At 40.3% G+C, this 230,686-nt stretch carries 186 protein-coding genes and 3 tRNA genes (2 of these 189 only partly in view); 86 read left to right on the top strand and 103 right to left on the bottom strand.

Translation table 11 applies throughout. From position 1 onward, the window contains the following. The 17 genes from IPM71_03350 to IPM71_03270 all read right to left on the bottom strand — a co-directional run. Positions 1 to 776 carry the 5' portion of an aquaporin gene (locus tag IPM71_03350; GenBank protein ID QQS51773.1) on the bottom strand. The gene continues 22 nt to the left of window position 1, outside the view, so the window shows 776 of its 798 coding nt (coding positions 1-776); it begins with the start codon at positions 774 to 776; its stop codon lies beyond the left edge, outside the window. A 28-nt stretch (positions 777 to 804) separates the two neighbouring features. Further along, positions 805 to 1,857 carry a glucose 1-dehydrogenase gene (locus IPM71_03345; GenBank protein ID QQS51772.1) on the bottom strand — a complete coding sequence of 351 codons (1,053 nt, stop codon included), beginning with the start codon at positions 1,855 to 1,857 and terminating at the stop codon, positions 805 to 807. A gap of 356 nt (positions 1,858 to 2,213) precedes the next feature. After that, positions 2,214 to 3,959 carry a sulfate permease gene (gene sulP / locus IPM71_03340; GenBank protein QQS52775.1) on the bottom strand — a complete coding sequence of 582 codons (1,746 nt, stop codon included), beginning with the start codon at positions 3,957 to 3,959 and terminating at the stop codon, positions 2,214 to 2,216. 71 nt (positions 3,960 to 4,030) lie between these two features. Continuing rightward, entirely contained in the window at positions 4,031 to 4,903 is an 873-nt protein-coding gene (locus tag IPM71_03335; GenBank protein ID QQS51771.1) for a hypothetical protein, read from the bottom strand. A gap of 13 nt (positions 4,904 to 4,916) precedes the next feature. Then, positions 4,917 to 6,599 (bottom strand): FAD-dependent oxidoreductase, encoded by a 1,683-nt coding sequence (locus IPM71_03330; GenBank protein ID QQS51770.1) that lies wholly within the window; start codon positions 6,597 to 6,599, stop codon positions 4,917 to 4,919. Between the two features lie 51 nt (positions 6,600 to 6,650). After that, positions 6,651 to 7,676 (bottom strand): AI-2E family transporter, encoded by a 1,026-nt coding sequence (locus IPM71_03325; GenBank protein ID QQS52774.1) that lies wholly within the window; start codon positions 7,674 to 7,676, stop codon positions 6,651 to 6,653. A gap of 245 nt (positions 7,677 to 7,921) precedes the next feature. Continuing rightward, on the bottom strand, positions 7,922 to 8,644 hold the full coding sequence (locus IPM71_03320; protein ID QQS51769.1) for a hypothetical protein: 723 nt from the start codon (positions 8,642 to 8,644) through the stop codon (positions 7,922 to 7,924). A gap of 61 nt (positions 8,645 to 8,705) precedes the next feature. Continuing rightward, positions 8,706 to 9,479 carry a hypothetical protein gene (locus tag IPM71_03315; GenBank protein QQS51768.1) on the bottom strand — a complete coding sequence of 258 codons (774 nt, stop codon included), beginning with the start codon at positions 9,477 to 9,479 and terminating at the stop codon, positions 8,706 to 8,708. Between the two features lie 363 nt (positions 9,480 to 9,842). Further along, positions 9,843 to 10,616 (bottom strand): nucleoside phosphorylase, encoded by a 774-nt coding sequence (locus IPM71_03310; GenBank protein QQS51767.1) that lies wholly within the window; start codon positions 10,614 to 10,616, stop codon positions 9,843 to 9,845. A gap of 23 nt (positions 10,617 to 10,639) precedes the next feature. After that, positions 10,640 to 11,485 (bottom strand): bile acid:sodium symporter, encoded by an 846-nt coding sequence (locus tag IPM71_03305; GenBank protein ID QQS51766.1) that lies wholly within the window; start codon positions 11,483 to 11,485, stop codon positions 10,640 to 10,642. A gap of 116 nt (positions 11,486 to 11,601) precedes the next feature. Continuing rightward, positions 11,602 to 12,423, bottom strand: a complete 822-nt coding sequence (locus IPM71_03300) for a hypothetical protein (GenBank protein QQS51765.1) — start codon at positions 12,421 to 12,423, stop codon at positions 11,602 to 11,604. 16 nt (positions 12,424 to 12,439) lie between these two features. Next, positions 12,440 to 13,297: a hypothetical protein gene (locus IPM71_03295; GenBank protein ID QQS51764.1), complete on the bottom strand. Its 858-nt coding sequence runs from the start codon at positions 13,295 to 13,297 to the stop codon at positions 12,440 to 12,442. Positions 13,298 to 13,326: 29 nt separating this feature from the next. Next, entirely contained in the window at positions 13,327 to 13,563 is a 237-nt protein-coding gene (locus IPM71_03290) for a 4Fe-4S binding protein (GenBank protein QQS51763.1), read from the bottom strand. Between the two features lie 39 nt (positions 13,564 to 13,602). Then, positions 13,603 to 14,562: a glycyl-radical enzyme activating protein gene (locus IPM71_03285; protein ID QQS51762.1), complete on the bottom strand. Its 960-nt coding sequence runs from the start codon at positions 14,560 to 14,562 to the stop codon at positions 13,603 to 13,605. 2 nt (positions 14,563 to 14,564) lie between these two features. Further along, positions 14,565 to 15,731, bottom strand: a complete 1,167-nt coding sequence (locus IPM71_03280) for a 6-phosphofructokinase (GenBank protein ID QQS51761.1) — start codon at positions 15,729 to 15,731, stop codon at positions 14,565 to 14,567. A 219-nt stretch (positions 15,732 to 15,950) separates the two neighbouring features. Then, positions 15,951 to 18,371, bottom strand: a complete 2,421-nt coding sequence (locus tag IPM71_03275; protein ID QQS51760.1) for a glycyl radical protein — start codon at positions 18,369 to 18,371, stop codon at positions 15,951 to 15,953. A gap of 33 nt (positions 18,372 to 18,404) precedes the next feature. Beyond that, positions 18,405 to 18,632 carry a hypothetical protein gene (locus IPM71_03270; GenBank protein ID QQS51759.1) on the bottom strand — a complete coding sequence of 76 codons (228 nt, stop codon included), beginning with the start codon at positions 18,630 to 18,632 and terminating at the stop codon, positions 18,405 to 18,407. Positions 18,633 to 18,755: 123 nt separating this feature from the next. Between IPM71_03270 and IPM71_03265 the strand changes: the two genes are divergently transcribed. Next, a complete protein-coding gene (locus IPM71_03265; protein QQS51758.1) occupies positions 18,756 to 19,514 on the top strand; it encodes a hypothetical protein in 759 nt (252 codons plus the stop codon). Between the two features lie 243 nt (positions 19,515 to 19,757). Here IPM71_03265 and IPM71_03260 read toward each other — a convergent pair whose 3' ends face one another. The 3 genes from IPM71_03260 to IPM71_03250 all read right to left on the bottom strand — a co-directional run bounded on the left by IPM71_03260 (position 19,758) and on the right by IPM71_03250 (position 22,493). Beyond that, a complete protein-coding gene (locus tag IPM71_03260; GenBank protein QQS51757.1) occupies positions 19,758 to 20,594 on the bottom strand; it encodes a nitroreductase family protein in 837 nt (278 codons plus the stop codon). A 111-nt stretch (positions 20,595 to 20,705) separates the two neighbouring features. Next, a complete protein-coding gene (locus IPM71_03255) occupies positions 20,706 to 21,899 on the bottom strand; it encodes an ABC transporter substrate-binding protein (protein ID QQS51756.1) in 1,194 nt (397 codons plus the stop codon). A 48-nt stretch (positions 21,900 to 21,947) separates the two neighbouring features. Continuing rightward, the gene (locus IPM71_03250; GenBank protein QQS51755.1) at positions 21,948 to 22,493 is read right to left on the bottom strand and encodes a hypothetical protein; all 546 of its coding nucleotides are present in this window, start codon (positions 22,491 to 22,493) and stop codon (positions 21,948 to 21,950) included. A 128-nt stretch (positions 22,494 to 22,621) separates the two neighbouring features. Between IPM71_03250 and IPM71_03245 the strand changes: the two genes are divergently transcribed. From IPM71_03245 to IPM71_03235, 3 genes are all read left to right on the top strand, one after another. Then, positions 22,622 to 23,419, top strand: a complete 798-nt coding sequence (locus IPM71_03245; protein QQS51754.1) for a hypothetical protein — start codon at positions 22,622 to 22,624, stop codon at positions 23,417 to 23,419. A 200-nt stretch (positions 23,420 to 23,619) separates the two neighbouring features. Continuing rightward, a complete protein-coding gene (locus IPM71_03240; GenBank protein QQS51753.1) occupies positions 23,620 to 24,852 on the top strand; it encodes an anaerobic sulfatase-maturation protein in 1,233 nt (410 codons plus the stop codon). A gap of 409 nt (positions 24,853 to 25,261) precedes the next feature. Beyond that, complete coding sequence (locus IPM71_03235; GenBank protein QQS51752.1) at positions 25,262 to 25,672, top strand: DUF559 domain-containing protein; 411 nt, start codon at positions 25,262 to 25,264, stop codon at positions 25,670 to 25,672. A gap of 385 nt (positions 25,673 to 26,057) precedes the next feature. On the opposite strand, the gene IPM71_03230 is transcribed toward IPM71_03235, so the two are convergent. Together IPM71_03230 and IPM71_03225 are read right to left on the bottom strand one after the other, a co-directional pair. Further along, positions 26,058 to 28,421 carry an arylsulfatase gene (locus IPM71_03230; protein QQS51751.1) on the bottom strand — a complete coding sequence of 788 codons (2,364 nt, stop codon included), beginning with the start codon at positions 28,419 to 28,421 and terminating at the stop codon, positions 26,058 to 26,060. A gap of 390 nt (positions 28,422 to 28,811) precedes the next feature. Further along, positions 28,812 to 31,331, bottom strand: a complete 2,520-nt coding sequence (locus IPM71_03225; protein QQS51750.1) for a TonB-dependent receptor plug domain-containing protein — start codon at positions 31,329 to 31,331, stop codon at positions 28,812 to 28,814. 421 nt (positions 31,332 to 31,752) lie between these two features. Here IPM71_03225 and IPM71_03220 point away from each other — a divergent pair, with 421 nt between their 5' ends. Continuing rightward, positions 31,753 to 32,529: a DUF4239 domain-containing protein gene (locus tag IPM71_03220; GenBank protein ID QQS51749.1), complete on the top strand. Its 777-nt coding sequence runs from the start codon at positions 31,753 to 31,755 to the stop codon at positions 32,527 to 32,529. Between the two features lie 288 nt (positions 32,530 to 32,817). Here the strand turns inward: IPM71_03220 and IPM71_03215 are convergent. After that, positions 32,818 to 32,891 (bottom strand) — tRNA-Pro (locus IPM71_03215). Positions 32,892 to 33,231: 340 nt separating this feature from the next. Here IPM71_03215 and IPM71_03210 point away from each other — a divergent pair. Continuing rightward, positions 33,232 to 33,834: a hypothetical protein gene (locus IPM71_03210; GenBank protein ID QQS51748.1), complete on the top strand. Its 603-nt coding sequence runs from the start codon at positions 33,232 to 33,234 to the stop codon at positions 33,832 to 33,834. A 155-nt stretch (positions 33,835 to 33,989) separates the two neighbouring features. On the opposite strand, the gene IPM71_03205 is transcribed toward IPM71_03210, so the two are convergent. Further along, positions 33,990 to 34,382, bottom strand: a complete 393-nt coding sequence (locus IPM71_03205; GenBank protein ID QQS51747.1) for a hypothetical protein — start codon at positions 34,380 to 34,382, stop codon at positions 33,990 to 33,992. Positions 34,383 to 34,568: 186 nt separating this feature from the next. On the opposite strand from IPM71_03205, the gene IPM71_03200 reads away from it, so the two are divergent. Continuing rightward, positions 34,569 to 35,885, top strand: a complete 1,317-nt coding sequence (locus IPM71_03200; GenBank protein QQS51746.1) for a hypothetical protein — start codon at positions 34,569 to 34,571, stop codon at positions 35,883 to 35,885. 25 nt (positions 35,886 to 35,910) lie between these two features. Here IPM71_03200 and IPM71_03195 read toward each other — a convergent pair whose 3' ends face one another. From IPM71_03195 to IPM71_03180, 4 genes are read right to left on the bottom strand one after another with little or no spacing between them, the layout of a single operon-like run. Further along, positions 35,911 to 36,255: a translation initiation factor gene (locus tag IPM71_03195; GenBank protein ID QQS52773.1), complete on the bottom strand. Its 345-nt coding sequence runs from the start codon at positions 36,253 to 36,255 to the stop codon at positions 35,911 to 35,913. A gap of 43 nt (positions 36,256 to 36,298) precedes the next feature. Beyond that, positions 36,299 to 38,773, bottom strand: a complete 2,475-nt coding sequence (locus tag IPM71_03190; GenBank protein ID QQS51745.1) for a chemotaxis protein CheA — start codon at positions 38,771 to 38,773, stop codon at positions 36,299 to 36,301. A 23-nt stretch (positions 38,774 to 38,796) separates the two neighbouring features. Next, entirely contained in the window at positions 38,797 to 39,165 is a 369-nt protein-coding gene (locus IPM71_03185; protein QQS51744.1) for a response regulator, read from the bottom strand. 4 nt (positions 39,166 to 39,169) lie between these two features. After that, entirely contained in the window at positions 39,170 to 39,463 is a 294-nt protein-coding gene (locus IPM71_03180; GenBank protein QQS51743.1) for a hypothetical protein, read from the bottom strand. 131 nt (positions 39,464 to 39,594) lie between these two features. Between IPM71_03180 and mog the strand changes: the two genes are divergently transcribed. Then, complete coding sequence (gene mog / locus IPM71_03175; GenBank protein ID QQS51742.1) at positions 39,595 to 40,125, top strand: molybdopterin adenylyltransferase; 531 nt, start codon at positions 39,595 to 39,597, stop codon at positions 40,123 to 40,125. Positions 40,126 to 40,209: 84 nt separating this feature from the next. Here mog and IPM71_03170 read toward each other — a convergent pair whose 3' ends face one another. Further along, on the bottom strand, positions 40,210 to 40,419 hold the full coding sequence (locus IPM71_03170; GenBank protein ID QQS51741.1) for a hypothetical protein: 210 nt from the start codon (positions 40,417 to 40,419) through the stop codon (positions 40,210 to 40,212). A gap of 151 nt (positions 40,420 to 40,570) precedes the next feature. Here IPM71_03170 and IPM71_03165 point away from each other — a divergent pair, with 151 nt between their 5' ends. After that, positions 40,571 to 41,551 (top strand): hypothetical protein, encoded by a 981-nt coding sequence (locus tag IPM71_03165; protein ID QQS51740.1) that lies wholly within the window; start codon positions 40,571 to 40,573, stop codon positions 41,549 to 41,551. Positions 41,552 to 41,719: 168 nt separating this feature from the next. On the opposite strand, the gene IPM71_03160 is transcribed toward IPM71_03165, so the two are convergent. After that, positions 41,720 to 43,000, bottom strand: a complete 1,281-nt coding sequence (locus tag IPM71_03160; GenBank protein QQS51739.1) for a carboxypeptidase-like regulatory domain-containing protein — start codon at positions 42,998 to 43,000, stop codon at positions 41,720 to 41,722. Positions 43,001 to 43,946: 946 nt separating this feature from the next. Between IPM71_03160 and IPM71_03155 the strand changes: the two genes are divergently transcribed. The 19 genes from IPM71_03155 to IPM71_03065 all read left to right on the top strand — a co-directional run bounded on the left by IPM71_03155 (position 43,947) and on the right by IPM71_03065 (position 61,340). Beyond that, a complete protein-coding gene (locus IPM71_03155) occupies positions 43,947 to 44,648 on the top strand; it encodes a cytochrome b/b6 domain-containing protein (GenBank protein QQS51738.1) in 702 nt (233 codons plus the stop codon). Next, entirely contained in the window at positions 44,623 to 45,126 is a 504-nt protein-coding gene (locus tag IPM71_03150) for an isoprenylcysteine carboxylmethyltransferase family protein (GenBank protein ID QQS51737.1), read from the top strand. The genes IPM71_03155 and IPM71_03150 overlap by 26 nt, the downstream gene beginning before the upstream one ends. Positions 45,127 to 45,150: 24 nt before the next feature. Beyond that, complete coding sequence (locus IPM71_03145; protein QQS51736.1) at positions 45,151 to 46,143, top strand: cation transporter; 993 nt, start codon at positions 45,151 to 45,153, stop codon at positions 46,141 to 46,143. A gap of 208 nt (positions 46,144 to 46,351) precedes the next feature. Continuing rightward, positions 46,352 to 46,585 (top strand): DUF433 domain-containing protein, encoded by a 234-nt coding sequence (locus tag IPM71_03140; GenBank protein ID QQS51735.1) that lies wholly within the window; start codon positions 46,352 to 46,354, stop codon positions 46,583 to 46,585. 80 nt (positions 46,586 to 46,665) lie between these two features. Then, positions 46,666 to 46,767 carry a DUF5615 family PIN-like protein gene (locus tag IPM71_03135; GenBank protein QQS52772.1) on the top strand — a complete coding sequence of 34 codons (102 nt, stop codon included), beginning with the start codon at positions 46,666 to 46,668 and terminating at the stop codon, positions 46,765 to 46,767. Between the two features lie 363 nt (positions 46,768 to 47,130). After that, entirely contained in the window at positions 47,131 to 47,430 is a 300-nt protein-coding gene (locus tag IPM71_03130; protein QQS51734.1) for a nucleotidyltransferase domain-containing protein, read from the top strand. 4 nt (positions 47,431 to 47,434) lie between these two features. Further along, complete coding sequence (locus tag IPM71_03125) at positions 47,435 to 47,767, top strand: DUF86 domain-containing protein (GenBank protein QQS52771.1); 333 nt, start codon at positions 47,435 to 47,437, stop codon at positions 47,765 to 47,767. A 209-nt stretch (positions 47,768 to 47,976) separates the two neighbouring features. After that, the gene (locus tag IPM71_03120) at positions 47,977 to 48,288 is read left to right on the top strand and encodes a hypothetical protein (protein QQS51733.1); all 312 of its coding nucleotides are present in this window, start codon (positions 47,977 to 47,979) and stop codon (positions 48,286 to 48,288) included. Positions 48,289 to 48,339: 51 nt separating this feature from the next. Beyond that, positions 48,340 to 48,876 (top strand): DUF2284 domain-containing protein, encoded by a 537-nt coding sequence (locus IPM71_03115; protein ID QQS51732.1) that lies wholly within the window; start codon positions 48,340 to 48,342, stop codon positions 48,874 to 48,876. Between the two features lie 305 nt (positions 48,877 to 49,181). Next, complete coding sequence (locus IPM71_03110; protein ID QQS52770.1) at positions 49,182 to 51,713, top strand: DEAD/DEAH box helicase family protein; 2,532 nt, start codon at positions 49,182 to 49,184, stop codon at positions 51,711 to 51,713. 79 nt (positions 51,714 to 51,792) lie between these two features. After that, complete coding sequence (locus tag IPM71_03105) at positions 51,793 to 52,146, top strand: GIY-YIG nuclease family protein (GenBank protein QQS51731.1); 354 nt, start codon at positions 51,793 to 51,795, stop codon at positions 52,144 to 52,146. Next, a complete protein-coding gene (locus IPM71_03100; protein QQS51730.1) occupies positions 52,147 to 54,852 on the top strand; it encodes an N-6 DNA methylase in 2,706 nt (901 codons plus the stop codon). A 61-nt stretch (positions 54,853 to 54,913) separates the two neighbouring features. Beyond that, on the top strand, positions 54,914 to 56,062 hold the full coding sequence (locus IPM71_03095) for an ImmA/IrrE family metallo-endopeptidase (GenBank protein QQS51729.1): 1,149 nt from the start codon (positions 54,914 to 54,916) through the stop codon (positions 56,060 to 56,062). A gap of 3 nt (positions 56,063 to 56,065) precedes the next feature. Then, the gene (locus IPM71_03090) at positions 56,066 to 56,590 is read left to right on the top strand and encodes a DUF4411 family protein (protein ID QQS51728.1); all 525 of its coding nucleotides are present in this window, start codon (positions 56,066 to 56,068) and stop codon (positions 56,588 to 56,590) included. A 100-nt stretch (positions 56,591 to 56,690) separates the two neighbouring features. Beyond that, positions 56,691 to 56,840 (top strand): hypothetical protein, encoded by a 150-nt coding sequence (locus IPM71_03085; protein ID QQS51727.1) that lies wholly within the window; start codon positions 56,691 to 56,693, stop codon positions 56,838 to 56,840. Positions 56,841 to 56,897: 57 nt separating this feature from the next. Then, the gene (locus IPM71_03080; GenBank protein QQS51726.1) at positions 56,898 to 57,773 is read left to right on the top strand and encodes an NmrA family NAD(P)-binding protein; all 876 of its coding nucleotides are present in this window, start codon (positions 56,898 to 56,900) and stop codon (positions 57,771 to 57,773) included. 173 nt (positions 57,774 to 57,946) lie between these two features. Beyond that, positions 57,947 to 58,516, top strand: coding sequence for a class I SAM-dependent methyltransferase (locus IPM71_03075; GenBank protein ID QQS51725.1), 570 nt, complete (start codon positions 57,947 to 57,949; stop codon positions 58,514 to 58,516). 14 nt (positions 58,517 to 58,530) lie between these two features. Next, complete coding sequence (locus IPM71_03070) at positions 58,531 to 58,851, top strand: DsrE family protein (protein QQS51724.1); 321 nt, start codon at positions 58,531 to 58,533, stop codon at positions 58,849 to 58,851. Positions 58,852 to 59,219: 368 nt separating this feature from the next. Then, positions 59,220 to 61,340 carry a glycoside hydrolase family 97 protein gene (locus IPM71_03065; GenBank protein ID QQS51723.1) on the top strand — a complete coding sequence of 707 codons (2,121 nt, stop codon included), beginning with the start codon at positions 59,220 to 59,222 and terminating at the stop codon, positions 61,338 to 61,340. Positions 61,341 to 61,540: 200 nt separating this feature from the next. Here IPM71_03065 and IPM71_03060 read toward each other — a convergent pair whose 3' ends face one another. From IPM71_03060 to IPM71_03030, 7 genes are all read right to left on the bottom strand, one after another. Further along, positions 61,541 to 62,236 carry a protein-L-isoaspartate(D-aspartate) O-methyltransferase gene (locus tag IPM71_03060; protein ID QQS51722.1) on the bottom strand — a complete coding sequence of 232 codons (696 nt, stop codon included), beginning with the start codon at positions 62,234 to 62,236 and terminating at the stop codon, positions 61,541 to 61,543. A gap of 54 nt (positions 62,237 to 62,290) precedes the next feature. Continuing rightward, the gene (locus IPM71_03055) at positions 62,291 to 63,442 is read right to left on the bottom strand and encodes a hypothetical protein (GenBank protein ID QQS51721.1); all 1,152 of its coding nucleotides are present in this window, start codon (positions 63,440 to 63,442) and stop codon (positions 62,291 to 62,293) included. A 229-nt stretch (positions 63,443 to 63,671) separates the two neighbouring features. Further along, positions 63,672 to 64,916 carry a DEAD/DEAH box helicase gene (locus tag IPM71_03050; GenBank protein ID QQS51720.1) on the bottom strand — a complete coding sequence of 415 codons (1,245 nt, stop codon included), beginning with the start codon at positions 64,914 to 64,916 and terminating at the stop codon, positions 63,672 to 63,674. 193 nt (positions 64,917 to 65,109) lie between these two features. Then, positions 65,110 to 67,776, bottom strand: coding sequence for a carbohydrate binding family 9 domain-containing protein (locus IPM71_03045; GenBank protein QQS51719.1), 2,667 nt, complete (start codon positions 67,774 to 67,776; stop codon positions 65,110 to 65,112). 150 nt (positions 67,777 to 67,926) lie between these two features. Next, a complete protein-coding gene (mnmA, locus tag IPM71_03040) occupies positions 67,927 to 68,979 on the bottom strand; it encodes a tRNA 2-thiouridine(34) synthase MnmA (GenBank protein ID QQS51718.1) in 1,053 nt (350 codons plus the stop codon). Positions 68,980 to 69,022: 43 nt separating this feature from the next. Next, positions 69,023 to 69,667 (bottom strand): NAAT family transporter, encoded by a 645-nt coding sequence (locus IPM71_03035; protein QQS51717.1) that lies wholly within the window; start codon positions 69,665 to 69,667, stop codon positions 69,023 to 69,025. 33 nt (positions 69,668 to 69,700) lie between these two features. Then, entirely contained in the window at positions 69,701 to 71,089 is a 1,389-nt protein-coding gene (locus tag IPM71_03030) for an MFS transporter (GenBank protein ID QQS51716.1), read from the bottom strand. Between the two features lie 144 nt (positions 71,090 to 71,233). On the opposite strand from IPM71_03030, the gene IPM71_03025 reads away from it, so the two are divergent. Next, complete coding sequence (locus tag IPM71_03025) at positions 71,234 to 72,460, top strand: DUF418 domain-containing protein (protein QQS51715.1); 1,227 nt, start codon at positions 71,234 to 71,236, stop codon at positions 72,458 to 72,460. On the opposite strand, the gene IPM71_03020 is transcribed toward IPM71_03025, so the two are convergent. The 4 genes from IPM71_03020 to IPM71_03005 all read right to left on the bottom strand — a co-directional run bounded on the left by IPM71_03020 (position 72,426) and on the right by IPM71_03005 (position 76,379). After that, the gene (locus IPM71_03020) at positions 72,426 to 73,703 is read right to left on the bottom strand and encodes a glycosyltransferase family 1 protein (protein QQS51714.1); all 1,278 of its coding nucleotides are present in this window, start codon (positions 73,701 to 73,703) and stop codon (positions 72,426 to 72,428) included. The two genes, IPM71_03025 and IPM71_03020, sit on opposite strands and share 35 nt — an antisense overlap. 6 nt (positions 73,704 to 73,709) lie before the next feature. Then, the gene (locus tag IPM71_03015) at positions 73,710 to 74,450 is read right to left on the bottom strand and encodes an iron-containing redox enzyme family protein (protein QQS51713.1); all 741 of its coding nucleotides are present in this window, start codon (positions 74,448 to 74,450) and stop codon (positions 73,710 to 73,712) included. A gap of 10 nt (positions 74,451 to 74,460) precedes the next feature. Beyond that, positions 74,461 to 75,537 (bottom strand): fatty acid desaturase, encoded by a 1,077-nt coding sequence (locus IPM71_03010; protein QQS51712.1) that lies wholly within the window; start codon positions 75,535 to 75,537, stop codon positions 74,461 to 74,463. A 77-nt stretch (positions 75,538 to 75,614) separates the two neighbouring features. After that, positions 75,615 to 76,379 carry a DUF3108 domain-containing protein gene (locus tag IPM71_03005; protein ID QQS51711.1) on the bottom strand — a complete coding sequence of 255 codons (765 nt, stop codon included), beginning with the start codon at positions 76,377 to 76,379 and terminating at the stop codon, positions 75,615 to 75,617. A 198-nt stretch (positions 76,380 to 76,577) separates the two neighbouring features. On the opposite strand from IPM71_03005, the gene IPM71_03000 reads away from it, so the two are divergent. Next, complete coding sequence (locus tag IPM71_03000; GenBank protein QQS51710.1) at positions 76,578 to 77,285, top strand: Crp/Fnr family transcriptional regulator; 708 nt, start codon at positions 76,578 to 76,580, stop codon at positions 77,283 to 77,285. Between the two features lie 14 nt (positions 77,286 to 77,299). On the opposite strand, the gene IPM71_02995 is transcribed toward IPM71_03000, so the two are convergent. Further along, a complete protein-coding gene (locus IPM71_02995) occupies positions 77,300 to 77,782 on the bottom strand; it encodes an Lrp/AsnC ligand binding domain-containing protein (protein QQS51709.1) in 483 nt (160 codons plus the stop codon). A 219-nt stretch (positions 77,783 to 78,001) separates the two neighbouring features. On the opposite strand from IPM71_02995, the gene asnB reads away from it, so the two are divergent. The 4 genes from asnB (at position 78,002) to IPM71_02975 (ending at position 83,013) form a co-directional block, all read left to right on the top strand. Beyond that, positions 78,002 to 79,669 carry an asparagine synthase B gene (gene asnB / locus IPM71_02990; GenBank protein ID QQS51708.1) on the top strand — a complete coding sequence of 556 codons (1,668 nt, stop codon included), beginning with the start codon at positions 78,002 to 78,004 and terminating at the stop codon, positions 79,667 to 79,669. 202 nt (positions 79,670 to 79,871) lie between these two features. Continuing rightward, positions 79,872 to 80,909, top strand: a complete 1,038-nt coding sequence (locus tag IPM71_02985; GenBank protein ID QQS51707.1) for an aspartate--ammonia ligase — start codon at positions 79,872 to 79,874, stop codon at positions 80,907 to 80,909. 282 nt (positions 80,910 to 81,191) lie between these two features. Beyond that, positions 81,192 to 82,487 carry an ammonium transporter gene (locus IPM71_02980; protein ID QQS51706.1) on the top strand — a complete coding sequence of 432 codons (1,296 nt, stop codon included), beginning with the start codon at positions 81,192 to 81,194 and terminating at the stop codon, positions 82,485 to 82,487. A gap of 181 nt (positions 82,488 to 82,668) precedes the next feature. Further along, positions 82,669 to 83,013 (top strand): P-II family nitrogen regulator, encoded by a 345-nt coding sequence (locus IPM71_02975; GenBank protein QQS51705.1) that lies wholly within the window; start codon positions 82,669 to 82,671, stop codon positions 83,011 to 83,013. A gap of 132 nt (positions 83,014 to 83,145) precedes the next feature. On the opposite strand, the gene IPM71_02970 is transcribed toward IPM71_02975, so the two are convergent. Beyond that, on the bottom strand, positions 83,146 to 84,408 hold the full coding sequence (locus IPM71_02970; GenBank protein ID QQS51704.1) for a mechanosensitive ion channel: 1,263 nt from the start codon (positions 84,406 to 84,408) through the stop codon (positions 83,146 to 83,148). A 56-nt stretch (positions 84,409 to 84,464) separates the two neighbouring features. On the opposite strand from IPM71_02970, the gene IPM71_02965 reads away from it, so the two are divergent. Next, the gene (locus IPM71_02965) at positions 84,465 to 85,745 is read left to right on the top strand and encodes a peptidase M64 (GenBank protein ID QQS51703.1); all 1,281 of its coding nucleotides are present in this window, start codon (positions 84,465 to 84,467) and stop codon (positions 85,743 to 85,745) included. A gap of 54 nt (positions 85,746 to 85,799) precedes the next feature. On the opposite strand, the gene IPM71_02960 is transcribed toward IPM71_02965, so the two are convergent. Next, positions 85,800 to 86,258, bottom strand: a complete 459-nt coding sequence (locus IPM71_02960; protein QQS51702.1) for a peptidylprolyl isomerase — start codon at positions 86,256 to 86,258, stop codon at positions 85,800 to 85,802. Next, complete coding sequence (locus IPM71_02955) at positions 86,258 to 86,953, bottom strand: FKBP-type peptidyl-prolyl cis-trans isomerase (protein ID QQS51701.1); 696 nt, start codon at positions 86,951 to 86,953, stop codon at positions 86,258 to 86,260. Before IPM71_02955 ends, IPM71_02960 begins: the two co-directional genes overlap by 1 nt. A 192-nt stretch (positions 86,954 to 87,145) precedes the next feature. Between IPM71_02955 and IPM71_02950 the strand changes: the two genes are divergently transcribed. The 5 genes from IPM71_02950 (at position 87,146) to IPM71_02930 (ending at position 90,031) form a co-directional block, all read left to right on the top strand. Then, positions 87,146 to 88,036, top strand: coding sequence for a hypothetical protein (locus IPM71_02950; protein ID QQS51700.1), 891 nt, complete (start codon positions 87,146 to 87,148; stop codon positions 88,034 to 88,036). Between the two features lie 63 nt (positions 88,037 to 88,099). After that, on the top strand, positions 88,100 to 88,387 hold the full coding sequence (locus IPM71_02945) for an ATP-dependent Clp protease adaptor ClpS (protein ID QQS51699.1): 288 nt from the start codon (positions 88,100 to 88,102) through the stop codon (positions 88,385 to 88,387). Between the two features lie 2 nt (positions 88,388 to 88,389). Then, positions 88,390 to 88,854, top strand: a complete 465-nt coding sequence (locus IPM71_02940; GenBank protein QQS51698.1) for an NfeD family protein — start codon at positions 88,390 to 88,392, stop codon at positions 88,852 to 88,854. Between the two features lie 8 nt (positions 88,855 to 88,862). After that, positions 88,863 to 89,858, top strand: coding sequence for a flotillin-like protein FloA (gene floA / locus IPM71_02935; protein QQS51697.1), 996 nt, complete (start codon positions 88,863 to 88,865; stop codon positions 89,856 to 89,858). Between the two features lie 86 nt (positions 89,859 to 89,944). Further along, a tRNA-Ser gene (locus IPM71_02930) sits at positions 89,945 to 90,031 on the top strand. Between the two features lie 109 nt (positions 90,032 to 90,140). Here the strand turns inward: IPM71_02930 and IPM71_02925 are convergent. Then, positions 90,141 to 90,953 carry a LytTR family transcriptional regulator gene (locus IPM71_02925; GenBank protein QQS51696.1) on the bottom strand — a complete coding sequence of 271 codons (813 nt, stop codon included), beginning with the start codon at positions 90,951 to 90,953 and terminating at the stop codon, positions 90,141 to 90,143. 321 nt (positions 90,954 to 91,274) lie between these two features. Here IPM71_02925 and IPM71_02920 point away from each other — a divergent pair, with 321 nt between their 5' ends. The 13 genes from IPM71_02920 to IPM71_02860 all read left to right on the top strand — a co-directional run bounded on the left by IPM71_02920 (position 91,275) and on the right by IPM71_02860 (position 110,072). Beyond that, the gene (locus IPM71_02920; protein QQS51695.1) at positions 91,275 to 91,799 is read left to right on the top strand and encodes a hypothetical protein; all 525 of its coding nucleotides are present in this window, start codon (positions 91,275 to 91,277) and stop codon (positions 91,797 to 91,799) included. A gap of 131 nt (positions 91,800 to 91,930) precedes the next feature. Further along, positions 91,931 to 92,554 carry a cysteine hydrolase gene (locus IPM71_02915; GenBank protein QQS51694.1) on the top strand — a complete coding sequence of 208 codons (624 nt, stop codon included), beginning with the start codon at positions 91,931 to 91,933 and terminating at the stop codon, positions 92,552 to 92,554. Between the two features lie 358 nt (positions 92,555 to 92,912). After that, on the top strand, positions 92,913 to 93,938 hold the full coding sequence (locus tag IPM71_02910; protein ID QQS51693.1) for a methyltransferase domain-containing protein: 1,026 nt from the start codon (positions 92,913 to 92,915) through the stop codon (positions 93,936 to 93,938). 667 nt (positions 93,939 to 94,605) lie between these two features. Further along, positions 94,606 to 98,352: a T9SS type A sorting domain-containing protein gene (locus tag IPM71_02905; protein QQS51692.1), complete on the top strand. Its 3,747-nt coding sequence runs from the start codon at positions 94,606 to 94,608 to the stop codon at positions 98,350 to 98,352. A 135-nt stretch (positions 98,353 to 98,487) separates the two neighbouring features. Then, positions 98,488 to 99,429, top strand: coding sequence for a sensor histidine kinase (locus tag IPM71_02900; protein ID QQS51691.1), 942 nt, complete (start codon positions 98,488 to 98,490; stop codon positions 99,427 to 99,429). Next, positions 99,426 to 100,070, top strand: a complete 645-nt coding sequence (locus IPM71_02895; protein QQS51690.1) for a response regulator transcription factor — start codon at positions 99,426 to 99,428, stop codon at positions 100,068 to 100,070. The genes IPM71_02900 and IPM71_02895 overlap by 4 nt, the downstream gene beginning before the upstream one ends. 135 nt (positions 100,071 to 100,205) lie before the next feature. Beyond that, the gene (locus IPM71_02890; GenBank protein QQS51689.1) at positions 100,206 to 100,910 is read left to right on the top strand and encodes a 4Fe-4S dicluster domain-containing protein; all 705 of its coding nucleotides are present in this window, start codon (positions 100,206 to 100,208) and stop codon (positions 100,908 to 100,910) included. Further along, entirely contained in the window at positions 100,907 to 101,977 is a 1,071-nt protein-coding gene (locus tag IPM71_02885; protein QQS51688.1) for a heterodisulfide reductase subunit B, read from the top strand. The genes IPM71_02890 and IPM71_02885 overlap by 4 nt, the downstream gene beginning before the upstream one ends. A 2-nt stretch (positions 101,978 to 101,979) precedes the next feature. Beyond that, positions 101,980 to 103,005 carry a CoB--CoM heterodisulfide reductase iron-sulfur subunit A family protein gene (locus tag IPM71_02880; GenBank protein QQS51687.1) on the top strand — a complete coding sequence of 342 codons (1,026 nt, stop codon included), beginning with the start codon at positions 101,980 to 101,982 and terminating at the stop codon, positions 103,003 to 103,005. Positions 103,006 to 103,016: 11 nt separating this feature from the next. Beyond that, positions 103,017 to 103,367, top strand: a complete 351-nt coding sequence (locus IPM71_02875) for a 4Fe-4S dicluster domain-containing protein (GenBank protein QQS51686.1) — start codon at positions 103,017 to 103,019, stop codon at positions 103,365 to 103,367. Beyond that, the gene (locus IPM71_02870) at positions 103,364 to 105,145 is read left to right on the top strand and encodes a (Fe-S)-binding protein (protein QQS51685.1); all 1,782 of its coding nucleotides are present in this window, start codon (positions 103,364 to 103,366) and stop codon (positions 105,143 to 105,145) included. The genes IPM71_02875 and IPM71_02870 overlap by 4 nt, the downstream gene beginning before the upstream one ends. Before the next feature lie 561 nt (positions 105,146 to 105,706). Beyond that, the gene (locus IPM71_02865) at positions 105,707 to 109,486 is read left to right on the top strand and encodes a response regulator (GenBank protein QQS51684.1); all 3,780 of its coding nucleotides are present in this window, start codon (positions 105,707 to 105,709) and stop codon (positions 109,484 to 109,486) included. A 208-nt stretch (positions 109,487 to 109,694) separates the two neighbouring features. Then, a complete protein-coding gene (locus tag IPM71_02860; protein ID QQS51683.1) occupies positions 109,695 to 110,072 on the top strand; it encodes a hypothetical protein in 378 nt (125 codons plus the stop codon). A gap of 194 nt (positions 110,073 to 110,266) precedes the next feature. On the opposite strand, the gene IPM71_02855 is transcribed toward IPM71_02860, so the two are convergent. The 4 genes from IPM71_02855 to IPM71_02840 form a co-directional block, all read right to left on the bottom strand. Beyond that, the gene (locus IPM71_02855) at positions 110,267 to 112,930 is read right to left on the bottom strand and encodes a carbohydrate binding family 9 domain-containing protein (protein ID QQS51682.1); all 2,664 of its coding nucleotides are present in this window, start codon (positions 112,928 to 112,930) and stop codon (positions 110,267 to 110,269) included. A 94-nt stretch (positions 112,931 to 113,024) separates the two neighbouring features. Then, on the bottom strand, positions 113,025 to 113,825 hold the full coding sequence (locus tag IPM71_02850; protein ID QQS51681.1) for a DUF4249 family protein: 801 nt from the start codon (positions 113,823 to 113,825) through the stop codon (positions 113,025 to 113,027). Between the two features lie 10 nt (positions 113,826 to 113,835). Then, a complete protein-coding gene (locus IPM71_02845) occupies positions 113,836 to 116,238 on the bottom strand; it encodes a carboxypeptidase-like regulatory domain-containing protein (protein ID QQS51680.1) in 2,403 nt (800 codons plus the stop codon). 11 nt (positions 116,239 to 116,249) lie between these two features. Continuing rightward, positions 116,250 to 117,281 (bottom strand): hypothetical protein, encoded by a 1,032-nt coding sequence (locus tag IPM71_02840; protein QQS51679.1) that lies wholly within the window; start codon positions 117,279 to 117,281, stop codon positions 116,250 to 116,252. 167 nt (positions 117,282 to 117,448) lie between these two features. Here IPM71_02840 and IPM71_02835 point away from each other — a divergent pair, with 167 nt between their 5' ends. Then, positions 117,449 to 117,949, top strand: coding sequence for a hypothetical protein (locus IPM71_02835; protein ID QQS51678.1), 501 nt, complete (start codon positions 117,449 to 117,451; stop codon positions 117,947 to 117,949). Between the two features lie 9 nt (positions 117,950 to 117,958). On the opposite strand, the gene IPM71_02830 is transcribed toward IPM71_02835, so the two are convergent. The 3 genes from IPM71_02830 to IPM71_02820 form a co-directional block, all read right to left on the bottom strand. Continuing rightward, the gene (locus IPM71_02830; protein ID QQS51677.1) at positions 117,959 to 118,309 is read right to left on the bottom strand and encodes a hypothetical protein; all 351 of its coding nucleotides are present in this window, start codon (positions 118,307 to 118,309) and stop codon (positions 117,959 to 117,961) included. A 192-nt stretch (positions 118,310 to 118,501) separates the two neighbouring features. After that, complete coding sequence (locus tag IPM71_02825; protein ID QQS51676.1) at positions 118,502 to 119,047, bottom strand: transposase; 546 nt, start codon at positions 119,045 to 119,047, stop codon at positions 118,502 to 118,504. Between the two features lie 200 nt (positions 119,048 to 119,247). Further along, complete coding sequence (locus IPM71_02820) at positions 119,248 to 120,633, bottom strand: hypothetical protein (protein ID QQS51675.1); 1,386 nt, start codon at positions 120,631 to 120,633, stop codon at positions 119,248 to 119,250. 231 nt (positions 120,634 to 120,864) lie between these two features. Here IPM71_02820 and IPM71_02815 point away from each other — a divergent pair, with 231 nt between their 5' ends. Both IPM71_02815 and IPM71_02810 read left to right on the top strand, forming a co-directional pair. Next, positions 120,865 to 121,170, top strand: a complete 306-nt coding sequence (locus IPM71_02815) for a DUF4160 domain-containing protein (GenBank protein ID QQS51674.1) — start codon at positions 120,865 to 120,867, stop codon at positions 121,168 to 121,170. A gap of 95 nt (positions 121,171 to 121,265) precedes the next feature. Further along, positions 121,266 to 121,550: a DUF2442 domain-containing protein gene (locus IPM71_02810; protein ID QQS51673.1), complete on the top strand. Its 285-nt coding sequence runs from the start codon at positions 121,266 to 121,268 to the stop codon at positions 121,548 to 121,550. 181 nt (positions 121,551 to 121,731) lie between these two features. Here the strand turns inward: IPM71_02810 and IPM71_02805 are convergent, their stop codons facing one another. The 4 genes from IPM71_02805 to IPM71_02790 all read right to left on the bottom strand — a co-directional run bounded on the left by IPM71_02805 (position 121,732) and on the right by IPM71_02790 (position 124,717). Then, the gene (locus IPM71_02805) at positions 121,732 to 123,333 is read right to left on the bottom strand and encodes a glycosyltransferase family 39 protein (GenBank protein QQS51672.1); all 1,602 of its coding nucleotides are present in this window, start codon (positions 123,331 to 123,333) and stop codon (positions 121,732 to 121,734) included. Between the two features lie 155 nt (positions 123,334 to 123,488). Next, positions 123,489 to 123,845, bottom strand: a complete 357-nt coding sequence (locus tag IPM71_02800; protein QQS51671.1) for a transcriptional regulator — start codon at positions 123,843 to 123,845, stop codon at positions 123,489 to 123,491. 5 nt (positions 123,846 to 123,850) lie between these two features. After that, a complete protein-coding gene (locus IPM71_02795) occupies positions 123,851 to 124,144 on the bottom strand; it encodes a type II toxin-antitoxin system HigB family toxin (protein ID QQS51670.1) in 294 nt (97 codons plus the stop codon). A 165-nt stretch (positions 124,145 to 124,309) separates the two neighbouring features. After that, positions 124,310 to 124,717: a cytidine deaminase gene (locus IPM71_02790; GenBank protein ID QQS52769.1), complete on the bottom strand. Its 408-nt coding sequence runs from the start codon at positions 124,715 to 124,717 to the stop codon at positions 124,310 to 124,312. A gap of 125 nt (positions 124,718 to 124,842) precedes the next feature. Here IPM71_02790 and IPM71_02785 point away from each other — a divergent pair, with 125 nt between their 5' ends. Further along, positions 124,843 to 126,987 (top strand): SpoIIE family protein phosphatase, encoded by a 2,145-nt coding sequence (locus tag IPM71_02785; protein ID QQS51669.1) that lies wholly within the window; start codon positions 124,843 to 124,845, stop codon positions 126,985 to 126,987. 26 nt (positions 126,988 to 127,013) lie between these two features. On the opposite strand, the gene IPM71_02780 is transcribed toward IPM71_02785, so the two are convergent. Both IPM71_02780 and IPM71_02775 read right to left on the bottom strand, forming a co-directional pair. Next, on the bottom strand, positions 127,014 to 127,481 hold the full coding sequence (locus IPM71_02780; protein ID QQS51668.1) for a superoxide dismutase: 468 nt from the start codon (positions 127,479 to 127,481) through the stop codon (positions 127,014 to 127,016). Between the two features lie 82 nt (positions 127,482 to 127,563). Then, positions 127,564 to 127,905: a n-acetylglutamate synthase gene (locus tag IPM71_02775; protein QQS51667.1), complete on the bottom strand. Its 342-nt coding sequence runs from the start codon at positions 127,903 to 127,905 to the stop codon at positions 127,564 to 127,566. A 359-nt stretch (positions 127,906 to 128,264) separates the two neighbouring features. On the opposite strand from IPM71_02775, the gene IPM71_02770 reads away from it, so the two are divergent. Next, complete coding sequence (locus tag IPM71_02770; GenBank protein ID QQS51666.1) at positions 128,265 to 128,726, top strand: YbaK/EbsC family protein; 462 nt, start codon at positions 128,265 to 128,267, stop codon at positions 128,724 to 128,726. Positions 128,727 to 128,866: 140 nt separating this feature from the next. Here the strand turns inward: IPM71_02770 and IPM71_02765 are convergent, their stop codons facing one another. The 4 genes from IPM71_02765 to IPM71_02750 all read right to left on the bottom strand — a co-directional run bounded on the left by IPM71_02765 (position 128,867) and on the right by IPM71_02750 (position 133,177). Continuing rightward, on the bottom strand, positions 128,867 to 129,643 hold the full coding sequence (locus IPM71_02765; GenBank protein ID QQS51665.1) for a family 16 glycosylhydrolase: 777 nt from the start codon (positions 129,641 to 129,643) through the stop codon (positions 128,867 to 128,869). An 88-nt stretch (positions 129,644 to 129,731) separates the two neighbouring features. Next, on the bottom strand, positions 129,732 to 130,898 hold the full coding sequence (locus tag IPM71_02760) for an esterase (GenBank protein QQS51664.1): 1,167 nt from the start codon (positions 130,896 to 130,898) through the stop codon (positions 129,732 to 129,734). Between the two features lie 173 nt (positions 130,899 to 131,071). Continuing rightward, a complete protein-coding gene (locus IPM71_02755) occupies positions 131,072 to 131,389 on the bottom strand; it encodes a hypothetical protein (GenBank protein ID QQS51663.1) in 318 nt (105 codons plus the stop codon). A 183-nt stretch (positions 131,390 to 131,572) separates the two neighbouring features. Continuing rightward, positions 131,573 to 133,177, bottom strand: coding sequence for a GIY-YIG nuclease family protein (locus tag IPM71_02750; GenBank protein QQS51662.1), 1,605 nt, complete (start codon positions 133,175 to 133,177; stop codon positions 131,573 to 131,575). Between the two features lie 502 nt (positions 133,178 to 133,679). On the opposite strand from IPM71_02750, the gene IPM71_02745 reads away from it, so the two are divergent. Both IPM71_02745 and IPM71_02740 read left to right on the top strand, forming a co-directional pair. After that, entirely contained in the window at positions 133,680 to 135,506 is a 1,827-nt protein-coding gene (locus IPM71_02745; GenBank protein ID QQS51661.1) for a Na+:solute symporter, read from the top strand. A 123-nt stretch (positions 135,507 to 135,629) separates the two neighbouring features. Next, the gene (locus IPM71_02740) at positions 135,630 to 135,836 is read left to right on the top strand and encodes a DUF2892 domain-containing protein (protein QQS51660.1); all 207 of its coding nucleotides are present in this window, start codon (positions 135,630 to 135,632) and stop codon (positions 135,834 to 135,836) included. Positions 135,837 to 135,912: 76 nt separating this feature from the next. On the opposite strand, the gene IPM71_02735 is transcribed toward IPM71_02740, so the two are convergent. Together IPM71_02735 and IPM71_02730 are read right to left on the bottom strand one after the other, a co-directional pair. Beyond that, on the bottom strand, positions 135,913 to 137,982 hold the full coding sequence (locus IPM71_02735) for an OmpA family protein (protein QQS51659.1): 2,070 nt from the start codon (positions 137,980 to 137,982) through the stop codon (positions 135,913 to 135,915). Positions 137,983 to 137,993: 11 nt separating this feature from the next. Next, positions 137,994 to 139,049 carry a tetratricopeptide repeat protein gene (locus tag IPM71_02730; GenBank protein QQS51658.1) on the bottom strand — a complete coding sequence of 352 codons (1,056 nt, stop codon included), beginning with the start codon at positions 139,047 to 139,049 and terminating at the stop codon, positions 137,994 to 137,996. Between the two features lie 148 nt (positions 139,050 to 139,197). Between IPM71_02730 and IPM71_02725 the strand changes: the two genes are divergently transcribed. Both IPM71_02725 and IPM71_02720 read left to right on the top strand, forming a co-directional pair. Then, positions 139,198 to 139,551 carry an Hpt domain-containing protein gene (locus IPM71_02725; GenBank protein QQS51657.1) on the top strand — a complete coding sequence of 118 codons (354 nt, stop codon included), beginning with the start codon at positions 139,198 to 139,200 and terminating at the stop codon, positions 139,549 to 139,551. 11 nt (positions 139,552 to 139,562) lie between these two features. Continuing rightward, positions 139,563 to 139,901, top strand: coding sequence for an STAS domain-containing protein (locus IPM71_02720; GenBank protein ID QQS51656.1), 339 nt, complete (start codon positions 139,563 to 139,565; stop codon positions 139,899 to 139,901). Here the strand turns inward: IPM71_02720 and clpB are convergent, their stop codons facing one another. Beyond that, positions 139,902 to 142,490: an ATP-dependent chaperone ClpB gene (gene clpB / locus IPM71_02715; GenBank protein ID QQS51655.1), complete on the bottom strand. Its 2,589-nt coding sequence runs from the start codon at positions 142,488 to 142,490 to the stop codon at positions 139,902 to 139,904. It abuts the gene before it with no gap. A gap of 280 nt (positions 142,491 to 142,770) precedes the next feature. Here clpB and IPM71_02710 point away from each other — a divergent pair, with 280 nt between their 5' ends. Both IPM71_02710 and IPM71_02705 read left to right on the top strand, forming a co-directional pair. Next, the gene (locus IPM71_02710) at positions 142,771 to 145,860 is read left to right on the top strand and encodes an ATP-binding cassette domain-containing protein (protein ID QQS51654.1); all 3,090 of its coding nucleotides are present in this window, start codon (positions 142,771 to 142,773) and stop codon (positions 145,858 to 145,860) included. Between the two features lie 293 nt (positions 145,861 to 146,153). Next, the gene (locus IPM71_02705; protein ID QQS51653.1) at positions 146,154 to 146,999 is read left to right on the top strand and encodes an alpha/beta hydrolase; all 846 of its coding nucleotides are present in this window, start codon (positions 146,154 to 146,156) and stop codon (positions 146,997 to 146,999) included. A 338-nt stretch (positions 147,000 to 147,337) separates the two neighbouring features. Here IPM71_02705 and IPM71_02700 read toward each other — a convergent pair whose 3' ends face one another. From IPM71_02700 to rpsA, 32 genes are all read right to left on the bottom strand, one after another. Next, positions 147,338 to 148,978 carry a sodium/sugar symporter gene (locus IPM71_02700; GenBank protein ID QQS51652.1) on the bottom strand — a complete coding sequence of 547 codons (1,641 nt, stop codon included), beginning with the start codon at positions 148,976 to 148,978 and terminating at the stop codon, positions 147,338 to 147,340. Positions 148,979 to 149,083: 105 nt separating this feature from the next. Further along, the gene (locus tag IPM71_02695) at positions 149,084 to 151,822 is read right to left on the bottom strand and encodes a hypothetical protein (GenBank protein ID QQS51651.1); all 2,739 of its coding nucleotides are present in this window, start codon (positions 151,820 to 151,822) and stop codon (positions 149,084 to 149,086) included. 154 nt (positions 151,823 to 151,976) lie between these two features. Continuing rightward, on the bottom strand, positions 151,977 to 154,226 hold the full coding sequence (gene bglX / locus IPM71_02690; protein QQS51650.1) for a beta-glucosidase BglX: 2,250 nt from the start codon (positions 154,224 to 154,226) through the stop codon (positions 151,977 to 151,979). A 48-nt stretch (positions 154,227 to 154,274) separates the two neighbouring features. Further along, positions 154,275 to 157,619 carry a hypothetical protein gene (locus IPM71_02685; GenBank protein ID QQS51649.1) on the bottom strand — a complete coding sequence of 1,115 codons (3,345 nt, stop codon included), beginning with the start codon at positions 157,617 to 157,619 and terminating at the stop codon, positions 154,275 to 154,277. Between the two features lie 39 nt (positions 157,620 to 157,658). Next, entirely contained in the window at positions 157,659 to 160,094 is a 2,436-nt protein-coding gene (locus IPM71_02680) for a beta-galactosidase (GenBank protein ID QQS51648.1), read from the bottom strand. Positions 160,095 to 160,179: 85 nt separating this feature from the next. Continuing rightward, positions 160,180 to 162,231, bottom strand: a complete 2,052-nt coding sequence (locus IPM71_02675) for an MFS transporter (protein QQS51647.1) — start codon at positions 162,229 to 162,231, stop codon at positions 160,180 to 160,182. Positions 162,232 to 162,249: 18 nt separating this feature from the next. Beyond that, positions 162,250 to 165,420, bottom strand: a complete 3,171-nt coding sequence (locus tag IPM71_02670) for a discoidin domain-containing protein (protein QQS51646.1) — start codon at positions 165,418 to 165,420, stop codon at positions 162,250 to 162,252. A gap of 24 nt (positions 165,421 to 165,444) precedes the next feature. Further along, positions 165,445 to 166,842 carry a Tat pathway signal protein gene (locus tag IPM71_02665; protein QQS51645.1) on the bottom strand — a complete coding sequence of 466 codons (1,398 nt, stop codon included), beginning with the start codon at positions 166,840 to 166,842 and terminating at the stop codon, positions 165,445 to 165,447. 85 nt (positions 166,843 to 166,927) lie between these two features. After that, positions 166,928 to 168,904, bottom strand: a complete 1,977-nt coding sequence (locus IPM71_02660; GenBank protein QQS51644.1) for an Ig-like domain-containing protein — start codon at positions 168,902 to 168,904, stop codon at positions 166,928 to 166,930. 141 nt (positions 168,905 to 169,045) lie between these two features. Next, entirely contained in the window at positions 169,046 to 170,311 is a 1,266-nt protein-coding gene (locus IPM71_02655) for an Ig-like domain-containing protein (GenBank protein QQS51643.1), read from the bottom strand. 51 nt (positions 170,312 to 170,362) lie between these two features. Then, a complete protein-coding gene (locus tag IPM71_02650) occupies positions 170,363 to 171,850 on the bottom strand; it encodes a RagB/SusD family nutrient uptake outer membrane protein (GenBank protein ID QQS51642.1) in 1,488 nt (495 codons plus the stop codon). Positions 171,851 to 171,852: 2 nt separating this feature from the next. Further along, a complete protein-coding gene (locus IPM71_02645; GenBank protein QQS51641.1) occupies positions 171,853 to 174,849 on the bottom strand; it encodes a TonB-dependent receptor in 2,997 nt (998 codons plus the stop codon). Between the two features lie 1,201 nt (positions 174,850 to 176,050). Further along, positions 176,051 to 179,470: a C10 family peptidase gene (locus IPM71_02640; protein QQS51640.1), complete on the bottom strand. Its 3,420-nt coding sequence runs from the start codon at positions 179,468 to 179,470 to the stop codon at positions 176,051 to 176,053. A gap of 357 nt (positions 179,471 to 179,827) precedes the next feature. Next, positions 179,828 to 180,952: a hypothetical protein gene (locus tag IPM71_02635; protein QQS51639.1), complete on the bottom strand. Its 1,125-nt coding sequence runs from the start codon at positions 180,950 to 180,952 to the stop codon at positions 179,828 to 179,830. 531 nt (positions 180,953 to 181,483) lie between these two features. Continuing rightward, a complete protein-coding gene (locus tag IPM71_02630; protein QQS51638.1) occupies positions 181,484 to 182,659 on the bottom strand; it encodes a hypothetical protein in 1,176 nt (391 codons plus the stop codon). Between the two features lie 450 nt (positions 182,660 to 183,109). Further along, positions 183,110 to 183,274: a hypothetical protein gene (locus IPM71_02625; protein ID QQS51637.1), complete on the bottom strand. Its 165-nt coding sequence runs from the start codon at positions 183,272 to 183,274 to the stop codon at positions 183,110 to 183,112. Between the two features lie 96 nt (positions 183,275 to 183,370). Further along, a complete protein-coding gene (locus IPM71_02620; GenBank protein ID QQS51636.1) occupies positions 183,371 to 187,603 on the bottom strand; it encodes a response regulator in 4,233 nt (1,410 codons plus the stop codon). 254 nt (positions 187,604 to 187,857) lie between these two features. Next, positions 187,858 to 189,072: an IS701 family transposase gene (locus tag IPM71_02615; protein ID QQS52768.1), complete on the bottom strand. Its 1,215-nt coding sequence runs from the start codon at positions 189,070 to 189,072 to the stop codon at positions 187,858 to 187,860. A gap of 907 nt (positions 189,073 to 189,979) precedes the next feature. Further along, entirely contained in the window at positions 189,980 to 191,104 is a 1,125-nt protein-coding gene (locus IPM71_02610) for a hypothetical protein (protein ID QQS51635.1), read from the bottom strand. Positions 191,105 to 191,876: 772 nt separating this feature from the next. Continuing rightward, positions 191,877 to 192,257, bottom strand: coding sequence for a DUF1987 domain-containing protein (locus tag IPM71_02605; protein QQS51634.1), 381 nt, complete (start codon positions 192,255 to 192,257; stop codon positions 191,877 to 191,879). A 20-nt stretch (positions 192,258 to 192,277) separates the two neighbouring features. Next, entirely contained in the window at positions 192,278 to 192,823 is a 546-nt protein-coding gene (locus IPM71_02600; protein ID QQS51633.1) for a hypothetical protein, read from the bottom strand. Positions 192,824 to 192,993: 170 nt separating this feature from the next. Further along, positions 192,994 to 194,160 (bottom strand): RNA methyltransferase, encoded by a 1,167-nt coding sequence (locus IPM71_02595; GenBank protein ID QQS51632.1) that lies wholly within the window; start codon positions 194,158 to 194,160, stop codon positions 192,994 to 192,996. 2 nt (positions 194,161 to 194,162) lie between these two features. After that, positions 194,163 to 194,696 carry an ATP-binding protein gene (locus IPM71_02590; GenBank protein ID QQS51631.1) on the bottom strand — a complete coding sequence of 178 codons (534 nt, stop codon included), beginning with the start codon at positions 194,694 to 194,696 and terminating at the stop codon, positions 194,163 to 194,165. After that, positions 194,669 to 195,262, bottom strand: coding sequence for a nicotinamide mononucleotide transporter (locus tag IPM71_02585; protein QQS51630.1), 594 nt, complete (start codon positions 195,260 to 195,262; stop codon positions 194,669 to 194,671). Before IPM71_02585 ends, IPM71_02590 begins: the two co-directional genes overlap by 28 nt. A gap of 232 nt (positions 195,263 to 195,494) precedes the next feature. Then, complete coding sequence (locus IPM71_02580) at positions 195,495 to 195,758, bottom strand: DUF5615 family PIN-like protein (GenBank protein QQS51629.1); 264 nt, start codon at positions 195,756 to 195,758, stop codon at positions 195,495 to 195,497. Next, the gene (locus IPM71_02575; GenBank protein ID QQS52767.1) at positions 195,755 to 195,976 is read right to left on the bottom strand and encodes a DUF433 domain-containing protein; all 222 of its coding nucleotides are present in this window, start codon (positions 195,974 to 195,976) and stop codon (positions 195,755 to 195,757) included. Before IPM71_02575 ends, IPM71_02580 begins: the two co-directional genes overlap by 4 nt. 109 nt (positions 195,977 to 196,085) lie before the next feature. Continuing rightward, positions 196,086 to 197,687: a S41 family peptidase gene (locus IPM71_02570; GenBank protein QQS51628.1), complete on the bottom strand. Its 1,602-nt coding sequence runs from the start codon at positions 197,685 to 197,687 to the stop codon at positions 196,086 to 196,088. A 170-nt stretch (positions 197,688 to 197,857) separates the two neighbouring features. Next, positions 197,858 to 198,244 carry a DUF1987 domain-containing protein gene (locus tag IPM71_02565; protein QQS51627.1) on the bottom strand — a complete coding sequence of 129 codons (387 nt, stop codon included), beginning with the start codon at positions 198,242 to 198,244 and terminating at the stop codon, positions 197,858 to 197,860. Positions 198,245 to 198,328: 84 nt separating this feature from the next. Next, positions 198,329 to 199,858 (bottom strand): glutamine-hydrolyzing GMP synthase, encoded by a 1,530-nt coding sequence (guaA, locus tag IPM71_02560; protein QQS52766.1) that lies wholly within the window; start codon positions 199,856 to 199,858, stop codon positions 198,329 to 198,331. 108 nt (positions 199,859 to 199,966) lie between these two features. Continuing rightward, positions 199,967 to 200,887 carry a ribonuclease Z gene (locus tag IPM71_02555; protein QQS51626.1) on the bottom strand — a complete coding sequence of 307 codons (921 nt, stop codon included), beginning with the start codon at positions 200,885 to 200,887 and terminating at the stop codon, positions 199,967 to 199,969. Positions 200,888 to 200,902: 15 nt separating this feature from the next. Continuing rightward, positions 200,903 to 201,253 (bottom strand): STAS domain-containing protein, encoded by a 351-nt coding sequence (locus IPM71_02550; protein ID QQS51625.1) that lies wholly within the window; start codon positions 201,251 to 201,253, stop codon positions 200,903 to 200,905. 22 nt (positions 201,254 to 201,275) lie between these two features. Continuing rightward, a complete protein-coding gene (gene rpsA, locus IPM71_02545) occupies positions 201,276 to 203,204 on the bottom strand; it encodes a 30S ribosomal protein S1 (protein ID QQS51624.1) in 1,929 nt (642 codons plus the stop codon). Between the two features lie 297 nt (positions 203,205 to 203,501). On the opposite strand from rpsA, the gene IPM71_02540 reads away from it, so the two are divergent. From IPM71_02540 to IPM71_02510, 7 genes are all read left to right on the top strand, one after another. Then, on the top strand, positions 203,502 to 204,824 hold the full coding sequence (locus tag IPM71_02540; GenBank protein ID QQS51623.1) for a UDP-glucose/GDP-mannose dehydrogenase family protein: 1,323 nt from the start codon (positions 203,502 to 203,504) through the stop codon (positions 204,822 to 204,824). A 32-nt stretch (positions 204,825 to 204,856) separates the two neighbouring features. Beyond that, a complete protein-coding gene (locus IPM71_02535) occupies positions 204,857 to 205,792 on the top strand; it encodes an SDR family oxidoreductase (protein QQS51622.1) in 936 nt (311 codons plus the stop codon). 13 nt (positions 205,793 to 205,805) lie between these two features. Beyond that, positions 205,806 to 206,690 carry a glucose-1-phosphate thymidylyltransferase RfbA gene (rfbA, locus tag IPM71_02530; GenBank protein QQS51621.1) on the top strand — a complete coding sequence of 295 codons (885 nt, stop codon included), beginning with the start codon at positions 205,806 to 205,808 and terminating at the stop codon, positions 206,688 to 206,690. Positions 206,691 to 206,695: 5 nt separating this feature from the next. After that, on the top strand, positions 206,696 to 207,247 hold the full coding sequence (gene rfbC / locus IPM71_02525) for a dTDP-4-dehydrorhamnose 3,5-epimerase (protein QQS51620.1): 552 nt from the start codon (positions 206,696 to 206,698) through the stop codon (positions 207,245 to 207,247). Position 207,248: 1 nt separating this feature from the next. Continuing rightward, the gene (gene rfbD, locus IPM71_02520) at positions 207,249 to 208,130 is read left to right on the top strand and encodes a dTDP-4-dehydrorhamnose reductase (GenBank protein ID QQS51619.1); all 882 of its coding nucleotides are present in this window, start codon (positions 207,249 to 207,251) and stop codon (positions 208,128 to 208,130) included. Positions 208,131 to 208,141: 11 nt separating this feature from the next. Continuing rightward, positions 208,142 to 209,884: a phospho-sugar mutase gene (locus IPM71_02515; GenBank protein QQS51618.1), complete on the top strand. Its 1,743-nt coding sequence runs from the start codon at positions 208,142 to 208,144 to the stop codon at positions 209,882 to 209,884. Positions 209,885 to 209,948: 64 nt separating this feature from the next. Next, positions 209,949 to 211,568 carry a S8 family serine peptidase gene (locus tag IPM71_02510; GenBank protein QQS51617.1) on the top strand — a complete coding sequence of 540 codons (1,620 nt, stop codon included), beginning with the start codon at positions 209,949 to 209,951 and terminating at the stop codon, positions 211,566 to 211,568. A gap of 71 nt (positions 211,569 to 211,639) precedes the next feature. Here the strand turns inward: IPM71_02510 and IPM71_02505 are convergent, their stop codons facing one another. Then, a complete protein-coding gene (locus IPM71_02505) occupies positions 211,640 to 213,058 on the bottom strand; it encodes an AAA family ATPase (protein QQS51616.1) in 1,419 nt (472 codons plus the stop codon). Positions 213,059 to 213,265: 207 nt separating this feature from the next. Between IPM71_02505 and IPM71_02500 the strand changes: the two genes are divergently transcribed. From IPM71_02500 to IPM71_02485, 4 genes are all read left to right on the top strand, one after another. After that, a complete protein-coding gene (locus IPM71_02500; protein ID QQS51615.1) occupies positions 213,266 to 213,982 on the top strand; it encodes a hypothetical protein in 717 nt (238 codons plus the stop codon). A gap of 12 nt (positions 213,983 to 213,994) precedes the next feature. Next, entirely contained in the window at positions 213,995 to 214,816 is an 822-nt protein-coding gene (locus tag IPM71_02495) for a DUF3822 family protein (protein QQS51614.1), read from the top strand. 2 nt (positions 214,817 to 214,818) lie between these two features. Beyond that, positions 214,819 to 215,358 carry an RsmD family RNA methyltransferase gene (locus IPM71_02490; protein QQS51613.1) on the top strand — a complete coding sequence of 180 codons (540 nt, stop codon included), beginning with the start codon at positions 214,819 to 214,821 and terminating at the stop codon, positions 215,356 to 215,358. A 162-nt stretch (positions 215,359 to 215,520) separates the two neighbouring features. Further along, positions 215,521 to 215,594 (top strand) — tRNA-Asp (locus tag IPM71_02485). Positions 215,595 to 215,962: 368 nt separating this feature from the next. Here IPM71_02485 and IPM71_02480 read toward each other — a convergent pair. Together IPM71_02480 and IPM71_02475 are read right to left on the bottom strand one after the other, a co-directional pair. Next, the gene (locus tag IPM71_02480; GenBank protein QQS51612.1) at positions 215,963 to 216,388 is read right to left on the bottom strand and encodes a hypothetical protein; all 426 of its coding nucleotides are present in this window, start codon (positions 216,386 to 216,388) and stop codon (positions 215,963 to 215,965) included. A gap of 158 nt (positions 216,389 to 216,546) precedes the next feature. Further along, the gene (locus tag IPM71_02475) at positions 216,547 to 217,116 is read right to left on the bottom strand and encodes an RNA polymerase sigma factor (GenBank protein ID QQS51611.1); all 570 of its coding nucleotides are present in this window, start codon (positions 217,114 to 217,116) and stop codon (positions 216,547 to 216,549) included. A 241-nt stretch (positions 217,117 to 217,357) separates the two neighbouring features. Here IPM71_02475 and IPM71_02470 point away from each other — a divergent pair, with 241 nt between their 5' ends. The 4 genes from IPM71_02470 (at position 217,358) to IPM71_02455 (ending at position 220,713) form a co-directional block, all read left to right on the top strand. Then, complete coding sequence (locus tag IPM71_02470) at positions 217,358 to 217,960, top strand: hypothetical protein (protein ID QQS51610.1); 603 nt, start codon at positions 217,358 to 217,360, stop codon at positions 217,958 to 217,960. A gap of 84 nt (positions 217,961 to 218,044) precedes the next feature. Continuing rightward, positions 218,045 to 219,166 carry a L,D-transpeptidase family protein gene (locus IPM71_02465; GenBank protein ID QQS51609.1) on the top strand — a complete coding sequence of 374 codons (1,122 nt, stop codon included), beginning with the start codon at positions 218,045 to 218,047 and terminating at the stop codon, positions 219,164 to 219,166. A gap of 2 nt (positions 219,167 to 219,168) precedes the next feature. Next, on the top strand, positions 219,169 to 219,912 hold the full coding sequence (locus tag IPM71_02460) for a L,D-transpeptidase (GenBank protein ID QQS51608.1): 744 nt from the start codon (positions 219,169 to 219,171) through the stop codon (positions 219,910 to 219,912). An 18-nt stretch (positions 219,913 to 219,930) separates the two neighbouring features. Beyond that, entirely contained in the window at positions 219,931 to 220,713 is a 783-nt protein-coding gene (locus IPM71_02455) for a hypothetical protein (GenBank protein QQS51607.1), read from the top strand. A gap of 83 nt (positions 220,714 to 220,796) precedes the next feature. Here IPM71_02455 and IPM71_02450 read toward each other — a convergent pair whose 3' ends face one another. Next, positions 220,797 to 221,747, bottom strand: coding sequence for a calcium/sodium antiporter (locus IPM71_02450; protein ID QQS51606.1), 951 nt, complete (start codon positions 221,745 to 221,747; stop codon positions 220,797 to 220,799). A gap of 254 nt (positions 221,748 to 222,001) precedes the next feature. Then, a complete protein-coding gene (locus IPM71_02445; GenBank protein ID QQS51605.1) occupies positions 222,002 to 223,864 on the bottom strand; it encodes a glycoside hydrolase family 13 protein in 1,863 nt (620 codons plus the stop codon). A gap of 648 nt (positions 223,865 to 224,512) precedes the next feature. On the opposite strand from IPM71_02445, the gene crtI (IPM71_02440) reads away from it, so the two are divergent. The 7 genes from crtI (IPM71_02440) to gcvT all read left to right on the top strand — a co-directional run. Beyond that, complete coding sequence (gene crtI, locus IPM71_02440) at positions 224,513 to 225,985, top strand: phytoene desaturase (GenBank protein QQS51604.1); 1,473 nt, start codon at positions 224,513 to 224,515, stop codon at positions 225,983 to 225,985. Further along, the gene (locus tag IPM71_02435; protein ID QQS51603.1) at positions 225,982 to 226,818 is read left to right on the top strand and encodes a phytoene/squalene synthase family protein; all 837 of its coding nucleotides are present in this window, start codon (positions 225,982 to 225,984) and stop codon (positions 226,816 to 226,818) included. The genes crtI (IPM71_02440) and IPM71_02435 overlap by 4 nt, the downstream gene beginning before the upstream one ends. Positions 226,819 to 226,838: 20 nt before the next feature. Next, positions 226,839 to 227,537 (top strand): lycopene cyclase domain-containing protein, encoded by a 699-nt coding sequence (locus tag IPM71_02430; protein QQS51602.1) that lies wholly within the window; start codon positions 226,839 to 226,841, stop codon positions 227,535 to 227,537. Continuing rightward, positions 227,534 to 228,997 carry a phytoene desaturase gene (gene crtI / locus IPM71_02425; protein QQS51601.1) on the top strand — a complete coding sequence of 488 codons (1,464 nt, stop codon included), beginning with the start codon at positions 227,534 to 227,536 and terminating at the stop codon, positions 228,995 to 228,997. The genes IPM71_02430 and crtI (IPM71_02425) overlap by 4 nt, the downstream gene beginning before the upstream one ends. Further along, the gene (locus IPM71_02420; GenBank protein ID QQS51600.1) at positions 228,994 to 229,650 is read left to right on the top strand and encodes a carotenoid biosynthesis protein; all 657 of its coding nucleotides are present in this window, start codon (positions 228,994 to 228,996) and stop codon (positions 229,648 to 229,650) included. Before crtI (IPM71_02425) ends, IPM71_02420 begins: the two co-directional genes overlap by 4 nt. A 10-nt stretch (positions 229,651 to 229,660) precedes the next feature. Beyond that, complete coding sequence (locus IPM71_02415) at positions 229,661 to 230,416, top strand: hypothetical protein (GenBank protein ID QQS51599.1); 756 nt, start codon at positions 229,661 to 229,663, stop codon at positions 230,414 to 230,416. Between the two features lie 188 nt (positions 230,417 to 230,604). Further along, a protein-coding gene (gcvT, locus tag IPM71_02410) for a glycine cleavage system aminomethyltransferase GcvT (GenBank protein ID QQS51598.1) crosses the window boundary here: on the top strand, positions 230,605 to 230,686 show its 5' portion. It continues 1,001 nt past the right edge of the window; only the first 82 of its 1,083 coding nucleotides appear in the window; it begins with the start codon at positions 230,605 to 230,607; its stop codon lies beyond the right edge, outside the window.

The following is a 230,686-nucleotide window of genomic DNA, read 5'->3' as shown; positions in this document are numbered from 1 at the left end:
CGCAATAAAGCATCTCCCTCGCTTTCGCTATCGAAATGGTACAGTTTGGCAATGGTAATACGTTTGGCAAGCAAACTGCAGGCAAGACTTGCCAGGAATGCACCAGCAATCGGACCAATTATATAAATCCAGAATCCATCCCACTGGCCGGAAACAACAGCGGGGCCAAGACTGCGCGCAGGATTGGTGCTAATGCCGGAAATATCAGCCTCGAGCGGAACCATGATACCATAAAGTACTGGGAACATATAAGGAGTAAACCGTCGTATTTGCCTGAAGCCAATGAAAACAACAAGAAGAGTGACCATTGTAAAAGTAGTAATAATTTCTCCCAATAAAGCCGATTGATCCGAATAACCTGTGCCTGGCACTGTAACTCCAAATTCGATACTCTTGCCCATTTGTCCCCAGATTAATAAGGGCAAGCAACCCACTATCGCACCGGTTAGCTGTGCGAAAATGTAGGTAATTGTTAGGCGTCCTTCAATTTTCCGAAACAACCAAAACACCATAGTTACAGCAGGATTGATGTGTGCTCCGCTTAATTTACCGATGGGTGAAAGGGCAATGGATGCACCTATCGATCCAAAGAGAAAGCCCGTCATCATCTGGCGTATCTTAATATCCGGAATCAGCTGAGCCATTGGGCTGCCGGTTCCAAACATAAATATTACAATTGACAACCCACCCAGCAGTAGCAAAGCAGTGCCAAAAAACTCAGATATAAAAAATTTCGACCGGTATTTAAGATATCTTGCATTGTTACGATCTTCCATGATCTTGCAGTTTTTATCGAATATAAAATTAAACTTCTGAAAACTGAATAACAACTTTTATATCATCTGGCTTCCGGTTAAGGGCAAGCATAAAATTTTCAGGTTTTTCTCTGCGGGTAATAAGTTTTGCCAGCCATTGTTTGTCGGCTTTTGCAAGTGTTTGGCCTGCTCTGTACCATTGTCGTTTGTTGGCATTGACACTGCCCACTATTACGGTGTTTCTTAGTACAGCACTTGCCGCCATATCCGCAGTTCCTGCTTTGGTCATATGTCCACCATGACCTACTCCTGTAAGACATAAGATACCATTTGCACCAAGTTGCTGAATACAACCTTCAATTACCTGACCAACGCCGGTACATTCCACAATGGCATCTGGTTCAAAACCTATATCAGAAACGTTACCTGAATGATAAATGGCCCCAAGTTCTCTTACCAGGTCTGGTTTCAAACCGGACTTGTATTGGTCAAGCACATGTATTTCTTCCACGCCCCATATTTTTAGGCTAAGTGCTGCGAGAAGTCCTATTGGACCTGCTCCGGTAACAAGCACCTTAGTGGGCTCCCAAAATGAACGACGGCTAATCATTCCGATTTGTTCCAATGCTTTGGTTACAACTGTTGTTGGTTCAAGCAAAACACCGAGAATACCTAAAGAAGGATCGACTTTTATTGCATATTCTGGTTCTATCCTCCACCGTTCGGACATAAAGCCATGTATTTCTTTTATTCCTCGTTCTGTGTAAAGGCCATTCCGGCACATATCCCATTCGCCCACCGCGCAGTTCGGACACGGAATCGGATCAGGACGCCGGACTATACCTACTACTAAATCACCCTTTTTAAAGCCGGCGGCAGTGCCCGGATCAATTACACGTCCTAGTGATTCGTGACCTAATATCAACTGATTATTTCCTGTGGGCGCCCATCCATATTTTCCTTCCACTATCTCTACATCAGTTCCGCATACACCTACGGCAATAGCTTCCACCAGAATTGAACCTTCGTTAAGATCCGGTTCAGGAAAATCCATATATCTTGCTGATCCGGTTTTTTTTGGTTCTACAGTAATCGCTTTCATCTTTTGGTAGGATATTTAATTGATTTCTTCATTTCACATTTTATTATTTTTCAAACAAACTTTTATTGATTAGCCTCTATTATGCCAGTTACAAGCTTATTTAATATCATGCCCACGCTCACCCCTCTTTCCCCTAAAGGGGCAGACCCCCGCGCTGTTTCCACTAAGGAAGTAAAAAGAACCTGTTAGCAAAAAGGAACAAATGCTTGAACATTAATATTAATACAAGCATTATCTATCTTTCTGGTATAATAATGCATATTCATTAACTTTTATTATCTATCTGAAAAAGCGCTAACGGAATTGCCAGATGATAAAATCAGTAATATCTTGGTTGTTAGCAGTATCATGCTAGGTTAGAATTTATTTATTGTTTTTAATTCAGTTTTTATTTCTGACACAGCATCCATATGAGTAAGATATATTTTTCCGGTAAGCACTTGCGGAAAATGCGAACGATTTAAGCGATCCATTATTGGCCCTTTCACTTCTGACAGATGAAAGGTAATACCGCCATCTTTCAATCGTACATTAATAGCTTCAAGGCTCTCGAGTGCAGAAATATCGATTGTATTTACAGCAGGGCATTCAAGAATTACGTGTTTTACCTGCGGATTAGCTGCTACCTCGTTGTTGATAAAATCCTCGATATAACGTGCATTGGGGAAAAACAGACTTTCATCTATCCGTATCGACAGAATTTCAGGATCGGTTTCCACAGTATGCCGTTTTACATTACGAAAATGTGTTGTGCCCGGTATCTGGCCTACAATTGCAATATGGGGCCTTGATGAACTATATAGATAGAGTACAATTGATAGGGCGACACCGGCAATTAAGCCGGGTTCAATACCAGCTATCAATGTTATAAGAATAGTTACGGCCATAGCAGCAAAATCGGATTTAGAAAATACCCAGGCATGTTTCAGCGCTTTAAAGTTCACAAGCGAAAGCACTGCAACGATGATGGTGGCAGCAAGTGTCGCATTGGGCAGAAAGAACAAAAGCGGAGTGAGAAACAATGTGGTAAGTGCAATTCCAACTGCAGTAAATGCCCCTGCAGCAGGCGTTTCAGCTCCGGCATCGAAGTTTACCACCGAGCGTGCAAAACCTCCTGTTACCGGAAACCCTCCTGAAATTGCCGAACCAATATTGGAAGCGCCAAGGGCAATCAATTCCTGATCGGGATCGACACGCTGGCGTTTTTTTGCAGCAAGCGTGAGGGCTACCGATATCGACTCGACATAACCAACAATTGAAATCAAGAGTGCAGGTACAAGTATTTTTACCCAGAGGCCAAAATCGAGGGGTGGCATGGTAATTTTTGGTAACCCACCGGGAACTTTTCCGACTATTTTAACCCCTTTATCTGCCAGACCCAATCCAGCAACAATAATTATTGTTATAATAATAGCCACAACAGGACCGACTTTTACTAAAATGTCGGAAGTTTTTGCTTTCATCCCAAAACGAATCAGCAATGGTTTGAGCCCACTCCTTACCCAGAATAGAAACACAAGCGAACCAATACCAACTGCTGCAGTTATGAGATGGATATTACTGATGGTGTGCCAAAAGGAAACGGCAATATCAAGAAAAGTTTCTCCTTCGAGATGAATTCCTAATACCGGCCCTAACTGACTCGCAGCTATCTGAATGCCGGAGGCAGTAATAAAACCGGCAATTACCGGATGACTTAGGAAATTTGACAGGAAACCAAGTTTCAGAAAACCCATAGCAATTAGGAGCAATCCCGAAACCATAGCCAGAGCAACAGCTGCCCCGATATATTCCGGTGAACCCTGAGAGGCAAGCTGTCCGGCTGCTGCTGCGGTCATTAAACTCGCTACAGCCACAGGCCCTACCGCCAGCGCACGCGATGTGCCAAAAATAGCATACAACACCAGGGGCGCCATAGAAGCATACAGCCCAATTTCAGGCGGAAGCCCGGCAAGCAAAGCATAAGCCAGTGATTGCGGAATGAGCATCATGGTTACAATCAGTGCAACAATGAGGTCGTTTGTGAATGTTTTGCCGTTGTATTTTGCTCCCCAATCCATTATGGGCAAGAACGATTTTAATATTCCGGTTAGAGATTTCATCATATCTAATTTTTTCTTGATATTCAGCTTGTATGATTTATAAGTTACTTATCGTATTTATTATGTTTTTTCTATTTTGCAGGTACTGTTTTGGTATCCTTCTTACCCATTATGGGTGCAACAATATATGCAAGAATAATAGTCCATAAAGTCCATATTATTACCATCGCCACCATATTTGGTTTTACATCTGCAATAGTAAGGACTCCTATCAATACTGCAGCTATATTCCGCGTACCCATTCCAAGCGACATAACAACTTTCTCGCTCCGTTTTAGTCCAAACCCGGTATAAAAAGCGATTAGTCCCATAGCAAAGGTAAAAATGGTCAGGGAAAGCATTGCCATGCTGCCGGCGGTTGCCCACATCTGTTTGTAATAGAGTAGTATGCAAAATATGATTGTTAACAAGGTACTCAATCCAGCCAGCTTCTTTATGGGAAGGAAGATTTTATCGGCTATTTTTTCGGCATAGGTCTTGAGAATAGCTCCAATCAGTAATGGTAGAAGGACTGTAATAAAGAGTGGTTTCATGAGTGACAGTATACTTAATTCCACTCCACTGACAAGCAGGGGTGCAAGTAACGGCAATAGCAATGCTGTGCCGATTGCGGCTGCCGGAATGAAGGCTCCTGCATAGGCAACGTCTCCATGCGCTTTTGGGAGAAGCGGAGGGAGAAAAGGTGCGCAAGGAGCCAGACTGCCAATGTACAATACAATAACATAAGCATTATCCAGGGGAATTATCAGGGTAATAAGAAAGGCAACTGCAGGGCCCACTATCCAGCCTAATACCAGCATCATACCCGGAAACTTAGGATTAGCAACTATCTTATAAATACTGCCCATTTTCACCTGAAGCCCCATAACTAAGAGGTTCGAAATGGTAAATACAAATACCAGTGGTTGGAAAACAGACTGACAGAATTGAATTATTTCGTTCATAATTATTTATTTTTTATACTGCACGATGAGAGCGGGCAATCATGCTTCCCGAAATATTAAAAACTTTAAATCCGTTTTGTAATAGAATTCTTGTGGCATAATACGATCGTTGAGCCGACCTGCAAAATACGGCGATTTCACGATCGCGTGGAATTTCGCTTAATCGGGAGCGCAATTGGGGTAAGGGAATATTAACAGCACCGGGTACCGTTTCTACCTCTAGTTCCTGTGGGTTTCTCACGTCGATCAGGTACTTGTCGCCTATCGAGTCCCAATGAACAAGCGGCATGTCGCCTCTAAGTACATCTGCTGCAACCATTCCGGCAAAATTTACCGGATCTTTTGCACTGCCAAATGGTGGAGCATAGGAAAGTTCAGATTCTTCCAAGTCGTAAATGGTACAGCCCATTTGAATTGCCATTGCAAAGGAGTCGATGCGTTTTGGAACTCCATCTTCGCCGAGTACTTGTGCGCCTAATACCTTTCCGTTCGATTTGCGGAACAGGAATTTAATTACCAGCATTTTGGCACCCGGATAATAGCCTGCATGCGAATTTGGGTAAATATAGATTTTCTCATAATCTTTGTCGCCAATCCGTTTAAGCGTTTTTTCACTTACACCTGTCTGAGCAATGGCTGCATCGAAAAGTTTACAGATAGAAGTGCCCTGAGTACCACGGAATGTTGATTTACGGCCTGCAATTACATCGGCAGCAATACGGCCTTGTCGGTTTGCCGGGCCTGCAAGAGGAATCAATGACCACTGACCGGTAATAAAATCTTTCACTTCAACGGCATCGCCCACTGCGAATATATCCGGATTTGAAGTAATCATTTGTTCGTTCACTTTTATTCCACCCCGTTCACCCAATTCAATACCTGCCATTTTTGCCAGTTGTGTTTCGGGTTTAACGCCAATTGCCATTATTACAATATCGGCTTCGTGTGCTTTTCCTTTTTCAGTAAGAACATCGAGCATTCCATCAGTAGATTTGCGAAATCCGGCAACTCCATCTCCCACTTCTACCTTTACACCATGTTTTTCCATATAGCGTTTAACGATAAGCGCCATTTCGGGGTCAAGGGGTGGCATTACTTGGTCAAGTTTTTCGATAAGTGTTACTTCAAGACCTCTTTCTATAAGGTTTTCAACCATTTCAAGCCCGATAAATCCACCCCCGATTACTATTGCTTTTTTCGATTTGGAAAGATTATTCGGGCCACTGTATTCGTTCATGCTGTTTTTTACACTGTCTCTGTCGAGCCAGAGCCGTATATTTTTTGCGTCGCCAACTGTTCTTACCGAGAATATGCCCGGCAGATCGATGCCTGGAAGTGGTGGGCGTATAGGAGCTGCTCCGGGAGAAAGTACTAGTTTGTCGTACTTTTCAGTAGTTGTTTCCCCGGTAACATGGTTTTTGAGCGTAACAGTTTTTTCTTTAGATGAGATATCGATCACCTCGTTGTTTGGTCTGCAATCGATATTGAATGTGGTGCGAAACATTTGTTCGGTTGCAACCAGCAGACTCGATTCCTGTTCAATCGAACCACCTACGTGATAAGGTAATCCGCAATTGGCATAGGATACAAACGGGCCACGTTCTACCATTAGTATTTCAGCTTTTTCATCCAATCTACGGAGGCGTGCTGCACACGAGGCACCACCAGCTACTCCACCAACAATTACTACTTTCATATTTGTTTTAGTTTTATTTTTTAGGTTTGAAATCTGATTGTGAATGATATCTTAAATTTCCTTTTTATTGTTTGTTTCAGTTTCTGGTGAGTTTAACCAGGAAGAAAAAAGTTTATATCCAATAGACATTACAATGGCCCCGGAAAACAGCCCTATAAAACCTGAGAGCATAAAGCCGCCAACAACACCAAGAAAAATAATTAGCATGGGCACAGGAGCTCCTTTCCCGAGCAACAAGGGCTTCAGGAAATTGTCTGAAGCACCAGCCAGGATGAGGTATATCGACCAGATTAAGGCTGGCATGGTTTCTTTCTCAGAGAACAAAAAGATGACCATCCCCACAGCTATCAATGTGGGCGGTAACTGTAGGATAGAAAAAACCAATACTAGCAGTGTCCATAGTCCGACAAATGGGACACCCGCCAACAGTAATCCGATTCCGAATAAGAAGGACTGAATAAGAGCAACACCTAAAACACCTCTCACTACATTGCCAACTGTAACTTTTACTATATCGGCAAACTCATCGCCTCTGCTCCCTGAAGCTTTTCTGAAAAATTTTCGAATCGATTCACCGGATTGGCTATAGGCTAAAATAATTCCTGCGATTATCACAGCTCCAACCATTTGTAGAGCTCCCGATGTAACACCTAATAAACCTTGTGCTATTTTGCTTCCAATTTTTGCAAGTTTTTCCTTATGGTCGATTACGAATTGTTCCAGGTTGCTTGAGCCTGATTGCCATGCAAAATAAAGTCTCTCACCGATTATCGGCCAGGATTTTACTTTCTCCGATGGTGGAGGGATGCTAAGGGTTCCGGCCTGGTAACTTAACTTCAGCTCCTTAATTCCTTCTATTATGGAATCAATAAACAACAGGCTGGGTATGATAATTATGGCAAGACAAATTAAAATGATTAAGGTAGAAGCTTTTTTTCGATTTCCTTTCAGTTTTTCCGTAAGCGACCGATGCATTGGAAATAAGGCAATGGCCAAAATTAAACCCCAAAGCATAGTATTCGTAAAGGGGAAGAGAATTAACAGACACCATGTAATGATGATAAGCAGCAAAAGCATACGTATCGAAGTGTCAAAGATTGAATTTTCGTGGTATTTTCTATCCATTTTATTCATTAGTTTATATTGTTGTTAGCTTTTGCTGCAATCTGGTTCTGTTATTTGTTTTGTCTGTTTTTTTTCAGATGCCACAATTGAATTTACGAAATAAAACAAGTGCTTTTCATCTATCATATCAAGAAAATTGAGGTATATGTTCATGATATGATCGGTCCAATCTTGACCTTAAGTTGGTTAATTTGGGTTTAAATTGCATCGCTAATTTTTACTTTAGTTGTTTCAAAGAATATATGGAGGATAATATTCATGGCATAAAGATGAGTAGTTGTATAATACTCATCGTATTGATAAGTGAGGTTAGCTTCAAGTGCAAGTTTTGGCCCCCAGGAAGCAGTGGAACCTCCGATTACTCTTACCCGACTTACTTTCGAGTAGCGCGAATCCCAGAATGGTTCTATGTTAATATAAGGGACAAAAGAACTATTTTCGCCAGCAAACTCTTTTTCTGCCATTACTCGATACCTTATTCGATAGGAATAAACCGCATCTTCGCCAACCCATCGCAAGTCGGTGCGTATGCGTTGAGAAAGGAGAAAATTTCCGAGTAGTGGTATACGTTTATGTATTTCGGCAAATGCCATGTCTTCTCTATAATTTCCTGCATTTTCACCCAGGCTCCATCCTTCCATAAAACCGCCCCGCAGTAGCCATGCTTTCATCGTGGTTGTTCTGTTTTCATCTACCCTGCGGGTATAAAATATATACCTTGTTTTACCCCAGGCGTAGTCGGCCTGCAGGTAAATGTTTAAATCTCGGAACTGACTCTCGTTATATTTAGTTACAGGAACAAATGCCGATAGCCTCCAGGATGAGCTGAGCCTATACCAAATATCAGTTTCTGGCCAAAATTCAACAGATGAATTTTGTGCCTTTCCAGAAGTAAGTGTTCCTGTAAGCATTAAAAGCATGAAAAAAATAGATAACGAATAGTTGTCCCTCAAAACTTTTTACTTTTAAATATTAGGTCAGTTAAAAATTAAATCCAAATCGTATTACCGGACCAAACTCGTTTACATCGAACAAAAACTCATCGTTGGCGGTAGTTCTGTCATAATCAATGGATAGCAACCTGTAACCGGCTGTAATTTGGAACACATGGGTAAAGTGATAGCCGGCATAGCCCTGTAATTGCCAGGTAAGGTCGGAACCAAGTCCAAAACCGCCAATATCGGCCCTGAACTGGGCAAACCACTTTTGCCCAAAGTTGTGGGCAATACGGGTAGCTACAATGGGGTCGAACCAAAGTGCCGATCGTTCGTTGCTGTATTCATAAGTGCCCGCCGGAAAAGCGTTGCGCCTTACATCGGCTCCAACCGCTAGGTTGTTTAACCGCCCTCCAATTCCAAATTCGAGAAAGGGTAAAACACGGTACATACCTTCGGTTTCCCAAATAAATTGGTTGGTTTTTAAGGTGCCCGAATGCAGCAAGGTTCCGGGAGTAACCTCACTCTTAAGGTTCATAAAAACCAAATCGGAGGTAATGGCCCATTTGTTGGTATTGGCCTCAAAATAAAGCATCCCCCCAATTTTGAGGTTGCTAAAGATATCGCCCGGATTGGCATCAATGGGAATGGTAAGGGTATTGTCGAGTCCGGTTTCCCCATCGATATTCACAAACATTAGGTACACATCGGTTAGGTAGTGCCATTTTTTATCAGTTGGCTCAGTAAAACTCGATTGCGCCATGCTGCTTAAGCCGAGTATTAAGCTAAAAGCACCAATTATTGTATGTTTTTTAAACATAGTGCATCAGTTAAATTTTTCAAAGTTATATTTGAATTTAATATTAATCATATAGTTAACTTTAACAAGTCAATCCTGTCCTATTATAACTCCCCATATATGGGTAAAATACTTGCCTTCAATATTTTGCATCTGACCCTGTATTTTTAATTCATGTTATACTTCAAACCAGTGTTTTCATTTTAAGTTAATAATCCTATCGTTTTAATTGTCAAAACTGGGATTGTACAGACTACCCAATATGCCCGAATGAAGTCCAATTTTGATATTAAGGCAAAAATAAATACGTTTAAATAGTTCAATATTGTTTATTCCTTCATTTTGCAATAGCTCAAATAATTTCAAAAAAAATTAAAGGCTATTTTACTCGGCAAGCACCTCCATTGCAGCTTCGAAAATCTGTTTCAGGCCATCTAGTTTTTCTTTGCTATGATATCCCTGGTTCCATCCTGCCTCAGTTAACAAATCACTGATTGCAAAAACTGACGTTACGCTTACTTTACGATAAGTACCTACTGCAAAAATCGCTGCTGCCTCCATCTCTACCGTTAACACTCCTTCATCGCGGTATTGATGCAATTCTTCAATGGTTTCACGGTAAACTGCATCGGTTGTCCAACTTGTACCTTTTTTAAATGCGATACCTTTCTTTTCAATGGATCTGCATAATTCAGCAGTTAAAATTTCGCTGGCATGGGCGTATTTTTCGGCAGGCAAATAATGATGCGAAGTGCCTTCGTCGCGAATGGCTTGTTCGCAAACCACAATATCGCCAACGTTCATGATTTTCTGCAATCCACCCGCCGTGCCCAGATTGACAAATTTTTTGATTCCATAAGCAATCAGCTCTTCAAGCGTAATAACAGCGGTTGGTGCTCCAAATCCGGCTGCTTTTATGGCAAGAATTTGAGAATTATTTTGCTTCAATAAATACGCCCCCTTTAGCCAGCCATCGCATTCAGTGCGGTCAGGTAGTGTACTTACCCATTTCCACAAAGCAGAATCATAACAAATAATTGCTCCTGCAGGAACAGGATTTGAAGGGTGCAGGCCAGCTTTTTTGCGTTCTTCAATCACCCCTATGGGTTCGATTATTGCTTTACCGTTTAATTTTCCTGAAATATTTGGAAATCTCATCAGTTAATTATTTTAATCCGTATTTAACCTGCTGCTACCTGTCTTGCAAATACACCAGCGGCAGCGAATCCAACAATTATAGTTATTGGTATCAGCAGAACAATAATAACCAATACACCTGGGTCGGGATTGGTGATGCCGAAGTACGCAACAAAAGCAGCCGAGATATTGCGGGTACACATACCCAACGACATGGCGGTTCTTTGTCCCTGGTTCAGTCCAAAACCAAACTTATAGGACAGCACTGTAAGAATTATCAGAAACAGCAACAAGGCACCAATGGCAAAACTCCCAAGCGTGGCAAGCATTTCAGGCCAATAAATCCAGGTGGTTAATGCAGCACACAACAATAAAAACAAACCTCCTGTTTTCTTAATAAAAGGAAGTATTTTATCAGCAAAGTGAGCAGCATAAATTCTGATTGATAATCCGATTAAAAGGGGCAGGAGTATAAAAATCAAAAGCGGTTTAGCAAGCGCAACAATACTCACAGACATACCTTTTATCAGCCACGGAACCATTAACGGCAGAAATAGTACCGTACCAAACATGGCGATAATCGTAAATGCGCCAGCAGCCGACATATCACCCCGTGCTTTGCCAACCATCACAGGGTAAGCCGGGGTCATGGGAGCAAGGCTGATAAGAATTAATCCGGCAGCATGTGAAGCCGATAAGGGTAACAACTTGACAATAACTAACCCCAGTAAGGGGCCGATTACCCATCCCCAAACAACAGTGAGTATTATAAAGACAGGATTTTTAAGCGTTTTAACAGCATCTGCGGGTTTCATTTCCAAACCCAATGCTGCCAGATTCGATACCGTAAAAATAAATACTACTATTTTGTTGATTTCTTCCAGATTCATTTTTAAAGTAATTTACGTCATTCATTCAATTTAAAATGTATGGCTGTTCACCACCACCTCTTTTTCATATAAATTATTTTGTAGCTGAGAAATTCTTCAACTTATATTTTTTTCCTTTATTTCTTCGGAAAAACAAAAATTATGGCTGACCTAACACCAAATGCAGATTTTGCGTCTTCGGGGGCAGCCACATGAATGCGGGGGCCAATCTGAAACTGCATGAGTTGTTTCCCAAACTTTAACAGCCCTCCTGCCATGATATTGATGAATGCATTGGCATTGTTGGTTGCCCAGAAAACGGTTGTTTCCGAATTCAACGTCAGTACAGTTCCGCTTTTCCAGTTATAGGAAAGAACGGGTTGCAGGTACATCTGGTTGACATCAGGCCGATCTTCATCGCCTGCAACCGACCAAACCTGGTTCATTAAAATACCATAAGTAAAGCCATTTTTTTGCTGAAGGACAATTGCCGTTGGCCCCAATCCGAATTTGCTGGTTCCCAGATAGTCGTCGGTAGCTGTAGGCAGTAAAAAAGCCCCTCCAACACCCCATACAAATCCATTTTTTACAACGGCGTTGGATAACCATCCACTGACCAGTGCATCCGACAATCCGCTTTGCTGAGTGCCTTCGCCGGTAACGTCGTATTGTGCAATAATGGGTACAATATAGCGTGTAATCAAACTAAACTTCTCATTCAGGCTGAAGGGCACAATAGGTTGAAAATTCAGCGTGTTTTTTGAGCCATTGGTTTCGCCAATGCCCACATCCATGTTATTTTGAAAAGGCACACTGATAAGCGCCCCGATCGGATTTGCCAGTTTTTTGGCAATTTCGGCGGCATCATCTGCTGCCGGTTTTTGTCCATCCTGTGCCCGCAGTGGGGTAACAGTTATAATACTTAGCAAAAAGATGTAAGCAATACTAATTTTCTTCATTTTCTTCATTTTCAAATTACCCTGTTACCAAAGCCTTATCAGCTCGGGATGCAAACCATCGGGCCAAAATCAACCACACAATAACCGGAACAGGAACAGCCAGCAAAATCATCACCAGCACATTTGGGTCCTGAACCGGAAAAGCTGCGAAAGCCACAAACATGGCGCCCCCATTGCGTGAACAAACACCTAGAGAAAGCGAACTGCGTTGTGCCTGATTCATACCAAAGCCCAACAAATAAGCTCCAAAGGCAATTATCACCACAAACAAAACCTGTGCAGCCACAGCAAAGCTACCGAGTGCATGGAGGAGTTCACGCCAATACATGAATATGGTAAAACCCAATAAAAGCAAGGTGGTAAGGCTGGCCATTTTTTTTACAAATGGAAAAACAGCAGTTCCGGCCTTTTTTGCATAAACCATCATCAGTACACCGGCCACCAATGGTAAAAGTACTGTTAGAATAAGTTGTTTGGCTAACGCTGAGCTACTAACTGATATACCCGGAATTAATACCGGTGCCAAAAGAGGCATCAGGATTACGGTACCCACCACTGCCAACGGCATCATGGCGGCTGAAATATCCATATCGGCTTTTGCCTTTCGGATTAAAATTGGTAACATGGGAGCTGTAGGTGCCAGGCTAAAAAGAAGCAGACCAGCTCCGTGTGCCTCCGACAAAGGCAATACTTTTATAATTAGAATCGCCAGAAAAGGACCGATAATCCAGCTCCAAACCAGGGTTAAGATTACCAGCCGTGCGCTGCGTAATGCGTTCATGGTTTCTGTAAGGTTGAGTTCGAGACCCATTGACCCCAGGTTTGCCACACAGTAAAGAATGGCTACAATTCCAAAAATATCTTGTGCACTCATAGATTGTTTTTTAATAATCTTTTATAAAATTAAACTGCCACCAATTCCAGTGCCTGGTTCGGACACACCGAAATGCATTCACCGCAACCATTACAGATTTCGGAATTTATAAAGGCTTTCCCCGGAAGTAATTCAACAGCACCACACATCATCGGAATCCGTTTTGGTCCTTCTACAATGGCATTTACCTTGCAAATTTTTATACAATCGCCACTTCCAAAGCAATTATTTTCGATGACTATTGCACGATAATTTGAATTCTTCATTGTTATATCAGCGTCATTTATTTTGCTACTTTCTAATTACTATTTCTCTTGAGCCTCACGTCCAAATGCCTTGTCAATCATGGCCTGAAAGCGTTTAAGCACATCGTCCGATGGGGTTTTGTAATCGTCGAGTTCGTACACTACACCCAGCGACTCATATTTGCCAAGTCCAAAACGATGATAAGGCAAAAGCTCATAATCAATTACGTTTTTATGTGGTTTAATGAATTCCAGAACGCCCAGGATATGTTCATCGTCGCAATTAACTCCCGGAATAAGTGGTGTACGGGCAATAAAATCAATATCAGGAAATGTTTCGTAAGCTTTTTTGAAGTTTGCCAAAATCCGTTCGTTTCCAACCCCTGTCCATTTTTTATGCCTTTCAGAATCCATGAGTTTAATATCATGCAACATGGTATCAACATGGGGCAATACTTTTTCAAGATTCGCCCAGGGTGCATTGCATGCAGTTTCTATGGCTGTGTTGATGCCCCTGTTGTGAGCTTCCTGCAATAAAGCTGCAGCAAAGTCGGGTTGCAACATCACTTCGCCACCACTGATGGTCATACCTCCACCTGTATTTCGATACATTGATGCATCTTTTTCCACGATGTCCATTACTTCGCCAACTGTCATTATCTTGCCATACATCTCCAGGGCACCTGTTGGGCATAGGGCTGCAATTTCTTCGGTAACGCTTGCAGCTAACTGCCAGTTCACTTTCACCTTTGTGTCGTCTCCTTCCACAAAATAAAAACCACCTTCGGGGAAGGGTGCTTTCAGGCAAATGCTGCATTCCTTGCCTTTACATTTTTTAGGATCGTACGAAACTTCGGGTTTCAGCCTGATACTTTCGGGATTTCCGCACCATTTGCATCGCAGGGAACAACCTTTTATGAAAACATTTGTGCGCGTGCCGGGGCCATCGTGGCTGCAATACCGCTGGATATTCAACACCCTGCCTGTTATATCCAATATATTATTTGTTTGATTTGCCATGATCATGCCTCCTTATTTCCAACGTAAATACCCAATGAATCGGCTACCTTAAAAAACATACTTTCAGCAGGTATTGTCCTTACTTTATTAATAGCCTCAGCTAGCGGAATAAACTTAACTTCGGGCGGAACAAACGATACCATTACGCCATTATTTCCGGTTTCGAGTGCCTGAATAGCGCTTGCACCGTATGCTATGCCCAATTGGCGGTCGACAGCAGATGGCGAACCACCTCTTACCCAGGGGCCAATTACCATTGGAAAAGTTTCTTCGGCTATCCTTAGTTGCAAACCTTCAGCCACAGCCTGTGCAGCCTGCCCTGACTTATGGATTACAAATTCACTATTGGAATCGCTTGTTGCCAGAGGCGATAAAGAAGCTTTAAGTGAGGAAACGGGTTCTGTATTTTTAGGCTTATTGATAATTCTTGCACCTTGCGCCACAACAACCAAACCCCATGATTTTTTATTTTCCATTTTGTTCTTCAGGTGTGTTGCAACCTGTGCTAAATCCACCGGAATTTCAGGAATCAGCACTGCATCTGCAGCAACAGCAATACCGGCCTGTAAAGCAATCCAGCCGGCTTCTTCGCCCTGAACTTCAACAACAGCAATTTTATGGGCAGCCCTTGCCGCTAAACGGGCCCGGTCGAGCATATCAATTGTAAATGTTAGTGCGGTATTAAACCCGAATGACACCGAAGTGGAAGCAATTTCGTTTTCGATGGAACGGGGGACACAAATGGTGTTTAACCCTTTTTTGTGTAGTTGGTAAAGAATGGTCAGTCCCCTTCCGCCAACAATTGAAATCACTGCATCGATCTTTGCAGCTTTTATTTTTTTAAGCAACTCATCCGACATGTCCACTTCCTCAACCATTTCCAGGTCATTGATGGTGCGGACATTAAACGGATCAATCCTGGCTGACTGGCCAAGTACGCTGCTTGTGTTCGGATCTAAATTCAATACCCGTGGATCGATATCAAATAGTCCGCTGTCGGGGTACTTTTCGGGATGAAGGATGCCTTCAAACCCATCGCGTATGCCTACCAACTCCCATCCCAATTTGCCGGCAGCAAGCGAAGCACCTGCAACTACGGCATTTATTCCGGGAATATAACCGGCGCCTACCATAATAGCAACGCGTTTTTGTCCAGTATCTTTACTCATAATTATTTTTTTCTTTTTTTGTTTTATGAAACCAGCGGTTTCAAATGTTTATAGAAAAGAATAGATTAAATAGATATTCGACCCCGGCCGGGGTCGTACTTTTCGGTTTTCCAAACTTTGTCTATAAACATTCGACCTCGCTGAGGTCTTTAAAAAAGTCAGTAATTAAGTAAGGCATGACAATCGCCATGCCTTACTTAATTTTAGGCTAATTCTGCCTTATTCGCATCTTTGCAACGTACGTTCAATAACTTCGTTCTGAACACCTACATGCAACTTGGTAAAGAATGCACTAAAACCAGCAACACGAACCACAAGATCCCTGTATTTTTCCGGATGTTTCTGTGCGTCTCTCAGCATCGCTGTATCCAGTACATTAAACTGAATGTGATAGCCACCATTTTGAAATAAAGTCCTTACCAGGTTCATCATGCTTTCCCTGCCTTTGCGGGTCTTCAACTGTTCTGGTGGGAGCTTCAAATTCATGTGTGTGGCACACCACTTAGTAGCATCATTCGCTTTAGCTGCAGAATTTATCAGCGCGGTAGCTCCGTTGACATCGGTACCCGGCATGGCCGACAAGCTTCCATCGGTGAGTGCTACCCCGGCCTTCTTGCCGGTTGGCAATGCGCCGGTTACCATACCCATTAGGTTGTGGATACTCTTGGTGTATTGATCCAGAGAGGTCTTCATGTTTTTGCTGATGTAATTACCCCCGCCATCGACACTTTGGAAAGCATGCAAAATGCTGTTGTTCACTTTGCGTAGCATGAAGTCAGCTTCGTCAATGTCGTTGCCGTATTTAGGCGCATCTATGTAGCACATCTTATGAACCTTCTCGTATTCCCCTTCAAAATTGGCTGCCAGGGCTTTCTTCAATTCAGCCATGGTCAGCTTTTTCTTGTCATATACAAGATGCTTAATGGCCATGAGTCCATTCGCTGCATCAACGCCACCTACAGAAATCTGTGCCACGGTGTAATAGTTGGCGCCACCTTTCCAGGTTTCGGTTCCGGTTTCAATACATCCTTTGGTAAGGATAGAGCGCCAGGTACATGGCAGGAAATCAGCATTCAGCATGTTCGAAATCCAAGCTCCGCGTCGGAGTGTGTCTTCACAAAATTGCAGCTGCTGCTCGAAAGCCGTATATAATTCTTCGAAGTTTTTGAATTTTTCGGGATCTCCCGACTTAGGCCCTACCTGCATCTTGGTGCGCGGATCGAATCCGTTGTTCAGGGTCAACTCGAGTATCTTTCCGAGGTTGGGTTGTCCTTCTACCGGGTGACCGGTTTCATAGGGGATATAACTTCCCACGCAGGCCCCGACACAAGTGCGCCGGGCTTTCCCCAACGGGAGGTCGCCTACCCTGTCGTTGCGGCCCCAGAGATACAAGGCTCGCTTCATCATTACATCGGCATTGACAAACTGCGGCATGCCAACACCGGTGTCGATACAATCGAGTACTTTTTCGATAAACTTGCCTGGAGTTTTTGGGGTGAGTGCACATGATAAGGGGGGCTGGGGATAAGACAGGTATATACAAGCATCGAGCACCACATAGTCCATCTCTGCAGTGGCATCATCACCATCTTCGGTATAACCTGCAAGCGTAATGCTCTGTCCCAGGTCGGCGGAGTTAGAGACAGCGACCTTTTCGCCATAATAGTAGTTGATCTCATTCAGCCTGATAACCAGGTTCTCGAACATAAACACGGCGTCGTCATAGGTAATAAGTCCTGCAGCCTTGTCAGCCTGGTAGTAGGGTTCCAGGTTCTGGCCCAGGTAGGCCTGTGAGTAACCGCAGCCAACCTGTTCAAGTTCGGCTACCAGGTGACAGAAGAAATGACATTGAATGGCTTCACGCAGGTTGCGTGCAGGGTGCTCGGGAACCCATTCGCAGGTTTCGGCAATGGCAATCAGTTCCGCTTTGCGGGTTGCGTCTTTCTCTTTTTCAGCCATCTCACGGGCCAGCGCGGCGTAACGGTTAGCCCAGCGGATAATCGCTTTCATCACTATTAGACTGGACTGGTAAAAGTATAGTTTGTCGGTATTCTCCAAACGCATTTCAAGAGACATCATCCGCTCTTCAACGTCCTGGATAACACTGGCGAGGCCTTGTTGGTAAACCAAGGGGTAGTTGAGGTTGCCACCACCACCAGGCCAGTCATGGAAAGGAACAACGAGGCCAGATTGGTATGCCGGGCTTGGATCAAAACCATAGCGCTGTTTGAATATCGATTCTGTCCGGCTCTTCAATCCCCGCTTATCCCAGTAATTGAGAGCCCATTCATTGGCTTCCCGGTCTTCAGGGGTTTTCGATTTCTCAACGGTTTTTTCTTCCTTCATCCATAGTACATTCCATTCAGGATTGGGATAAATTGCCATGTAGCTGCCTGCCATGGTTCCAACAAAGAGGTTATCGTCGATGAAAATCTTCTTGCGGTCCAGCATAGCTGCAAGGAACTTGGCGCGCCGTAGTATTTGTACGTCACCTTGCGTCTCTTCATATACATCTTTCATGATCCTGATCCGCTCGAAATCGAGTTCCTGTGGCGTGGTTCTCTGCCTTTCTTTAAGCCTGTCAATACGCGCGGTATCGGCTTTTACCTTTGCTGTTCTGATGTTGTTTACGTTTGGCATTTTACTATTCCTTTCTAATTTTTAATGTACGCGTTATTGTTGTTTTATTGTTCCATTTTTTATATCAAAGGATTTTTTGAGTTTCAAAAGTTGGTTATTCGCGGCATCTCTTTTAATGTTCAACGCTTTAATCTGATTCTTGTATTCGATGTCAACTTCATGTAATATTTCATCGGTTATCTCCTCAAGTTTCTTGATTCTATTCCCCAAAACACTAAGTTTGATGACCAATTTGTCGATACTTTCCTTATGGGTCGCCATAAAAAATAAAATAATTTGATGCCATGAAATTACGCTAATAGATGAGTGAGCGCAATACTGAATAAACAGTATTTTTTGCTACTTTTACGGCTGTAACCTATACAATTAGTTAGCTTTTAAGGGATGCTTAACCGATACTATGACTACAGTTTGTTTCAGAAGTTTTTTGAGGCTTATTCTCAAGCCGGAATTGAAGGCATAATTTCATCGGATAATTGGATTTCAGACTTGGGAAATAGTCTGGAAATGAATCGTCAGCTTTTTTATATTTCAGATGTCATTTTGATGGATATGCTGTATGTAAGTAAAGGCATAACAACCTTATTTGGCAAAGCCCCCGAACAAGTTACCCAAGGTTTTTTTTTAACCACCACACACCCCGATGATTACGACAGGCATCAACTTGCCCGGACAAAACTGATAAGTTTGGCCCAGGAATTATTCATCCAAAAAGGGGGGCAAAAAATCATGTCGGCAAACTTCAGGGCAAAACGACATAATGGTGTTTACTTTAATGCCCTTTATCAGGCCAACTTATTTTATAGCAAGGTTCCTTACGAATCAGTTTTTTTGAATTTAGTTCTCACCGATATCTCAGAGATAAAAAATACATCCAAGGGATTTCATTTTTACAGTGGCGATAACCCAGCCTATTTTCGTTTTCCTGATAATGAATTATTTATGACTACGAATAGGTTTTCGAATACTGAGTTTGCTATTATTAAACTTATTGATGATGGGAATAGCAGTTTAAAAATTGCGGAGAAACTTTTCAGAAGCCACCATACCATCAATACCCATCGCACTAATATTCTTAAAAAATCAGGAAAATTGTCGATTTACGAAGTAATTCACGATTTGAGAGAGAATGGGTTGCTTTGATTTCGAATGGTCTTGATTTTAAATCCCTGATTGTTGAATGCAAATATACTGTCGAGCCCGGTTTCCTCAACGATATTCACAACATAAGGTACATATCGTTAAGGTAGTGCCACTTTTTATTGGAATCGGCAGGCTATGCACAAACAGAATTAATGTTGACAAATAAGAACAGTGCAATACAAACAAAAGCTGAATTATAGGAAAATCGGGTTAGAAGGTTTTTCATTTTTAAGAATTTTTTATTTAAATCCATTTTACATCCACCGGCTTACGTGTAGGAATACGCAAGTATCTTTCTGCCGGATATCCTATTACTGATGAACTATAAGGAATGAAGCCGTCAGGAATTTTCAGCAAATCCATCAAAGGTGCATACATTTTTGCAGCAGTATTGATGATTCCTGTATATGTTGTTCCCAGACCTAACGCGGGTGCTGCCAGTTGAATCTGATGAATGGCAATCATGGCAGTGGCCATAGCAGAACGGTTGTCGGCAGGTGCATAGGCAACTATTAAGCAGGGGGCACCTCTTGAAATGCTATCAACACCCAATTCCCATGGCTCTGTAAACCTTGAAAGTTTTGCTTCCTGATAAAATGCAGGGTCAGTATCCTTTACTATTTTCATCCAATCAATGGCCATTTCCGACACATCGCGGATTTTTTTGGCATCATTAATTACAATCCACCTTAAAGGCTGCTGGTTACCTCCGTTTGGTGCAAACCTGGAGATATCTAAAAGGAGTTCTACTTTCTCTTTCTCAATGGGCTTTTTGATAAACGTCCTTATAGATCGTCTCGAAATCAGATACTGTCTTACTTTATCCCACTTAGGGATTAAATGAATATCAATTGGCTCACATTCCTCAGGTTTCATTGAACGCTGCTGGAGTGCCTCGGTAGGACAGATTGCCACGCAGTGTCCGCAATCAATGCATTGATCCCACGAATTTTCGATTGGAACCGGAAAGAGGTTTTTGGTAATTAAACGAACCGGACAAGCTCTGACACAACTTCCACAATTGATGCATAAATTCTCATCAACCTTGATGATTGTATCTAATTTGTACGATGTACTCATTTTTCAAGACTTGTCATTAAAGAAGGACGGCAAATCCAGTTTTTGCCACTTACCGTCCTTTTTATTTTGTTCACCTCAGTTATACTTATTTAATTCTGAGTTTCCTTTCTGTTAGCCTATTCTTCCGCCTGACTTTAATGAACCTGCTGTTTGAGGAAGTTTTGAAGTGGTGCGTTTTTTCCATTCTTCTTCCAACAATTCTCTGGCTGCTTGTTCTAGGAATTCAGGTGCAGCCCACTCGTTTACATCAAAATCATTCTTGATGTAACCATGGCTTAACATAAAATCCTTACCGATGGCAACAGCGGCGAGATTCAAAGGCGAAAGGTTGGGCACCAAATCAACATCTCTGATGCCTTGGTAAGTAGCCTCCACATCGCGGTAGAAGGTCTGCTGGTCGAGAATTTCGGCTGCAGCATACTTGTTTTGATTAGCCCAGCGACCGGCTCTAATCATACCTTTCATAAATGTGACTGCGAGTTCTGGGTGTTCCTTGGCCATAACATCGGTACAAGTGATAGCTGCAGGAATGTTAGCCACCTGAAGGCGCCAGTCGGGATAGCGGGAAAGGTCCTCGATGGCGGCAAACTTACCCGTTGCTTCGCTTACCTGCTGAAGCGGTTTGGTTTGCATGTACATGGCATCGATGATTCCACTTTCCAAAGCGGTTTCCAGCGGACGGAAAGCCAGGTCGCGCTTATGGTCACGCGCCAGCCACAAATCAATCGATTGTTCCATGGTGGCTTTCATCATTTCCGGTAAATTATACCAGTCATCGGCGTAGGGAAACTCAACCAACTCAATATCGTTCATAGTCATGCCGTTCATCCGAAGCATCAACTCAATTCCCTGATGCTCCTGTATGCGCCACCAATCGTTTTTAATTTGGTTCATACTTTTTGAAATACCGATTTTTTTGCCCTTTAATTCAGCCATCCGGTAGATATTGTCCTTGGCGCGAACCATCATAACGCCACCTTCGGCTGGCATCTGGGTTACTCCCAAAAGTTTGGTGCGACGGATATCGGCATGGACTTCGATAGGAGGAAACAAACCACCAAAGCGGATAAGGTTTTCCTGATTGTGAATGTAGTGGGGATACCAATCGGTTTCGGGGGTCGAGCGCATGTAGGCAAACTTCACCCCTATTTTTTTAAACTCTTTCTTGGTAAGCCCTAAGCCTTCATCTACGTTACTGGCCGAAACCAGCGGACAATTGGTGTAATACACCTCTTTCCAATTCAACTTAACCACGTTCAATTTTGTGTTTTCAAACGTTGTAACTTTAATTTTTTCGTTTGCCATAGTTTTTTTTATTTATTATTATTCTATTCTTTTTGAGGTGTTTAGCACCTATTTATTGCTTGCTATTTGTTCAAACGTCTTAATATTCTTAGTCTGAGTCGCCAATATGGCCCTGAGTTCTCGGGCAGTTCTAATGCGGGTGGCGGCAATTTCAACAATTCCCTTTCTAAAACTCTGGAGGGTATATTTAAAATTGTTCTGATCGATTATTTCACATAAAAGAATATGTTCTGTCGGATCATCGCCCTCCTGCTTGCACTCGTGCACAAAACCATAAAGAAAGGTTACTCCGTTTACTATATCCTGCGATGTCCATTGTAACTCACCATGGCCTCCAAATTCGTTGTGCCATGTGCTGCACCATCGTTTTATATCTGATCGCCAGCCTGAAATAATTATCTGTTTGGTATTATCTAAAATTCCGCCTCCAGGAGGCACAATCAGGCCAGCTTCGGTTCCAAATGAGGTGAATTTACCTTTCATCTCGGGCCAGTTAAAAACAATGTCGCGCTGAAAATCACCATTTTTGCTAATCTTTCCCAACCAGCTTCCACCAAAATAGTCGCGAAATAGTTGAACTGTTAATTCAGCCATAATTTCAATTATAGATGTGCACTATCCTAAATCTTTAAAAACCAAAAGATATTACCGCTTCTGACAGATCAAATTTCAAGCTATTTATAATCTGAATCAATACCTAGCCATCAGTATTTTTTTTAGCTTTGAAACTGGAATTATTAAATAATTCATCTAGCCGTAGTGTAATGAAAAGACCTTACAATTACAGTCTCTTTTTCGATTTTATCGAATCCTATTTACCGTCGGGGTTTTCAACTATTAACTCCACTGACCCGATTATATTGAAGCTGAATGAGGCAATGGATGAAAATGACCAGTTTTTTACTGTTTCTCATTTAGGCAAGATTAAATTTTTGTTAGCCAGTGAAGGCATAAAACGCTTGCTCGGTATAGAACCTCGCGAGCTGAATCCAAATCATTTTGTAGAGGTAACCCACCCTGACGATCTAAGCAGATTAGGTCTGTTAAGGGCCTTAACATTTGTTGTTGAGAAGGAGGTGCAGGAAACCAATAAAGCGAGTGCTCTGGCTTCATTTTCAATAAGATTAAGAAATCCTGAAGGACATTACCATAATTATATCTGTCAAGCCTATTTCTTTTATTCACCTGTGCCACACAACGCTGTTTTTTTAATTCAGGTAATTAGTAAAATCGACTGGTTTAAGATGAAAAACAATCTTTTCCATCATTATAAAGGGAAAGACCTATCTCTCTTCAGATTTCCTGATGAAGAATTGTTATCGATTGGGCCTGATTTATCTACCAGAGAATTAGAGATTGTGAGACTTGTTCAATCTGGACTGAGCAGCAAAGAAATAGCCGAAAAATTATTTCTTAGTGTAAACACCGTCAATACCCATCGCTCTAATATTTTAACCAAAAGCGGCAAGACCCACATATCAGATCTGATTTATGAGCTAAAGGATCAGGGCTTACTTTAGAAAACTTCATTTTCTTAAATGCTTTTTTTCTGAGTCACCAAAGACTTCTTGGTTTAATTCAGCGCCGGCTTTCATATCTGGTCATTTATTAGGCTCCTATTTACTGAATTTGTGAAAGCTTTCAATTGAACTTTAGCTGTTAATTAATTTTTTTATTTGTAGAATCGCAGCATATTTGATTTCGCTGAAAAAACGATAAAATGGAATCCTACCGCGCAAAGCCGACCTTGCCTATTTATTTACTCACCAAATCTGTTGGTTCAGTTTGTAACCTGAATTGCACCTATTGTTACTACCTCGAAAAGGAAAAGCTATACCCGAAAGACCCACAGCGCTGGTTTATGAACGATAAAGTGCTCAGTCAGTTTGTGGCACAGTACATTTACTTATCGGTGGCTCCGGCAGTATTGTTTACCTGGCATGGTGGTGAAGCTACCTTACGGGGAATGGATTTTTATAAAAAAGCATTTGAACTACAGAAAAAGTTCAGCAATGGCAAGAAAATAGAAAATATTCTTCAGACTAACGGTACAACTTTAACCGACGACTGGTGCAAATTCTTCAAAGACAATAACTTTCTTATTGGCATTTCGATAGATGGTCCCGAACATTGCCACGACCGGTATCGACGAAACAAAGGCAATCAGCCCAGTTTTGCCAAGGTGATGCACGGGTTGGAATTGCTTCAGAAACATGGAGTAGAATTTAATACCCTGTCGGTGGTAAACGATTACAATGCAAAATTTCCCGAAGAGGTCTACAGATTTCTTAAAAGCATAGGTAGTCGTTACATGCAGTTTACACCCATTGTGGAAGCTGTCGATATTAATGCCGGTCCCGGTGAACTAAAACTTCAGCATCCCGGAACTGACAAGGAGGCAGAAGTCACCGACTGGACAGTAGATCCGATAGATTATGGCGATTTTCTCATAAAAATTTTCGATGAATGGGTTCGCAAGGATGTGGGTGATTATTATGTGGTAACCTTCGATTGCATTCTTGCCAACTGGCTGGGAGTGCCGCCACCGCTCTGCATTTATGCCGAAACTTGTGGTAATTCTGGTGCTGTGGAATTTAACGGTGATGTGTATTCCTGCGATCATTATGTATTTCCCGAATTTAAACTGGGAAATATTATGAACGGCAACCTGATGGATATGATGCAGTCGCCCTTTCAAAAAGAATTTGGCCGGAATAAGCGCGATGCTTTGCCGGCTTATTGCCGAAAGTGCGATTATGTAAAGCTTTGCAATGGCGAATGCCCCAAGAATAGGATAATCAATACGCCTGAAGGAGAACCAGGGTTGAACTATTTGTGCGCCGGTTTTAAGAAGTTTTACAAACACACTGCACCTTATTTCGAGTTTATGGCCAACGAAATTAGTAGTAACCGTGCAGCCTCGAATGTAAGGCAGTGGGCGAAGGAGAGATAGGTTGAAAGACACACCCCTAGCCCCTCTCGAGAGGGGAACTAAGGCATGGAATTTAATATTTACATAAATGGGCGATGTCAATCAAATCTTAACAAGGTTAAAACTTTAAAACAGTTTAGCACAGTAGATTTGTTAGCAGTTCCCTTCCCCTCTTGAGAGGGGAAATGAAGTTAAGTAGGGTAACACACCCCTGAACCCTCTAGAGAGGGGAAATGAAGTAAGGGAACACACCCCTAACCCCTCTCAAGAGGGGAACTAAGGCATTGAATTTAATATTTACATAAATGGGCGATGTCAATCAAATCTTTACAAGGTTAAAATTTTAAAACAGTTTAGCACATTAGTAATAAGTAGATTTGGTAGCAGTTCCCTTCCCCTCTTGAGAGGGGTCAGGGGTGTGTAAAAATGCATGAACACAAGAAGAAAAATAATTCCTTATAACCCGAAGCTTAAAGAGCTGGCCAGACAACTGAGAAATAATTCTACGAAGTCGGAGATATTTCTTTGGCAATTCTTGAATGGAAAGCAGATGAGGGGCTATGATTTTCATCGGCAGAAACCAATAGATAATTTTATTGTCGATTTTTTCTGCAACGAGTTAATGCTCGCAATTGAATTAGATGGCTATACCCACCAACTAGATGAGGTGTTTGAGAAAGATCAGATTAAAAATAAAAAGCTTAATGAGCTGGGAATATGTGTGTTGAGGTTTCAGGATTCTGAAGTGTTGGACGATGTATACAATGTGCTTCGGGAAATTGAGAGTTATATTGATGAATTTGAAAAACATACCCCTGGTTCTTTCCAGGATGGAGTATGAGGAGAGGAAATTGAGCCTGGCGCAGCAAGACACACCCCTAACCCCTCTCAAGAGGGGAATTGAAGCGGAGTATTGGGACAAACATTAAACCTATCAGGAGGGGGAAATTAAGTTGAGTTAGGAAACACACCCCTGGCCCCTCTCAAGAGGGGAAAAGAAGCGAATAATGGGAACACACTCTAGAACCTATAAGGAGAGAGGAATGAAGTGGAGTAAGGAAACTCACCCCTAACCTTCCGTAAAAACGGAACAGGCTCTATCAATAGCGGAATTGAAGCGGAGAATTGGAACACACCCCTAACCCCTCTCAAGAGGGGAAAGGAGAAAAGAAAAAAAGCGGCTGAAAGTAAGTTTCAGCCGCTTTTTCTTTAAAATCAAAAAATGTTTATTTCTTCACTTCAATCACCAGATTTTCAATTTTACCATTGAATTTGTGCGAAGCACCATAGTCGGCTACCTGAGTGCCTTCGTCCATGCCTACATCGGCAAGATCGTCGACAGAGAATATTCCGGGCTGGGTTTTAGGTATTTTGGCTTCGGCAACTTTTACGCCGTCAACCAGTAAAGTTCCAACACCACCTTTTCCAAAGCCATCGCCATCGTATTTAAAATCGTACACAAGGGTATGTTTTCCAGCTTCCAGAGTTTTATTGGAACTCACAAAATAGCTTTCAAGGCCCAAATAGTTGTAGGCAAACATGGGTTTACCGTTTTTCAGATAGAGTGAGAGCCCTCCAAACCGGCCACCCTGGCAAACGATTACTCCATTGCCCTTGGCATGAACATCCACTTCTGATGTGATGGAATATGAGGTATTCCGAAGATCGATAAAGATATCCACCCCAAGGCCTTTCATTCCTTCTGCAAGAGTCATACTGGTTCTGCCTTCCATTACTGTGGGCCTGCCAACCAAAGCAGCATTGGTTCGTTCTAATGTTCTGTCATCGATAGGCAATACATGATATTTTTCTGCTTCTTTCATGAACAAATCCTGCAATTCCTTTAGCTTTTCAGGATTTTGTGCAGCCAGGTTATTGGCAAGGCTAAAGTCTTCGGCTGTATTGTAAAGTTCCCAAACATTATCCTGCAAAGTTGTTGCCGGTTTAAACTGCCAGGCAGCACGGTGGATAGTTCTTGCAAACCAGCCATCGGCATAGATTGCCCTGTTGCCAAACATTTCGAAGTATTGCACTTTGTGTTGTTCTTCCGCATGCGGGTTATCGAAGGAGTATGCCAGACTGGTACCTTCGATTGGATCTTGAGCAATACCGTTTACCATTTTTGGTGCAGGAACCTGAGTAATTTCGTAGATAGTCGGTGTAATATCTATCACATGGCCGAATTGTGCACGGATTTCTCCTTTTGCTTCAATGCCTTTAGGCCAGCTTATAACCATTCCGTTTCGGGTACCACCAAAATCCGATGCCACCTGTTTAGTGTATGAGAACGGAGCATCCAAAGCCACAGCCCAACCTGCAGAAAAATGCGGGTAGGTACTTTCTGATCCCCAATCATCGTAATGTTTGAGCATGTCGGGCACAGTCTCCTTTATTTGATTGAAATAGGTCATTTCGCTATACATACCATCCATTTGGCCTTCGGCACTCGAACCATTATCTCCGGCAATTAAAACTATCACTGTATTGTCTATTTCGCCTGTTTCTTCTATAGCCGAAATCAGACGTCCAATTTCGTAATCGGTATGTTGGGCAAAGGCGGCAAATACTTCCATCTGACGGGTAAATAATTTCTTTTCGTCAACTGAGAGACTATCCCAGTCTTTTATATCCTTTGGTTTGGGAGCAAGCTTTGCATTTTCAGGAACTATACCCATTTCTATCTGTCGGGCCAGTGTTTGTTCGCGTAATTTATCCCAACCCATATCGTACTTTCCCTTGTTTTTTTCTATCCATTCTTTGGGAGCATGATGCGGAGCATGAGTAGCACCCGGAGCATAATATATAAAGAAAGGTTTGTCGGGGGTTAAGGAGTTTTGAGCTTTCATCCACGAAATTGACTGATTGGTCATGTCGGTGGTAAAATGGTAGTTTGGATCATGAGGAATCTCTACCTGGGTGACACCGTCGTAAACCAGGGGAGCCCATTGATTCGTTTCGCCTCCAAGAAAGCCATAGAACTTTTCAAAACCCGAGCGGGTAGGCCATCTGTCCTGAGGGCCTGAAATGGAAAGTTCCCAGGGTGGTACTTCGTGGCATTTACCAAACTGAGCGGTATTAAAACCATTTTGGCGCAATACTTCGGCAACAGGAGTAATCGTCTGAGGCCTTACAGCATTGTTCCCTGGAAAGGCTGTTGCTGTTTCGGTAATTGAACCCATGTTACAGGAGTGGTGATTATAACCGGTTAATAATGCTACGCGCGTAGGGGCTGATAAAGCGGTTGTATGAAACCGGTTATACCGAAGGCCATTGTCGGCCAGTTTCTTCAAATTGGGCATTTCAACCGGCCCGCCAAAACAATCGGCAACTCCAAAACCCATATCGTCGATTAGAATAACAACTACATTGGGTGCATCTTCCGGAGCTTTTACCTCCCAGCGTTCGGGCGCAGTGGCATTTCGCGCATCAAGTTCAGTATAGGTTGGTCGGGCAGGTTCCTTAATCGGCAATACAGTGCGGTCGGGCTGGCTGCTATCTACAGAAGTCTGGTTTTCCACATTACGGGCACATCCACCTGCAAGTGTTAGTAAACCCGGAATTGGTAGTAGTTTTAAAAGGTCTTTGTTCATAGAATATCTGATGATTGAATTTATTCTGAAAGCTACGAAAATATTTTTATTGAATATTCATACTGCTTTCTTTTTTTTCTGAATGTGATAAGAGAATTTAGGAGGAAAACAGGCAGGTATCTAAATGTACTCCCACATGGACTAGTTATTTGAGGGTTAATATAACACCCTTTTAAAGGTGAGAATAGATTTTCAAAGGGAGCATTCTTAATTTTCATTCTAATACAAGACCAATTAAGAGTTGAATAAATAACAGAAGAGTTTTTTATCAATATTTACGATGAACATATTCATTGCCGTTTTTTTAGAAACAAGGAAAACCCTATACAGAGTCCTATTTCCCAATGGCAAGATAAGGGGAATACTGTTTAAATGCGGGTTATTAGCGAATTAAAAGCCTAATTGCACACCTATTGAGAATGTTCTGGCCCGCGGATATTGGTAATAATCAATACCATTGCTTACTTCAGGGTCGAGGCCAGAATAGCTGGTAATGGTAAAAGCATTTTGAAGTGTAGCGTTGATTCTTAAGTTGCCAATACCCTTAACCAAGTTCTGAAAAGCATATGCTACACCGATATAGTCCATTCGGAAAAATGAAGCATTTTCGACATAATAGTCAGAATAAATTTGTGAACTGTTAAACTTCGTTTCTTCGACATTGGTTGTGACATTATAATAATAAAGCGCCTCATAATAACTCAGCGCATTTTTATTGTTATAAACTGATTGTCCGGCATGCAACCTCCCTGAAAAATAAAACTCCCAATCTTTATATTTAAACTCCGATGAAATTCCCAAAATTACTTTGGGAGTGATTTGGCCAATGGCCCTAAAATCATCATAATTAATGGTGTCATCCGGAGTTAAGTCAGAATATATTCCTTCCAATGGTTTTCCGTTGCCTTCATATACTTGTTGTAAGGTATAAAAAGCATAAGGTGGCTGATCTTCTTTTAAAGTTTGTATAGTTCTTCCTCCAGGGACACCTCCTATTTCTCCTTTAGGAGTGCCTGCATATTGGTCATTAGGCGAGTTAACAAGGGTTTTAATATTGTAATAATTGTAAGACAAATGAGTGCCAATATTCCATTGCAATTGTTCACGGTAAATCAGCAAAGAGGATAAATAGAATTCAAAACTGCGGCTGCAAACTTCACCCCAATTTACATCTAAATAGTATCCGAAAAATGAACCATTTGGGACAATTATCGTTTGATGCAATTCTGTATTCTTTTTATCGATATATTGCAGATAACCTGTTAATTTATTTTCAAACAAGCTGTAATCAATTCCTACGTCGAAGTAGCGCTGTTTTTCTTCATTTAGTTCTGTTGATAGGCTGTTTGAATTTTCTTCTTTCAAAGGTACTTTCAGGCTGGTGCGAAAGACCAAATTATTAATACGCGATTGGGAAGCAAAGAAATTTTCTTCGGTTAATTTCCATCCCAATCCACCACCCCATGAGTTCAATAGGTTCTCATTTTCATAATAGTTGTCTGCATTTTCGTTTCTTAAATAAAGGTTAAGGAAATACTTGTTATGTAACCCATAGTCAAAACTCATAATTCGAAAACGAAGGTTGTAAATAGACTTTTCCCAATCTCTCTGATATCCTGAGGTGATGTAGATTTCTTCCTCACTTTCTGTATCGTTTTCATAATAATATTGCGTAAAGGCAATTTTCATGTAATTCTTATTTACTTTATTTACATGCATATAAGCTAATGATGCCTTTAAAGTCCTGTTTATGATGTCTTGCTGGCTAATCTCTTTCCAGTTACTATAATAAAAAGTATTCGTATCGGAATAATACTCTAATCTGTTATCGGTTTTTTGGTGGCTGTAATTGAAACCGATGCTTATTTCGGGGAGGAGATGAAACCGGTAATCAACCCCGAATTGCATATTGTATTGTTCTCCTTTATTGCCAGTATTCGTTTTATATAATAAATCAGTTGGTACTATCGAAGGTTTAAAAAAATTCGCTGAATTATATTCATCTGCAGTAAAGGTTGGATTTATGCGGCAGGCACTCACAAAAACATCCTCATTTGCCAGAGTATTTTTAAAACTATTGTAGTCGAAATTGAAATTTAGTCCAAGGTGTTTGTCGAAATAAACTGGTGTAATCGCTAAAGTGGTAGTAGTACGTTCTAATTTTGAGGTTTTAATTATTCCTTCGTGTATGGTTTTCCCGGCCGAAACGCGCACAGGAAGATTCAGATATGGTATTGTCCCGCTGGCACTAAGATGATGGTCCTGACTAATTGCCTGCTGAAAAATCTCGTTCTGCCAATCCATATCTGAATTGCCTGCATTAAAGGTCGAATCTAAATTCTCACTGCCAATCTGTCGGAATTCCGATGCAGTTAACACATCAACTTTCTCTGGTAAGTAAGAGATTGCCATAGTTCCGCTGTATTGCAAACTTATTTTATCGCCTCCTTTTTTGGTTTGAATAATTAATGCCGTATTCGAAGCCTTATCGTTGTAATAGCCAAGGGCACCGGCATTTTTATAATAGGTAATGCTTTCTATTTCATTGGGATGCAGCCATACGGTATTATTATAGATCGGAATTCCATTAATTACTATTACAGGTGATTCGGCATTAGAGAAATTATTTAAGCCATTGGTGGTTATGGAAAAGCTACTCCCTGGCATTCCACTATTTGAGACTATTGTTACACCAGGAATTTTACCAGCAATTAGTTCAAAGGGCGAAACAATGAATCCTTCATTAAAATTAGATTCATTAAGAATAAAACTCGAATAAACTTGTGTAATTTCAGCATTTGAATTAATGCTATCGTCAATAAATGTATTTGGTTGCGACCAAACTGATAAATTTGAAATTACAGTTACGAATAGCACAGTTAGGCCATACTTTATGGTTTTATGATTCATAAAGGAAAAATTTTGTTAGCTGATGAGGTTAAAGTTTAGTGAATTCACTTTTAGCAAATGAAAAATGCATTCGAAAATATTTCGGTAAACGCTATTCAGTATTTGCGATTGTTTGCAATCTATAAAATAGATTAACGAAAACAAAAATTTCTTAATAAATTTAAGAGAAAATCGTTTTAAAAATCTTTTCAACAGCATTGAATTGAAATAGTGGCTGGCTAATTTTTAAGAATTTTAGTGTTTGAGATTCAGATTTATTCGCATGATAGTTTCTATCCTCATCAGTTCTTTTCAGTGAGAAAGCAAGCCTAATATTTGTTGGGTATGCACAAAGAATTCTGATGGGGTTTGCACATGCACATTTACTCCTTTTTAAGGAGAGATTTTCATAATAATTGTAACTTATTCAATAAACAATAACATGAATAGTCATTCACTACTCCAGGCATCAGCAATGTTCTTTCTTCCTTTTCTGGTTGTGGTTATCTCCATACTTATTGGTAGATATTGGGGTAAATCCAACCTAAAAAAATCAGACGGAATAGCCCCTCAGCAATTGGGCAGCGTGGTGGGAGCAATATTTGCGCTTTTAGCTTTTTTGCTGGCTTTTACCTTTCAAATTGCAGCCAATCGGTTCGATGCACGCAAAGCATTGTTGCTAAAAGAGGTTACTATCATTCGAACCACCTACCTGCGTGCCGGTCTTTTGCCTGAGCCACTTTGTAGCGACAGTAAAAATCTGCTGGTCGAGTATGTCGATTTACGAATTGATCTTAGCCATGATCCTTCGAAGCTTTCTGGAATGATGAGTCGTTCGCAGGAAATACTGGATACTTTATGGAGCTTTGCAGAAAAGCTTGCAGCCGAAGACCGCAGTTCGGAAGTATATGCACTTTATACTGCCTCGGTAAATGAATTAGTCGATAATTATAACCAGCGTATCACCATGACCTTTGAGTACCGGATACCTCCCGCAGTATTATGGATCCTGTTCTTTATCACATGTTTTTCCATGGTTACACTTGGTTATCAGCTTGGAGTTTCGGGGAAATCAGGCTTTAAGGTGAATATATTGCTTGCCATCGTTTTTGCCCTGGTCATGTTTTTAATTTTAGCACTTGACCATCCCGAAACAGGAATCGCAAAAATCGATCAGAAACCTATGGAAACCTTGCAGAGACAGCTGCAAGGTTTGTAATTTCGAATATGGTAGAAACAATTTTTTCTCTTTGCATAGAAAGAAAAAGGCCAATTTCCGTTGACCTTTAGTCGGGGTAGCAGGATTGCTCCATTTTATCGCGAGGGCTTCGCCGTTCGAACCTACGACCCTCACGCCCAGGGCGTGATGTGCTGCCGGACTGCGCTGTACCCCGGAATATTATTCCCATCAAGTTTTGAAGATCCCCTTAGGGTTAAGTTGTTGTAAATAGTTACTGATCCTGCCAATTCCTGAAAACAAAAAAGGCCAACTTTCGTTGACCTTTAGTCGGGGTAGCAGGATTCGAACCTACGACCCTCTGCTCCCAAAGCAGATGCGCTACCGGACTGCGCTATACCCCGAAATCTTTTCTATCGGACGATTGTTAAATCGAGGGGCAAATGTAGAAAAAAATGTTGTGTTCGCAAGTCGAATCTTAAAAGTTTTTCGATTTGTTCGAATTCTCTCACAAAGAAGCCACCTTACTAGGTATTTTCGTGGATTCTTAGCTGTAAAAAACAACTGTGAAAAGTTCAATAACTATTATTATGCAATTTAGAAAGCTGTTTCTACAGCTAAATAGCAATGATTTTTTAATTTTATCGCTTGCAGTTTGAAATAAACCATTTCGTTGTGTATATTCATAATTTTTATACAAGCTGCACGTTAATTAATTACCGAACTACTAAAACCATCGCCACCATGAAACAAGTTTTTTCATCCACATATATACTTTTTCTAAGTACATTATTTTCTGTACATACTCTTGCAAACCAAAGCGAGACTGCTGTTTACGATACAGGCAGCATACGCTCGCAGCTCAACTATATGGTAAACAAGGCTTATGCGCACAACGAATATAAGATTATTAAATCGGTTGTTTTAAATAAATTCAAATCAAACCTGCTCGATACACTTGACCGCTACGACAACACTTTGCTGATTTTGAAAAACGATGCGGCTGCCAGTAACCAAACAGCTGATTCCACGCTTAAAGTACTGCAAGAGACTCAGCAAAACCTCGACAATGCAGTGCAGCTAAAGAATAGTTTCAGTTTTTTCGGTATTCATCTTCAAAAAGTACTTTACAATACCATTATGTGGAGCCTTGTACTCGGTCTTGGAACTCTGCTGTTAATAGGGTTACTTATTTTGAAGCGAAATAAACAATTTGTTAAAAACGCAGAAATAGAATTGAGCATGCTTAAGGAAGAATTTGAGAATCATCGTAAAACTTCCCGCGAGCGCGAAGAAAAGATGGCAAGAAAACACCTCGACGAGATTCTAAAGTTTAAAAAGCAATAGAACTTTTTAATAAACTTGCTGTAAAAGCCAGACTCAATTTTGTTTCTGAGTAAATCCTTTGGCACTTAATTCCTTTGATCCTGGCTGTGAAAAATGCAGAGAAAATACTAAAAATGAGCTTGCCAATAAGTATTTAAAAGTAGCAAAGAGGCAATCTAAAGCTCTACCTCCATCTTTTGTTTTACCAGCAACCAATCCAGCGCAGCTTGCCGGGTACAGAATACTTTCGCATACAAATTATCTGCCCTTAACAGTCTGATGGCAATGATACTGAATGCTGTTTCCCGCGGCCTGGTGTTTAGCACTGCTACCCTGATACCATGACTGTTTCTTATTTTCGCATAAAGCGTGTGTACAATCTGTTTAATTTCTGCAGGACTAAAAATAAACTCTGCCTCAGTGTGGTCTTCGAAGTATAGAATTTCTTTTTCTTGTTTCTGCGGAATTCTTAAATTAAAAACATACCTGATTATTTCCTCCGCAGTAATTTTGCCCGAATAAGTAGTTTGTATGATTCCCAGTTTGTGGTCGAAAGTGGTGTTAATCATAAGTGAGAGGTTTGGAAGTACTAAATATTCCCTCTAAATGTAATTTTTATTCTTTTTGCTTGAAGGGGATTTTGGCAAAAGACAGTTTTTTCTTGAGCAAATCAACATCTTTGCCGATTTTGTGTTTAAATTCACAATAGTTTTAGCTTTACTTAACCCGCTCCAATAACAATTTAATTTTACAGCGTGAAAATAGGAACACGGTTATTTTATAAATTTTTTCTTCTGATTTGTTTGGTGTCTGCTTCTGCCAAGGCTCAAAACAAGTCGATAGAAGGAACTCTTTTTGAGCTGCCCGATGTGATTTTTACACCTATGGAAGCCCCCCTTGGGACCGATGCAGCCTTTGAATTGCGCATTAAACAACCAATAGATCATAGAAACCCCGAACAAGGGTATTTTTATCAGCGGGCTTTTCTTACCCACCGTGGATTTGATCAACCCACAGTACTGGTTACCGAAGGATATGCCCAATCGCGCAATTATCTTTCAGAGCCCAGCGAGTTATTAAATGCCAATCAGTTAATTGTGGAGCATCGTTACTTTGGCAGGAGCATGCCAGAGAGTGTCGATTATACTTATCTTACATTAGAGCAGGTTACCGCTGATTTGCATAAAATCGTTTCGCTTTTTAAGCAAATTTATTCGCAGAAATGGATCAGCACGGGCATAAGCAAGGGTGGACAGACCACCATTTATTACCGTTATTTTTACCCCAACGATGTAGAAGTAAGTATTCCTTATGTGGCACCCTTTAATTTGTCGCTGCAAGATGCACGTATCTATGATTTTCTTGATACGATAGGATCAAATGACTGCCGCAAAAGCCTGTTGGATGTGCAGAGAAGGATATTGCAAAATCGGGAGGTGACTCTCGAAAGGCTTCGCTGGTATGCTTATGGCGCAGATTTAAGCTTTGCCTACCTTGGTTTTGAAAAGGCTTTTGAATATACTGTGTTGGAATACCCTTTTTCGTTCTGGCAGTGGGGGTACAATTGCAAAGATGTTCCCGATTCATCGGCTAGTATTGACGAAACACTGGTACATCTGTTGGATATCTCCGGCATTGATTTTTTTTCCGATTCGGAGATTGAAAACTATGGTTCGCATTTTTACCAGGCAGCAACGCAGATGGGTTATTATGGTTACCAGACCGATTCACTCAGGAACTACCTCAGGGTACTTAATTCACCTTCCTATCCGGGAGCTGTTTTTCCTCCTCTGGGCATCGAAACGGAATACGATAGCAGCCTTTCTATGAAAGCCTATGAATGGTTGCAGGAAAAGGGCGACGGATTTATCTACATCTACGGAGCTATGGATACCTGGACCGCTACAGCCATTCCGGAAAATAAAGAACTCGATGCGCTGTGGGTAATACTGAAGGATGCCGACCATGCCAGTGCCCGAATGGCCAATATGTCGCCTTCAGAACAAAAGAGGGTGATCGGGAAACTTGAAAAATGGCTGGGCTTAAAAATTAATCCGAACGACTTTCCTTAAGCCTGATTCTTCTTAGAAGTAGAAGCTAACCACCCGATTTTTTTACCTTGTATTCCAGTTTAGTCAGGATTTCGAGCACTTTATCGCGAAAATCGCCCTGGATCATTATTTCACCCTCTTTTACTGTTCCACCCACGCCACATTTCGTTTTAAGCAGTTTGCCCAATTCTTTTAAATCATCTTCTGATCCGATAAATCCGGAAACAAGAGTAACCTTTTTTCCGTTGCGTTGTTTACGGTCGAGTTGCACCCTAAGGTTTTGTTGCCGGGGTGGGAGGGTCTCATCTTCTTTTTTCTGCTGGTGGGTATATTTATGATCGGGATTAGTAGAGAACACAATTCCCAATCGATCTTTCCAATCTTCGGCCATAGGGTTTATACTTTCTGCAAATGTACAAAATGCAAACAGTTGCTCAAACGAATTGTGCATTTCGCCTATGCATTTCATTCGCAAGGTTTTCGCTCTGTAGAGTAAACTCCTGGGCAAGCTTGCTGGCATCGAGTACCAGGGCTACTTCGCCATTACCGAGAATGCTGGCTCCGGAAATAATTTCCTGGCGCCGGTATGCATTACCCAATGGTTTTAACACAGCCTGGTGGTTGCCAATAATCTGATCGACAACCAACGAAACATATTGTCCGCGGTGCTTAAACACGATAAGACGCTGATAGTCCAAACGTTCTTCTTCAATCCCAAACTCTTTATGCAAGTCAATAAAGGGTATGTATTCCCCGCTCATGTCGAGGTACTGGGTTTTAGATTCGGTTATGACTGGAGTTTTGACCTCGGTGCACCTTTCTACTATGGCCAGGGGTAACAGGTAATAGGTTTTGCCGATCATTACCAGAAGTGAGTCGATAATGGAAATGGTTAAGGGTAATTTTATGATAATGTTTGTTCCTTTACCGGCCTCGGTATGAATTTCGAGTTCGCCGCGTATTTCACTTATCTTTTGGTTTACTACATCCATTCCAACTCCACGGCCCGATACTTCACTCACATTCTCTGCGGTTGAAAAGCCTGGAGAAAGAATTAATTTCAGCATGTCATCGGTTGTAAGTTCTTCTGCCCCACTCAGGTAACCACGCTTCACAGCGGCCTGGCGAACTTTTTCGGTGTTAATGCCCGAACCATCGTCGGAAATTTCGATGATTACATGGGCACCCGATGGGTAGGCTTTTAAAACGATGGTTCCGGTTTCTGGTTTTCCCATCTTTTTGCGCACATCAGGAGTTTCGATTCCATGGTCGATGCTGTTACGCAATATGTGCATGATGGGGTCTACAATTTTTTCGATGATGGTTTTGTCCATCTCTGTTTCTTTTCCCTCTACAATGAAATCGATTTTTTTATTGAATTTGGTAGACACATCTCTTACAAGCCGCTGGAAACGCAGTACAGATTTTTCAAGCGGAATTAGTGAAATACTAAAAGCATTATCCCTTAAGTCGCGCGAAATGTTTTCGATATTTTCAGCCACTTCCTGTAGTCGTGGAATATTATGCTGGCTGGCAAGCATGCTCAGTTCGGCTTGCTTGGTAACCAGCTCGCTGATCAGGTTCATCATTTGGTCTACTTTTGCCGAGGCTACCCGAATGCTGGCAATGGACGAGTCGGCAGCTCCTGCTTTTTTCGAATCCAGCAATTCGTTGTGAGCAGAACTTATTTCTGTATTTTGCTTGTGATGTTCGGCCATTAAAAGAGATGAAATACTTTGAAAAGATTTTTTATTCTTGTTAAAAAGCTTGATAATCTCCTGATTACTGGCAGCATCGGCCATCCCCAGGTATTCAATTTGCGGCTGACTAGAATCGGGCAGGAACATAAAGTTCTCGAGAATTCCCTCTTTGGTTACTGCGGTTGTTAAGAGTATATGCCAGCAGGTAGAACAGGTTTCGGGGCTTAATTCATATGGATTGTTCAAGGGAGCCACTACCCCTTGCACGATACATTTGCCCAGCTCATGCAAATCGTACACGTAGTATAGCGGGTTCGAACCATCGTCGAATACATTGGGTTGTGGCTTAAAAAACAGGTAATAAAGCTTTAAATCGCCCGATGCATTATGTACATCTTTTGCAATTTCTGCAGGCGATTGCTTGTTTGCAAGGATTGCTCCAATTTCTGCAAGAATTTCTGTTTGAACAGCTAAATTCGCAGGGTTAGCCAGGTCGTTGTCTTCGATAAGGTTCCGGAAATGGTCGATGCATTGCAAGGTAAGGTTCAGAATAGTCCTGGTTACAGTTAGTTTCTGACCCCTGATGGCATCGTAAATATTCTCGAGGTGGTGGGTTATTTCGCCGAGATGCTCAAAGCCAAACATGTTGCTATTGCCCTTTAGGGTGTGCATGATACGGAAAATATTATCCACCAAAACCAGGTCGTTGGGTTCGCTTTCGAGCTGCAATAATTTCTCTTCCAGTTGGTTTATAAGGTCAAATGCTTCGTCGATAAAAATCTCCTGAAACCGTTTGTTGGCAAAGCCCGATTCTTCAGCTGCATTCTTGTCGGCGCTAAAAGCTTCTCCGATTTCTTTTTTCAGCTGAGTGTATCTGTTTTTAAGGGTTTGGTTTTTTAACGAGAGATCTTGAAGTATCTGAGGTGTAATTTCAATAGCTGCTGATATCAGGTTCTTTTGGGCTTGGTTCAGGGTGGGTGAGGATTCTTTTGTGTTTACCAGCCCCTGTTCAAAGATGCCAAAAAGCCCCGATATACTGTTGAGTCCATAAATTCCGGCTAACTCAGTTATTTTATGGCAATGCGAATAGATACTTGTGATAATTGACTTGTCTTGATTTTGGCCAAGCAGAGAAAGTTCCGATTGAAGAGTGTTTGATATCAACTCCAATTCTTCGATGTATTGATTTCCCTTTTTATTCACACTCATCTTTGATTGTTTAGGTTCTGAAATTAGGCCATACGGCTTACTATGCTATGGAAACGCTCCATTTCGAAGGGTTTGTTGAGGTAGGCACCTATTTTTAATTCGCTGTACATTTCGCTTATTTGTTGCTGGTTCGAAGAGTGAAAAAGCATGACCGGAGTATATAAATAGCTGCTAAGTCCGCGCAGGTATTCGATAAGTTTGATACCTGCTTTGTTTTTCACATCGTTATCGGTTATAATCAGGCTAAAAGAGGTGCCGTTTAACTGAAACACTGCTTCGTCATAGGTTTTGGTTTCCACCACAGTGTAAGCTTTATTTTGTAGTGATTTTACTACAATCTGGCGTATGCTGTCGAAATCTGAAAAAACCAGGATTCTCTTTTTGCTGTTCATGCCTTTAAGTAAGTATTACGTTTTCGAAGCCACATTTTGAAAGCAGATCGCGGGTATTCTCATGAAATTTCAAGTGAAACTCTGCATTAAAGTTCTCTCCAAGTTGTTGCAAATGAGCAATAAGCTGAATTCCTGTAAGGTCAATTTGTTCGATAGTTTCAGACCTAATTTTAAGGTGTCCGTGTTCGTCGTATTTTTCCATAATCTCTGCATAAACTGAATTCACATTGCTAATGGTTAACGAATTGCCAAGCATGAATTCAAAAGCCTTTTTCTTTTTATTACCTTTATGCGCCATACCTTCTGACTTGGTGAATAGAAAAATAAAGCCTTAATATACTAAGAATACTTGAAAGGCTGGGAGTGCCTCTTAGTGATTTATCTCACCACGGAGGTTTTGTTTTTTCATAAAATAGCAGCACGATAAAGATGAAAGACTCACAAGTGGTAATTGGAATTCTTACTGCCTCCGATAGGGCAAGTGCAGGCATATACAGCGATGTTTCGGGCAAAGCCATCGAAAGCTATTTCAACAATGTCTTTCAGACTTCCTGTGTTTTTGAATATTTGCTGACGCCGGATGAGTTAAATGACATTAAATACGGACTCATTCAACTTGCCGATAAAAAAGCCTGTCACCTGGTGGTGACTACGGGTGGCACCGGGCCAACCGACCGTGATGTAACTCCTGAAGCCACTATGGCTGTATGCAGCAGAATGTTGCCAGGTTTTGGCGAACGAATGCGTGCCGAAAGCATGAAAACTGTGCCCACTGCCATTCTATCTCGCCAAACGGCAGGAATAAGAGGAAGCTGCCTGATTATCAATCTGCCCGGAAAGCCTGCAGCGATTCACCAATGCCTCGAAGCCGTGGTCTATGCCCTTGCCGATTGCATTCATTTGCTGGGTGGTCCCAAAATTAAGCTTATCACATCAAGCGATTTCAATCCGCATACATAATTTTCGGGGAGCAGGAAGTTGCCTGGAGAGTATTTTCAAAGAAGAGGATTGTTTTGAGGAGGTATCAGGGAGTTAGTCAAAAATTCAATTTTCCTGACCCTGTTTTTTTCTTGAATAATTATTGAAGAGGCGCTCCAAAAAGGAACCCAGCAGATAACCAATTCCTGCCGAAGTACCTGTTTTTATTGCCTTATCCACCGCAGTATCGTTTTTGGAATAGATTTTTGTCGATACCGCAGCTCCGGCCACAGCTCCTACAATGCCTGCTTTTGAAACTTGTTTGCGTGTTTGCATAACTGTTTTTTTGTTTAAAAAAGTAACAATTTCCATTGCGAATAAGTTTTTATCAATCTTCATTTTCCCTTGTCTGCATGATGGTGGTTTTGTTCTGGTTTTTTTGCCGGGAATTGCTAAATTGCAAGAATATCCACTAAATTAAATACCTATGACATTCTTAAAATTTATCAGTTGGATCATCTTACTTTATGGCATTGCAGGGCTGGTTGTGATGCTTATTAACAAATCCGGGGACAAAACGACTTTCACTTCAAAGCTTAAACTTCCTGCATTTATGGCAGCCCTGGCAGGGGGTTTCTCTCTGGTCATTCTGCTGTCGATGATTGTACTTATCGATGCCCAGCAAGTGGGTGTGCTTGTAACACCCTCCGGTGTACGAAACGAAGAGCTGCATACCGGATGGCACCTGGTGGCACCTTGGAACACAGTGCATAAAATGGATAAAACAGTATGGGTATATACTTGTGCCAATGCTACCAACGAGGGTTCGCAACCCAATGCCGATGCGATCTGGGCGCCTACTAAGGACGGTATCAAAGTAGGTTTCGATGTTTCGGTTTCGTGGCGGATTACACCCGATGAGGCCAGTTGGAAATACCAGAATGTAACCGAAAACGACGGGGGTAATTCGGGTCGTTATTTATGGCTCGAAGATAACGTTATCAGAACCAAGCTGAAGTCGGCACTTGCTCTTACTGTATCGAATTACACACCCATTGAGGTTTACAGTACCAAACGTGAAGAAATACAGGAAGGCGTTGTGGACCGAATGAAAAAGGAAATATTGACCTACAAACTTATTCTCGACCAGATTGATTTGCGCGAAGTGTATTACAATCCCGAATACGAAACCGCCATCAACGCCAAAAAACTGGCCGAACAGGAGGTTATGCGTCTTGTGGAAGTTACCAAACAAAAAGAAGAGCAGTTGAAGCAGGCTGAAATTGAAAAGAACATTGCCATACAAAAGGCAGAAGGTGAAGCGAAGGCTCTGCAAATAAAAGGTAATTCTCTTAGCCAGAACCCTAAGATTATTCAGCTCGAATGGATTAACAAGTGGGATGGTAAATTGCCCACCTACATGATGGGCGACGGGCAAGGTGTGATTTTGAGTATTCCGAATAACTAATTTTAATGTTTTCAGCTGCGGCATCCGGATTCTTAATTACTATCGGTTTATTACAAGCTATTTCTCCAGTCTGCCCTAAATCAATCAGTCAATTCATAAAAAAACACTGTCTTCGGTGCTAAAGCTCCGAAGACAGTGAATATAAAAAATCAGCGTAGGAAATTAAATTTAATTGCGCCTTTTGAGCTTGGTGTTGAGTTTTTCAATAGCTACCTCTATCGATTCATCGGGCTTGATGGTGTTATAATCGCCCCAGAAGTTGGGATCTTCGAATGAGCTTACCTGGTCGGTAAATACATCGTCCATCTTAACAGATTCTTTTCCTGTGAATTTTTCAATCTGCTGCAAATCGCGGTCTGTGACGGCCATTTCAAGCATCAGGGCATAATCTGATTTGAATAGGTTCCTTTTCCATTTGGTAGTCATGTCCAGTTCGGAGCGCACATAGTTCAGGCACCAGCTTTCGGTATCTTTACGGAAGCGCACCAGGTAATGGGCATTGTTGATGGTTACATTCAGGTCCGATGGTTTTTTTCGTACCAGCACTTCTGATGCATATTTTATACCCCTCTCGCTCAGGGCGAAATCGAATCCGGCAAAGGCATTGGTTTCTGCATCGATGTAAGCATTTCCTTTATAAAGTGGCATTTCAACACCGGGTAGCTGGTCGAAAGAAACCACATAAGTTTCGCGGTTGTCGATGGAGATAATTCCACTCAGTTTAAACTCGTAATAATCGAGCATTTCGGGGTCGAGCAAGTCGCCCGGGTTTTTTACAAGGTCGAGTAAAAGACTGGTTCTGGGCCCTCCCTGAAGTTTGACCAGCAGGGTATCCATTTTTTTGACATCCTGGCTTTTGCGGCCTTTGTAAATTTTCATTCTGTCGCTGTCGAACGAGGTACGGTAACCGCTGCGGTACATGTCCACCACTGCTTCGGCCACTGCTACATACTTCTTGTTTTGACGCACTGTTTCGCGGTAAAAGCCGGTTTGCATTTCGGGATTGGTGTTGTAGTTGTCTTTCACCTTGTCGAGGGCTGCAATGATGAGGTTCTTCGGATCGATTTTGCGGATAACCACCTCGTCGATAAGCACCGACACTGCTTTTAGTTTGATGTGGTTTTTTCCGCCGTTGAGCTCGGCAATGGCTACTACCGCATTTTCATAACCCAGGTGAGTAAAAGAAATACTCCCGGTTGATTTGCTTTTAGGCACTTTCAGAATAAATTCGCCATCGTTGTTCGAGACGGTCGAAATACTTGTTCCGGTAACCACAGCGCTAGCAAAGACAATTGGGGCTGCCGTTTTGCTGTCGACAATTTTACCTTCGATTTCAACGAAACTTGACGTGTCGTTTTGCTGGCTTTGGTTTCGTTTGTCTGCTCCTGCTCCAAACAGGATAGCGGTGCATAGCAACAAGTAGCTGCTGGTGAGAATTAGTTTTTTCATGACACTTGTTATTTGGTTGATGACTTGTTAATTGTAAATCGTCTACACCCAAAAGACAAACCTGAGGACTGAAACACGTATGTGCCTTTTAATTTATTTTGCGAGGGATGAAAAGAGGGCAGGCTCTTTGGATAAACCCTGCTGATGGCCTGTATTATTGGGTTTATGCGCTGTGCCTGCCCTTGTGAGGTTGCTGGTAAAAACCCTCTGGCTATTTGTAAAAGCGCGGAGGCAGAATGTAAAAACCCTCTGGCTATTTGTAAAAGCGCGGAGGCAGAATGTAAAAACCCTTTGACTTTTTGTTAAAACGCGGAGGCAAAATATAAAAACCCTTTGGCTGTTTGTAAAAGCGCGGAGGCAAAATATAAAAACCCTTTGGCTAAATGTAAAAGCACTTTTAAAAAATGCAAAAGCCCTCGAACTATATGAAAAATTCCTCTTGCTATAAGGCAAAGTGCTTAGGCAAAATTTAGAAGTGCTTAGGGTTAAATGTATTATTGTCCCAAAAATTGCTAAAAATGATTTTGTTTTATTTTATTGCCCCTGGCTTTAGCCAGGGGTAATTGATGCTGCACTGATTAAGGGCTTTAGCCCAACTGTCGAGATTTTTACCAGACTACATTGGTTCAATTACAATTACCTGAGATTTGTAAACTTTAGCCCGCAGATTTGTTTGAATTGAAGGCTTGAGGCACCAAAAAAAACGAACAAGTTATTCACCGGCCAATAGCTTATTTTTTTTGAGGAAGGGAAAAAGAGGCTGGGAGGCTGCATAGGATCTAGCGGCTAACTTTACGGGCATATGTTCCACAAAACCGACAAGGTTTTCTGGTTTGATATAAATTGTGTAAGTTGCTGATATTATATGTTACCGCCAAGTGTGAGAAAAGTGTAAATAGAACGTATACTATAATTATACTTTGAACATCAATAAAAAAGAAAAAATATGAGAACAAAAGTATGGACAATATCGATTAGATTTTTTCACTGGTTATTAGCCATTGGATTCACTGCCGCTTACATTTTGGGTGATTTTGATAGCTACGAAAATTTACATTATGCATTCGGACTTTTTGTTGGAGCTTTAGTATTGTTCCGTCTTTTCTATGGTCTTTTCGGCCCTAAATATGCTAACTTTAAGGATTTTCCTATACATATAAAAAATCAAATCAAGTTTGTGCAAAATTACTTCAATAAAGATAAAGCGTACATAGGACATAATCCGGCAGCCTCTATAGTTATGTTATTGATTTTTATCGTAGGCTTATTTTGCAGCATTTCTGGATACTTACTCTATTCAAATGAAAGTGCAGGTTTATTTGTTGTCGGTTTTAACAAAGAATTACTCGAAGAAACCCATGAGATTTTGGCAAATTTATTTTTATTTTTAGTTGTAATACATATAGTTGGATTAACAACTGATTTAATTTTTCATAACAAGTTAAAAGCAATCAATTCAATATTTACTGGATTTAAAAATGTTGAAGGTGAAAACTCAAAACCAAATAATTTCCAAAAGTTATACAATATATTTTGGTTAATAATTCCATTCTTCATGTTTTATTATGGTTATAAATTAGAGGGTCAAAATAAAAGCTCTAACGATAATAAAATTGAACATCATGAAGAAGAAAATGAAAAAGAATAATACAATGAATATCATAGGTAAAGCAACGATCAATCCATTATTGTTTTATACTGGAAAGATTTCTGGTTATCTCACATGGATATTTTTAGTACTTAGTTTTATCAATATAGAAACAGTTGAAGTAAATGACTTTTATTTTAATAGAGCATTTTCTGTAGTGTTAATAATTGCTGGATTAACGTTTACAGTAATTAGTTTGATTAATCTGGGAAATTCAACTCGCTTAGGATTACCAAATGAAACAACCCATTTCAAAACAAAAGGATTGTACAAATTTAGTCGAAATCCTATGTATGTCGGTTTCAATTTAATTACTCTTTCTTCGATTATTCATTTCTTAAGCCCATGGACTATTATATTAGGAATCTACAGCATATTTGTTTATCATTTAATTATTCTTGGTGAAGAAAGGTTTTTAGAAAGTAGATTTGGAACTAACTACATTAGTTACAAAGAAAAAGTAAGAAGATATTTATAGAATATTGGTATGGTAAAACGAAATATGGAGACAGTTAATAAAAATCTGAAATTTAAAGTTCAACGAATTATTGCAATTTCATCAGTTCTAATTTTTATAGGAAAATTAATCGCCTACTTTTTGACCAATTCAGTAGGTATATTAACAGATGCTCTTGAAAGTACAGTAAATGTGACAACTGGATTTATTACTTTGTACGCTGTTTATGTTTCATTAAAACCTAAAGACGAAGACCATCCGTTCGGTCATGGGAAAGCCGAGTTTTTATCTGCATCAGTCGAGGGTTTTTTAATAATAATCGCAGGTTTAATTATCATTTTTGAAGCAATTAAACGACTTTTTGTTCCAGCTGAAATTTCTCAATTAGATATCGGAATTATTATTGTAGCTGTTGCAGGATTGTTGAATTATTTAATTGGTTGGTATAGCATAAAAGTTGGCAAAAAGAATAATTCAATTGCCTTAATATCAGGTGGTAAACACTTACACTCCGATACCTATTCATCAATTGGCTTAGTGATTGGTTTAGTTTTGTTGTACTACACAAAATTAGCATGGTTAGACAGTTTGATAGCCTTGATTTTCGGGACTATTATAGTAATAACTGGCTTGAAAATACTTAAAGAAACCTCTTCGCATCTAATGGACGAAGCAGATTTTAAATTGATTGAGCAATTCGGAATAATAATTGAAAACAATAAGCCTGACGAATGGATTGATATCCACAATTTTAGACTTATTAAATACGGTAATGTATATCATATAAATTGTGATTTGGTTTTACCTTGGAATTTGTATTTATCAGATGCTCATGAAGAAGGAGAAAAATTAAAGAACTTATTAGTTTCAAATTTCCAAGAAGATATTGTTTTCAATTTGCATACCGATGAATGTTTTAAGAAATACTGTAAGAATTGTAAAAGAGAAGATTGTAAGGAAAGAACCAATGCTTTTGAAGTCCAATTAAATTTTGACATGATAAACTTTACAAAAGAAAAAATAGAAAAAATAAGGTAAACGGAAAAACACCAGGCGGTAACACGCGGTATAGTTAATTGCCTATGCAGTGCGTATTCGAGCGGCACAGCTCGTATCAAAAGTAGTTGTAACTTGATAGTAAAGTGCTTCGAAATCGGTAACTAACCATACCGCCACCGTTGTGTGCGATTAAATCGAGTATGTTGCAATTATATTAGAATGATATTAACTTTGGGAAAAAAGTAAAATGATAGACTGGACATTACATATTGAATCAATTCCTGAAAAACTTTATGGAAAACCTGTTATCAAAAACACAAGAATCCCAGTAGACTTGATTCTTGAAAAATTAGCATCAGGTGATACAATTGAGGATTTGATAGAAGCATATCCCAAAATACAAAAGGAAGATATAAGTGCTTGTTTATTGTTTGCGGCAGATTCTATCAAAAATGAAGTTGTATTCTCAAAAGCATCCTAAAAATGACTATTGTTGCTGATGAGAGCGTTGATTTTGGAATAATTCTTCTTTTAAGGGAAAAAGGAATTATAGTATAATCTATTGCAGAGGAAAGTTTTGGGATAAAGGACGAAGAAGTACTATCAATTGCAGTTAAAAACCAATGCTTGCTTAATACTGAAGATAAAGATTTTGGAGAATAGACCTACCGTTTAAAATTAGAACACAAAGGGATTTTATTAATTAGACTAGGAGAATTACCTCGCATTGAAAGAATTGAGTTAGCTGCTCAATTTATTGAAAAACACTTTAGTGATTTATTTAATAATTTTTCAGTTTTAGATAAGAGAGGAATTCGTATTAAAACCGCACACAACACACAATAGCGAGCATGCGGGCTACAGCGGGTTGCGGGCGTTTTTGGCTCGTAAAAAATGGTCGGTGTAAACTGATAGATAACAGCTTCGTAATCCCGCACGAAACCCTACCATTAACCGTTGTGCCCCATGCTGCGAATATAGTTGAAACATCACATAGATTTATTAATTTTGGAGAAACTTAAACAAATGTATCTGGATAATTATTTAATGAACTTGAAAAATCTTTGTCAACAAAACAAAGTGAAATCCTTATATGTTTTTGGGTCTGTTTTAACTGATAGATTTAGTGATAAAAGCGATATTGATTTAGTTGTTGATATTGATTCGGTTGACCCGATCGAATATGCAGATAATTACTTCAATCTTAAATTTGCTCTTCAAGATTTATTTAAAAGACCTATTGATTTATTAGAAAATAAAGCAATTAAAAATCCCTATGTTCGTCAGAAAATTGATAATTCGAAATATCTGATTTATGCAAAATGACGATATAAAATATGATATTAAAGCGTATCTCAAAGATATAGAATTATCAATTGCCGAAATTTATGAATTCCTCCCAGCTAAAAGGGATTTCATTAGTTTCCAGAAAGATTTGAAAACACGGAAGGCTGTTGAGAGAAATATAGAAATTATTGGAGAAGCCATGGATAGGATTTTAAAAATAAATCCTTCCTTTCCAATAAGTGATTCCCGCAAGATTGTTGACACACGCAATCGTATTATTCATGGTTATGATAGCGTTTCTGAGGATATTATATGGTTGATTGTTAGTCGTTACTTGCCAATTCTTGAAAAAGAGGTGAACGAATTGTTGAAATAGCACAGGGCACAACAAGCATTATACGTAATACGGGTTGCTTTGCTATATTTGAGCTATGTACAACTTTATCACTTTCAGCAGTTCTGACAGTAGGGCTTTTCAAAGCTCCCGCACTGCGCATATTGCTGGGCGTTGGCGGTCATGCTAAGAGACGCTTCGAATATTAAATTGTGTCGACAAAAGAATTGTATAAGTAATTTTAGGATTATATGAATAAATACAAATCGGAATTTAGCAAACTATCTTGGGAATCACCTATTAATGGTGTGAGACATAAATATTTTGATCAGAATGGTATTAGATTAAGACTTGTTGAATACTCGAATAATATGCCATTACATTGGTGCGAAAAAGGACATTATGGATTCTTAATTGAGGGTAACATGGAAATAGAGTTTGAAAGTGTAACAGAGGTTTATTTGCCTGGTGATGCTATCTTTATTCCAAATGGTTCAGAGCATAAGCATAAAGGTAAAGTCCTAACTGAAAAAGCAACCGTTTTCTTTGTTGAAAATCTGTGATGTACAGTATTTCCTTCTTAGATTGAGCATGTCTTAAATGAGATTTCTCAAATGATAAATAAACAAAAAATTGAAACAATCATAGCAGAAAAGGGATTCTCTGATTATAAGTGGATAAATCCCAAAGAGATTGTTGTCGCCCATTGGGTGAGAGTGAAATGTAGTTTTGGATGTAGTGATTATGGATTAGGAACTTGTCCTCCAAACACTCCATCAGTAAATGATTGTGATAGTTTTTTCAAGGAGTATGATTGTGGATTGGTTATAAGATTAAACAAATATGCCGATAAAACCTCTTATCCATCAGATTGGTCAAGAGAAATGACTAATAAATTATTGGATATTGAGCGTGAGGTTTTTCTAACTGGATTTCAGAAAGTTTTTTTACTTAATCAAACATGTTGTTCTCTGTGCAAAGATTGTTCAAAAAACAGATTAGATTGCAAGGATAAAACAAAATCAAGACCGAGTCCAGAGAGTTTCGCTGTGGATGTTTATCAAACTGTTAGAAACTTAGGATTAGAGATAAATGTGGTTTCAGATAATCCGGCAGAAATGAATAGAATAGCGATATTATTGATAGAATGAAAATAAAGCACGAACCGCCAACACAGTGTATACATCATGCGGGTTTCAGAGCAAATTGCAAGTTCATTGCTCGCTGGCAAGGGCAGTAACGGTGGATAAGGAAGTGGCCGCGAACTCCCGCACTGCGCATATTGCTGGGCGTTATCGATCAGTGTAAAAAGCCAGCCGCACAAACAGCACATTTGGTTTTTGCCGACACAAAAGCCAATTCTAAAAACCAAAAAAGCTGTTTTTTTGCCCGCACACCCCACGATACAAATACTAAAAATGTATCTTGCAAAAAATTGAATAACACTTTTGATTCAATGTTGAACAACGAAGCCCATGCCCGCATAAAGATAAACCAACTGCTTGAAGAAGCTGGCTGGCGATTCTTCGATAATCACGAAGAAAAGGCGAATATCCTGCTTGAAAACCATGTGAAAATTTCTCAAAAAGAGATTGATGCCTGGGGCAACGATTATGAAAAAGTAAAATCGGGGTCGCTTGATTTCTTGCTTGTAGATTCCGACAACAAACCGATTTGTGTTCTCGAAGCAAAAAAAGAAAGTTTACACCCTTTGGTTGCAAAGGAACAAGCCCGAAAATATGCAAATACAGTTGGGGCGCAATTTATTATTCTTTCTAATGGGATAGTCCATTACTTATGGAATCTGAAGAAAGGAAATCCCAAGCCTATTTATAAGTTTCCTTCACCAAACGAAATTGGAGCCATTAAAGAATGGAATCCGGACAGAAAATCATTAGCAACGGAACCTGTTGAGATTGATTATATTGTTACTGTTCAAATGCCAGACTATGCTCAACGGCCAGGTTGGAACGGCAGTGTTGCGGCAAGTAAAGATTTTATTTGGACAAATGGACTCAGATTTCTAAGACCCTATCAGTTAAATGCAATTAAGCATTTACAAGAAGCGGTGGAAGAAGGAAAAGACCGCTTTCTTTTTGAAATGGCTACAGGTACAGGTAAAACACTTACTTCTGCTGCGGTGATCCGATTATTTTTAAGAACTAAAAACGCACGAAAAGTTTTATTTCTTGTAGATAGATTAGAGCTTGAAGACCAGGCTTGGAAAGCTTTTACTAATTATCTGAAACCTGATTATACAACATTTATTTTTAAGGAACATAAAAGCGATTGGCGCAAAGCAGATATTCTGGTTACAACCATTCAATCGCTGATGTTCGATAATAAATACCGAAATCAATTTACCCCAACTGATTTTGACTTGATTATTTCCGATGAATCTCATCGTTCAATTTCCGGAAATGCACGAGCAGTTTTTGAATATTTTCATGGCTACAAGTTAGGTTTAACTGCCACACCAAAAGACTATCTAAAAGGCATAGATTCGGACAAAGTTAAAGATAACGACCCTAGAGAAATTGAACGCCGGATGTTGCGCGACACTTATGCAACTTTTGGTTGCGAGGGTGGCGACCCTACATTTCGGTATTCTTTATTGGATGGAGTTAAAGATGGCTTTCTGGTTAATCCGCGAATATTAGATGCCCGTACCGAAATAACTACGCAATTGCTTTCCGATAGAGGCTATGCTGTAGCAATTACCTCAGAAGAAGGCGAAGAAACCGAAACCTTTGTTTCCAGCGATTTTGAGCGCAAATTCTTTTCGGAGAAAACCAATCGGGTATTTTGCCAGACATTTTTGGAAAAAGCCTTGCGTGACCCAATTACTAAAGAGATTGGTAAAACAATCATCTTTGCAGTTAGTCAGAACCATGCAAGAAAGCTTACGGAAATTTTAAATGAATTTGCTGAACAGCTTTTCCCGAATAAATACAATTCCGATTTCGCGGTACAGGTTACTTCACAAGTGAGTGATGCGCAGCAAATGACCATCAATTTTACCAACAACAACCTAAACGGTAAAACTTCATGGTTAGAAGGCTATAAATCGGGTAAAACACGCATTTGTGTAACAGTTGGTATGATGACAACGGGTTACGATTGTCCCGATTTGTTGAACCTTTGCATGATGCGTCCTATTTTCAGTCCTTCCGATTTTGTTCAGATTAAAGGGCGTGGTACCCGCAAAAATACCTTTGAATTCAAACATAAAAACGATTTAGGAGAGGAAGAACAGCTAAAACACGAAAAGGAGTTTTTTAAACTCTTTGATTTCTTTGCCAATTGCGAATATTTTGAAGAAAAGTTTGATTACGATGAAAAACTAAAACTACCTAAACCCCGAAATGGTAAGGGCGAAGGCAGTGACGGTGGTATTGATATCGACAAATATACCAGTTTCCGACCCGACCCATTGGCCGTTTTAAAAGAGCAACAAATCGGGTACGAAGGAATGAAAATCGACCGTATGTTGTTTAAGAAGTTCGAGGACCGCATTGTAATGGACGATATCATTAAAAAGAATGTGGTATTGGGCAATTGGGAACAAGTTGTTTCGCATATTCAAAACGAAATTTTCGATAAACCCGAAGAATACTTTAACCTCGAAAAATTACGAAAAGCTGCAAAGATTGACCGTAAAGTGTCCATAAGGGAAATGGTGGAAAAGGTATTTGGTATTATTCCAAAATTTAAATCGAAAGACGAATTATTGGAAGAAGAATTCGACAAATTCATTTCAATTTATCCACCCGAAGAAAATGTAAATTTGCGGTCGTTAAAATATTTCTTTAAAGCATATATTGTTGATGGCGAGATAAGGAAAATAATAGAAGCCAAAGACTTTCATGCATTACAAACAAACCCGACGCTTACCATTTCGCAATTTAAGGAGGTGGCAGCCAAATACAGGGAAGTGATTCCGTTGTACATTAAAGATTATATCAATTTAGAGCGCTTTGCCGCTTAGCAAACGTCACCCTGAACTTGTTTCAGGGTCTGTACAACTTAATAAAAAGTCACCCTGAACTTGTTTCAGGGTCTGTACAATGAAAGAAGGATTTGTATATATAGTGAGCAACAAAAACAGAACAACACTTTACATAGGTGTTACAAGTGACCTTGAAAGGAGAATGCTTGAACATAAAAGTGGCAAAGGTTCTGTTTTTACAGCAAAATACAACCTGACCGATTTGGTATATTTTGAACGAATTATGGGGATGCAAAATGCCATTGACAGGGAAAAACAATTAAAAAATTGGCATAAAGAATGGAAATGGAACCTGATAAAAGAAGAAAACCCAGCCTTAAATGATTTGTCGGAAAAATGGTATTCTGAAAAGGAAATAGAAGAGTATAAACAGATGCTGAAACAAGTTCAGCATGACAATGCAACGAATTAAATGTTAGATACACCAACAAAAAAACGAATTGACGATTGCCGCGATATTTTGGTGGGTAAATTGCCCGACCCCAAAGCCCAGATTGAGCAAATTACCATTGCTTTAATTTACAAGTTCATGGACGACATGGACAAAGAGGCTGTTGAATTGGGGGCAAAAGCCAAATTCTTTTCGGGTAATTTTGAAAAATACAGCTGGGACAGCCTGTTCGATACCAAAGTTACGGCCAACGAAATGCTGGCATTGTATTCCGAGGCCATAACCAGCATGGACAAAAACCCCAACATTCCACAATTGTTCCGCGATATTTTTAAGAATGCTTTTTTACCCTATCGCGACCCCGAAACGCTTAAATTGTTTCTGAAAACCATTGGCGAGTTTGAATATACCCATAGCGAAAAGCTGGGCGATGCCTTTGAATATTTGCTTTCGGTAATGGGTTCTCAGGGCGATGCAGGACAATTCCGCACGCCACGCCATATTATCGATTTTTTAGTAGCAGCAGTTGACCCTCAAAAAACCGATACAATACTCGACCCTGCTTGTGGTACAGCAGGTTTTTTGATTTCGGCATTTAAACATATAACAGCTGAACGTCATGCTGAACGACCATCTAGTCATTCCGAACTTGTTTCGGAATCCCTTACTTCAGAACTACCGACCCTGAAACAAGTTCAGGGTGACGTTAAGCTATTTCAGGGTGACCCAATGGGTGTAGGCTTAACCCCTGACGAACGCCGCCGCATTATTTCCAATTTTACCGGTTACGACATTTCGCCCGATATGGTGCGCTTAAGCCTTGTAAACCTTTATTTGCATGGCTTTTCCGACCCGCATATTTGGGAATACGATACCTTGAGCAGCGAAGACCGCTGGAATGAGACCTTTGATGTAATCCTTGCCAATCCGCCGTTTATGTCTCCGAAAGGTGGAATACGGCCTCACAAAAAGTTTTCGATAAGCAGTAACCGCAGCGAAGTGTTGTTTGTCGATTACATTGCCGAACACCTGAACCCCAAAGGTCGTGCAGGTATAATTGTTCCGGAAGGTGTAATATTCCAAAGCGGAACAGCTTACAAAGACTTGCGGAAAATGTTGGTCGATAATTACCTCTATGCTGTTGTGAGTTTACCCGCAGGAGTTTTTAATCCGTACAGTGGCGTAAAAACATCCATATTGCTTATGGATAAAGAATTTGCAAAAACGAGCGAGGAAATTTTATTTGTAAAAATCGACAACGATGGCTATGGTTTAGGTGCACAACGCAATGCTGTAAAGGGAGGGCAGTTGGAACAAGCCATTGAAATAATTAAGACATTTAGGAGTCATACCGAACAACATACCAGTCATTCCGAACAACATACCAGTCATACCGAACAACATACCAGTCATTCCGAACTTGTTTCGGAATCCCTTACTTCAGAACCACCGACCCTGAAACAAGTTCAGGGTGACGGTAAAACAATAGCCCATGCAGTACCCAAATCCGAAATTGCCAAAAACGGGGATTACAATTTGAGTGGGGAGAGGTATAAATCACAAATTGAAATTAATTCTGATTGGCCTTTAGTTGAATTGAAAGAGTTATGCAATATTCTTAATGGTTATGCTTTTAATGCTAGCCAATTTAACAATAGCAAAGAAGGTATTCCTGTAATAAGAATTCGAGACATCAATTCTGGTTTTTCTGAAACTTATTATAATGGAGAATATGACAATAAATTCATAGTAAATAATGATGATTTGCTGATAGGCATGGATGGTGATTTTAAAACTATTCTTTGGTCAAATGGGAATGCTCTTTTAAATCAACGAGTATGCAAGCTTTATGATTTTAAAAGAACATTAAAAGAATATGTTTTTCTAATGATTCAAAAAAGCTTAGATGTAATACATTCTAAAACATTTGCAGTAACGGTCAAGCACCTTTCATCAAAACAAATTGAAGCAATAAAAATCCCCCTTCCCCCCATCTCCATCCAAGAAGAAATAGTAGCAGAAATAGAAGGCTACCAAAAAATAATTGATGGGGCAAAAATGGTAGTCTCAACCTACAAACCCAAAATTGAGGTTGATGCGGATTGGGAAATGGTGGAGTTGGGGGAAGTTTTTCAAAAAGTAAATGATAATATTTTACCAGAAAATATCGAACATAAAACTATTAATTATATTGGATTGGAGAATATAGACCAAGGAACGGGAATGCTGGTTGGAAATTATCAAGCAAACCCAAAAGAAATAAAAAGCACTAAAATTGTTTTTAGAAAGGGTGACATACTCTATGGTAAACTAAGGCCAAATTTGAATAAAGTTTACTATTCTGAAATTGAAGGCATTTGTTCAACTGATATTTTCGTAATTAGAGCAAAAAAAAGTATTTTTTCGAAATTGTATAGCTCATATTTTTTATCAGAACAATTTAATCAGGAAGTATTGAAAGGTATAAAGGGCGCTCAATTACCAAGAGTTGGATATGAATCATTTTCGAAAATATTTATTCCAAACCCACCTCTCGAAGCCCAACAACAAATCGTTTCCCAAATCGAAAAAGAGCAGGAATTGGTTAATGCCAACAAGCAATTGATTGAACTATTTGAGCAAAAAATAAAGGACAGGATTGCTAAAGTTTGGGGAGAGGATAAAACGGTAAAACTTAACGAACGGGATTTGAGCATTGCTGCTGAACCTGAGTCACAATATAAATAGTTAATTTCATGTTTTTTAATATTCTTCAAAAAGCGATATCTTTAATTTTTGATTCGAAAAAATGAATACGAATACCGGCATAGCAGTAAATTACGAAGTTCTTGTCTGGGCAAGGAATGCCCTTGCATTAGACCGAACAAATGCCGCTAAAAAAACAGGCTTATCGGCAAAACGCTTAATTCAGATTGAAGAAGGTGAAAAACATCCAACTTTGGATGAACTCAAAGAACTTTCTAAGGCATACAAAAGAACTATTGCTACCCTTTTGCTGGCAGAACCTCCTAAAGAAAAACCACTGCCTGCCGACAGGCGTACTGTCGATTCAACAGGGGTAAATATTTTTCATGAAAAATCTATTTTGGCAGTTCGCAAAGCCAGGGCGCTTGTTACTTCGTTGGTTGAACTAAAACATGATGCTGGTATAGCAATTCCAAAATTCCCATACAAAGCATTAATTCAGGAGAATCCGGCTTCAATTGCAAAAAAAATAAGGAACGAACTTAAGTTAGATGAGGTAAGGCAGTTTAGTTCAATAAATATTGCATTGGAAGCTTACATTGAAAAAATAGAAGAAATAGGAATAGCAGTTTTTCAGTTAAGTTTAACGCAAGACAAGTTGAGGGGTTTTTCAATTGTTGATGAAATTATGCCAATAATAGCTATTAAAGGGGGTGGGGAAAACACTACAGCAAAAATTTTCACCCTGTTTCACGAATTGGGGCATATTCTTTTAAATGATGGTGGTTTATGCGATTTGTCAGATAATTCAAACCTTCAAATCGAGAAATGGTGTAACGCTTTTGCTGCCGAAATATTAATTCCTGCTACTGAGCTTTTAGAAATGAACAATGTAGTTTTGCATAAATCCAAAGGAGAAAAAATTTGGACTAAAAAGGAACTCGTTGAATTAGGGGATCATTTTCATGTTGGTCCATTGGCAATCCTGCGCAGTTTATTGGAAAACAAGCTAACTACTCCGGAATATTACAAATCGCGTCACCAGGCATGGAATAAGCCATCGTTTGGCAAGTCGAAAACACCCGAAGGTAGAAATATACCAAAAGAAACAATAAAGGAAAGAGGCAGGACATATGTTTCATTGGCATTTTCAGCATTTGACCAGAACAGAATCGACCTTAAAGACCTGTCAGATTTTTTAGGTATAAGGCTGTCGTATATTCCAAAAACCAGGCAATTGCTAAATGCCTAAAGAATGCAATTAAACTTTAATCAAGGAAATACTATTTATGTAATAGATACAAGTGCATTAATAATGCTTGAATCTACTTTTAAATACGATAATCCTGTTTTTACTGCCATTTGGGAAGAAATTGAAGAATTAATCAGGCAGGAATGTTTTCAAACAATCGATTTTGTTGAAGATGAAATAAATAACTACGAGGGCAAAGAGGATTTTTTAAAGAAATGGATTAAGAAATGGAAAAAACTTCTGGTTGTTGCTACAGATGAAGCCAGTATTAATGCAGCTATTCCGATAATAAACGAAGAATATAAAACTGGTTTTTTCGATGCAAAAAAACAAGCCGAAGGAAAAGAAGAAGCCGACCCGTATTTAATTGCTTATTGCAAAACACATAATTGCGTATTGATAACTAACGAAAGCAAATTAAAACCAAATAAAATCCCCGGAGTAGCAGCAAAGAATGGCGTAAGGTGTATTGATATAAACGATTTTTTAATTGAGCGTGAATTAAAAATGGAACGGAAAAAGAAATAAGCCAAACCGTTACCGTTTATCTTTATTTTTTAGGCTTTCTGATTATTTTAATAGCATTCCTTTATTTTCCAACTGTAATTATTACTAATAAAATGGTTCTATGCTTGATTTTATTCGGCATCAAAAAACTGGAGTTGAATTATCGTTGCAAAATGCCAATAACTTATACAAAACCTGCGCCTGTTGCCACACAAGGGCAGGTGTTGAATACATGCACGGGCTGGTTGAAAAGGTTTTTCCGGTAAAATAAAATGTGTAAGTTGCAAAGAGTATAGAGTTAGGGAGCATTATAAAAAAGGAACTGTAAATGAGCAATATACTTATAACAGGAGCCACTGGAAACATAGGATTTGAAGTGATTCGATTTCTAACAAAAATTAATTCGTCAAATAAAATTATAGCGGGTGTCCGAAATATTGAGAATGCAAAAAAAGTTTTAAAGGACTTTTCTGACATTGATTTTACACACTTTGATTTCGAGGACTTTAACACATTTGATAATGCCTTAAATGGTATCGACAAGATATTTTTATTACGACCACCTCATATTTCTGACATTGATACCTATTTTAAACCCTTGATTCAAAAAATTAAAGAAAAAAAAATAAGACAGATAGTATTTCTTTCAGTACAGGGAGCAGAGAAAAGTAAGGTGATTCCTCACAACAAAATAGAGCGATTAATAAAAGAAAACGGGTTAGATTCCATTTTCCTTCGCCCAGGTTATTTCATGCAAAATCTGACTACTACCCTAATGGGAGATATTCGAACGAAACGTGAGATTATTTTACCATCGGGAAAAGCAAAATTCAACTGGATTGACATAGAAAATATTGGAGAAGCTGGAGCCCTGCTACTCGACAAATTCGGTGAATACATAAACCAGACGATTGAAATAACGGGGTTGGAAAACGAAAATTTCGCGAAAGTAACGGAGATCATTAACAAAACAATTGACAATCCGATAAAATATAGAAATGTTAATCCGCTCAGATTTTTTAGGATTAAAAGGCGTGAAGGAATGGTAAAAGGGATGATTATCGTAATGATTTTACTCCACTTTCTACCCCGGTTTCAGAAAGAGCCAAGGATTTCGGATTTTTACGAACGATTGACAGGTAAAAAACCGACAGATTTAAAAACATTTATAGAAAGAGAAAAGAAACAATTTGAGAAGCAATAAATTAAGCAAGGGTTTGGTCATCTGTTTTTCTGAGATTTACAAAGCTTAGTGGCTCACAAAAAAGGTCTGTGAAAACTGAAAGGAAATCGTTTCTTAATCCAGCACGACACCAAACCATCCTACTTAACGAAAAGCTAAGAAAATCCTGGAAACATGATAAATAAACGAAGAAAATGAAAGTGCGAGATAGCGGAATGCCTGAGGAAAGAATATGGAATGACTTTTTTGATACGGAATTGATATTATCAGAATTGCTGATTGATTCCCGGGTAAATGATTTAGTTGAGATAGGAAGTGGATATGGAACTTTTACTATACCGACAGCAGGATTATTAAAGGGGAATTTGTATGCATTTGACATTGATGACGAGATGGTTGATTATTTAACCGGGAAATTGAATTATAACCAAATTATCAATGTAATACTTGAAAAAAGAGACGTTCTGACCCATACAACCGGATTAGCTGATAATTCGGTGGATTATGTAATGCTTTTTAATATTCTTCATCACGATTCGCCGAAAGACTTCTTAAACGAATCATTCCGGATTTTAAAGCAAAACGGTAAGATTGGCATTATTCATTGGCGGAGCGATATTTCAACACCACGTGGACCTGACTTGAGTATAAGGCCGAAACCAGACCAAATACTTGGAATGATTGAAAGAAATAGGTTTAGTATTGCAAAAAAACCTTTTCTATTGAAGCCATATCATTATGGATTAGTAATTTCAAAAATTTAAAAATATACCGGATTATGAAAATCGGAATCATCTTGGAAACAAAAGAATTTGAAAAAGCATGGAATGCTTTTCGATTTGCAGTTACAGCAAAAAAACAAGGGCATGAAGTGAAAGTTTTTCTAATGGGAGAAGCCGTTGAATGCGAAGGTTTGACTCACGAGAAATACAATGTTGACGAACAATTAAAAGCATTTGTAAATGTTGGGGGCGAAATACTTGCTTGTGGGACATGTTTAAAATCAAGACAACTAAATGAAACAGATGCTTGTCCGATTTCGACAATGATTGATTGTGTAAATCTTGTAGTTTGGGCTGACAAAACCGTGACATTTTAACAAAAGACAAAAGAACCCAGTGGCTAATTATCCGGAAACCAACCTGGTATTGACCATCGTGATTAAGCCTAACGCTTTGTTTATTTGCTGTCCAAGTTATCCCTATTTACTTCGCTCAGGCGGGGATTAAATATTTAAAACAGGTATAATCCAGATTGATTTTACTCAATTGAAATCAATCCTTCAAAAAACCTTCAGACCATTTTATTTGGACTAAAAGGAAAGTAGTTCATGTAACCATTCATATTCGTTTTATTGCAATGGCATGTATATCAGTGGTTAATGTTTACGGTTCTTCATATTGATCATAGATGAATAGGAAAATTTCACTACTTGCTTTAAAATTGGATGTTTAAAACAACGAAGCCATGAAAACAAGATTTGTCCTGTACCTTCCTTTGTTAGTTTTTTTATTTCTCTCATGCTCTAAAGGAAATAACACAGCTATGGTTCAATCGCCCGATGGGGCAATTCAGCTAGAGTTTTTTCTCGATTCCGATGGAAAACCAACTTACCGTGTACATTTTAACCAGACTTTGGTCATCGACACTTCTCATCTGGGGTTTTGCCTGAAAGACCAGCCTGAGCTGGCAGCTAATTTAAAACTTGTGGCAAAGAATTCCGGAACCACAGACGAAACCTGGGAGAATGTGTGGGGAGAACAAAGAATGGTGCGAAATAATTACAACAGCCTTCAAGTTGACCTGCAAGAAGAAACTCCGCCTTTTAGGAAGTTTTCGGTGGTGTTTAAAGTGTATAACGATGGTTTGGGCTTTCGGTATGAGTTTCCCAAGCAGGATTCCCTTACGGAAGTAGTTATTATGGACGAGAATACCGAGTTTAACCTCACGGGCAACCACATGAGCTGGTGGGGCCCGGGCGATTGGGAAATTTATGAGCACCTCTATACGCAATCGCGGTTGAGCGAGATAGATGCAGGTGCCAAGCGAAATAATTCTTTGGCCCAGTCTTATATTCCCGATTCCAATGCGGTAAACACACCTTTTACACTTAAAACAGACGAAGGTATTTACCTTAGCTTTCACGAAGCAAACCTTACACGCTATGCGAGCATGACTCTTCATCTTGACAAGGAGACTTATACTCTGAAGAGTGCCCTTGTAGCATGGGAAGATGGATCGAAAGTGAAAACCACCACTCCCTTTGTGTCGCCCTGGCGTACCATTCAAATCGCCGGCAGTGCTGGCAACCTGATTGAATCGAACCTGATAGTGAATTTAAATGAACCCAATAAGCTTGAAAATACCAGCTGGATAAAACCCATGAAATACATGGGGGTATGGTGGGAAATGCACCTTGGTGTTAGTACCTGGAATTATTCCAGCGGGCAGCATGGAGCGAATACGGAGAATGTCAAACGTTACATCGATTTTGCATCAACAAACGGATTCAATGCAGTATTGGTGGAAGGTTGGAATACCGGTTGGGAAAACTGGATTGGCGATCAGCGCGAAGGAATTTTTGATTGGATCACACCTTACCCTGATTTTAATATCGATGTGGTGGTAAATTATGCCCGCGAAAAAAACATCCGTATTATTGGTCATCACGAAACCTCGGGCGATGTGGGTAACTACGACAGACTTCTGGATACTGCAATGGCTTTTTACCACAGCAAAGGGATTGGTGCGGTAAAAACAGGTTATGTGGGAACCCTTATTCCACCCAAAATTTATCACCATGGACAATGGGCAGTAGAACATTACCAGCGAGTGGTTGAAACGGCCGCCAAATACAATATTGCCATCGTGGGCCACGAAATTATCAAGGCAACGGGTATTCGACGCACCTATCCGAATATGATGGCCAGGGAAGTTTTTCGCGGACAGGAATTTGACGCCTGGAGCGATGGAAATCCGCCCAATCATGCAACCATTATACCTTTCACCTGTATGTTGGGTGGCCCTATCGACTATACCCCTGGCATTTTCAATATCAAACTAAAAAAGTTGCCAGCGGGCAAGACTTTCTGGGAAGTAAAAGATAACCTCGAAAGCTATGAAAGTAATAAACCCAACAACAAGGTAAGCACCACCCTGGCCAAGCAATTGTCCTTGTATGTGGTGTTTTATAGCCCGGTTCAGATGGCGGCTGATTTTCCGGAGGTATATGAGGGACATCCAGCCTTTCAGTTTATTCGCGATGTACCGGTCGATTGGGAACAAACCAAGGTACTCGACGGCGAAATTGGCGAATTTGTGGTAATTGCCCGGCAGCAGCGCGAAAGCGAAAATTGGTTTGTGGGTGGACTTACCAATCAGTTGGCACGTAAAGTGCAAATCGATTTTAGTTTTCTTCCTGCCAATAAAAAATACCGGCTAACTGCCTATACCGATGGTGCCGATGCACATTGGGATAAGAACCCGATTAGTTTCTCGATTCAAAATTTTGAGGTAGACAATCAATCGAAAATGGAGTTTAACATGGCAGAAGGGGGTGGGTTTGCACTTTCGCTGATGCCAAAATGATAATTGTTTAAAATGTTTAAGCATAATGTGGAGCATCCAGATAGAAGAGCTATTGGTAAAGAGTGAATTTTGTTAATTATCAGGTAGGATTAAGTCCGGAGAATGCTTGCTGAGGAGTGATTCTTCGCAAGTATCCGGGCTTTCTTTTTTTTGAATCACCAGATAAAACGGGTATGTTTTTTTGAAAGATGATGTGTTGCTTATTTTCCTTCAGCCTCGCCGGTAAAGGGCACAAACCTCACGGGCAATAGCGATTGTTCAATTATCTTTCCGTTTTTTTTCTCCACCAGTTTCAGGTATTGAATAGCATGTACCGAGCCAACAGGTATTACCATTCGGCCTCCTTCGGCGAGCTGCTCCAGCAGGGGAGGAGGAATGTTTTCCGGCGCAGCTGTAACAATAATTGCATTGTAGGGTGCACGCAGTTTATAGCCCTGGTAACCATCGCCTGCAAGCACGGTCACATTGGAGTAGCCCATGCTCATTAATCGCTCCTTGGCTTCTGCTGCAAGAGGCTTAACAATTTCTATGCTTACTACCTCACTTGCTATTTCAGCCAGTATTGCTGCCTGGTATCCTGAGCCTGTGCCTATCTCAAGCACCCTGTCTGAAGGTTGAAGCCGCAAAGCCTCGGTCATATAGGCTACAATGTAGGGTTGAGAAATGGTTTGTCCGTAACCAATAGAAAGGGGATGATCGAAATAGGCCGATTCCACAAGCTGTGAAGGAACAAAAGAATGCCTGGGCACTTTTCTCATGGCATCGAGGGTAGCTTTGTCCTTTATTCCCCTGGCTACAATCTGCTCATTTACCATTTTATTCCGCTCCACACTCATACCATTATCCTGAAAGCTAAATAATCCTATCAGAAAAAGAGAAGCCAGTATTAATTTCATCCTTAACACTATTTGAACCTGCAAGTTACGAAACAGTGAGGCAGAAGTCAATTTTTACAATGGTCTTTGGTGCCGGTCAGAATTGTTACCTTTCTGGTGTTTTCTGTGAAATGATCGTTTGTTTTTGTTGGCCGGAGCATCCGTGCGGTTTGGTTTCTTGTTAAACCGGTTGATGTCGTTTTCTTCTGTGATAAAGTTCATTTCAGGCACCTGAACAGCCTCCTCTTTCAATTCAGGCTTGATTCCTTTTTTGTTAAGCTGAATGATTTCCTTTACACGTTCGAGGGGAACGGCAATAAGGTGGCTGCTGTTGCCCGGCTCATAGCTGTAAAAGATGATGCGTTTCAGAAGATCCTTTTTATATGGATAGGCGATTCCTTTTTCTACCTCCAATTCGAGCAATACATCCGGAAAATCTTCCTGAGCTTCCAGATAGGTGCCTAATTCATACATCAGGCAACATTTTAGTTTACCGCATTGTCCTGTTAATTTCTGGGCGTTGTGCGGCAGGTCTTGTATTTTGGCTGCCTGGGTTAAAACCGTATTCAGGTTGGTCCGCCAGGTCGAACAGCAGAGTTCTTTACCGCATGAGCCAATGCCTCCGATAAGTGCAGCCTCCTGGCGCGAACCAATCTGGCGCATATCAATTTTTACGCTAAACGATTGGGCAAAATGTTTGATTAATTCCCGAAAATCGATTCGTCCTTCGGCAATATAATAAAAGGTAGCCTTGGTGCCATCGCCCTGAAATTCTACGTCACTTACTTTCATTTCGAGTTGAAGGTTCTCTGCTATCTGCCTTGCTTTAATAAGTGTCGATCGTTCTTTTAAGCGCGCCATCTGCCATTTCTCGAGGTCGGCAGATGTAGCTTTACGGTAGACAATTTTTTTATTCAGATGCTTTGGATTCTTTCGCTTTAGTTGCATCTTGGCCACTGTGCCGGTGAGCGTAATTTGTCCGATGTCATGGCCACGTTCGGCTTCAACAGCCACGTATTCACCTCTCTTTAGGTCGAGGTCTTTTTCGTTATAGAAAAACTCTTTCCGGGTGTTTTTAAACCGCACTTCCACCAGCTTTGTGCCTTCCGGCGAATCGGGTATATCCTTTAACCAATCGTAGGCGTCGAGTTTTCCGCACGATATGTCTCTTTCGGTTTGCTCACTTGTATTGAGTATTGCCCTTGAGGGGCATGTGGAACAGCTCATCTCTTATTTAGATTTATTCTAAACAAAGATAGCTTGTTTCTGCCGGAATCGGGTCGGATTTTTATTGAATAATTTACCAGGAGGGATTTATTTGGTTATAAACGTTAGTCTAAACCTATGCAAATCTATATGCATAAGGTCCCAACCTTAAACCAACATAATTGCCAGGATTTCTATATAACCCTTAAGAACCCAGGGAGTATCTGGCTAAGGTCTTCACAAAAGCCTTTTATGAGTTCTGTTGTTGCTTCTGTCCAGGGCTTTTACCCTTGTAGTTTTTGCTGTAAAAAGCCTTTTTACGATGATGATGTTCACCGGAAGGCTTGGCTTTAAAGGTTGGGGCATCGCCAAGAAATTCTGGCAACACTTCTTTGGTTACTTCTTTACCCAGAAGCTTCTCGATACGGCTAAATTTAATTTGTTCCTTTTCGGTTACAAAGGTAAACGCCATGCCTTCAGCCGCAGCACGAGCCGTGCGACCAATACGGTGAATGTAATCCTCGCCGTCGTGGGGTACATCGTAATTGATTACCAGGTCAATATCTTCCACGTCAATTCCACGCGACATGATGTCGGTGGCTACGAGGATATTGATGGCTTTCGATTTGAAATCGTTCAACACTTTTTCCCGTTGGTTCTGTTCCAGGTCGGAATGGATGTCTTCGACCCTAAAGTTTTTGTTTTTCAGTTCGCGGGCAAGCTGCTTCGTGCTCACTTTGGTAGAGCAAAAAATTAATACAGACGAAAACTTTCTTTCGTTGAGCAGATAGCTTACCAGTTTCACTTTTTGTGTATCGTACACCACAAAAGCCGAATGCTTAATTTTTTCAGCTGGTTTCGAAACCGAAATACTTATTTCTTCTGGCTTGTACAGTATTTTACGTGCCAGTTCTCTGATTTTATGTGGCATGGTTGCAGAGAAAAGCAGGTTCTGTCTTTTCTTTGGAAGGTAAGATATTATCTTCATGATGTCTTCATGAAAACCCATGTCGAGCATACGATCGGCCTCGTCAAGCACCAGGTATTCAAGTTGGCTGAAATCGACATTGTCCATGTTCAGGTGCATTTTCAAGCGACCGGGTGTGCTGATAATTATTTCTGCACCGCTTGAAAGGGCATGTTTCTCTTTCTGGAAAAGCGATCCGTCGCTACCCCCATACACCGCTACCGAACTAATGGGTGTAAAATAGGAAATGCCTTCCAGCATTTGGTCAATCTGTATGGCCAATTCGCGGGTAGGCACCACAATAAGGGCTTTGGCCTTGTTATGTTGTTTCGCGGTGATTAACCTTTGAATAATGGGCAATAAAAAGGCGGCAGTTTTTCCGGTGCCGGTTTGCGCGGAGGCAATAATGTCTTTTCCCTGAAGAATGATGGGGATGGCTTTTGCTTGTATCGGGCTTGGAGTTTCAAATCCAAGTGCTTCAATTCCTTCTATTAGGCTGTCGTCGAGATTAAAATCGTTAAATGTCAAAGTGTTAATCGTGTATTTAAATAGTTATTTTAAGCTTGTAAAGATACGAAATAAAGCAAGCTAAAAGGAGGAGGCCTTCTATTTTTATAAGCAGTGAAGGTTTATTCAAGGCTAGGTTAAAAGTGAAAACAATATCTATCGATGAACACGCTTTTATGTATGGCAAGGATTCCTCTACCGATGTAAATGAATTTTATAAACCTATTCTGTAAGAGAGTTTAATAAGAATTACATTCGATGGGTAGGTATGGTAAAAAAGGTTGTACATATCTTTATTTAAACGTGGTGTACCTTCAGTGGAATCGCTGTTGCGGTTTTGCGACCATACAATGTAAATGGTCGATCCGGGAAGGTATTCCCACCGTAAAACAAGGTTAGAATTGAAATCGAGCACTTTATAATTTGGATTGAAACTATAATCGCTTGTTCCATCGAGGTTTTCGTCTACAAGGTATTCATCATCCTCGAAACGAATCTGCTCGGGAGCATACATCGCAAAGCGGTGGTCAAAGTCAGCAGCTTTTGATTCAGTAATGTATTTAAAATCGGTGTAGCTGGCCGTAGAAACAAAAGGCATGGCATAACCCTGAATAGTAAAATCAGGTGTGAGATTGATTGTGAACCGCATTACAAGGCTCGACTCCTGCCGGTTGATGGTGCCGCGCACATAGCGGGTAAGTTCCTGATAGTCGGCATTTGAAACATAGGCCAATTCATCGTAGCTGGTCCTAAAAGCCGGTTCGAGCGTAACTTTTATGGCGTCGGATAATTGCAGACCAATTTCGCCATAAACCGATTGGTTTTTAGTAGTAAACCCATCCTGGGCACCACCAGAGGCACCTAATCCAAGTTGAATTTTTTTTCTGCCATCGGTATTGGCATACACAAACAGGTCGGTGTATCCATCATAAAGCAAAGACGGACCGCCACGAAGAGTTTGGGTTGACACCGAGCGGGCATCGCGCGAAAAACCTGCCCAAGTTTCCCAGTGATTTTTATATTGTAAGCCTCCATTCAGGTTAAAGCCCAGGTAAAGGTATTCGGGTGCTGTTGTCGTGCCCACCCATTGGTTAAAGTTTATGGAATAGCTTCGGTAAAATCCTTTGGGTGCATTTTCTGCATATTGTATCCAGAATATCTCCTGTACCTCGTCGTTACGCACCATGTAACCCATATCGTTGAGGTTTAGTTCTGGCGAACGGTAAGTAACCCAACTTAAAAACCTCCATTTCCCATTACCGGCTTTCCCAAGTTGAATGGATCCTCCTGTTCCGGTTAGTTTCGTTTTGGTGCTGTCTACCTCGATATGCGGTGCATCTGATCGCTGAAAATAGTGGGGTGAACTGTTTTGCATTTCCGATAGTTTTTCTTTACTAGCATGCACCTCGCTTGCTACCAAATTTAGGTTGAGATAATAGGTTTTATCTTTCCACTCGTGGTTAAAGTTTACTCCGCCGGTGCAGGCAGAAAGGGGCAGGGATTGCATAAGCTCCGGGGTAAACAGATTTCTGTTTGTGGCTGTAAACATAGCCCCTACCCGGGTATTCGAATGGTTCAGGTCTTGTTCAATCCTACCTGCTAAATAATTGGTAAGGGGTTCTGCAATTTCGCTCCTGTAAGAATAGCTTGGAGTGGTGCCGTTGGGTATTTCCCTGGCAACTTCTGCTTTTTCCTCCAGGGTGAGGTTTTCCATAAGACCGATTGACAGACCTTTTCTGGTTTTTCCTGTAAGTTTAATTGCGGTAAGTATGGTAGTATTGTCTGGCATGTCGGCATATTCGTTGTAGTTGTCGTCCAGCTCAGGCCATATACTGGGCTGTTTTCCGATGCGGCGGGAGTAAAACAAGTTGTCACTATAAAAAGGTCCTCCGGGAGTGATCTGGTGGCTGAGAATGTTTCTGCCTTCGATAAAGAACATTCTTTTTTCAGGCAGATAGGTTTCGAATGTGGTTAAATTCACCTCAGATGGGTCAGCTTCTACCTGGCCAAAATCGGGATTAACTGTTATATCAAGGGTAAGGTCGTTGGTAAGTCCTATCTTGCTGTCTAATCCTGCAGAGGCCGATAACTCGCGCCCTAAAGAATATGGATTTCCTTCTTCTTTTTCATAGGTTTCAAGCCGGCCTAATGTATAGGGAGTAATGTCTTTTTGTTTTTTTGGTTGAATATTGGCAATGCCGTGAATTTCTCCAAAATGATTGACCCACCCACTGGCTTGTGGCGAGATAAATTGCCATACCGATTTTTCATCCTTACGAAATAGCCTTCGGCTAACCTGCAAACCCCAAACATATTCTTCCTCTTTTCCAAATCGCAATTGAGTAAAGGGTATGCGCATTTCTGCTACCCAACCGAGTTGATCGACACTTGTTTTTACATACCAAATTGGGTCCCAGTTAGGGTCGAAATTGCTATTGTTGGTAATTTTTTCGTCACCTTTTACCCCTGCCGCTGAAACTGTAAATGAGAAGGCAGTGAGCAAATCGTGGTAACTATCGATGTTTACCTCTACCCAGTCGCCCTCAAAGCCATCGCGCCGTGACATACGCCGCACTATGCTATCGGGTGCCGAGTCAAAAGCCTTGATGGCAATATACAGGTTGTTGTCGTCGTAAAGCATTTTAAATTGAGTAGGCTGACTGGGGGCTTGTTTTTCATAGGGAGTGGTTTGGGTAAATTCGCCCGACCATTCTACAAGCTCCCAGGCTGCTTCGTCGATCACTCCATCGATATGCAAGGTATTACCAGATAGTTTTTGTGTTTGGTATTGCCTTTTTTGCGCATAAACAATAATGGGCAGAAATAGCAGCATAATACCAATTCCTGCTCGGCAGAAGGAATGAAAAGCCAGGATGTGCATGTTTTAATCTAGTTAGAGCAACGACTTAGGGATACAATTTATTAACCAGATTGCGTAAATGTATGAAATTAAACTATATCCAAGTGCAATAGGAAGTTAATATGTGTGCGGATTTTAAGCAACCAGTGTACGTTACCGGATATTGCTTTGCTATTGGCAGATACCTCCACCCAAGAGCATATTTTGATGATAAAAAACAACGGGTTGGCCTGGCGCCATAGCCCAGGCTGCCTTTTTGAGGGTTACATGATATTGAGCAGGTCCTGTTTTTACTATACTGGCAAATCCATCTGGATTCAAACCATATCCGCGCACTTTTACTTCAATTTCATTACTTTCCAACAACAATTTTTCGTTGATAATTCTGCAATTGTTTACGTAAAATTCTTTATTCCAGAGAGATTCTGGCAATCCGGCTACCAGTGTATTGGTTTCGGGAATAATTTTGACAATGCACAAAGCTTTATCGGTAACGTGATACCAGAAAATATCTTTCTTCTGCCCAATGGTGTAATAAAGATAACCATTGTGTTCACCTATCTTAAAACCTTCCTGATCAACTACCGGACCTTTTGGAAAATCAACGGACTCAGGGATGTACTTCCTTATCAGGTCAGCATAACCTAATCCCTGTGCAAAGCAAAGTCCAGTACTTTCTTTTTGTTTGTCGAGAAACTGCAAACCCGATAATTGGGCTATTTGTCTAACTTCCTGTTTTGTGAGGGTGCCGAGAGGTGTGATTATTCGTGGTAGTACCTTCTGATCGAGTCCCCATAAAAAGTAAGACTGATCTTTGAGAGGATCATTTCCTTTTTTCAGATACCAGAGTCCATCGTCTTGCACTGTTTGAATATAATGCCCTGTAGCAATATATTCAATGCCATACTGATCGGCAGTATCTTGCAGCAATTGCCATTTCAGCTGCGGATTACAGGTGGAGCATGGGCTGGGTGTATTCCCGGCCAGATGGCCGAGTCGAAAGGCATCGATCACAATGTTTTGAAAAGCTTCGCGGCAATCGAGGGTAGGTATTTCAATCTGAAGCACTCCTGCAATCTGATTAATACGCAGTTGTAGTTCTAATGGCTCTTCCACCATTTGCAAATGAACCCCAAGAACCTCAAATCCTTCTTGCTTTAATTGAAGGGCTGTAACTGCACTGTCAATTCCTCCGCTAATACCTACGAGAACTTTTTTGCTCATCTAACTAATCTTAAACTCAAGTTTGCAGACCAGAAACTATGCATTATAAAATAGCCTGTGGAAAAATATCGAGCAATACCGGTTTAAGTCCGCTAAAGAAGAATTCGACTGCGATCACCATTACAATCAGGCCCATTAACCGCGTAAGTACATTTAGCCCGGTTTGCCCGAGTATGTTTACCAGCTTCGATCCACCGTAATATACCAGGTAGGTAATGGCCAATACCGAAAGTGTACCAATAAATAAGGCGATTTTTTTACCGGCATCGTCGGCATCTCCCATCAGCACAATGGAGTTGGTTATGGCACCGGGGCCGCAAATAAGCGGAATGGCAAGCGGGGTAACCGAAATATCGTTCACGTATTTCTTAATTTCGGTTTCCTGAACCTTTATGGTCCCCAATCTGGCCTGCAGCATATCCATGCCCATGATAAAAAATATCACTCCACCCACAATACGGAAACTGTTTATGGATATTCCAAAAAAACTAAAGAGCAGTTTTCCGGTGTACATAAAAAATACCATTGTAATAAGGGCCACCAGCACGGCCTTTAGTGCAGTCCGGTCGCGGTGTCGTGCATCAAGGTTGGCGGTCATGGTTAAAAATACTGGCAGCGATCCAAGCGGGTTCACGAGGGTAAAAAATGAAGTAAAGGCAAGCAGTCCGAAGACAAAATATTCGTTCATGCGGGTACTTTTTAGTTTAGAAAACCATACTTATTATTGTCCGTGTTTCACTTTAAATCCTTTTCTCATCCATTTACGCGCAAGTAGAAGCAAAACAGGTGTGCTCACAGCAATACAGGCATAAACCAGCCACATAAATTCGGTTTGCAGGTTTTCAGGTTGGGCATCAGCAGGGCAATAATTGGCCAGGAACCATCCGGAATACATAGCTGTTACAATCTTCGTTAAGAACCATGGGAATTGACCAATTCCCATATAGATGCCCACCATTCCCTTTGGGGCAATGTCAGCAACCCATTGTAAAAAGCGTGGTTGCCACATGGCTTCGCCAATGGTCATCAGTATCAGGTAAGCCATCAGGGTGTGGAGGCTGGGACCAAGGGTAAGGAAAAAGGTAGGAAGAGCCATGATCAGAGTGCCGACGATCATCATTTTATACGTGTCGCGTCGCATGGTAAGGGCGGTGATAACGGGTGTAAGTATAAAAATGAGAATAGGGTTCAGATTTACAAAAAATTCGAAATTGTTCTCTACAAAACCGTCGAAGGCGCGACTGGTATAAGCAGGTAGAGTGAGCCAGTTGTGGGCAAACAATGTTTGAACCGGAATAAGCGCAAAAATAAAAAACAGGAATCGAAAATCTTTAAGCGGAAAATTCTTCATATAATAACGAAGCTTTTCTCTCCCTTTCAATTCCTCTATTGCCTGGGTTTCAGAGTTTGCAGCAGGAGAAGAGTCTTCTTCCAGGGCGCTCTGTGTAGCTTCTCTTTCAGCTTTTTTTGTTATTATAAGAGTAACTATAAGCATACCAAGCACGGTAAGCGTCACAAAAACCCAGAAAACACCAGTTATTCCATGAGCCCTTCTTATGGGTGGCGATATGATTCCGGGCAAAAAACCTCCAAGGTTCATCAGTGCATAGAGCATGGCATAACCCATGGCAGAGTTTTTCGAGTTGGTAAATTTCTTTACAGCCGCATAAGCAGCAGGTTGGTAGATTCCATATCCGAGTATGATGCCTAAAAGTCCAAACCCCGACATCCAAAAAGCAGGAGAGCCCATACCTGTGGTTGCCATGGAAGGTGAAAGGGTGAGTACAATCCGGCCGAGGAGCATCAAGAAAAGCGAAATTAAAAAGGCCTTCCGCACACCTATCCAATCTACAGTAGCCCCAAGTAACAACATAGCAAGTGTAATACCACCGGTGAGAAACCCTACCATATAGCCCGACACCTTATCCGTAAGACCAATGTTTTCATTAAAAAAGAGTGTAAGCAAACCAACAACGCCAAAATAGGTGATTCCTTCGATGACATAGGAAAGGTTGACACCTAACAAGGCTCTTGAAGTATGTGCCAGGTCAATAAAAGGTTGGGTGAGTTCTTTTAATGTCGATTTCAGAATGCCGGGTTTATCTTTCATTGTGTATTTTTCAAGTTTCGAGGCTAAAATTAATAAAAGGGTTTATATAGCCTTATGATATTCTATTGCAAATAGCAATATGCCTTTGGAATAGTTTATTTATTCCAAAATAAATTATTTTTGCGCCACCAAATGCTACCTGTAATGAACCAACCTACCTACAACGAAGCCCGCCTTCCGAACGATCGTATCCAGTCACTTGACTTGCTTAGGGGAATTGCCGTTCTGGGCATACTTATCATGAACATACAGAGCTTTGCCATGATAAGTGCGGCATATTCCAATCCTTTTGCTTTTGGCGAATTAAGTGGAATACATAAAGTAGTCTGGTGGTTTAACCAACTGGTAGCCAGCGAAAAATTCATCAATATTTTCTCCATGCTTTTTGGTGCAGGGGTAATTCTGCTGTACGAACGAAAAAAGCAGCAAGGAGCCCATCCGTGGAAGGTTCAGCTACGAAGAAATTTCTGGCTTTTTTTCTTCGGACTTACGCATGCTTACCTTATCTGGTACGGAGATATTCTTGTAACCTATAGTTTGTGCGGAGTGTTTGTGTTCTTGTTTCGCGACTTTTCATCGAAAAAGCTATTTTGGATTGCAGGTGCGTTTTTTTTGGTTCCCGTGCTGTTGGCTCTGCAGCAATATAGCGAGGTAAGGGACTGGACTAGTTCGGTTGTTCATGCTAACCTCATGGCCTGGCAACCCAGCCCGGATCATGTAACAAAAGAAGTCGCTGCTGTGCATGGGAGTTATATCGAACTCATTAAACATTGGCTACCTATTCTGAAATACGAGCACACTCAGCATTTTGCCAAATTTTATTTCTGGCGCGTTTCGGCCATGATGTTTTTAGGCATGGCACTTTATAAAACCGGGGTGCTTACCGCTTCGAAACCCGCTGTGTTTTACAAAAGACTTATTTTTATTGGGCTGCCACTCGGAATGTTGCTGAGTATTGTTGGAATTCGGCAAAATTATGAACATCAATGGGCTATGGAATATTCAATGATAGTTGGTTACCTGTATAACTTGTTTGGTAGTATCCCTTCTTCTCTGGCCTATATTGGCATTGTGATGCTAATCGCAATATCAACGCGCATGGCAGGGTTTAAGGCAAGCATGACTTCGACAGGAAAAATGGCATTTACCAATTACATTCTCACCTCCATTTTGTGTGGATTTATTTTCTACGGCTACGGATTGGGTTTATTTGGTAAGCTCGAGCGCTTTGGGCAATTTATGGTGGTAATTGGGGTATGGTCGTTACTGATTCTGTTTTCCACTTTGTGGTTGAAACGGTTTTATTATGGCCCTCTGGAATGGTTATGGCGATACCTTACTTATGGGAAGAAGCCTCCTTTTCGGCGTTAAAAAATTTTTCAATCAAATCTGCTGCATAAGATGCTCCGCCAGACTTTTTAAACTCTAAAGCCATCTGGCAACAACGATACCGGTATGATTTATCTTCTATTAACTGACTCAATGCTTGTTCTATCTTGTTAGCAGTAATGCCCCGCCAGCCATGAACAATACCCAAACGATGGTATTTGATTCTGGCTGCAACCGCTGGTTGATCGTCGGAAACTGGTAATGCAAGAATTGGTACCCCATGATAAATGCTTTCCAATACCGATCCTGGTCCGGCATGGCTAATAAAACAGCTGGCTTTTTTAAGAATTTCAAGCTGCGGTGCAAATTCAATTGCCAAAACATTTTCGGGGTATTTCTCAAGCACGATAGCATTTCCAGTCCAGTTGCCCTTGGTGAGAATAAAATTCCATTGCGGATTTTTTTTGGCAACCTTTATTACAAGCCGAAACAGCTTGTCAATTTTATTTCGGATTGTTCCGAAAGAAACATACACAATTGGTTTTTCATCTGAGAAAATAAGACTAAATGGTTCTTCCTTTCTATCAATTGTAGTTGGCCCTACGGAGAAATAATTTTTTATTGCAGGGCGCGCAAAATCGAATGCCTCTGGAATGACACCAATTTGTAGCCTCGTAGAAAAGGTTTGTTCTAAATGGATTAAGGGGACAAGCTTTAATGCTTTCCTTTTATTATTGATCATTCTTAAATATCCATAAGCAAGTAACCTGACGGCCTGATGGCTAAGGCGGTTAATTGCACGATTAAAAGCTGTGTCCTTTGGCTGCCACCATGCAAAACTGGCAGGAATTCGACCGGAATAGTCGCCATGTAAGGGCAATATCGAGCATAGGGTGGCAAAAGGGATGTTCATCAATTCGGCCAGGGTAGATGCTTGTGGCTGCAATTGATCAGCCAGAATCGCATCTACCTTTAATTTTTTAATTAACTCAGGCAATTCCTCCAGCATGCAAGAAGCAAGTTGAATATGCTCTTTAAGAATACGTGTATCGCGCCACAAATTACTTCCTGTGCGGGCTATGTTCCATTTATTGTTCCAGCTACCAGCCGGGAATAGGGTTTCTCCGACCGCAATAAAATTCAGCCCTAACTTTTCAATGAAATTTTTTGTGTCCGGCATGTTAAAAACCGTCACTTTATGCCCTCTGGATACAAGTTCAAGTCCAATATATCCATTGGGGTATAAATGGCCCGGCACGGGAGGCGAGATAATGGCGAAGTGCATAAAAGATTAAGTAGCGATCTGGTTCAATATTGCGTATGCACTTTTCTTTCCTTCGGTAAGGATTTTATATTCTCTGATTACTCCTGTGAGCATTTTATGTGTGAGTTCAAGGCTGGTTTGAGTGACTTCTCGTATGTTTTCCCAATGTTCGGGTGTGGTGCAAATACGCTTAAGAATTTTTTGCATGTCGGCCCCATGTTTCTTGTCAATTTCCATATGCTGAATGTAAAAAGTCATTTGCTTGTCGGTTAAGGACATGTTGCTTTTTAGTATTTGTATAAAGGGCAGGATATGGGCATACGGTTGTTCAATCCAGTAATGGTAACCAAGACTCTTATAAGGTTCGGATCCAGTAGAAAGATGCCTTACGTAGGCTACGAGTACTTCGGTTTCGGGAAGTGGAGGAGGCATATTCGAAAAGTCTTTTTTCAGCGAAACGCCTAAGGCAAGCAGATCTTTGGCCGCCATTAGTTCATGCCCGGTTTCTTCCATGGCATGTTCAAAGAAATGGTGCATCAGCCAGGTTTCCTTGTTGGAAGTATTGGCACCTGCCAACCCCAGGTTGCGTGCTGCATAATAGGCATAATGATATACCTGGCACATGTACAAAGCATAAACACGTTTGTCCTTCCCCATAAATGTTTCAATAAACTCTTTTGCTTCTGTTGATGCAAAAATCTGTTGCCATACATGCGCAATGAGTAAATCGAGCTTTTCTAGTTCTGTGTTGGCCTGGTTCGCATTCATAACCTTTATTTTATGTTGTTTGTTCTGCTAAAGATGAGTTACCCATTTTTTTTAAAAAGCGGAAATGCTCAACGATTGCCATTTTTAAAGGTAATTTTTTATAGGGCATATTATAATCGCGAGCAGTTATTTCCAGAATATGACTAAGTTCTGGTAAGTGAATGTGGGCTAACTTCGGGTAAATATGATGCAGCACGTTGGTGTTTAATCCACCGAGCAAAAAATTTAGCAGCCTGCTCTTCGGGGCAATATCTACTGTGGTAAGTAGCTGGTGTTCGGCCCAGCTATAAGGTTGGCAATCAGAAGTAGGCTTGCGGAAAAACCTTGTTCCGCCTATAAAATGCGAAGGCAGCAGAACAAGCGCAATGCACAAGCCTAAGAGGCCATGCATGGCAAAAAAACCAGCAAACACCTGTGGTAGCGTTAGAGGTAAAATCTGCCACGGCAGGATAATCATGTAAAAGAGGTAGCCGAGTTTGGTTGAAATTAAAATTAACCACTGCAAAAAATATTCTTTACCTCCAATTTTTTCAGGATTCCGGTAAAGGACCTTTAGGTCGAACACAAATATTAACACCAAAGAAAGCAGGCAATAAAGGGGAATAATATACAAATGCTGAAAACGATAGTGCCAAAGCAATTTAGTATGTGGTGAAACACGAAATAACGGGGTAGTATCAATATCAGGATCGAGGCTGTGGATATTAGTATAGCGATGATGCCCAATGTTGTGTTTCAGATACCACGAATAACGGTTGCCGCCTAAAAGGTTAAACACCCACGAAAGGGCATTATTAATTTTTTTGTTTCTCGAAATAGCCTGATGCACCGCATCATGGCCAATATTAAAGATTACAAATAAAGAAGTAAGTGCGTGTAAAAGGAATAAGAAAATAAGTTCCGAAATTGAGTCAGGCAAAAGGTACAAGGCTGTGAGGCTAAAGCTCCAGGCTGTTAGGGCAAGTGTTATTTTGAAGTACATTGCCCGATTACCATATTTTACCTGATCTTTTTGAGTAAAAAACCTTTCGATGCGGCGGTTTAGTTCATGCTGAAAACCATTTTGGGTCGATTGGTAAAAAGGCATTTTCGGTGGTAATAATGAAAAGGGAAGGTATAAAATACCCGCCAGACCGCCAAAAACCAACATTTTTCAATAAATACTTATTTTTTTGGCAACACATATTTTTCAAGCTCGGCAGTAAAAGTAGCTATTTTCATTCTTGCCTCGAATTTCACCGGAATCAAACTTTTATTCGCTGTAACCCAGATCGTCATATCGTTTGTGGTTTTAAAGTAGCGACTTACCATAGTTTGCGGAAAAAACTTGTAGCAGGTAACCGTTCCGTAAGTTGTCTTCACAACCTCTTTGCCTCCGTACCTTATGTTTAAACCCCATGTAGTATCTACAAAAAAAGTGTTTAAATGAATAAAACTATTCTCCACAAGCTCCGGATTGATATAATTTTTTCTGAACTGAAAAAAGGCAACCAAAATATCATAAGCATCCTTTGCAATCACCAGAGTATCTTTAGTCTTCAAAATTGCCAGCACCGAATCTTTCCGGGCAATACGGTTATAGTTCACAAGGTCATAATCGGTATGGTTACCTTCGCGAATTCTTCTGCTGCTTTTTATGGCATGTCCATTGGCAGTATCCATACACGCATCAAACATGTAATGTACATCCTTTACAATGGTAACCATTCCTGAGCTGCGTGCATTGCAAATAATGTAGGCCGGACAATTCATGGTGTCATCTCTGAATTCAATATCAAGTTTACCTACATTAAATGCACCTGCCTTGAGGTTGTATTCCATGCGTTCACCCGTATAATCTGGCACTTTTAAATTTTTGGTTTGAGAAAAAGCCAGAATATATAGCGGAAGGATAAAAAGCGAAAAGAATGCAAGCTTAAGAAATGTCATGTGGTTTTTAAGATTTGAATTGGCGGTAAAAGTAGAAATATGTTCTTAGCTCGGTAAATATTTAGTATTATTTAATTATTAATACTGATACAAAACACCAATACTAACGAGATTGCGGGGATGAGTCGAAGCCATTTGGTAAATCATAAAACCGGAATTCTTTCGCATTATAATTTGAATAAAATAGTGCAGATTGAAATGAAGAATTTTGTATATTTATTAATTACTGCAAATCAAATAGATAAAGGCGTGGTAACTGCAATTAAAGAGTTGAGCCTACTCAAGCTTTGCGAGGAGGTAGCCAATCCACAACAGCTTAAAATAGTTCAGAAAGGTTCTTTTCTAAAAGAAGAGGAGCAAAATAATCGATTGGTGTATATTGTTAAATCGGGATTGTTTCGCATCGGGGTCGAATACCAGCAATCTACTCTTCCCTTAAGCTACATAATACCGGGCGAAAGTGTTGGATTAATGGGTCTTCTGCAAGCAATAAATCGCCCTTGTTATTTTGAAGCTGTAATCAGATCTGAGGTTTATTATTTGGACTATTCTCACATAAAAGATTTGATTGTACTGGAGCCTGAACTAGCTCTGGCAATAAAGAAGCATCAGAGTCGGTTAATTATCGTTTTAATGGAAAGGATAAAATCACTTGTTTTTTACTCTCCTTTTCAAAGGCTTGTAAGCTGGATTGCAGAGTATAATAGGAATAAGACGTTTAAAGAAATGCGCTTATGGGCATTGCTTACTGCTGACGATATGGCTGCCTATTGCCATATGGAAACAAGCGAATTTCTCGGATATCTAAATGAATTATCCCGATTAGGAGCTATCACAATAGAAAAACACGACTGCCACGTAAACGATTGGGGGAAACTGAACCAATTTCTCCAAACAACCAAGTGAAGATCTAATTCTGCTTATTGTTCTCTTTCAAGAGAAGGTATATGCCTGTCGGCAAGTACTTCCAGCGAAATAAATGTTTCGGTACGCATAATGCCTGGTATAGCCTGTATTTTGTCAGCAAGCACCTTACGCAAATGCTCGTTGTCTTTTGTATATACCTTCAGGAACATCGAATATTGTCCTGTAGTATAATGACACTGCACAATTTCAGGAATTCTTAAAAGGCGCGAAGATACATCGTTGAACATGGCCGCATTATCTAAAAAAATACCAATGTATGCGCAGGTATTGTACCCCAGTTTTTTAGGGTTTACAGTGAACTGAGAACCATTAATAATACCCAGCTTCGACAGGCGTTGTACCCGCTGATGAATAGCAGCACCCGAAACATTGCATTCTCGGGCTACTTCGAGAAAAGGAATACGCGCATTCTTGGTGAGTATGTTCAGAATCTTCTCATCGAGTTCATCAATCTGATAAATATGATCGCTTTTCATGATACTATTGATATAATTGTAAACGGATATATCGATTATGTTATAAAAATGTAAGCAAAGTTAAAAGAAAAACGTTAAATGGATACTATATTCTTGTAGTTTTCTTTAAAATTATTATATTTGTTCATCTATTTTTCAATTTGTAAGTATATTTCTTGTATTGGTTTCTTTTAGTGTTTATTTTGAGGTAAATATTTATATATTTTAACAATAATTGATATGTGTGGAATAATTGGGGTTTTCGATCTGAAAACAGACTCAGCAAATTTACGTGAACAAGTACTCATACAGGCCAAAAGGCTTCGACATCGTGGCCCCGATTGGTCGGGCATTTATTGCGGGCAGAAATCCATACTTGCTCACGAGCGGCTGTCGATTGTGGATCCTCAATCGGGCAATCAACCACTTTTTAGCAAAGATCGCAAGCATATACTGGCTGTGAATGGCGAAATTTACAATTATAAAACCCTTAAAAAACAGACCGAAGATGTGTATGAGTTTCAGACTAACTCCGATTGTGAAGTCATTCTCTCCTTGTACAAAAAGAAAGGGATCGATTTTCTTGAGGATCTGAATGGAATCTTTGCTTTTGCCTTGTACGACGAAATTGAAGATTCTTACCTGATAGCCCGTGATCATATTGGGATAATTCCACTGTATATGGGTTGGGACAAGCTGGGGAATTTCTACGTCTCGTCTGAACTGAAGGGTCTTGAAGGATATTGCAACCACATCGAAGAGTTTAAGCCCGGGCATTATTTATACAGCAAAGAGGGTGTGATTAAAAAGTGGTATAACCGCAGTTGGTCTGAATATGATGCGGTGAAGGATAACAAAACCAGTATTGAAGAAATCCGTCAGGCACTTGAAAGTGCTGTTCACCGGCAACTTATGTCCGATGTGCCCTATGGGGTATTGCTTTCAGGCGGACTCGATTCTTCCGTTACTTCAGCCCTGGCAAAAAAGTATTCCCAAAAAGATGTGAGCGAAGGAGTAGGGCACAGCATGTGGTGGCCACAACTGCATTCATTTGCAATTGGTTTGGTAGGTTCGCCTGACCTGGCAGCAGCACGAAAAGTGGCCGATGCCATTGGAACGGTGCATCATGAAGTGAATTTTACCGTTCAGGAAGGTTTGGATGCCTTAAAAGATGTAATCTATCACATCGAAACTTACGATGTAACCACCATTCGGGCCTCTACGCCCATGTACCTTCTTGCCAGGGTAATTAAGTCCATGGGAATAAAAATGGTGCTCTCAGGCGAAGGTGCCGACGAGCTATTTGGTGGATACCTCTATTTTCACAAGGCGCCCAATGCCAAGGCTTTTCACGAAGAAACGGTGCGCAAACTTGGAAAACTAAATCTATACGATTGTTTGCGGGCAAACAAAACACTAGCGGCCTGGGGTGTTGAAGGCAGAGTTCCATTTCTCGATAAAGAGTTTATGGATGTGGCCATGCAAATAAATCCCGATGATAAAATGATTAAAAACGGACGTATCGAAAAATGGGTCGTACGAAAGGCTTTCGAAGATTATTTGCCCGAAAGTGTCGTGTGGAGACAAAAAGAACAATTTTCCGATGGAGTTGGATATGGTTGGATTGATTCATTGAAAGAAGTAACAAGTAAATTGGTATCCGATCAGCAAATGGAGAATGCCAAATACCGTTTTCCTATCAATACTCCAAAAACCAAAGAAGAATATTATTACCGCTCTATTTTCAGCGAACATTTTCCATCCGATTCTGCAGCACAATGTGTACCTTCCGTACCTTCCATTGCCTGCAGCACTCCCGAGGCACTCGAATGGGATGCATCTTTTAAAAACAATGCCGACCCTTCTGGCCGATCCATGAAAAGTGTTCATCTGGAGGCTTATGAATAGAATTGTTGTAAAAAGAGTTTATTTCAAAACGCCCAAAAAATTGGGCGTTTTTTTATTTTATTAAGTCCTTACACTTTTTGTCATTCAGCATTTTAATTATTTTTAAATTCTAAGGCTAAAATGTTTGCCGCGCTCCAAAAAAGACAAAAAAGCATTAGCTTGCGGTTATTAAACTACTAATACATTTTCAAAAGTAACAATAATGCAAAACCTGATTCTTCCCAAAGCTTATAAGAGTTTGCTCACTCTCAAAGAAACCGAATTAGCCATTAAACTTGTTAAAGACACTTTTCAGGACAATTTGTCGACCGAGCTCAGATTGCGCAGGGTAACAGCACCCCTTTTTGTGTTAAAAGGCACCGGTATTAACGATGACTTGAATGGGGTGGAACGAAAAGTAACTTTTCCCATTAAGGTTCTTCAGGATCAACCTGCCGAAGTGGTTAACTCGCTGGCCAAATGGAAACGGTTGGCCCTTGCAGATTATGAGATTGAACAAGGCTATGGGATATATACCGATATGAATGCCATCAGGCCAGACGAAGACCTCGATAATCTTCATTCACTGTATGTAGATCAGTGGGATTGGGAAAAAGTAATTACAACTTCTGACCGAACGGTAGATTATCTGCGCAGCATTGTTCGACGAATTTACGAGGTTCTTAAGCGAACAGAATTTGTAGTTTTCGAAAACTACCCCCAAATAAAACCCTCTCTTCCCGATGAGATTACATTTATTCACTCCGAGGAGTTGTTGAAATTGTATCCTGACTTAACGCCAAAGGAGCGCGAAACAGAGTTTACAAGAAAGCATGGAGCCGTATTTGTTATTGGTATTGGGGCAAAGCTTAGCAATGGCGAAGCACATGATGGCCGGGCTCCTGATTACGACGATTGGACAAGTCCTGGTGAAAGTGGTTTACCTGGTCTTAATGGCGACATCCTACTCTGGAACCCTATTCTTGAATTAGCCTATGAACTTTCCTCAATGGGCATAAGGGTCGACCAACAGGCATTGAATAAGCAGCTTGAGATTGCCGGTGAAACCAAGCGAAAGGAATTGTTGTTTCATAAACGCCTTCTCAACGATGAATTACCCTTATCGGTGGGTGGTGGTATCGGACAATCGCGTTTATGTATGTTTTTATTGCGAAAAGCGCACATAGGGGAAGTGCAATCGAGCATTTGGCCGGATGAACAGCGAAAGGCCTGTGAAGAAAACGGCATTCAGTTTATCTAAGGCAAACTGTTGCATACAAAGTGTCTATTTGTTAATAAGCACCTTTTTTATATTAACCCTCTGCGAAAAGCAGGGGGTTTTTTATAAATAGTATTCAATACCCCCAAAAAATACAGATATGTAAGTAAAAAAATACATAATAATTAACTTTCACTATTAAATAAATATGGGTTAATATGTGTAAAAAGCATAAAAAATGACTTCGTATATTAAAATATTTATATATTTGTCGCATAAAAACTAAAAATTTATAAGCAAACATTAATCAATAACAGGGGATTTATGAAAAAATTAAACTTTAAACTTTTAGCAGTTCTTTTTATCCTGCTATTTTTCGGATCAAATGCATTGTTTGCATCCGAAGGAGCGGCAGTGGACACCGGAGTTACTTCCTGGATGCTCACTTCCACCGCGCTGGTACTTTTAATGGTTCCTGGGCTGGCCATGTTTTATGGTGGCCTTGTACGTACGAAAAACGTGTTGGGCACCATGATGCACAGTTTTGTAGCCATGGGTGTGATGGCAGTCTTATGGGTAATTTTAGGCTATTCCATGAGTTTTGGTGGCAATGTGCTCGGAGGATGGTTTGGATGGAACAAAGACTATTTCTTTCTGAACGGAATTGATGAAAGCATTATGGGTTCTGGAGTTCCGGAATATGTATTTTCAATGTTTCAGGGCAAGTTTGCCATTATCACTCCTGCCCTCATTGCGGGTGCTTTTGCGGAAAGGGTAACATTTAAAGGATATGTAATTTTTATAGCCGTTTGGGGAATCATAGTATACAATCCGCTTTGCCATTGGGTATGGGCCGAAGGAGGTTTCCTTTTCAAAATGGGAGCCATTGACTTTGCAGGTGGAACCGTGGTGCATATTTCAGCTGGCGTGAGCGGATTGGTAGCAGCCTTGTATCTGGGTGGGCGTCGTGGACATCCGAAAGCTGCCATAGCACCCAGTAACCTGGCAATGACCATGATGGGTGCAGGTTTATTATGGGTAGGCTGGTTTGGATTTAATGCAGGCAGCTCAATAAGCAGTGGACTTGCTACTGCACAGGCTCTTACTGCCACACAAGCCGCTGCTGCTGCCGGAGCAATCACCTGGATGCTTATCGAAGGTTTTCATCAGGGAAAATCTACTGCCCTTGGTTTTGCTTCTGGAATTCTAGCAGGTTTGGTAGCCGTTACCCCAGCTGCAGGAGTTGTACAACCAATAGGTGCCCTTGCCCTTGGTGTATTGGCTTCTTTAGCCTGTTACATGTTCATTATTCTAAAAGATAAATTTGGTTACGACGATAGTCTCGATGCTTTTGGTTTGCATGGCATTGGTGGAATTGTTGGTGCAATCTTTCTGGTTTTCTTTATGCGCGGCGATCATACTGCTGGCGAAATAACCTCCCAGTTGGGAATTCAAGCTCTGGCTGTGGGTATTGCCATTGCTTATGCTGCAGTACTTACACTGATAATTGTTTTTGTGATCGACAAAACCATTGGTCTGCGTTCGAAAGAAAAGGACGAAATGCAGGGCCTGGATGCCAGTTATCATGGTGAGCACGGATATGGTATGCTTAATTTGTAATGAAGTTTCGCTAAAATTATAACATAGATTAAAATTTAACTGCCAATGAAACATCCCCATAGTGCCTCTCTGCAAACGGGTTCACTAGCTCAACCAAGTCAGGCACAATCGAAAATTGATATGGGTGTTCCCCCGCAAAGCGGGGCAGGCTATACGACCATTAAAAATAAATTATAAACGTATGAAACTTATAACAGCTATTATAAACGAAACCAAACTTGATGCAGTGCGCGAGGCACTTATCGAAGCTGATATTACACGGATCACTGTTATGCGTGTGTCGGGTCATGGACAACAGCACCAGGAAGATATTTACCGCGGAAAAAAAGTTATCCCAAAGCTTATACCTAAGGTAAAGATAGAAATTGCTGTGAACGAGGCTTTTGTCGATATTACAGTCAATACTATTATTCAAACGGCAAAAAGCGGCAAAGAGGGTGAGGTTGGAGATGGTAAAATATTTATTACCAACCTCGAAGAATGCATCCGCATTCGCACCGAAGAGCGAGGCGGTATTGCAATTTAATCGAAACCTGAAACCTGTTCTATATAGGTTTGCTTTTTGCAAACCCCTTTTTAAACTGCATCAGCCTGAATTTAGACTGATGCAGTTTTTATACTATGCCAATAGGATTGAACCCTTAAATTGTTGGCTTTTCTATTTCTTCATGAAAGCCTCAAAATCGTGTCCCGAAGGATTCTGAAATACGTTTAATTCAAAAGTAGGTATGATAGACAGGATATGGTCGAAGATATCGGCCTGAATTCTTTCATAGCTGTCCCATTCAGTAACTTTGCAAAATACATAAATTTCAATGGGTATCCCTGTTTCTGTTGGTTGTAATTGTCTTACCAAAAGTGGCATATCCTGATGAATCATCGGATTATTTTTCAAATAAGCCTCCAGGTAGTATCGAAATGTACCCAGGTTGGTCATTCTTCTACCGTTTACGGCTAAAGACTCGTCAAACTTATTTTCAGCATTGTATTCGGCAATTTCTTTTGATTTATTTTGAATATAGTCTTCGAGAAGATTGATGCGCGAAAACTTATTTAGCATCTCGGGAGTGCAGAATTTTACACTTTTCATATCAATGGCAATATGGCGTTTTATGCGCCTGCCTCCTGATTCTACCATCCCCCGCCAGTTGCTAAACGATTCTGAAACAAGCGCGTAGGTAGGTATGGTGCTGATTGTTTTATCAGCGTTTCTTACTTTTACTGTGTTCAGAGTTACTTCTATCACATTGCCGTCGGCATTTCGGCTTGGCATGGTAATGTAATCGCCTATGCGTACCATATCGTTTGCCGAAAGTTGAATGCTTGCCACTAATCCAAGTATGGTGTCTTTAAAAACCAGCAATAGAATCGCAGCCATGGCACCCAAACCTGCAAACAGGGCGGTGGGTTTTTTATTCAGAATTATCGAAAGAATTAGAATGACTCCTATGAAGTAGATAATGATTTTTGCAATTTGAACATAACCCTTAATGTTGGGACGGTCTTTTGCAACATCCATGCTGAGGTAAATATGATGCATGGCACTGACCATGGCATCCAGTGCGAGAATAACCATGAGATTCATGTATATTTTCAGCACAGCATACCCCAAAAGCAAAGCCTTGTCGTAATCCTTCAGAATATATCCAATTGCAGAATAGATAATAATTGCCGGCACTAAATGGGCAAGCCTGTTGAACACTTTCTTTTCAAGTAAAATATCATCCCACATTGATTTGGTGCGCTTCGCCACCGATTGCAGAGCCTTTAAAACAAATTTTTTAATAATGATATGTGCTGTGTAAGCAAATAATATAAGTACAAGCAAACCAAAACCCACATTGATAAGGGGATAAAATTCTTCTGAAATGTTGGTATTTTTCAAATACGAACTTAAATCGAAAAGGTAATTGGTATTCATAATCGTAAAAAGTGTTAACTTAAATGGGTGGCAAATATATTATTTAAGAATTTTTTATGAATCGATTCGCACATATTTTTTTTCTCTTTATTGTTTGTCTTAGTCTAAAGGGACAGGAGTCTGTAAGGCCCGAGGAAACGAGCTCCATGGCTATACGCATGGATTATTCCATTACTGGCAACAAATTCCATGCACGAATAGAGGATGTATCTTTTGTTTATGAGGCAGGTATCGGCGAGTTATTAAAAAAAAATGGCGATTGTCCGGAATATGGGAAGTACAAGGTAGAGGTGCATGATGCAGCTACAGGCAGGATACTTTATTCGCATAGTTTTTCCGATTTGTTTCAGGAATGGCAGTTAACTGAAGAAGCCAACAGCATGGAAAATAGCTTTCGCAATAGCCTGCGCTTTCCTTCATGCGCAGATAGTTTTACAGTGAAGCTTTTTCGCCGCGACACCAATCTTGTGTTTAACGAGTTTTATAGCCAGACACTGGAGAAATCTTCAGTGAAATATGAACCTGAATATAGCTTTAATCGAATCGACAGAGTTGTACACGACAAGGGTAACTTTCAGCATAAACTTGAGTTGGTGTTTGTGTCGGAAGGATATACTGAGCCGCAAAAAACTAAATTCTTTTCTGATGCAAACCGGTTTAAAGAGGTACTTTTCGATTGGGAACCCTACCGCAGCAATCAGGAGGGTATCAGGATCCGGGCGGTGTTTATTGAGTCGCCACAAGAAGGAGTCGATGTGCCATCAGAAAGTGTCTGGTGTCGAACTAATTTTAATAGCACCTTTGGCACCTTTTCCATAGATCGGTATCTTTCTGTTCCTGACATTTCCATGGTTTATAAGGCCTTGCATGGAATCTATTTCGATCGGGTGTGCATTTTAGTAAACTCGATGCGGTATGGGGGAGGCGGCATTTATAATTTTTACAACATCTTTACTGTCGATAACGATAAAAGTGCTTTTGTTTTTATCCACGAACTGGGGCATAGCTTTGCCGGATTGGCCGACGAATATTATTCTAGTGAGGTAAGTTACAGTGAGTTTATGCGCTTGGATATTGAACCTGTCGAACCAAATGTGACTACCCTTGTGAATTTCGATGCAAAATGGAAAAATCTGGTTGCCGACACCATACCTGTGCCAACGCCATTGATTGAAGAATACTACGATGCAATAGGTGCATTCGAGGGAGCCGTTTACCAGGCAAAGGGGATTTACAGGCCCTCGTTGGATTGCGCCATGAAATCATCAGAGTGCGACCATTTTTGCATGGTATGCAGGCAGATTATCGAACAAAAACTTAAATGTTTTTCTAAATAAAAAAAAGCTGCACCCATCTGGATACAGCTTTTTATCTCAATATAAACCAGGAATTTATTCCTCAATAATTTGTATTTTCTCAATCAAGTCACCGGCTTTGATGGAATCAATCACCTCAAGACCTTCGTACACCTTGCCAAAGCAGGTATGGTTGCGGTCGAGGTGGGCAGTGTTTTTGCGACTATGACAAATAAAAAACTGCGAGCCACCTGTGTTGCGTCCTGCATGAGCCATCGACAACACTCCGCGGTCGTGATATTGATTTTCGCCTGTAAGTTCGCAATCAATGGAATATCCTGGCCCGCCGGTTCCAACCCTGGGGTTGGAAACTTCTTTCGAGTAAGGACAGCCACCTTGTATCACAAAATCGGGTATTACCCTGTGAAAGCGTAAGCCGTTGTAATAGCCTTCCTTGGCCAGTTTTACAAAATTGTCTACTGTTTTTGGGGCATCCTTTTCGTAAAATTCAACCTTCATCTCGCCTTTGGCAGTAGTAATAATTGCTTTTTTCATTATTCGGCAGGTAAAATTTCGATTAATTCTACTTCAAAAACAAGCGTAGCATAAGGAGGAATTACTTGTCCGCTGCCACGGGGTCCATAAGCCAGTTCAAAAGGAATAGTCAATTCGTAAATAGATCCAACAGACATCAGCTGCAGACCTTCGGTCCAACCCGGAATAACCTGATTGAGGCCAAATTCAGCAGGTGTTCCGCGTTCTACAGAACTGTCAAACACAGTTCCATCGATAAGCTTACCGGTATAGTGTACTTTTACTTTGTCAGTGGCTGCTGGTTTTACGCCTGCACCTTCTTTAATCACGCGGTATTGTAATCCACTTTCGGTAACAGCCACACCCTCGTTGGCTTTATTTTTCTCCAGGAAATCGGTATTTTCTTTTTTAGCTTTTTCAGAAGCTTTTTCTTGCTCCGCCATTGAAAATTCTCTCAGGTAGTTTTGCATTTCTTCCATGGTGAAAAGTGTATCACCTTGTTTAAGTACATCGTAAATGCCTTTGGCAATAAGCTCTGGGCTGATTTGGTCTTTGCTCGGCAATTGCTCGAAACTGGCACCTACCGACATTCCTATCATGTAGCTAACGGTATCGAAATTGGTTTTTAGCTTGGCTTTTTGGCCTGGTTGCGACTGGCAAGAGAATGCAATTGCCACGAAAACTAATACAATGATTGATTTTAAAATGTGTTTCATAAAAATGTTGATTAATTATTTAATTTGTGTTTGTTTTAAATGCTTCAATGGTATTATTTGATACGATGGATTTTGGTTAGTTAGTATTTTAAGTCGGGCAAAGGTAAAATATTTTATTATCAATGGTATGTGTAAAACTCTTTTTTATGCGCACCCACTTTGTGTTTAATTTCGTAGTGTAATCAGATAGAAATGACAGCCATTTTGCCTATTGTTCGTTATTCCCTGTTTCTGTCTATGCTTCTTAGCCTGTTTTTTTTGGTCGAGTTGTCAGCTGAAAGTAAAGAAACCAATACTGCCTGGGGAAATACTTCATTTTTAATAAGGTATGCCGAATACGATAGTCTTCTCTCTCAGGCGCTCACATTGCAGCTACAATGCGATTCAATGCGCGATCAATTGTTGATTCAGAGGAATTTGTATTCAGCCTGCACTCAGACAGATGAACGTCAGAAATTAAAGTCCTCTATTCAGATTCTTGAATCTTCCATTCGCCGTTGTCAGGAGCAGGCAGACGAATTGTTCCAAAAATCACAAATCAATCAACCAGAGATGGCTTCGTCTGGCACCAAAGCCCCTACGCAGATAATTCTGCTTGAAATAAGTCGTCTTGTGAACAACACACTTTTTTACCAGTTTTTTCCTGTACACTTCCAGGAGGGTTCGGACACATCCTTTGCATTCAGAAGTAATTGGCAGAATAATTTTACACCGGAAACAGGAAACAGCTATTTTGTTGTCATGGAAAAGGCTCCTTATAGTGACAAAAGGCCCATACCTTCTTTGACAATTTTGCCAGAAGGCCTTGTTTACTGCATTCAATTGGGTGTTTATTCCAAATCGTTGGCCGCAGAGAGTTTTGGAGGTATGGTTCCATGTTGGCTTGAGCTGATGGAAGACAGCTCCAAACTCACCTATTTTACCGGACTTTTTTCCAGTTCGAAAGAGGCCCGAGAGGCCTTGATCACGGTAAAGGAAAGAGGATTTGAGGATGCATTCATATTGCCTTATATGAATGGGAATAAAATTTCGATTCAAGAGGCGAGGGAATACGAATTCAGCGAAAAAAATCTTATCCGTTAAGGTTGTTGTGAACTTAATTGCTATTTTTGTTAGCTGAGCAAAAAAGCGATCAAAATACAAAGTATGGCCGCAAACGAATTTCATACAAACCAGCCCGACTTAAAAGAAAAAGTTGATAGCGGTACGGGTCAAAAGAATTTTCTTGTGCTGCACAACGATGATTTTCACACCTTCGATTTTGTGATTGAGACACTGGTGAATGTCTGCGAGATGGATGAAATACAAGCAGAGCAATGTACTTATCTTATTCACTACAAAGGAAAGTGCGATGTAAAAAAAGGCAGTCACAATTTCCTGAAACCTTTTAAAGAGGCCTTAGTCGAGCGTGGACTTGAGGCTACAATCGAATAATTATGGCAATAAGCGTTATAATCATCCTTATACTCATTGGAATTGTATTGCTCCTTATAGAGTTTCTTGTTATTCCTGGTGTAACCATTGCTGGCATTGCAGGTACAGCTTTAATTATTGGTGGAGTAGTTTCAGGATATATTTTTCATGGCACACCCGATGGCCATTATATTATGCTGGCAACAACTGCTTTAATTGTAATCTTATTTGTGCTTGCATTTAAGACAAAAACATGGCAAAGAATGGGATTAAGCACAAGTATCGACAGTCATATCGAAACAGCTGGTTCCGATCAGTTTAAGGTGGGCGAAATTGGAAAAAGTATATCGCGCCTTGCGCCCATTGGCAAGGTGATGATACATGATATGATTATTGAAGCCCGATCGATGGGAGGGTACATCGATTCCAATGTCGATGTGGTGATTGTGCATACTGAAAAAAATAAAATATTTGTTGAACCTAAATAACTACTAAAATGGATGGAGCTGGACTTGGTCTTTATGTTTTAATTATTATTGCCATCATCACTGTGTTGTGGCTTTTCTTTTATTTTATTCCATTGGGATTATGGTTTAGTGCGGTGTTTGCACGTGTGTATGTTCCAATTGGTCAACTGATTGGAATGCGAATCCGTAAGGTTCCTCCCGGAATTATTCTCAACGCTTTGATCAACTCCTCCAAAGCAGGCTTAAAGCTGGTACGTGATGAGCTGGAGGCTCACTATCTTGCAGGTGGTAATGTGCAAATGGTTGTACGGGCGCTTATTTCCGCTGACAAAGCCAATATTACTTTGGATTTTAAAGCTGCAACTGCCATTGACCTGGCAGGGCGCGACGTACTTGAAGCTGTGAAAATGTCGGTAAACCCTAAAGTAATCGACACTCCTCCGGTAACGGCGGTTGCCAAAGATGGTATTCAGTTAATTTGTAAGGCAAGGGTTACTGTGCGTGCCAACATCAAACAATTGGTGGGTGGTGCCGGGGAAGATACAGTGTTGGCTCGTGTGGGTGAAGGAATTGTTTCGTCCATTGGTTCATCCCATTCGCACAAGGCAGTGCTTGAAAACCCCGACTCCATTTCGAGGGTTGTGCTGGATAAGGGATTAGATGCCGGAACTGCATTTGAAATACTTTCGATTGACATTGCTGATATCGATATAGGAAAAAACATTGGTGCTGTGCTTCAAATGGATCAGGCCAATGCCGATAAAAATATAGCCCAGGCCAAAGCCGAGGAGCGCAGAGCCATGGCCGTAGCACTCGAACAAGAGATGAAGGCGAAGGCTCAGGAAGCCCGTGCCAAAGTGATCGAAGCCGAAGCGGAGATTCCTAAAGCTATGGCTGAAGCTTTCCGTAGTGGTAACCTCGGTATAATGGATTATTATCGCCTGCGCAACATTGAGGCCGATACAAGCATGCGCGATTCCATTGCCGGCGGAAGTGGAAGTGGCGATAAAACTAAAAAGAAATAGATTCAGCTTTTTGCTAAATAATTTTTGGTAATACAAGCTGTTTTTTTACTTTTGCACACGCTTTGCAAAAAGCTGTGCATGCCCAAGGTGAGGTGGGTGAGTGGCTGAAACCACCAGTTTGCTAAACTGACGTACGGGTAACTGTACCGGGGGTTCGAATCCCCCCCTCACCGCAAGAGCCTGATAGAATACTATCGGGCTTTTTTTTTGCCGGAATAATTGTTTGCAATAAAAGTAGTGGATCGTTTTTTCAAGACCTGTACTTCGATAATACTGAGATTACTAGGCAGAAAAATCGGAGAATGAATCGATAATGCTCGAAATATAGGTTTTCGATACCGGTAGCGTAGGATTATTCGGAGCATTTAATTCGAGGTACAAACCATCTTTTTCTCGTTTCAGTATCTTCACCTTGTTAAAGTTTATTAGAAAGGATCGGTGGCAACGCACGATGTCAAAATTCTGAAGTTTAGGTTCCAGATTTTTTAGTGTGTTTCGCACCATGTATTTCGAAATCTTTTGATTGTGTATGTAATTAATCGATACATAATTGTCTGATGCCTCCAGAAAGAGCAAATCATCGAGCTGTATGGAAAGTTTTAGTTTTCCGTTCTCATCGTAAAACGGAATCATCTTATCGGAGGGAGTTTTATGCGTTGCTGCAGAGGATAGTAACTCCAGCTGTTTGGTTTTTTCTTTGTAGGCAAAATACAACCATAAAACAGTATATGGCAGCAGTAGAATGAGCGTGGTATTCTTCAAGGTTAAGAACGCTATGTCATAAAATTTGCGCGGATCGTGGAGTACGAATTTTCCGAGAATTGCATATACTGCAGCCATACTGATTATTTCGAGAAAAATCCAAACGCTGTACAAGGAATAGTTGATTTTTTGCCTGCGCCCGTAACGAACCATCAATATGCGACTTAGCACAATAACCAGCATGCCTGTAAGAATTACCATACTGGAATAAAATAGAAGCTGCAGTTCATTTACCTGAGGACCTACCTGTTTGGCCCAGCGGTCCATACCAAATGGAAAATAGATATTAATGAAGGCAAGCGCAAAGATACCCGTAAAAATAGTAGTTCTCACTACTATGCTTTTTTGTATTAAATAGCCTGGAATTTCCTTTTCCCAAATGAACATTTACGGGTTGCGTTGGTTCGAAGAGGAACAAAAATAAGGATTTATCGCATTAAACATATTTTTTACGATAATTTCTTTCTAATTCACGCATACTGATTTTGATTCATAGCTCTAAAATTGAATTTTAGTCAATTCTACCATTCAACCCAAATACGAAGATTTCATCCCCAAATGACATCCTTTACCCCAGAAGGGAATTTTTATACTTCAGGAAATTGACATTTATCATATTTCGTTCTTTTATTTGTATGAAAATCATTTTGCATTATGGGACAAAAATCCAGCCTTCAACTTAACCTCGAACATTCGTGGCAAAGAATGGAGAAAACCCTCCGTTCCAAAGGTTTTAATACCGTGTTAATTGACAGTGAAAGAAGTTTACGAAAGTTCATATACGATACCATTCCAGACAACAGTATTGTTGGATTAGGAGCCTCTGTTTCGAAAAGAGCTTTAACGATTCGCGATATTTTGCTTGAAAAAGGAAACATGGTTTATCTTAACTGGAATGGTTCGGCATACAACAGAAGCATGGATAGTTTCGATGAGAAGCCTCGCCCTGAGTTTTTTCTCACCCTTACCGATTCTATTACAGAAGACGGTTCTGTGCTTAGTGAAGACTATTCCCCGGATGCCGCCAATATTTACGACTTACCAGAACACATAATTGGCATTTTCATTCTTAAAAATGGAGTAACTCACGCTGATTATCGTGGGTTCTCATCGAATCAAACGGTATTTTCCAATCGCACCAAAACTTTCAAGCTTACCATTGCTTTACTGCATGCTTAATTGAATCTATTTTTTTCATGTGAAGGCCATGGGCAGAAAACACCACAACAATAGTGTATTAAACAGTTAGTTTTAATAATTATATTCGTATAGAAAGTTTCCTCATGCATGTTGAACAAAAATTGAATAACATGAATAGAATCCTATCCTTATCCGTTTTCGTGGTGATCTTCCAGTATTCTCTTTATTCCCAGGAAAAAAGCGATAGCTTTAAAACAGCCTTGTTGATAGTAGACATTCAGAATTTCTATTTTCCGGGTAATGGTCCTGGTTTGGTGAATGCTGAACAGGCCAGTTTGAATGCTAAGCAAATCCTGCATACCTTTAGAGAAAACAATCAATTGGTAGTGCATGTACGTCATCAATCAGAGATGGGAGCTGAAATTCATAAGAACGTCGAACCCATTTCCACTGAGAAAGTGATTACCAAGGAAGAAGTCAATAGTTTTCAGAATACCGAATTGCTGGACTATTTGAAAAGCAACCACATTCAGCGCCTTGTGGTAATTGGCATGCAAACGCACATGTGTTTGGAAGCTGCCGTGCGAGCAGCCCATGATTTTGGATTTGAGTGTGTGGTTGTACAGGATGCATGTGCCACACGCGACCTTAAATTTGCAGAGATAACAGTAAAAGCCAACGATGTGCATGCAAGTACCCTTGCCACAATTAAAAATGGCGCTTATGGAAAAGTAATCGACCTGAAGGATTTTATAGAAAACACGGAGAAATATCTATTCCAAGCGATAGAGTAAAAGGAATTTTCAACCACTAGCGAGGCTTTAGCTTGTGTTATAGGAATTCAATCGAATAGTTTAACTGTGTAAACTCTTAAAAAAACATTCAGAAAGCATCTGAATAGAAATATTTTTCGGAATTATCCGCAGGTATTCGGACAGTTTACTCAAATGCTAAATACACGGTTTTCGGATTTTTCTTTTTCATTGATCATTCCGGATATTTTCAATTACTTTGCGGTAGTTTTCTTTAAAGCTAGTGGATACAGCACTTTTTAAAATTATGACCTCATTATGCTGCCGGTTCTTTCCAGGTAGCATTAAAATATTCAAACCATTTTATTGATTAGACTTATATAAATTAAGGAGAAAATGTATGCAAAATATTCAGAAAGTTAATTGTCTGTTATGTAATAGTATAACAGAATTGAAGCATAATGCATTTCCCGGATATCAAGTAGGTATGCAGTTTGAAATCTATACTTGTAAGAATTGTAATACATCATTTTCATTGCCTCGTACGGATGCCGGCAAAATTTATGAAGTTATCTATCACAAAGGCGATGCCGTGCCTGGTTATAATCGTTATTGGGAATATTTTCGTACCGTGAAGAATCGCTCAAATCCATTGAACTATTTGGCTTTTTCTGAAGTTTCTTACTGGGGGATACAAAGTGCACTGAAACAGGTAGTGAAAAACAAACAATCCACCAGAATAATAGAAATAGGTTGTGGGTTAGGTTACTTAACCTATTCGTTAAGAAAAGATAACTATAATATTTACGGCTTAGATATTTCGCAAGAAGCAGTGAATCAGGCGAATGATAATTTTGGTGAATATTATATTTGTCAGGATTTATTCGAATATGCCAAAACGAATGTTAACTCGTATGATGTTGTAATTCTGACTGAAGTGATTGAGCATGTTGAAACTCCAATTGGTTTTCTTGAAACAATAATGAAAATACTTAAACCAAATGGGCAAATAATTCTAACTACACCAAACAAATCCCTTTTACCTTCAGATATTGTTTGGGACACAGACTTGCCTCCAGTACACTGCTGGTGGTTTAGCGAAGAATCGATGGTTTATATTGCAAAACAACTAAATGCAAATGCTTCGTTTATAAATTTTTCGAAATACTATAAAAGAAATTACCATCTGCACAAGGTGAACAAAATCAGAGAAAGTGGTTTACCGACTCCTATTTTTAATGAAAATTGGGAGTTGATTGTTAAATCGAAAAAACCGAAGAAAATCAAGGCCATCTATCAACAAATTATATTTAACATACCTTTTGTAAAAACTCTTTACATTAAAATGAAATGTTATTATAATCCCGATATTATTTCATGCGAAGAAAGAGGAATTAGCTTATGTGTAATATTTCAAAAAAAATAGTCTTTTTAATATATCATTAGGGCACCTTTTTTTTGCTTACTGGTATCAATTCGAATATTTCGAATGTGATTAACCTTCACAACTAGCATAATGGTGGTGGTGTGCATTGCAAATGCTTACCCGCTGGGTATCGAAATTGCTTAAAAGCATCCCATGCCTCTCTAATCCGCCAGTAAAAATTCTACATTACTAGATTGATTTTTTTTCAATTCTTATCTTGTGTTCTGGTCAAAATATTTTGTATTTTTCCTCTATAACATCACGATATGCCTCAATTCCTTAATCAAACTTTAAATTATTATGAGAAAAATAGCAAATCCAAATGGGAGTAATTCCTTCTGTGATTCTCTTGCAGCCATAGCTGTAAATGCATTTCACTTTCATTAAGTTGGCTTAATATCAAATTAATATGAGTCATTGATCAGGCAGGATTTCTCAATACATTCTTTTTGTGCAAGCTTCCTTTTCTACTTTTATACTTCTCAAAAAGCGCTGGATTCCTTTGATTTAAAGGAGTCTTACTTTTACCTTCAATTTGAAAAGTAATTTTCAAATGGAGGAAACATACCTGTAAAAACGATGCCATAAATTGCACTGCTTCTTGAATAGATTTTCAAACCCTGATTCTATGCAAGGATTATTATATTGTTGATTAAAAAAAACCTTTATGAAAAATTATTACTTAATTCTTATCTTCTTTTTCTTTTTTGCCTTTCTGCCCGAAGGTAAAAGCCAGGTGGTGAATGCCTGGATCAATGAATTGCACTACGATAATGACGGAACTGATGTAAACGAATCGGTGGAAATTTTAGTGAAAAGAGCCGACACGCTCGACCTTGGTTTGCTTGTTATTACCAAATACAATGGCTCCGGAGGTGTAGTGTATGGTTCCGATACAGTCTCAACTTTTACAGTAGGAGATACTGTGGGCGATTTTTATCTGTTCAGTATCGTGTATCCTTCCAATGGCTTACAAAATGGAGCACCCGATGGCTTAGCACTAAGCTATAACGGTGCTTTAATCCAGTTTTTAAGCTACGAGGGAAGCTTTGCCGCCACAGCAGGCCCAGCCATCGGTGTTACCAGCACCGACATTGGTGTGAGCCAGATCACTACAGAACCTGTTGGAACTTCCCTGCAACTTGTAGGCTACGATACCGCTTATTCAGGCCTTACCTGGGTAGGGAGAGTTACCGCTTCTCTTGGAAGTGTGAACGCCAATCAAACTATTGGTGTAGATACCCTGGCCTCTGTGTTTGATGCCGGATACCCCAATGCCTCTGCTGTGGCCGATAATAAATTCAATTTAAATGTGCGCATGAATGAAGCCGGAAAGGTATTTTATGTGGTGTTGGCCAATGGAAGCCCTGCTCCGGATGTTGCCACAGTAAAAGCAGGCGATACTTTGCATGTAAACAATATTGCCACCGATACTACTGTTATAGTTACAGACCTGGCACACGGTACTTCTTATGACGTTTACGTGGTGGCCGAAGACAATGCAGCCGGTTTAAACACCCAGTCATCGGTTAGTTTGGTTGAAGTTACTACTCTGTTAGCCCGCACCTTAAACTTATTAGAGCCTTTGAATGAGGCTACTCTTACTTTAAGCGATACCAGCTGGTTCGAGTTCGAAGCAACTCTTATCGACAGTGTGGCATTTTGGTATTACAACCCCCTCGTGAGTAGCTTTGTAAAGGCAGGAAATAATTTTTCTGCAAGCCTCGACAGTGTTCCTGTAATATTGCCACAGAGCTTTAGCTATTTCGATTCCATACAGGTTTACCTGGCCGATGCCATCGATCCTACCTTTACATCCGACACCAATTTATATTTCTTGCTCGACAACCAATCGCCTGTTTATACCAGTTTGTTCCCACAGAACAACAGTGTGATAACTGGAAATGAAACATTCCGCATAGAGTTTAACGAATATGTGCTCGAAGGTTCCAACGACAGTATCATGATTTACCGCAGACCAGACAGCACGCTTTTCGATGTATTGAATGTAGCTACAGACAGTGTTTGGGTCAGTCATGTTACAGCGGGCAATTCCATTTCGTCCGGATTGAATTTTATTCCCAACCAGTCTTTTGAGTCTGCTACTTCCTATTATGTTCTGATATCAGAAGGAGCAGTAACCGACAAGCAAAACAACGCTTTTCAGCTTTTAAGCGATACAGTTTGGAATATCACCACCCTGAGCCAGGAGTTGTTTTTTAGCGAATACATCGAAGGAAGCAGCAACAATAAGGCTCTTGAAATCTTAAACCCCACAGCCGACACCGTGTCACTAGCCGACTACCGTATTGCCCAATCCTCTAATGGTGGTGGCTGGTCATACTATCACACTTTTCCGGCCAATGCCTATATTGCTCCTGGCCAGGTTTGGGTAATAGCGGCCAACGAAGTTTCTGCTGCTTATTATGATACAGCAATGGCGCAGGAAGTATTAAGTTATCCCAGTGTAGTTCATTTTACAGGTGACGATGCCCGTGCGCTGCAACACAGTTTCGATGGCGGAACCAGTTGGGTGGATATTGATATAATAGGTATACCCACTAGTGATCCGGGCAATGGCTGGGCTGTAGCAGGAGTTTCCGAGGCTACCTATAATCACACCTTATTACGCAAAGTTTCGGTAACTACAGGAAACAGCGATTGGAGCCTTTCTGCAGGTACCAATGCCGACGATTCTGAGTGGAAAGTATTTCCGCAGAACACTTTTGGCAACCTCGGATTGCCAACTCCTATTGCCAGTTCTGCTGCCGAAGTGCTCACTTTTAGCATACCAGGTATTAGCTCCTTAACCGATATTTATCCTGAGGGAGACTCGATTCGTTGTCATGTAATTTTCAGTGCTCAACTCGACAGTCTTTATCCTGTGTTTACCTTGTCGGAAGGAGCTAGCTCGATGCCTGCTTCTGGCGATTCCATCGATTTTTCTACTCTGTCTTCCACCATTACCATTACGGCTGAAGATGGTGTAACGGCTGCAGTTTGGACAATCTATATCACCCAGGCTGCTAGCGCTCTTACAGAGAATGACATTCTGGATATTAGTTTTGCTGAAGAGGCTGCAGATCCTATTATCGATACCACCAACCATATCATCGAAGTGTTACTGCAATATGGAACAGAACGCGACTCGCTGGTGCCTCAACTGGTATTAAGCCCGGGCGCTACCTCTGTACCGACTTCAGGAACAATCACAGATTTCACTGCCGACACAACCTTGATTGCGGTTACAGCAGAAAATGGTTTGGTTCAGGAATGGAAAATCCTTGTAAGTGAATATATCATCGATGTGGCTAACCTTGCTGAATTCCGTTCATACCTGGGAAGCGGCGCCACCTTCCGCATTACAGGAGAAGTAGTCTTAACAGCTCAAATGTCGTTTCAGAATAAAAAGTACCTTCAGGATAATACCGCCGGAATTTTGGTATACGATCCTAGTGGAATTATCACAACGTCTTACAGCGAAGGCGATGGCATTACCAACCTGGTTGGAACCATTACTTCATACCGCGATGTGGTGGAATTGGTTCCTCTTGTAGATCCTGGAGCTGCAAGCTCTACCCAGAATAGCATATCGGTGCAGACCATTAGCATTTCTGAATTTAAGAACAACCTGGCTCAATACGAATCGGAGTTAATTCGCATTGCACCCGTTCAATTTGAAAATGCAGGGGCTAATTTTGCCAATGGCACCAACTACGATATTTACTTAGGTACTGATACTACCATTTTCCGGGTAGATTTTTACAATACAGACCTTACCGGAACTGCCATTCCCGACAGCGCTTCGGTAACCGGCATAGCAGGTAAATATTTCAGCACTGCTCAACTCTTCCCAAGGTATAAAGCCGATGTAGTGGAGCTGTTCCCAGTCATTCCTCCTTCTACGGTGGCAGACCTGAATTTCATTAAAGTGGATGGTGTGAACATCGAAGGCTTCGACAAGGACCAGTTGAATTATACCAGCCTGGTAGCCTATAGTGCCACTCAAGTGCCGGTAGTGACCTACGAACTGGCCGACCAGAGTGCCACCGCCGTGCTTACCAATGCCGTGAGCCTACCCGGTGTAACTACCATTGCGGTAACCGCCGAAGATGGCGAAACAACAAAGACATACTCGGTAACATTTGAAAAACAGGCTAATGGTGTTTCTCAGAAAAGTGAAGATGAAGTTAGTTTGTATCCTCTTCCGGTAAGTGATCTGCTTTTTATCAAAAATGCACAATCTTTTAATCGCCTGGAGGTTATCAACCTCACTGGTAGCAGAGTGTATGTAATCAATACAAGTGGTGCAGAAACCGAAAAAATCGATGTGTCGGGCTGGAATAGTGGAATGTATATTCTTCGACTGATATCAGGCAACGAAATTGTCACAAAACGATTTATCGTGAATTAGGTTGTAATTTTTCTATAGTTTGCAAGGAGCGCCGGGTAAAAGCCCGGCGCTCTTTTTTTAGTTCAGCAGCAGCGATGTGTTTGGCTTTGCACCAGTGAATGAGTTTATTGATTATTTTTGAACAAAATCATCCTCGTGTACATAAAAGTTGCCCTCATAATTTCTGTGATTCTGCAATTCAGTGCTGCCATTATTGCCATCAGTCTGGTACGACGCACCCGCACCAACATTGCCTGGTGGCTTATTTCGGCAGGTTTTCTGTTGATGGCCTTCCGTCGTGTGGTGGAGGTATTGCAGGTCTACAATTCCGAAAGTCGTCTCATCACCAGCATGCTAAATAGTTGGCTGGCGGTATTGATTTCGCTTTTTATGCTCATAAGTCTTTTATTTATTCGTCGAATTTTTAATATTCAAAAACGTATCGACGAGTTGAAGAAACAGAGCGAATCGAGGGTGCTGTCGGCCATTATCAAAACCGAAGAAAAAGAAAGACAGCATTTTGCCAAGGAACTTCACGATGGACTTGGCCCCTTGTTGTCAGCAGTAAAAATGGCAATATCCACTAGTCTTTACAAAAAAGAGAATATTCAAAAGGAGCTCACCGCAGCTGAAAAGCTTGTCGACGAATCCATTACCACGCTCAAAGATATTTCCAATAAACTCAGCCCGCATATTCTGAATAATTTTGGCGTACTTAAGGCCATCAAGTCATTTGTCAATGCCTTAAAAATGACCGATGGGCCTGCGATTCACCTGCAAAGCAACATTGCCGACAAACGCTTTGGTTACAACATCGAAGTAGTACTCTATCGTGTGGTTTGCGAGCTTATATCAAACACCATCCGTCATGCCAGGGCAAAAAATATTACTATTGAAATTGTGCTTCATGGTCAACGACTTTGCCTCGAATACAGTGACGACGGAGTGGGGTTTAATGCCGATAGATTACCTTCCGATCATACAGGTTTAGGCTACTCGAACATACATTCACGCATTCATTCGCTAAATGGGAACTATACTGTGCAATCCAAACCAGGTCAGGGAATGAGTGTCAAGGCTGAAATTATGATACCATGAAAGATTTGTCTGTAATATTGGTCGACGACCATACCTTGTTCCGGGAAGGATTAAAACTATTACTTAAAAGTATTGCCGGCATCGGCGAAGTCAATGAAGCTGCAAATGGTCGCGAGTTTTTAAGTCTTATAGAAAAAGGTATTTTGCCCGATGTGGTGTTTATGGACATCGATATGCCCGAAATGAACGGTATTGAGGCCACCCGTAAAGCGCTCAAGATCAATCCCGGATTACAGATCATAGCGCTATCGATGTATTCCGACGAAGACTATTATACCAAAATGATTGAGGCAGGTGTGAAAGGATTTATTTTGAAAAACTCTGGCATTACTGATATTGCGCAAGCAATAAAGAGTGTAACAGAAGGTAAAAACTATTTCTCGCAGGAAATTATGAGTGGCCTTCTACGGCACCTCAACCGAAAACAGCATCACCATCGTTCCTCAGAACTCTCCGACAGGGAAGAAGAAATTCTATATTTAATTTGCAAAGGCTTCTCTAACCAAGAGATTGCTAACCAGTTGTTTATTAGCAAACGCACGGTAGACAAGCACCGCGAGAATCTTTTGCTGAAGACAGAATCAAAGAACACTGCCGGATTGGTGATGTTCGCCATCAAAAAAGGCATCGTAGAGATATAAGTTCCATGAATCCCGCATACGTTTTTAAACCTACTTAATAAGTATAAAAGCGCAAGCTTTGGTTTAGGTTTTTAAACGGTTGGTTTTATTCATGGAACAGATTTACTTCGTAGGTGAATCAATCCAGCCAACTCAATGTCCAAATCTCTTCTTGAGCGTCTGGCCAATGACGTACGTTTTGCCGAAGGTTTGAAGGCATGCATGAATTGCGGAATATGCACCGCCATTTGTCCGGCAGCCGAATTCTTCGAATACGATCCCCGAAGCATTGTCCTTGCCGTACAGTCGGGCGACGAACAAAAAACCAGCGAACTTCTTGCTGGCGATTCTATCTGGCATTGCGGACAGTGCATGTCGTGTAAACCCCGTTGCCCAAGAGGCAATTGTCCGGGCCTGCTTATTAGTGCTTTGCGTACCTTGTCGCAGGAAACAGGGGCTTTTACAGAAAGTGTAAAAGGGCGGCAGCAATACCTGATTAAAAACTCCATCGGCGCCAATATTCTCGAGTTTGGTTATTGCATCCACCCCTCAAAAGTGTTGCCGGCCACGCATCCCGAGCAAGGACCGGTATGGGAATGGATTTTTGAAAATCGTGCTCAGGTATATGCCAGTGTAGGTGCCAACCTCGATGGCGATGGTCCTGGCGTTTTGAGAAAAATCTCTGATGAAGCAAAGGCTGAACTGGATAAAATTTTTGAACTTACCGGCGGGTTGGATTTTTTTAATGCCATCGACGAATTCAGCAGGCAAAGGGCCATCAGTTTAGGGCTTACTAACGCAGAAGGAGAAGCCGACATGGTGGCATATAAAAAATTTGTAGAGGAGGAACTGAGCAAATGAAAATAGCACAACCAACCACCCGAAACTGGAATAAGTTCTCAAAAGAAATAGCCGACGACCACTATTACTATTTACGCAGTTGTATACGGCAGAATTTTTTTCCCGGAGCCGAAGAAACCCTTGTTAAAATTCTGCGAAATAATCTTCAAAAGGATCTTTGCGACGATGCCAGCCATACTACTTGCGCAGGCATAGGATATCATTCCGATGTAGTTTCTTTTACAACCTTGCAAACCATCGCCGCCCGGCATTTTTCGCTTATGAGTGAGAAGGGTTATCAATCGGCAGTGGTATCGTGCATTACCTCTTTTGGTATTTATACCGAAATACTCGAAACCTGGAAAGAATTTCCGGAAGAAATGGAAAAAGCTGCGCACTTTTTGAAGAAAGCTACAGGTCGCGAATTTCAGTTACCACAAAACATTGTGCATGCCAGCGACCTTGTGTATAAATACAGGCACGAAATTGCCAACCAGTCGAAATACAAACTGGTAAACCATCAAACAGGCGAACCTCTCAAAATTGTTGATCACATTGGATGCCACTATGCCAAGATGTTTCCTGAAAAGGGCATCGGTGGAGCAGAGTTTCCAAAAGTACTCACAGGTTTGGTAGAGGCTTTGGGGGGCACTCCGGTAGATTATCCCGAACGGAGGCACTGCTGCGGATTTGGTTTCAGGCAATACCTGGTACAAAGCAACCGGAGCTATTCGCTTAGCAATTCGAAAAAGAAATTCGAAAGTATGGAGCCTTACAGACCCGATGCCATTATCACCAATTGTCCGGGATGTAACCTGTTTCTAGACCGTTGGCAATATACGCTTGCCCAGCTCGAAGGCAAAACCTATTCGGGTACATCAGATGGCATACCTGTATTTACCTATGAAGAACTTGCCGGGCTGATGCTGGGGTACGACCCCTGGCAGATAGGCTTACAATTTCATCAGGTGAACGCAGAGCCCTTTTTGGATAAAATTGGCATTCGATACAATCGAACCAAAAAATACTCCGGCATAGAAGGTGAAATTACCAAACGCCCTGCTTTTAGCGGATGCTTAAATGTTTAGATATGAATACCAGAAAACATATTGCTGTAATTGGTGCCGGAATTGCCGGCATGGAAACTTCCATTCATCTGGCTCGTTCGGGGTTTAAAGTCACCCTTATCGAAAAAAACGATAAAACAGGAGGACATTTAACCCAATGGAGCAGTCTGTTCCCTGATTTGGCTAATCCTCAGGAAATACTTGCAAAGCAAAATGCAAACCTTATGAAGTATCAGGTAAAAACCATTTACAATACCGAAATCACAGCAATAGAAAAAAACAAAGACAACTTTGTGGTGAAGGCAGGGAATGAATTGAGTGTGAGCGCGGATGGTGTGGTAATCGGCTCTGGCTTTAAACCCTTTGATGCTACCCGGAAGGAAGAGTATGGCTATGGGCTTTTCGAAAACGTAATTACTTCTGTCGATCTCGAACAAATACTCAAGCACAATCGGGAGATAACAACGGCTTCGGGTAAAAAGCCCAAGCGCATTGCTATTGTGCATTGCGTAGGGTCTCGCGATGCAAAATCGGGTAATACCTATTGTTCAAAAGTATGCTGCATTACCAGTATCAAACAGGCGATTGAACTAAACAAGCGACTACCCGATTGTGAAATTTTCTGTTTCTATATGGACCTGCGCCTAAACGGTCTTCGCTTCGACGATTTATACCTGAAAGCACAAATGCAGCATAAAATACAGTTTATACGCGGACGCCTGTCGGAGGCTTCAGAAAGACAAGACAAAAGCCTGCAGATTAAGGCGGAAGACACCCTTTCGGGCCGCCCGCTGAGAATGGATGTAGATATGCTGCTCTTAATGGTAGGCATGGAAGCCAGTGCACTTACTATTCCTTTAAAAAAGAATGGTGTAATAGATGCCAATGTGCATGGATTTATGCAGGCAAACAGCGAGCATGCTGAGCGAAATCTAAGTGCCCAGCCTGGAGTTTTTCTGGCAGGAAGTTGCGCCTGCCCCATGTCGGTGAACGAGACACTCGAAAATGCACGTTCTGCGGCTCTGGAAGTGATCAGTTATTTTAATTAGAAAAAGAATCAATGAGCGATTTTGGAAACCTGAAAGCGATGAGTTCCCGCCAAATCGATTTTGAGACTTTCGATACACGATTGCTTCAAAGTGTACTTCAATTGGAACCTTCGTTTCTTACCTGCCTTTCTTGCGGGGGATGCACAGCGACATGCAGCGCCGGAAACTTAACCGATTTTAATGTGCGCAAAATTGGACTAATGCTCCGACGAGGTAATCTTGATGATCTGTCGAAAGAAATAGAAAAATGCATGTTTTGTGGAAAATGCAGCCTTGTGTGCCCGCGCGACATCAACATTCGTAACGTGGTGCTTTTGATAAAAAAGGGTATTTCGCAACTAAAAACCAATTCAAGTTTATGACCAAAGAAGTATATTTTGTTATTCCTTTTACGGTCGGAGCGGCATACCTTATACTGATTTTATTGGTACGCGGGTTCCGCTGGATTAAAGGCTTATCGAAGATTGACAAACTAAGGCTTTTCCAATCATTTCTGAGTGTGCGAAGTTTTCAGTCTATGGGCGAAGCCTTTCGCGAGGGATTGCTTCATAGAAGTATTTTTAAGAAAAGCAGATTGCTGGGCTATATGCATATGAGTCTTGCTTTCGGATGGTTTCTACTGATTGTGGTGGGTCATCTCGAGGCAATGGTTTCTCGCGGGTCATTGTCTGTGCCATTTTATTTGCCCGTGTTTTTCAGGTATTTCGAATATGGGAATGATTTCTTGTTCGACCGTGCCTTTGCTTTTGTTATGGATTTATTACTCCTTTTTGTCCTTTCAGGAGTCACGCTTGCTTTTCTAAAAAGGTTTAAAAAGAAGGCTTTTGGACTAAAAAAAACTACCCGGCTCAAGTCTGGCGACCGCATTGCATTGCTTTCGCTCTGGTTTATTTTTCCCCTTCGGCTCTTTGCTGAAAGCATTTCTGCGGCCCTGCATCAGAACGGAAGTTTTCTTACCTCGGCCATTGGAGGTTTGTGGCAGAGTTCAGAAACCTTAAACCTTATACATACCCCCATCTGGCTTGCTTATTCCCTCACCCTGGGTTTCTTTTTTGTGGCCTTGCCCAACTCGCGCTACATGCACATTCCTACAGAGATATTGTTTATTTTCCTGCGCAATTCAGGCATCAGTCTTAAAAAGAAGCCGAACACCTATACCGAGGTACAGGTGTTTTCCTGTTCGCGTTGTGGTATCTGCCTCGATAATTGCCAGCTGAGTGCAGCAGGAATCAACCATACACAATCGGTGTACCTATTAAAAAACATACGCAACAAAAACCTCAACGACGAAAATCTTTTCAACTGTCTGTTGTGTGGTAAATGCGAAAAAGACTGCCCGGTAGGTATTGAAACCAACACCCTGCGTATTACCCAACGTATCGAATCCACACGGCAGTATAATTCATCGTACACCTACCTCGAAACCGGTAAATCAAAGAAAGCAGAAATAGTATATTTTGCTGGATGCATGACTCATCTTACACCGGGGATTATCAGCTCGATGAAAAAGATTTTTGCCAGGGCAGGTGCCAATTATTGGTTTCTGGACGAAGAAAAAGCGCCTTGCTGTGGAAGGCCATTAATGCTGGCAGGGCAATACGAGGCCGCATCGAAACTCATTGCCAACAACAGCCAGCAGATTATCGGTTCAGGTGCAAAGATGCTGGTGGTGTCGTGTCCGATTTGTTACAAGGTATTTAAAGAAGACTATAATTTGCCTCAGGTCGAAATTGTTTTTCATGCCGAGTACATTCTAAGGTTGATACAAGCAGGCAAGCTGCGTACTGAAAAATTGCCTGGCAGATTGATCTTTCACGATCCGTGTGAACTGGGACGCGGAATGGGCATGTATGAGGTTCCCCGCGAACTTTTAAAACAGACTGGAGAACTTATTACGATTGAAAAGGAAAAACAGGAAGCCTATTGTTGTGGTGGTAGTCTGGGAAATTTAAAAATAACCCAAATAGAACGTAAGGCAATACGAAACCAGGCAATTACTGATTATATGCAATTTGAGCCAGATTTACTGATCACTGCCTGCCCGATGTGTAAAAAAACTTTTTCGCGCAACACCTCCATTAAGGTGAAAGATATCGGTGAATTGGTTGCAGAAAGACTTGTACACGAAAAACAGAATTAGAATTTTAGTTTCTTCATTACAGTAAAATCAATCACCCAAAATAATCACTAGATGTAAAACAGGTATAGCTTATTTTGCGGTTCATACAGTATCAACAGCCGATCACAATCAAAATATTTAACACAGCCCAACAAAGAAACAGTATCAACTGGTCAGCATTCAAAAGCCTTTTCATTAATAAGGGCAATCATCACAAGCGCCCACTGGACAAAAAACTCTTATCAGCATCTTAATTCTCAAGTGAAACGGAATTAATTATCCGGCTATTATCTTTTTCAAATTAAGAGATTTAACCCAGCCCCACAGAATGATTTCAGGTTACTAATACGGTTTACAGATAAGCCGCTTTGTCAATCAACAAGACTATGGTACCCACCAAAGCTGAAAAACTAATACAGCGTGTTTACAGTTAACCTTAAAAGTATAACATCTCTTTTTCCTTTTGTTTCCTTTGATAAAGCAAGAATAATCGTTACATTTAAGAGAGAACTATCACCAAAGGTCATCACCTTGAAATTAAAATTAAGATATTATACCATTACACTTCTATTATCTGGGTGCATGTATAATGCTTATTCACAAGATTTAAACTATAAGTTTTTTCAATACAATCAAAAAGATGGTCTGGTCAATAATACGGTGCAGGCGATAAGCCAGGACAGGATGGGTTATATCTGGTTAGGCACCCTAAGTGGGCTTAGCAGGTATGATGGCACCAATTTCAATAACTATATAAACGAGTCGTCCGATTCTACCAGCCTGAGTAATAATGCTATTTGGGATATTCTTGAAGATAAAAAGGGCAATCTATGGGTGGCGACCGAATATGGCCTTAATCTGTTTAACCGGGAGCAGGATAACTTCAAACGATTTTTTCATCGCGAGAATGATTCTGCCAGCCTAGGTAACTCTCTTGTTAAAGATATCCTTGAAACCCGCGATGGTAAGATCTTTGTAGCAACCTTCAGCCCCATACTATCAGTTTACAGGCCCGAAAAAAATAATTTTGAAAACATTCCAGTTACGGTTGTAAATAACCAATTAATTTATGGTCTTATTAACTCTATTACCGAAGATAGATTTGGCAACATTTGGGCAGGAACCGAAGGACATGGAGTGTTTCGATATAACCCGATAACAAAAACTTCAGACCAATATTCACATAACGCTACCATACCAAGCAGTCTTTCGCACAATGCAGTGCGAAGTGTATTTTCAGACCGACAAGGTAATGTTTGGATAGGTACCGCAGGAGGGCTTAATCGGTTTATCGATGATACCAATGGTTTTGAAAGGTATGAGCACAAACCTGAAAATAAGAACTCGATAAGCAAAGGCAATGTAGACGCTATTTACGAAGACAGTAAGGGAAATTTATGGTTGGGCATCGATGGCGGTGGATTGGTTTTATTTGATTATTCTGAGAAAACTTTTTTTCACTTCAGGTACGACTCCCAAAGTGGCACATCGGTAAGCTCTGATGTTATACGCAGAATTTTCGAAGACAGGTCAGGAAACCTCTGGATAGGCACTTTTTCTTCAGGAGTGAACATGCATAATAAACTGGCAAACCCCTTTCATTCTTTTGCACACAATGTGCTCGACCCTCAATCGCTAAGTCATAGCTCTGCAATGTGTTTTCTTGAAGATTCAAAGGGTAAGCTATGGGTGGGTACCGATGGCGGAGGATTGAATTTACTTGATAAAGCAAGTAAAACCTTTACACATTATAAAAGCACAGGAAAGCCCGGTTCAATAAGTAGCAATGCGGTGCTGTGTTTATACGAAGATAGAGAGGGTCATTTATGGGCGGGAACCTTTGGTGGCGGCTTAAATAAATTTAACCGCAAAAGCAATACCTTTTCGGTATTTCAGCCCGATTATTTAAGCGATTCTACCCTTTCGGATGCGCGCGTATGGGCAATATTTGAAGATTCGAGAGGTAATTTCTGGCTGGGCACTCTGGGTGGAGGTCTTAATCTGATGGATAGAAATACAGGCAAGTTTACGCAATACATACCTGTTGCTGGCGATAAAACAAGTATTTCGAGTTTTCTGGTGTGGGCTATTTTTGAAGACAGCCAGGGTAATTTATGGATTGGTACACACGATGGGCTTAATCTTTTCAACTACGAAACCAATACATTTCGTAGTTATATGTTTAACCCGGAAGACAGCACAAGTTTGAGCAATAACCTTGTAAGTTGTATTTTTGAGGGGCGTAACAAACAATTATGGGTATCTACAATTGGAGGAGGCTTAAATAGTTTTGACCCTGTTACCGGAACATTTCATAACATCACCACAAAAGATGGTCTTTCGGGAAATAATATCTTTGGTATTCTGGAAGATAACCATGGAAACTTATGGTTAAGCACCAATAATGGTATTACCCGGTTTAATCCTTCTACCGGTGAAACCAAAATATTCGACGAAAACTATGGGCTCATCAACTCACAATATAACATAGGTTCCTATTATAAAGACAGGACGGGCATCATGTACTTTGGAGGAGTCAATGGGTATAATTTTTTCAACCCCTCTGAAGTAAGAATTAACACCACCCCCCCCTCACTGGTATTGACCGAACTGAAAGTTCTAAACCAGCCAGTAAAACCCGGAGCAGAGCCTGAACGGATAAAGCAACACATATCTGTTGCAGAAGAAATTAACCTCTCTTACAAAGACTATTTTTTTAGCATAAGCTTTACTTCTTTAACATTTTTTGCTACCAAGAATGTGTCATACTATTACAAACTCGAAGGCTTCGATCTCGATTGGGTTTATGCCGGTCAAAAGCAAAACGTCACCTATACCAATCTCGATCCGGGCAGGTATACATTCAGGGTAAAGGCGCAGAACGATGCAGGTGTCTGGAGTCTTCAGGATTTACAGATACGGATAAATATAAGCCCGCCTGTATGGAAAACCCGATGGTTTATCTCACTTGAGGTACTGTTGATAATTCTATTCATACTTGGTATAATTGCTTATCGCGAAAGAAGCTTTAAAACTGCCAAGCGGGAGCTTGAGAATAAAGTACAGGAAAGAACGACGACTATTAAAAAACAATTTGATGAGATATCGAAGCAAAAAGACGAAATCGAGAAAAATAACCAGGAGCTTGAATTGCACCGTAATAATTTAGAGACGCTTGTAAAAGAGCGCACCATTGATCTTGAAAGAGAAAAGCAACGTGCAGAAGAATCAGACAAGCTCAAATCAGCTTTTCTCGATAACATGTCGCATGAAATACGAACTCCGATGAATGCGATAATCGGGTACCTTGATTTTCTTTATGATTCCGAATTTACCCGAGCCGAGCGGGAAGGGTTTATTGATACTATCAGGCAAAGTGCACAGCTTCTTCTCCGAATTATCGAGGATATTATGACAATGGCTAAGATTAACTCCGGTCAATTAGATATTATTCCAAAAGAGTTGGAGCTGAATACTTTTATAAAGTCAATTGCATCTGATTTCAGAGATGAATTAAATTCAGAAGAAAAGACTGTTCAGTTTAAACTTGTTATGCCTCAGAAAAACCATAGAGTGAGTTTGGATGATCTTAGAATCAGGCAGGTATTGAATCATATTTTAGGCAATGCCTTAAAATATACCGAAAAAGGTTCCATAGAACTGATTGTGCAGGCAAACGATAAAAACCTAAGTTTCGAAGTATACGATACGGGCTTGGGAATACCCAAGCAGCATATTGAAAAAATATTCAATAGATTTTATAAAGTTGAAGAAGGCTTAAAGCAATTCAGATCCGGAACAGGAATAGGACTTACCATTTCAAAAGCTATCATCGAAATGATGGGAGGAGAAATCGCTATAGAATCAGAGGTTGGGAGCTACACTAAGGTGGTTTTTACTATACCCCGGGTAAATACCCCCGTAAAAGGTGTGAATATATTTCAAGGAATAAACAGTTTTCAAGCCTCAGAAAAACCTGAATTAATCCCACTATGGACTAATAGAAAAATATTGATAGTAGAAGATGATGATCTGAACTTCCGCTACATCCAGTTTGCTCTTAAACCTACTAAAATAAAAATAATTCGTGCTGTTTCTGGCAAAGAGGCAATCGAGTTAATCAGTAACAATGAGTTCTCTTTGGTATTCATGGATTTAAAGTTACCGGACGGTAGTGGCATTGAGGCAACAAAATGGGCCAAAGAACGATATCCAGACCTTCCTGTAATCGCGCAGACAGCTTATCCAGACCTGCTTTTAAAAGAGCCTGCCGAATACGGTTTCGACTACCTGATTGCCAAGCCGTTTAAACGAGAGACTATCATTAACCTGTTGACTGAGTATTTCAGCGAAAAGCTTTAAATAAACAAACACTTTCTATTCAGAAAGACCAGGCAACCTGTACATAGGATAATTTGCAGATTACAATCACTCGAGTGCTATATGTTTCTAAAAAGTGCTATTTTTCTACGAATCGATACTAAAACAATTTTAGTTGTTTAAGGCATAAAATGCAACCGATGGCTTTTAAACACGTATCGGGTTTAGTATAACACAAATATTTTAATCGATGAAAACATTCAGAACACTTCTAACAATTGGACTAATCATGCTGGCAACCAACACATTTGCACAAAACTTGCCCGAATCGTATCAGCCTATGCTCACAGATATTGTAGAGAATTTTAAAACCATTTCCTCAGGAAACTCCATCAACGATGGTGAAACTTCGCTACGTGTAATCAACGAGAAACTTGTTGTTTTGCGAGTGGAGCATCAGAATAAGGTAAAAAACCTGAGCTTTGAAATCAAACCCGACGAAGAAAATCAACCGACATGGTTTGCTGCCAACGACCTTACAATCGACATGGTAAACAAATACGAGAGTTACCTGACCAAAACGCTCCAATCGATGCATAAACTCTCCGAAAAAAAATCGAAAGAATAGTTATTATTCAATCAATCAATCACCCATTCTTAAATATTTTCATTTTCAAATTAACTCATTATCACATTATCACATTATCACATTATCACATTATCACATTATCACATTATCACATTATCACATTATCACATTATCACATTATCACATTATCACATTATCACATTATCACATTATCACATTAATTATTCCCTCTTCTATACATTAAACCAATACGAAAGCTTAATCATAAACGCATCGCCTGAGGGTGTTTTAAATAGCCCATTTACCGGATGCGATAATGCTGGACTATCGATATTGATGTATTCGTTCTGGTTGTGCGACCACACAAAATAGAAGGTCGATCCAAGCTTGTATTCCCAGCGGAAAACAAGATTCGACTGAAATGATCCATACGAAACATCGGGGTTGCAGAAATTATAGCTAACACCATTTGTTTCAGTCACCGAGTAATCATTTTCCGCTTCGTTGTAAACAATCTGGCTGGTGCCATCGAGTTGATAAAACCTCTCGCTGAGTTCTTTGGCTTGCGATTGGTCTACGCGCCTGTAATTCTGGTAGTCGACTACAGAAAAGAAGGGATTGCCATAATATTGAAGTGAAATTTCCGGACGGAAGTAATACTCTACCCTGGCAATTACACTGAGGGTATTCTGGTAAAGCCTTCCCACAAGGTAAATGTTCTGATCCGAAAGGCCATCGTCGAAATATTCCGCTGCATAGTTTTTGCGTTCCAGCTGCGCTTCGAGTTTAAGTTTTAGTTTATTTACCGGGTTATAGTTTAAATTTCCTCCCTGTGCCTTGTGGTAACTGTTGTTTTTGTTATTGAAATACATAAAGTTATATAGCTCTGCAAAAAAGCGTTTGGAAGAATTGGTCTGAATCCAGAAACCTCCTCCTGTATAACCATCCTGGCGCAATGCCGGGCCGCCACGTAAAATGCGAGGGTCGAGCGATGTAAAGGCATGCTCCAATTCTGCATGAATGGCCCATAGGTTGTTCAGGTTCGACGCAAAATCGAGCAATAGGTTGCTCCAGGTTCGTTCTTTGCCAAAAGTCCAACGGTTAGTACCCTCCAATTCAATGGAATAATCTCTTAGATACTTTCCTGGTTTTGTCTGGCGGTATTCAATGCCCGATTCCTGTTCCACATAATCGGTTTGCGGGATATAACCAATATCGTTAAGGTTTAACTGGGGCGAGGCGGAAAGTGCATTGACTTTAAAAAGAAACCGACCGCTATTTTTAGCAAATTCTACAAAGCCCAGGGTGCCGGTAAGGCTGGTGCGAGAAGTGTCGAGCGATAGGTGTGGAGCATCGGATCGCTGAAAACGGTGTACATGCGATTTTTGCTTGTTGGTAATGGCTAGTTGCGATCCACTCAGGTGACTATACATACCCGACAGGCTGAGGTAATAGTTTTTATGGTCGAAGTATTGAATAAGGTCCATGCCGCCTGTGTAGGCAGATCGAACCATTTCGCTTTTCAGATACTCAGGGTTTAATTGGCGCTCGACCCCATTAAACGAAAATCCGGCGATGGTATTGGTATTGGCTGACTCTTTTTTTATTCGGCTGGCAAAATAACTCGTAAGGGGTGCAGCATGAATATCCTGAGTTTGGTGGGCATTTTCGATGCTGTCTGGTCCGGGACTATAGAGTATGCCAAATTCGTTACCGGTAACCGTTTCTAAAACCCCTACCGAGAAGCGGTCGGCAGTGCGGCCTGTAATTTTTGCCGAACCCAGAATGGTGCTGGTTTCGGGTGAGGTATAATATTCATTGTCCTCTATATCGGGGTAATATGAAGGTGGAGCGCCAATACGCCGGGAGTAAAACAGGCTGTTATTTTCAACAGAAAAATTAAAAATGTCGCTGCCCTCCAAAAAGAAAGGTCTTTTTTCAGCATAAAATGTTTCGAAGGCAGTAAGATTTAGTTCAGCAGGGTCGGCTTCAACCTGCCCAAAATCAGGGTTAATGGTTGCATCGACCGTGAAGTTGGATGAAATGCCGATTTTCATGTCCATGCCGGCACCTGGCAAAAATTTGTAATTATTTATGTAAGGGTTGTCATTTCTGCCATCGTAGTTGTACTTGGCAGAGATGTAAGGAAGAAACTCGGTCTGGCGCGAAGAACGTATGCCGGAAATACCATCCAGCAAGCCAAAATTGTGTACGCCATGGGGTCCATTAACCGGAAGTAAAACCCATTGTACCTCTTCTTTTCGGGTATCGATCCATCGCCACACAAAAAAACCAAAAGTATGCATGGCTTGATTGTTATAGCGCAGCTGACTGAAAGGAATGCGAAATTCGGCACTCCAGCCGCTGTCGGAAACACTTGTAACTCCATCCCAGTTCGAATTCCAGTTCAGGTCGATATTTCCCTCACCCGTATGCATAAGGTCTATTTTCTGTCCTGCGGCCGTGAGGTTAAATTCATAGGCGGTTCTTTCGTTGAGGTAACTGTCAAAAGCTATCCCTGCCACATCGCCCCCAAACTGGTCGCGGGGTGTAAAAACACGGCGTATGCTTTCGGGACTTTCGTAACAGAATATGGCTGCATAAATGTAATTCTCGTCATACATTATTTTTACCAGAGTTTCTTTCGATGGTATGCCTCCTTCCACGGGTTTTTGTTGAACAAACGAACCCTGCCAGTTGGCATCTGCCCACGCGCTGTCTGCGAGCGAACCATCTATTTGCGGAGCTTTCACATCTAAAGGTGCAGCTGAGTAATGTCTCTTTTCCTTTCCCTGGTTTGCCAATACGAGGTTGGGCAGAATAAAAAGAACAACGCTAATAATTGAGTAAAGAATGCTTGTCTTCTTAAAAATCTGACTATAAAAAGCTTTATTCATATATATATCCAAATAGACCTTTCAAAACGATTAAAAAAACTAATACTTCACACAAAATTCAAAATAAAATTAACTTTTGAGAAATAGCAAGGACTTAGGGAAGGGTATAGAGGACAAAATTCAACGATCCGAATACACCATAACCATTTTTTAAGTTACCAAAAGCCTTTCGGTATTTGTTCAGATTAAAGCTGGTATTAGAATTTAAGATGTAACTGGCCATGTTGCTGTCGTATGCATACACCTCCAAACGGTCGGGGTTGGGCTGGCTTAGTTCAATGTGTATGATGCTGTTTTTTCCAACCATTGCTTCTGTGAGGGCATGACCAGCCAGGTCTGTGCCACAATATAAAAATGCTTCGTACAAGAATGCAGTGGTGTCCTGACTTAGCTCGAACGAAACCGAATAGGAATCTACCAGGAGTGAACTTTCGATTATTTTTGGTGGATAGGGCATACGAGTTGAAGCCTGTATTTCTGGTAGTCCTTCGGACTGGCAATTTAAAGCGTAAATTTTGCCAGCCTGCGGCTGAAAGTAAGCAATTGGGCGGTAACGTTTGCTAAAATCTGTTGATGTAACAGGTGAATAGGAAAAGCTTATAGTATTGCCTGAATCGTCCTGCACAGCCACCAGCGCGTCGGTAACCACCAGACTGTCAATGGTAAACTCAGGATAATTGCCCACTGCCGGCGCCACTTCTTCTACCTGAAGAAACGACCGGTTGATGCTATCGATTTGATCGGGGCGGATAACCCCGAATACATTCAGTCCCGGAAGGTAATTATTGTCCTCTATCTTTGGTTGCAAGGGAACTCCCAGATAAAAGTCAGTGATTGCTTCGCAGCCAGCGAGCAGAATAAGTCCAGATACCAAAACCACAATTCTGTGCTTCATTTTTAGTTTTTTAAAAACGCAAGGTATAGCTTAACCCTATTCGGGGAAAATAGTTCGAACCCAGGGGTATGTATTTATCGTAATAGCGCGGTACAAAAGTCCCGGGCAGATAGAACTCAACATTTCTGTATAAAAAAAGCACATTGCTGATAGTAACCGTTACAAACGATTCATCTGCTTTTAAAAAGCTGGCAAATTGTTGGCCTATTCCTGAGCTAAGCTTTCGTCGCATACTAAAGTCGAGGTTAAGCAGAGGGGGCATCATTGCACTGTTTTTTTCGCTCGAACCGTAAAGTGGAAAAGTACCCAACTCGTCTGTGCTAGGGTTATAGCTGAAATAACTTTGTGTGGTAGTTTCGATGCTGCGTGGTATTCCCGAAAGGAACTGAAATGCCGCATTGACGCTCGATTTTCTGCTGAGCTGGTAATTGACTACAGTTTTAAAGGTATGCCTTCGTGTATAATCGTATGGATAGCTTTCGCCCTGGTTAATTCCTGAAGAAGGATAGCAACGGTTCGCCCAGGCAAGGCTGTACGACATCCATCCCGATAGTTTATGGTGCGCACCGTTTAAGAAGAATTCTATGCCGTAGGCATCTCCATGACCCTGCTGCAAGCGGTTCGAAAATCCAAAAGCTTCGCTTACCTTTTGGTTGAGGTCGAATGTGTAACTGGATTCAATTTCTTTGTAATACACATCGGCCGAAAGGCTTAAATTATGGGTTATCTCTTTTTGCAGACCAAGGAGGTAATGCACCGATTTGCCCGGAGGCCTGTCCCATAGCGGATAGTAATAGTCCACCAGCTGGCTTATTTCAATTTCATTGGTGTTCATGCTCACAATGTATTGAAGGTATTGACCATAGGCTGCTTTAAGTTGCATTTTCCAGGGCAGGTGAATTACCATGTTCATGCGAGGCTCTATGTACCATTCATTTTGGCGGTATTTTGTAAACCTCACTCCGGGGCGAATTATCAGAAATTTTGTACTGATTTTATCTTCGAGAAACACTGCCCACAATGCAGGCCTTCGACTAAATGAGCCCCTGTTTACCTGATTAAAATCGATGCTGTTTTCGAAAAAATAATTATTGTATTCAAGTCCTGCTTTGATTTCATTAAAACTAGCGAGTTTAATTTCAATACTTGTTTTTGCAGCCAGGTCGTGAATCTCGCTGCTAAGCCGGTTACTTGATTTCCACTCAAAAAACAGGGAGTCTCCATTTTGGTTGGTTTCGTAACCTTCGAAATCGAGCCCTGAAAAATTATTCGACTGGTGACCGGAATAATACACCTGGTTTTGGATAAAAACCCCGGGAGTGAGTATAAACCTGTGAATGGCTGTAAAAGCCCTGTTCTTTAAATCGTTTCTCTGTTCGAGGATAAAATCGTCGTAAACATCCGTGCCGAGGGTGTTGCCAAGGTATTTATACAAGGTATTGAGGTTATAGCCTGTAAAATCTTTCGATTCGAAATACTTGAAAGTCAGGCGGTGGCGGTTGCTTAAGCGGTTGGTATAAGAAATGTTGTAATCGTAAAAATAAGTGGTGTTTTGGTAAAGGAAATTATAAGGTACATCGTACATGTATCGGCCAGCTATCATCATGGAGGCATTCTTTCCTGCCGGAGATTCAAGAAATAATTTCGAATGAAAGGTGCTTGGTTCTATTTCGCCATGCAATTCATTCGGATTACCATCCTTGGTAGTAATATTCATCACAGAAGCATTTCGTCCGCCGTATTCGGCACCAAAGCCACCTAACAACATCTCAACATTTTTTATAGTTTGGGTATTGAAAATGCCAGCACTTACCGATGCATGGTAGGGGTTATAGATCAAAACACCATCGAGCAGTATGGCGTTTTCGCCCGGATCGCCGCCTCGGGTAGTATACAGCGGAGAAAAGGGTTCGGTGCGGTCTACTCCGGGTAAATATTTTACCGCAGCCAATACATCATTTCTGGCAGTAGGAATGGATTGTATCATCTGCGGGGTCATTACCTTCTGCCCGGTTTCGATGTCTTTTTCTGCAAGCGGTTTGCTTTGAAGCGAAGTAATGGCTACTTCATCGATCATTACTGGCTCGGGCTGAAGGGTAATTGCATCGAGCACGATACCCTTGTCAACAACTGTAACGTTAATTTTTTCTGTTTGGTAGCCCAGGTATGAAATTTCCAGTGTATAAACTCCGGGTTTAATGGTATTTAAACTAAAGAAGCCCTGGTTGTTGGTTAGGGTGCCTATGGATTGGTTGTTTACCATTACCGAAGCACCAATAAGCGTTTCGTGGCTTTTCCGGTCGGTAACATAACCCGATACTGAAAAGAGCTGCGCTTCGAGACTGGCAATATAAACAATAATGCCAACCAGCGTTAAGCAGAGCTTGATTTTATGTGGGTTTGGCCTTTTCATCCTGTAATGGATCAGAATTTATATCCGGTCGATAAATATACACCAAGCTGTAGTTTGAGAGCCATATATGGAATGTAATAGAGGTTCTCGAACAGTCCCAGTCTGAAAGTCAGGCCCGGTTGGTTCACTTTTCCGAACGCCATAGTCTGGCTCGACGAGGCGGAAAGCTGAAAAACCTGTTCTAGCTTTATATCTTCGGCATTGTGCCATTTGTTGATACCAATTAAAAGGTTTGAACTGATGTCGACAGCCCACAGAGGCGAAATACGCAAAAAGAGATGTTCTGAACGTTTTCCAAAGCTAATTATTTCAAATTCTTGGGTATATTGGTAACGGATAAGGCCAGCTCTGTAAAGGTTTATTTTTGTGGTTTCGGGCCTTGTAAAATACAGTTCCCCATCGACCTGCCAGAAATCGATACCCGCAACAAATGCCAGCCCCAAATTCAGAAATTCGGGTTTTGAGAATTGCAACGGCAAATATACCTCTGGTGGTTTTGCAAGGCTGTCGCGAAAAAATGTTGAACTGGTAAGTAAATCGATTTTTATTGCTTGTTGCCAGGTATTTATTAGCTGCTCGTGAACCTCAGGTACAGGAATCTTTTTGCTGGCAGGAGAATAGGGATAATTGTAGCTCAGCGTCCCAATCGATACCTGGTTCTTGTAGACAAAAATATCGGCCTCGAGTGCGTAAAACGAACTAAAGCGAAAGTCTTTTTTCTTTATTGTAAAATAATTGATTTCAAGGCGATAGGTATCGACCGGATGCTGCGTGGACGAGAGGTTTTTTGCCAACCACAAATTGATAGGCAACAGCGTGGCAATTTCCTGGTCTACCGGAACTATAAGAAATTTTTTACGGTGGCTGTATCCAACGGCCTGGCAGCCCTGAGATGAGAGACAACTTATTTTTTCTATGTTCAGGTTGAACGGGATTAGCGAATCGGGCTTAACCTCAATAAATATTGTTTCGGTAATAATTTCCTGCGAAATAGTTCGGAGACAGAGGATAAACATAAAAAAAACACCGAAACTGAATTTCATTTTAAGCAGGTGAATTATTTTCTTAATTAACGAGAAAGAAAAGATTTGATTGTAAAAATAGAATTTTTAGCACCGAAAAAATAAAATTTGCTTAAAGCACTGAACCACTGACGCTACAAAATTGTTAATATCGACATCAGAATAGTAAAAATTAAAAATGCCGGCTCATGGAAGAGTATGAACACACAACGGTAATGGCGTTTTTAGAGCATGTGCAAAAACGGGTAAAAACCAATACCGATAATACACTAAAGAATCTTGAAACTATCAGCTTGATTTTATCCAGTTATCAATCTTCTGCGAAGCGCGATAAAATTATTGGCAAAATTCTGGCGCAAAACGAGTTTCTACGTTCTGAAAGTGCTAATCTGTTAAATTTGTACAATACCCTCTCCGGATTTTATGATAGGTACACCGAGATTATGCGGCTCTCTCGCGAAAATGAATTTATAGCCGAGATAAAATCCATTCAAAGTTGGGAAACCTACCGCAATAACTGCCTTGAGAGGTTTATCAATGGCGAACTCGACCTGAGGTCTAACCATCCACTACTTTCTGATTCCGGTTTTTTGAACGAATTAATGCGACGTTGCCAGGCACTCGAAAAGTATGAGTTATGTAACGCCATTCAGCAGATCAGTCATCTCGAGAATCAACAGACTGAATAATTCTTAAAGTTAACTTATTTTCTTCGAAAGCGTTTCCTGAACGATGCTATTGTTGGCGGGTTGGTATTTTTCAATTAGCACATTGGCTATCATCTGGGCATCCTTGTCGCTTTGCGTATAGAGCGCTTTAACCATGGTGGTTTTGTGATCGAATCCCGATTCAATGGCGACAGACAGCACATCGGACAGGCAATTGTTGTGGCTACACCCCACGTATTTTATCTGGTGGGCCGAATTGCTCAACAGCAATACACCTTTGCAAAGCTGGGTTGTGTTGAAATCGTGAATAAAATACCAGGGGCTGTCTTTAATCACCAGTGGAAGTTGGGCGTCTTTTGGCTCCCATGTTTTGCGTCTCATAGCTGAAAAAGGGTTGAGGATATCCTGTTAACGAAAAAACAAATTTAATGTTCATTCTGCTTTGTAACTAAAAGTAACCCTCCAATTAAAAATATATAATGACAAGCTAATATTCAAAAAAGAAAAACGGGACCTAAGCCCCGTTTTTTTCTAAAACTCTCAACTCGCGCGCTTTTGCAAAGCGTGCGGATTTTATATTTTTTCGATTTCCAATACACCCATTCCATAGGCATAGTTTGTTGCGGAAGAATATTTATAGTCTTCTGTATTAATAACAATCTCCTCTTCAACCGGGTTATTATGGATGTAATTTAACCGCTGTTCTTTCATTTCATTTGTTGTTAGTTCAACCGGATGATAACCATCCTGCCACACTTTATAATTTACACCTTTGTTAATTCTGCCGGCTGCATAGGTGAATTTATTGAGCAACCATTCTCGCCTGCTTTCTGGGTACTCTTTTATTGCGTTTATTAATTCTTTTGACGTAAATTTTTTAAAATCTCGGATTGTATCCTCTAATTTAAATGGCTCTTTACTTTGTACAATCAGATGTAAATGGCTTGGCATGATTACATATGCATAAATAATAAGCCCCTTATTTATCTTGCAATATTGCAAAGATTCGACAATAATATGCTTGTAAACAGGCCTTGAAATCAAATCGACCCAATCGATTACTGTAATTGTAATAAAATAGAGTGCTTCCGGATTTCTGACTTTATATTTTTGTGACATGAACTAAAATTAACAAGAAATTTTCTGAAAAATGACGGATTATAAATCCTCCTCTTTCTACTTGCTTTAAAAACCGCACGCTTTGCAAAAGCGCGCGAGTGGGTATTGAGCATAACAAATAAACTAACCCGATGGCTAGCTGATTAGTACTAAAAGAAACGGGGCCTAAGCCCCGTTTCTTTTCTAAAACTATAATTGAATTATTTTCCTGCGCTGAAGTTGATGTTGATGCCAATGGCAGCAATCCAGATAGGTTTTTTATAGGTTTCGGTAACATTAGTTGACTCTATAATTGTTACATTATCAGGTGCATAAATATTATGCGTAAAGTTCTTCTCGCCTTCCTGATACGCAGTATAAGAACCAGCCAGATTTAATTCAATCATTGGCGAAAATTTATAGGCTAAACCTCCCCCTACTGTGCTAGATGGCAAACTAAAACTTTGGTCGGTCTGGTAAGCCTCGGTAGCTCCGGTATTGGTGTATAAATACCCTGCACTTACAAGAAGTTTCTCGCCAATACCATATTCAGCTCCTAAAGCAAATTCAAGCGAGTTTCCATCAAGTTGTTCTTCCCGTCCACTCCAATCTGCACTTTCGTCGAGATAGTAATGAAATCCGGTTGAAACCAAGAGTTTTTCAATAGGAATTACGGTAGCACCCACAACTATTTGTGCAGGTATATCGTAACGATACTTTTCTCCATCCACAAACATTCCGCCATCTTTTCCATCGTTCACCTTTGTTTCGAACTCAAGCTTGGTTTGGTGTTCGTATTTTAAAGCGAAGTTTAGCATTTCGTTTGGTTTTATATTAACGCTAATAATGGGTGTAAACCCACTGGCTGTTTCTTCCACATCGACTTCTCTATCTGCAGTCATAGCTTGCGCAGTTGTATTACCGATATTACTGAAAAATGTAGTTGCAGAAATCATTTCACTGTTAGGATTAAGAACTGGATGATATGGATTTATCAATATATCTCTAATGTAACCTTTATTTGTATTTTTAGCCATCACGTACCTGCCACCTAGAGCTGCAGAAATTTTTTCAGTAATGGCATATGAAACATTGGCTTGATAGCCAAAATATACCGAGGTACCTTCAAAAAAAATATCTGCTGAATATGCTGTTGTTGGTGTTAGTAAATTTACTTTATATGGCAAATCAGAAAAATCATATTCAAATGATGGCAATCCTTTTTCATAGGTTCCACCTCCGCCACCGCCAATGGGGTTAAATCCAAAAGAGAAGGCTAACTTGTCCATTTTGTAGGCAGCATAAATACCCGGAAAAAATGGGGCGGAAATTTCTCCAGTATAGCTTCCTTCGTTCAGACTTGCGTAATTACTTGTAATTGTCCTAGTCTGCCCCAGTGTCTGGTTGTTAATCGAAAGGAATAAACCATTGTTTGGCAATAAAGTAAGACCGGCGGGATTGAAATAAACGGCATCGATACCCAGGGTGGCATCCCGCGCCTGCATACATGTGTACATAGCACTTTGGTTGGTATTGGTAACAATTCCACCGGCAAATACAAGTCCCGACGTAGTCAGAGCCATTGCGAAGAGTAATAGTCTTTTCATAAGTTTTTGATAAAAAGTTAGTGATTATAGTATTAAGGTAACAATTATTTTATTTCAAACAAGACTGCAATCAAAGGTTTTATCAACGCTCTTTTATGAATTGCATGCTAAACAAAGCGGGTTGCAGACATTGTCTTTCGCATCTGCCTCGATATTTTGAAGTTGTACCCATTGCGATTTTACTCTTAGGATAGTTTAATCAGATTTCTTAATTTCGTAAAAAATATGCAAATGCCTAAAATATTTGAATATTTGGGAATTCTGGTTTTCTTTTATTCTAATGAGCATGAACCAATTCATGTACACGGGAAAAAATCTGGCTGTGAAAGCAAAGCTGAATTCTATATTGTTAACGGAATTATTTCAGAAATAATAATTAAAAACATTAAAGGTGAAAAACCTTTATCTGGAAAGGAATTGAAAGACTTTGAAGAATTCTTAGAAGTTTATGCTGAAAAGATAGTTGAAAAATGGATAAACTATTTTGTTTATCATATGGACATTAAATTTGAAAGAATTACAAAGAGAATAAAATGAAACAAGCATGATGTAAAATAATCATTAAACACACACGACAATGATTATTTTACATCATGCGGTTCCATCTGAGAAATAAAATAAATTATAAACAGATGAAAATATTGGTAGAATATAGTGATCTTGATGTACAAAGTATTAAAATAGATACCGCCAAATATTTAGGAGATTATGCTATCCGCATTTTTTTTAATGACGGCTCAGAAAGACTGGTAGATTTCAAACCGTTTTTAACTAAATCACTACATCCAACCATTAAAAAATATTTAAGGGAAGATTATTTTTCCGAATTTCAAATTGTAGATGGTAATTTAAACTGGCATGATTACGATTTAATATTTCCAATTTTGGATTTGTATAATGGCAAGTTAGAATCATAATCATCCTGCTGCGAGGTAAAAACAAATGGTCATCGAGCATGCTGTCCTTATTGGTTTACAAAGGTCATCACTCGTATAAAATAACAAATTGCAAACTGATAGGTGATCACTCTAATCCCCCCAACTTATTATATCGCCAATCATTGAAAACTTTAGCAGGATACTTTATTTCAGGGTGGTTTTACAAACCAGTTCGATAGATATAAAAATCCTCATTTTTATTATGAGGGTTCATCTTTTTCATAATTCTGTCGGTAAGGCTGGGTTTTATATAAGCTTCGAAGGCAAGCGACGGATAAATGCCTTTCATTATTTGCACCCTGTTTTCGAGGTCTATATCTTCGACAAACACCACATATTGCGGGTGTGCAACAAGTCCGGGCTGCCGCAGTACTTCGCGCGAGTGAGACACCTGTATGTACGACCAGGGATAATGGATGCGCATGTTGGTACTGTCGTAATTGCTAATTGTTAGTATGTTAAATGCTTTTCCGGCATAGAAAACAGGCATCATCATGGTTTCGCGCCTTCCGGTGTCGTCAATTATTACCGCGTTAATTGTTTTTTCGGTTTTATAGAAATAGTGCATGGCTTCAACCCGCGAGCGTTTCGAATAGGTAAAGGTAATGGCCAGGAGCAAAAGGGTGTTTACTATCCAGAAAAAGCGGTTAAAGTTTTTGTAAAGTCTGTTACGATTCGCCCACCATTTTGATTGATTGTAAAAGTGTTCCCAGCCGATTACACCCAGCATAATTACCATGGGAACAATGGTAAGTATAAATCTTTCCTGCCGGTTGGGGAACCAGGTATGAAACAAGAGGAAAAGGAGCGAGGGGAGAAATACAAGAAGATGGTTTTTTATTTTCAGAAAAAAACCAAAAAACAGGAATAGTCCAATTGGCGGTATGAGCAGACCTGGTAACAGTTGAAAGTACATAAATACATTGTTCTGGTTGCCATAGGCCCCTTTATTCGCCAAATTGTACTGAATATATCCTTCGAGTACCGAGAAGGGTTTTTCCCAGATCAGGTAATCGGGCACGCCTTGTAACACCGCAAATGAAAGAAGTGTGCCAAGGCCGAACAGGAGGGTGGAAAGAAATCTTTTCTGAATTAAAAAAACCAGGCCCATGCCCGCCACATACACACCAGCCTGAAACCTCACAGAGAGCGAAAGCCCGGCCAACAGGCCCGCCATAAAAAAAGCAACTAAAAAGGATTTGTCTTTCTCCCGCATGTAATTGGTTTTCAGAATAAGCCAGGTGCTGCCCAACAAAAGGGGAATGGCAACCACTTCAACCAGGTTGCGCACGCCGAAGAAGGGCATAAACCAGAAAACAGCCAGTAATAGCCCTGCCTGTTTCGCTATTTTTTCCGAGGAGTAATGCTTTGTAATTTGATAGCCAAAATACACGGTGAGTAATGAAAACAAGCCCAGCAAGAGACGTATAAAAAACATCTTGGTTTTGGGGTTCATGATTCCCAGTGTGTGCATTCCCTCAAAAAGAAGGTAGTTGATGCCCGGGTAGAAAAAACTATAAATCGAAGGTTCGGAATCTTCACCTTTTGTACCGGGCAGCCATCCATCGTAATCTTTTCCCTGGGTCCACGACCAGGGTTCTTCGATGGCAATAAAATGATCGTCGTGCATACCATAGCCCTGCGAAAACACCGCTGCCAGTAACCTCAGCACAAGTGCAAGAATTAGTATACTCTGCAGGGGAGATTGTTGCCACTTCAGCAGGAAATACTTTTTTATTTTATTGACGAAAAAAATGTTCATAATCAACGTTTGACTGTAGGGTTTCGTGCGGGATTTCGAAGCTGTAACCTATCAGTTTAAACCGATTTTTTTTACGAACCATCCCGATGTATATTGGGACTCGCTTACCTCTGAAATCCTAATGAACTCTAACATGTGTTAGTAAAATGTACCTATTAATAATCAGCAATTAATGTTTCATATGGAATTTTAAGCTTATCATGCAATCGACGAATCATATCCAATGTCAATTTTCTTTTTTTACTAAAAATCTCCGAAACACGACTTTTATATCCAATAATCTCGGCCAAATCACCTTTTTTCATATCCATTTGCTCCATGCGAAACTTTATCGCCTCAATCGGGTCGGGTGGTCCTATCGGATAATGCACATCTTCAAATTTCTCAATCAAAATACTAAGTATCTCTGCTTCGTCTCCTTCGGGTGAATCAATTGGAGCGTCAAAAATCACCTCAAGTCTGTCTATTGCTTGTTGATAATCCTCTTCTGTTTTAATCACTTTAATATCCATAGCATTCAAATTTTTTCTGCATCAATTTTATCATAATCATCATGTGTGCCAATAAACCGAATAAAAATCCATTGTCTCAAATAGTTGATATGTGTAATCAATCTGTACTTATTGCCACAAATGTTAAAAACCACTCGTCCAGCTCTTAAAATACTCGCTTTCGGATACTCATTTTTAATGTCAGTCGGACTTGTCCAATTTGCTTTGCTTGCTTCTTTATACCAAGTTTTTAACTGATCTTCTGAATCCGCATGCTTTGCCCAGAAATCTCGAAGTATCTTTTTTGCAATGACTCTCATTTTATTATTAATCCATCTGCAGACAAAGATAATATAAAGTTACCAAAATGGTAAATTTGTAGGGTTTATTTTAATAAGAGATGCTTTCATGGCATTTTTGCTAACTCTTTTATAATGCTCAAGATAAGGTATTTTCAATTTCGAGGCAAAATGCCCGTGCAAGAATTATTTCAACTTAAGGTCAACCGGTAAACTTGGCGATGGAAGCAGCTTATCGAGAGTAGTGTCGACCCTTTCTGAAGTGTTGCACACACAAATTATTCGTGCCTGCGGATTAAACTCTGCAATTACCTGCCGGCAGGCTCCACAGGGGTAGGTAGGAGCCTGGGTTGGTGTGTAAATTACCATTGTATCAATAGACTTATTTCCTTGGGCAATACTGCTGAAGATTGCAGTTCGTTCAGCACACATGGTAAGTCCGAACGAAATATTTTCGACATTGCAGCCCGAAAACACCTCGCCCTGGTGATTGATAAAGGCTGCACCAACCGGAAATTTACTGTATACCGAATAGGAATTTCTCGAGGCTGCGCGGGCTTTTTCGATTAGTAAGTCAATGAGTTGATTGTTCATCATTTTTTAGTAAAGGTCAGGCAGAAAGGTATTCGAAATTATTTATTGAAAAAAACGAAAAATTCAGTTAACTTAAAGTCGCCGAATAAGTATACTGTAGAATTTTCGTATAGCTTACACCTTTTATGAAACGACATTTGTTCCTCATTCTTTCCGCTGTTCTTTTTTCACATGCTTTGCTGGCAGCAACAGCTCCAGGCATACAAAAGGGAATCCTCGATTTACGGGGCGGTGTGTTGGAGGTTCACCCTGAGATTAGTTTATCAGGCGAATGGGAGTTTTATTGGCATCAACTTCTCGAACATGAAGATTTTAGCAACCCCAACTTAAACCCTACCCACTTTTTGAAAGTTCCGGCTGTATGGAATACCCTTCAGCATGACAGTGTATTTTTACCTGGCCATGGATATGCCACTTATCGAATCAGGGTTTTTCTTGATGACCACAGTGAGCCAATGGCAATAAAGTTTGGCAGCATCAACACGGCCTTTAGGGCTTATATAAACGATAAACTTATCAATGGTGCAGGCGAAGTTTCGGAAATCAAAAATTTAAATGAACCCGGCTATACTACTGGTGTGGTAATTTTTCAGGCGCCGGCAGATACTTTTGATGTGATTATTCAGGTTTCGAATTATAACTATTGCAAAGGAGGTATTAACAACAACCTCACTACCATCGGAAAAGCCCAGGATATCCAGAACAGCTGGAGCGCTCAGATCGAATTGCTACTGCTCTTACTGGGCTGCATCAGTATTTTTGCCTTTTATCATCTTGGGTTATTTCATTTGAACCGACAATTTAAATCGGCAGGATATTTTGCAATTTTTTGCGTGGTATTAGGTATGCGTGCCCTGCTGGTCAACGAAATCTATTTGTTAAGACTTATCCCATCGTTTAACTGGCTCATACTGGTAAGACTGGAATACCTGACCTTAATGTTTGGTGCGATTACTTTTATGCTTTTCATTAACGATGTTTTTAAAGGATACCGATACAAGAAATTTACGTGGATTGTCTTGTTCTTTAATACTTTATCTGCCATTGTGGTGCTGTTTGCTTCTGTAGATGTGTTTACCAGTTTATTAATTTACTATCAGGTAAGTATGTTAATGGCAGCAGGCTATGCTTTGTTTATTGTTTTTAAAGCTTTGTTCAATGGCAATCGTGCCGCCCGCTACATTGTTTTGGGCCTGGTTATTTTAATTGGAACGATTGTAAACGATGTGCTCTATGTGAATGGGGTGATTCAAACAGGTTTTATTATCACCTATGGTTTTATCATCTTTATTGTTAGCCAGGCTTATATGCTCAGCTACCAGTTTCATCAAATGTTCGACGAAACCCGTAAACTTGCCAGCGACCTCGAAGAAATCAACCAGAACCTCGAGCAAACCATTGTAGAGCGTACGCAGGAAATTACTGATCAAAACCTGTTGTTGGTTGAGCAAAATGAAGAGATAAGCACCCAGCGCGACAACATCGAAAAACAGCATCATCTGGTGATGAAGCAAAAACAGGTAATTACCGACAGCATTAACTATGCCCAGCGTATTCAACGTGCGGTGTTGCCATCGAACAATAAGTTTATAGGGCACTTTAAAGATCATTTTATACTCTACGAACCGCGTGATATTGTAAGTGGCGACTTTTACTGGTTTTCGGTTAAAGACGAGAAAATAATTATTGTAGCGGCCGACTGCACAGGGCATGGAGTGCCAGGCGCATTTATGAGCATGCTGGGTATGGCATTTTTAGCCGAAATTAGCAGGCTGCCAGAGGTGAACACTCCCGCTAAAATGCTCGAATTTTTACGCGAAAAAATTAAACAATCCTTGCATCAATACGACGAAGATGCACTTCAAAAAGAAGGCATGGACATGGCTTTGTGCATTATCAACACACAAAACAACACCCTGGAGTTTTCTGGAGCCTATTCGCCATTGTACCTCATTCGTAACGATGAAATCCTCATACATAAAGGCGACCGGCAGCCCGTTGCAGTATACTTACGCGAAAGGGAGTTTACCAATAATACCATCGAGATATTACCTAACGACCGTTTCTATATGTTTTCCGATGGTTATGCCGACCAGACTCATGGGGTGACCAAGCAAAAATTAATGGTGAAGAATTTCCGCGATTTACTTCTTAAAATCCATAAATTGCCCATGCAGGAACAAAAAATCCTTCTCGAAAAACACCTCGAGGAATGGAAGGCTGGCGGACCACAAATCGATGATATTCTGGTGATAGGGTTCCAGCTTTAATGGTTATTGGAAAATTTCCCTTTACCTTATTCAAAGTAAGCATGCTCGAAACTATGCACAGTATCGCGCATTTTATCGATAATGGCAAGGTCGGTGGTTTGTTTGCTCTTCATGGCATATACCAGCAATTGATGCAGCAGGGTAAGCTGTTGGATGTATTTGTTATAAGCCTCAGTGTTGGAAATATCAGTAGGCTTTAACCGCTGGTGCAGAAAATACTGACTTACAATGTCCTGAAGTTGGGTAGCATGTTCCTCTTTGTTGATTACCCAGCGTGTCAGTTGGTTGTAATCAATCACAGCAGCTTTGGAAAGTTCCTGAATCTGCGACATCGATTTTTCAATTGTTTTAATGTGCTCATACATTAACGAAATGCGCAGAGAATCGCCATATATACCACAAGGGATTTCGCAGTGGGCATAGGCCCGGTTGTTAAAAGTGAATAGAGCTGCGATGAGCATAGCGGAGATTGCCAAAAGTTTTAAAGTTTTCATAGATGTATTTATTTTACACTTATGAAACCATCAAACAATCATTTGGTTTATTATCTGGTTAAAATAAAAGCCAAATTCCCGTTTATACTTCAATAATTTCCGATTCTCCTTCGCTATAATCGCGGCAGGTCCATTTCCAGTATTCTTTGAACACGCGTTTGCCGTTAATGGGTTCGGAAGGATAAGAACGACAATTGCCCGTCATTAACTCAAAGCCGGTGTTGATGTGCTGATAAATAAACTCGAGGTACTCATCGTTTACCACTTTACCCAATAGCTGTCCCTTTACAATACCACCTCCGTAATAATCAGCCCACACCAGGTTATCTTTCTGATGGTAATGAAACACGGTATCGGCTTGCAATTCTCCGTTTTTTGTATTGCTCAAAACATGAAAATAGATGTTATCGATGTTGATTTTCATACGGACTGGTTTGTTTTCTTTCGATAGTGGATTAAAAGTACAAAAAATGGTTCGATTTGCCATTGGCATAAATATCAACCCACTCTGTTTTTATCTACTTTATTCCTTGGTTTTGGACGGATATTTCAATAAATTTACTATCACCGTCTGGCTACTTCAGCGTTTTTAAATACGCACGCTTGTTCATGCCATCGATTGGCATTCTGTTGAAAAGTTTTTACTTCCTCTCACCTTTTAATCGCAACAACAGTTTTAATTTCTGTTTTGAAACTGGAAAAAGTTCATCAAAAAAAACCGGATTTGAGTTCTTGAAAAATAGTATTTAAACTTGAAACTCAAGGACAGAAAAGGAGGTTAGTATGCCTGCAAAAAGAATTAAGGAATTCCTCGACAACCAGGGGATTAAATATTATGTAATCACTCACTCCATGGCCTTTACAGCCCAGGAAATAGCAGCTTCGGTGCATATCAGTGGCTATGAGTTGGCAAAAACAGTGATTATAAGAGTTAAAAATAAACTTGCCATGGCGGTTCTGCCTGCTACCTACAAGGTAAATTTTAAACAATTGGCTAAGGTGGTGGGTACCGAGGATATTGCCCTGGCTCACGAACAGGAATTTCAGTTTCGTTTTCCGGAATGCGAAGTAGGAGCTATGCCACCCTTCGGAAACCTCTGGAATATGGATGTGTATGTAGCTGAAAAGCTTGCCCGTAACAGCGACATTGTCTTTAATGCCGGTTCGCACACAGAACTGATCCGCATGTCGTTTGCCGATTTCGAAAGGCTTGTAAATCCCAAAGTGCTGAGCTACGCTATTTGAAAAGCGGGAAATGATACTATCTTGTGATCTGGGCATGAGTCTTAACTATTTCAATATCATTTGTTGGTTGATAAAGGAAAACTAACCAGCAGGGGCAAAGTTTTGTATTTTCGTTTGAAAATCGGCGCTAGAGGGGGAAATCAATTCAAGGGTGTAAATTTTATCCAGTCAATTTGATAGAGGCATTCTACATTAGCTGTTGGAGGCCCATTTACCCAATTTGTTGAAGACCACAAGTTCAATTTTAACTGATAATTAGAACTAATATTTATATTGGATTCTGTATAATTATAGGTCAAAAGCACCTGGTTATCGACAAACCATTCAATATGATTAGGAGTAATTTCAAATCCCCAAATATGAAAATCATCTGATGGGTTAAAATTTAAATCAACATCAGGATTTGTATCAAAACTAGTGGAGCCCGATTTATGAACTGCAAAATGCACTTTTCCTGTATTTGCTCCAAAAGCAAATGTGAGAAATTCGATATCTATTTCTTCCTTGGTTCCATCGCTTGATGAGGCAGGAGTACTAATATCATCCCAATCAATTGTATAAAAAGAAGCACAAACTCCAGCTTCTTTGGGTGGTTTTAGCCTGGCTTCCCACCTACCGTATGAGAATTCCTTTCTGGTTTGGATAGCGGAGCTTAAATATCCGTTATTAGGGTCATTGATAAAAACCATATTCAAATAGCCATCTGAAGCATAACATCTTTCAGTTCCTGTTTTTCCACCATGTTCAGTCCAGGTTGCTACATGCCATATGGAATCATTTATCGAGTTTCCATCGAAGTTTTCGATAAATCCATTTTCTAAAGATAATTCCTCAGATTTATCGCAACTGGTATTGATGAATAAAATACTCGAAAACACGATAAGAATTAAAAAAATGAACCAATATTTTATTTTCATAAGTGTATAAATAAAAGATTTAATTGTCAGATTAAATCAAAACTATTTCAGCTAAACCCTCATGCACTATGCCATGTGTTGTGTGTGGCTATTCATTTTCATCCATATTTTTTTCGATTTCTAATATGAATTCTTTTTTTAATTCAGGCTTAATTATTACATTATTATAGGTTCCAACAATTTGCAATTCTGACTCCCAATTTCCCTTCGTAAATTTAAATTGAGCCGGACTTTGAAGTTTTAGACTTATTTCTCTTTCTAATTCTGTGATTTTTTTCATTTCAATTTTGTTTGGGTTCCAATCTCCTAAGTTGTCTTGATTACCTGTTATATAAATTACATCCTCTTTTTTAGGAACTTTTACTCTTATTGTAACTTCATATTTTTCTTGACTTAATTCGCTTTCTTGCTTTTTTTGAACATTTTTAAAGTAAAATTCCAATGCATTATTTAAACTTGGTGGAAATGTATTCCAATGATTATTATTTGGAAATTCATCAATTTCAACTGTAATGTTTTTATCTTTTAGAGAGTCTTTAAAAAACGAATAAACTTTCTCTCTTGCTGGTTTCCACTCTTTCCAATATTCAATGCCTTCGTTTGCATTGCTTAAATAAATGAAAGTTGGTTTTTTGATTTTTGTATAGTCAAAATTTGTGAGTTTTTTACTTAATTTATCCTCGTCATACTCAAAATTAGGTGATATTGCAATGTAATTTTGAAATAGATTTGGTTTTTCAAGCAATGAAAATAAAATAAACGATGCTCCTAAAGAGTGTCCTACTGCAATGTTCTGGTTCAACGTTCTGTATTTTGAATTTACAAAAGGAATAACTTCTAATTCAACATAACTTAGAAAATTGTCAGCATTTCCTGAATATTTTCCGTATCGGTTCTTTGAATTTTCAGTTTCCAAAACCGGTAATAAGTCGTTATTTCTTGAATAGTCAAGTTTTTCATTGTAAGGCGAAGATATTCCAACTACAATGAAAGATTTATTCCCATCTGTTAAAAAAGAAATTATTGAACTTGTATAATCAAAAAACTCTCTGTTTTGGCTGTCAAAAACATAAATTACATTGAAATATTCGTTTGTTCTCCAATCATAATCCACAGGTGTATATATCAGAATTTCTCTTTCTTGATTTAATACTTTCGATTGGATTTTTACATTTTTAACTCTGGCTATTGGTTGGGCAAAAGCTTGGTTAAAAAATACGATTAACAAAAAAATAATTCCAAATTTCAATTTCATCTCTGTTGTTTTTTACACACACATAACGTTTTATGGTTGCGAGACGTGCGTGGAGTACGGGGCGATAACCAATCAGTGTACAATGAGTTTCATTTACGAGCCACTTACTTTGCTCTCTCAATCATTACTAAGCTTTTCTTAATTATTTATCTTTTGCTAAAACACCTAAAAAATTATCCAATAAATTTTGCACCTGCTATTCCAATGCCTGCCCCAAGTATTAAAGAAAAACCTATCATTGGGATAATAGCTTTCTTATCTTTGGGGTAAACGATAATCATTACAGGTATTGCCGATAAAAATGAAATAATAATTCCTTTTAACCAAGGGTCTATTCCCCAATTCACAAAAGGAATTATCAATCCAAGAACAAAATAATGTACAAAGGCTGAAATATTAGACACTTTTTCAAGTTTCATAATTATCATTGGTGTAACGTCTATCAGCCCTGCTACTATTCCAATTATTACTGCAATTAAAAAATCATTCATTTTATATTTCTTTTGTTATTGAACTTTCACGTCTGCCCGCATGCCACACAACGGTGAGTGTATGGTGTCGTAAGGGAATGCGGACTTCAAATCTATCAAGTTGGCACCCAAAAATGAAGCGGGTGATACTGCTCGAAAACCACTGAAACCCTTATGCACTATACATATTGTTGTGTGGAGTAATTATTCATTTATCTTATTTACCACACTATCACAAATATCTAATATTAATCTTAAGTCACATCGAAAAAACTCACGTCTTGATGTCAATCTAAAATCTTTTAATTTTTCGTGAATTTGTTTTTCTGCTTCAATACAATCTTTTGTATAATAACTATTTATTACGAAGAATTTATCTGCTGAACTTGTGTTAGATAATTCCTTTTGTCGTTTTTCTGTATTTCTTTTTGTTAAACCAACTTTAAAAATATTCTCTTCATGAGTTGGCTGTCGCATAACATAAACATAACCTGCATTTTCCGTATCGTAATAATCAGTCCCTTCCACCTTTGTTACACCTTTTGGACATGAATAATATACATCGTTTCTCTCAACCCATGTTTTGCCAATAATTTTTCGTCCATTCTTATCAAATCCTTCTTCATCAATTCCAATCCTTTTCCAGTAACCTGTTTTCTCAACTTTAAAACTATCATCGTTTAATTCAACTTCTTTAATAACCGATTGAGAAGATGATTCTAAATAATAAAAAGGTTTACCAAACAATTTATATTTACTCGGTACAGATGCATATTCTCTTTTCGAAAAAGGACCTTTTATTAAAACGTTAAGAGAAGTTTCATAGGTCACTTCAACTAATCTATCCTCATTCTCAAAAATATAGTATGGTAGAGCTAAACAATATTTCCCAAAATCAAATACTGCATCATAGTTGCTAAGTTCTTTAAGATGGGTTTCGATATATTCTTTTATTTCCTCCTTTGTCAATGAATCATCTTTTGAAAAAAAAGAATTAAAATCGTCTGTTACAATGTGGTAGATTATATTTTCATCTCTAGCAACATGCCTGATATCAATTGTTTTTTTCTCTAAATCAAATAGGATTCCAACCGAATGCAGCCAAAGGTCATCCCGTCCTTTAAAATGAATTACTTTAGGCTCCCCTTCATCTTCAATTTCTAGCCCCAACGATTTTTTATATGGACTAATTGATTCTTGAACAGTTTTCCTAGTATGGTTTTTAAAATATTCGGATGCCTTTTCTTTATTATATGATTCTCCTGCTTGCATTAATATCGAGACTTCATTACCCTGTCGGGACAATGATAAACTCCCGACAATAAATGTTTTACCTATACTATTTGAAAAATTGATTTCATCAAATCCATTAGTAAATGAAAAGTTATATATTATATTTTCAGGAATATTTTCGTAGAAATCAATACTATCTAAATCAAAGTCTGGTTCAGTAACAAAATCTAAAAAATCAATGAGCGACAGACCATAAGATTCTTCCTCCTCAATGAGTTGTATTATTGAATTAGGATGATTATAGACAAAAAAAGGCTCTATTACATTGAAAGAAGTAGGAAATGAATTAGGGCCATATTTTAAAAATCTTCGTGCATAATCCTTAAGGTAGTTCCTTAATGTTTTTTCATTAAGCTTATCAATCCCATTTGCAAGTTGCACCGCAACAATTTGACGACCTGTATCAAATTGTTTTTTCATTATCTTCCATAATCCAGGATTGTTCTGTTTGAGTTTATCAACATCAAAATACTCTTTGGATGGATTAATTTTTGAAAATCTTTCTTTAGGTCTCATTTTCATAGATTATGGTGTCCGCTTTTATTCCACACAACTTGATATTATCAGCAACTTACACAATTAATTTCAAACCAGAAAAACCATTTCAATTAGTTCTGGCTTATGTGTGCAAGGTTAGCAGCAAGTCCCAATGGCATCCTGCAGTGTTTCTCCTTCCTCAAAAAAACCAAAGACTTGGTGAATAACTTGCATTTTACAAGTAAGCCACTGCCCGCGTATACCAAAGCCCTGCAGGCATGGTTTTAATGGATTTCGTTCGCGTAATCTCGGCATGGCAGGCGAGAAACGAGCGTGGCAATCTTTTTAATTCAGCGAGGCTTTAATTTTAGAAACACGAATGAACTAAAATCATCAAGTCGAACCAATCCCCATCTACCAGCATCAGGAGCTTTGTTTTCAAGCATGTCGCTTGGCGGTTGATAAAAGAAGGCAACAGGGCAGGGGCAAGATTTTATATTTTCCTTAGTTTAGCTGCCACAAACAAAGCATTTTTAAAGGCATGATTATTTCAACCCTCGACTGGCTCATTATTGCAGCTTACTTTGTGGTAAGCATTGCTATTGGAATAATACTCTCACGACGTGCCGGCAACAGCACCAGCGATTTCTTTTTAAGCGGGCGTAAGTTGCCCTGGTACATCGCAGGCACCAGCATGGTGGCAACCACCTTTGCAGCCGATACTCCCCTGGCTGTTACCGAGCTGGTAGCCCAGAAAGGGATAGCCGGAAACTGGTTGTGGTGGAATTTTTTGTTCGGTGGCATGCTCACGGTGTTTTTCTTTGCCCGCCTATGGCGAAGGTCGGAGATTATGACCGATGCGGAGTTTGTTTCCATTCGCTATTCGGGAATGCCTGCCCGCTTTTTACGCGGTTTCAGAGCGGTGTATGTCGGCATTTTAATGAACGCCATTGTAGTGGCCTGGGTCAACCTGGCCATGGTGAAGATTCTTCAGGTAATATTTCCCGATTTTTTATTCTTTGGAAAAGAATCCATTGAGTTTGCCGGCTTTGTCTTTAGCTCGCACCTGCTGGCTGTCGCCTGCCTCATGTTGTTTGTGGCAATATATTCTTCCATTTCGGGTTTATGGGGTGTATCCTACACCGATACTTTTCAGTTTATCATGGCCATGGCCGGCAGCATTGCCCTGGCGGTATTTGCTTTGCGGCATCCTTCGGTAGGAGGTATTGCTGGTCTGAAAGCGAATCTTCCCGAATGGGTATTTCACTTTACCCCCGAAATTGTTTCTACCGATTCAGGGGCCACCGGTGCTACCGGGCTTATACGCATGACCGTGCTGGCCTTTATTGCCTATATGGGCGTTCAATGGTGGTCGAGCTGGTATCCGGGTGCCGAACCCGGCGGTGGGGGTTATGTGGCCCAACGCATGATGTCGGCAAAAGACGAAAAACATTCGCTGCTTGCAACTTTGTGGTTTCAGATTGCACATTATGCCCTTCGTCCCTGGCCCTGGATTATCGTGGCCCTGGCAGGTTTGGTGATGTATCCCGATGTGCCTATGGAAAACAAAGGGGCTACTTATGTCATGGTCATCCGCGATATACTGCCCAGCGGAATGGTGGGCTTAATGCTGGCTGCTTTTCTGGCTGCCTATATGTCTACCATTGCTTCGCAAACCGTATGGGGCACTTCTTATATCATCAACGATTTGTACCGGCCTTTTGTAAAGCCATCGGCCACCGAGAAGCATTATGTACGCATTTCGCGCATCACCACCTTTGTGCTCATGCTGGTAGCTTTCCTCATTACGTCGAAATTGGAACTGATAAGCCAGGCCTGGAAGATTGTGCTGGTGTTAAGTGGGGGCATAGGGCTGGTATTGATTTTACGCTGGTTCTGGTACCGCATCAATGCCTGGACAGAGATCGCAGCCATGCTGGCTCCATATGCCATCTATCCGGTTCTTAAATCAGTTTGGGGTCTCGATATCACCGGGGCCGATTTTGAAGTGAGTCTCATGATTATTGTGGCATGGACCACGCTGGTATGGCTGGTGGTTACCCTTCTTACAAAACCATCTGATATCGAAACCTTAAAATCGTTTTATACGCGTGTACACCCCGGTGGTGCCGGTTGGAAAAAGATAGCAGCCTTATTGCCTCATGTGAAAGGCGATACCGGTTATGCCAGGCTTTTCGCAAACTGGTTTCTGGGCTGCCTGCTGATTTTGTTTGCGCTTTTTGCCATTGGTAAATTTATTTTTGGCGAATGGCTGATGGCGTGCCTGTTTGTTTTCTTCGCCTTGCTAAGCGGAGCTGGCATCCTATTCAACCTCAATCGCAGCGGATGGAATAAAATTGTTTCCTGAGTTTTCTGAAGTTATCTAGATCCTTTCGATAAGCTATCGTGTGTTTTGGACGATTTTGACTATCGAACAACATCCGCGTTTGCTTGTTTTACTTCATATTTTTTCACTTAAAAAAATAAAAAGATGAAGAAGAACATGGGAAATGCAGACCGCATTATTCGTTTGCTGGTTGCCGCTTTGCTGGCAATACTATTTTTTACAAATGTAGTAAGTGGTGTATTAGGCATTATTCTGCTGGTGGTAGCCGGTGTTTTTGTGCTTACCAGTTTTGTGAGCTTCTGCCCTTTGTATGCCATTTTTGGAATGAGTACCTGCAAGGTGAAGCAATAAGAATCTAAAGTACAAGGCAAAAAGAAAGGACAGCCTTTGGGAGCTGTCCTTTTTCGTTCTTATTTACTTTGTTGGCTTACTTTTTAATAATCTTAAATTCCACGCGGCGGTTTTTCGCTTTGTTTTCGTTCGTGTCGTTGGGGAAGAGCGAGAACTGGAATCCATAACCTTTGTACTGCAGTCTGTCTGCAGAAATGCCCTGTGCTACCATGTAGTCGACACATGCTTTTGCCCGTGCTTTCGAGAGGTTTTCGTTGTACTTCTGGGTACCCACATTGTCGGTGTGACCGCTTATTTCCAGCACAATAGAAGGATTGTTCTGCATCAGTTTCACTACCGAATTCATGGTCTGATACGAGTCGGGCAATAATTCCGATTTTCCTGTTTCGAAATACACATTTTTCAGAATCATTTTAGCCCCTACTTCAATATCGTCCAGCACAAAATCGCGTATGGCCACTTTCTTGTATGTTTCGCCCACCAAATTCATTTCGTTGAAACTCATCAGGTAGCTTTGTGCATTGATTTCGAGGTCATATACTTTAGCCAGGGGTATTTTTACGCGGTATTGCCCCAAACTGTTGGCCTGCACTGTCATTATAATTTGTTTCGACTGACGGTCGGTAATGTCGAGTTTGGCCTTCACAGGCTTTTTCGTTTCGGAATCGGTAATGGTTCCACGCACCAAAATGCTGGTGTCTATCTTTGGTAAAAGCGGTTTTTGGAACCAGATATCGAAAGGTGGCGTTAAACCTGCCAGAGGCATGTAAAAGCTACCCAAAACGGCTTGTTTCACCGAACCCAGATAAATGATTTTATAAATATCGAGTGCTCCGATACCACTTTCACGGTTGCTGGAATAATAGGCAATTTTATCTTTCTCGGTTTCGAAATAAAACCCATCGTCACTAGGTGTGTTCACGGGGTAACCAAGGTTTTCCGGTTCAGACCAGGTGTTGTTAGAAGTTAAACTGGTTTTGAATACATCGTAACCCCCAATGGAATTATGGCCTTCGGTAGAAAAGAATAAAGTGCTGTCGTTTTTCGACAGGCTTATGCCCACTTCGTCATAAGCGGTATTGATGTTGTTGCCTATGTTAACGGGCTTTGACCATTTGCCTTTTAGGTTTTTTTGCGCAAAATAAATATCGGTGCCTCCATAGCTATCTTTTTCGTTGGAGGCTGTAAAATATACTCTTTGTTCGTCGGCAGTGATGCAAATGGTTGTTTCGCGGTGTTTTGAATTGAATTTTTTTACTGGTTTAGGTGTACTCCATTTTTGTTTTTCTGCATTGTATTCGCAAAGATAGAGGTCGCCATTGTTTTCGCTTCCTTTGTATAGGTAGAGCTTGGTTTTATCTCTCGAAAGACTCACCACAGCAGTGTGGGTAGTGCTTTTTTTGCCTACAATTTTATCGCTAATCCTTTCGGCTGGTGTCCATTGCCCATTTTGGAATTTTGAAAAATAAACATCCTCAAAAAACTTGTCGTCCACAGGGCTACGTTTGCTATTTTCTGTTAACTGCCGGCGGGTTGTAAAGTACAATTCTGTTTCCGTGGGGTCCAGGGCAAACGAATACTCATCAAAAACCGAGTTGACATTCTCACCCAGGTTGTTAATTACTACCCGTTTGGGGTCGAGCACAAGTTCGCGGCCACTTTTGCATTGTCTTATCAGCAGATTAACCCGGTCGAGGTATTGGAACTGATATTTCTTAGGCAGGTTCTTCAGAAAGAGGTTGTACTCTTCGATGGCATCATCAAACTGGCTCACCTGGTGGTAGGCCATTCCCAGCAGAAGGCGTATGTCGAAACTTACTTCAGGTTTCAGCTCAAAAGCTTTTTGAATGTATTTAATCGATTCGAATTTATTGTCGGTAAAAAGGTAGCATTTACCAATCATGTAATTAAGTTCTGCATTGTTGGGGTTGTATTTCCATGCTTCGAGGTAATAATCGCGGGCATCGCGGTAAGAGCCGGGTCCGGCAGCATAAAGACGGTTTCCGTCGCGAAACGAATACCAGGCTTCTTTAAAACCTTCTTCTTCCACTTTGAAAGCACTTTTTTTAATGCGCAAGGGTGCTTGTTGCGCATGGCTTAGAATTGAAAGGGATATGATAGAGATGATTAAGAAAATACGTGCCATGGTGGGTTATGTTATTTGGAAGAGCATTCGGTTAAATAATTGTCGGCTTCGTGAAGCCCCATTTCTTTGGCAATACGCCAGTCTTTGCAAGCTTCATTGAGTTTGCCCTGCAATTCAAAGGTTAACCCTCGGTTGAGGTAAGCCGGGGCATAGCTCGAATTGGTTTCGAGGGCCTTGTCGAACCATTGAATGGCTTCCTGCAGGTTACCTTTGCTCTGTTCCAGGCTACCCAGGTTGGCCATTATCTCTGCCGATTCGGGCTGAAGTTCGTAAGCCTTCAGAAAATCTTTTTCAGCATTTTCTAAATTGCCCTGAGTAAACCGAACGGTACCACGGTTATTGTATACTTTGTAATTAAGCGAGTCGATTTGGAGTGCCTTCGAATAATCTCTTTCAGCACCCTGGTAATCTCCTATTTCTTTTTTTGTATCGGCCATGTTGAAATATGCCAGGGAAAAAGCTGTGTCGTAAGTGGTGGCAAGTCGGTAATCGTATATGGCTCCCTGTAAGTCGCTTAACACTCTTTTTGTAGTGGCCCGGTTATGGTAAGCCATTGCATAATCGGGTTTTAATTCAATGGCTTTTGTAAAATCAGCCATTGCAGCTGTTGGATCTGCTTCGATAAGGTTCATCAAGCCCCGGTAAAAATAAGCATTAGCAGTAGTATAGCCATTAACAATGGCCTTATCGAAATCTGCAGAAGAGACTCTGGAAGTATCTTGTGTAAAGAAGGTAAATGCAATATTGAAATACGCTTCGCCATAAGTTGAATCGAGGTCAATGGCATGGGCGAAATCATTTTCTGCCTCGGTAAACTGTGCTTTGGTGAAATAAACTTTGCCCCTTTGGTTATAGGCTTGTGCGTGTAAAGGGTTTATAGCGAGCACGCTGTCGAGGTAATACAGAGCAGCAAAATAATCCGGTATCAGAAGGTTTTCGATGGCCTTGTAATAAAGATCTTCGGTGAGTTTGCTTTTCCGGTAGGCTTCGTCTTCGTTCACCTCCTGCGAAAGAAGAGTCATGGCCGTTACAAAAAAAATCAGAATCAGACATTGCAGGGATTTCATTGGAAAACGATTTTGGTTATGAATTTATCATACGACAAACCCCTTTGCAGGGTTTGGATATTTTATTTACCAGAGCTTTATCTCCGGTAAAATAAAAAAATAAATTATATTTATTCAAAATTTGTTATACAGAGATTTTAACCACACTATGAAAACTGACCTGACTTATCTGAAGAATATGGCTGCAGGTAACAAGGAGCTTGTTATTGAAATGATCAATATTTTTAAGAATCAGGTCGAGGAGTTTAACGAAGAAATGACCATTCTTTACGATAAAGGCGAATACGAGTTACTTGGAAAACTGGCCCATAAGGCAAAATCGTCCATATCCATTATGGGGCTTCACGAACTGGCCCTCGACTTAAAAACTTTTGAGAATATGGCCAAAGCGGGTATCGATTCCGAAAAGTACCCGGTTTTTATCGGCCGCTTCAGAGATGAAACCAGCGAGGCTGTAGCTGAGCTCGACGAAATACTAATGAATATCGACATTTACTTTTAAAACCTGCAAGTATGTTAAAAGTTGAAAAGATTAACAATGTAACTGTGGCTCGTTTCGACAATACCGACCGTTTTAATGCACTGATTACCGAACCGGTGAAAGAGCAGCTAAAATCGTTGTTTAATGAGCCCAATACCAATCTTGCTTTAAATCTTGAAGGGATCCGTTTTATCGACAGTTCCGGTTTTGGGGTATTTCTTTCGATTATGAAAGCTGCTGCCAACAACCATGGGCATTTTAAAATCTGCTGCATTGGCAACGAAGTAATGGAACTTTTCCGCTTACTTCAGCTGCACAATGTGTTCGAAATCCACAAAACGGTCGACGAATGCGTGGCAAGCTACCTTTAGTTAATTCTTAAAGGTTAGATTTTTACCATCGTAGCCGATTTGTATGGTCTGGTTTATTTCAATATTTCCACCGATTATTTCTTTCGACAACCTATTCAGTATTTCGCGTTGGATAGCCCTTTTAATTGGCCGTGCTCCAAATTGAGGGTCGTAACCTGAGTTGGAAAGATGATCCAAAGCCTCCTCGCTAAGGCTAAGTTGAATGCCTTGCTTTTCGAGTCGGCGGGTAACCAGTTGAATTTGCAGCCTGATAATGTCCTTCACTTCAGTTTTTGTTAATGGAGTAAAGAAAATCAACTCATCGATGCGGTTTAAGAATTCCGGTCGCATGGTTAGTTTCAACATTGCAAGTAACTCATTTCTTAGGTTTTCCATCTCAGAATCATCCTTATTGGCACCATCCTGGTTCATCCTGTCCAGAATAAGGTTCGACCCAATGTTGCTGGTCATTATTATAAGGGTGTTTTTAAAATTCACTACCCGGCCTTTGTTGTCAGTCAGCCGGCCATCGTCGAGCACTTGCAGCAGAATGTTAAACACATCGGGGTGTGCTTTTTCTATTTCGTCGAGTAAAATTACCGAATAGGGTTTATGGCGCACAGCTTCTGTTAGTTGTCCTCCCTCGTCGTATCCTACATAGCCGGGAGGGGCTCCGATTAACCGGCTTACCGAATGCCTTTCCTGGTATTCCGACATGTCGATACGGGTCATCAGGTTTTCGTCGTTGAACAGCACTTCTGCCAATGCCTTGGCCAGTTCGGTTTTACCCACTCCGGTACTGCCCAGAAAAATAAACGATCCCATTGGCCTGGAGGTATCTTGCAAGCCAGCCCTGCTGCGTCTGATGGCATCAGAAACGGCTATAACAGCTTCGTCCTGGCCAACCACACGTTTGTGAAGTTCTGATTCGAGATGCAACAATTTGTGGCGTTCACCCTCGAGCATTTTTGTAACCGGTATTCCTGTCCAACCCGATACAATATGGGCTATATCCTCGGCGGTTACTTCTTCTTTAATCAGTGCACCATTCAAATGTTTTTCTTCCAGTTGTTTTTTATAGATTTCTATGGCTTCCTCTGCCGCTTTAATTTTGCCATAGCGCAATTCGGCCACCTTGCCATAATCGCCTTCACGCTCGGCTTTATCGGCTTCAAATTTATACTGTTCAATGTCTTGTTTGTTTTTCTGAATTCCATCCACCAGCTCTTTTTCAGCCTTCCACTGGGCGCGCAGCCTTACCCGTTGATCGTTCAGATCGGCGAGTTCCTGATTCAGTTGTCCGGTTTTTGCTTTGTCGCCTTCTCTTTTGATAGCTTCTTTTTCAATTTCGAGTTGTTTGATTCTGCGTTCAATTTCGTCGAGTTCGGCAGGCAGAGAGTTCATTTCGATGCGCATTTTGGCAGCTGCTTCGTCAATCAGGTCAATAGCCTTATCGGGCAAAAACCTCTCGTTGATATAACGAGTGGAGAGCTCCACTGCAGCAATGATAGCTTCGTCTTTGATTCGTACTTTATGGTGGGTTTCGTAACGCTCCTTAATGCCTCTCAAGATGGATATCGCACTTGCCTGGTCGGGTTCGTCGACCATCACCACCTGAAAGCGGCGTTCCAGGGCTTTGTCTTTTTCAAAATATTTCTGGTATTCATTAAAGGTAGTAGCACCAATGGCTCTAAGTTCACCACGCGCAAGGGCGGGTTTCAGTATATTGGCGGCATCCATGGCACCTTCTGATTTACCAGCACCAACCAGAGTATGGATTTCGTCGATAAAAAGAATGATTTCTCCTTCAGCCTTAATTACTTCATTCACTACTGCTTTAAGCCTTTCTTCAAATTCGCCCTTGTATTTGGCTCCGGCAATAAGTGCACCCATGTCGAGCGAAAATATTTGTTTACTCTTTAAATTATCAGGCGCATCACCCGAAACAATTCGCTGGGCAAGGCCTTCGGCAATGGCAGTTTTTCCAACACCTGGTTCACCAATCAGCACCGGATTGTTTTTTGTTCGGCGCGATAGAATCTGCAGTATACGGCGTATCTCATCATCCCGTCCGATCACCGGATCGAGCTTGCCGTTCAATGCCTGTTGATTGAGATTGATGGCATAGCGGTTAAGAGCATCGTAAGCATTTTCTGCTGACTGACTATTCACCTTGCTACCCTTTCGGAGCTCGGCAATAGCCAGGTCGATATTCTTTTCTGTGAGACCGTTGTCTTTGAGAGCCTTTGAGATTGAGTCGCTGGTACTCACAATACCCTTCAGAAGGTATTCGACCGATACAAACTGATCTCCAGCCTTTAATGCAAAATCCGTGGCTTTCTGTAGAGCTGTAGAAGCATTGGAAGAGAGGTATTGATTAGCACCTTCTACTTTGGAATAAGTAGTGAGTAATCGATTCGCAAGCTCGCTGATCATGGCTTTGTTGGCTCCCACTTTCCCCAGAATAAATCCAAGTACATCTGCAGCATTTTCCTGCATTGCCAGATAAATATGTGCTATTTCAACGCTTTGGTTGCCATTGTTTTGGGCAAGCATGAAGGCCTGTTGAATGACTTCCTGTGCCTTGAGGGTAAACTTATCTATGTTCATAGTATTGCATTTGTGAGAGTGGTTTACAAATAATCTACCACACTCATTGCTAAGACAAAACGACTTGTTTAAACCAAACTAAATGACAAAATGACCTAAGGAAAAAGGAGAAGAGAAAAATTCAGGTAGAAAACCAATTGTTCAAGAAGCATAGCAAAAATCTGGCGAATATTTATTTATTTCGTTAATTAATTCTATTATTACAGCGAATTCTATTTCAGTCCGATACTTCGTTTGATTTTTACCCAGGCGCATATCGGTTTAATACAACGCAAAACGGATGAGTGAACAGATTCTACAAGCATTAATGGAGCTTTTTGCCATTATTGTAAGGCCCGACAGCAACGAATCGAGTGGGTTAGACCGCCGGCCTGTAGTAGAATCGTTTTTACACCGACAGCTTAACCAGGACCTTGTGCCGGTTTACCTGAAACTTTACGATAGCTTTTATCTAAAACACCGCGACCTTAACAGTAGAAAAGGGGAAAGGAGAGTTGGTCCGGATTCGGTGAAAATATTACGAATTTGCGATTCCATTAACAGTGAGCTTACCCAGCAGCAGAAGTTTATTATACTTATACACCTCTTTGAGTTTGTGAACATCGATCGCAACGAAATTTCTGACCAGGAATTTGAGTTTATCAGCGTTGTTTCCGATTCGTTCAACATCGACAGAAGGGAGCATGACGATATCCGCGACTATACCATCTCGACCGAAGAAGAAGAGCCTGTATCGGAAAACATTTTAATTTTTAAGAATTTTAAGAACGAGGAAGAGAATCAATCCATTTTCCCTGAGTTAAAAATACACGGGCAGTTGCGTATTCTGCATGTAGCGTCTGCCAACATGTATTTTATTCGCTACCTGGGCCAAAGCGAGCTATACCTGAATGGTCAGTTGCTGCAACCCGAAAAGGTTTATGTGTTTAATACCGGTTCATCCATACGCAGCCATGCCATTCATCCGATATATTACAGCGATGTGGTAGGGCATTTCCATTCCGAAACCACCGAATCGCGTATTCTTTTCGAAGCCAAAGATATTTCCTTTACTTTTAAAACAGGGAGCATTGGTTTGCACCCAATGAGTTTTTCAGAAAAATCGGGCCGCCTGGTAGGTATTATGGGAGCCAGCGGAGCCGGAAAATCCACCTTGCTGAATATTCTGAATGGAACCCACACGCCTGTAACAGGCAGGGTGACTATTAACGATACAGACATTCATCGTGATAAAAAGAAGGTGGAAGGTCTGATAGGTTTTGTGTCTCAGGACGATTTGCTCATTGAGGAATTGAGTGTTTATCAAAACCTTTACATCAATGCCGAATTGTGTTTTAGCAATTACTCGCCAGAGCAGCTCAAAGCTACGGTCGATAAAATGCTGCAGAGCCTGGGACTTTTTGAGATAAGCGACATTCAGGTAGGTTCTCCCCTCAATAAAAAAATAAGTGGCGGCCAAAGGAAAAGGCTGAACATAGCACTGGAACTTATTCGTGAACCCAGCATCCTGTTTCTCGATGAGCCTACTTCGGGTTTGTCTTCCCGCGATTCGGAAAACATCATGGACCTGCTGAAAGAACTTTCGTTAAAAGGTAAGCTGGTGTTTGTGGTGATTCATCAACCCTCGTCGGATATTTTTAAAATGTTCGATAAGCTGCTGATACTCGATACCGGAGGCTATCTGATTTACGATGGCGATCCGATTGATTCGATTTTGTATTTCAAATCGAAAATACAACATGCCAATTATAACGAGAGCGAATGCAGGGTGTGCGGCAATGTGAACCCGGAACAGATTTTTAATATCGTTGAATCGAACGTGCTCGATGAGTATGGCAAATTTACGCTTAACCGAAAAATATCGCCCAGACAATGGTATAACTATTATATCGAAGAGCGCGAAAAGAAAGAATCAGGACAAGCGGGTGAAAAGTATGAATTGCCTCGCATATCGTTTAAAATACCCAATAAACTCAGGCAGCTAATCATATTTGTGAAGCGCGATGTGCTTTCGAAACTTTCCAATACCCAATACCTGGTAATTAATTTTCTCGAAGCCCCTCTGCTTGCATTTATTCTGGCTTTTATTATCAAATATTATAACGTTAGCGAAACCAACGAATTAGGATATACCTTATCGGGCAACAGCAATCTTCCGGTTTATATTTTCATGTCGGTCATTATTTCCTTTTTTATGGGTCTTACCGTAAGCGCCGAGGAGATTATTAAAGACCGCAAAATATTGAAGCGCGAAGCTTTTCTTAATTTGAGCTGGTCGAGCTTTTTGTTGTCGAAAGTAAGTGTGCTGCTGGTGCTTTCGGCCATACAGGCAATTAGCTTTGTGTTAGTGGGAAATAGTCTGCTGGAGATTAAAGGAATGTACTTTCAGTATTGGCTTGTTTTATTTAGTTGCTGGGTTTCGGCCAACATGATTGGTTTGGTTATTTCCGACAGTTTTAAAACTGTGGTAACTATTTATATCCTGATACCATTTTTGGTTATTCCCCAAATTATATTGAGCGGTGTAATTGTAAAATTCGAAAAACTTAATCCTTCCATTTCAGCGCCCGACCGTATACCCGGTTATGGAGAAATTATCACTGCTCGCTGGGGATATGAAGCTTTAGCGGTATACCAGTTTATGTCGAACGAGTACATGCGCGATTTTTATTCGTTTAACAAACTGATGAGCCAGTGCGAGTACAAAAAGAATTACTGGGTGAAAAACCTTGAGAATAAAGTGGATTTTCTGGCAAAATATTCTGACGATGTGAGCCAACAGGATAAGGTTCAGAATTACCTTGTTTTGCTTCGTAACGAATTTGCCAAAGAAATGGCACAAAACAAAGTTGTGAAGTTTGAATACATGAGCGCACTCGAAAGTGGTAAGCTAGATTATGCCAGTATTGAAGCAATGAAAGAATACCTTCGAACCATTAACCGGTATTACATTCGCGGTTACAACAAGGTAAATGACGAGCGCGACAAGCTGATCAGGCAAATGGAAAATACGCCCGAAAAGCGCGAGGCTTTTATGCAATTAAAACGTAGGCACCATAACGATAAGCTTACCGAGTTTGTGCAGAATACCAACGAGGCTGTGCGCATTATCGAGTACAAGGGGGAGTTGATTCAAAAAATAGATCCTGTTTACCTCGACCCTGAGGCATTTCCATTGATGGCTCATTTTTATGCACCGCGCAAGTACTTATTTGGCAGTTATTGGAATACCTTTTGGGTGAATATTGCAGTAATCTGGTTCATGAGCTTACTTTTTTACCTCACACTCTATTTCAGATTGCTGAAAAAAATGTTCGATTGGTTCGAAAATATCGGCATCAGTAAAAAAATAAAAATGCGCCACGATTAGCTTTTCCGGTTATAAGCAGAAATATAGTTGGTTTTTTTTCGGCTGTTGATTGGAAGAGAAATCAGAATTTGGAAGAGATCAATTGCTCAGCAAAATAAGCGATGCATATTCGGATAGAGGAAGCTTACTCTGAGATACCTTTTATGCTACCAGATCATTCACCCTTAAGTTGCATGCCCACATCAATGCCAGATTATTTACCTCAAACTAATCAGTAAAACTTTAGAATTTCTATAAAGCAGAATTTTTCTCTTTGCCAGAATATAAAATATGATACCTCTAATATCCTACTAATGAAACCTCTTCTAATCATCATCTTAGTGCTATTAAATTACTTTGGCATTCAGGTCTTTTCTCAAGAGACTAATAATAACTCTAGAATAGGTTCTAATACCGAAATAGGGAAATATATAGCAATTGATAAAAGTAAAATCTACTATGAAATATATGGACAGGGAACGCCACTTTTATTACTGCATGGTGGGCTTGGTTCAATCGAAAACTTCAAAAAGTGTATTCCAGAATTGGCATCGCACTTTAAGGTAATTGCACTGGATTCTCCTGGTCATGGAAGATCCAGTCAAACCGATAGCTTATCTTATGAGTTTCTTTCCGATAAAATCTCAATTTTTATCGATTCACTTCAATTAGATAGTCTATATGTGATGGGATGGAGCGATGGAGGTGTCATTGGGTTAATATTAGCGTCCGATAGGCCAGATAAAGTAAAAAAGCTAATTGCTGTAGGAGCAAATTCAAGATTAGATGGAATTGATGAAATGGAGATCGCATGGATGAAAAATGAGATGATTGATGGGTTTAAAAACAATAAAGACTGGTTAGATGCCTATTTATCTTTAACCCCAGAGCCTGAACGGGTTGATACTTTCCTGAAAAACACACAAAAGATGTGGTTAGCGGAGGTTTATGTTCCAGAATCCAAAATCAAGGCAATTTTAATCCCAACAATGATTGTTCAGGGAGACCGTGATGGGATTAGGATTGAACATACAACAGAATTATATAGAAATATTGACCAATCTCAATTGTGTATATTGCCTCAAACTTCTCATTTTGTTTTTGATGAAAGACCAGAATGGATATGCACCCTTGCAATTGATTTTTTTGGTTTAAAATAACTGCAATGCATATCCAAAGCCAGACATATAAAAAGGCTTTTTGTTTACCTGGATAATATTATGTCTTAAAATTTCCAACGATTTTCTTTACACAAGAATCTGCAGCCATATTTCTACTAGTTTTATTCAACCCTTTACAAAAGGTATGTTGGCCAGGCAGCAAAATAGAACGATGACAAGTCTTTAAAACACCTTGTTTGCTTACATGCTCAAAACAACTCTTTCAGAAAACAGACATTTAACTTGCAAAAGCATAAAAAATCAGGCTGTTTGATGGGTATCAAACGGCCTGAATATGAAGTTAAAAAAGCTATAAAAACTAATCAGTTCATTGGAACCTACCAGAAAACAACATATAGCACCACCAATATTATCAATAGGGCATAAGCAGCCACATTAAACACCTTGCTTGTTTCAAAAGTCTCGCGCAACAACGGAATGGCTTTAGCGTCATCATCGCCTTTGCCCGAGCTCAGCGATACAAACAAAATAATCACCACTGTGATAAGGGCAGTATAAAGCATTTGGTCGAGGAATGGCATTTCGATTTGCAGAAATTTTAAGGCTAGTGCTACGGGTATGGAAGCCAGCACACCAACAATAGCTCCGCGCACCGAGGTTTTTTTCCAGAACAATCCCATCAGAAATACCGATAGTATGCCCGGACTTACCAGTCCGGTATACTCCTGTATATATTGAAACATTTGTGGGATCGAACCCAATTTATTGGCCAGCGAAACGGCGATAATCAAGGCTGCCATTACCGAAATCCGTCCCACCCTTACAAGGCTTTTATCGGCTGCTTGTTTTTTTACCATGGGTTTATAAATGTCCATGGTAAAGATAGTGGCTGTAGAGTTCAGCATAGAGGCCAGCGAAGAAACAATTGCCGCTGCCAAGGCAGCTACCACCAGGCCTTTGAGTCCTGAGGGGATAAAGGTGCTTATCAGCCAGGGGTACGAGCGGTCGAAATCAATTCCACCCCCCGGTTTGGCAAAGGCATCCACTACACCAGCCACTTGGGCTGTGCCTTCGGGTTGGGCATAAAGTACATAAGCAATAATGCCTGGTATTACTACTATAAGTGGAATAATGAGTTTAAGGTAGGCCGCAAAGGCAATTCCTTTTTGCGCTTCGCGCAGCGATTTGGCTGCCAGGGCACGTTGTATAATGTATTGGTTAAACCCCCAATAGTAAAGGTTGGCTATCCACATACCGCCAATAAGCACGGCAATGCCAGGCAGATTCATAAACTCGGGATTGTCTTTCTTCAGTATCATGTGAAATTTCTCATCGGCTACCTGGTAAATGTGCGAGAGTCCCTCGAAAGTATTTCCCGATGGAGTGACGTGCTGCAGGGCAATAATGGTAGTAATCAACCCACCAATTACCAGAAGCACTACTTGTATTACGTCGGTCCAGGCTACAGCCGAAAGCCCACCCCAAAGCGAATAGGCGGCAGAGAAAAGGGCAAGGCAAATTATAAATAGCATCAAATGACTTCCATCGCCACTGCCCACAATGGTATCGAGGGCTTTGGCTCCGAGGTACAATACCGAGGTCAGGTTCACAAAAATAAACAGGCATATCCAAAATATGGCAAGAATTGTTTTTAAGGAAGTATTAAATCGTTTTTCGACAAATTCTGGGATGGTATATAAGCCCTGTCTAATGAAGATGGGTAGAAAATATTTACCAACGATAATCAGAGTAATGGCAGCCATCCACTCGTAGGATGCTATGGCCAATCCTACTGCAAAACCTGAGCCCGACATGCCGATAAATTGTTCTGCCGATATATTGGCAGCAATGAGTGAGGCACCAATAGCCCACCAGGGTAACGATTTGCTGGCCAGAAAGTAATCTTCTGCAGTTTTTTGCTTTCCTTTTGAGCGTGATACCCAAAAACCCACACTCAGAATAACCACTGCATAGGCTGCAAAGATGAGGTAATCGATAAGTTGAAAATCAGGGTTCATTAGATTGATTTAATAAGTTGAATTTTATTGGATACTAAGGCGTAAGATACTATTTTTTGTTGATTGGAGTTTTTTCTTTTCCATACGAAATAGATTTTTAATGGGTTAAATACCATCCTGCATTAAAAAATCAGTCAGGTTGATATCGTGTTCCAGCTCGAGTTTTTTGCGTAAGCGGTATCGGCCTATTTCAACTGCTCGTATGGAGATATTAAGCAAGTGTGCTATTTCTTTCGATGTAAAATTCATGCGCAGGTAGGAGCATAAGCGAATATCGTGATTGGTTAAGCGGGGATACTTCTCTTTTAACCGCTTAAAATAACCTTCTTGAGAAAGTTTTAGGTTATTTACAGCCATTTTCCACTCCCTGGTTTGTAGCTCGAGGCCTTGCGTAATATGGGCATCCATATTTTTAATAAACTTCGCAGGAACATTTCCTGGCGATTCTTGAAGTATCTGTATCTCCCTTTGCAGGTTTTCGAGGGTTTCATTCTTTTGAATCAGGTACCTTAGCGACAACATAAGTTCCACATTGGTGTTCTGAAGGCGATTTTCCAAAGAGGTTTGCTTGAGTTCAAATTCAATTAATTTTTTTTGTTTTTCCAGCTTGATATGAAAATACGCGTAGAATCCTCTGATAATAATCAAGACCAGCAGGAAATAGGAAACATAAGCCCAGGATGTAAGATACCAGGGAGGTTTGATTGTGAACACTAGCTTACATTGTGCAGCATCAACATCCGAAATAATTTCGAGATGATAAGTGCCTGGTTTCAAATGGTAATATCTTATTTCAGGAAAATTGGCAGGAATGAAATCCGCATCAATTTCATGAATACGGTATTTATAATTGGTGCCGGAAAGATCGATGGAGGAGGGGTCGGAAAAACTAAATGTCACGTTATTCATAAAATAGGGTACGCGCATGTCCTGAATATCTTCGCAATAGGTTATGCTTTTATTGCGGCCCTGGAAAAAGGCCTTACGCACCACAATTGATCTTAGAATTTCCTTTTCACGATCCACTGGCTCCTGAAGCAAGGCAAGTCCGTTTCGGTTCGAGATCAGGAAATCGGTAAAATTAATTGGCAATATTGCCAGATCCTGCCCTGGCAGGTTTCCTTCCACAAGATTATATTCGTTGACAAGGGTCGATTCAAATTCGAGTGAAAAACGAAACAATGCCAGCTTATTTCTATTCACAAACCAATACAGGTTTTTTTCGTGATGCACTATTTGCTGCGACTGTTTATATTCTCCCAGGGTTTTATTCAGGACATCAAATGGAACAATGCTGTCGTTGACATAGTCGTAAGTAAAAAACTCTACGCCTGTGGAGAATACAATCCGGTTATTTATTTTGAACACATCCGTAAGCCCCAATTTCCTTTTTAGTCGGGTATAGGATGCTGCCACCTGAACCGAATCGCGCGCTTCATTCAGTTTTAATCTGAAAATACCCTTTTGCGGATGCGAAACCCAGATATAGCCCAGATAGTCAATCTCAATATGCCGGCTGGGTTCATAAAAGCCTTCTAAACGATTGTGGTACTCCCACTTTCCGTTCCTGTCTTTTTTAAACGTGATTAGCCCGGTATAGGTGCCTTCAAGTAAAAGGTCGTCATAAGGTTTTATCGTCCATCCACCAGTAATCCCAGATATTTTCTCAATTTTATCATCTAGTATTTTGAAAGTGCCTTCGTTATGTCCGCAAAGAATTTCTCCATCGAATTGTGCGAGGGTCCATACCTGACCCTGACTGCGGGGAATAAACTTTAAGGGCGAAAAAGAAAGATTGCTGCCTTTTTGAGAAATATCCGTTCTGAATAGCCCATGGTTCGAGCCCAGGTACAAAGTCTGATTGTGCAAAAGTAACGAATAGATGGTACCCAGACTGCCTTCGGGAGTATTGTAATAAGTAATGTTCGATTGCTTACTGATATAGTTTGTCCCTTCATCGAGCCCTATCCATATTCCACCAGTATTAGTAGAATGAAGGGAGAGGACCGTATTGTTGCCTAAACCGTTGCCGTAATTATATTGTTGAAGTATTACACCTTTGTGGTTGGTAAGGATGATGCCATTCAAAATGCTGCCAAACACAAAAGAACTATCGTCTGGGGCAATAGCTGCATTGCAGCTATAACTTTGCAGAAATTTTGAAGCAGGCGAATCCCAATAAGTAAAATCTTTATTGCTGTATTTGAATATTCCCGACTTGTCAGTGCATATTAGAAAGGAAGTTGAATCAAATGATACAATGTCGTGAATTTTAACATCGATAAATACCTCACTGCCTTCTATAAACTGAAAAACTTCTTTTTGGTAAGTAAATAAGCCTTGATCGAGAACCTGGGCGATAAACTGGCCGTTAACCCGAAACATAAATATCATAAAACCTGGTACTTCAACTTTCCGAATAGTTTTGTAATTATAGATGTAAAGCGCTGTAAAAGATTGAAAGATAACCTCGTGATTGTATAAATGAATTTTCCATATCTCGTCGTTTTTGCTCACCAATACCGAATCGGAAAGCGGATGATACTCGTAGCGGCAATCATTATCCTGACTCCAATAACCAAAAGACTCAAACCCACCAGTGAAAATGACTCCGTTCGTATCGATCCTAACAGCCCTGATTTGTTTGGTTTCACTACTTTCGTGTCTTGAAAAAGCTAATCCATCGTATTGAAGCAAACCCTGGCTGGTGGCAAAATATGCAAACCCGTTTACAGAGTTTGTTTCGATGTCCCAGACCTGATCCTTTATCTGAAAACTATTGTGCAGAAAATTGATAATTTCTTCCTGTTCTCTTACCTGACCCGAAAGGCCTAAGGTTGCCATAATCAGAATAATTACAGACAACTTGAAAATGCAGGAAGGGAGTTTAACTAAACACATGAATGCGCAATTGTACCGAAAAGATAATAAATATTGACTTACCTGCTTGCATGGGAGGTAGGAATGCTTGAAAAAAGACATGGAATGCGCATTTGTGTTATTCTAGTTGTATTTTAGCCGACAGGCCTGAGGCAGAATCAGGACCCACGTATATCACAAAACTGCCTGGTTCTGAGGTGTAATTCATCTGAAGATCATAAAACTTCAAGTCATCGGCCGAAAGGTAAAATGTGATAGTTGTTGTTTCGTTCTTTAAGATATTTATCTTTTCAAATCCTTTCAGCTCTTTGAGTGGCCTGGTAACACTTCCTACTTCATCTTTTACATAGAGCTGAACAATTTCAGAGGCGGTGTAGGGGCCCTTATTTTCTATATCTACCGAAATTCTGACACTGTCGTTCTTATTAAACACAGTCTTGTCGATTTGAAGGTTTTTATATTCAAAATGGCTATAACTCAATCCATATCCGAAGGGATACAAAGGGCTATTGGGCGAATCGAGGTAGTGCGATTTATACCTGTCGGTTGGGTTATCGGCAGAAAATGGTCTGCCCGAGTTTTTTACATTATAATGTATTGGAATTTGACCCACATTTCGTGGAAAGGTCATGGTTAATTTTCCCGATGGTATGGCATCGGCAAACAGGAGATCGGCAATGGCATGGCCTGCTTGTGTGCCACCATACCAAGCTTCCAAAATGGCCGGGGCTTTATCGTGCAATTCTGAAATGGTGAGTGGGCGGCCATTGAATAAAACTACTACCAGCGGTTTGCCCAGTGCTATCAGCTGCCGTGCCAATTCCATTTGTACTCCGGGCAGTGATAAATCCGTGCGGCTGGCTGCCTCGCCCGACATATCTCTGCTTTCGCCCAAGGCCAATACAATGTAATCAGCCGAGCGGGCCACTTGCAAAGCTTCGTTAAAATCTTGCTGGGAAGAGCTTTTTACTTCGCAACCCCTGGCATGCTGAACAGAAAAGTGGTATTGTTCTGATTTTTCTTTTAAACCTTCCAGAAGGGTAATGCAATCCGCAGCTCTTCCAGCGGCCGACCAGGAGCCAAGCATATCTTCCTTCGAGTCGGCCAGTGGTCCGATCAGCGCAATCTTTTTTACATTTTTTGGTATAGGAAGAGTGTGCTTGCTATTTTTTAATAACACACAGCTTTCTGTGGCAAATTCGCGTGCAAATTTTTGCGATTGAGGGGTCATTAGTTCGTCTTTTTCGCGCTGGGCATTGCAGTATCGATATGGATCGTCAAATAAGCCGAGGGCATATTTTGCCAGCAAAATTCGGTTTACAGCTTCATCAATCTGGTCCATTGAAACTTTTCCGGACTCGAACGATTCTTTCAGGTATTTCGAATAAATTTCCGATTGTAAATCCATGTCAACTCCTGCCAGTAAGGCCAGCTCACCTGCAGAAATCGAGTCTTCAGCAACACCATGCGGAATAAGCTCGTAGATAGACGTATAGTCAGTTACTACAAAACCTTTAAACCCCCATTCGTTTCGGAGTAAATCGGTAAAAAGCCATTGGTTGGCTGTGGCAGGTACACCAGAAATTTCATTAAAAGAAGTCATTACCGTTCTGGCGCCAGCATCGAGGCAAGCTTTGTATGCAGGCAGGTAATATTCGTGGAGGCTCCTCTCTGACATATCTACGGTGTTGTAATCCCTTCCAGCCTGAGGTGCCCCATAGGCTGCAAAATGTTTTACACAGGCAAGAATTGTATTGTTGTCGCTAAGTTTCTCACCCTGAAATCCCTTCACCCTTGCTGCTCCTATTTTCCCAGCCAGCCAGGTATCTTCACCGGGGCCTTCTGCCACTCTGCCCCAACGTGGGTCGCGCGAAATATCGATCATGGGCGCAAAGGTCCAGTTGATACCTTCAGCACTGGCTTCAGTGGCAGCTATCCGGTCGGATTGCTCAATGGAAGATAAATTCCAGCTGCAGGATTGTGACAAGGGTATGGGAAAAATGGTGCGATGACCATGAATTACATCGAAGCCGAAGAGCAAGGGTATACCCAGACGAGTGTGCTCAACTGCCAGCTTTTGTAATTCGGAAGTATACCCTACGGTGTAGGCATTTAATACAGCGCCCACTTTGCCCTCTTTCACCTGTTGCCTCAGGTTTTCGCTTATCTTGGGGCCTGTAATATCGAATCCTGCACCCAATAAGTTAAGCTGGCCGATTTTTTCATCTATGGTCATTATTTTTAGCAACGAATCGACCTTTTGCTGATTGTTATGATTGCCACTTAGCGGATTCTCTTTTGTGTGGCATGCTGTTAAAAGAATGCAGTAAATGGCAATGAAGCCTATAATGAGGGAATGTTTTTTCATATAACTTAATATTTTATTAAATCATTTGTTTTGAAATCTGTTGTGCCATTACAAGAAAATTTCAATGGTGTTATCGCTTTGCTTCAGCAAGGAAATAAAATCCGAAAGCAGAATGATTGCACCTCCATGACGATATGCATTTTCCTGGTAGCCAAAAGGCAATAATCGCTCGTTTACAAGGATGGATTTCGGACTATGGGTGCTCTCCTTCACATTGTATTTAATTTCTACCTGACGGGTCATAAAATCCAAAGTGGCTGATAATCCATCCATTGATAAGGGTAAAACCGGATCGAAGACCACATACTCAAATTCAATTCGGATACCAAGCAGTCGGGTCACTATCATGCTCACATAAATACCAGGACCACTGCTGTAGATCCTCCATCCGCCTTTGAGGGTAATGTTTCCAGTTTTTATTGCGTCGTAACGCACATCAGCCTCGTAACGACTTTTAAAGCTTACGTCAGAACTGCTGTAATAGCAATTTGCCTGGCGAATATCTCCACAGGGTACTATCTTTTTATAATCAACCGGAATGGCTTGCCTGAGCGCTTTGACAAATGCATCGGCATTGCCCAAACGGGCCTGCGATTCGGCATAGCGGATATGCTCGTGGATATACATAAGCCCTATTTCGCGACCAAAAAAAGTGCTGCTTTCTGCTCTTTGAAATATGGTTTGAAGTCCTCCTTTGTATGGAAGTGGGCGGTCCATCAATCTTGCTCCATCGGGCCCTTTCAGATACTGGTCGATGATACTTTGGTGAGATTTTGCCTGTTTTTCGGTAAATAGTTCGCTTATGATTCCCCGGTTCATGGGAAGTATACTGTACTTAATACCGGTCCGGGTATCGCTCGGATGAAGTAAAAGACTTATGCTGCCATCTTCTTCTAACAACCCATAACCGGCAACCACACCTTCTTTCATAAGGTGCTTATTAAAGTCGATTTTAATTCTTTCACAAATTACATTGAGTTCGGTTGCCTTAGGCTCGTCTATTTTTTCAAGAATTTTGCTGTATTGTCTAAACGATTGGTAATTCATCTCAACCGTCCAGCTCGATATCAATCGTTCAGCTAATTCTCTGCTTACAGGCTGGAGCGAATCGTTCCAGTCGCCGCCGCCAAACGGAACAAAGGCAGTACCCGGTAAGAACGAATGCACAATCATCTGTATCAGCCGGTCCACATGCTCACGAATGGTGAAGAATTCAGCTTTCGATTTATCCCCTTCAAAATAGAAGGGAACTATATCGTCGAGTATGCTGTAATCGCCGGTGATTTTGATGTAATCGCTAAGTGCGATGATAACCCAATAAAATACATCGCCATGCGAATCGTGCGCCCGGATGGAGGAGTAGCTGTCGAACATCCACCATTGTGGCCATCCACCATCAGGATTCTGATTGGAAAATATCGTGTGCAACACTTGTTTTGCCTCATCGTATTTTCCCATGGTCAACAACAAGTCTATCGGTCCCTGCGACACATCGCGTGTACCCCAGGCAGCACCGCTAAATTGTTCCAGGCCATATGGAGTCAGGAAATGAATAAGTGCATTCATTCCATACCAGGGAAGTATTTCATTGATAGCAGCAATGTCGGGGTGCAAACTTTTCAGTTCGAGGTTCAAACTCAATTCCTTCCAACTATATTGTGCACTTCTGCAATCAGCATCAAATCGGGAGTCAGCATCTTTTAGTTCCGTTAATTCAGAAGAAGAAACTACCTCCGCAATAAAACTCATGCAAAAAGCAAAGGTTTCTTCCACTTTAAGAACAAATAGAGCACAGCTTTTTTTTTCTGGATGTGGAGGGATTAGCATCATTTCCTGATTGGCAAAAAGACATTGCGGAATACTATTGACCAGAATTCGGAAATGAGCTTTTGGAAATTTTTGTGTAATCATAGTCCCTATCCCTGGCGTTGCGATGTATTCGTTTTTAGAATTGCCTTGCGAGATATTCCACCAACTCAGTTCATCAAAATCGTGCGTAATCATCAACTTCACTTTTTCGCCGCTTAACACATGAAAGTCCATATTTACGCGTGGTGCAGATTTTGAAGTCCATGTGCGAACCTGGAAGCTCCGGTTACCCGATTTATAAATCCAACGGCAGTGGTTTAGTCCCATTTCGAATGCCGAAGGAACTCCAAGCAATGTCCATTGGCCATCGATCTCCACAAAGATTCTTTGCCCCGATTCGGTATTCAGATTAAACTGACTGGTACAAACCGAAAGCAGCACATTAAAATTGGTATTGCCCTGGGTGAGATGCGAATTGAATACGCCAAAGGCATAAGCTGTGGTTGAAACAATGTTTTCGTCGGGAGAAAACCCCGATTTAGCTTGCATAATATGACCATGAGGCCTGTCGACAAGCGATTCTTTGGCCCGTAGAACTACATGGTTGTTTTCTTTACAAAAGAATGAAAACAGTTGGCCCTCTTCTATTTCGGTATGGCGTCTGTTGGTACCAAAGTAACGATCCAACTCTTCTTCCGTAAGGTCGTCGACTGTTAAAAACGAAGCGTTGCTGAAACTGTTTTTTGCGGGAATCATTTTGCTTTTCAGATCATGTACTAAAGCATTGTCGGTAAATTCTTGTATAAGCCCAGGCAGAATTTTTAAATCGTCGGGCGAGGAAGCCTTTGGATGATCTGCCTGGTAACTACCAATGAAAATACTGGAATGCTGCGCTCTGCCTTTCAGTATAAAAGGTTTTTCTTGCAGCGCCACAATGGACGATTCTCCGGCCAGGTTTCCGCCGAGCTTTTCTATTAGCATGGCCTCAGGAATGCCTGTTTCGCGATAAGTTTTGCCGTAAAACTGCATGCCATCTGTGCATCCGGCAATGGCGCCATTGGGGCAGGCAATCATCGTCCAGGGATTGCCGGTAGGCTCTTTCATATTTTGTCGGCAACAAATTACAGCTCCGTAATTGGAATCTTCAAAAACAAGCCTCTCGATATATTGACTTACATAATACTCGTTGGTTAAACCATTGGATATTTGTTTTAACCCAATATCCTGCAGATAGAACAGGTCGAGCTCAATAGATTTTTCGGTGGTATTGGTAATTTCTATATGCCATTGCCAGCTCATACTTTCTTTCGAAAGCTGCAGGGTGCAGAAATAATCCAACTCATTCCACCGGCCCTTGGCAAAGAAGGTATTTTCTTTTATACCAACGATGCTGTTGCTTTCAGGGCCGGTAAGTGCAATGTATTTGTATGGCTTATTTCTTTTTCGCAGAAAAATATTTGCTCCTGGTTTGGAGAAAGGAGTGGATGATTTAAGGCTTATCCGGATGGGTTCGGCCTCAATGTGTTTGATTGAGCCGTTGGCAAGAAATTCGACAGCCAGCCCGGATGAATTTTTTATTTTCATTCAAGTAGGGATTAAATACAGGTTTTAGGTTAGAAGAAATTATACACTCATCTCTATGCATAAAGTCATTTCTTTTTCGTGATGATGCATATAGGTTAATACCGCACGCTTGCCATAGTGTGTAATCTTTAAGGGAACACCATCGAGTGTAGCGGATTGAAACTTGTTTACTCCGGGGCCCTCAAACACCAATTCTCCCGGAAGATCACGATTGCCATACAAACTAATCTGAAGCTGATTGATTGTTTGTTTAATCTGGAGAATATCAGAAGTGCTGTGAAGGATGGCAATGTCTTCTTCAATCTTCTGGCACACCGGTGTGAGTATTCCATAAAGTGCTGGCAAGGGCATATCGTTCTGAAAATATGGAATTGTAACCGATTCGCCATTTCCGGGATGGGTGTAGCTTACTTTCACTCTATGCTCTTCGTTGTAATAATTTGCTACAAAAAGCATTGCGTGGCCTTCGTCCGAAAAACGCTGGCGCACAGCAATATTCTCGTTGCTTGCGGTGATCTGGCGAAGCTTTGCTCCAGACAAAGACAGTAGCGCTTCATAAACCGGTTTATGCCCTTCTGTGTCGAAACCCATCCAGGTACCCAGGTGTGTGAGAGTGCCCTGGCCGAGTTTTTTTGTAAACCCGCAGGCTGTGCCTCTGATGGTACGGGCAATAATTTCGGCACCGGCCAAGGATTCAACCGTAAAAACACTCTGCGGATTAGCGCATTTGATGTCTTGAAGGCCAAATACGTCGATTAAAGGCGAATCGATACTTTCTGTACCCGAAGGCGATATGGCCAAAGCATCGCGAATAATGGTGCAGGGTTCTTGTGTCATCTGGCGATCGGGCAGGTAGGGGAATAGTACCAGATTGCCACCTTTATTTGTATAGTCTACCAGTGTTTGTTGGCTACCGGCATTCATTTCGTCGGTGCTAAAAGCCCAAAGCTGTTTGTATTGCTTTAACTCATCTGCCGAAACCTTACTCAGGTCGGCCATGTCGTAGTCGATATTCAGGACCTGCAATACTTTCAATAAACCATCGAAATAGGCCGGACGACGGATGGATGAATAATTAAACACCAGATTGCATGCCTCTGAAACAGGACGCTCCAGTTCTGTGGCATAATAAGGAGGATAAAACAGCACACAAACCTCGGCTTTGCGTTTTGCATTTACTATTAGTTCTTCCGATGTATTAATTATTTTACTCATGCGTTTAACCAGTGGAAAGGCATTGGTTCGCTGCCCCTCGGGTGTAAGGGGATTAAACCAATAAAAAGTCGATCCGGAATAGCCTGTGTGCCTGGTGTTTCGCCCTTGCGAAAACATATAATAGTTCCATCCGGTCAATCCATTGGCTACACTGGCTTTATAAAAAAGCTCCATCTCGCGAGGATTGGTTACCACATGGTATTCGCGCGAACCACACTGAAATTCTGCCGCAAACAAGGGCTTATTGCCTTGCATAGCAGATGTAATGTCGTTGATAATACGGTCGTCGTGCATGTTGCGGTAAGAGAGGAACTCGGGAATATGATCGACACCAAAGATGATTTCGCTTTTCTCCTCATACAAATCTTCGTACATGGTAATATTTACCGGAAATTCATAACCGTTTCCATAAATCCAGCCTGGCAGATTATGGTAAAATGGAACCTCAACACCCCTTTCTCTGGCCCAACGCGTGAGCATTCTCAGGTAATCGCCAAAATAGGTTCGCCAGAAACGATGCCATTCATAATCTCTGCTTCGATCAGCTTTTGAAGTAAAAGGATGGCGCCCGTCGGGGGGAAGTTCAATTTGTGAGAAGTTGCTGTAATGGGTTCCCCATAAGCTATTGATGTCATCCAGGGAAGTATACTTTCCTTTCAAATAGTTTTGAAAACGGTCTTTCACTTCTTCACAATAGTCTGCCTGGTGTGCTAACCAGGGGAATACACCAATTTCGTTGCAGATCTGCATCATGATTATTGGGCCTCCGGCAGATTGTTGGTATTGGCCGATTAGGGGCATAATCTGATCGTACCAAAGGCTAACCTTTTCGAGGTATACAGGTTTAAACAAGCTTACACCATCGCTTGGAAAAATTTCTCCTTTGCTGTTGCGCATTTTTACCTCTTCGCGGTGTTTTTCCATAAACCAATCGGGAAGTCCGGCACCACGGAATTCGGCCAGAATAAAGGGTCCTGGTTTTACAATGCAATTCAGACCATGAGACTGGCATAGTTTAAACCAGCCAATCAGATTTCGTTCAGGACTGGTATTGCCCTCGAAATCGAAAACGCCTTCCACCGATTCGTGAAATGCCCATGGAATGTATGTACTTACTGTGGTTAAACCTGCCTCTTTGGCTGCTTTCAGATGTGTTTCCCAAAGATATTGCTTAATTCTGAAATAGTGTATCTCTCCCGAATTCAGGAAAACTTTTTTATTGTCGAGGTAAAAGTTATTTTCTTTAATGGTGAATTTCATTTCTGGAAGCATTTAAATATTTATTATTGATTTTTGCTAAAACAACTCTTTTGGGCTTTAGCTCAGTTGTAATTTAAAAAGGGTCTTATTCTTTGCTTTGTTCTAAATTTCTTTGTTTTAATAAGTCTTTAATTTCATGTGAGCGCTTCTCGGTGAGTGAATACCTGAGAACAAAAAATACCGAAAAGATGCTCAATACCAGGGGTAATCCTATTTCAACTATCCTCATCATTAAAAGGGTATAAGGCGATTGTTGTGTGAGCTTTACCATTTTGGTTTCAATCCGGGCCAATTCATTGTCTAACATGCCTAAAGGAATATTTGTACGAAGTGAAGCTAACTTTTTGTCTATCTCCAAGCTTTGTTGTAGAATAGTTTTGAAGTGATCATCACTTTTATTTGTTTCAAGCGATTTGGCTTCGAGGTGTGCCATAAGCTCAAACGAATTCATCCTGGCTTTTTCCAGCTTGGGCTGAAGTATCAGAGGGATTGCCGCATGGATGGTAACCAAGCTTGTATCGTTGATCGGAGCATCTTTCTCAGGCAATTGTTTGCGAAGGGTTTCCAAATCTGAAAGGGTGACTTTTGTAGAAGAAATTGTTTCAGCCAATTTATTTTTTCGCTGGTTTTTATACTGTGCCACTTGCTGATAGTCTTCGTCTTGCTTTTTTACTTGTTCTTTTTCGAGGTAAATAAGGTACTTTTGCGATTCGTCAATGGCATCTGAAAGCTGTTGGCGTGTGTCTTCAAGCTGTATTGTCGGCGAATCCACAACGCTTGCATTTCCATTCCATGATTGAACCATGGTTCTAAGCTCCCTGATGTTCCCCTGCAAACCATCAACTTTGGTAACCTGGGTCTCGTCGAAAAGCGTAAGCACAATCAGCGCACCTGCAACAAAACTTGCGAGGGCAGTTCCCATTTTAATAAACCACCAAAAAACAGAGTAAAAGCTTCCTTCGGAGCGGTTACCGGTTTTTAATTCATCCTCATCGCAAATGTCACCTACCATCGAAGACCCTAATGTGAAGAAGAAAAGCATACCAATGGAAAGAAGTACAGTGGGGATAATGATTAAATAGGGATAGGATGGATTGTAGCAGACAATTTTTGATAATTGCGCCAAAATCATGAGTAAAATGGCAATGGAGAGTGTTTTTCTCTTACCAAGTTTCGGGCTGATCCAGTTTAAGGGAAATACTGCCAGCACACCGGTTATGGCCCAGACAGTGCCATTGATACCAAGCAGAGTGGCTCCAGCTACTTTATCGCCTCCATAGATGTAAAAAATGGGGATGTAGGACCCGAGCAAACTGACGAAGTTAAACCCCATGGCCAGTGTAAATATAGTCAGCGTCAGCATGATAAAGTTTTTGTTGGTGGCTGTGCGCTTCATGTCTGTCCAGAAGGGTGTTTTTTCCTGAGTGGCAACTTTCTTGAACCCAGGTTCGCGCAATTTAAAAAACCACCAAAAAGAAAGAGGTATGAGCATTGCCGCAATAATGAGCGAGACATAACGCATACCGTCCATTTCATTGCCTCCGGGGCCTTTAAATATTTCCATACTGGCTAATGCAAAAAGCCAGGGGGTGCTCATGGCAAAAAGGTTACCAACAAAGCTCTTGGCACTGAAAAGGCGTGTTCGTTCATGGTAATCGGTGGTCATTTCCATACCCAGAGCACCATGAGGGATTTCGAAAAGGTTAACAGCGGTAAAAAAAATCAGAAGCGATATTAGTATGTAGATTAATTGAAAGGTCTCGTAACCGCTGTCAGTGGGGAACCAGGTCCGCACCATTTCGCCCTTAGGTATCCACCAGATGACTACAAATGATACGGCTACTGCGATGCCTCCAATTAGCAGAAAAGGTCTCCGCCTGCCCCAGCGTGTGCGGGTATTGTCGGAAAAGTGGCCAATAATAGGATCGGAAAGAGCATCCCATAAACGGGGCACAATTAATATGGTGCCAAGCCAGAACGCACTCAACCCCAGACTTATGTTCCCCATGAGCCCTACAAGAATGCCGGCAATATTGAATAGGGCAATCGGAATGATTCCGCCAGCACCGTAAGCCGCCAATTGCGAAAACCTTATGCTGTCTTTAGTTTTTGTGACTTTGGGTGTGACTGGTTGCATATTCGAATTGCAAAAAGGTTAGTAATAAATGATTATATCGGCCGGAAACTCTGAGATGCTAATCTCTTTTGCTGTAAACTCCTTTATCTCTGTGCCGTTCACCGTAACTTTTTTTGGCATTTTCGATCCGTTGAAGTTTCTTATTTTAATACCATTGGCAGGTAATTTCAGATTTCCATAAATTGTAAAGTGGTAATTATTGTTTTCTTTCTTAATGGCATAAGAAACATCGCCATAATAGGTAGGTAAGTTTTCGACCGACATACCCTCCGGTGCGTCAATCCAATCCTGGTACAAGGCCGATGCCAACACAAGCGATTGGTCGTATTCGTTCTCATACACAAACATCGACCGAATGGCATTAATAAAATCGCTTCCTACCCAGGTGTGCGGCATGTCGCCAATAAAACCAGGGAAACGTTCATCATTCCATACTACTTCTGCCCAGTGGTTCCAGCCCTGCGGACGCTGGTCGCTAAGAAAGAAATCAATTAGCTCATGGGCTCTTTCGGGTTGATCTAAAAAGATGAATGACCCTATTAATCTGTTTTCGTATGGTGTATAGTTTACCCACTCGAGCAGACCATCACGTCTGCCGGTAAAGAATTTGTAATAGCGGTCGAAAGTGTTGTATACCTGCGGTTTGGGTAAATTGCCATATTCGTTGCAAGGGGTAAGGGCAATGGTAGTGGAGGTAGCATCAAAATCGCCCAATTCCACGCAACCTGGCAGGTAATCGATTTTTCTGGTTTGCATGGCCAGATGCAGCGAATTGTATAAGTTTTCCCGGAAGGTGTCGCGAAGCTTAACAATGTGCTCATAATTCTCACTATTACCTAGAATATTCTGAATTTCTGCGGCATCTTTTAATCCTTTCATCGTAAAAAAGTTGTCCCAGTAAGAGTGCATAGGTTTGGCCGAATACCCTTCGTGACTGATCGACTCCGGCACAAGTCCATAGTATGCCCTGATACTGTCGTTTCCGTTTTTAAAGTGGTCTGTGGACCGCTCGGCGACAAGCAACTCGATGTAATCGACCGCTTTTAATACATACTCGTTTTTCGACCTTAGAAAAGCAGTATCATGCGTAAAGTTGAAGTATTCGCGTATTAAGTAGATTAATTGTCCATGGCTGTCGTGCTCAGGAACAGGGTCTGGTCCCCTGAAATCGACCACGCAGGGCACTTTGCCATTCTCGTATTGGTGCACAGCATACCAATCGATAAAATCTTTTACTTCCGGCACAATGCCTGATTTTAGCAAAGCAGATGAGGTTAAGGCCCCATCGCGTATCCAGCTTCTTTCGTAGGAGCGCGATCCTGGTTGAATTCCAGCCTTATCGCGGTTAATTAAAATATAAACCAGATTCGATTGATAGGTTTCTATAATCCTTTTGGCCGAAGGAGGTAAATTGAATTGAATGTGATCGACTTTAGATTTCCAGAATTTATTCGAACTTAAAAAACTTGCAGAATAATTCGTGTCTAAAGATTCTTTTGTACTGGCTTCCTGGCTATAAAAAGGTACAGCCACAAAAAGTTCGGTGGTTTCGCCAGCTGCAAGTTGCATGGTGTACTTCACCACCCCCGTCGCCAAAGCGGCAGCATCGGTGGCTGAATCGGAAAGGGGCATTTTTTTGTTCAGAATTAGTTCAACAGGGTTACCCTCATCAAAGGCTGCCGCCCCAAAATCATCGTATTTTTTTTGGAAAAATATTTGTTTGGCATCGACAGAAATACTGTTCTCACCTTCACTGATGGTGTTTATTTTACCGGCACCTCCCGGATGATTCAGAAACTGGTACGATGGGTTGACCTGATAGGGTCTGATTAAAAGATAGAATTCAAAATCCTGGGTTTGGGAGGAATGGTTTGTAAAAGAATACCGGATATTGAGTTGCGAGTTTTTATTCGCCTCTCCAGTACTTGTAACTCCAGTTTCGAAGCTTAGCTGGTTTATTTTCCAGCTTACGCTGGGTATAAACGAAAAGCTATTTGGATCTTCCTGAGTTCCCAGTGTTGGTGTGGTGTTAACATTGTTCCAGGAATAAATTGAATCGCCAATTTTCAAAAGAGGTTCAATGGAAAAAAGTCCTTTGTCTACCTCAACCATTCCATCGGCGTTAATCATAGCCTCCTTGGTATCGTTGTTAACCCCGGCGATTGTCCAATAAGAGGCTTGCTGCGTAAAATAGCGGGGAAAACTTCCTGCCGGGGAATTTTTTGCAGCATAGGCGAGGAAATCGTTTTTGTGAAGCGATTCCTTGATATTCAGGAATTTTAATTCGCGTATGCCTATTCCATTTGAGTGATTTGCTTCCTTAAAAACAATTTTGAGATACCTGCACTCAGCTTCCGGAAGCCTGATAAAACTAATATTGCCCTGGTTCAAAGCTACCGAATAGACATTTATCCAACTTGCAGCATCGTCCGAGAGAAGAATATCGTAACTACGGGCAGAATTACCCTCCAACCAGTCAATTTGGATTCCACCAAACTCCCTTTTGGTTTTAAAGTCAACAAGAAGATGCTGGTTTTCTATTTTACTACTGTACCAAAAGGTATTAGCAGATTTGTCGGCAATTAAAGCAGGCAAATGGTTTTTCTTGAATGATGTGGCCGAAAAAGATGGTGCGGGGTAGCTTTGTGTTTCAGGAGGCAGTGGTTCGAATTTAAAATCATCGAGCCAAATGGTTCCTTTACCACCCGCAAAAGAGGCTATGGTAAATTCTATCCGATCAACGCGCGATAGATTATGATTGGAAGCAGGGCCCCAGGCAAAACTGATGTGCCTTTTTTTTATGTGTACCTTTTTCCATTCTGTAGGGAAATCGTAATTGCGGTTGCTCACCCACCAGACATTGTCGCCCGATGCATCGGCAAATTTTATTTCGAAATTGTTTGAGGGTGATTCTGCTTTCACATAAAAAGTAAACTCATAATTTTCAGGTAAATCAATCGGAAAGAGCTTTTGTATACCTCCATAGCCGGTTCCTTTTGTAAAATCATAATCGAAACGGATGGCATTTCCATTTACCCCGTTTTCGTTCGACAAACTAAGTTTCACCCCATCGGATTGAATGAAGTACCATCCGTCTTTGTTTTCAAACTCATCGAGTGTAATTATTTGGCCGCAAACTATTTGAACGGTAAAAAGTAAGATTATCAATATTGAATTTATTGATCGCATGGCAAATCTCATTACTCTGATAGATTATTTTATGTATTCGAATCCAAGTATTTTCAGGCCATTTTGTATCACAGGATCAGGCATGACATAATTCCAGACAAGTCCTGTTCTGAAGTTCTCAATCATAATAAGCATTGGGCCCTGATCGATGCCGATATAATCGTTATTCACCCAGTTGGCAGTGGGGTTAAACGAATCGAGGTAGCCATATTTGCCCCAGATTTTATGTCCATATTTTGCATTGAGCGATTTGATGGTGGGCAATACAATTTCAGGGGCAAAGGGCAGCGATGATATCGGACCATAAGGAGCAATAGTGCCATCATCGTGGTAATTATGGTCGGGACCACTGGTGCCCCTGCCGGCATAGCCAATGAATTTATAGTTGCCGAAATTGTATTGTTCGCCCGGACCGTCTGAGGCAGTTATTCCCCAGCAAAGCGAATCGTAACCAACCCAGCCTTTCGGATTGTCGATGGCGTATTGCCGTTGTACATAGCTTGCACGCCTGGAATTTTCGAAATAGTCAATTCCTTTTTCTTTCATGTAGGCATCTGCCAGTCCGCGGTAGTCGATAAAAGCTTGCGAGAACTGATGACCAAACAAGGGAGGAAAAGCTACATGCGACAGACCTTCGTAGGGAGTTTCCCATTGATAGCCAGCGAGCCATGCATCGTAACTTTGAGTAACGTTTTTCATACCTGTGCCGGCTGCCAGCACATAAAGAAATAGCCCCTCGTTGTAACCACTCCAACCAAAATCCAATAAGCCACCCTCAGGCGACCAGGCCATGGAAATGGTGTTTGGATGCTTGCTACCGGGAGGCATCAATAAAAAGTCCCATTCTATTTTTGCCAGCAGGGCTGCAGAAAGAAGCCTAATCTGGTTTTCCGTTTCGTTGTTTTGGTGGTAATAGTTACGGGCAAAGAGAATGCCCATCATCAATAAACCGGTATCGATCGACGATAGCTCGCAATTCCACTCGCGGGTACCCGAATTCATTCGCAGAAAATGATAATAAAAGCCTTTGTAGCCAGTAGCATTGGTATCGGCACTTTGCACCGAATGTGTGAAGAACTCAAGCATCTTCAGAGTGATGTCTGCTCCTTCTTCCCTCGAGATCCATTTTCTTTCGACACCTATGGCAAAGCAGGGTATTGCAAAACCTGTTGCTGCAATGCTGGCTGGTGCCCAGGGTGCCGCGCGGTCTTTTACAATCCCTTTTTCAGGGTGATGCTCATGCATAAAGTAAAGGAATGTTTTATACTGAATCGAATCGAGCATTAATTCCTCATCGGCTGTGATGGGGTAATCAATCTTTCCGAACGATTGATAGGTATCTTTACTCGATTGTTTGCAGCCGGTTCCGGTTGAAGTAGCAGCAAGTAATATCAATAAAAAAAACTTTAACTGATTTTTCATTTTCATTTATTTTCAAGTTATGCACTGAGCGACAATGATTTAAGAATTCTTTGTGTAGGATCACAATGCCATAAAAGATGCACTTTTAATAAGTGAAACCAAGTTTTGTTAAGCCCGACTGAATTTCCGGAGCACTCATAAAAAGGTCCCATAATAAACCTGTTCGGTAGTTTTCGATCATACATATCTGGGGTCCCTGGTCAATGGAAATATAGGAGGTGGCCCACCAGTTGCTGGTCATGTCAAAGGCATCGTAGAAGCCATAGTCGCCCCAAAGTTTATCGCCTAAGGTGAAATAGAAATACCTTATTGCATCCATCGATTCTTCGGGTGTATAAGGAATGGACGAAACGGCAGCAGTTGGGGCAATTACTCCCCGGTCGTTGCTGGGTTCGCTTACTCCATAATTATTATTAGGAAGGTCACAAGCGGTAAGACCCCAGCATTCGGCGCTGTAACCAATATATTGTTTGGGATCTCTTTTACAGTGTTCGAAATTGATCAGACTATGTGCCCTGTTTTGTTCCCAATAGTTGGCAAATTCATCGGAAAGATTTCTTGGGTCCAGACCCAGGAAGGAATAATGAGCCCAAAAGAGTGGCCCGCCGTAATCCCAGCTAAGCGGTAAAGTGATACCGTAAAAAGTATTACCATTTGTCATAGGGAAGGTTCCGTTTCGGGCCCAACCATTGGTATACACCTCTTTTGTGATGCTATACGTTGGAGAACTAGCTGCCAGCACATAGGTTATCAGGCTTTCACTCCAGCCTTGTATTTGCATGTTCATTGCCCAAGCTTTGTCGGGTGACCAATGCCAGTACAATACATTCTGGTCGCGGGTGAACCATGACCATTCGACCTCCTGCCACAAACTATTCATACGGTCAATCAGAGCGGCTTCACCTGCATCATTGTCATCGAGGTATTGTCTCATGGTAATAAGTCCTTGCACCAAAAAAGATGTCTCAACTAAGTCAGCGCCATTATCGTTAGTACTAAATGGTATTACCTTTCCTGTGGTTCCATTTATCCAGTGAGGCCAGGCCCCATGAAAGCGGTCGCTGGTTTCGAGGAAGGAAAGAATGGTTTCCAATCGTTCCAAAAGCTGTGAACGGGAAATGAAACCACGTTCGACACCTACAATTAACGACATGAAGCCAAAGCCTGAACCACCTATGGTTACAATATCACCCGATCCGTAGCGCTCACGCGACAAACCAGCGACCGGATGGGCGTAATCCCAATAAAAGCGAAAAGTTTGTTGCTGCACCAGGGTGAGTAGTTCTTCATCGCTAATAAGAGGAAACTTTGGAGTGGTGTCTATGGCAGAATAAAAGTAATTGTTGAATCCAGCGAAAGAATAGCCCTCTGAGGAGGTCAGGGAAGCCGATATGCTGAAATAATATTTTATGATACTCTCAAAATCTTGGGTTACAGTAGCTGTTACTGTCTTGTTGCTGTTCGAGAGCGAAAGATCGAGGTAATTATGCCCTACAATAGAAAAATGGCTTTTATAATTGCTTTCGTTGAGTGGGGCACTAAAGTTGACGATAAAAACACTACCGGAGAGAGTTACATTTTGAAGCACAGCTGGTTTATTAAAGTCTTGTCCATTCAGAAATATACTTTCGATCTGAAGGATGCCGTTGGTTTGGAATAAGTAGGTAATACTCGAAAATTGTTCTTTGTTGGCCCCGCGTAAGGTGTTTAACAATTGCAGGGTATATGTTTTTAAAGGATCGAGTTTTTGTGCTGGAGTAACAATAATTTCTTTTTGGTTGTTGTCTGTGGTAAACGAGAATTCAAGCTCAAGCATTGATTCGTCAAGGAGAATGATTGCATCTTCAATGGTTTGGGTATCGACAGCACTTGTAAAAACAATAACAAATGCCTGGTCGATGGGAATATTCGTTGTTGTTTGCTCCGGATCGAGTACCAGAGAGCCTACAGTTACACTGGAGAGCTGCAGAATACCGTAATCCGGATTGTTTTCTTCAGGTTTGCAACTGATTATTGCAAGGCAGACAAGGCACAGCCCTATGAGTGATCGATAGATTCCCATCAGAAATTAAGAATTAAATTGTGAGATTTTAATTTAACTAACCTCCCCACAACATGGGGGAGGTTAGTATTTAAATAAACCGCCTACTAGATAAAGTAAACCTAACTAAGAACAATTATGAAGATTACTTTTAAATCGGTATTAAGGTTTTGAAGAATTGTACATCAACAGTACTTGGTCTTCTGTAACAGCTATGTGATGGATACTGACATCATCTAGCTGACCTTGAAAGTGGTTAGCTCCAGGAATATCATAACCCCCCCAAGGTTCGGCATCCCACATAGTACCTCCGCGAGATTGAATAAAGCCAAAGGCCAGTTCAGGAAGAACATCAGGTGGTGTACCTCCATATTTAAGTCCAACTATAGTTGTTTCATTCCATGGATTACCTTCATCATCAATGTATAAGGTGAAATCTTGCTTTATCACGAGTTCACCATTTAAAAACATCATTCTTTGTTTAAGTGTGCTATTATACACATAGGTAATCATCACCCATTTATTTTTTAACACTTCAGCAAGAGTAGTACTCTCCTTATTAAAAACAGTACCTCTCCATCCGCCATTATCCTTTGTTTTGCCATCACCGTTATAACCAAGGTCTCCACCAGTTCCGGTAGTACCATCGCCAAATTCATACTGAACAGGCATTTTAAAATTCGTAAAATCCGCTGCTAATTCAAACTGGAATCCCTTAAATGCAGCCAAACCAATAATAAAATGTCCCTTTCCTGATTCTTCTGCTTTAACCCAGAAATTCAGAGTAAAATCCGATGTAGCCATTAATTCGTCACCATTCGGAATTTCTATGATACTGGTTGTGCCGTTGAAAGCGGCTGCTTTTCCTGAAGCTGTACTTCGACCAGCAACATAGTCAATAGCGACTTGGGCATTGGAATTCCAATCACCAACCTGATCGTCGGCATTGTCTTCGAACGTCCAATATGCTATAGGATCGGGGAGAAACCCGCCTTCACAAGTGAAGACTCGCAGAATTTCTGCGCCCAGCACCTGGCCGTTGGTTGCTTTTAATCCAGTTTCGAAGCTTAGGAGAAACTTTGCTCCACCGGTTAAAGCTACTGTCGGGGTGATGGTAATGACTGCACCGCTTACTTCAATGTCACAATCGATCACGGCATCGTCATAATCCCGAACCAAAGAGATGTTTGCAGCAGTAGCAGTAGCATCATCAACAGCAGTAGCGAAGGTAGCGGTGATAACCAATTCACCTGCTTTCCATGGTACATTGCTAGGGGCTGTGGCACCGTTTAGATCAATATCTCCGGCTACCAGTGTGGTAAGAGTTAATGCCGTGGGATCTTCTGGATCATCCTTGCAGGAAGTGGTAAAGAGCATGGCACCAATTGCGATACCAATCAGACTAAAATAAAACACATTTTTTTTCATAGTTCATCAATTTTAAGTGAATAATCAATATGGGGTGTTATTTTTTTTTGCTTACCAGTTAGGGTTTTGTGTTAAAGCCCCCTGCGAAAGGTCAATTTCGTTTTGGGGTATGGGGAAAAGCTCGTGTTTGCCGGTTACAAAGCCAAGGGGTCCAAGCACTTCAGCAGCCTTGCCGGTGCGCACCAGATCCCAGAAGCGGTGACCTTCCAGGGCCAGTTCCATGCGGCGTTCGAGAAGAATGGCATCACGCAGCTGGTTTTTATCGGTAGTGTTTACATCCGGTAAAATGCTGTTGTTCCCTTCGCGGGCTCTTTCTCTTACAAGGTTTAGGTAGATAAGGGCCTGGGCGGGTTTGTCATTCTCGTTCAAGGCTTCTGCGGCCATCAGCAACACATCGGCATAGCGTATGATTCTTCTGTTATGGCCAAATTGGGGCGGTACGGTAGTGCCGGGAGTCCATACTTTGCGGTTATAGCATTCAATTTCTATCACATTGCCTTCACTATCCTCGGTAATATCGGGTGTATCTCCATCGCCTGCAATGGTAATGCCATCGAGTACATCTCCCAGGTCGATAATGGTACCTTTTAACCTGGGGTCGCCTGTTTCGAACAGGGCACGCAAGTCTAACGAGGGTCTGTTAAATCCCCAGCCACGGTTTGGGTTGCCGCGTACACCTTGCACGTTGGCAAACGAGTTTCCGGTAGCGGCTTCTACACCCTGAGCACCTACCTCAAATACCGATTCTATACCATGTTCGCCGTTGATGCTGCTGGCATCGGTAAATAAAGGTTCTAAGCCATATTCTGTCGATTCAATTACCTGTAGGGCATAGTATTCGCAGCTGTCGAAATTACCTTCGAAAAGAAATACTTTGGCCAACAGGGCTTTTGCAGCACCGGTAGTGGCCCTGCCTAAGTCCTTGGTTCCCAATTCGCTTTTCTCGGTCAGGTGGGCAATGGAGAACCTCAGGTCAGTTTTAATCTGGTTATAAATCTCTGCTTTCGATGCACGTGCCAGTTCGAGTGGTGGGTTTAGCCCAGTAATCAGCGGAACGCCTCCCCATGCCCTTACCAGGTCGAAATAAAACAAAGCTCTTAAAAAGCTTGCTTCGCCAAGGTACCTGCTTTTTAAACCTTCGTCCATGCTGATGGCAGGCACCTTTTCGAGCACAACATTGGTAGTTTTAACACCTTTGTAGAGCGCAGGCCACCAGTTCTTAAGTTGATCTGAAGTGGTTGTAAAAGTAAAAGTATTGTAGGGGCCTATTGTTGTTGCCTGGTCGCCTTCGTTGCTGCCTTTGTAGGCATCGTCCGACATGATGTCGGTTAAAGGGAACAAGCCTGAATTAAAGTCGCCAGCGCGCAATTGGGCGTAGCAGGCATTGACGGCCAATAAGGCATCAGAGGCACTTACCGGAAAGGTTTCCTGAGTAAGATTCCCCTGCGGGGTTTTCTCTAGAAAATCTTCGCATGAAACGAAAAGGCTTAGCAGAACAACCAAAAACAGTTGGTTATATTTTAAATAATTCATTTTCATAATTAAAAGCTTAAGTTGATACCAAAGGAGTAAACAGCAGGTATAGGATAAGTGCCCCTATCAATTGCATTTTCTAATGAGTTTTCACTGGCAATGTCAGGACTGTATCCTGTAAATTTGGTAAGTGTGTAGATATTATCTCCCTTCACATACAGGCGCATTTTGTTGATTTTTGCTTTGCTAGTGAGTTCAACAGGCAGGGTATAACCTAACACCATGCTGCGCAATCGTATAAAAGATGCATCCTGTAATATAAAATCGGAAGTCATATAATTGTATCCGCCCCACGAGGCCCTTGGTTCGGTGTTGGTAGTACCCGGACCAGTCCAGGCATCGACTACGTGTTTTTCAAAATTGTATTTATCGGGTCTTATACTCTCTTTTGCATTGAGTATTTTACTTCCAGTTTGGCCTTGAACGAGAGCTGAAAAATCAAAATTCTTATAGGTAAGTTCGAGATTGAATCCAAATATGAAGGTGGGAATTGGTGAACCTATGTAAGTACGGTCATTGCTATTGATTATTCCATCTTTGTTCACATCCACACGGCGCAAATCTCCTAAGCCTGCCAGCCCATCGTGTGGGTAAGAATCAAGTTCTTCCTGTGTCTGAAAAAGGCCATCGGTTTGGAACCCATAAAATGAACCAATCGGTAAACCCTTTATGGTTCTAGAAGCAAATCCATTTACATCTCCGGCGAAGAGCACTGAATCTATTCCACTGTTGCCACCCACTTTTAAAACTTCGTTGTGCACAGTGGTGGCAGTAAAACCTACTCCGTAACCAAAATCGCCGCGTTTTTCGCGCCAGTTAATGGCTCCTTCGAAGCCATAATTTAATACTTCACCAGCATTGTAACGTACTTTTGAATTTGGTCCGTTTCCCATGTGTCCTGGAGTACTCAATTCTACAATAATATCGTCGGTAACACGGTGGTAGAAATCAAATTCGCCGCTTAATTTTCCCTGAAAGGTGCTTATTTCCAATCCTATGTCTGTTTGCGTGGTGGTTTCCCAAACCAGATTAGGGTTCCCGTTTTTAGCATAAGTTGTTCCCGGATAGGCAACCTCGTCCGGTCCTAATACAGCAAAAGAGTTTTCCGTAAGTGAGTATTGGCTGGTATAGGGAATTTTTTCGTTACCTATCTGTCCCCAACTTGCCCTTAGTTTCATGCTGAATATAAAGGGAAGTGATTCCATAAAAGCCTCTTCTGCTATGTTCCAGCCTGCCGCAAAGGAGGGGAAATTTCCATACCTGTTTTCTTCGCTAAATTTCGACGAGCCATCGCGGCGGAAGGTTGCTGTAAGAATATACTTGTCATTGTAGGTATAGTTAGCCCGGAAAAGGTAAGAGATCATTGAATAATAGAAATCGGCATCAACTTCGTTTTTAAAGAAATCTGTTGTTATCTTACCTGGGGTCATGTAGGCGGGGTATAAGTACCAGAAGTCTTCCCCGTCGCGAATAATATTTTCACCTTCTAACTTTAAAAATTCCGAACGGGAGTTTTGCATGGTGTAGCCGGCAACTACATTGATGGAGTGTTTATCATAATCTCTTATAAAAGAGAGTGTATTTTCCCAAATCCAAGTAAATTGATCAGTAGTAGTTTTACCCAGGTCACTGGTAGGGTTGGTTTGCATCGACTCATCTCCATTGTAGTAGAGCACACTATAGGCAGGGGTAAAGTTTTCGTTCTTTTTGTAGAGTCCATCGATGCCGTAACTGCTCCTGAAGGTGAAATTTTTAAACAGGGTAGCCTGAATAAACAAGTTTCCAAGCGCTCGCACTGCATTGTCGTAATTGTTGGAATGTGCAATGTCGGCCAAAGGGTTGCCTACCCCTGGCACACCGGCAAAGTCTCCATCTTCGCGATAGGGCAAAAGAGTGGGATCCGCCCTGTAAGCATTGTAGGTTACGTTAGGGGCAAATTGTTGTTTATAAGGGGTGATAGTAAAGTTATTGCCCAAATCAACAAAATCGGTAAGTTTATAAGTATTGTTTAAACGAATGGTGAGTCTCTCGTAGGATGATTTTTCGATGATACCCTCTTGTTTAAAATAGCCCACACTGAGGTAGTAATTGGTTTTTTCGGTACTGCCTGCGGCCGAAAACTGATGGTTCATAATGCCTGCAGGTTTAAAAATCAAGTCCTGCCAGTCGGTGTTGGGTAGTTTTTCGGTATTAGGGTATTCAAAACTTATTTTGTTGGTATAATCGCCATATTCTTTACCATTCAGCAAATCGATTTTAGTGGTAAGAACCTGAATGCCAACCTCGCCATTGTAATTGAACTGAGTAGGACCTCCGCCCTTTTTGCCAGTTTTGGTGGTAACCATGATCACGCCGTTCGAACCGCGCGAGCCATAAATGGCAGTAGCCGAGGCATCCTTAAGCACTTCGACCGACTCGATATCACCAGTATTAATAAAGTTAATATCGTTAGAAATGACTCCATCAACTACATAGATTGGTTTATTTGTATTAAAAGTGCCCACCCCTCTGATACGCACTACCACATCGGCTCCGGGAGCACCTGTAGTGCTGCTTACTTGCATGCCAGTTACCTTACCCTGCAGACTCTGCATGGGGTTACTGGAAGTAATTTTAACCATGTCTGAGCCTTCCACTTTGGCTACAGCACCTGTTAAATCGCTCTTTTTCAAGGTTCCATAACCCACTACAATAATCTCCTCGAGCTCTGCGATGTCGCGTATTAAAGTAATGTTTAGCTGTGCATCGCCGGTTACGGGGAATTCTTCTTGCAGCATACCCACCATCGAAACAACCAACACACTATTAAGTGTTGCCTGGATTTTATAGTTGCCATCCAGGTCGCTGATGGTGCCTTCGGTGGTATTCTTTATATACACACTAACACCTGGTAAGGGGGCGTTGAACTCATCGACTATTTGTCCCGACACTTCGAATTGTTGTGCAAACAAATTAGTGGCACTTGTAAAAACAAGCAAGATAAGAATGAATAGGTTTTTAGCCATTGCGTAACATTTTAAATTTATGACTCTAAAATTAATAAGCACTTGCCTTAAAATTAAACTATTAATTGATACAATACTTTCACAATTCAAAAAAAGCCAAAAAAAAATATACTACAACACCTCAACAATAATTTGTAAATGACAGGTATTTAGTATTTTAAGAGAAAGGAAAAAATGAATGATTTTTAAATTCGCAGTTCATGGAAAGTACTGAATTGCCGATTTAATTGTTTTTAGGCAAAGGCAGAAGTCGAAGGGATAGTTTTTTTACTCAATTTGAATCGATTAGAAGCTTTTATTACCTTTTTATATGCGACTAAATCATATATAATAACTCGCGGAAATGATAAGGGCTACAAGGTATCAATAACTGCTATTGTAAAAAGGATGAAATGTGATAATAACCGAAAGGTTTGATCTCGGAAAGGTTCACTTGTCGTGCTCAGTGAACTTTTTACTTCTGGCCGGCATCAATGGGCTGTTTTAATTAATTGTATTACTATAAATTAATAAATGATGCGGAGAACTGTGTTCTGTTAATCTAAGCTTATTTGTTTTTTTACCCTTTGTAGGCCAACAAACTGAATATACACGCATGACTTATCTTATTCATGAGTGATGAGAGCTCAGTAAAATATTTTCAGCTTGTATTTATTTCAATACAACATAAATAAATAAGTATATAGATTTATCGAGAAGGCATAGCTAAATAGTACTTGCAAATCGCCTTCAGTTCCTTCATAAATAGGAATTAAAATAGATTAAGTAAATTTCATTTTGTAATGGCAAAATTCATGTTATTTCATTTCACTTTCGAAATGAGAAATTGATAAGCTTTTTAAAAGGATTTTCAATCAGTCTATTCAACCTAAGAAAACAATGTAACCCCTTAACCAGATAATTTTAATAATCCTTTGGATTTGGGGTGTTTTTTAATGAATCCAAAATAGACATTGCGAATTAAACGTATACGATAAATGCTGGCCATAAAAATATAACTATTTGCTTATCATATTTCAATGCATTATTTTGGTGTGTTATTAAAATGTTATAACAATGTAAATACAGAATATACCTTAACACTGTATTGAAAATGTTATTCATTTTGATTAACATTTACTCCAATTTGGGTTGTATTCTCAAGATATTTTAAATAAAAAGAAGCTGCCTAATTTTTTTGACAGCCTCATCGTTTCAATGGTTATTCTTTAATAAATTTCAAAATAGTTGCAGTACGCCCATCAGAAAGCCCTATATAATATATTCCTTTGATCAAACTGCCGGTTTCCAACGAAGGGTTATCGGAGCTTACCATTTTAGTAATTACCAGCTTGCCATCGATACTGTAAATGCTTGCTTGTAATTCATTAAAATCAAATGATGAATTTATAGTTAATAAATTACTAACTGGATTAGGAAACAGGTAAAATTCACCCCATGAGGAATTTAAAAGCAAATTATTTGCATTTTGATTATGTGTATCTAAAGATAAATCTCTAACATTTGCTGAGTTAATTGCTAAAGAATAATCTTGCATATCATTCCTAGATACCATTAAGCCACTTGGCAGTGTTAATAAACTAATGATATTTGAATTGGTCGATTGCCCCGAAGCATTTACACTGCGCAAACGATAATAATAGGGTGTATTTACAGTTATATTGCTATAAACAATAACAGACCCATTCGGGTTTCCGGTAAATTGCGAAGTGCTTGCATTGTTGTACCCTGGGACAAAGGTTGAAAAATTGCTTTGTTTTGATATATCCAGCACATAACCATTGGCACCAGACACAGGATCCCAGTTTACAGTAAATGAAATTGCAGTAACATTCGTAGCTGCTTTTGCAACAGGGGCAGCGGGCAATGCATTAGATGTTAATACGCTGATGGTATTAGAATTGGCCGATTGCCCCGAAGCATTTACACTGCGCAAACGATAATAATAGGTGGTGTTTGCAGTTATATTAATATATACAACAACCGACCCATTCGGGTTCCCGGTAAATTGCGAAGTGCTTGTATTGTTGTAGCCTTGAACAAAGCATGAAAAATTACTTTGTTTCGATATGTCCAGCACATAACCATTAGCACCTGGCACGGGGTCCCAGTTTACAGTAAATGAACTCGCGGTAACACTCGTAGCTGCTTTTGCATAAGGGGCAGCAGGCAATGTTATAACAGAAGTGCTTGTTTTTAAAGATTCTCCGGCATTGTTATACGCAGAAACTGAAACCGAATAGCTTGTACCTGATGATAAACCGCTAAAAGTGTACGATGTAGAAGATGTAGTATATTTTGTTCCATTTAAATAAACATAATAACCCGTTGCCCCTGAAGTAGAAGCGGGCCAAGAAACAATAAAACCTGTAGTTGAAATATTTCCAACAGTTAATGGTGTTGGGGCGTTGGGTGGGCTTAAATTCAAAATAACCGGGGGCGAAGAACCTCCGCTGTTTGTAGCCCAAAGAGTGAATAGCAGTGTATTCGCGTTTGAAGTGAAAATTTCTATGCTTGTTCCAGTAGTGATTTGCATACTAGTGCCAAATTGAATATTGTAGTTTGTAGCTCCAAATGAGGCTGTCCAGGATAAAGTAACCCATGTGCCAGAGTGAACAACAGCAGTAAAGTTAGTGGGTGCAGCAGGTGGAGTTTTAACCGATGTGCTGGTTTTTTCAGATTCGCCAACGCTGTTATAGGCCGAAACGGAAACCGAAAAGCTTGTACCGGATGATAAACCGCTAAAGGTGTAAGATGTAGAAGCGGCAGTATATTTTGTTCCGTTTAAATACACGTAGTAACCGGTGGCGCCTGAAGTAGAAGCGGGCCAGGATATACTAAACCCCGAACTTGTAACACTACCAATGGTGAGGGATGAAGGTGGCAGTGGGGCAACGGGTATATTTATGTTTTCTAAAATAACTTTTGACGATGATCCTCCGCTGTTTGCAGCCCACAATTTATACACTGTACTATTCAAATTTGGGCCATACACTTCTGTGGTAGTGGCAGAGGTAGATAGCATAGAAGATCCACCGCCCCAGCTTACGTAATAGGTTGTTGCCCCATAAGAAGGGGTCCATGATAATGTAACCCATGTTGGGCTATGTTCGATACCCACGAAATATTTTGGGGCTAAAGGAACAGTCATAGGTGTAATGCTAATTTTACCTGACTCCCCTATGCTGTTTTGAGCACTAACCGAAACAGGGTAGGATGTGCCAGAAGATAAACCACTAAATGTATATGAATTAGATGCAGTGGAATATTTTACACCATTAAAATATACATTGTAACTTGTTGCCCCTGTTGAGGCTGTCCATGATATTGTAAAACCTTCAGTAGTATTATTGCTGGAAGCCAGGTTAGAAGGAACCGGAGGTAATGAAGCTGGAGGATTTATGCCTATTACTGCTGAGTTAGAGTTAGGAAACCCGCCAGGAATTGAAGATGGGGTTAAACTTAAAATATAGTACCAGCCATCGTCGTTACCACCGAAACCCCAGTTCATGTGGAAATTAGATAAAGCATCAAAACCATCGCAAACCCAGGAGTGCCCACCCGATGCACCAGAACCGCCATAAACTATAGGTCTTGAATAACTTATTTCTGATTTTAACAATTGCACCCACTGGGCATCTGAATAATTTGATTTATTAACAATTTGTGCTGAAGCAGAATAGTTGAAATATTGTTTTAAAGCAAGACAAAGAATGCCATTACCAGAACTTGAACCTTGAGTGCAAAAACCTCCATAATTCATTTCAACACTCACGCCACAATGGTATAGCAGGGTTGCTACTGCATCATTATTCGTTGATATAGAATTCGGCATGTTGGCATAATTGTAATTTGCATTCGCAAAATTAACAGATTGCATACCCCAGGTTAATTCCATTCCGCCAGGATTGCAATTAATATCGGGCGATTGTGGATCGGTATATGTCCTGCTTCCTTGTCCGGTTGTTGGATAACCGAAATACTTCATTACTTGTCCCATTGACACTGCAACACAACCAACATATGGTTTCTGACCAGGATGATTTACATCATTTGGACAACAAAGACTATTATATGGGAATTCCTGACTCCAGGTGGTGGCAAGAAGGGGCCCAACCAAAGGATTGCTTGGTGTAACTGCTGATTTTAAATCAGATTTGGTTTCGTATTTTTGCCAATCCTTAGATACATTCTGTTTTAGTTGTTGGTTTGTCCGTGCTAATTTTATATGCTTTTTGTAATTTTCCATCCAATTTTTTACAGTTGGAGACGAACCGGTAAAATGCCCGGTAAAAGAATATCCCAAAATGGGATAAACAGCATCTTCAGCAGAAACAATTACAAATCCGTTATTTTCCCCAAAATTGAAAACATAATAGGAAGGGACATTTTCATCCCATACCGTTGTAATTTTGGAAATTACAGGAACAGCTTTAGTCGATATCTTGGTATTGGACAGGATGCTTTCGAAAAAGAAGTTCTTAGCTACATTAGCTGCAACACTATCACTAACTGTATCTCCGAAACAATCTGTAGAAGTAATGAAAATAAGGACAAATAAAAAAAAGGATTTAGAAATAATACTTCTTAAACCATCGATATAAGATTTGCTCGTTTTCATAGTTAATATTATATGTAAAGTTTTTATTATAATGTTATTAGTTCTGATGTTACAAGATGTTTGAAGTACTGGACAAAACTCCTGTAAAAGAGCTATTTACAAATATAGATTACAATGATGTCATAGAACTTGATTATAAACAACTGTCACTCAGCTTATTTTAAGTGGACAGTCATGTGTATTACTATAAATTAATAAGTGATGCGGAGAACTGTATTCTGGTAATCAAAGTGTAAGTACTTGCTTATTGCATTTCCATGCACTATTTTGGTTTGCACATTAAAAAAAATCCTCCAGTTCTTTTAGAACTGGAGGGAATAGCTTTGACTAATAATGCGATACTTCTTTTAAGTAAAATTATTTCGGATATACATTATAAGCCCCGACCCATGGTGAATTATTATTTTCATTCGTTTCTTTTACGTTTCCGTTAATATCAATCCAACACATGACATTGTAATAACCTACGGGATATTGACCACTTTTATCAAGGTCGCGGGTTACCCATTTCGATTCACCAGCCTGCAAAGTTACATCGACATCGCCAGCTGCAATATTAGTTGAGCCATTATCTACCCTGTATAATATTTTAAATCCGGGGGTGGCCATTGTACCGGAATTTTTTAAAAGAACAGATGCCTTTTGTACTTGCCCATAATAGGTGTACCCATAATATATAGCAGTGTTGGTTGCGTAAATATCTCCACTATATGGAGCAGAACCACTTGTGGTTAATGACCATACTGATGAATTTGTATTTCCAGTGTTATTGAAAGCTTTAACTCTCCAATAGTATTTAGTTCCTTGCTTTAAATTAAAAGTGGCTGATAATCCGGTTGTATAGTTTTCAAAATGTATCGTATTGAAATTACTATTTTCCGAAACCTGTATTCTGTATCGGTCGGCATAAGGTGTTGTGTTCCATGTAAAAGTAGTAGGCGTTCCAACGCTTGCACCATTGCCAGGGCTTACCAGGGTTGGAGGTGGAGGAGCAGGCATGGGACCAAAAGTAACTGTTTTGTAACCAATACATGGGTTATTTTGGCCAGCTACATTGTTAATTGAATACACATAAAATACACGAGTGCCTATTCGATGTTCAACAGGTATTGTATAGGTAAAGCCACAATAATATCCTGCCCATGGGTAAGCATTATATACATCATCCCTGCGAACAGATGTCCATGCTCCACCAATACAAATGCCTCCAGCACCGGCAGGACCATTCATATAAATATGCACCATAGTTGAATAGCCAGGAGCATCGGGATCGGCTGTCCAGCCTTCGATTAAGCCATTATTATTATAATTTACTCTGTCGAAATTACCGATAGGATCAGTTTTTAAACGAACAGTGTCATTTACACTGCCTTTTTCAGCAAGCAAATCATCCATTTCTTTGTTACAACTGCTCATTAATGCCATTGCACCTATAATGGCCAGGCCCAGGGTAAAACGGTAGATTAAACTTAGTTTTTTCATGGTAATAGAGTTTTAGGTTTTAGTTATAAGAAGTAAACTATTATAAAAAGGAGCCTTTTTAAAATTGTATTCTGAGGGAAAGATAAAATGGAAAATTTTGAATCTATTGTCTGTGTGTCCTTAATTATTGTATGTGCGTCCATATCTATTAAGAATTGATATTAAAAATGAATCAAGCGAAGTTCCCAAATCTTTTACCTCTGCTTAGAATGGCTTTTTTATTTAAAAGGGCTATAAACCTAGTAAGAAAAACAGAACTGTCAGTCTTTCGATTGACTTAGGCACTGCCAGGTTTAGGAACACTGCCAGGTCGCCATGCTAAGAAGAAGATCAATTTATGTCATTGACATCATTACATATTAATATTTAACTACATAATAAGTTTATAAAATGTAATTTATAACCGAGCACAGTATATAATAAGCATTAAGCTTAAAAGGCAATTATCGAAAACAATTTTTTTTAATATATACTCTTGCAATAATAAAAAAACAACCGGTGAAGAAAATACACCGGTTGTATACCTGTAGATTAATAGAACCAGTAAGCTCCATCTCTATCGCGCAAACAGGCGCGGAAATAGGCTCCGTTTTTACCATCGTAACCATCTAGAAGCAACTCTCTGCCGGCTACCCCGTCAACATCTTGTACAGAAGTTACTTTCCAATTAGTTGCATACCATCCGCTAGGACCTTTTATAAAATAACTTCTGGATTTTCTCTCTCTATAATCATAAACTCTTAAATGTGTTGCGCCATTTTCCCAAGCATAAAATTCAAAACCATAATCTGCATCAATACCATCACAACCACGTAACTGTTCTGAACACCCTTTACTATATATATGAGTACTTTGGAGTTTTTGATTCACTACATACCACCAGCAATATCCATTTGCAGCAGTGTAACCTGCAACAATAAGTTCCCTGGCAAGATTTCCAGCAGGCAAACCTGAAAAATCTTTATCCAGATCTTCTATAGTTTGACTTACCACCCATGGCATACCGAGTTGATAAGAGCTTACCTGTCCCGTTCTGGCACATAAAACTTTAAGGCGAGCAACATCAGCGGGGTATCCACTGCCATAAGTAATAATTACTTCATCGCCCCATTGACCATCGAGTTGAGATATCCCATTTACTAACATGCCAGCTGGACCAATAACATACTTATCTACTCTTCTATTAACATATTTAATTACTGAATATAAAGAAGAAGTAGCTTCCGTCCCTACCACTCCTATTTCACTACCTGGTGAACCATCAAGTTCAGCAATAACATGATAACCAGCATTTGATCCCACATAATAAGAGCTTTGCTGACCGTTTACACCATTTGCAATATAAAAATAACTACCATTGTTCCAAATGGTTTCATTCCTGCCGTCCCAATCAAGGTCGGCATACCATGTTGCTTTTAGTGATGGGGCACTACGTTGTTTTTGTTCATTAGCCAAGATTTCATTGGCTTTTTCTGCTCCCACCATTTTAATTAAATCATCGTCTGAGCCTACTCCCCACATATTAATTTGTATACCACCTTTTTTAATTATGCCCCATGGGGTAATCTCAACATCGTTGCTGCTTAGAGCTTCTTCTGCTAGTGGAGCAACATCTTCTTTTTGGCACGCGTTTAGGAATATACCCAGTGCGATCAATGATACTGTCGGATAAAACCGACTTCGAAAGAACAATTTCAACCTTTTCATACTCTTAGTCTTTTAGTTTATAACTCAAATATCTCTCTGTGAAAATAATATGGGAAAATTCGAAATTATTGTCTGTGAGTTTTTATTTATTGTCTGTGCGTCCGAAACTATTAAAAAATGATATTAAAGGAGTATCAAACGAAGTTCCCAACTCTTTTTCTCCTGCTTAGAATGGTTTTTTTGGTTAAAAGGAGCCATAAAACTAATAAGACCCAAATTGAACGATTTGCTGAAGCAAATCACTCAATCGACTAAGAAATTGTAGGCATTTCACTTATTAGTATATGCACCTATTTGGTGAAATGCAACAATTTCTAAGAAAAACAGAAAGGTTTCTGCATATTCAGAGGTTAGGGGTATAAGAGGCATTAGAACAATCTGTTTCTCTAATTTTTACCTCACCCTTTCGCTTGAACTATAGCATTGAACAGGAGGAAGCCGAGTCGAATTTTAAATCGTGGAAGCCAATCGTGGAAAATCAGCCTCGTAATATTTTGCCATGCTTCTGACCTTGGTTGCACCAAAGGTTTTGTCTTTGCAATAATATCGATAATTCTCAGAACCACATAAATTTTTCCGGTTTCTCTCTTTAATGCCCTTTTTAATTTCTGTCATCTTCTCTTTTTTTGTAAGCATTCTATTTGCTGGAGAAAGGGTATTAAGAGTTTTTTTATCACCTTTTATGCGACTTCGACTTTTAAAATCATTGTCTTATGCATTTAAACTGGCTATATAGTCGCCCGGCGATAAACCAAATTGTTTTTTAAAGCATTTGTAAAAATGCGAAACATCGGAAAACCCGACCATATAGGATATTTCAGTAGGTGAAGCTATATTCTGAAGGAGTAGTTGCGATGCTTTCTTCAATCGGCCAATTTTAATAAAATCGTATGGCGAAAAGCCAGTAAGTTCTCTGATTTTTATATAAAAAACCGAACGGCTCATGGCTAATTCATTAACTATATGGGTTATTTTAAAATCAGGATTCGCCAGGTTTTTATCAATAATGTCTAATACCTTATTTAAAAACTTATCGTCGATTGTTGATGAAGACAAATTTCCGGTTTCTAACACAAAATCGGTGCTAAACCTTTTTTTAAGCAATTCACGGTTATTTATAATATTCGCAATTTTTAATTCCAACTCAAGACTATCGAATGGTTTGATAATATAATCATCGGCTCCGGTTTGTAAACCAATAAGTTTATGTTCCTGCGAGGATTTTGCTGTTAACAGAATAATTGGGATATGGCTTGTTTCAATCTCATTTTTTAAAATACTGCACATTTCCAGTCCATCCATCTCTGGCATCATTATATCCGATACAATTAGTTGCGGTATTCTTTTTTTTGCCAATTCCAAGCCTTTTATGCCATTTGCTGCTTCAATAACCTGATAGTTATTTTTTAAACTTCCTATAATGTAATGCCTTAAATCGGTATTGTCTTCAACAATTAATACCAATGGTTTCTTTTTATTTCCTGATGTTTGATTTTCAAAAGGAATGCTTGCTTTAGATAATTGTTCTGTATTGGAATGATCAATTACAAAATCTGAATTTAAAAGGTTTATTTCGTCTTTTTTATAGTGTTCTATCCCTAAAGGAAGTAAAACGGTAAATCTTGCTCCTTTTCCCTGTTCACTTTCAACCTTAATTTTTCCATGGTGCAATTCGGTTAAGCCTTTCGCAATAGCAAGCCCAATGCCTGTGCCTTCAGGGTTATGATTCTCTTTTGTATCGACCCGATAAAACCGATCGAAAACTTTATCTAATTGGCCAACAGGTATTCCTTTTCCGGTATCTTCCACGGTTATACTCAGGTATTCTTTTATATGAGGCTCTTTGGGTTTAATTGTCTTTATAATTAGCCTCACTTCTCCACCGTCAGGTGTAAATTTAAATGCATTGGAGAGTAAATTAATAACAATCTTATCCAACTTCTCCAAATCTATCATTGCCTCTAACGTTCCATAATCACTTAAAATGTTAAAATGTATTTTTTTTTGCAAGGCAATATCGTAAAACGATGCTGATATTTCTTTTAGGGCTTTTATAGCATCTATTTTTGAAACGAAAAGAGGATAATTACTGGTTTCTATCTTGCGGAAATCGAGGATTTGATTTATCAGGCGCTTGAGGTTTAATGCATTTCTATGGATACGGGTAATTTCGGGTTTAAGGTTATCTGGAAGGATTGGCGACTCACTCACTTTTTCGAGAGGCCCTAAAATAAGCGTTAAAGGTGTACGTATTTCGTGCGATATATTGGTGAAAAAACGAAGCTTTTCTTCATCAGCAATACGCTTTCTTTCAACCATTGTTTGTATTTCATTGCTTTTAGCCTTTAATATAATATTTTGCTCCTCAACCACTGCCTTTTCTTTCTCAAGTTCAAGTGTACTTTCCTTAACTAATTGTTTTAGCCTTAATCTTTGATTATTAATGGCTCTTATCCTATAATTAAAAAATAAATATATAAACGTAGAGACTACAATTAGGATCAGAAACCTGAACCACCATGTTTCTGACCAGATGGGTAATTGAACAATAGTTAACGAAGTGCCTTCTTCATTCCATATACCATCGTCGTTCGATGCTTTTACATGCAATACATAGGTTTGGGGTTTGAGGTTGGTAAAAGTAACCGATCGTTTGTTACCGATATAATTCCAATCCTTATCAAAGCCTTCGAGTTTGTAAGCATATTGGTTTTTCTCCGGGTTAGTATAACTTATTGCCGTAAATTCAAAGCTGATAACCGATTGGTAATGTTTGAGTGTTATTATTTCACTTTCGGAAATAACAACTTCTAATGGCGACCATTTATCTTCTGGCCTCACTTCTTTGTTGAACAATAGAAAACTGGAAAAAACTACCAGGGGTATATGTCTGTTTTCCCATTCCCCTGCTGGTTTTATTATACTAACACCATTTTTCCCTCCAAAAAACAGTTCACCATTCTTTCGTTTATATGCCGAACCGTATAAAAATCCATCTTTTTGCAAGCCTTCATTTAGAGTGTAATTAGTAAAACTATTGTTTACACTGTTGAATTTCGATAAACCTACATTTGTGCTAATCCATATGGCATGGTTATTATCTTCCAATATACTTGCAATTTCATTGCTCAATATGCCACTTTTTAATTTATAGCTTATGAACCTTCCTGTAGAATATGAATAGCAATATAAGCCAATGCTATTAGTTCCTATCCAGATGTCCCCATTGCTATCCTGATATAAGGATTTTATTGAAGAATTACTTAAACTTTTACTCTCGTTCGAATGGACAAAAAAATCTTTGAATATCATTTGTTCAGTATCAAAATAGCTTAACCCACCTTCGGTTCCCAACCATAAACCGCCTCTTTTTTTGTCTTCTATTATAGAAAAAATACTATTGCTTGGTTTCCAAGCTGTTTTATTTGGATTCCCTTTTTTGAAATGCTTAAAGGTCATTGTTTTTCTGTCGAGCAAGTTCAACCCGCCTTCTAAGGTGCCAAACCAAAGGTTTTTATCTGCATCTTCCACAATGCTCGTTATAGTATTATTGCTAATTGAAGTGGTATCTGAAGGGTTATTTTTAAAATGGATAAATTCATTTGTTCCGTATTTCATTAAATTAAGGCCATTTGTAAAGGTGCCAACCCAAATATTGCCATACGAATCTTCATAAACACATTCTATTACATCTCCGCTTATACTGTTTTTATTCGAAGGATTATGCCTGAAGTATGTAAATTTGTTTTTAACCGGATCGTAAAGGTTTAATCCTCCTCCATCGGTGCCAAACCAAATAAACCCCTGGGAATCTTCTAAAATTGAAAACACAGAGTTTGCACTCAGCCCTTCTCCATTTTGGCCAACTTTGCTAAATGTCTGGAATTTGAACTTATTTTTGTCGTAAAGATTTAGTCCCACATTATAAGTGCCTGCCCAAATTATACCATCCAGGCTTTTATAAATGCTAAACACCACATTCGAACCGATGCTGGTAGGATTGTCAGGATCGTTTTCAACAAATGAGAACATCTCCTTCTCCGGATCGTAAATATTTATTCCGCCACCATCAGTTCCAATCCAAATTAAATTATTTTCATCCTGGTTAATACTTCTTATATTATTGCAATTTAATGAGTTATTTTCGATGTTAAAATTTCTGATAGTCTTTCTGTCTGACAATACCACTGAAACGCCCTTATCTTTTGTCCCTATCCATAAATTGTTCCGATTATCTTCAAAAATTGTAGCTATCTGATTACTGCAAAGTGTATTGGAATTAACCGTACTATGCTTGAATACAGTAAAAGTATTACTGTTTCTGTTATATAGGTTTAGCCCATCGTTGAATGTGCCAACCCATACGTTGCCAAAACTATCTTCGAATAGGGATGAAATAGAATCGCTGCTGATGCTGTTTATATCCGAAGGTTGATGGGTAAATTTTTTAAAAACCTTTAATTTCGGATCGTATACATTTAGCCCGCCACCTATGGTACCAGCCCATATATTTTTGTGTTTGTCAATAACGATTGCCCAAACCTTAAAATTGTTATCTAACTTATCTTTAGGGCTGCTCAGATATGAATAAAACTTTCCGGTCGACCTTTCATAGAAGTTCAACCCACCGTCCCATACTCCAATCCATAGGTTACCATTCTCGTCACCTGTAATTGAAGTAATAAAATTCCCAGAAATAGAATTTTTATTATTCTCGTCATGGAAGTAGTTAGTAAAACTATACCCATCGTAGCAGTTTAATCCGTTAGCAGTACCAACCCATATAAACCCTTTCTTATCCTGATAAATGCAATAAACTATACTGTTCGATAATCCATTTAATGTGGTTAGTTTATCGAAAAGAACGGGTTGCTGCGAAAAATTTTTAGATATGAAAAGGAAACCAATAGTAATTAAAAGTAATATGTCTTTTAAAAACTTCATAGGCGAATTGATTTTTAGGTTAATTGTTTTTTTAAAGATATGTAATTCTTAATCATGTATTTATTGCTTAAAAATCATTTTGGTTTAATGAGAAGATATTCTGAAAACAGTTATTGATGTTAATTTAAGAAAGTAATAAACTACAGTTGACCTTGAAACTTCAAAATTTTACAGAAACTAATAATGGGAAAATGATAAATGTTAAAAAAGAGTTAGTTCAGAATTTTTTCCTAATTAATTCTACTTTAACAGATTTACAATTTTGAATATGAGTAATTTATATCACGCTGTCGTTTTAAATGCCGGTCATAAATTCTATCAATCATTTGTTCTTCGGTCATCTGTTTATAAAGTTTAAAAGTGATAAATTCTTTAATATCACGAGCCGATAGTAAAGGTAAATCATCAAAGCAATGCAATTTTTCTTTTAAAATAAATGACGAGACCAAAAAGTTTAATGCAACCTGGTGTTGCCATGCAAGCCATTTTCGTGTCTGAAACTGGTCTAGCCCGAGTATCTGTTTTGATTCTTTTATGCAATGTTCTACAAAGTACCGTTGTGCTTGCATATAGGCTATAGCTTTCTTAGTGTATTGTTCAAGATTAGCATTGGTAAAAGAATATTTTATTTCGTCCTTGCCTTCTTTGGTTTTCGTTTTACGGATAACCAGTAACCTTTGCTCTACTTGCATTTTACTGTTATTGATTATCCAAAGCTTTATAAAATGATAGTCAGCTACAAGAACTCCTTTGGCTGTATTACGAACACTAATACGCTGCCAATTTTCGTCATTTAAAGTCTGTAAATATTTTGATACACTTAATTCGTCTGTAGTTGCTTTTAATTTCTTGGGTTCACGACCCTTATTGCTTTTTCGCTCGGGAATAGCCAAGTCAGGACGTTCCAAATATATTTTTTGGTCTTTATGGATATCCAGCATGTACAGATAACCAAGCAAATCTATGCTGCTGGCAAAATCCACATCGTTACCATAATAACCATCGCCTCCAATAAAATCGAAGATGATGCCATTGGTTACTTGCTGGCGAATAATTTCTAATGCCAGTTCGAGCTTAGTTTTAAATGTTCGGTGCTTTACAGGAACGCCTGCTTTTTCGCATCTTGTCTTGTCGTCACACCAAGCCTTGGGAAGGTATAGTCGGGCATCAACCATTGATGCAAAATCCCCATTACTTAAACAAGCAAATACCGCAACCTGACTATTTGATAGTTTCCCTACATTCCCACAATATTGATGTCCAACGCCTACGCTATGGTCGCCTTTTTTTACCCAACCACTTTCATCAATAATCAATCCTGTAAGTTTTCTTTTGGGTAAAACCTGGCTTACTTCCTGGGCTACTTGATTTATCAAAACTCGATGATCCCAGTTAGACTCAGTTATAAAGTGCTGCATTTGATGGTAGTTAGCTCCCAAATCTTCGCTTATTCTTTCAATATTGCGCATCTGACTTTGTATTATTCCTAATGAATATTGCTGTGCTTTGTCAAAGAACTTCTTTGTTGAATTACAAAATACATGCTGATAATCATTAAGGTGAACACTAACTCGCTCTATTACAGAGGTCAGTGTTTTTCCATATCGATTATTATTTTTACGTTGTATTAAACATTTTTCGGAACGATAAGCCTGTTTTTCTGTGCATTGAAGATACTGAATTTCCTTGAAATATCAATGTTTACAAGGGTTTTGTTTAATCTGTTAAAGTAGAATTAATATTACAAATACTTTTAGCCAGGTTTGCTATTAAGTTGTATATTTTACTTTCACAGCTTATTTTTTTTTTTGAAAAAATACTACAACACCTCAACAAGATTTTTTAAATGTCACTTATTCAGCACTTTAAATGAAAGAAAAAAAATGAATGATTTTTAAATCGCAGCTCATGGATAGAGCTGAATTGACGATTTAAAATATATTACCCAAGGCATACGTCGAGTGGATAGATTTTTACTCATTTTGAATCGATTAGGAGCTTTCTCCTCCTTTTCTGATGGGCTATAGCATATAAAATATTTCGTAAAAATGGTAACGGAGATAAGGTACCAACAACGGCTAACCTAAAAAGTATACAAATTGATATTAACCGAAAGGTTTGATCTCGGAAAAGTACAGTTGTCGAGCTTAGCGAACTTTTTTCTTCTGGCAGTCATCAATGGGCTGTTTTAATTAATTGTATTTCAATAGTTAATATTTGATGCCTACATACTTTATTCAGGTATTCAAAATGTAAGTGCTTGCTTATTGAATTTCCATGCACTATTTTGGTTTGCACATTAAAAAAAACCTCCAGTTCTTTTAGAACTGGAGGGAATAACTTTGACTAATAATGCGATACTTCTTTTAAGTAAAATTAGTTCGGATATACATTATAAGCCCCGACCCATGGTGAATTATTATTTTCATTCGTTTCTTTTACGTTTCCGTTAATATCAATCCAACACATGACATTGTAATAACCTACGGGATATTGACCACTTTTATCAAGGTCGCGGGTTACCCATTTCGATTCACCAGCCTGCAAAGTTACATCGACATCGCCAGCTGCAATATTAGTAGAGCCATTATCTACCCTGTATAATATTTTAAAACCGGGGGTGGCCATTGTACCGGAATTTTTTAAAAGAACAGATGCCTTTTGTACTTGCCCATAATAGGTGTACCCATAATATATAGCAGTGTTGGTTGCGTAAATATCTCCACTATATGGAGCAGAACCACTTGTGGTTAATGACCATACTGATGAATTTGTATTTCCAGTGTTATTGAAAGCTTTAACTCTCCAATAGTATTTAGTTCCTTGCTTTAAATTAAAAGTGGCTGATAATCCGGTTGTATAGTTTTCAAAATGTATGGTATTGAAATTACTATTTTCCGAAACCTGTATTCTGTATCGATCAGCAAAAGGTGTTGTGTTCCATGTAAAAGTAGTAGGCGTTCCAACGCTTGCACCATTGCCAGGGCTTACCAGGGTTGGAGGTGGAGGAGCAGGCATTGGACCAAAAGTAACGGTTTTGTTGCCAATACATGGGTTATTTTGGCCGGCAACATTGTTAATTGCATACACATAAAATACACGAGTGCCTATTCGATGTTCAACAGGTATTGTATAGGTAAAGCCACAATAATATCCTGCCCATGGGTAAGCATTATATACATCATCCCTGCGAACAGATGTCCATGCTCCACCAATACAAATGCCTCCAGCACCGGCAGGACCATTCATGTAAATATGCACCGCAGTCGAATAGCCTGGAGCATCGGGATCGGCTGTCCAGCCTTCGATTAAGCCATTATTATTATAATTTACTCTGTCGAAATTACCGATAGGATCAGTTTTTAATCGAACACTATCATTTCCTACGGTTACAGCGGGTTGTACATCCTCAATTTCTTTGGTACACCCATTTGATAATAGCATTGCACCAAGCATAAGAATGCCAAGCACAAAAAATTTCGATAATTTTAGATTTTTCATAAAGTTAAGGTTTTTAATACGGTTAAAGATTTTGAAAAGATTAAGAGTTTTCATAAGCTTTTGGTTTTGATGAATAAAACTATAACAATGACATTTTACCAGTTGTTGATTTCTTACTAAAAGGCAAGATCTCATAAAGCTTACCATTTGTATATATGGAGTTCATCATGTTAAAGACATCATACTGAAAAGCAATATTGCTTTAAAAGTAATATGCCTTAAAACTTCAAATACAGAAACTAATAATGGTAAAACGATAAAGGATAAAAAAGAGTTAGTTCAGAATTTTCTCCGGATTAAAATTCGAAGCTATGTTAAACACACTTTTAGCTAAGTTTGCTTTTAAGTTGTATATTTTACTTTCACAGCTTAAAGTTGTTTATAAGAAAAATTACTACAACACCTCAACAGAACTTTGTAAAAAACAAATAATCAGCGTATTAACATAAATTAAAAACTCAGATAGTTTTCGCTAAGGGATTTATTCGAAAATGCAATTTCGAAAGACATCATTTATTCTTCTCATTAAAGGAAAAGTACTGTCATTTCGCTTAAAATTTCGGGTATTGTTCGTATTGTTCTAAAGGAGTAAGCTTTGTTGCTGAAAGAACAAGGAATTGTTAGTCAGAAGGGATTGACCTCGGCAACTGAATTTGAATGTTTTCTGAGGAAACAGAATTTTTTGCCAAAGTCAAAAAGAAACTGTTGGTTGGTTCACAAAAAAAGAGCTGCCTTTTTTGGGGTAGCTCTTAACAATTATTTATCGAATGCTTTAATCAACAATCTCAATCATTTTAAAAGGTACTCTAATAATCGATTCGTAGTCTTCTCCTGCTTCGAGCATATCTTCGTCATCTTCCTCGTAATACCAGTTTATCTGGATATCGTTGTTACTCTTATGGATAGATTCGAGTTTTTTAAATACATCGAGTATGCATTTCGAAGAACTGGTATTGAAATACTCGAGGTGAACATTTACTACAGTTTTTGCCGCAGCTGCCGAGGAATACTCTTCAAGCCAGTCTACAACGGGTTTGTAGAATTCAATCGAGTTTTCAGGAATCGATCTTCCTTTTATTTCGAGCACTCCTTTTTGAGGGTCAAACTCAATGGCTGGAGTTTTCTGGGTACCTTCTATCAACAAAGCTTCCATAACAGTGGCTTGATATGATGTTAAACTTCTATCGTTAAATTAAAAAAGGAATACTCTTCGTTGTAGGGATAAAATTCGTACAGGATACTTTTTCCTGTTTTACGTGCTATATCTACAAGTCCGAGTCCACCGCCTCCTTTGGCGGAGATCTTCTGATGGTTCAGGATAAACTTATACATGTCTTTCAGCTCATCCTTACTCATCGAGTTGATCTTGTCAATTTTTTCTTTCAGGAACTGTATTTTGTGGTTTCTTATAAAGTTACCGGTAATAACAAGGTATTGATCGTTGTCGCGTTGAACCACCAATACTGCAAATTTTGGATCTAAATTCTCCCGGATTCCTTCGTGCTGCGATTCGATATGGTGGTATAGGTTCTGAAGGCTTTCTACCAGCACATTATAGAGCTTTTTTCTTGTCTTGCCCGATTCGTTAACTTTTTCCAGTTTTTCTTCAACGGCTTCTAATACCTCGTTAATGAGTTCTGATGTAATACTACCTTTGTAGGCAAGTACTACGTCTCCCTGGCTGACCCGGGTATAATATTCGTTGATATTAAAGCTCATAAAAGCTTATTGGTTTCATATGGTTTGTTGTAGGTACAACAAATATAGAAAAAAACTTTTAAGTACAACCTCAACTAATTCTTAAGCATTTCTATTTTGTATAAAGATAATAAAATGAACAGCAAAGAATCCTGATCGTGCTTATTATTATTAACATTGAATGGACGAGCTTAATTTTTTTCTTTGAATTCTTTCAACGATCCGTCGAATAATTCAAAACCGGCATAATTGCATTGCAGGCCTCCGTTGTAAAGCTGATATTTTGCCACAGGTTTTAAGCCTATATTTTTCATTGCATCGAGGTTGCTGCTGATAATCCATGCAGTATATCCCTGAAACTCTCTTTTTAGGCTGGTGCCAATGCTGCTGTAGAGTTGGTTAATTTCTTCAGGCTTAAGCCTTTCGCCATAGGGTGGATTCATGATAAGTGTTCCGGCCTTGGCTTTGGTTTTATATTCATCAAACGATTGGGTAGAAAACCGAATGTAACTTGATACCAGTGCTTTTTGGGCGTTCTTACGCGCTATTTCAATCATTTCGGGTAATATGTCGCTGGCAAATATTTGTGGCCTTAATTCACTAAGTTCAATGTTATCAATTATTTGTTGAAAAAGTTGTCTGTTATAGTCGGGCCAATTCTGGAAGGAATATGTTTTTCTTATGAGTCCTGGAGGAATACCCCTGGCAATCATGGCAGCTTCAATAGCCAATGTTCCGGAACCTGTCATGGGGTCAATAAATGTGGTGGACGGATCCCATTTGCTGTAAATAATCATAGCAGCAGCCAATACCGGATTCAGCGGTGCTTCTCCTTCACCTACACGGTATCCACGCTTATTCAAAGGTTCCCCCGAACTATCAAGAGCGATGCTCAATTCTTCGCCCGAATAGTGCACATTTATAAGTATTTCAGGTTGCTGTACATCCACATTGGGCCTTTTGTTGTATTTGTCCTTAAAGCGGTCGGCAATCCCGTCTTTGGCCCGCTGGGCAGCATAAAGGGAGTTATTGAAAACCTTGGTATTGATTACAGCATCAATTGCAAAAGTATGATGCAGCCCCATGTATTTTTCCCATTCAAGAGTATGAAAAAAATTATAATAGTCTTCAGGTGTTTTAATGATACCCTTGTAAATGGGTTTTAATACCCTTAAAGCAGTGCGCAAATATACATTGGCTTTGTACATGCATTCGGTATTGCCTTTAAAACTCACCATACGCCGGCCAATTATGATATCCGAAGCACCTATTTGTTTGAGTTCCTGTGCCAGGGCAGGCTCAAGGCCGGCAAATGTTTTTGCCAGCATATCGAATGGCTCTGATGGATTTTGCTTCATGCTTATTTTAGGTATTGTTCGGTAAAGTTAAGCGCATTTATGAATCTTTCTTCCTCAACTCCTGTTACAATGCGGTAATCTAATCTAAAACTTTCGAGTTCGTGCCGATAGGCTTCAAAGAGTTTTAACCTGTTTTCTCCACCATTTTCTCTTAAAGGGTCTGGTTCCCAGGCAATATCCGGAGCACACAGAAGATAGAGGCAATGAGTAGTTCGTGCTATTTCAGGATCGATCCATTGCGGGTATTTTCCATAAACCCAAAGAAACCAAATTTTTGTAATGATCAGATAGGTATCTGCAATCCATAATTTATTTGCATTTCCTTTTCTGGCATTTTCTAATGCGTCCCTCTGCCAGCAGGCAATGTGTTCGATATCGCTGTAGGTATATTTTGTATTTAAATTTTCAATGTATTTTCTTGCATACTCTTCGATGTAACTCACCTTGTAGTGAGCGGCAAGTCCGAGGGTTAAGATAGTTTTCCCGGTTGATTCGGGACCGGTTACAATTACAATTTTATTTTCTGGTTGTTCCATTGCTTTTTCCACTGTATCCAGCCTGCCACTGCCATGATCGTATATACCGCAAATAATAAAGTCGAAGGGTAGAGTTGCTTATAATAATATAGTCCCACTGAGGCACTATCTATTAAAATCCAGATAAGCCAATGTTCGATCATTTTCCGGGCCAGCATCCAGGTTGCAACAATGCTGGCTGCGGTTGTAAAAGAATCGAGGTAGGGGACGTTGCTGTTGGTAAAGTGGATGAGTACATAGGCAATAATGCCATAAAGTAACACAAATGAAAGAATAATAATTATCCATTCCGGAGTTTTTGTAAAGCTAATGGGCACTTCTTTTTTTTGTTTGTTGCTGAACCAGGTCCAGTGTATCCATCCATAAAAGCTAACCAACACATAATACAGGTTTATGCCCATATCGGCATAGATACCCGATTGGTAACAGATAAAAACGTACAATGCCGAGGAAATAAAACCATACAGCCACAAGCGTTTATCGACCTTGATGCTGTAATAGAGATAAATCAGCGCGGTAATTGTAGCTATTAATTCTAAATAATGAATTTTTATGTAGTCGAGCATGATAGTATTAGATGCAAAGAAATGTTTGGTGGTATAAAATCGTTAGGGGTTTCGGCTCTGAACTTTTCAACCGGTAAGAACCTTGACATCTAATGATGTACAAAATAATTCGTTTAAATCTCAAAGTTTTATGGCCGGTGGTGCAAGGTAAGTAATTAATCTATCTCCAGACAGGACATATCCATGTATTCAGCCCCGTGCAAAAAGCGCTCAATTATTTCCTTGTTTTGTATCATAAGGTTACAATATCATTCGTAATAAGGGTCCCGGACCTTAACCAAATAATCTTAGGGGGATGACCATTTATCACGCTGATATCATAAAAGTCAGAATCAAATGTGACAATTGAAAAATCATTTATACGAGCATATTTCCATATATCCTGGTCTTCGCAATCCATTAATTCACAATCGGAAACGTGTTTGCAACCGGGAAATAATTTGTTCAGTTTTTTAGTAATCCGAAATGAAATGTTTTGATCAAAGAGGAATCTCATGATGCATGTTGCAGTTTATGTTCTCTATCAGCTGCATAAGCGAGGCATGCCTTTATATCTTCTATCGTTAATTCTGGAAAATCATAAGTAATCTCTTCATAAGTCATCCCTGAAGCTAGCCATCCAAGTACATCAAATACGGTAATCCTTGTATTTCTTACACAAGGTTTTCCAAATCTTTTATTTGGATTACGATTGATTATTGATTTATACTCTATCATCTGATTTTCCTTTTTCCAAATTTAGATAAATAAAATTTCACCTCCTAAATTTATCAGTTTGCTGTCAGGCAGTATGTTGCACAATAGAAAAAATCAGTTTGGTTCATCAATGCAATACGTTTAATTCAACCTCATTCCAATTTTCTAATACTTCTATTGCCTTATTGTAGGTTTGGTTGGTAGTATTATAGATTTGGTAAAATTCGCTTTGTCCATAAAGGTCTCTTGCCAGAAAGGCTTTTACCAGCAACTTAATGTAATTCCCCGAAACATCCAGATCAGCTTGAGAGGGTTGCAGCGAGTTTTTTTCTGAATAAGCCAACAGCTTTTCGAATAGTTTTTCATCTACCTCGAAAGTCTTATTAAAGGATTCGAATTCGGAGAATTCATTCAAAAGCCGCTCCCGGTTATTGTCAACATATTCCAACACAAAACTGTTGATGATACCCAAACGGATCAGGTCGCGAAAAAAATTGCTGTAATAACTGGTGTCGAAAGGAACAAAAATATCGGGCATAATTCCACCGCCACCGTAAACTGTGCGCCCTTTTATAAGGGTTTTGTATTTTAGCGAATCAGGAAAATGAATGCTGTCTGCCGAGCCCAGTTCTCCTTTCGAAAACCGCTGGTATACCTCGAGGTGATAATCATCGACCCCATTTTCGTATGGTTTCTGAATGAGTCGCCCCGATGGGGTGAAATATTGGGCTACCGTGATTCGAACAGCCGACTCGTCGGGTAACAGCATTTCGCGTTGTACCAGACCTTTGCCAAACGACCGACGGCCAATTATCAGGCCACGGTCCCAATCCTGTATAGCCCCAGCCAGAATTTCGCTGGCAGAGGCAGAACCTTCATCGATTAGAACAATTACTTTACCCGTTTCGAAATTTCCAAATTGAGTAGTAAGAAATTCCTGCCTTGGACTGTGAATCCCTTCGGTGTAAACGACTCTTTGATTGGCAGCCAGGAATTCATCGGCCAGTTTTACCGCAGCATCCAGATAACCTCCGCCATTGGCAGTTAGATCGAGAATAAGGTTAGTAGCTTTCTGGCTTTTTAATTGCTGGGCGGCCTGGGTAAATTCTTCGACGGTTGTAGCCGAAAAACGGTTAAGCTTTATGTATCCGGTGTTTTCGTTAATCATGTATGATGCATCGAGACTGTAAATTGGTATTTTGTCGCGCACAATCAGAAAATCGAGTTCATTTTTTGAGCCTTTTCGGAGGATAGTGACGTTGACTTTAGTGCCTTTTTTTCCTCTCAGAAGTGAGAATACATCTTCGTTTGTAAGTCCGGTGCCAGCAATATTTTTACCATCTACTTTCAGAATTTTATCGCCAGCCAGGATTCCTACCATGTCCGATGGGCCTCCGGCAATGGCGGAAATTACAAAAAGGGTGTCGTTAAGTATACTAAAAGATATACCAATTCCCTCGAAATTCCCTTCAAGAGGTTCGCGCATCTTTTTTAGCTGATCGGCAGGGATATAAGTCGAATGTGGGTCGAGGTCTTTTAAGATGGAAATGATAGCATCTTCGACAATTTTTTCAGAATCGACCGAATCGACATAACTGGTGTTTAGGTAATCGAGAAACTTGGCAAATTTAAAGGCTTGTTTATATGAATCCTGAGCCAGACATTCGAATTGGCTGATGCCAATAATTGCCAGCACGATCAGGGTCTTGAGTGAAAAGATTTTTTTCATACTACACAAATTTTTTTTGAAAGCAACGAGAGGATTTACGCTGCAAAAGTAGTTCGGTGAATTTAATACATTCCGCAGGATAAATGAACAATTATTGACTGCACAAGCCTTGGCAGAATTAAAATTACTTTGGATAAAGCTGGAAACAGGGGTAGCTTTTCTTTAAGAAATTATTCTTCTAAGAAAATAAAAGGTAGTTCGGTAGCATCGGATATTTCCTGGCCTGCCTCGCGGATTGCTTCGTTGTCTTCAGAATAATACCATTCGACAATAATTTTCATGCCTGCGCGATGAATCTTTGATATTATCTTGAATAAATCAGTAAGCATCACCATCGATTCAGAATTGATCGATTTCAGGTTGATCTCAATGTTAAGTGGGGCCGAAGTTCTGTGCTGAAGCAGTGAATGAAATTCTTCGAGCCAGTTCACCAAAGGACGAAAAAAGTTGGCAGCATTGGCCGGGTTCGAAATACCCCTAATGGAGATTAGCAACTCGTCGGCATCAAATACAACACCGGGGCTGGAAGGGGTACGTTCTATTTTAAGAATATCCATCTGGTTAAATTTCTATGCAAGTTATTAACTTTTATGAGTATTACCTTGGCTTGTTTTCTAAAAAAAAGCTGAGTTGAATTCTAATTATTCCCATTCAATTGTGGCCGGAGGCTTGGAACTAATGTCGTAGACCACCCTGTTCACTCCTTTTACCTTATTAATAATACGGTTCGAGATTGTCGCTAAAAACTCATAAGGCAGGTGCGACCAATCGGCGGTCATGCCATCGGTAGAGCTAACGGCCCTTAAGGCCACTACATTTTCGTAAGTGCGTTCATCTCCCATCACACCAACCGACTTAACTGGCAACAAAATAACTCCGGCTTGCCACACGTCGTGATAGAGGCCAAATTCTTTTAGACCTTCCATATAAATGTCATCCACATCCTGCACAATGCGCACTTTTTCCGGGGTTATATCGCCTAAAATCCGGATGGCCAATCCGGGACCCGGGAAAGGATGCCGGCTCAGAATATTGGGATCTATCTCCAGGGCCATGCCTACACGTCTTACTTCATCTTTGAATAGTAATTTTAAGGGTTCCACAATTTTTAGTTTCATCCTTTCGGGCAGGCCACCGACATTATGGTGCGATTTGATGGTAGCCGAGGGGCCTTTTACCGACACCGATTCAATTACATCGGGGTATATAGTGCCCTGACCTAGCCATTTTACATCTTTAATTTTATGTGCCTCGGCATCGAACACTTCGATAAAGTTTTTTCCGATGCTTTTGCGTTTCGCTTCAGGTTCAGAAATTCCTTTTAAATCGTGCAGGAAGATATCTGAAGCATCGACCCCAATTACATTGAGACCCATATGCTGGTAGGAGTCCAACACTTTTTGAAATTCATTTTTACGCAGAAGCCCATTGTCGACAAAGATGCAGGAGAGGTTTTTACCTATGGCTCTATGCAGCAACACTGCTGCAACTGTAGAATCAACACCCCCCGATAAACCAAGAACCACTTTGTCGTTGCCAAGCATGTTTTTTAATTCGGCAACCGTCGATTCAACAAAGGAATCAGGAGTCCAGTCCTGTTTGCAACCGCAGATTGATACTACAAAGTTCTTTAAAAGCTGTTTTCCTTCGGTGGTATGATATACTTCGGGGTGAAATTGTATGCCGTAAGTATCCTCTTTTTCGACATGAAAAGCACCAACCTTTACATCGCGGGTGCTGCCAATAATGTGAAAATTTTCGGGAAGGTTCACAATGGTATCACCATGAGACATCCAGACCTGGCTGCCACGGGTAAGCTCTTTGAATAATTTCGATTGATTGTTGATGTATTCCAGGTTTGCCCTTCCGTATTCACGATGCTTCGAAGGAATTACTTCACCCCCAAAGCTCTGTGCAAGAAATTGGGCTCCGTAGCAAATTCCCAACAGGGGCAGTTTTGACTTTATATGCTTCAGGTCAGGAATCGGGTGGCCTTCATCACGCACCGAGCAAGGGCTTCCAGACAATATTACACCTTTTACAGTGGGGTCGGGGAGATTGAATTTGTTGTAGGGGTGAATTTCGCAATAGACATTTAGCTCACGCACACGTCTGGCTATTAACTGTGTATATTGTGAGCCGAAATCGAGAATCAGAATTTTTTCCTGCACTTTATAAATGTTTAATGGTTTCAAAGATAGTATTTTCTATTTGGAGTTTGAGCGATCGTAAGGAGAGTTTCAGCGGATTTGATTGACCTGCACAGTAAGCTCAAAGAGTTATTTCTGACTGATGGAATGAACCTCAAGATCTTCTGCAAGGTATGTTTCCGGAAAAACTTCGCGTGCTTCGCGCAAGAGCAAAGAAACATCTTTGTAACGATTCGAAAAATGGCCGATAATCAGTTTTTTTGCTCCTGCCTTTTTTGCAATCGATGCAGCCTGTTGGGCGGTCGAATGTCCTGTTTGTTTGGCAATTTTTCTATCGTTGTTAGCAAAGGTAGCTTCGTGATAAAGCAGGTCGACACCTTCTATCCAGGAGGCAATGCGTTCGTAATACGAGGTATCGGAGCAGAATGCAAAAGACCGTGGAGCAGGGGCAGGTAGTGTTAGTTCTGAATTTGGAATCGTGTTTCCTTCTACAGTGATAAAATCGTTTCCTTTTTTAATGTGAAGAATATCGAGGAGTTTTAGCTTATAATGTTCGAGCATTTCTTTTCGAAGATTGGGTTCTCTTTCCTTTTCAAGAAATAAAAAGCCCCATGCTGGCACACGGTGCTTAAGTGGAAAAGAGAATACTTCAATTTTTTTGGAACTGAATAGCGGAGAGAATCCCCTGGAATGTATGGGAATTACCAAAATTTTATACTGATTGCCTTCGGTAAGAGATTGCTCGTAGAACTCTACAATTTGCTCCAAACCAGGAGGGCCAAAGAGTTGAAGTTCGTTTCTCCGCCCAAGCAGGTTGAGGGTTGAGAATAGCCCGAAAAGCCCAAAAATATGATCGCCATGTAAGTGCGAAATAAAAATCTGATTTAAACTGCTAAGTTTAAGTTTTGCATTTCTGATTTGCAGTTGGGTTCCTTCACCGCAGTCGATTAAAAAAAAATGCTCATGCACCTGAAGTGCATGAGCTGTGGGGTTTCTTCGCGATGTGGGCAATGCAGAGCCACTACCCAAAATCGTCAAATCGAAATTCATCGCCGATAAGTATGTTTAGTGCCTTGCTTCAGCAATCAAACTAATACCTTCATTAACCGATTTAGTAATATTAAGTACCGTATCGAGCTGCGATATGGTGATTAGCCTTTCAACTGCATCATTAAGGCCGGTAAGCACAAATGAACCATTTGCGTTTTTACACAACCTGTTGGCAACCAGAATGGCACTCAACCCTGAGGAATCGCAATAACGACACTTACTCAAATCGAGAATGATATTTTTCTCGCCATTGCCCGAAACTAAAACCAGTTCCGATTTCAGTGTGGGTGCAATGTGCGTATCAAGTTTCTCTTCTAAAACCTGAATTAAAGTGTAGTTGTCTTGCTTTTCAATCTTAAATTCCATATTGAAAAGTTTAATTTTTTAGTTACTTTTCTTTGGTGTCAGCAGATTTTTTTTCGCTCTTCTTTTCCATTTCTTCCTTCAAGGCAGCTAAATCTGAAATATCTCCAAGAGTTGTTTTTTCCAGACTTGATTTAAGCTTTTTGGTAGCCTTTTTGGTAGCAGATTCTTCTGACTTCTTTTCGGCTGTATCCGCGGCTTTTTTCTCGTCTTCGTATACTCTCGTATGTGAAAGTACAATTTTCTTTGCAGATTTCGAAAATTCTAACACTTTAAATTCAAGTTTTTCTTCAACTTTTGCTGAAGTACCATCTTCTTTTACCAGATTACGTGGCGAAACAAAACCTTCTACACCATATTGTAGTGCCACAATGGCGCCTTTTTCGGTGAGTTCGGTAATGGTGCCTTCGTGCACTGTATCAGCGGCAAAGATCGTTTCAAACACATCCCATGGATTTTCTTCCAGTTGTTTATGACCAAGGCTTAACCGGCGGTTTTCCTTGTCGATTTCCAAAACCACTACATCAATGTCTTCTCCTACTTTTGTAAATTCCGAAGGATGTTTAATCTTTTTAGTCCACGATAAGTCGGAGATATGAATTAAACCATCTACACCTTCTTCTATTTCCACAAAAACTCCAAAGTTGGTGAAGTTGCGGACTTTAGCGGTATGTTTTGAATTTAGCGGGTACTTTTGATCGATATTTACCCAAGGATCGTCTTTCAGTTGTTTGATACCCAATGACATTTTGCGCTCTTCGCGGTCGAGTGTAAGAATTACAGCTTCAACAATATTGCCTACTTTCAGGAATTCCTGAGCGCTGCGTAAGTGCTGCGACCACGACATTTCCGATACGTGAATAAGGCCTTCAACGCCAGTAGCTATTTCTACAAAAGCTCCATAATCAGCCATTACCACTACCTTACCTTTTACAGAGTCGCCTACTTTTAGTTTCTCGTCAAGCGAATCCCATGGGTGTGGCGTAAGTTGTTTCAGACCAAGTGCGATGCGTTTTTTGTCGTCGTCGAAATCGAGAATTACCACCTGAAGTTTTTGATCGAGTTGAACAATTTCTTCCGGATGGTTAACACGACCCCATGAAAGGTCGGTAATGTGGATAAGACCATCTACGCCGCCAAGGTCGATGAATACACCATAAGAGGTGATGTTTTTAACAGTACCTTCGAGAATCTGACCTTTTTCAAGTTTAGCAATAATGTCTTTTTTCTGTTGCTCAAGTTCAGCCTCGATAAGTGCTTTATGCGACACAACTACGTTTTTGAATTCCTGGTTTATTTTTACCACCTTGAATTCCATTGTTTTTCCAACATAAATATCGTAGTCGCGGATAGGTTTCACGTCTATTTGTGAGCCTGGAAGGAAGGCTTCGATGCCAAACACATCGACAATCATACCACCTTTGGTGCGGCACTTGATATAACCGGTAATGATTTCGTCTTTTTCGAGCGATTCATTGACACGGTCCCATGATTGGAGTGAACGGGCTTTTTTGTGCGACAACAGGAGTTGTCCTTTTTTGTCTTCCTGGTTTTCAACCAGAACTTCTACTACATCACCTATTTTAAGGTTGGGGTTATAGCGAAACTCACTCACACTGATCACACCTTCTGATTTGAAACCAATGTTGATCACTACCTCGCGTTTATTCAATCCAATAACGGTGCCTTTTACGATTTCGTTTTCGGCTACGGTAGATAATGTTTCGTCATAAAGTTTTAGTAATTCGTCGCGTTGCACATTGGAATATTTATCCAGTGTGTCGTCGTAACCTTCCCAGTCAAAGCTGGTATCGGATTCATTTGAATCATCCTCGATGGGTTTAGATTTAGTTGCTGCCTTTGTAGTTTTCTTTTCTTTAACTTCCACTACTTCGGCACTTTCTGCTTGAGGAGCCACAGGCTCTTGTTCAAGGTTTTTTAATTCTTCAGTCATTTAACAATCAAATAATTAATAAGTTAGACTTTATGTTGTTGAAAATTTGAGGTGCAAAGCTATAATTTAATCTTGTAAAATACTACAAATCAAGCTAAAAATATAGTTGGCTTATCCAGGAAATTCGTGAAAGAAGAGTTCGTTTTAAGTCTTTTCGTCCAATTCTTTTAGTATTATGTGTAAATAAGGTTTATAAATAAAAAATGGATTTCTACCTTTGAGCGGTTTTTGAATAAGCACTTGCTTATTCGAATTTATGTTTATGTCACAGATCATTCATATAACACTTTTTATAAAATGAAAATTGCTATTGTTGGAACCGGTTATGTAGGTTTGGTTACAGGCACTTGTTTTGCTGAAACAGGGGTTGATGTAGTTTGTGTCGATATTGACAAGGAAAAAATCGAAAACCTGAAAAAGGGCATCATCCCAATTTATGAACCTGGACTTCAGCCCATGGTGGAGCGGAATTACTCCAAAGGAAGGTTGCAGTTTTCTACCAGTCTGAAAGAAACCATTCAGGATTGCGAAGCTGTGTTTATTGCAGTAGGTACCCCACCTGATGAAGATGGCAGTGCCGATTTAAAATACGTACTTACCGTGGCCCGCGAAATAGGTATGTACATGACCAATTATCTTGTAGCTGTTACCAAGAGTACCGTGCCTATTACTACCTCCGAAAAAGTGAAAGCTGCCATTGCCGAAGAGCTAAAAAAACGGAACGTAAACCTGGAGTTTGACATTGCTTCGAACCCCGAGTTCTTAAAAGAAGGATCAGCTGTGGATGATTTCTTACGTCCTGACCGGATTGTTATTGGGGTTGAAAACGAAAGAGCCGAAAAAATTATGCGTCGCTTGTACAAACCTTTTGTACTCAACAACCATCCGCTCATCTTTATGGATGTGCCTTCGGCCGAAATGACCAAGTATGCAGCCAACTCAATGCTGGCCACTAAAATTAGCTTTATGAACGATATTGCGAATTTGTGCGAAATTGTGGGTGCCGACATTACCAGTGTGCGCCGTGGCATTGGAAGTGATCCTCGTATTGGCGATAAATTTATTTATGCCGGAGCGGGCTATGGAGGTTCGTGCTTTCCAAAAGATGTAAAGGCTCTGGTAAAATCAGGAAGCGATTATGGTCATAAATTGCGCATTCTTCAGGCTGTGGAAGATGTAAATAACGATCAGAAACTTGTTATATTCAATAAGGTAAAGTCACATTTTAGAGGAAACCTGAAAGGAAAAAAGATTGCGCTTTGGGGTCTTTCTTTCAAACCAAATACCGACGACATGCGCGAAGCTCCGTCGCTGGTTACTATCGAGAAACTCCTCGAGGCCGGAGCACAAGTGAGTGCCTACGATCCGGTGGCTGTTCACGAAACTAAAAGAATTATGGGGAACACAATCCAATACGCTGCCGACATGTACGAAACAGTTATTGATGCCGATGCAGTTATTTTAATGACCGAATGGAGCGAATTCAGAATGCCGAATTACGTTGTGCTCGAAAAATTATTAAAAGAGAAAGTCATGTTCGACGGCAGAAATATCTACGATCCGGTGGAAATGAAAGAAAAGGGCTTTGAATATTACGGTATCGGTAGAAAAATAGTTTAATTTGCGCTTACATTTAAAGCGGGTTATTGTTCATGAAAAAAATTCTGGTTACAGGTGGTGCTGGTTTCATCGGCTCTCACTTATGCGAAAGATTGCTCAATGAGGGTAATGAGGTTATTTGCCTCGATAACTATTTTACCGGCTCTAAAAGCAATGTGGTTCATTTACTGGACCATCCCTATTTTGAGCTGATTCGCCATGATATTACTTCACCTTTTTATATAGAGGTGGACGAAATTTATAATCTGGCATGCCCGGCTTCTCCAATCCATTACCAGTACAATCCCATTAAAACGATTAAAACTTCGGTAATGGGAGCTATCAACATGCTTGGTTTGGCCAAACGTATCAGGGCTAAGGTGCTTCAGGCTTCAACCAGCGAGGTGTATGGCGATCCGAAAATTCATCCTCAAACTGAAGATTACTGGGGACACGTGAATCCAATTGGCACCCGTTCCTGCTACGACGAAGGCAAGCGATGCGCCGAGACGCTATTTATGGATTATTACCATCAGAATAAGGTGCGGATAAAGATTATTCGAATATTCAATACTTATGGTCCGCGTATGCACCCGAACGACGGACGTGTGGTATCGAATTTTATTGTTCAAGCCTTATCGAATAAAGACATTACCATTTACGGTGATGGTTCCCAGACCCGTAGTTTTCAATATGTCGATGACCTGGTAGAAGGGATGATACGCATGATGAATACAGGCGATGAAGTAATTGGACCTGTCAACATCGGGAATCCGGGTGAATTTAAAATCATTGAACTAGCCGAAAAGATTCTGAAGATGACCAACTCTAAATCAAAAATTGTTTTTAAACCATTGCCAGCCGACGATCCGATTCAGCGGCAACCCGATATTAGTGTAGCAAAAAAAACACTCAATAGCTGGCACCCCTTGATAGACCTCGATGCCGGTCTGGTTAAAACCATCGATTATTTCAAAAGCACCTTATAATATCAGGTAACCTATGAAAGGAATAATACTTGCCGGAGGATCGGGTACCAGGCTTTACCCTCTTACCGAAACCATTTCGAAACAAATATTGCCGGTTTATGACAAGCCTATGATCTTTTACCCACTATCTGTACTGATGCTTGCCGGTATTAAAGAAATTCTTATCATCAGCACTCCGCATGATTTGCCACTGTTTCGTAAATTGTTGAAAGATGGCAGCCAGTGGGGAATACATTTCGAATTTGCCGAGCAGCCTTCGCCCGATGGTTTGGCGCAGGCCTTTATTATAGGGGAGAAATTTATCGGCAACGACAGTGTGTGCCTGATTCTGGGCGATAACATTTACTATGGTCATGGTTTTGGAAAAACCTTGCTGAGAACTGCTCAATTAGAAGATGGTGCTACGGTGTTTGGTTATTATGTTACCGATCCGGAACGTTATGGCGTCGTGGAGTTCAATTCAGAAGGCAAGGCAGTGAGTCTGGAAGAAAAACCAAAACAACCCAAATCGAATTATGCCGTGACAGGTTTGTACTTTTATAGCAACGACGTGGTAAACAAGGCAAAAAACCTGAAACCATCGGTACGTGGCGAGTTGGAAATTACAGACCTGAACCGCTTATACCTCCATGAAAACCGCTTGCAAGTTGAAATACTGGGTCGAGGCATGGCCTGGCTCGATACGGGCACACACGAAAGCCTGCTTCAGGCCGGAAACTATATTCACACCATCGAAGCACGGCAGGGGCTTAAAGTTTCCTGCATCGAAGAGATTGCCTACAAAAGAGGCTTTATCTCTCGCGAGCAGCTTATTCAACTAGCCCAACCTCTGCTTAAGAACCAATACGGACAATATTTAATTAGCATTGCCGAGAGTAAAATAGTAACATTTGATTAAATAAAGTGAAAATAATCCCCACATTCATAGCCGACCTCTTTGTTATAGAACCGCAGGTAATAGAAGATGCACGAGGATACTTCTTCGAAGCTTATAATCAGCAAATACTTGAAAAGGCAGGAATTCATCTCAATTTTGTTCAAGATAACCAATCCCATTCATCTTATGGAGTTTTACGTGGCTTACATTTTCAAAAGGCCCCCATGGCACAGACGAAATTGGTAAGAGCACTGGAAGGGACTATTTTTGATGTAGCTGTCGATTGCCGCCGTAAGTCCCCCACCTTTGGAAAGTGGTTTGGCGTGGAGCTTTCTGCTTCAAATAAAAAACAACTATTGGTACCTAAAGGATTTGCTCATGGTTTCTCGGTGTTAAGCGAAAAAGCCACCGTGATGTACAAATGCGATCAATTTTATGCCCCCTCATACGATGCTGGGTTTGCCTATAACGATGCCGACTTGAATATCGATTGGCAGCTGCCTCCTTCAAAAATAATACTGTCGGCCAAAGACGCCAAACTTCCATCTTGGAAAAATGCCGACATCAATTTCGATTAAGATGAGCAGGATTATTGTAACAGGAGCTAATGGTCAGCTGGGTAGTGAAATTAAAAAAATAGAGAAGAAATATCCTTCATTTACTTTCATTTATACTGACATCGACAGCCTAGATTTGACAGATGCCTCTTTGCTGGAATCGTTTATTCTCGCTCAAAAGCCAGATTACCTTATTAATTGTGCTGCTTACACGGCTGTTGATAAAGCTGAACAGGATGTAAAAACTGCAGAATTAGTGAATGCGAGAGTGCCAGGGATGCTTGGTTTGCTGGCTAATAAGTACAGGTATCATATTGTCCATATTTCTACTGATTATGTGTTCTCTGGAGAATTCTACAGGCCATTGACAGAAAGCGATCCAACTCAACCGGCTTCATCTTATGGAAAAACTAAACTGGAAGGCGAAAGGCTTTTAATGCTGGAAAATGAAGCAATCATTTTGCGTACTTCATGGTTGTATTCGGCCTTTGGCAACAACTTTGTAAAAAGCATGTTGCGGCTTGGTGCCGAAAGAAAAGAGCTGGGTGTTGTGTTTGATCAGACAGGAACACCCACAGCAGCAGGTGACCTTGCTGATGCCATTATGCACATTATTTCGAATCATCAGGCAAACAAAGAATGGCATGCCGGTGTTTATCATTTTTCGAACGAAGGAGTTTGCAGCTGGTACGATTTTGCGTTTGAAATTATGGCGTTTGCCGGCCTAAACTGTAAAGTGAAACCCATTTTAACACGAGAATATCAATTGCCAGCTCCACGGCCTGCTTACAGCGTATTGGACAAAACAAGGATAAAGAATACTTTTAAACTGGAAATTCCCTATTGGAAAGAAAGCCTTTACAGGGTTCTGGAAGAATTGAAGATAACCAAAGCAACTCATTAATAATCCATGCTATGATCGATCAGAATTTGCTCGAACAGGTAAAGAAAAAAGCCAATGAATGGCTCAATGGTAATTACGATAAAGAAACCAAAAATCAGGTTAAAAAGCTTTTAGAGAACGACGAAAAAGAACTCGTCGAATCGTTTTACTGTGAGCTTGAATTTGGTACCGGAGGCCTGCGGGGAATTATGGGTGTAGGCACCAACCGCATGAACATATATACAGTTGGAATGGCTACCCAGGGTTTATCGAATTACCTGAAAAAGAATTTCGAAACTCTTAAACAGGTAAAAGTTGCCATTGCATACGATTGTCGCAACAACAGTCGATTATTTGCCGAAACTACTGCCAAAATATTTTCTGCCAATGGGTTTAAAGTGTACCTCTTTGAGTCGCTTCGCCCTACTCCCGAGCTTTCCTATGCCATCCGACAACTGGGTTGCCAGAGTGGAGTAGTGATTACCGCATCGCACAACCCTAAGGAATACAATGGGTACAAGGCATACTGGGACGATGGCGGACAGGTTGTGTCGCCCCACGATAAAAACATCATTGCCGAAGTACAAAAAATAAAAACGGTCGATGAAATTCGCTTCGAAGGGATTGAAGCGAATATTGAACTTTTGGGTGATGCGTTTGACGAGAAATATACCGATATGATCAAAGGTTTGTCACTTTCTCCGGCAATTATCGAAAAGCATAAGAACCTGAAAATGGTTTACACTCCCATACATGGCACCGGAGTGAAATTAGTGCCTTTGGCTTTAAGAAAACTTGGCTTTACCTCCATTTACAATGTTCCGGAACAAGATGTTGTGGATGGCAATTTTCCAACGGTCTATTCACCCAATCCGGAAGAAACAGCTGCCCTCAAAATGGCCATTGAAAAGGCAGAAAAAATTGATGCCGAGCTGGTAATGGCCACAGATCCCGATGCCGACAGGGTAGGAGTGGCCGTTAAGGACAACAATGGAAAGTTTGTAATACTGAATGGCAACCAAACGGCTGCCCTTATTACCCAATACATGCTCTCGCAATGGCAAAAGAATAATAAGCTTACCGGAAAGGAATTTATTGTAAAAACGATTGTTACCAGTGAATTGCTCGTAGAAATTGCAAAGAAATACAAGGTAGACTATTTTGATGTGTTGACAGGTTTTAAATGGATTGCGGCAGTGATTAAGCAATACGAGGGACAAAAGACCTTTATCTGTGGTGGCGAAGAAAGCTATGGATTTATGGTAGGTCCGGAGGTACGCGATAAAGATGCTGTTTCTGCATGCGCCATTGTGGCCGAAACTGCTGCATGGGCTAAGGAGCAAGGAAAATCTCTTTTCGACCTTCTTCTCGATATCTATGTGCAATATGGTTTTTACCTCGAAGACCTTGTTTCTGTGGTACGAAAGGGTAAAGACGGCGCCGAAGAGATTCAGAGAATGATGGTAGATTTTCGAAGCAATCCTCCTGCATCGCTTGGAGGTTCACCTGTTGTGCGCATTGCCGATTACGAAGTACAGCAGATGACAGACAGGTTGACAGGGTCGAAAACACCAATCAATTTGCCCAAGTCGAATGTGCTGCAATTTTATACAGCCGACGGAACAAAAGTTTCGGTGCGGCCATCAGGCACTGAGCCAAAAATAAAATTCTATTTTGGAGTTAAGGAAAGCTTGAGCAATGCTGCTGAATACAGCCATGTTTTAAAAACATTAGCTGGAAAAATCGAATCCATTAAAAAGGACTTAAATATTTAAATAGATATCGGATTTTATAGCGTGCACATTTAAACCGGAATATAAATGTGCTAAAACAAACACCATGAGAAAAAACAAAATTACCATTCTGCTCGCCGCACTTATGATGCAGGCATTTAGCGTTTATGCGCTTGATAAAGGCGATTCGCTAAAACAGGCCAATTGGCAAAATCTCGATCCCACTATCGATAAGGTAATGGGTATCAGCACTGAAAAAGCATATGCTGAATTGCTTCAGGGTAAGCAGTCTAAAACAGTGATAGTGGCTGTAATTGATGGGGGGGTCGATACCACACACGAAGACCTGAGAAGTATTTTATGGGTGAATGAAAAGGAAATTCCAAACAACGGAATCGACGACGATAACAACGGTTATATCGATGATATTCATGGCTGGAACTTTATTGGTAACGCGCAAGGAGAAAATATCCATCATGCAACTCTGGAACTTACGCGCTTGTATGCTCTTTATCAGGAACTATATGCAGGAATGAACCAGGATTCGCTTCTGGCTTCCGAAGACGAGAGTCTGAAACAATATAAAAAAGTAGTAACAGACTTCGAAGCCAAGAAATCGGAAGCCGATGCAAATTATCAGTATGTCACAAAAATTGCATCTGATTTTGTTCGCTACGATTCTATACTTCGCGTTCTAACAGGAAAAGAAAACTATACAGAAAAAGAAATAAAAGCCCTTAAGCTGGAAAAAAAGTCCTTAGCCGACTCTGCCCGGAGGTTTATTACCATGGCCTCGAAACAGGGAATCAACCAGGAGCGTATTGACAAATACTCCGAATACCTTCAAAACAGGATAGATTACCATTATAACCCCGATTTTAAAGCACGCGAGGTAATAGGCGATGATGAGCAACAATGGCTCACGAGCCAGTATGGCAACAACGACGTAATGGGCGAAGAACCGGGCCATGGCACCATGGTTTCAGGAGCCATTGCTGCAGTTCGAAACAATAACATAGGTGTGAATGGTATTGCAGATAATGTGCGCATTATGGCTATTCGTACCGTACCCGATGGCGATGAATGGGACAAAGATGTGGCAGCTTCGATAAAGTATGCCATCGACAATGGTGCTGAAATTATTAATATGAGTTTTGGTAAAAGCTATTCGCCTCAGAAGCATTTTGTCGATAGCATTGTGAAGCTTGCCGATGCGGCCAATGTGTTATTGGTCCATGCTGCCGGAAACGACAACAACAATATCGATATAGAAGAGAATTTCCCAAACCGCTATTCGTCTGGTGCAGAATTGTTGGTCAATAATTACATTACTGTTGGAGCTTCTGCTATTTCGGCTAAAAAGAACAACCTGGTTGCAGGTTTTTCCAACTATGGCAAAAAACAGGTCGATTTGTTTGCACCAGGGCATGACCTTTTGCTCTGCGCACCCGGCAATGAATACGAGGTAGCCAGCGGAACCAGTTTTGCTGCCCCAGTGGTAAGTGGAGTAGCTGCCCTTATTAAATCGTACTACCCCATGCTTAGCGCTGCCCAGGTAAAAGATATCATCTTAAAATCGGCAGTAACCAACGATTATGATGTCAAACTTCCCGGAACCACAGGCAAAAAAGCCACAATTGTTCCGTTTAAAGATCTTTCCCTCACAGGGGGTGTGGTGAATGTGTACGAAGCTCTGAAACTGGCAGAAACCGTTTCGAAGCAATAATAGTTTAATTGAATATCAATAGAAGCAGCAGGAGCATATAAAACTCCTGCTGTTTTTTTTTCGAATCATTTTTAGCTACCACTCAGGTATTCTTCTTTAAATCCTACCAGGTATACTTTCTCGGTAGCCCTTGTAACTGCGGTATATAGCCATCGCAAGTATTCTTTGTCGATGTTTTCGGGGGTAAGGTAGCCAGCATCGACATATATTTCTTTCCATTGTCCGCCTTGCGCTTTATGGCAGGTTACGGCATTGGCATATTTTACCTGAAGGGCATTGAAATATTCGTTTTGCCGAACCATTTCGTATTGTTTCTTTTTTGGTTTTATCTGTTCATAATCTTCCAGAATGGAATAGAACAATTGTTTGTTCTGCTCGGTACTTAAAGCTGCCGATTCACTATGGAGCGAGTCGAGAAGCAAAATGGTGTCGAGTTCAATTTCGTAATCAACAAGTCTTACGGTGCACCAGGCAAAGCGAAACCCATAAAGCTCGCTATACTTCTTTACCTTCAGAAGTTCTATTATATCGCCATTGGCAATAAAATCGGCAGCTTCAGAATTTTTAAGCCAGAAATAATTGTTTTTCACTACCATCAGCATATCTCCTGGCGAAAGCTCTTCTTCGCGCCAGAAAACCTGGTGACGGATGCCCATATTATATTTGTTAGCTCTTTTGTTCGAGCGGCAAATGACAAGAGTGTTTTTAGTGCCACAACGGTTGTAGCTGTTGCCGAGTGCTTCGATTAACTCACTGCCAGGCAACGAAACAACCTGATCTCCATGGCTAAAATTAAATAGGGGCAATGTAAAATTGTTGGTTTCGATTTTATTCCGAATATTAGTGGCATTCGTCAAGATGGAGGAAGTTTCTGTTTGGCGCACCACATCGCTTAAGGTAATTTCTTTCACCGAAAACCCAGCCTTTCTGATTTCATCCTTATCAAGGGCCGGGCTCAGTAAAGTTCCTATTGGAGGTAATTGGGCAGTGTCACCCATTAAAATCAACCTACATCCCTTTCCATTGTTTACGTAGTGCAACAAATCGAGCAGAAGAGACCCGCTACCAAAAGGCGAAGCATTGTTTTGTTCATGATGTATCATGGAAGCCTCGTCGACTACGAAAATGGTTTGGCTATGCAGGTTTCTGTCGAGTTGAAACCGACCAAAACCATCTACAGATGAAACTTGCCGGTAGATTTTCTTATGGATTGTCTGAGCTGTGTGCCCCGCATAATTCATTAAAACCTTAGCAGCTCTTCCGGTAGGGGCAAGTAGTATACTTTTTGTGCCTAGCTCATTCAATGTTTTTATGTATGCACTTAGTGTGGTGGTTTTTCCGGTTCCAGCAAAACCTTTAACGAGCAATACATCTCCATCGCGACCTGCCAATGAAAATTCCGACAACTCCTTTATCAGCAAGTCCTGAGAAGGGGTTGGGGTGTAATTCAATTTTTTTGAAACACTTTCCGATATCCTGGTACCGAGCATAAATAAAGGTTGACTTTGTTATGAAATTTAGCATTAAACCAAACAATATAAACGTAATTTTAACAATGTTTCTTAAAAAGCCTAAATTTTCATGCAATCATTCACAAGAAAATTCTAAAGGGAAACAGATATGGTTCGTCAATCTGATTTTTTTTTATAAATTCGCAGCAGTTTTATCACGTCTATAACCGAAAAAACACTATTGATATGACAACTTATGTACTTCTCTTGTTAGCAGTGATACTAGTGGGCATCCCTTCGATATTTATCGTAAATAAATTTCCAAAAATACGCTTGGTGTTTCAGATTGTATTTGCCGTGCTGATTGTAGTTTTATCTTATTTACTCTTTCTGAACATCAATAAGCCTATCAAATTCGAAAGACATTTGAAAATGAGAAGCGAAGCTACCATCGAACGTTTGATAGATATCCGCCAAATACAAGGAAGCTTTAAAGATAAGCATAACCGCTATACAGCCAGTTTCGATACCTTAATCCATTTTGTTCAGACCGATTCGTTTGCAATTGATAACATTGTTGAAGTTACTCCGGGAGCATGGAAACAAGATGAGATAACCAAAGAAGAAGCGATTAAATTGGGTATTCTTCAAAAATCTGTAGCTTATGTAAGTGTGAAGGATTCGCTGTGGAAGGCAAAGAATTACGACATTACAAATATCCGGTATGTACCCTATACCGAGAATATTGAATTTACAATGGGAGCTGCTGAACTTGAAACTGCTTCGAAGGTAAAAGTAAAAGTTTTCGAATGTTATGCACGTTATATCGACCTGTTAAACGGACTTGATAAGCAATTGATATCAAACTTTATCGACGAAAAGACCAAGTATGGAGGTTTTGAAGGAATACGTGTGGGGTCATTAACAGAAACAACTAACAATGCCGGAAACTGGGAGAAATAACCCATCAGAAAAATGCCCGACATTCAATTTGTAAATCCGTACTTTAAGAATATTGATAAAAAGGAAATATCCATCCAGGTTAGCCTGGGTGGATTTTCTATTTACTGCAAAACTGCCGAAAGCGGTGAGTGTTTGTTTTTGAAAAGCCATTCGTTTAAAAATGTCTACCTCGAAGATGAGCTTTTTCGTAAGGTTGGAGAAATTACCAACAACGAAACTTATTTGAATGAATCCTATTTAAAAGCAGAGGTTACTTATATTCATCAGAAGGTGACTCTTGTGCCAAAGGAATTCTTTGCACCGGAAAACATCCTCAGCTTTTTTGAGTTTAATCATACGCTTAGTGAATACGATGAGCTTCATTACAAATATATCCAAAGCTTAGAAGCCTATTGTGTTTTTTCCATGCCCAACTATCTTTCGAATTTGTTTTATTCGAAAGTACCCGGAGTGGAATTCAATCATCAGGCAGTGAAATTGATAAGTCATGGATTAAGCCTTCAGGAGAAAGGATTTTATGCTCTGGTTGGCTTGAATGCAGGATTTTTTGACATTGGTGTCTTTGAAGATAAGCAATTGTTGTTGTACAATTCATTTCAGTTTGCTAACGCCCTAGATTTTATATACTTTTTCCTTTACCCACTGAAGCAATTAAAAATCGATACACATTCGCTCAGTGTGACGCTTTTCGGAGATTCAAAGACTTGCCAGGAAATGAAAAAGGAGCTCAAATCATACGTGAAAATCATAAGATTACCAGAATTGGCACACCTAAAATGTCCTTCAATCACTCCGCAACAAATGGCAGAGCATTTTTATCTTTTAAATAGTTAGGAATGCGTATTGTAAGCGGCGATTTTAAAGGGCGCACAATTCCGGTACGAAAAGATTTCCCTTCGCGCCCCACGACCGATTTTGCCAAGGAGAATATTTTTAATGTCCTGCATAACCATTTCGATTTTGAGGAGATTGAGGTGCTAGACCTTTTTTCTGGTACCGGCAGTATTAGTTTTGAATTCGCCTCTCGTGGTGCAATAAAAGTGACTTCTGTTGAATTGAATTACCAATCGTTTGATTTTATACGAACAACAGCAAAAAACCTTGAGATGCAGAACCTTTTCGCCGTAAAAGCCGATGCGTTCAGGTTCATCGAAAAGTGCACCGAAACCTATGATATTGTTTTTGCAGATCCGCCCTACGACTTGAAAGCTTTGGATATGTTGCCAGAAAAAGTTTTTCAAAAAGGTCTTCTAAAACCAGAGGGATGGTTTATTCTGGAGCATGGCAAAAGGAATAATTTTAATTCGCACCCGAAAATTTTCGAAATGCGCAATTACGGAAGTGTCTGTTTTAGCATCTTTCGACAAACGGAATAAATAGTGTCTTTTCGTTTTTTTTCGACAGCTTTGGCAGAAGCTCCTCTTGAAGTAAAATAAAAGTTATAAGAGATATAAAATTTTTTGCAGATTGCTTGCTGTATTGAAAAATAGCGCTATTTTTGCAACGCTTTACGGAATAGATCAAGCGATATTAGTAAAGGTTCGGTAGTTCAGTTGGTTAGAATGCCGCCCTGTCACGGCGGAGGTCGCGGGTTCGAGTCCCGTCCGGACCGCAAAGCCCTGAAGAAATTCAGGGCTTTTTTTATGCACCTTATTGGTAAACCACTAACGCGCGTTTAGCCTAACTGAGCGCAGTTTATTATAATAACAAGCCCAACAAATAAAAAAGAGACTAAGCGTAGAACCGACCGAAGGGAGCTCAGCGGAGCTAATTTTCTACGCATTTTTATATTTGTAGCCCCACTGCCGCAAGTCTGTGACTTGTGGCCTTGAGATTGATTCGTTCCTTGCGATGACGGTAACTTTTTTAAATTAACGACCTTGTAATAACAGCATTAGGGGATTAATGGCCGTAAAAATACATCTGTAGCTGCGAGCTATGGATAACTTTGCAAAGAGAATTTTTTGAAGTGGCTACGTTCTAGAGTCTTTTATCCTCCAGCAATTGGCCTACATCAGAAAAGGTGAGCTGATAGCGAAAGAGTGCTTTGTCGCGCACAATTATCTCGTATTCAATTGTATTACCTTTGTTACGAATCAGCCTGTTCATAATTTCACCTTTCAGCTCGGCTTTTTCTCTGAGCGTTTCAGGCAAAAAACCCTCGGGAATAAACTGCTTGTACTCGGTTAGGTTTCCATGTGTATCGAATAAAGCGATGTGTTCAAGATTTTCTTTATAGAAAATGGCTTCAAAACAGCTTCCGCGTTTGTGCCACTCAACATTAGAAGCATCTGAGAAACTTTGTTCGAAAGCTTTTCTGCAAACCTCGGGAGGCTTGATGCTGCTACCTTCGAGTATTTTTCTGAAGAAGTCGGGAATACGTTTATAGAGTTTAGGCTTATCCATTTTTTGTATTTTCTGCTTTTTGTTCAAGTATTCTTTCTTATTTCTATCGGAAGAGGAGTCTATAAAAAAAGGCAATTGAGTAGATTAAAAAAATTGCCAAAATCAAATTGACTATTGTTCCATGCTTATGACGAAAGAATAATGCCAGGTAACATAATTCATTCTTTCTGGAATTTTTCCTGATACAAATAAATGACACGGGTACGGGCCCTCTTAAGCCGCATTTTAGCTGCATCTTCGCTTATCCGCAAGGCCACGCCAATTTGTTTCATCGATAAGTCGTCCTTGTATTTCATTAACAACAACGCTTTTTCTTCGGGGTGTATTTGTTCCAGAATTTGCAGGAAATTTTCGTAATTGATGCCTTCAAGGTTTTCCTCCGTCTCGTCTACAATTTCAGGCATTTCGTTGGTTTTATTCCAGTTGGGGTAGTGGAGTTTTTTCTTTTCGCGCAGGTAATCGATACAGTGGTTGTAAGTGATCGAGTATAGCCACGACGAAAATGTAGAAAGGTTCTTAAAGGAGGAAAGCTTTTCGAAACATTTCGAAAAAATATCTCTTGCCAGCTCTTCTGCAAGTTTGCGGTCTTTAACAAAACTGTAGCACTTGGCAAATACTTTAGAATAGTATCTGTCGTACAAGATTTCGAAATATTTCGACGAACCTTTGGTTTTTATCCTTTCCAGCAGTTCTTCATCCTTCAGCAAAACCAGGCTTTCATGAGACATATTCCTTTGTGCTGTCTGATAGTTTGAATACGATTTCTATCAAAGATAATAACTTAAGCCAAAAAATGTTTGTATTGCACTGATTGGCAGAGAAATAATTTTTTTTATTTTTTGTGTTACTTATTGTATTCTTTGCGTCAAAATATCGAAAATTTTATTCTTGCATAGTTAATAAATCTCATATAGCTTTGCAGAACTGAAAATTAAATACAAACATAACGAACAACCTTAAAATTTAAAGATGATGAAAAACAAACTTTTCCTTGGCCTTGCTGCTTTGAGTATGTCAGCTATTCTGTTTACAAGTTGTGCTAAACTGCCACAAGCTGAAATTGACGCTGCTAATGCTGCTATTGACTCAGCTAAAGCTGTTCAAGCTGATTTGTATGTTCCTGCTAATTTTGTTGCTGTGCAAGATTCAATGAACGCCGTAATGGTAGAAGTTGAAGCGCAAAAATCAAAACTTTTCAAAAAGTACACAAAAGTTAGCGAAGGTCTTGCTGGTGTAACTGCTCTTGCTCAAGAAGTAAAAGTACAAGCTGTAACCCGCAAAGAAGAAGTAAAAGTGGAAGCAACCAATACCATTGCCGAAACTACTACTCTTATCGCAACCAACCGCGAGTTATTGAAAAAAGCTCCTAAAGGTAAAGAAGGTGCTGCTGCTCTTGCTGCTATGAAAGACGAGCTTGATGCAATTGAAGTGGCTGTTGCTGAAGCTACTGCTACATTTGACGCTGGCGATCTTCTTGGTGCTCTTGACAAAGCTAAAGCTGCTAAAGACAAAGCAACTTCAATCAACACCGAATTAAACGATGTAATTGCTAAATACCAAGCCAGAAGGTAAGATATTTCAGTTCATTTAAATCTTTTTGATTGCCCCGGTTGTTATTCAACCGGGGCTTTTTATAAATAACCGAAGCATTGATTGATGAAACGACGTTTGTTTTTTGCGGTTGCACTTATATTTATCTCTTTGATTGTGTATACGGTAGTTGTTGCTTCGGGCATCGAACCACCTCATCAAGAGATTACTGAGGCACGTAAAAAACTAGCTGTTGCCAATGTGTTACGCTCACCCCGATATGCGCGTGAGTCGTACAAGGTTGCGAGTAGTTATTACGATTCTGCAATGTATTACTGGCAACAGGAGAATCAACGATTTTTTCTTTTTCGCGACTACGAAAGAGCACGAGTGCTTGCCCTGGAGGCATTTGATTATGCTGAAACTGCCATACACAAAACCCGAAATGCAATTTCCAGCTCCGAAGAGCTACTGGGTGTCAGAGTATCTTCTCTTCAGGAACAACTCAACGATTTTGAAAAAAAATACGACAAATTTCCATTCGAACGAAAGGATAGAAAAAACTTGGTGAAATGCAACCTTCTTTTGCACGAAGGCATTTTGCTATACGAAAAGGCCGATTATCATGCCTGCAAAGTGAAACTTGATGCCGCACAAAAAATCTTTGATGAACTGAACGGATTTTACAAATTTGAGATTGAAGCCTATTTCGAAAATTATTCGCAATGGAAAAAATGGGTCAACCAAACCATTTCTTATTCGAGACGAAACAAAACAACATGCATTATTGTAGACAAAATTGCTCGCAAGTGTTTTGTTTACAAGAATGGTCGTGAAATACAACAATACGATGTAGAGCTGGGCCCAAACTGGGTAGGAACAAAAATTCAACAAGGCGATAAAAAAACTCCTGAGGGGCATTATAAAATAGTAAAAAAATTAACCAACGGCTCAACCATATACCACAAGGCACTTTTGCTCGATTACCCCAATGAGGATGATCAGAAAAGGTTTTTAGAAAACAAAAAGAATGGAACGGTGCCAAAGGGTGCAAAAATTGGAAATCTTATAGAAATTCATGGGAATGGTGGCAAAGGGGCTGATTGGACAAATGGTTGTGTGGCTCTGACCGATTCCGAAATGGATAAACTGTTTGCGACTTGCAGCGAGGGTACAAAAGTCACAATTGTTGGTTCAATGAAACCACTGAAAGAGATTTTTCCCAAGGAACAATTAAACGAGGAATAGATATGACAGAAGCAGATTTGAAGGCGTTGTTATTAAATTGGGCTAAAAAAGGATTGGAAAAGATTAAGGGATTTTTTCTTGTAGTGTGGAATGGAATTAAAAGGTTTCTGCTTGCCATTTATAAACCTGTTTTGGTATTAGTGGTTCTGGTTTCGGTTCCTCTACTGGTGAGAAATATACTCTTGCAAGCGCCTTTTGAGAAAAGTGTAACTGTGCTGACCGAACAGGATAAAATTGATAAAGCCAAAAAATCAATAAGCAAAGAGATAGCAAAAATCGATAAAAAACTTGCCTCGAAGGTGCCACGTTCTTACTATTTGGTAATCAACAGTTCTTCGAACGAATTTGTTTTGTACAAGGGAAATGCCCAATTGAAAAAGGATAAATGTTCAACCGGAAGCTATGTACTTTTAAAAGCCGGCGATCAGCAGCAATGGATGTTTAAAACACCAAAGGGCGAATTCCGGATTCATGGAAAAACGACTTCGCCGGTATGGAAAAAGCCAGACTGGGCTTTTGTGGAGGAAGGAATGCCAGTTCCATCGGCTAATCATCATACACGCTTCGAATATGGGGTTCTTGGCGATTATGCCCTGAGCCTTGGACAAGGCTACCTGATTCATGGCACATTGTATCAACGATTTCTCGGTCTTCCGGTTACTCACGGATGTATCCGGTTAAACGACGAGAATCTGAAACTGATATACAATTCAATGGCTGTAGGTTCGAAAGTATATATATATTAAAAAATTAACTTCGACGATATGAAAGGCAACCTCTGGCGAATTATAATTCGATGGTTTTTGGTTTTATTTGTGCTTGTGCTATTCTCTTTCCTTATTAGTCTTGCAATAGCTCCCCTGCATAAGAAAGCTTCTCTTGAAGGTTTAGTAAATTCTGATTCGATTCTTGTAACAGGCTTCGACAGCATTCTGAATCATCAGGATATTACTCCATTGCTAAAGGAAAGAGTTTACAAAGAAGCATTGCTAAAACTTGCCGAAAACGATTCCATTCAACTGGTAATCAATCTCCCTGACAGTACTGTCTGCTTGTATATCAAAGGGGTTAAGATTCACGAAAGCAAAGCCTTGAAAATAAAACGTGATGCACTGCTGGACAAGGTATCGAATCTACAGTATGCCTGGTTATTTAATGAGCCTATTGCCATACAAACCCAGTTTGCAACCATTGTGAAAGAACCCATAGTAGAAAGGCAGGCGCCTAAAGATACCATTGAAGCAGCAGCCAACGCTTATCAACCCGATACCTTGGTGCAAAAACCGGCTTTTCTTCTTATGGAACTTAATTATGGAATCCGGGTAATTCTGGAACAGGATAGGAGAGTGAGCTTTGAAGATAAGTGGGAGCATTTCAAGTTTTACTCGCACATTATCCACAACGATGTTCAGTTTGGACTGAATAACTTCATGAAGATACAAAAGCACGATTTCTATCCAACACTTACTTTGGAAATCCCAATGGATGAACTTCGTGCCATTTATCGCGCTCTTCCTACTCAATCTTGGGTGGTGATCCGATTGTAACTAAAATGGGTATTGAATAGCAATTTTTATGTTTTCTTGAACAATTTGTAAACCTCTCAAAAATTTGCCTCCATTGAGCTAGTTTAAGCAAGCAGGTATGTGATGTATCCAATGTAGCCTAGTAGCAGGATGCCCGACTCCCATCGGTCGAGTTTGTGTCTTTTTCCGCTAAACATAAATAGAAAGAGCACAATGGTAGCAACACTCAGTAACAAGATATCGAAATTAAACGATGGATTGTATCGGATTGGCCTAATGAGTGCGCTTATACCCAGAATAAAGAAAATATTGAAGATATTAGAACCGATGACATTGCCTATGGCAATGTCGCTTTTCTTGCGGATGGCAGCCACAACAGAAGTTACCAATTCGGGCAGGGAGGTGCCGGCTGAAATAATGGTGACACCTATGAGCTTTTCGCTGGCACCTAAATACTGAGCGATTTTCACTGCGCTGTCTACCACTAGTTTACTTCCAACTACTAGAAAGGCAAGGCCAATAAGAATCAATAAACCGGCTATAGATGGTTTTATCTTTTTGACATCTGAGTCGTAGGTTACTTTGTTTTTTTTTATGTCGCGAAAAATATAAAACATAAAAAAAGCAAAGCTTATTAGCAGAATCGCAGCCTCTATGCGGTCAATCATCTTAATTTCATTCGGATAGAAGGCGATATTTGCTAAAATTAGAATCATCACAGCGGCCAGTAACGAAAAGGGTATTTCGTTCCAAATCGTTTTTATATTCACTATAAGAGGAAATACAAGACCTGATATACCTAAAATGAACATGAGATTAAAAATGTTACTTCCCACGATATTTCCCATGGTAATGTCGGAATAGCCTTTTATCGATGAGATAATATTCACAACCAGTTCGGGTGATGATGTGCCAAAGGCGACAATGGTTAAGCCAATAATCAATTCCGAAACTTTATAATGTCTGGCAATGGAAACGGAGCCATTCACAAGCCAATCTGCCCCTTTTATTAAAACTGCAAATCCAATTGATAAAAGAATGAATTGAAGTACCATTGCTTTCGATTTTTATTTAAACTACCTATTGCCAATTTCCATGAAGATGTTTATACAAAAAACATCATTCACAGCTGCGCAATTGAACATTGAGCAAATATAGTAAAATCAAACTTGAATGGTTTTATACATAAAGTTGATTTTTTTTGTTTAAAAGAGAGCATTTAACAAAGTGAGGGCATACCTTTCAGCATGCCCCCAACTTCAACCTAACTTAAAAAACAGTTTAACTGTAAACCTGAACTACGAATATTTTATTCCGATGCCAGTACCAGCGCCCATTTAGGTTGAATTTCAAGCGCCAATTGGCCGTCCTTTGCCTTACTGCTGCCACCATTTAAGAGATCGTTGTATGTTTTATCGGTTGCCAGGGCAGTTTGAATTTTTACCGGCTCTGAAGAATTATTGAATGCTACGATTGTTTGTTTGCCCTGATACTCGCGGCTGAAAACATAAACATCCATAGCATTGTCGGTTAACAAGGTTTCAAAGCTGCCCAGTTGCAATTCTTTTCGGCTGTTGCGTATGGCAATCAGTTTATTGTAATGGTTAAACAGATCATTATTCACTTCCACCTTCTCAGCTGCCCGTGTTGTTCCATCGGGGTTATAGACCTCATCGTCATAATTAAACTCGGGCCAGATCATGGGTTTGCGGCAGTCTGGGTCGTTACCGCCCCACATACCCACTTCTTCGCCATAATATACCATGGGTGCTCCTACATAAGTCATCTGCATAATCACCAACAGTTTTTGCAATTGATAATCTTCTGCAGTTGGCTTACTCACATTGTAGAAAGGATTCGATCCTACCTGCGATTTGCCATAATAGTTGCCCCAGTCTCGATAATTCCAAATTCCACGGTTGACAATGTGCGAGGCTAAGCGGTTGGCATCATGACTTCCATAAAGGTTTTGAAGTACATAGGCAACTCCTGAGGGGTACATATCACGCATTTCTTTGAGCTTTTGGTCGAATTCCGAAGCCGAGATACGCATGCTATCGGGGTTAATAAAATACTCCATGCAGGTAAAGGCAAAATTATAGTTCATTTCCCCGTCAAACTCATCGCCTTGCAGATAAGCTTTCACTACTTCTGGTTTGTCCACAATTTCGGCAGTAAGGTATGCTGTCGGATTGATAGAGCGCACATGCTTTCTCCAATCTTTCCAGAAATTATGCGACACACAGAAAGCTACATCGAGCCTCCAACCGTCGATACCGTTTTCTATGCCCTGGCCTTTAGGATTCATCCAACGCTCTGTGGCAGCAAAAATGTATTCTTTTGGTCCTTTTACGATGCCGCTGCTGTCTTCTTTCAACTCGGGCAGCGACTGCACGCCAAACCAACCATTGAATGCAAATTTTTCGCCTGTACTGTCATTGTTCCAGCTTTTTATGATAAACCAGTCTTTGTAAGGTGAGTCTTGTTGTTTTTCTACTACATCCTTAAAAGCAAAACTGTTGATGCCCATGTGATTGAACACACCGTCGAATATCACCCGCATTCCTCGCTTATGTGCTTCCTGAATCATTTTAAGTGCCAGCTCGTCGGCACTGGTCCATACCCAGGTCGATGGGTCGATGGGGTTTTCAGTCTTCATTAGCTCGCGGTCACTTTTAGGGTCGGGGCCAAAATTCGGGTCGATATGGTGATAACTGGCACCATCGTATTTGTGCAGCGAAGGAGCATCGAACAAAGGATTAAAATAAATGGCAGTAATTCCAAAATCCTTCAGGTAATCAAGTTTCTCGATTATGCCCTGAATATCGCCCCCGTAGCGTCGGCGCAGCTGATAACGGTAAAGTGGCACTTTTTTGTTTTGCAATTCATAAGGCTTGAGTTCATACCAGTCGCTGGTCCATGGGTGAATCTGCCAGAACTCCGGAAGCTCCTGCGGATCGGCACCGGCAATGTCATCAACAGTAGGGTCGTTGGTTGTATCACCATTGTAAAACCTCTCAGGAAATATCTGATACCAGACCACTTCTTTTGCCCAGCGGGGAACAAATTCATCATGATCAAAGTCGGGATTTGAATCTGCATTGATATTCCCCTGGCAATTACTTAGCAAAAAGCTAACAGCGACAATAATAAAAGCGTACAGTTTATTCATCGATTTAGTATGAGTTGAATTGAACCTTAAGATTATACTTTACCTTAATGGAAGCAAATGTAAATTGGATTGAATGAAATGTCCAGAAACAAAACCCGAATATTAATCACTGTCTATTTTTCAATCAACACCTTGTTTTATAAAGTGTCTATAATCAATTAAATACAAAATATTATGCTCGAAGTTTGTTGTTCTCAGATATAGACCCATTCAATGCCTGCCGCGCTATTTTATGGAAAGAAATAGTTCGGATCACTATTGTCCGGTAAATTGTCAAAAATGATGATATGTATTATCTATTAGATTTTACTGACTGAAAATAAGCAAGTTATAATTAAGGTAAAAATATTTTTTTGTTTTATTCTGATGCCCCTGGCTTAAGCCAGGGGTAATTGATGTAACACTGATTAATGGCTTTAGCCCAACTGTCGAAAAATTAACCGGACAATAGTGTTTCGGATTCAAAATTATAATGTAGCAAAAGTCATTGCCATAATTTTTCTGGAATAGATACTTTCAAAAACCCTATGAGTGGAAATCTTCAAAAAGATTTAACCTCAAATAGTATTAGTGTAACTATCTTTCAACTTAAATTAGAACCGTTTGTTAATTTGTTGTATAAAAAAACGAAAACATTAAACAAACTACATGGCAAAAATAGCAGTAATAGGTGCAGGATTCTCCGGATTGTCGGCTGCTTCTTACCTTGCAAAAACCGGTCACGAAGTAACAGTTTATGAAAAAAATGAAGGTATAGGCGGCAGGGCACGGCAGCTAAAAGTTGATGGCTTTACTTTCGATATGGGTCCATCGTGGTATTGGATGCCCGATGTCATCGAACGTTTTTTTAATGATTTTGGAAAATCGGCGTCGGACTATTATCAATTAGAGCGCCTCGATCCGGGTTACGAAGTCTATTTTGGTGTTGAAGACTCCATTAAAATAAGTGCCAGCAAAGAGAAGATTTTTGCAGCATTCGAGAAAGAAGAGTACGGCAGTAGCAGGTTCCTGAAGAAGTTCCTCGACGATTCGGCATTTAATTACCAGGCTGCCATGAGCAGTGTAGTGTATAAACCCGGTAAATCGCCTCTCGAGCTTGTTACCTGGGCAACGGTAAAGCGAATAAGACAGTTTTTTACTTCCATCAGTGGAGTTGTGCGCAAGCACATTAAAAGCGAAAAGCTTGCCCAAATTCTGGAGTTTCCGGTCTTGTTTCTGGGTGCCAAGCCCGAAAAAACACCAGCTTTTTATTGCCTTATGAATCATGCCGACATGAACCTTGGCACCTGGTACATCAAAGGAGGTTTTTTCGAATTGGTGAAGGCCATGGCTTCACTGGCTGAGAGTTTAGGTGTTAAAATTGAAACAAACAGTCCTGTTTCGGAAATATTGCTGGAACAACGCTCCATTAAGGGCATTCTGGTAAATGGAAAAAAAAGAGAAGTTGATTTTGTGATATCCAGTGCCGATTACCACCATACCGAAATGATGCTCGACAAAAAATTGCGCAACTATTCCGATCGATACTGGAAAAGCCGTGTAATGGCACCATCCGCGTTACTGTTTTATGTAGGTTTCGACCGGAAAATAAAAAATGTGTCGCACCACACACTTTTTTTTGACACCAGTTTTAAAGAGCACGCTTCCAAGATATATGACAATCCAGGATGGCCGGAAAAGCCACTTTTTTATGCTAGCTTTACAAGTATTACCGATACCTCTGTAGCCCCGGAAGGAAAAGAAAATGCGGTTTTTTTAATTCCTCTGGCTCCTGGAATTGATGACACACCTGAATTGCGCGACAAGTATTTTGATCAGATAATAAACAGGATGGAGAAAATGATTAAACAAAACATTAGCGATGCTGTTATTCTGAAAAAATCGTATTGTATATCCGATTTTGAGCGCGATTACAATGCATTCAGAGGCAATGCCTATGGTTTGGCCAACATATTATTGCAGACCGGATTTTTGAAGCCCAGACTCGAAAGTAAAAAAATCCGAAACCTCATGTACACTGGTCAACTTTCTGTTCCGGGTCCAGGGGTGCCTCCTTCGCTCATTTCGGGTAAAATTGCAGCTGAGCTTGTGTTGTCGAAACTTAAAAAACTGAACTCATGACAGGCTTCTACGACGAGGTTACCTATAAAATAAGCAAATTGGTTACCAACAGTTACAGCACTTCTTTTTCCTTGGGCGTTTCCTTACTCGATCCCATTATACGGAATGATATTTTTAGCATCTATGGTTTTGTGAGGTTTGCCGATGAGATTGTAGATACTTTTCATGATACAAACAAAGAAAAGCTATTAAATGATTTTGAAGCAAGTTATTACCTTGCTTACCGCGAGGGAATCAGCCTCAATCCAATATTGCATTCCTTTCAGCTTACAGTGAAAAAATACCAGATTGACGACGCACTTATTCAGGCATTTTTAAAAAGCATGCGCTACGATTTACACAAAAAAGAATACGACGAGAAAGGAATTATTGAATACATCTATGGTTCGGCCGATGTAGTTGGCCTTATGTGCTTAAAGGTTTTTGTTTATGGCGACGAACAAAAATACAATGAACTTAAACCCTTTGCGATGCGTCTGGGATCGGCTTTTCAAAAAGTCAATTTCTTACGCGACCTCAACAACGATGTTACCGAATTGCAACGAACCTATTTTCCTATTTTGAGGCAAAAAAGCCTCAACCACGAAACTCTTAAAAACATTATCGATGACATTACTAAGGATTTTGAAGAGGCTCGTCTGGGGATTCTGAAGCTGCCAAAATCTTCACGTACTGGTGTATACACTGCCTACCTCTATTACCTTTCGTTATTGCGCAAAATAAAACGTACTAAGCCCAAACACATTATGGAAAGCCGTATTCGTATTTCTAACTTCCATAAAATACTATTGCTTAACCAGGCTTATTTTTCGGTAAAGGCCAATTTAGTCTGATAATACAAACCCATCGAAATATGAGTCTTTATCTGCTAATTGAAATAATTGCTATTGCTGTGCCACTGGCTTTAAGTTTTGAGAATAACTTGCAGCTATACAAACGATGGATTTTTGTTTTTGCTGCCATCGTATTAAGCATGATTCCCTTTTTAATTTGGGATATAATTTTTGCATACAGAGGAGTTTGGGGTTTTAATCCTGATTATCATTTAAATGTACTTCTTCTAAAACTTCCCCTCGAAGAGTGGTTGTTCTTTGTTATTGTACCTTACTGTTGCATTTTTACCTATTATGTCTTTAAATTTCACTTTCCAAAGTATCATCTCAATGAAAAAATCGCCAGGCAGATAGGTTATGCCCTTATTTTTCCGGCAATTGCATTGGCTGTTGTATATTTCGACAGAAGCTACACCGCAGTGAATCTATTATTCTTTGCGCTGGTAAGTCTGGTAAGCCTCCGTTGGCACTCCGAACTATTTGGTCGGTTTTTATTGGTTTTTCCAGTATTGTGTGTACCCTTTACCCTAATGAATGGCATACTCACCGGAACTGGGATTGAGGGTGAAATTGTCTGGTATAACAGTCAGGAAATCATAGGATGGAGATTTGGCACTATTCCATTCGAAGATTTCTTTTTTGCTTTTAGCCTTATTTTGTTGAACCTGTTTTTGCTTGAAAAACTCGAAAAGCGTTTCAAAAAAACTACTCCACAATGAAAGTAGCTGTAATAGGTTCAGGAATTGGTGGATTAGCCATCGCCATCCGTCTGGCAATTAAAGGCCATCAGGTGGATGTCTTTGAGAAGAATTCCTATCCGGGGGGCAAACTCAACGAAATAAGAACAAATGGTTATCGTTTCGATACAGGCCCTTCGCTATTTACATTACCGCAATTACTAGACGAAATACAAGAACTTTCCGGAATTGAAAAGGTCCAGAGGCTTGCTTATGAAAAGCTCGATATAGTATGCAAATACTTCTATCCAAACGGGAAACAGATCAATGCTTATGCCGATCCGGAGCGTTTTGCACACGAATGCGAACAACAAGTAGGCGAGAAGCCCGAGAATATTTTACGGCATCTCAGTAAGGTGGAGGTGTTATACCGTCAGACAGCGCCTATATTTCTGTTTAATTCGCTGCACAGATGGCGCAATTATTTTCAGATGAATGTGCTTAAAGCGGTTTTGCGTTTCGATCGGGTCAATCTTTTCAGCACCATGCATTCAGTGAACAAAAGACGATTTCACAGCCCCGAAGTGGTTCAATTGTTCGACCGATATGGTACTTACAACGGTTCCGACCCATACCGGGCACCTGCTACCCTTAATGTAATCGGTCATTTGGAGAATAACATGGGGGCTTATTTTCCTTCAGAAGGTATGTATGCCATCGCAAAGCATCTTTTTAAAATTGCCACAGATAAAGGGGTTCGTTTTCATTTTAATACACTTGTAAGCCGTTTGCATACAAAAGGGAAAAGGATTACCGCCATACAGGCTAATGATTTGGAATTACCATTTGACCTGGTTTGCTCCGATAGCGATGTGAGTTACCTGGCCGATAACATGCTTCGCCATCCTCTAAGAAAAAGGCTTGCTAGAATGGAACCATCTTCATCAGCACTGATTTTTTACTGGGGCGTTCGCAAAGAATTTCCTGAACTCGATTTGCACAATATCATTTTTAGCAGGCATTACAGAGAAGAATTCCAAGCTTATTTTAAAGAGAAAACCATTATTTACGACCCGACAGTCTACATTTTTATAAGTTCTAAAGTTGTTAAAAACGATGCTCCCAAAGGCTGCGAAAACTGGTTTGTGATGGTGAATGCACCTGTAGTGTCGGGTCAGGATTGGCCTAAGCTGATTGATGAAACACGCAAACGGGTGGTTGAAAAAATAAATAAGATTCTTCATACTGATATTAACTCTCTGATCGAGACAGAAGAGGTATTAAGTCCGGTTACCATCGAAAGCAAAACGCTGAGCAAAGGTGGAGCCTTGTATGGGCATTCCGGAAATTCTAAGCTAGCTGCAATTTTGCGCCACCCAAATTTTTTAAACAAATTCAGAAATCTGTACTTTGTGGGTGGCAGTGTGCATCCGGGGGGTGGAATACCACTATGTCTGGCAAGTGCCCGAATTGTCGATTCTGAAATACCAGCAGCCCAATGAAAAAGCTAATCTACTTAATCAGTAGCGCTGGATTGCCTTACACTTTCGTTTTCTTTTATTTGGTAGGAATTACATTGTTTGTTGTACCTCCTTTAAAAGCTTTGTTTTTTTATAGTATTCCTTTTTCGCTTTTGTTGGCGTTTTTTGCTCTGCTATATACACATAAGAATCGCACATCGAAATTCTGGCTGGCGTTTTTGCTCATACCCATTTTAGGAATTGTAGTTGAAATTGTAGGCGTGCACACAGGGCTAATTTTTGGCACTTATACCTACCATCAATCGCTTGGCTTGAAACTGGCTGATGTGCCATTACTTATAGGAATTAATTGGATGCTGCTGGTGTATTGCTCCAATGCCATGATGGTGAAATTCTCTCAAAACAAGTCGGTGATTGTTTTGGGCGCTTCTTTACTGATGGTTTGCTACGACCTGATTCTGGAATTTGCAGCCCCTGCCATGCAAATGTGGTCTTTTGACAGGCCTTATCCACCTTTACTGAACTTTGTAGGTTGGTTTATAACTTCATTGGTTTTTCAAATCATATTGGTTTTCTTGAAAGTCGACACAAAGAACAATTTTGCCAGAATCCTTTTTCTGATTCAGATTGTATTTCTATCCTTAATTGTCTTTGCTGACTTGATAGTAGGCTAAAACTCATGTTATGCAAAGAATGAAATTCAGATTTCCGCTTTTATTTATACTTCTTGCTTTATTTGCTACCAACACCTTTGGTCAGAATGATTACAATGATGAATTATTCAGAGCTTACCTTTCTAAAGACCGCGATTTGTGGCTGGCAACCATAAAAAGTCAGGAATTATCAAAAACAAAAAACACTTTCAATAACCAACTTGCACTTATCAATAGCTATTATGGCTACGTAGGCTGGTTGCTTGCCGAAAAAAAAACGGATCAGGCAGAGCTTTACCTCGACAAAGGATGGGATCTTTTAGAACAATTGAGTGGAAAGTATCCTGAAAATGCTACCCTAATGGCCTATCAGGGCGCCTGGCTCGGATTCGAGATTACAATGAATTCTCTGAAAACAGTATACCTTGGGCCTAAAAGCATGAAATTCATCAACCAATCGCTTGAAAAAGATCCCGACAATATACAAGGCCTGATAGAAAAGGGAAATGCCTATTATTTTATGCCTGCCAGTTTTGGAGGCGATAAGCTAAAAACTCTCCAACTTTTCAAACAAGCTCTTTCACTTATGAAGAGCAGCCTTCAACATCAAACTAACTGGCAGTACCTTCAGCTTCAGGCCAGGGTAGGAATAATCTTAAGCGAAACAGGTCAAAACCAGAAAGCAATCGAGCATTATCAATCGCTGCTAAAATCATATCCTGATTTTATTTGGGTGCGCGATGAATTGTACCCCGACTTACTCAGCAAGATGTCTCCATCACAGTAAAAAGTCTTTTTGAGTTTACTCTTTGATTTTCGTAAAAACAATCTACTTTTGATGCCGTTTCAGGTTTTTGTGTGCCGCAAGGGTAAATCCAAAGTCTTTTTTGGCATGTTAAAAGTCAGGATGACGTTTTTACCGTTTGTTTACATTTGTTTTTAATAAAATATTCATCGCTAAATCGACGAAGTATTATGAAGTATACTATGTTAAGCAAACAGCACGAGCAGCTGGGAGCAAAGATGACGCCCTTTGCCGGATATTATATGCCACTTG

This window comes from Bacteroidota bacterium, assembly GCA_016699695.1.
Taxonomy (GTDB): Bacteria; Bacteroidota; Bacteroidia; order Bacteroidales; family UBA10428; genus UBA10428.
Note: the sequence above shows the minus strand (reverse complement) of the source record. Positions and strands in the feature narration are given on the sequence as shown.

Bases quoted from the DNA above. Each gene is read 5' to 3' on its own strand.
- IPM71_02920 (QQS51695.1), top strand. From the start codon at position 91,275: ATGGGACAAAAATCCAGCCTTCAACTTAACCTCGAACATTCGTGGCAA.
- IPM71_02685 (QQS51649.1), bottom strand. From the start codon at position 157,619: ATGAAAATAAAAAATTCATCCGGGCTGGCTGTCGAATTTCTTGCCAAC.
- IPM71_02445 (QQS51605.1), bottom strand. From the start codon at position 223,864: ATGAATAAACTGTACGCTTTTATTATTGTCGCTGTTAGCTTTTTGCTA.
- IPM71_02600 (QQS51633.1), bottom strand. From the start codon at position 192,823: ATGAGCTTTAATATCAACGAATATTATACCCGGGTCAGCCAGGGAGAC.
- IPM71_03320 (QQS51769.1), bottom strand. From the start codon at position 8,644: ATGCTTTTAATGCTTACAGGAACACTTACTTCTGGAAAGGCACAAAAT.
- IPM71_02985 (QQS51707.1), top strand. From the start codon at position 79,872: ATGCAAAACCTGATTCTTCCCAAAGCTTATAAGAGTTTGCTCACTCTC.
- IPM71_02880 (QQS51687.1), top strand. From the start codon at position 101,980: ATGAATACCAGAAAACATATTGCTGTAATTGGTGCCGGAATTGCCGGC.
- clpB (QQS51655.1), bottom strand. From the start codon at position 142,490: ATGAACATAGATAAGTTTACCCTCAAGGCACAGGAAGTCATTCAACAG.
- IPM71_02770 (QQS51666.1), top strand. From the start codon at position 128,265: ATGCCTGCAAAAAGAATTAAGGAATTCCTCGACAACCAGGGGATTAAA.
- IPM71_03280 (QQS51761.1), bottom strand. From the start codon at position 15,731: ATGAGTAAAGATACTGGACAAAAACGCGTTGCTATTATGGTAGGCGCC.
- IPM71_03035 (QQS51717.1), bottom strand. From the start codon at position 69,667: ATGAACGAATATTTTGTCTTCGGACTGCTTGCCTTTACTTCATTTTTT.
- IPM71_02640 (QQS51640.1), bottom strand. From the start codon at position 179,470: ATGAAAACGAGCAAATCTTATATCGATGGTTTAAGAAGTATTATTTCT.
- IPM71_02475 (QQS51611.1), bottom strand. From the start codon at position 217,116: ATGTCTCATGAAAGCCTGGTTTTGCTGAAGGATGAAGAACTGCTGGAA.
- IPM71_03115 (QQS51732.1), top strand. From the start codon at position 48,340: ATGATAAATAAACAAAAAATTGAAACAATCATAGCAGAAAAGGGATTC.
- IPM71_02430 (QQS51602.1), top strand. From the start codon at position 226,839: ATGAGTCTTTATCTGCTAATTGAAATAATTGCTATTGCTGTGCCACTG.
- IPM71_02450 (QQS51606.1), bottom strand. From the start codon at position 221,747: ATGGTACTTCAATTCATTCTTTTATCAATTGGATTTGCAGTTTTAATA.
- IPM71_02885 (QQS51688.1), top strand. From the start codon at position 100,907: ATGAAAATAGCACAACCAACCACCCGAAACTGGAATAAGTTCTCAAAA.
- IPM71_03085 (QQS51727.1), top strand. From the start codon at position 56,691: ATGCTTGATTTTATTCGGCATCAAAAAACTGGAGTTGAATTATCGTTG.
- IPM71_02785 (QQS51669.1), top strand. From the start codon at position 124,843: ATGAAACGACATTTGTTCCTCATTCTTTCCGCTGTTCTTTTTTCACAT.
- IPM71_02955 (QQS51701.1), bottom strand. From the start codon at position 86,953: ATGAAACACATTTTAAAATCAATCATTGTATTAGTTTTCGTGGCAATT.
- IPM71_02695 (QQS51651.1), bottom strand. From the start codon at position 151,822: ATGGCAACCTTAGGCCTTTCGGGTCAGGTAAGAGAACAGGAAGAAATT.
- IPM71_02750 (QQS51662.1), bottom strand. From the start codon at position 133,177: ATGAGACCTAAAGAAAGATTTTCAAAAATTAATCCATCCAAAGAGTAT.
- IPM71_02765 (QQS51665.1), bottom strand. From the start codon at position 129,643: ATGAAAATAAAATATTGGTTCATTTTTTTAATTCTTATCGTGTTTTCG.
- IPM71_02565 (QQS51627.1), bottom strand. From the start codon at position 198,244: ATGGATATTCTTAAAATAGAACGTACCCCTTCCAGCCCCGGTGTTGTA.
- IPM71_02585 (QQS51630.1), bottom strand. From the start codon at position 195,262: ATGCTCGACTACATAAAAATTCATTATTTAGAATTAATAGCTACAATT.
- IPM71_03300 (QQS51765.1), bottom strand. From the start codon at position 12,423: ATGAAGAAAATTAGTATTGCTTACATCTTTTTGCTAAGTATTATAACT.
- IPM71_03025 (QQS51715.1), top strand. From the start codon at position 71,234: ATGAACCAACCTACCTACAACGAAGCCCGCCTTCCGAACGATCGTATC.
- IPM71_03010 (QQS51712.1), bottom strand. From the start codon at position 75,537: ATGCCTTTTTACCAATCGACCCAAAATGGTTTTCAGCATGAACTAAAC.
- bglX (QQS51650.1), bottom strand. From the start codon at position 154,226: ATGAAAAAACATTCCCTCATTATAGGCTTCATTGCCATTTACTGCATT.
- IPM71_03230 (QQS51751.1), bottom strand. From the start codon at position 28,421: ATGAACAAAGACCTTTTAAAACTACTACCAATTCCGGGTTTACTAACA.
- IPM71_02495 (QQS51614.1), top strand. From the start codon at position 213,995: ATGCCCGACATTCAATTTGTAAATCCGTACTTTAAGAATATTGATAAA.
- IPM71_02570 (QQS51628.1), bottom strand. From the start codon at position 197,687: ATGAAAAAAATCTTTTCACTCAAGACCCTGATCGTGCTGGCAATTATT.
- IPM71_02755 (QQS51663.1), bottom strand. From the start codon at position 131,389: ATGAATGATTTTTTAATTGCAGTAATAATTGGAATAGTAGCAGGGCTG.
- IPM71_02815 (QQS51674.1), top strand. From the start codon at position 120,865: ATGCCTAAAATATTTGAATATTTGGGAATTCTGGTTTTCTTTTATTCT.
- IPM71_03225 (QQS51750.1), bottom strand. From the start codon at position 31,331: ATGAATCATAAAACCATAAAGTATGGCCTAACTGTGCTATTCGTAACT.
- IPM71_03110 (QQS52770.1), top strand. From the start codon at position 49,182: ATGTTGAACAACGAAGCCCATGCCCGCATAAAGATAAACCAACTGCTT.
- rpsA (QQS51624.1), bottom strand. From the start codon at position 203,204: ATGACTGAAGAATTAAAAAACCTTGAACAAGAGCCTGTGGCTCCTCAA.
- IPM71_02835 (QQS51678.1), top strand. From the start codon at position 117,449: ATGGAAGAGTATGAACACACAACGGTAATGGCGTTTTTAGAGCATGTG.
- rfbD (QQS51619.1), top strand. From the start codon at position 207,249: ATGAGCAGGATTATTGTAACAGGAGCTAATGGTCAGCTGGGTAGTGAA.
- IPM71_03160 (QQS51739.1), bottom strand. From the start codon at position 43,000: ATGAAAAAACTAATTCTCACCAGCAGCTACTTGTTGCTATGCACCGCT.
- IPM71_02465 (QQS51609.1), top strand. From the start codon at position 218,045: ATGAAACGACGTTTGTTTTTTGCGGTTGCACTTATATTTATCTCTTTG.
- asnB (QQS51708.1), top strand. From the start codon at position 78,002: ATGTGTGGAATAATTGGGGTTTTCGATCTGAAAACAGACTCAGCAAAT.
- IPM71_02705 (QQS51653.1), top strand. From the start codon at position 146,154: ATGAAACCTCTTCTAATCATCATCTTAGTGCTATTAAATTACTTTGGC.
- IPM71_02995 (QQS51709.1), bottom strand. From the start codon at position 77,782: ATGAAAAGCGATCATATTTATCAGATTGATGAACTCGATGAGAAGATT.
- IPM71_03015 (QQS51713.1), bottom strand. From the start codon at position 74,450: ATGAATGCGAACCAGGCCAACACAGAACTAGAAAAGCTCGATTTACTC.
- IPM71_02655 (QQS51643.1), bottom strand. From the start codon at position 170,311: ATGAAAAAAAATGTGTTTTATTTTAGTCTGATTGGTATCGCAATTGGT.
- IPM71_03195 (QQS52773.1), bottom strand. From the start codon at position 36,255: ATGGCCGAAGATTGGAAAGATCGATTGGGAATTGTGTTCTCTACTAAT.
- IPM71_02675 (QQS51647.1), bottom strand. From the start codon at position 162,231: ATGCAACCAGTCACACCCAAAGTCACAAAAACTAAAGACAGCATAAGG.
- IPM71_02730 (QQS51658.1), bottom strand. From the start codon at position 139,049: ATGAAATCCCTGCAATGTCTGATTCTGATTTTTTTTGTAACGGCCATG.
- IPM71_02735 (QQS51659.1), bottom strand. From the start codon at position 137,982: ATGGCACGTATTTTCTTAATCATCTCTATCATATCCCTTTCAATTCTA.
- IPM71_03250 (QQS51755.1), bottom strand. From the start codon at position 22,493: ATGGCTGAATTAACAGTTCAACTATTTCGCGACTATTTTGGTGGAAGC.
- IPM71_02625 (QQS51637.1), bottom strand. From the start codon at position 183,274: ATGACAGAAATTAAAAAGGGCATTAAAGAGAGAAACCGGAAAAATTTA.
- IPM71_02680 (QQS51648.1), bottom strand. From the start codon at position 160,094: ATGAAATTCACCATTAAAGAAAATAACTTTTACCTCGACAATAAAAAA.
- IPM71_03100 (QQS51730.1), top strand. From the start codon at position 52,147: ATGTTAGATACACCAACAAAAAAACGAATTGACGATTGCCGCGATATT.
- IPM71_02535 (QQS51622.1), top strand. From the start codon at position 204,857: ATGAAAAAAATTCTGGTTACAGGTGGTGCTGGTTTCATCGGCTCTCAC.
- IPM71_03265 (QQS51758.1), top strand. From the start codon at position 18,756: ATGCTTAACCGATACTATGACTACAGTTTGTTTCAGAAGTTTTTTGAG.
- IPM71_02555 (QQS51626.1), bottom strand. From the start codon at position 200,887: ATGAATTTCGATTTGACGATTTTGGGTAGTGGCTCTGCATTGCCCACA.
- IPM71_02940 (QQS51698.1), top strand. From the start codon at position 88,390: ATGGCAATAAGCGTTATAATCATCCTTATACTCATTGGAATTGTATTG.
- IPM71_02870 (QQS51685.1), top strand. From the start codon at position 103,364: ATGACCAAAGAAGTATATTTTGTTATTCCTTTTACGGTCGGAGCGGCA.
- IPM71_02670 (QQS51646.1), bottom strand. From the start codon at position 165,420: ATGCGATCAATAAATTCAATATTGATAATCTTACTTTTTACCGTTCAA.
- IPM71_02510 (QQS51617.1), top strand. From the start codon at position 209,949: ATGAGAAAAAACAAAATTACCATTCTGCTCGCCGCACTTATGATGCAG.
- IPM71_02810 (QQS51673.1), top strand. From the start codon at position 121,266: ATGAAAATATTGGTAGAATATAGTGATCTTGATGTACAAAGTATTAAA.
- IPM71_02660 (QQS51644.1), bottom strand. From the start codon at position 168,904: ATGGGAATCTATCGATCACTCATAGGGCTGTGCCTTGTCTGCCTTGCA.
- IPM71_03155 (QQS51738.1), top strand. From the start codon at position 43,947: ATGAGAACAAAAGTATGGACAATATCGATTAGATTTTTTCACTGGTTA.
- IPM71_02645 (QQS51641.1), bottom strand. From the start codon at position 174,849: ATGGCTAAAAACCTATTCATTCTTATCTTGCTTGTTTTTACAAGTGCC.
- IPM71_03130 (QQS51734.1), top strand. From the start codon at position 47,131: ATGTATCTGGATAATTATTTAATGAACTTGAAAAATCTTTGTCAACAA.
- IPM71_03310 (QQS51767.1), bottom strand. From the start codon at position 10,616: ATGAGATTTCCAAATATTTCAGGAAAATTAAACGGTAAAGCAATAATC.
- IPM71_03190 (QQS51745.1), bottom strand. From the start codon at position 38,773: ATGAGTGTGAATAAAAAGGGAAATCAATACATCGAAGAATTGGAGTTG.
- IPM71_02970 (QQS51704.1), bottom strand. From the start codon at position 84,408: ATGAATACCAATTACCTTTTCGATTTAAGTTCGTATTTGAAAAATACC.
- IPM71_03240 (QQS51753.1), top strand. From the start codon at position 23,620: ATGGAATCCTACCGCGCAAAGCCGACCTTGCCTATTTATTTACTCACC.
- IPM71_03070 (QQS51724.1), top strand. From the start codon at position 58,531: ATGAAAATCGGAATCATCTTGGAAACAAAAGAATTTGAAAAAGCATGG.
- IPM71_02830 (QQS51677.1), bottom strand. From the start codon at position 118,309: ATGAGACGCAAAACATGGGAGCCAAAAGACGCCCAACTTCCACTGGTG.
- IPM71_02720 (QQS51656.1), top strand. From the start codon at position 139,563: ATGTTAAAAGTTGAAAAGATTAACAATGTAACTGTGGCTCGTTTCGAC.
- IPM71_02965 (QQS51703.1), top strand. From the start codon at position 84,465: ATGAATCGATTCGCACATATTTTTTTTCTCTTTATTGTTTGTCTTAGT.
- IPM71_03270 (QQS51759.1), bottom strand. From the start codon at position 18,632: ATGGCGACCCATAAGGAAAGTATCGACAAATTGGTCATCAAACTTAGT.
- IPM71_02790 (QQS52769.1), bottom strand. From the start codon at position 124,717: ATGAACAATCAACTCATTGACTTACTAATCGAAAAAGCCCGCGCAGCC.
- IPM71_02710 (QQS51654.1), top strand. From the start codon at position 142,771: ATGAGTGAACAGATTCTACAAGCATTAATGGAGCTTTTTGCCATTATT.
- IPM71_02825 (QQS51676.1), bottom strand. From the start codon at position 119,047: ATGTCACAAAAATATAAAGTCAGAAATCCGGAAGCACTCTATTTTATT.
- IPM71_02895 (QQS51690.1), top strand. From the start codon at position 99,426: ATGAAAGATTTGTCTGTAATATTGGTCGACGACCATACCTTGTTCCGG.
- IPM71_03170 (QQS51741.1), bottom strand. From the start codon at position 40,419: ATGCAAACACGCAAACAAGTTTCAAAAGCAGGCATTGTAGGAGCTGTG.
- IPM71_02605 (QQS51634.1), bottom strand. From the start codon at position 192,257: ATGGAAGCTTTGTTGATAGAAGGTACCCAGAAAACTCCAGCCATTGAG.
- IPM71_03020 (QQS51714.1), bottom strand. From the start codon at position 73,703: ATGCACTTCGCCATTATCTCGCCTCCCGTGCCGGGCCATTTATACCCC.
- IPM71_02860 (QQS51683.1), top strand. From the start codon at position 109,695: ATGAAAACATTCAGAACACTTCTAACAATTGGACTAATCATGCTGGCA.
- crtI (QQS51604.1), top strand. From the start codon at position 224,513: ATGGCAAAAATAGCAGTAATAGGTGCAGGATTCTCCGGATTGTCGGCT.
- IPM71_03275 (QQS51760.1), bottom strand. From the start codon at position 18,371: ATGCCAAACGTAAACAACATCAGAACAGCAAAGGTAAAAGCCGATACC.
- IPM71_02550 (QQS51625.1), bottom strand. From the start codon at position 201,253: ATGGAATTTAAGATTGAAAAGCAAGACAACTACACTTTAATTCAGGTT.
- IPM71_02980 (QQS51706.1), top strand. From the start codon at position 81,192: ATGAAAAAATTAAACTTTAAACTTTTAGCAGTTCTTTTTATCCTGCTA.
- IPM71_02740 (QQS51660.1), top strand. From the start codon at position 135,630: ATGAAGAAGAACATGGGAAATGCAGACCGCATTATTCGTTTGCTGGTT.
- IPM71_02700 (QQS51652.1), bottom strand. From the start codon at position 148,978: ATGAACCCTGATTTTCAACTTATCGATTACCTCATCTTTGCAGCCTAT.
- IPM71_03235 (QQS51752.1), top strand. From the start codon at position 25,262: ATGAACACAAGAAGAAAAATAATTCCTTATAACCCGAAGCTTAAAGAG.
- IPM71_02515 (QQS51618.1), top strand. From the start codon at position 208,142: ATGATCGATCAGAATTTGCTCGAACAGGTAAAGAAAAAAGCCAATGAA.
- IPM71_02850 (QQS51681.1), bottom strand. From the start codon at position 113,825: ATGAAGCACAGAATTGTGGTTTTGGTATCTGGACTTATTCTGCTCGCT.
- IPM71_02745 (QQS51661.1), top strand. From the start codon at position 133,680: ATGATTATTTCAACCCTCGACTGGCTCATTATTGCAGCTTACTTTGTG.
- IPM71_03060 (QQS51722.1), bottom strand. From the start codon at position 62,236: ATGAAATTAATACTGGCTTCTCTTTTTCTGATAGGATTATTTAGCTTT.
- IPM71_02650 (QQS51642.1), bottom strand. From the start codon at position 171,850: ATGAAAATGAATTATTTAAAATATAACCAACTGTTTTTGGTTGTTCTG.
- IPM71_03120 (QQS51733.1), top strand. From the start codon at position 47,977: ATGAATAAATACAAATCGGAATTTAGCAAACTATCTTGGGAATCACCT.
- IPM71_02855 (QQS51682.1), bottom strand. From the start codon at position 112,930: ATGAATAAAGCTTTTTATAGTCAGATTTTTAAGAAGACAAGCATTCTT.
- IPM71_03295 (QQS51764.1), bottom strand. From the start codon at position 13,297: ATGAGTGCACAAGATATTTTTGGAATTGTAGCCATTCTTTACTGTGTG.
- IPM71_02950 (QQS51700.1), top strand. From the start codon at position 87,146: ATGACAGCCATTTTGCCTATTGTTCGTTATTCCCTGTTTCTGTCTATG.
- IPM71_03185 (QQS51744.1), bottom strand. From the start codon at position 39,165: ATGAACAGCAAAAAGAGAATCCTGGTTTTTTCAGATTTCGACAGCATA.
- IPM71_02725 (QQS51657.1), top strand. From the start codon at position 139,198: ATGAAAACTGACCTGACTTATCTGAAGAATATGGCTGCAGGTAACAAG.
- IPM71_03090 (QQS51728.1), top strand. From the start codon at position 56,066: ATGCAATTAAACTTTAATCAAGGAAATACTATTTATGTAATAGATACA.
- IPM71_03345 (QQS51772.1), bottom strand. From the start codon at position 1,857: ATGAAAGCGATTACTGTAGAACCAAAAAAAACCGGATCAGCAAGATAT.
- IPM71_03145 (QQS51736.1), top strand. From the start codon at position 45,151: ATGGAGACAGTTAATAAAAATCTGAAATTTAAAGTTCAACGAATTATT.
- IPM71_03150 (QQS51737.1), top strand. From the start codon at position 44,623: ATGAAGAAGAAAATGAAAAAGAATAATACAATGAATATCATAGGTAAA.
- IPM71_03030 (QQS51716.1), bottom strand. From the start codon at position 71,089: ATGAAAGATAAACCCGGCATTCTGAAATCGACATTAAAAGAACTCACC.
- IPM71_02435 (QQS51603.1), top strand. From the start codon at position 225,982: ATGACAGGCTTCTACGACGAGGTTACCTATAAAATAAGCAAATTGGTT.
- IPM71_02615 (QQS52768.1), bottom strand. From the start codon at position 189,072: ATGCGCAATATTGAAAGAATAAGCGAAGATTTGGGAGCTAACTACCAT.
- IPM71_03335 (QQS51771.1), bottom strand. From the start codon at position 4,903: ATGAACGAAATAATTCAATTCTGTCAGTCTGTTTTCCAACCACTGGTA.
- IPM71_03220 (QQS51749.1), top strand. From the start codon at position 31,753: ATGAATAGTCATTCACTACTCCAGGCATCAGCAATGTTCTTTCTTCCT.
- sulP (QQS52775.1), bottom strand. From the start codon at position 3,959: ATGAAATCTCTAACCGGAATATTAAAATCGTTCTTGCCCATAATGGAT.
- IPM71_02775 (QQS51667.1), bottom strand. From the start codon at position 127,905: ATGAAAATCAACATCGATAACATCTATTTTCATGTTTTGAGCAATACA.
- IPM71_02415 (QQS51599.1), top strand. From the start codon at position 229,661: ATGCAAAGAATGAAATTCAGATTTCCGCTTTTATTTATACTTCTTGCT.
- crtI (QQS51601.1), top strand. From the start codon at position 227,534: ATGAAAGTAGCTGTAATAGGTTCAGGAATTGGTGGATTAGCCATCGCC.
- IPM71_03045 (QQS51719.1), bottom strand. From the start codon at position 67,776: ATGCACATCCTGGCTTTTCATTCCTTCTGCCGAGCAGGAATTGGTATT.
- IPM71_02455 (QQS51607.1), top strand. From the start codon at position 219,931: ATGAAAGGCAACCTCTGGCGAATTATAATTCGATGGTTTTTGGTTTTA.
- IPM71_03260 (QQS51757.1), bottom strand. From the start codon at position 20,594: ATGAGTACATCGTACAAATTAGATACAATCATCAAGGTTGATGAGAAT.
- IPM71_03105 (QQS51731.1), top strand. From the start codon at position 51,793: ATGAAAGAAGGATTTGTATATATAGTGAGCAACAAAAACAGAACAACA.
- IPM71_03210 (QQS51748.1), top strand. From the start codon at position 33,232: ATGAAACAAGTTTTTTCATCCACATATATACTTTTTCTAAGTACATTA.
- IPM71_03285 (QQS51762.1), bottom strand. From the start codon at position 14,562: ATGGCAAATCAAACAAATAATATATTGGATATAACAGGCAGGGTGTTG.
- rfbA (QQS51621.1), top strand. From the start codon at position 205,806: ATGAAAGGAATAATACTTGCCGGAGGATCGGGTACCAGGCTTTACCCT.
- IPM71_02490 (QQS51613.1), top strand. From the start codon at position 214,819: ATGCGTATTGTAAGCGGCGATTTTAAAGGGCGCACAATTCCGGTACGA.
- IPM71_02595 (QQS51632.1), bottom strand. From the start codon at position 194,160: ATGAAGCAAAATCCATCAGAGCCATTCGATATGCTGGCAAAAACATTT.
- IPM71_03095 (QQS51729.1), top strand. From the start codon at position 54,914: ATGAATACGAATACCGGCATAGCAGTAAATTACGAAGTTCTTGTCTGG.
- IPM71_03165 (QQS51740.1), top strand. From the start codon at position 40,571: ATGACATTCTTAAAATTTATCAGTTGGATCATCTTACTTTATGGCATT.
- IPM71_03000 (QQS51710.1), top strand. From the start codon at position 76,578: ATGAAGAATTTTGTATATTTATTAATTACTGCAAATCAAATAGATAAA.
- IPM71_02610 (QQS51635.1), bottom strand. From the start codon at position 191,104: ATGAAAAATCTAAAATTATCGAAATTTTTTGTGCTTGGCATTCTTATG.
- IPM71_02480 (QQS51612.1), bottom strand. From the start codon at position 216,388: ATGGATAAGCCTAAACTCTATAAACGTATTCCCGACTTCTTCAGAAAA.
- IPM71_02945 (QQS51699.1), top strand. From the start codon at position 88,100: ATGGCCGCAAACGAATTTCATACAAACCAGCCCGACTTAAAAGAAAAA.
- IPM71_03140 (QQS51735.1), top strand. From the start codon at position 46,352: ATGATAGACTGGACATTACATATTGAATCAATTCCTGAAAAACTTTAT.
- IPM71_03055 (QQS51721.1), bottom strand. From the start codon at position 63,442: ATGAGCTGTTCCACATGCCCCTCAAGGGCAATACTCAATACAAGTGAG.
- IPM71_03180 (QQS51743.1), bottom strand. From the start codon at position 39,463: ATGGCGCATAAAGGTAATAAAAAGAAAAAGGCTTTTGAATTCATGCTT.
- IPM71_02420 (QQS51600.1), top strand. From the start codon at position 228,994: ATGAAAAAGCTAATCTACTTAATCAGTAGCGCTGGATTGCCTTACACT.
- IPM71_02840 (QQS51679.1), bottom strand. From the start codon at position 117,281: ATGAAATTCAGTTTCGGTGTTTTTTTTATGTTTATCCTCTGTCTCCGA.
- IPM71_02875 (QQS51686.1), top strand. From the start codon at position 103,017: ATGAGCGATTTTGGAAACCTGAAAGCGATGAGTTCCCGCCAAATCGAT.
- IPM71_03065 (QQS51723.1), top strand. From the start codon at position 59,220: ATGAAAACAAGATTTGTCCTGTACCTTCCTTTGTTAGTTTTTTTATTT.
- IPM71_02540 (QQS51623.1), top strand. From the start codon at position 203,502: ATGAAAATTGCTATTGTTGGAACCGGTTATGTAGGTTTGGTTACAGGC.
- IPM71_02505 (QQS51616.1), bottom strand. From the start codon at position 213,058: ATGCTCGGTACCAGGATATCGGAAAGTGTTTCAAAAAAATTGAATTAC.
- IPM71_02635 (QQS51639.1), bottom strand. From the start codon at position 180,952: ATGAAAAAACTAAGTTTAATCTACCGTTTTACCCTGGGCCTGGCCATT.
- IPM71_02665 (QQS51645.1), bottom strand. From the start codon at position 166,842: ATGAAAAATCAGTTAAAGTTTTTTTTATTGATATTACTTGCTGCTACT.
- IPM71_03315 (QQS51768.1), bottom strand. From the start codon at position 9,479: ATGTTTAAAAAACATACAATAATTGGTGCTTTTAGCTTAATACTCGGC.
- IPM71_02580 (QQS51629.1), bottom strand. From the start codon at position 195,758: ATGAGATTCCTCTTTGATCAAAACATTTCATTTCGGATTACTAAAAAA.
- IPM71_03330 (QQS51770.1), bottom strand. From the start codon at position 6,599: ATGAAAGTAGTAATTGTTGGTGGAGTAGCTGGTGGTGCCTCGTGTGCA.
- IPM71_02500 (QQS51615.1), top strand. From the start codon at position 213,266: ATGACAACTTATGTACTTCTCTTGTTAGCAGTGATACTAGTGGGCATC.
- IPM71_03080 (QQS51726.1), top strand. From the start codon at position 56,898: ATGAGCAATATACTTATAACAGGAGCCACTGGAAACATAGGATTTGAA.
- IPM71_02820 (QQS51675.1), bottom strand. From the start codon at position 120,633: ATGAAAAGACTATTACTCTTCGCAATGGCTCTGACTACGTCGGGACTT.
- IPM71_02805 (QQS51672.1), bottom strand. From the start codon at position 123,333: ATGAACATTTTTTTCGTCAATAAAATAAAAAAGTATTTCCTGCTGAAG.
- IPM71_02630 (QQS51638.1), bottom strand. From the start codon at position 182,659: ATGAAAAGGTTGAAATTGTTCTTTCGAAGTCGGTTTTATCCGACAGTA.
- IPM71_03290 (QQS51763.1), bottom strand. From the start codon at position 13,563: ATGAAGAATTCAAATTATCGTGCAATAGTCATCGAAAATAATTGCTTT.
- IPM71_02975 (QQS51705.1), top strand. From the start codon at position 82,669: ATGAAACTTATAACAGCTATTATAAACGAAACCAAACTTGATGCAGTG.
- IPM71_03205 (QQS51747.1), bottom strand. From the start codon at position 34,382: ATGATTAACACCACTTTCGACCACAAACTGGGAATCATACAAACTACT.
- IPM71_02910 (QQS51693.1), top strand. From the start codon at position 92,913: ATGCAAAATATTCAGAAAGTTAATTGTCTGTTATGTAATAGTATAACA.
- IPM71_02460 (QQS51608.1), top strand. From the start codon at position 219,169: ATGACAGAAGCAGATTTGAAGGCGTTGTTATTAAATTGGGCTAAAAAA.
- IPM71_03255 (QQS51756.1), bottom strand. From the start codon at position 21,899: ATGGCAAACGAAAAAATTAAAGTTACAACGTTTGAAAACACAAAATTG.
- IPM71_02780 (QQS51668.1), bottom strand. From the start codon at position 127,481: ATGAAAACTTTAAAACTTTTGGCAATCTCCGCTATGCTCATCGCAGCT.
- IPM71_02915 (QQS51694.1), top strand. From the start codon at position 91,931: ATGAATAGAATCCTATCCTTATCCGTTTTCGTGGTGATCTTCCAGTAT.
- IPM71_03325 (QQS52774.1), bottom strand. From the start codon at position 7,676: ATGCTTTTGCTGCTTATCATCATTACATGGTGTCTGTTAATTCTCTTC.
- IPM71_03005 (QQS51711.1), bottom strand. From the start codon at position 76,379: ATGACATTTCTTAAGCTTGCATTCTTTTCGCTTTTTATCCTTCCGCTA.
- mog (QQS51742.1), top strand. From the start codon at position 39,595: ATGAAAGACTCACAAGTGGTAATTGGAATTCTTACTGCCTCCGATAGG.
- IPM71_02845 (QQS51680.1), bottom strand. From the start codon at position 116,238: ATGAAAAGGCCAAACCCACATAAAATCAAGCTCTGCTTAACGCTGGTT.
- IPM71_02795 (QQS51670.1), bottom strand. From the start codon at position 124,144: ATGAGAGTCATTGCAAAAAAGATACTTCGAGATTTCTGGGCAAAGCAT.
- IPM71_02865 (QQS51684.1), top strand. From the start codon at position 105,707: ATGTATAATGCTTATTCACAAGATTTAAACTATAAGTTTTTTCAATAC.
- IPM71_02620 (QQS51636.1), bottom strand. From the start codon at position 187,603: ATGAAGTTTTTAAAAGACATATTACTTTTAATTACTATTGGTTTCCTT.
- IPM71_02590 (QQS51631.1), bottom strand. From the start codon at position 194,696: ATGGAACAACCAGAAAATAAAATTGTAATTGTAACCGGTCCCGAATCA.
- IPM71_03075 (QQS51725.1), top strand. From the start codon at position 57,947: ATGAAAGTGCGAGATAGCGGAATGCCTGAGGAAAGAATATGGAATGAC.
- floA (QQS51697.1), top strand. From the start codon at position 88,863: ATGGATGGAGCTGGACTTGGTCTTTATGTTTTAATTATTATTGCCATC.
- IPM71_02905 (QQS51692.1), top strand. From the start codon at position 94,606: ATGAAAAATTATTACTTAATTCTTATCTTCTTTTTCTTTTTTGCCTTT.
- IPM71_02890 (QQS51689.1), top strand. From the start codon at position 100,206: ATGTCCAAATCTCTTCTTGAGCGTCTGGCCAATGACGTACGTTTTGCC.
- IPM71_02760 (QQS51664.1), bottom strand. From the start codon at position 130,898: ATGAAATTGAAATTTGGAATTATTTTTTTGTTAATCGTATTTTTTAAC.
- IPM71_03305 (QQS51766.1), bottom strand. From the start codon at position 11,485: ATGAATCTGGAAGAAATCAACAAAATAGTAGTATTTATTTTTACGGTA.
- IPM71_02800 (QQS51671.1), bottom strand. From the start codon at position 123,845: ATGGATATTAAAGTGATTAAAACAGAAGAGGATTATCAACAAGCAATA.
- IPM71_02470 (QQS51610.1), top strand. From the start codon at position 217,358: ATGATGAAAAACAAACTTTTCCTTGGCCTTGCTGCTTTGAGTATGTCA.
- IPM71_02960 (QQS51702.1), bottom strand. From the start codon at position 86,258: ATGAAAAAAGCAATTATTACTACTGCCAAAGGCGAGATGAAGGTTGAA.
- mnmA (QQS51718.1), bottom strand. From the start codon at position 68,979: ATGAGCAAAAAAGTTCTCGTAGGTATTAGCGGAGGAATTGACAGTGCA.